The sequence below is a fragment of the Poseidonibacter parvus genome, from assembly GCF_001956695.1.
Taxonomy (GTDB): Bacteria; Campylobacterota; Campylobacteria; order Campylobacterales; family Arcobacteraceae; genus Poseidonibacter; species Poseidonibacter parvus.
Map to the genome: position 1 here is coordinate 2,018,502 of NZ_CP019070.1, position 230,686 is coordinate 2,249,187.

A 230,686-nucleotide genomic window follows, 5' to 3' on the forward strand; every position below is an offset into this window, starting at 1 on the left:
GGGGTTAATTAATGCATTCGCAGTTTTATTGATTAATATTTTTGAAGGCATGAAAATATGATTTATATTTGCACTTTCAAAAATAGAGTAATCTTCCATTTCATTTTCTCTAACAATTGTCATAATATTAGGATTTAGTTTTTTTGCAGTTGCTAAAACTGAAAGATTTGTTGTATCGTCATTTGTAGCAGCAATAATTGCAACAGCATCTAATATTCCAACGTCTGAAAGCATTTGTTTATCATCTGCATTTCCAAAAGTTATATGAGACATTTCTTCTTGTGAGTAATTATTTATATCATTTTTATTAATTTCAACTAATTCTGCTTCAATATTATTTGCTTTTAATTTTCGATATATTTTTCTACCCATTCTTCCATATCCACAAATAATATATTTTCCTTGTGGAAAAGTTGGAAGATTTGCACTCAAATTATCAATTTTATATAGCCACTTTTCTAGTTTAAATAAATTTGGTGCACTTAAAGCCATATTTACTTCAGAAGAAATAATTGAAAAAGGATTTGCGATAATCTCTACATCTAAATCTTTTAAATTTTCAGTGTGATTAATCGTTGTTGATTTCGCTGCAATTCTTACGTGTTTATTAAGAAGTTTTGATGTTAATGCAATTTTTAAATTTAAAGCATCATCTTCAAATAAAGAAACAATTGCCTTACAATTATACTTTTTAATTCCCGCAAATTCTAATGCGTCAAGATTATAATTTTCAGAGTATAAAACAGGAACAGTGGGAGTAAAACTTTCTAAAATCAAGTGATTAATTTTATTCCTATCTTTTTCTATAACAACAGTTCTAACACCATTTTCAAGTGTTTTTTTAATAATTTCACTTGTGATTTGATTGTATCCTAGAATAATAATAAACTTGTCTTTTAAGTTTTTTACTTGTCTTCCAAACTTTGCACGTTCAAGTTCTTGTAAAAAAAGTTTGTCTTGAAGCAGTGAAACTAAAGAACCTATTCCATAAAACCATCCAAGAACAGTCAAATAAATAGAAAAAGTAACCCAAATTCTTTGAGAATAAGTAAACTCATATGGCGCTTCACCAAAACCAATAGTTGTAGCCATATAAGATACAAAATAAAAAGCATCAAAAATTCCCATCTGATGAGGATTACCATTCTTATCAATACCTTCTATTAATATTAGTCCAACAATTGAAATAGTGTAAGTTATAATAATTACAAGAAATGGCGTACGCATTCTTTGTAATATTATAAATAAAGAACTGCTTTTCAAATTCTTACCTAATTTATCGTTTTGATTTAAGTGTATCTCCAACATATAAAGATACAGATACAATGTTTGCTAATAAAGCACCACCTGATAAAGAAACAATAATACCAATTATTTCAGCATCTACAACATATACATAAGCTGCAACTGTCCAAATAATAGCTGCAACAATTAACTGTATATCTGCAACTAGTGAAGTTGCAAGTAAAACAGAACCCATTTGTGTTTTATCACCAAGTTTTAATGTTGTTGCAATAATATTAATAACAATTGCAGCAAAAAGTTCATATTTACTATGTGCTTCTAATGAATGCATATCTCCATAAAAGAAACCAAAATTTATAGTCATTGCTAATATAATAAAAAAACCTGATATTACCTTATCTAAGTTCATGGTACTCATCCTCCAAATCTTTTCCGATATCTAATCTTCTTGCAAATACTTTATCAATATTATCATGAACTCTTGAATCTTTATCTAAGAATAAAATTCTATGTTTATTTAATTGATTAATATTTTTTAATCCCATAATTGCAAGCATTCCCTTAACACTTTTTAATAAATTATTATGATAATTTCGTACTTTTTTAGCTTGTTTATATACAAAATATTTTTTTCTTTTACTTTTATCTTGTGTTGCTAATCCAACTGGACAAACATGCCCTGTTGTACCAGAACAATATCGTGCACGTATACAACCAGCACTCATCATAAATCCACGAGCTATTTGGATAAAATCTGCACCAATTGCCATATTTATAATAATATCATCAGGCGTTAAAACTTTTCCACTGGCAATTATTTTAACTTTTTCTCTTATACCATATTCTTTTAAAACACTATCAGCTAAATAAATTGAATCTCTAATATTTAACCCAACTCTTTCCATCATTTCAATAGGAGCAGTGGCACTTCCTCCAGATCCTCCATCAAGTGAAATAAAATCAGGATATCTGCTATCTGCTATATCAATTCTTCTTTTAATCTCAGCTGCATATGGTTCAATATTTTCAACATCTGAAATTACTATTTTTATACCTACTGGTTTATCTGATAACTCTTGTAAAGTACCAATAAAATCAAATAATTCTTCAATAGTATTTGCATAAGGAAATCTATTTGGTGAAAATACATCTTTATATGCTTCTACATTTCTATAATATGCAATTGCAGGTGTTACTTTATGAGCTGCTAATTTTCCACCAGTTTGTTTTGCACCTTGAGCTATTTTAATCTCAGTCATTTTACAAAAACGCATTGTTTTTTGATATCTATCTGGGTCAAAATTACCTTGCTTATCTCTTGCACCATAAAGCCCTGAACTTAATTGTAAAATGATATCAGCCATATCTTCAGGCACTTCTTTTGGAAATTTCTCTAAAGGAGCATCCCAATTTATTCTGTGAAATAATTGCGATTTTAAATCAAATACATAAGTCTCTGCTTCTTTGTCTTTTCCAAAAACAAGATTTCTATATACATCTGCAGCCATTGCACCATTAAAGAAAAAGTCTACTATATCTTTTGCTTTTTTAGCAAAAGTACTTCCATGAACTATTTTCATATATTCAGGATTATATTTTTGATGAGTAATAAAGAAGTTTGATGTAACTCCACCCTCACCTGAATTTATAGGAAAACCTCCCATAAAAGCTCCTCGAACAAAGGCTCTTGTTCCTTCAGGAGAAATTGAACCATCACTCATAGCTGATCTTGCGATTATTGATTTTGCAGTATAAGGTTTTTTTCTATTTGCACCAAATGTAACTTCAAAATCTTGATCAACTTCATCATCATTTAATACTATATTTGCATGACGAATCATAAATTTTGGCTTTGGTAGAGGTTGCGAAGGAGAAAAAGAAGCATAATTTGGAACATCATTTGCAGCTTTATAAACCCAATCTAATTTATCTTTTGATTCATAAAACTTTTCATCTCCAAAATATTGTCTAAAAGGTTCTCTTGCTTCTTCTAATACATATCTAAGTCTTCCGATAATTGGATAGTTTACCAATAACTGATGATCTCTTTGAACATATTTATCATGTATATACCAAGCTATCATTACAACAGCAAATAATATCCACTCATACGTGCTTAACTCTAAATCCATAATATTCCTTTTCTAGCTTTTTTTGCTAGAGACTAAAAGTCCACTTAAAACTATAAGAAGTATACCAAAAGAAATCCAAATATCAGGAAATGCATCTCCTAAAAAGATTCCTAAAATAATTGAAAATGCAATATTAGAATAAGATATCGTTCCAATAATCCCAGCTTTTGCACAAGAATATGCTTTAGTCATATAAATTTGTGCAAATGTTGCAGTAATTCCTAATAAAACAATAAAATACCAATCATTTGCTTTTGGTACTACAAATGAAGCAAATAAGAAATCTAAATCAGGATTAGTATAAAAAGAACCAATAAGTAAGAGTATTAAAGGTCCAATTGTTCCTATTGTCATAAACGATAAAACAATAGCTCTTGAATCATAAAACTTACGAAGTTCTCTTATTGATGTATATGCTAAACCTGCACCAACTCCACATAAAATTCCTAAATAGTCTGTTTTTTCTAAATTATCTGGATTAAAACCTGTCATAAATAAGATCCCAATAAAACCAACAAATACACCTAACCAACCTCTAAATCCAAGTTTTTCTTGAACAAATAAATAAGCAAATATTGCAGAAAATATTGTAGATGTTTTAGAAAAAGTCATAGCTTCAGCAAGTGGTATTTGAGCAATATTATAGAAAAAGAATAATAAAGCAATAAAACCAGCCATTCCTCTAAAAATTAAAAGCCACATTTTTCCACCAACTTGTGATAGTGGTTTTCTATAAATTGATATTAATATTAAAACAACTCCAAATACGTTTCTAAAAAAAACTACTTCAATTGAACTCATTGAGTTACTTAACTCTTTTGCAACTGCTCCCATAAAAGCAAATAACAATGAAGCAAATAACATATATTTAGCACCTTTTAGTACTTGATCTTCCATTATAATTCCTAATTTTTAAAGCGAAATTGTAGTCCTTAATATATTAAAGAAAGGTTATTAGTTTCATTATTTAAAGCATACTTTAGATAAAATATCTACTTTATATACAATAACAATATATTTATAGTAGGAATAATATGGAATATTTAAAAATTCTTGGAGAAAACAAACTATCAGGTGAAGTTTGTATTTCTGGAGCTAAAAATGCAGCATTACCTTTAATTGCATGTACAATTTTGGCAAAAAATGAGATTACAATGGGAAATTTACCAAATGTAGTTGATATCAATACTTTTTTAAAACTTATTGATAAACTAGGTGGTACATATACTAAAGATGGTCATAGTGCAAAAATATCAACTGCAAGTATAGATAAAACAACTGCAACATACGATATTGTAAAAACAATGAGAGCATCAATTTTAGTTTTAGGGCCAATTCTTGCTAGATTTGGACATTGTGAAGTTTCACTTCCAGGTGGTTGTGCAATAGGTCAAAGACCTGTTGATTTACATCTTAAAGCTTTAGAAGCAATGGGTGCAGAAATTATTATTAACCATGGATATATTGAAGCACGAGCTCCAAAAGGCTTAAAAGGTGCAAAAATTGTATTTGATAAAGTAACAGTTGGGGGAACTGAAAATACTGTTATGGCAGCAGCTTTAGCCCATGGTGAGACTACAATTATTAATGCTGCAAAAGAACCTGAAATTGTTCAACTTTGTGAAGTAATTGCAAGTGCTGGAGTTAAAATAGAAGGTATTGGTACTTCAACACTAAAAATCACAGGAACAAATAAAGAACTGTTAGACATCAAAGATTTCGATGTAATTCCTGATAGAATTGAAGCTGGAACATATATGTGTGCAGCAGCAATTAGAAATGAAAAAGTAAAAATAAACAATGTTATTCCTTTACATTTAGATGCAATTACTTCAAAGCTTGAAGAAATGAATTTTGAAGTATTACAAGATAAAACAAGTGTAACTATTCTTCCTACAAATGAAATTAAACCTGTAAATATCATTACAACTGAATATCCAGGTTTTCCTACAGATATGCAGGCTCAATTTATGGCACTAGCAACTCAAGCAAATGGTACTTCTACTATTGATGAGAGATTGTTTGAAAATAGATTTATGCATGTTAGTGAGCTTTTAAGACTGGGTGCTGATATTCACTTGAATGGAAACACAGCTACAATTAACGGTAAAAGTGGAACATTAAATGGTACAGATGTAATGGCTACAGATTTAAGAGCCTCATCTGCTTTAGTTTTAGCAGCACTTGTAGCAAAAGGTGAAACTAATATTCACAGAATTTATCACCTTGATAGAGGATATGAAGACCTTGAAGGAAAGTTTGCAAAAATTGGTGCAAATGTAAAAAGGTTTACAGAATAGAACACCTTTAATAATGATGAGTCAAAATCTCTTGACTTATCATTTTTTTAAGTATAAATTAAATAGAATTATTTCAATTACACAAAAGGTGAAACTAATAATATGAAACTAGAAATCTCTTTATTCAAATTTGACAAGAACTCTGATTATCTTCCATTCTACACTAAACATTTTTTAAAAATTAAATCAGAAAAAACACTATTAGATATTTTAAACACAATAAATGATGAAAGTACATTTGGTTATGAAAATGATGAAAACTTTGATTTAGTAGTAAATGGCTTATATTTAAAAGCCTCTACAACAATTGAAGAATTAGTTAAAAAGTTTGGGAAAGACTTAACAATTGATCCTATTTCAGTTAGAAGAGCAGGAAATGATTTAATTATCAATGACGACGACTTTAATAAAAAACTTTTAATCTTAGATGACTTTATCAATCAAGAAGATAAAAAAGCTTATTCAAAATTAAAACAATACTATTATGCCTCAAATACTTTAGATTACAAAAGTGAATATATTGGTGATGCTGTTTTAATTTTAGCTTACGATTTAATCCAAGCTGATAAAACAAATGAAGTAGCTATTTTAAAAGTACTAAAAGAGCAAGAAGTTGGAGCTTCTTATCATACAAATTTAAAAAATAGAATATTTAATTTTGACACTAGTATTGAAGATAAAATTGTAAGTATTCAAAAGAAACTAGATTTAATACATAATGATGAAGATAAAAACTTTAGAATTAATAATACTCTTATTATCGACTTTAAAAACTTTGAAGATTCAAATGAAATAAAACATGATTTTAAAGACTTTAATATTGCTTATTATCCTTCAAAAGAATGTGAGAAAGTAGATTCTTTATTAAATAATTTAAGTGCAAAGTTTTTAAGTCTTGATACTTTAAATTTAGACTTAGCAAAAAATACATTTAACAAAAATCAAGAAATTACATATTGTGTTGCAACTACAATTCTTTTAGATGCTTTTGATAATAATGCAGACTTTTTATTAGTTGACAATGATGATGATTTTTATATCTTTGATTATAATAGAAAAGCTTTTGAGAAATTCTCAGGTAGAGATGTTATTTTACCTGTAATTCATGTAAATGAGTTACAAAAATTAGCAAGTGGTGAACATAAGATTGCAAATGAAACACTTACAAAGCATCAAATTAATCCTGAAATAATATAAGGAATACTTAGTGATATTAGATTCAACTTTTGTAATTTCTTCAAGTTTACTTATTGCTTGTTTAATTCCTCTTTTTATTTATAGAAAAAAGGTTTTTCCTTTTGTCTATAAAACAGGAAGTTTAGAAATATTTATAAAAGATTTGAAAATTCATATGAATGATAATCATCCAAAAATAAATTTTGATTATTCAATAATTCAAAAAACAAAAGATGAAAAAGATATAAGAATAAGAGAAACATTAATAGTTGAAGATATTATTAATCAATTTTATTATTTTGAATATCAAAAAAATACACAAAATGGTATATCAAGAGATAAACTTTGGAAAGGATATGAAGAAAAATCATTTTCAAATCCAAAAACTCCTAATGATTGGCAAGAAAGACGTGAGCTTGCATGGCAAAGAGATAAAAACAAATGTAACAGATGTGGAACAAAAATAAAATTAGAAGATGTATTTACTACTTTTGCAAAAGATATATCAAAAGGTGGTGGTTATAACTTTGAGAATATTATAATTTTATGTTCAGATTGTAATAAAATTTTAAATGCAAAGAATCCTAAAAATACAATAGCGTCATTAAATTTAAATGATGATTTAATGAAACTTGTAAGAGGATAAAATAGAAAGCAGTTAATTTCCTAAAATTTCTGCAACTCTTTTTTCATGTTCAATTCTTCTATTTATTTCTTCATTTTGACTTATTAATTGAACTTCTTCATTTTTAACTTTTTGATATTTCTTTTCTAATTCAAGTAATTTGTTTTTATTCTTTTTTTTACTAACTACTTCCTCAATTTGTTTTTCTTTTAGTTTTATTAATGTTTCTTCTAAATATTTATCTTCTAATTGTTTTAACTGTGCTAATTCATTTCGAACATAGGTTAAATCTTTTGATTTTGGAATAATATAAGGAGTTACAATAATTACTAAACTTCTTTTTCTTATATCACTCTTTTTATGAGTAAACAATTTTCCCAGAACCGGTACTTCACTAACTCCTGGTACTTTACTTCGTATTGACTCTACTTTATCTTCAATTAATCCACCTAAAATAACTGATTCTCCATTTTTAACAATAGCTGTAGTTTTAACTTCTTTTTTTGTAGTGTCTGCATTTCCACTATTAGTTACAGTTGTTTTTACATCTTCTAGTATTGTATTAATTTCTAAAGTTACTTTATTATCATTTGAAATTCTTGGTTTTACTTTTAATGTTAAACCAATATCTTCTCTTTTAAAGTTTTCATTCTTTGTACCTCCATCGCTCAAACTTGATGAAGTTTTTACTGAAATTGTTTCACCCACATAAATAGAACTTTCTTTATTGTTTATAGCTAAAATTGAAGGCTCTGAGACAATATCTAAAGCTCCGTCTTGATCTAACAAACTAATAGAAGCACCCAGTGCTAATCCTGCACTTATTGTAGGTATTGATAAGCCAATACTTGATGGAGCAAAGGCAAGTGCATTACCACCATTTAAATTTGAAGCAAAAGTGCTTAAACCTTTACTTTTAGAACTACCACCTGATATTCCATATTTTATTCCTACTTCATCAACAAGAGAATTAGTAACTTCTATAATTCTAGCTTGCACATAAACTTGAGCTTTTTCTTTATCAAGTTGTTTTATAATTAGATTTAAAGAATCAATTTCATCAATACTACCTACTAAAACAATTGAATTTGATTCTTCATCAAGAGATGAAATAGGTTTTAATTTTATATCTTCATATTTTTTCTTTTCTATTATTGCATCAATTATTTTTATAACACTTTTTGCTTCAACATTTTTTAAAGATACTACTTCTACAACTTTTTTTATATATAAATCTTTTTTATCAATATCTTTAATATAATTTTTTATATATTTGATATTTTTCTTACTTCCTACAATAGATAAAGAGTTATTATTAATATTAGGAACTACTGATACTTTTTGGGTTTCTATGTTTTCATTAAAAACTGATTTGATTACTGCATCTAAATTTTTAATAGCATCTAGTACATTTATATTTTTTAACTCAATAATTTCAACACTTTTTTTTGCTCCTAAAGTCATAATATTAACAACTTTTTTAATAGTATTAATATTGTCTTTAAAGTCAGTAATTATTAAAGTATTTGACTCTTTATTTGTTACAAGTTTTGCATTTTTTGAAAGTAAATGATTTATTTTAGAAGCTATATAATCAGCATTTGCATTATGTACTGTGAATATTTCTGTAAGCATTTGATAATAAAGTGTTTTTTTATTTCCATTTATTATAGGTACATTATTTTTTATACCTTCAGAAATTTTTATAACTCTTAAAATATTTTCATCATGAACAAGAGTAAAACCTTTTGATTGTAAAGAGTAGTTTAATATTTTTACTAACTCTTTTTTACTTAAAGCTTTAGTAGAAATAAAATCAACGGTTCCTTTTATATCTTGTGTTACTAGTATATTTTTATTAATTAGTTTAGAGGTAATTTTAACTAATTCCATTATTTTTAATTCTTTAAAATTTATATCTATCTTTTCATTGCTAAGAGATATTGTACTAAATATAAATATTAGAAAAGTGATTTTAAGTAAGTTCATTGTTTTAACTCCATTCAAAAGGGAATCAAGTATACAATTAAATAATTTAATGTATTATAAAAGTATTATATTTCGAGGAAGTTGTATTTTTAATTGCTCTAATTCTTCTTGGCTTAATTCTATATTTACAATTATTTCATTTGAAAAGTCTTTTTTTACTATAGTGATATTTTCTTGTTTTAAGAGATATTCTAGTTTTGATAGTTCAGAGTATTCACATTTTAATCTTGCTTGTTCAAGTTTTTTATATTCAAAGAGTTCACTAATATTTATAACATCATTAATACTAGCAGAATAAGCGCGAACTAAACCACCTGTTCCTAGTTTAACTCCACCAAAATAACGAACTATTATTACAGCTGTATTGATTAAATCATTTCCTGCTAATACAGTAAGAGAGGGTTTTCCTGATGTACCTTTTGGTTCTCCATCATCACTACAATTTTCTACAATTTGCTCAAACTCATTTAAGTGTCTATAAGCATATACAAAATGACGAGCTTTTGGATGTTCTTGTCTTAATTCTTGCATGGTTTTATCAAAATTATCATAAGGCATAAGATATGCAACAAATTTTGATTTTTTTTCTTCATAAGTATTTTGGAATAATTCTTTTATATATTTCAAATTATTCCTATTTAATATTGTTTATCTTGAAAAAACTTTCTGCTCTTTTATAGCCTTTATCTTTGGCTTCTCTAATTAAATCTATACCTTTATCAACATTTCTAGGTACCCCATAACCATGATAATAATATAAACCTACATGAAATAGCGCAGTTAAACTATTTCTTTGTTTTGCTTTACTATACCAGTAGAAAGCTTTTTTATAATCTTGTGATACAACTTTACCTGAACCATAAATATTAGCTAGTTTTATCATAGCTGGCAAATTATTTTGCTTTGAAGATTTAGTTAATAAATCAACTGCTTTATCAATATCTTCAGGGATCCCATCAGCTGTTAAATACATCATAGCAAGGTTTGCTTGTGCTATTGCATTTGAAGCATCTGAAGCTTCTTTAAACCAATAAAAAGCCTTCTTTTTATCTGTTTTAACACCTCTACCTGTATAATACATTTTTCCAAGATTATTTTGTGCAATAATAACACCTTGTTTAGCTGCTTTTTCATACCATTCAAAAGCTTGATTAACTTTATCTTCATTTGTACTAAGATCAAATAACATTGCAAGATTTAATTGTGCTAAACCGTAACCTGCAAGTGCAGCTTTTTCATACCATTTTTGAGCTTCTTTTAAATCTTTTTTAACAACATCACCTAAATAATACATATGAGCTAAATTATTTTGTGCGACTAAGTTACCATTTAAAGCAGCTTTTTCGTACCAGAAGAATGCTAATTCTTTATTACTATTAACTCCAATACCTTTATAATTCATAAGTGCTACATTATATTGGGCATTAGCATCATCATTTAGAGCAAGTTCACTAAATTGCTCATATGCAATTATATATTTTTTATCTTTGAAATTTTGAGTTGCTTCATCAAATGTGAGTGCAAATGAGTTTATAAAAAAGATAGATATAAATATAAAAAACTTCATAATAGATTTCCTTAGTTAATTGTTAATTAGTTTCCAAAGAGAATTCACTATTCTCTTTTAAATTATTACTTTCAGTGATAATTTTATCTATTTCTTTATCATTTAAAGAACTTTTCATATTTACAATATCTTTCATATTATCTTTAAATTCATCAATTGATTCATCACTATTTTGAATTTCTTCTTTTACATTACTGTTTTCAACAGTTTCTTTTTCTTCTTTCTTTTTAACAATTTTTATTGCTTTAGTTTCTAAAATAGTATTTTCCATAATTGGATTTAAAATATTACTATTTAAAATATCTTCATTAACATCAAGAATATTATTGCTTTTATTTATTTTTAGATCTGTATCAAGAAATATATCTGCTTTTATATTATCAATAGTATTAGCATTATTTCTTTTTTCTGAAATTAAAATATTTTTTATAATTTTATTATCATCTGGTTTATTAGTTAATAAATAATTATAACAATTTAAACTATTAAAATCAGAAGAAAAATAGCTAGAACAAGATTCCCATGTAGTATTTATTCCTAATAAGTAATCTAACCTATCCCAAAATAACTTATAAACATTATTATTGATTTCTTTTTTATCATCAAAGTCAACTGCATCAGTTCTTTTAATACTTAAAATAGCTCTTGATTCATTTTCAAATTCATGTACTTCTAAAATCCAAGTATCTAACATTAAATCTACTCTTATAATACTATTTTGAAAAACAACTTTTTCAACTATTATATTGTCTCTATAAGAATTTATAATAAAATCATTATTTTTATTTTCTTTATTTGAAAGAGAAAAAAGTATTTTACTAGCATGAAAAATTGCATCTTTTGAAATATTAGGATATGTCTTTTTTGTAATAACAGAACCTTTTGCAAAGGCAGTACCTGTTGAAATTAGCAAGACTATTAATAATATATATTTATTCATTTAATACAACCTTATCTATTTATTGCGTATATATCTAATTTACTTAAATATCTATAATCATTATCTGATTCTACGTTTTCTGCTAAAATTTTAACATCATTTAATTCACCAAAAATAACTATATTTTTTACTCTATGTTTCTTAATTAAATCATTGTGAACATTTTGAGTAAGGTCTCTATCCATTTTTATATAATCAATCTTAATTGATGCCAATTCTTCTAATGGGAACTCTTTTGTTTTGAACCTTTTGATTAAAATCTGGATATTTAAATCATTCATTAGTTTAACAAATTCACTAAATTCTACTTTATATGCAGAAGCAGAGTATGATGTAATACTAAATAAAATATGTGATAAAGTATCAGCTTTTTGTTTTGATAAAGTAGTAATAAACTCTATAAAACTAATACTAGAAATAGTTTTAATTGATAAATTAATAGCTAATTTATAATCAATTTTATTTGCTTCAATAAAATTAATTGTTTTTAATATAACTTCTTTATCAAAATCTTCATTTAATCTGAGTTTCTCACTTATAGCAATAAAAGAACCTATTGGAAGTACTTTTCCTTCATTATCTTTAAGAATTGGTTTTAATTCTTTCATAAGTAATTTATTTTCTAATGAATATGTATCAAAAATAAAATCAATTGTAAAATTACTATTAGAAATAATTGATTTAACTTTATCTTCTAAAGCTAAAACATTTTTTTGAATTTGAGATTCTTTTATGATTACACTACAATTAATATTATTTAACATAGCACTATTATAAGCTTCTTCAACAGATTTCATAATAGAGTTTGTTGTACCATAAGCATCAAAAGGTGTTCCACCTATATGGAAAATATTTTCAGGTAGTTTATAACTTTTTGTAATTTGAACTAATAGACTATCTATAATTTTATTTGAAAATGCTAATGCTTGTTCATAATTAATTTCTCTTGCAATTATAATAAACTCAGACCCATAGAACCTATAAAAATTTATGTTTTTTTCTTTATAATCAGAAATAATATTATTTATGATATTTGTAAAAGATAAAATAAAGTTATCAGTATTTAAAGACCCATTTAATTTAACTATCTCATCTAATTTAGCAATCTTTAATGAAAATAAATATCCTTCACCTGAGTAAACAAACATACTCTTCATATCAATATCAAACATTTTTTTGTCAGGTAAGCCTGTTAAGTTATCAGTTAATAGGTTTCTTTCTAAAGTCTCTTTATTAATATTTAATTCATTTTTTAAAGAAGCAATATTACTAGATAGTTTAGAAAGATTAGTAAGTACTTTATTGTAATCTTTAATTTTAGAGAATTTATTAGTATTTATATTTGTAAATTTTGAGTTTAGCATATTAAGTACTACTGCATCTAAATATCTAAGAGGTTTTAATAAATATTTTCTTTTTAAATATTTTTGATACAACCACACTAATAAAAACATCAATATACAAATAACTGTAGAATATATAAGTAGTTTTTTTAGAAAAGAGACTATGTCTTGTTCAATAAAAGTATTGTTTTTCTTATATTCAATATTTGCGAAAACAATATTTTTAATAATTAAATCTTTTTTAATCGCATCTTGAGGATCAATTTTTGCAAACGAATCAATAAAACTTTCTTTTTTCTGTTTTTCAGTACTATCTTTGTAAATATCAAAAAGATTGATATCTACAAAAATTAAAAAATTTTTAATCTCTTCATTTTTGAATAATTGATATCGTATTACAACTTTTTCATTTTTATCAAAAGTTGCTGAGGGGATAAACTCATAAAAAGAGTTACCTGCTAATTTCTGAATTTCTCCATATTTATAATCTACTGTTACATTTGTAAGATTCCATGAACTATCATTAAAACTTTTTGTTTGGAATAGTAAGGTATCTTTATTAAAAAGATATCTATTTTGTGTAATCTTTATTTCTTTTATATACTTATCTTTTTTAATATTTTGATTAATAAATTGAATTGAATTTTTATCAAATAAAAGTACTTTCTCTTTAATTTGATTATTGAACTTCTCAATACTTAATTCATAATTTACATTTGAATATTCAATACTTTTATTTTTATAATCAATAAAAAAAGACCAGATTGTAAAAAACAGTATTAAAGAAAAGATGAATGTTAAAAGTAATACATTTTTAATTATGTCTTTTTTATTTTTTTTTAACATTATTTAATCTCATTACTTTGTGCTAGATCAAAATATGTATAGTTTTCTTTGTATGCATCTTGTTTTCTATATATTTTTTCAGTTCTAGCTAGATTTATTTTTAATATATCTTCAGGTAATTCAAGAAGTATATTATTAGCTTCTGCTTCATTTTCAAAGATTTTATACATTATTTTTATTTTATTTTTATTGTTTAAAAGTCTTACAACAAATATATCTTCTTTTAAGTCATAAATATTAAGAAAATATTTTAATTCAGTTTCATTATTTACACTTGCTAATAGTATTGAATAATATTCTTTTGGAGAATTTAAAAATTCAAATTTGAAATCTTGATCATTATACTTATCAATAGCAATAAATTCTAAATATTCTTTAGATTGATTTATTTTTTTTAACTCATCTTTATTTTTAGAATCTTCTATATTTTCCTCTATTTTATTCTCTATAATTTTGTCATCAATTACTTGTAAAGATTTAATACCGATTTTTTCAACTGAGCAATTAAAATCTTTTAATAGTAAAGGATTGATTTTTTTTAGATTTTTTTCTGCTTCTTCTTTTGTTTCATATAAACCATAAACAATATTTTTGTTTTTTGTTTTAGTTAATTGAGAATTGAAAGTAAAAACTTTGATATTATATTTTAAATCATATTGATTTAAAAAACTATTTATAACATCATCTTTTGTGTCTGAAAAAGTAATTATATTAATTGTATATAAGTCTTTATTTTCTGATATAAATGCTTTAGTCTTTTTAGTATTAAGAATTTCGTTATCTATATTATTTTGAGCTTCTTGTAATGGAACATGTTCAACTTTTGGCACTTGTATTAAAGTTGGAATTTCTATAACTTCATCATTTTCTGTATTTTCTTCACTTAGAGTAGTTTCTTCAATTTTAGTATTACTATTAGCAAAGAAATTACTTACTGTTGTAAATAGGTTTGCTTCTTCTTTTATTTCTTCGATTTCTGTTAATGTTTCAATAGAAGAAAGGTTTTTAGTTTCTATTTCTACTTCTGGTACTATTTCAATTTCAGGCTGTTTTGCCAATTGAGGAATTAAATTTTTAGTTTCTTCTTCTAATGTTAATTTTTCAATCTCTTTTTCTGTATTTTTTTCTTCTTTTTCTTTACTAGTAAATAAATTACTTACTTTTGAAAATAAGCTATCTACTAAGCCTTTTAAGTTTTTATCATTTGAAATATCTACATTCTTTAATGAAACTGGATCTTTATACACCGTATTTGAAGAAACTTTTATATATTCATATTCAGGTTCTTTTTCTTTAACTTCAGTATTTAAATCAATATTTGCATTATATAAAGCTTGTTCTTTAGAGATTTTTTGAATTACTGGATAGAAATTATTTTTAATATCACCTAAATCATTAATCGCTAATTGAGCTTCATCATAATTTTCATAAATACCATATACCCATCTAAATAGTTTTTTAGAATCAACATAAGTATAAGCAAATGAATTATCATATAAATTTATTTTTTCAATCAAAATATCTTCTAATTCTTTCATTTCATTGAATGAAGTTATATTAATTGTATAGAATTCAGGATTAGCATTTAAAAACTTAGTTTCAAACTCTTTATTTAAAACAAGTTTATCTTCTTTTTTAATTTGTTTGATTTTCTCAATAGTATTTGTTTTTTCTACTATTTTAATCTCAGGAGGTACAGGTTTAATCTTAACTTCTAAACCTTTTAAATAATCATTGTAAAGTTTTTTTACATCTCCTATTTTTTTAAGACTTAATTCTTTTCCAAGATCTTTATTTTTCATTTTTTCTAATTGTTTTAAAGCTTCTTCTTCATTTTTATAAATACCAAAAGTTACTTTTGTATTTATATTTAAATCATCTACTACATCATAAGAGAAGGCTTCTTTATCAAAGTCATTTATTTTAATAAAATTATTTGCTTTTAGTATATTATCAAATAAACCAATATCTATTGTATAGTATTCATTATTAGCAGATAAAAACTTACTCATAAATCTTATTATATTTTCATCTTTTAAAGCTTTAGAGATTAGTGTTTCTTTAATTTTTTCTTGTTCTTCTAATTCTTCTTGTCTTTCAATTCTTTCTTTTTCATCTAAAAACTTATCATCAATATAAACATCTTGTGTATATCCGCTTTTTGAGAAATCAATAAATCTTGGATGTTCAGGATCAATGTCAAAGAATGCTAAAATATCTCCTGTGTATTTTAATAAAGTAAAGAAATCTGTAATATTGTTTTTTTCATAAGAAATCAATTCTACTTCTGCTGAATTTAATGACTTTTGTCCTTGAAGTAAAACTTGTAAGTCTTGGTCACCTAATTTGAACTCTTCCCAATAAGCTTCAACCATTTTTCTTAAAGCTATAACTTCTGATATATTACTTTTTAATGATTCATTAGTAGAATTTATTGCAGTAAATAACTTAGATACATTCCATTTTAATTTTCTTTTTTCTTCATCTAATTTAAAATTTAATTCTCTAATTGAACTATAAGAGTTTAAAACTTTATTTTTATCTCTTCCACCGTTATATAAATTATATGAAAGCTTAACTAAACCATTGACAGCCTCTTCTCTTGTTTCTGAACCATCTTGATCCATAACATTATCAACTGAAAACTCTAAATCAACTTTTGGTAAAAAATTTGATTCTTTTGATTTTAAATTGAACTTTTCTGCTTCAATTGAGTTATAGTAGTTTCTTAATTCTTTATTTCTTTTTAATGCTCTTTCATATAATAAGTCAAAAGTAGTAACATTAATATTAAAGTTTTTTTCATAAGGTAAAGTTTCTAAATAAACTTCACCAACGATGTATTCATAATATCGTAAGGATTCAATAAACTTAGATTTAACTTTAATTTGTTGTGTTTTAGCATTAGAAACATTTGCTTTAATTGCTGTTAAATCACCAATAGAAGCTGCTCCATTTTCGTATTTTATACTAACAATATCTAATATTTTATTTAATTTCTTCATATTAGAATCACTAGTTAAAACAGTTTTATATGAGAAAACAACATCAAAATATGCTTTGATAGCTTTAGTTACTTCTTCTGATAAAACTAAGTAATATTGATTTTTAGCTAAATCTAATTTTTTCTTTAGGTTTTCAACATCATTAGTTGTTGCTCCACCTGCATATAAGTTTTGATTTAAAACAAATTTATAATTTCTATCATCATAATATCTAAATGCATTTGTTCTATCATCAGCAGTATTAGTAGCTCTTGTTTTTCCTATTTCATATTCGAAATTTAAAGTAGGATAGTAACCTGCAATTGCATCTTTTAATTTAATTTCATTTTGAATAACTTTTTCTCTAGAAGCTTTCAATAAATCACTAGTAGATACTGTTTCTAAAACAACATCCATAAGAGAAACTCTTTTATAATTATCAACATCAATATCAGATATTCTTGAATAAGAGTTTAATGAAGGATATGAAGGGTTCATCTTTTTTTGAATTTCTTTTTCACCTAAAAAAAGAGACAATTCATTTAATTTATCTTCTTTCTCTTCAATAATAAAATTTTTATCATCTTTATTAATTAATTTATCATTATCCGCATTTGCACATAATGATAAGATTATTAAAGATAGCAATTGTTTCTTCATTTATCTCTACTTTTTAATTGTGATTACTAAATATCCATTAGTATCATCAATTTTTTCTTTTATATTTGGTTCTTTTGTTAAATCAATTTTAACGTCTTTCTTTTCATAACCAAACTTTCTTATTAAGTTTCTTGTACTTATAGTTCTTGCAAGTGATATCTGTTTTGAAATAGTTGCACTTAACTGTTTTTTCATATCTTTTGTATATATATGAATTTCATGTTTTCCACTTCTTTCTTTTGCAGAACTTAAAAACTGTTTTATTTTTCTTGTAATTCCATCATCTACAAATATCTCATTACTTTTATATGTAACGATTAAGTAATCTTTATTTTCAATAATTTTTTGATTTTCATCATTTGTTTCATTTTTATCTGCTATATCAATACCTGCTGATTCAATTTTATTACTTTTTTCTGCACTATTTTGATTTTCATTTACTTCAATTTGATTTTGTAAAGTTAAAATTCTTTGCTTTTGTTCGTTAATAATTTTAATATTAATATCTGAATTTGAATTTGATCCAGCACTAGGGTCTGTAACTTTTTTTGTATTAAGTTCATTTTCCTCACTTGACCTATTATTATTTAAAATAATATCATCATTGGAAATTGAGCCTGTATAAGAAACTTTATATTTAAATTGTGCGTAATAACCTAGATTTACTAAAACTACTAATAAGAATAATAGTAATACTAAAATTACTGAAGAAAAAATATCAACAAATGATGGCCAAGGGTTGAACTCATCTTCACATCTAGACGCCATATACTATCTTTTATTCTCTTGATTGTCTTTATTTTGTAAAGATTCCACTAGCTGCACAAGTAATTTATTATTTTCTTCTTGCAACTGTAAACTTTTTTTGATTGTCTTATGTTCTGATAAAATTACACTTGATATCTCTTGTAATGACTCTTCAATAAGTTTTGAATTTGAGTATTGATTTACATTAGATTCTTTCATAATTTCTATCATGTTTTTCAATAATATAGATTCATTATCTGTTTTATGGATATTATGATCTAGCTTATCAGCAATTTTCATAAACATCTCTTGAGACACTTGATTTGATCTTTCCATTTTATCTGTAAAATCTCCCATTGTGTCAACAAAAATATCAATAAATCCAGCACTCATAGGAGATGAATTATCTGAATTAGAAACTAAATTAATATTTCCAATATCATCTGTGCTAGACAGTGAATCAATACTTGTATTATTTGATTCAACAATTTTACCTTTCATCCAATCTTGTACATCTTCGACAAACGCAGACTGATTTCTAGTTAAAATATATTGCATTACATTTAGAATAATTGCAGAAGCAACACCGAATAAAGAAGAGGCAAACCCAATAGCCATACCACCAAGAGGTCCAGAGAAACCTGTCATGATTTCTCCAATATCAATATTATCTCCACCAAAAGATAAAATAATACCTCCCATTTCATCAATGGCTACAAGAAGTCCTGTAAATGTACCAAAAAGTCCTAGCATTAATGAAGTACCAACGAAGAAAGCTGTATATCCTTTTTGTTGGAAGAATTGTCCTTCTAACCAATCGATAACTTCATGAGCTTCTTGTTGAGTAAAATATAAAACACCTTTCTTAGCTCTTCTTTGGAACATATGCGCAATAGTTGCAGGCATTAATCCAGTAATACCTTCTAAGTAAAACTCTAAACTTTTACCTGTTTTATAAGCTAAGATACCGAAGGTACCAGCAAGCATTGTAAGTCTAATTGCAGATTGATAAACAACTAATAAACCAATTAAGAACATTGTTGTAATAGCAACATTAAATGTTAATGTTGACATAAAGAATGTATATACTAAAGAAAAGTTAGCATAAATAGTAAAAACGATAAAAAGCATTACTACAAAAAATATTTTTAATATTTTTATACGTCTCATCATCTATCCTTAAAACATGAATAGTAATATAGATATCACTAAACCAAGAGCTACTGTAGTAACAGTTTTTGTCATATTATCAACAATATTTACAAAAGCTCCACTACCTTCAACTTTTTCACCTAAAATGATATAACCAATGATTACTCCATTAATATCGGCTACTTCTTTATATGTTTTAAAATATTCTTCATTTACACTATATCCATCTATTTTAAAATTAGAAAAGGCTTCTTTACCTTCTGTTAATATGTTTGAGAAGAATTGTCCATCATAATTTCGTTCTTCAACTTTTAAATCATTAACAATTGTTCTGTAACTTCCATTTTTTGCATCAATACTTACATTTGCAAGCATTCTTTCTTCTAGTAAAAATAGAAATATACCTTGTCTGTTTCGTTCTATATCTTTTTTAAGTGTAAGAATACTTTCCTTAACTTCAATAACACCTAAAACGTTTTCACCATCTAAGATAGGTTCTAAATAGACTATATTTGGTCCAGATGGAAGTACTTCAATACCATATAATGCAGTCTTTCTATTTATTGTTGTATTAATACTATTTCTAAATTGATTAGTTTGATTTACAGTAGAATAAAATACTAAAGAAGTAGAGCCAAATCCAGCTTCTACTAAACTATTATTGTAATTTGTAATTATAGGGTCTATTAAAGCTTTGTTATTTAGGTTATTTTTAAAAGTGTCGTTTATTTTTAGTCCTAAAACTAATTTACTAAAACCTTTTTGTTTATCTTCTAGTTTATGTTCTAAACTTGATTTGTAAACATTAGACATATTTAAATATACTTCATTCCCTACGCTTTTTGTCATACTTGTAAGGATATACATTGACAAAAAAATACCAGTTATTGCGAGTAGAGTTAAAAGAGTAAACCAAAGGCCTTTCTTCTTTTTTAATTCACTAAGTAAATTTTGTAACGCTTTAATAAAACTAAACACCCACATCCTTTTCGTATAATAGTCGCTATTATATTTATATTTTGCTTACTTAATTATTAAAGTTCCCTATTTTAGAGCTAATTAGGGCTTAATATTATTATTTATTGTTCACTTAATGCATTTTTTCTAATATTTTTTAGTGGTTTTAAAATATATTCTAGTACTGTTTTTTTACCAGTTAAAATATTTACATTTGCAACCATTCCAGGTAGAATTGGAAGATCAGGTGCAAATTGATTTACATCAGCTCTAATTTTTGCAATATAATAAATATTTCCTGTTCTATCCTCAAAACTATCAGAAGATATTAAAATCAATTTACCATTTAGTAATCCATATTTAGAAAAATCATAAGCTGTTATTTCAACTGATACATCTTGACCTTCCCATATAAAGGCTCTATCTGAACTCTTTATTTTTGCTTCAATTGTCAATGTATCTTCAATAGGAGTTATTTCTGCCATCTTATCTCCAGGCTTTACAATACCACCTTCTGTATAGAAATATAGTTTATTTATTATTCCATTTACAGGTGAAATAACTGATTTTCTAAGTTCTCTATCATCATTTGCTTTGTTCTTTTCAATTAATTTATTAATCTCATTTTTAACTTCAGAATACTTTCCTAATAGTTTACTTCTAACTTCAGACTTAACACTATTTATTTTTCTATTTGCTTCTTCAATTTCTTGTTGTAAAATTGGAATATTATTTCTAGTTTCTTCTATTTTTGTAACAATATTTTGTTTTTTTGATAATTCTGAAATATATTCTTTTTTAGATGTAACTTTTTTTCTTAATAATTCATCTAAAATTTTCATGTTTTCAATAGCTAAATTTAATTCTATTGTTAGGTTATTATATTTGATTTTTGTTTCTCTTAATTTATACTCTTTTTGTCTTGCTTGATCTCTTGCAATATCAATTTTTCTTTTGTTATTTTCTAATTCTTCATAAAAAATATTTGTTTCATTTCTTATAATATCAGGAATTTTTGATTTTAGTTCATCTGAAAATTTGATTTTTTTCTTATTATCAATTAAAGATTCTAATCTAATTAATACAGCTTGGAATGTTAATAAGTCTAGCTCTTTTGATACAGAATCTGCTTTAAAAAACTCGTTTGAAAGTGTATAAATAATATCACCTTTTTTTACACTATCACCCTCTTTTAATAAAATACTTGAAACTATTCCGCCTTCAAGGTTTTGTAAAATTTTAGTTTGACCTGAAGGTACTACTTTTCCAGAACCTCTTACAACTTCGTCAACTTGACTAAAATATGCCCATGAAAGGAAACATATAAAAAACAACATTATTGGAATTACAGTAGTATAATAATTCCAATCTTTTTCTTCAAATAATCTATTATTTTTCATCTTACTTCTTTTCTTGTAAAGCTTTTAATACAGTATCTCTTGGTCCATCTGCTACTACTTTTCCTTGATTTAACACAATAACTCTATCAACTAGTTCTAGTGCTGCAAATCTATGAGTAATTACAATCAATGTTTTTTTCTGTAATATTTGTTTCATATGAGAGATTAATGATTTCTCTAACCCCACATCTAAACCTGTTGTTGGCTCATCTAAAAGTAAAATCGAAGGGTCTTTTAATAAAGCCCTTGCAAGTGCAACTAAATGTCTTTGACCAACAGATAAATTACAACCTCTCTCCCCTACTTGTAATCCATCACCTTGACCTGATTTTTTAACTAAATCTTCTAATCCTGTTATTTTAATTAATTGCATTAATCTTTCTTTACTAACAGGAGTTGAAAGTTCAATATTTTCTTTTAAAGTTCCAGAAAATAAAAATGGTTCTTGAGGCATAACACCAATATTTTGACGTATTTCGATAGGATGAACTGTTGATATTTCATGCCCATCAATATAAACAGAACCTTTTGTAGGGCTATCTAAACCTGTTAAAATACGCAAGAATGTACTTTTTCCAGCTCCTGTTTGTCCTATAATACCTACTTTTTCACCCTCTTGAATTTTAATATTACAGTTTTCTAAAGAAGGATATTTACTATTTTTATAATAAAAATCTACATTTGAAAATTCAATATTTCCTTTTATTTTACCCAATCCTATTTCTATATTTTTATCATTTTCTAAAGGTAGGTGCCAAAAATCATTGATATTATTTAAAGATTCTTTTATTTCTTTAAATTTTATTGCCATCATTGAAGTTTGAATTATTGGTATCATTGCTCTACTTGAAAGAATAGTAACAGCAATTAATCCCCCAACTGTAAGGTTTTTATTTGCTATTTCAAATACTCCTACAACTATAACTAACATTGTTACAAACTGAATTACAGTTTGTGATAGGTTTAATGAAAAAACATTTAAAGATTGAATTTTTAATGCTATTGAATCTGTAACTGCAATAATATTTCTCCAATTAAAAAGTTTAGTTGAACGTGCATTTGAAAGTTTAATAATTTCACTTCCTTGAATAGTTTCAACTAAGTATGCATGTTTTGCTTGTACATTTTCAATATTCTTTTTACTTAAATTAGAAATTGGTATTTGCATAAATATATTAAATAATAGAATTAATATTGCAGTTATAAAAGGAACTAAAGCAACCATTGGAGAAATGATAAAAATTACAGTAATTGCTAAAAAGAAGAAAGGTAAATCAATTACTTGGACAACTGATTTTGTTGCAAAGAAGTCTTTTATTTGGGCTAATTCTCTAAATAAATTTGCTTTTGTACCTACTAGCATATTATCGTATTGAGCTTGTAAACTTAATACTCTTTTTAATAATTCTTCTTCTAAATAAACACCTAATTCTTTTCCAACTTTTTCAATAATATGATTTCTAACACTTTTAAAATATACATCAAAAAGTAAAATAATAACTACACCAATAGCTAAAACAAATAGTGTTTCAGTTGCATTATTAGGTACTACTCTATCATAAACACTCATGGTAAATAATGGTACAGCTAGTGCAAAAATATTTATAAAAAATGTTAGAAAACCTATTTCTATATATGAACGCCAGAATTTCTTAACAGGATTCCAGAACCATTCTTTTCCCTTTACTTCATCAAGAACTTTTTCTTTTTGAGGATCTCTAAATACTAATATTGCTTTTTTAAATTTTTTTAAATAACTTAGGTCTTTTTTTATTTCTTCTTTACTTACAGGATCAAAAAGAAAGCACTCTTTTCCTTTCTTTTGTAAAATAAAAGGTTTGTTTTTACTATCAAAAATAATACAAGGTAAAAAATGATTTGGAATATCAATAGCTTTCATATTTCTAGAAACAGCCGTTAAGCCAACTTCTTTTGCTACATCAATTGCTAATTCTTCTGTAAAACCTTTATCAGACTTTGCACTAAAATTAACAATTGTTTCAATAGAAATATCTCCAAAATAAAAGTCTAATAAATATTTTAAAGAGAAGAGTAAAGGAAACTCTTCTCTACTTAGACCACTATTTTCGATTTCTACATTTTCTTGATTTTCCAAAAAATACCTTTAGCTTATTTTGATTTTATATTGTTTTGAGATTTTTGCAATTAGTGATTGAAAAACACTGTCCCAAGATCTATTTGTTTTCTGTCTAATTAGTTTTGCACTTGGATACCACTTTGTTGTTTCACCTTTGTTTGTCCATCTCCAATCAGGTATTTTTTGTAATGGAATAAATACTTGTTTATTTATAGCTCCCGCTAAATGTGCAACTGAAGTATCAGAAGAAATAACAAAATCTAATTTATTAATTAATGAAGCTGTTTTATCAAAATTAACTAATTTGTCTGTTAAATCAATAATATTTTTTTCATATCCATATTTTTTAATATCTTCACTTCCATCACCTACTTGTAATGAATAAACATTTATTTTTGGATTTTTAATTAATGGTTCTAAATATTTTAAATCAAATACTTTTCCATCATAACTTTCACCAGTTAAGGATGCACTCCAGCAAATACCAATATTAATTTTACCTTTTGTTTTTTTAATATCAAAAGAATCATCATCTTTTACTATTAAGTATGGGTTCTTAATTGGTAAGTCACTAATGTTTTTCATTTCTAAAATATATGGCATACTCATTATTGAAAGTTGATAGTCAAAATTTGGTGTTTTTTCACTTCTATCAACAATAGTATCTATTTCTTCAATTCTAGAGAATAATTCTTTTAATCCTTCTCTACATTTAACAGCAATTTTACATCCATACTTTTCTTTTAATTGTGGCAAGAACCTAATAAATTGAATACTATCTCCATATCCTTGTTCTGAATGAAGAAGTAAAGTTTTACCTTTAATATCTTCTTTCCCTGTGAATAATGGTTTTGAAAAAACATCTTTATTTTTTATAATATGAGGAATCATTTCCTCTTTTCTAAATCTCCACTCATATTCTTTCCAACCATTTTTAAAATCTTGATTAGCAAGATACATTGTTGATAAATCAAAATGTGCATTTACAAACTTTGGATTCAATTCAATTGCTTTTTTATAAGCTTCAATTGATTTTTTAGAAAAACCTAAATATTTATATGAAGTCCCAACATTACTATATGCATTTTCACCCTTAGGGTCTAGTTCAATTGATTTTTCATGTAACTTTGAAGCTTTCTTATAATCAAATATTTTATTGTAAACATTTCCAAGATTTGTATAAGCACCACTATGATTTGGCATTTTTTCAATAGCTTTTTCTAAAGACTCAATTGCTTTATCATAATCTTTAGCTTTATTATAAGCAGCACCTTTATTACTATAAACCTCATTATAATTTGGATCAGTTTTAAGTGCAATTTCAAAAATTTCTGCTGCTTTTTTATATTCTTTTTGTTTATATAAAACAACACCTATATTATTTACAGATTTTGCATGTTTTGGATTAATTTTAACTGCTTCTTTATAAGCTGCAATTGCTTTATTATTATCTCCAATTGTTTCATAAATAATTCCAAGATTATTAAAAGCATTAAAATCATTTGGATTTAATTTTATAGAATCACTGTAAGCACGTATAGCCATTTTATAATTTTTAATTTCTTTAAAGGCATTTCCAATATTATTGTAAACAGATTTATTTTTTGGATTTAATTTTATAGCCTGAAGATAACACTTAATAGCAGTATTCACGTCACCTTTTGATTTATATATCACACCAAGGTTTCCATAGGCTTCTGAATTCTTTGGGTTTATTTTTATAATCTCTTCATATTTTAATTGAGCATTTGTAAGATCTTTTTTCTTATAAAACTCTATAGCTTCACCAAAAAGTAATTTTTGTTTTTCTATCATTTTATTTCTACCTTCTAATTATATAATTTTTGAATTATATCTAATTTTTTTGTTTTTAATAAATAATTATTAAAAATAATTTTTATACAAGTACTTAGAACTTAAATACTTGTATTCTTTTACACATCAGTTAAATCAATCGTAAGTGTTGTATTTCCTAAATTATAAGTTGTATTATCACTTATATCACTATTCGTATTTCCAGAATTATAACTATTTCTTTCTGTTGAACTTGAAGTATCAGTAAATTTAATTAAATCTGCTTGTGTTGATGTTAAAGATAAAGTTAAATTACCAGTTGAACTTCCTGTCCATGATTGAATTAATGCATCAGTGAATTCAAATTCTGTACCTGTATCTGCAGTATCCAAGTTTAAAGTTCTTATATCTAGTTTTTCTATATTTGTAAAAGATGATGCATGTCCAAATTCAGTATCACTACTTATTGAATTAGAATTACCTGTTAACTCAACATTATCTGTATTCGATCCACCATCAATATTAAAGTTATCAATATTACTAAAGTTTAAAGCAAAAGTATCATCGCCTGCTTCACCATTTACATTAGTAGGTTCATCTCCACTTAACGTGATATTATCATTTCCACTTGAAAGATTTAAATTTTCAAGATTTGAAATGTTGCTAAAATCTAAATCTCCAGAAACAGCTGTATCAAATGCTAAAGTGTCATCACCATTACCAAAATCTAAGATATCACTACTATCTAGTTCATCAAAATTAATATTTAGAGTATCATCGCTTATTCCAAATGTTGCATCTATAACTCCACTTGTATCTGCAAAAATAGACTCTACATCATTTGTTGCAGCTGTTCCTGTAATTGTTGCATTATAATCAGCATCCATAGTAATACCTGCATCCTGAAGTGCTTCAATTTCAGTACTTGTTCCTGTAACACCTGTAATACCTGATGCATCTACTGTACCTGTTCCATTTGTAGTATTAAGTGTAGTAATTGCATTTGCTGTTTCAGTTCCAGCACTTAATGTTGAATCAAAATTTGCTGGATTCGTATCAAGATCACTTAACGCTGCATTAATTTCTGACACACTTCCATTAATTGCAGTTAAGTTTGAGCCATCAATTGTACCGTTTCCATTAGCCGTATTTAATGTTGTTATATCTGTAGCATCAACAGAAGCTGCGCTAAGTGTAATATTTGTATCTTCACTTGTATAACCAGCTATTGTAGTAGCTTCAGAAATACTTACAGTATCATCTATTGTAATATTCTCATTTCCAAGACCATTATATTCACTAACATTTGTATCATAAATATTAGTTAATTCTGCTGCTGTACCGTTAATAGTATGTATAGATGTTAATGCACTTACATCAATTTGTTGGTTTGTTTTACCATTTAGAGCAACCAAATCAGCAGCATCTTGATTACCAGCAGTTACGGTTATAGTAATCTCATCAGTTGAAGCTGTAGTCAATCCATTTAAAATTGAAGCATCATTTGATGTCGCAGTTGCTGTTACTACACCTGTTGCAGAGTCTGCATTTATTGTATTTATATCTGCAACACTTACACTTCCACTTACATCTACTGCTAAACTTCCATCTGTTACTGTTGTGATTGTTGAATCTGTTGCTAGTACATCTTTTACATCTGTTGCATTACCAGTTAATTTTGTAATTACTGTTGCATTTATTGCTATTCCTGTTTTTGAATCGATTGTTTTTAAATCTGATGCTGATGTATCTGCCGCTGCCATATTTACTGTGATGTCATCATTATCATCTGTTGATAATCCAGTTAATGTTCCAGCAACCCCTGTATTTGCTGTTGCAGTTACTACTCCACTTGTTGAAGATATTGTATTTATATCTGTTACTGAAATATCTCCACCTGTTATTGTTACATCTTCATCTCCATCTAACAATACTAAACCTGTTACTACATCTGTAATTGTTCCATCATCTTGTGTTACTTCTTCAATTGTTGATACTGTAAAGTTATTAACTTTTGCATTTAAATTAACTAAATCACTCGCATTTACACTTGTATCTGTTGTTGTAAATGTTATTACATCATCTACGCCTACATCTACATCTGTAATTGCATCTAATGTTGCTTTTACTGCTCCTGCTGTGATTGTTGCTGTTACTACTCCACTTGTATCTCCAGCTATATCATTTATTACTGAAGCTGCTACTGTATCATCTACATTTATTGCTTTTGTTCCAAGTCCTGTTATTGTTCCTGCTGTATTTGCAGCTAGTGCTGTCTGTATAGATGTTGCTGTTCCTGTTAATTCAGTAATACTGCCTGCATCTACTGCAACACCTGTTGCACCGTTAATTATATTTATATTTGCAGCATCTGTACTTGCTGCTTCTAATTCAACTGTAATCATATCTGTATTACTTGTTGTTAATCCTGCTAACGTTGTTGCATTTCCTGTATCTACTGTTCCTACTGTTACTACACCTGTTGCAGAGTCTGCATTTATTGTATTTATATCTGCAACACTTACACTTCCACTTACATCTACTGCTAAACTTCCATCTGTTACTGTTGTGATTGTTGAATCTGTTGCTAGTACATCTTTTACATCTGTTGCATTACCAGTTAATTTTGTAATTACTGTTGCATTTATTGCTATTCCTGTTTTTGAATCGATTGTTTTTAAATCTGATGCTGATGTATCTGCCGCTGCCATATTTACTGTGATGTCATCATTATCATCTGTTGATAATCCAGTTAATGTTCCAGCAACCCCTGTATTTGCTGTTGCAGTTACTACTCCACTTGTTGAAGATATTGTATTTATATCTGTTACTGAAATATCTCCACCTGTTATTGTTACATCTTCATCTCCATCTAACAATACTAAACCTGTTACTACATCTGTAATTGTTCCATCATCTTGTGTTACTTCTTCAATTGTTGATACTGTAAAGTTATTAACTTTTGCATTTAAATTAACTAAATCACTCGCATTTACACTTGTATCTGTTGTTGTAAATGTTATTACATCATCTACGCCTACATCTACATCTGTAATTGCATCTAATGTTGCTTTTACTGCTCCTGCTGTGATTGTTGCTGTTACTACTCCACTTGTATCTCCAGCTATATCATTTATTACTGAAGCTGCTACTGTATCATCTACATTTATTGCTTTTGTTCCAAGTCCTGTTATTGTTCCTGCTGTATTTGCAGCTAGTGCTGTCTGTATAGATGTTGCTGTTCCTGTTAATTCAGTAATACTGCCTGCATCTACTGCAACACCTGTTGCACCGTTAATTATATTTATATTTGCAGCATCTGTACTTGCTGCTTCTAATTCAACTGTAATCATATCTGTATTACTTGTTGTTAATCCTGCTAACGTTGTTGCATTTCCTGTATCTACTGTTCCTACTGTTACTACACCTGTTGCAGAGTCTGCATTTATTGTATTTATATCTGCAACACTTACACTTCCACTTACATCTACTGCTAAACTTCCATCTGTTACTGTTGTGATTGTTGAATCTGTTGCTAGTACATCTTTTACATCTGTTGCATTACCAGTTAATTTTGTAATTACTGTTGCATTTATTGCTATTCCTGTTTTTGAATCGATTGTTTTTAAATCTGATGCTGATGTATCTGCCGCTGCCATATTTACTGTGATGTCATCATTATCATCTGTTGATAATCCAGTTAATGTTCCAGCAACCCCTGTATTTGCTGTTGCAGTTACTACTCCACTTGTTGAAGATATTGTATTTATATCTGTTACTGAAATATCTCCACCTGTTATTGTTACATCTTCATCTCCATCTAACAATACTAAACCTGTTACTACATCTGTAATTGTTCCATCATCTTGTGTTACTTCTTCAATTGTTGATACTGTAAAGTTATTAACTTTTGCATTTAAATTAACTAAATCACTCGCATTTACACTTGTATCTGTTGTTGTAAATGTTATTACATCATCTACGCCTACATCTACATCTGTAATTGCATCTAATGTTGCTTTTACTGCTCCTGCTGTGATTGTTGCTGTTACTACTCCACTTGTTGCGTTTGCTATTGTGTTTGTATCACTTGCACTAATAGCTCCTGTTATTGTTACAGCTTCTGTTCCGCCAGTTATTGTTAAGGCTTGTGTAACAGTTGTGGCATTTGCTCCAATATTAGTAGCATTTTCTGTTATTAAATCAATTGTATCTACATTAAAGTTATCTACTTTTACTTTTAAATCAACTATATCTGAAGCATCTGCACTTGGATCATTTGTTGTAAATGTTATATCATCACTTGCATTTACATTTGTTATTGTTGCTAATGTTGTATCGACTGCTCCTGTTGTAATAGTTGCAGTTAAAGTTCCACTAATAGCAGTAGCAACATCATCTACATCACTAGCATCTACATTTGTATCAGTTAATGTAATATTTCCTGCACCACTTAAATTAGAAGTTTTACTATCTAATTTATCAAAAGTTGTAGTTAAAGTAACACTTGAATCAACTAAAATACTTGAATTACCAAAATCTCCATCAAAAGTAGAATCAGCTGTGAACTCAACTGTAGTATCAGATTCTATTGAATCATCTAACAGTGTTGCAAAATCAGTACTACTATTTGTACTAACTTCTATTGTTGCTGTTCCACTTCCTGTAATAGAAGTTGCCGTTGTAGCTTGTGTTTCAGTTAATGTTACATCACCACTTACATTTATTACATCAATATTACCTGTACCATGAATATCATGTGATGTTAAATCTACTGTTGTTATTACATCTAATTGAACACTTCCTGTTCCTGTTTTATTAAATGTAATATTATCAAAGTCATGGTCATTTTCATCAGAAGTTGTTTCTATAATTAAAGTTCCACCATTTAAAATCTGAATTTCAAAATCTTCATCATCTAAGTTTGTCGCACTTAAAGTTGCTGTTTCATTTTCAGGAACAATAATTGTTTCAAAATTAAGTAGTGTAACTCCAGATAAATCAACTGTTCCACTTAAACTTAATGTATCAGTTCCTGCTCCTGCATCTAGAGTTGTTACATTTGAACTTCCAGTATAATTAAATGTATCATCTCCACTTCCTGTAATAATATGCTCTACATTTGAAAGAGTATCAATAGCACTTGTGTCATCTATAGTTATATCATTTGTACCATTAATATCAACAGTAACAGCCGTTGTCATTGTAGTATAATCAATTTTATCCGTATCGCCTAAACCATCAAAAGAAATACCACTTACATCAGTTGTATTTAAAGTATCAGCTTGTGAAGAACCAATAAAGTTTTCAAAACTTTCAAAAGTATCTGTACCAATATTTGAACCTGATGTAGTACCATTTTTATTTGTTGTATCTGTTAAATCAATAATTACACTACTTGTTGCTTGAGATACATCTAAGGTATCACTTCCTGCTCCACCTAGTAAACTATTATTGTAAATATCACCTTGAACGTTATCATTTCCATTACCCATTTTTACATGTTCAATATTTGAAATAGTATCACTAAGATCTGTTGCCGTAGCAGTTCCTGCTGTTAGATTAATTGTTACATCAGTAGATGATAAATCAGAATAATCTATCCAATCTCCAGTAGTTTCGCTAGATTCTCCTCCATCAATAGTATTTGTTCCAATACCACCATAAAGTCTGTCATTTCCTGCTCCACCTTGAAGGTCATCATCTCCTGCATTACCAGTTAAGATGTCATCTCCTGCATTTCCTATAAGTGTATTATTATTTGAATCACCAGTGATTAAATCAGCTGAGCTAGTTCCAGTAAGGTTTTCAATATTTGTTAAAGTATCTGTTCCATCAATAGTAACAGTTGCAGCTCCATCTACTAATGTTACATTTAATGGTCCAGTTGCCGTACTATAATCAACAGTATCGCTATCATCTGCTCCACCATCAATAGTATCATCTCCCGCACTAGTAATGAAAATATCATTTCCTGCGTCACCATACATAACATCTGCACCAACTCCACCATCTATATAGTCATCATTATCTCCACCATGAAGTTCATCATCTCCGTCTAAACCATAAATAAAGTCTGCTCCACCTTGACCATAAATAGTATTACCAATACTTGTACTCGTATCTCCTGTTAAAGTATCCCCTGAAGCACTTCCTACAATATTCTCAAAATTAGAAATTGTATCTGTACCAATATTTACCCCTGTAGAAACTGCTGTTTCTAAGTTTACAGTAACTCCTGAAGTCGAAGAAGAATAAACTAAAGTATCAATATCTAATCCACCATCTAAGATATCATCTCCTGTTCCACCTTCAACTATATCATCACCAGCACCTAATGTTAATTCATCATCTCCACCTAAACCTTGAATATAATCATTACCAGCACCACTATCAATAGTATTATTCTCTCCATCAGCTTTAATATAATCATCTTTATCGCTTCCATCAATATTCTCAATATCATAAAACTTAGTTGAATTACTTGCCCCTGAAGAAATAAACTCGATATTATTATCAGTTGTCATATCAACTGTATTTTCATATGTAGCTGGACTAGAATCTGGGTTAATTAAAATGTCACTATTTGCATCATTTACTGTACCATCAACATTACTGCTTAAGATTATTTTATCTGCATCACCATCACCACCATAAATATAATCAGAATCTCCAGATTCATTTGTAGTAACAGTAAAAGTATCATCACCATCTAAACCATAAAGAATATTTGTAACTCCATCTTCTCCAATAATTACATCATCTAATGATGTTGCTGTAATATTTTCTACATTTGTAATTGTTTGATCATTTGCAAATGCATCAGTACTTGTATTACTTCCTAAATCAACAACAACACCTTGTGTTCCTTCTTTAAAAATAACAGTATCTTCTGCTGCTCCACCATCTATAGTATCAGTACCTTCTTCATCATGAATAGTATCTTCTCCAGAATCTCCTGATAAGTTATTCGTTCCAGCTCCACCCCAAATAGTATCATCATTATCACCAGCATCAATATCATCATCACCAGCTTCACCATATAATCTATCATCTCCAGAAGAACCAGCAATAACATCATCTCCAATTCCACCGTATATTAAATCATTATCAGATCCACCATTTAAGGTATCATTTCCATCCATTCCAAGAAGTGTATCTGCTCCTTCATTTCCATTTACTGTATTATTTGCATTATCTCCCACAAATACATCAGCAACATTACTTAATGAAAATCTTTCAAAATCAGCTGTTCCATCATCTTCTTGATAAATAAGATCAGTATCTCCTCTTGAGTCAGTAACACTAAAGAAAGTATAATCTCCATCGCTAAGTGTTTTTAAACCACTTATTGTTACTGTTTGTGTTGTACTAGTTACAGAAGTATCTGCTGTTCCATCATCATTTGTATCAATATTCGCATCTTGTAAAATAATATTAGTACTTGACCCAGTAGAATATCCTCGATAATCTAGAATATCTTCTCCTACTCCACCAATTAAAGTATCATTTCCATCACCAGCATATGCCCTATCAGCACCATCACCTAAGTCATATACATCATTTCCATTTCTACCTAAAACTGTATCATTTCCATCATACATAATAAATGTGTTATCACCTGTAGTTCCCCAAGCAGATTCATTTCTTGCAGAACTATCTCTTCCTGATACATTTTCAAAATTATGTAAATTATCTGTACTAGAATTTAAATCTACTGTAGAAATATATGCATATTTTAAGCTTAGCCAGTCACCATTAGTTTCACCACCAGTTCCACCATCTAAGTAATCTGTTCCTGTACTTGATAAGTAAATTGTATCGTCACCTTCTTCACCATATAAAGTATCATTAGCAGCATCATCACCTCTTATAATATCATCTTGATTTGAACCTAATACTTGATCAATATTAGTTAAAGTATCAATATTCCCATATCCATCATTATTTACTCTATTATTTGTTAAATCTACATCAATTTTATTTACTGTATCATCAAATGCAGCATCACCCCAAGTATTATCAAAAGCTATAGTATCAATACCTGTATCTCCACCATTAATAATATCTGCACCATCTCCACCGTATAAAGTATCATTATCTTCGCCACCATCTAACTCATCAACACCAGCTCCACCGATTAATGTATCTTCACCTGTTCCACCATATAAAGTATCAGTTCCACCATTACCATCTAGAGTATCACCTCCACCATGTCCAAAAATAGTGTTAGTATCATCATCTCCACTTAATGTATCACCATAAACTGAAGTACCAATAATATTCTCAATATCTGTAATAGAAGATAATTCTTCGTTTCCATATCCATCTTCATTTACTGATGATGTAGATAAATCAACATCAACACTAGCTTCTACATCAAAGAAACTAATTGAATCATCGTCAGCTCCACCATCATAAGTATCAATACCATCGCCACCTATTAATATATCAATACCATCATTACCAAGAAGATGATCATTACCATCTCCTCCATTTAATTCATCGTTACCTTCATTACCATCAAGAGTATTATTAAGACTATCTCCTGTTAAACTATCATTTTCTATTGTTCCAAATAGGTTTTCTATATTTGAAATATTTGTTCCATTTACAACTACATCAATTCCAGAAGTAAATGTTCGATAATCTAACCAATCTCCTCCTCCACTACCTGAATTATGATTCCCTCCATCAATAATATCTGTACCAGAAGTTGCAAATATAGTATCGTCACCTTCTCCTGATTTTATATTATTAGAAGAAGCATTTCCTTTAATTGTATCTCCATATTCTGAACCTATAATATTTGATATAGATACAACTTGGTCTTGCCCATCAAATCCATCTTGTACAACTTCAACAGAATTTACAGTATCATTACCATCTTCATCTTTAGCATCTAAATAAACCTCAACAGCTTTTAAAGCATCATTGAAATCTAAAGTATCAGTTCCTGTTCCACCATCTATTTCATCATCACCAGCTTGTCCACTAATAGTATCATTTCCACTTCCACCATAAATAGTATCATTTCCAATACCACCATAAATGCTATCATTATTTGATTGCCCATATAAAGTGTCACTATAATCAGCTCCAGCTAAAGTATTAATAGAATCATTAAATCCATAAATTGTATCAGTACTTGCAGAACCTTTTAAAATCTCGATGTGGTCTTCTAAAGTATCTATATTACTTCCTATAGTTACTGTTCCAAAATCTCCATCTACTCCACTTCCAAGGTTTGCAATAATTTTTGAGCTAGTAATTTGTTCGTAAGTTAAAGTATCACTATCATCTCCACCTGTAATAAGATTACTTCCTACTCCAGAATAAATAATATCATTTCCAATTCCAGCATCTATAGAATCATTTCCTTCACCAGCACTTTTATTGATAGTATCAACACCATCTCCACCACTAATGCTATCATCTCCAACAGCACCATCAAGAATGTCATCACCTGTTCCACCTTCAATAGTATCAGTTTCTGATCCTCCTAAAATAGAATCATTATCTGCTTCACCTTGAAGTAAGTTACTTCCTGCGATACCTGTAATTGTATCATTACCATCTCCACCTATTAAAGTATTAGCCTCACTACTTCCTCTTAATTGGTCATCACCGTTAGTACCTAAAACAATTTCAATACTTTTTACTACATCAATAACCGCAACAGATGAATTTTGATATCCATCATCAGTTACTTGTTCTAAACCTAAATCAACAATAACTCTATTTTCATCTGCATTTGCGACATCAATAGTACTAAAATCTAAAGTATCCGTTCCATCTCCACCTATAAATGTATCAACTCCTTTTGAAGCATAGAAAGTATCATTTCCTTTATAACCATCTAAAACATTTATTTCAGTGAAGTCATCACTTCCTTTAAGAGTATCAATATTTTTAGTACCTTTAACATTTTCTATTCCAAATAAATTATCAGCATTTGTAGTAGTTACACTATCTTTAACTTGCTCTGCACTTAATGATAAATCTGCATTAATAGCAGTTGTGTCTGTGATATAACTATAATCAGCAGTATCGATTCCACTGTCAATATGAGTAGAACCATCATATGTTCCACCATAAATATAATCTCCATCTAAGCCACCTAAAATAGTGTCATTATCTCCTTGACCTTGTAGAACATCTGCTCCTAATCCACCGCTTAATAAGTCATTTCCACCATTTCCAGAAATTGAATTTATATTTTCATCACCTATTAAAGTATCTGCAAGATTTGAACCTATTACATCTTGAATATCATATAATTTATCTGTTCCTTCACCAACAGCAGTTTGAGTGCTAAGTGTTGTTGAAGATTCTTCAGATAACTCAATTGTACTATCTGAAGAAGAAAGATTTAATGAGATTATATTTGAAGCATTCGAATAATCAACAACATCTCTACTAGAATCTTCACTTAATATATTTTCTTCATTACCATAAATATAATCATCTCCTGAACCACCTGAGAATATATCTGCTCCTGTTTGCCCAATAAGAATATCACTTCCAGCTCCACCTTTGATAATATCATCATTAGCTCCACCATCAAGTAAATTATTTTCATCATCACCTGTAATATCATCAGCATAGTCTGTACCAGTAATATTTTCTATACCTGTAACAAACTCTTTATTATCAAATCCATCATTTTGTACTCTATATGTACTTTCTGTATCCAATGTTTGTGTAGTTGATAAATCAACAATTATTCCTTCTGTACCATCACTAAAATCTATAGTATCAGATGTTCCTTCTCCACCATCAATATAATCTTGTCCATCTAAACCTTTCAAGATGTCGTTTTCAGCTCCACCAAATAATGTATTTGAATATTCATCTCCTGAGATATTATCAGACCTATTAGTTCCTATAACATTTTCAATATCTCTTAAAGTATCAACTTTAGAGTTTGAAGAAGCAGTTCCAGATTTTGAACCATCATCATTAGTATCTAAATCAACTGTTACACCATAAGCTAAATCTGAGAAATCAGCTGTATCTTCATCAGCTCCACCGTCAATAACATCTGCATCTTCTCCACCTCGGATTGTATCATTACCGGCACCTGTTTCAATAATATTAGCTTGTGCATCTCCATAAATTGTATCAGCACCATCTCCTGTTAAAATATTTTCAACACCATCTAAAAACTCTTTGTTTCCATATCCGTCATTTTCAATCTTATATGTATCTTCACTTCCATCTGTTTGAGATTTTGTCATATCAACAATTACAGTTCCACTAGCATCTGTGAAATTAACAGTATCTGTTCCATTTCCACCTATTAATTTATCAGAACCTTCTCCACCTACAAGATAATCATTACCATTTCCACCATCTAAAGTATTGTCACCTGTATTTCCTAATATATAATCAGCTTTATTTGAACCTACAATATTTTCTATATTAGTAATAGTATCTGTTCCAAATTCGTTATGAATATATTGGCCATTATTATCATTTAAATCTACTGAAATACCTGTAATTGCTTGTGTATTATATATTCTACTATCATCATTAACATCTATTGAACTATAATCTAAAGTATCTGATGTTCCATCTATAGTTCCGCCATCTCCATCAATAGTATCATCACCTTCTCCAGCGTAAATATAATCATTTCCATCTCCACCTTCAACAACATCGTTTCCAGCTAACTCAGAGATAGTGTCATCACCTTCACTACCTAATAAAGTGTTTTCACCATCTGATCCTGTTAATGTATCTTTACCTACACCACCTGTAATATTTTCAATTCCAGAATAAATATCTATACCAATATCTGTACCTGTAGCATTTGTAGAAACATTTGCAATAATATCAGAAGCTACACCAGTATAATCAGCAGTATCACTACCTGAACCACCTATAAACTGGTCATTACCTGCACCACCGAAGAATGTATCATCTCCAGCATTACCAGTTAAAGTATCTTCACCAGCTCCACCATCAAGAATATCATTTCCAGTTCCACCATATAACTTATCTGAATCATCTCCACCAATTATTGAATCATTTCCAGCTCTTCCGTAAATAGTATCAGCACCAGTTCCACCATCTAATATTTCATATACAGTAGAATTTTCATCATTATCACTATTATCTCCACCATCAATATAATCGTCACCTGCACCACCAGATATTTCATCTGTTCCATCATTTCCAAATAGTGTATTATTATTTAAATCACCTGTAATAGTATCAACAAAATTTGTACCTGTGATATTTTCTATATTTACAATAGTATGATTATTTGCATTTGCATCTAAATTAACTTGAGCAATAGTTGCATCATTTAATGTAACATTTACACCTGCTGTTATACCTGTAACTAAACTATAATCAACTGTATCTGTGTCATCTCCACCATCTATTTCATCACCTGTAAAATCTAATAATTCTGTACCTGTAAAAGTTTCATTACCAGCATCTCCAAATAACTTATCAGCTCCAAGTCCACCTGTGATTTGATCATCATTATCTCCACCTTTAATATAATCATCACCAGCTCCACCATCTAAAATATCAGCCCCTGACATTCCAAATAATGTATTTTCATCACTATCACCAGTAATATTATCAGCAACAGTACTTCCTATAACATTTTCAATATTACTGATTGTATCATCAAATGTAGTATCAGCTATATCAACTGTAGTATCTACTCCACCATTTAAGGTTACTGTAATAGCATCGTTTCTTGAACTATAATCAATAGTATCACCTTTTGATTCTGTTCCATTTACATCACTCTCTCCACCATCTATTACATTTGAAACTGTACTTGAAGTTACAAAAGAGTCATCATATGAAGATCCTACAATATTTTCTATAGTTGTTAATGTATCTACACTTCCACCATTTTCACTTGCAGTTCCAGCTTCTAAATCTACATCAACTCCAGATGTATTATCATAGTCATATCGTACTTCATCAATACCATCTCCACCTTCAAAAGTGTTTACTAAAGAACTACCTGTGAATACATCATCACCTGAAGTTCCAATAATATTATTAATTGTATTAATAGTATCATTATCTCCACTTGCTAAAGTTACAGTTGAATCTCCACTTGCTAATAGTGTAGCTGTAACACTATTTGAAGTATCAGTTATAACGCTATAATCAATTGTATCACTACCAGTTCCACCTGTAATAGTATCAATTCCATCATTTGCGCTTGTAGCAATAAATGTATCTGAACCTTCATTTCCTACTAGAGTATCTGAACCTTCATCTCCATAAATTACATCATCTCCAATTCCACCATCAATTGAGTCATTTTCAGTTCCACCATGAAGTTCATCATCATCAGCTCCACCTAAAAGTGTATCAGCTTCTGCTCCACCGTATAATGTATCATTACCACCTTGTCCACTTAGTGTATTTACATCATCATTTCCAGTAATTACATCTTTTTCTAAATCAGAGCCAATAATATTTTCTATTCCATATAAACTGTCTGTTCCTTGATCAGCACTAGTTGCAGTTCCTTGAGCATTTCCATTTGCTAAGTTTACAGTCATACCTTTAATTGCTTGAGTATAATCAACTGTATCAATACCACTATCTGCTGAAGCATCACCACCATAAACAATGTCAGTTTTATTATCAGCTTGTTCAAATGTGATTACATCATCTCCATCTCCTGAATAAATTGTATCTGCACCTAAACCACCATTTATATCATCAGCTCCATCTCCACCATAAATAATATCATCATCATTTTCACCTTTGATAATATCTGCGCCGTCTTCTCCATAAATAGTATCTTTACCTGATCCACCAATTAGTTCATCAGTTCCATCTCCACCATAGATTTTATCATCACCTTCTTTTCCATCGATATAGTCATTACCAGATGATGTTGCATCTGCTTGATCATTTCCACCATAAAGGAAATCAGCACCTTCTTGACCATAAACTGAATCATCTCCACCCATTCCTTGAATAGTATTAACACTTGAATTTCCAGTTAAATCATCATTTTGTTCGGTACCTGTAATATTTTCAACTTCTTCTAAAGTATGAGAATATGAACCAATATTAACAGTTGCTGTACTACCAGTTCCAAAGTCAATTGTTACACCACTTGACGTAATACCATTATAATTAATTGTATCAGATCCATCTCCACCTATGATAACATCATTACCAGTGTCACTAATATCATTTTCATCAACAATAAATATATCATCACCATCTCCACCATCAAGTTTATCAGCACCTTCTAAACCTTGAAGAATATCATTACCATCATTCCCACTTAATGTATTTGATGAATCACTACCTGTTAAGGTATCATCATTTGCAGTAGCTGAAATATTTTCAATTGCATATAACTTATCTGTATAAACAGTTGAATTATCACTATTAAGACGTACTTGTGCACTTGTATAATCATTTCCATCATTTAAAGTATTACTTAAATTTACTACTAAATTATTATCTGTGTTAATACTATTACTATAATCAGCTGTATCACCTGTTGTATGAGAATCAGTATGAGTCCCACTTGTAACATTTCCACCATAAAGGAAATCATCACCAAGAGAACTTATAAATGTATCATTACCATCTCCACCTTCTAATGAATTTACTTGAGAACTTCCTGTAATTTCATCATTTAAATCTCCACCGATTACATTTTCAATAGAAACTAAAGTATCACTATCATTTGAATCAACTGTTGCAGTTCCTGCTTCTAAATCAACACTTACAGCTTTTGATGTAAGATAAGAATAAGACACTGTATCAAACTCTACTGAGCTTTCAGTTTCACCTTTTTTAAATCCATAAATAGTATCAATACCATCTCCACCAGATAAAGTATCAGTTCCCGCTCCACCTTGAATTACATTTTCTTGAGCATTAGCAATAATAGTATCAGTTCCCGCTCCACCAATAATATTCTCAATACCTTTTACAATATCGTTATTTCCAGTTGTTCCTGCAATATTAACTTCCCAAGAGTCATTTCCGCCACTTCCATCAAAATCATGTGTTGCAACTTGACTTAAATCTACTTCAATATTATTAGAAGAAGTAAGTACTGAATAATCTAAAGTGTCATTTCCTGTATCTGCATCAATATAATCAGCTCCATCTGTAGCGCTTGAAGCAATAATTGTATCATCACCACTTCCTGCTAATACAGTATCATCACCTTCTCTAGCTTCAATTTCATCATTTCCACTTTGAGAATCAATAACATTTGTTGAAGAATTAGCATAAATAATATCACCTGTAAAGTTAGAACCTATAATATTTTCAATTCCATATAATTCATCAATACCTTGCCCATCATCACCTGTAGAACCAACAAGTTTACCTTCTATCGTCCCATCAACAGCTAATCCACCAGCAGCAGCTAAATCTAAATCTATTGTAAGTGATTCTAAGGCATTTGTATAATCAACAGTATCAATATCTAATGCATCATCTACATGAGTAGTTCCATCAAATGTTCCTCCATAGATTTTATCATTTCCTAAACTTCCAGTTAAATAATCATCTCCTTCATTTCCTTGAAGAGTATCATCACCAGCTCCACCAAGTAAACTATCATTACCTAAACCACCAAGAAGGATATCTTTTCCATCTTCACCTGATAATACATCATCTCCAGCATTACCTACAAGCGAATTATTTTGAACATCACCTTGTATACTATCATTATCAGCAGTACCTTTTATATGTTCTACATTTAATATTGTATCTGTTCCTGTTTGTCCATTTACAGTAACAGTAGTTTCATTTGCACTATCAAGTGTAACTTCAATACCTTTTGTTGATTCAATACCATCATCTTCTATAACAGAATAATCTGCCCAATCTGCTGTACCTACACCACCATCAAAATAATCTGCACCATCATCTACATTCTCAATAGAATCATCATTATTAGTATCTGTTCCTGCTATAAAAGTGTCATTTCCTGCTCCACCTTCAAAAGAGTTTGTTGAGTCAGAACCAATAAAAGTATCGTCTTTTGTAGAACCAATTGCATTTTCTACTGAAATAATAGTATCACCATCATTTGTTACTACATCTTGTTCATCTTCATAACTTAGATTCACTCTAACAGCGTTTGAAGTATAATTTTCATAAGAAATAGTATCATCATCACCTGATCCATCAATCTTGTTTTCTACTCCATCTTCATTCATAATAAAGATGTCTTTGCCTGTACCACCAATTGCATTTTCAATAGAATCTAAAGTATCAACTTCTGGACCAGAACCAACTGTTGCTGTATTATTAGTGAAATCTACTGTTACTCCGATTGTTTTTTCAACATATGATGCAGTATCAGAACCTTCACCACCGACTAAAACATCACTTCCACCTTGACCACTTAAGATATCATCTCCATCAAGACCTGTTAATGTATTTACATCAGAGTCACCAGTTAAAACATCATTTCCAGCAGAACCTGTTAAGTTTTCTATATCTTTTAAATAATCAGTTGTTACTATTACTCCATCTTGATATATATTAGCTTCATAATAGCCCTCTGCATCCGCTGCGCTTGATAAGTCAATAACTACATTATCTTGATCTTCTTGAGAACTGTCAACATTTACTCCAACATAAGAGATACTATCTCCATTTGTCTCATTGCCTTCATTTCCATCAAATTTATTTGAAACAGTTAGTTTTGAGATAAAAGTATCATCATAAGTTGAACCTATAGCATTTTCAATACCATCTAATTCATCAGTACCTTCACCTGTTGCTTCATCATTAACAAAATCTACAGTAACTCCATTTATTGCACCTTCATAAGTTACTGTGTCATTATTTGATGAATCTGTTCCAGCTTGATCTCCACCATAGATTTTATCATCATTAGCTCCACCACTTATAGTATCATCACCTGCTCCACCATATAAAGTATCAGTACCATCATTACCTTCTAAGTAATCATTACCATCACTTGTAGAATGTGCTTCATCATCTCCATGAATAATATCAGCTTCACTTCCACCTTTTATAGTATCAACTCCTATCCCACCATAAATTAAGTCTTCTCCAGCATCACCAGTAATTGAATCATCACCTTCTCCACCATAAATAGAGTCAGCTCCTGAACCACCTTCTATACGGTCATTACCTTCTTCACCATATAAGGTATCAAGGTCTCCAGCACCAAGAATAGAATCATTCCCAGAACCACCATAAATAGTGTCATTACCTGAACCACCATCTAATAATTCATATTCTGTAGTGTCTGTAACAGTGTTTGAACCACCATATATTTCATCATTACCAGCTTCACCATATATTGTATCAGTATCATCTGCACCACTTAGAATATTCTTATCAGAATTACCTCTAATTGTGTCCTCACCTGCTGTTCCAGTAATATCTTCTATATTTCTAACAGTATCACTATCAGCAAGAGAATTATCACTAGCATTTCTAATATCTAATGTATTATCTATTAAATTTGCATTTAGATTATATGAATTAGAAATTGCACTATAATCAATAGTATCTCTTAAACCATCATTACCAGCACTTGTATCACCTTCTATAACATCATTTCCATTATCTACATCGATGATATAGAAAGTATCATTACCTGAACCACCTACAAGTGAATTATCATCACTATTTCCAGTAAACTCATCATCTTCATCACTACCAGTTACATGTTCAATATTATATAAATAATCTGTAACTAAACCATTTATTACTACTTGATTTGTATCTAAATTCGCAACTATTGCATTTGAAGAATCTTCATAACTTACTGTATCATCTTCATCATTAGCATGCTCACCAATTGTTGAATTTAAAGCATCATCTAAACTAGTAGTTCCCCCATTAAAAATATTTGAAACTGCATTATCACCTTTAAAACTATCTGCTTGTGTTGAACCAATTACATTTTCTATATTTACTAAAGTATCACTATCATTTGCATCTACTATTCCAGTTCCAGCTTCTAAATCAACTGTAACTGAGCTATTAGAATATGAATAATTTGCAGTATCACCATTAGTTTCACCATCAGTTCCACCATCAAGATGGTCATTTCCTGATTTACCTTCTAATAAGTCATCTCCATCTAAACCCTTTAGAGTATTGTCACTATTATCCCCAGTTAATGTATCATTTCCATCTGTTGCTATAATATTCTCAATATCTATTAAAGTATCAGTTGCAGTTACATTTCCACCTTGATATACTTGAACACTTGAACCATCTGAAACGATTTTATCTTCTGTTATGACATTTACAGTTAAATCACTATAATCAACTGTATCTCCTAAATTATGTGCTCCACCATCAAAAGAGTTATCTGTATCAAATTTTGATTTGAAAGTATCATCAAGATCAGAACCAATAGCATTTTCAATTCCAATTAAAGTATCACTACCTTCACCCGTTGCTGTACCATCTTCTAAGTTAACAATTACAGCTGTTGCTGAATCTTCATAAGTAACAGTATCAGAAGTTGAAGTATCATTCCCATCTTCATCTCCACCATAAAGAGAATCATTACCTAATCCTCCAGATAAAATATCATCACCTATTTCACCATAAAGAATGTCATCTCCTGCTTGTCCACTTAATATATCATTTCCTGCTTGTCCACTTAATATATTTGAACTGCTATTACCAGTAACATTATCATCACCTTGCGTTGCAATTATATTTTCTATATTTGTAACCCAATCTGTATCTCCATCGTTAACTAATATATTAGATGAAGTAATCCCATCTTCAAGAGATGCAGTAATTTGATTTGATGAAGATAAAGCGCTATAATCTACTGTATCACTACCATCTGAAGAAGTACTTTCTTCATAAGCTCCATAAATTGTATCAGCCCCATCACTTGCACTCGTTGCAATAAAAGTATCATTTCCAGAACCACCTTCTAGAATATCTATACCGTCATTTCCTTGAATTAAATCATTTCCTGCTTTTCCTTCAAGTTTATTTCCTTGTGAATCACCAATTAATGTATCAAAACTACTAGAACCTGCAACATTTATCATTCCATATAAATGATCTGTTGATTCAAGATTTGTAAAACCATCATCTAAAATTGTATTTGATTTTAATGCTTCTGAATATACATTTCCCTGTGCATCTGTAAGAGTAGTGCTTAAATCTACATATACTTTTGCAGCATTATCATAATATACTTTATTATATTCACCATTTTCTACTGAATGAATTCCATTACTATCAATACTTCCTGCATAAATATCATCACTTCCTGCAGTTGCATAAAATTTGTCATCACCAAGGTCACCAATTAAAGTATCAGTATTACTTGAACCAGTTAAACTATCATCATGTGTAGAACCAATTACAATTTCTATACTTGATAAATCATCTTTATTTCCAAATCCATCATTTGAAACTTCGTAACCATCTCCATCAGTATCACTTAAGTCTACAGTTACTGCATTAGTAGAATCAATGAAAGTAATTGTATCTTGTCCTAAACCACCTTTAATAGTATCAATTCCATCGGCACCACTTAAAGTATCATCACCTTCATCTCCATCAAGTATATTATTATCATCATCACCTTTGATAATATCATCACCTTTTGAACCTGTAATATTTTCTATTTCTTTTAATAAATCATTTGAACTTGTATTAGCAACATTAACAGTAACATAGCCATTTGTATCAGGTGTTTCATTTAAATCAATACTTATATTATGACTTGTTCCAAAAGCAGAGTAATCAACAGTATCTCCAATGCCATCTTCTTGACCTTCACCACCAACAATATAATCAACACCATCATCTCCATCTTCAAGTATTTTATCTTGTAATGTGCTTGTATCATCATCAAGTCCTGCTTTAAAAGTATCATCTCCATCTCCACCTTTTAAAGTATCACTTCCACCTGCTCCAACAATTGTATCATCACCTTGGAAACCATCAATTAAATTGTTGTCATTATCTCCACCAATATAATCAGCACCTGTTGTTCCTGTAATATTTTCTATATTTTTTAAACTATCTTCTTCTGATCCAATAGTAGCACTTGCATAACCTGAGCTATCTTGATTCATAAGATTTACATCTAAGTAAATAGACCCTGTTTTTGAAGAATAATCTACTGTATCTCCAACTACTTCAGATCCTTCTCCACCATCAATAATATCATCACCATCTCCACCACTTAACTCATCATCTCCAGTTCCACCATAAAGTTCATCATTATCATCTCCACCTTCTAAGATGTCATCGCCATCTCTTCCGTATAAAGTATCTTCTCCTGATTCACCTTTTAATTCATCATTTCCAGTTCCAGTTTCGCCTGTATCCGCATCTGCTTCGATATTACTTAAATCACCACCATAAAGGATATCATTATCATCTCCACCTCGTAGTAAATCATCATCAGCTCCTCCAAATAATTCATCATCACCTGAATCACCTTTTAATGTATCTTCTCCTGAATTTCCATAAAGTGTATCATTTCCTACATTACCAGAGAACTGATCATCACCATCATTTCCAGTTAAAATATTTTTATAAATATCTCCATCAACAATATCATTACCAGCACCACCAATTACATTTTCAACATTTTTAATATTTGAATCATTAGTCCCATTTGCAATTGTTACTTGGGCATTTGTATCTGCATTTAAAGTTACGTTAATAGCCTGATTTGATGCATTATTTTCGTAAGAGATAGTATCTCCACTTCCACTTCCACCATCAACAGTATCATCGCCATCAGAAGCACCCATAATAAATAAGTCATTCCCTGCTCCACCTTGAAGATTATCATTTCCATCTAGTCCATCAATAGTATCACTATCATCGCCACCATTTATAGTATTAGAATTAAGATCACCAATTAGTATATCTTTATATAATGAACCAGAAATGTTACTAAAGTTTGTAATAGTATCTGTATCATTTGTACCATCTAAATCAGTATCTGTTGAAACAGATATAGCACTATTTGATGCTATTGTTGTTGTGTTATATGTGTAATCATTCCCAGATAAATTTACATTTACACCAGAACTTACTTCATTAAATTCTAAAGTATTATTTCCAGTTCCTCCATCTAAATTATCATCACCATCTCCACCATCAATAATGTCATCTCCACCCATACCTTTTATAGTATTAATAGAACTGTTTCCTATAATAGAGTCATTTCCTACATCACTACTAGTAATATTTTCTATATTAGCTATTGAATGGTCAGCAATTTGATTTCCAACTGTAACATCAGTTCTTGCACCATTTTCACCTAAAATTACATTTATATTTGTAGTTACTAAATTTGTATAATCTATTGTATCCCCAAGAGATTCTTCTCCAGTACCACCATCAATGTCATCTCCTGTAAAGTCATTACCTTTAAAAGTGTCATCTCCTTCATCACCCTCAAGTTTGTCTGCTCCACTATTACCTGTGATCTCATCATCACCTGTTCCACCTGTTAAGGTATTTATCTCATCATTCCCTATTAATACATCATTCCCATCTGTACCTATTATATTCTCTATATTTGCTATTGATACTGTTGTTCCATCTGAAATTACTGCATTATTATTTGTTTCTAAATCTACTGTTACTGTTGAGTTTAATGAAGAAAAATCTACTGTATCACTATTTAAACTTCCGTCTGTATTCCCATCATCTTGGCCATCAATATATCCATCAATAGTATCATTTCCATCACCTTCATTTATTATAAAAGTATCATTACCTACTCCACCATATAATAAATCTGCTCCAGCTTTTCCTTCTATATAATCGTTACCTACATTTCCTGTTATAACATTTACATTATCATCACCTGTTAATGAATCATTTCCACCCGAACCTGTTAAGTTCTCAAAATTACTAATAGTATCTAGGCCTTCATTTACAGTATTCTGTTGTGTTGTTATTGATAAATCTACTGTTACACCTGCATTTGAATTTTCATAAGTTAAAGTATCTATTCCAGCTGATCCATCTAGAATATTATCATTACTATCACCTTCTATAATATCATTTTCTGAACTTCCTAATACATTATCTATATCAGTATATGTATCTGTTTTCCCATATCCATCTATTCCATTACCTTGATCTAAACTTACATTTATCCCAGAACTATCTGTAGCATATGAAACTGTATTATTTCCACTTCCACCAATTATTGCATCTGATCCATCTCCACCTACGAGGATATCATCTCCAGAAGAACCATCAATAATATTATCTTGTTCATTTCCAACTAGTGTATCTGCTGCATTTCCACCTAATATATTTTCAAAGCCGTATAAAGTATCTGTACCAATATCAGATCCTCTTGCTGTTTGTGCATCTATATCATCTTCACTTATATCTGCATCATTATCACCATCTATATCTATATTAGATATTGTATTACCTAGGTTTACATATACACTATTTGTAGAGTCTTCAAATGAAATAGTATCTTCTCCACCATTACCATCAAGTGTATTATCAGAAGAATTCCCTTGAATAATATCAGCTCCTGATCCTGCTATAATATTTTCAATATTTGCAATTTCATGATCTTGTGTATCATTAATCTCAACATCTGCAAAGCCTATATCATTTAGAGTAACTTTAATATTTTCTGTTGCTCCTAATGTTGAATAATCAACTGTATCTCCAACACTTGTATTTGAGCCACCATCTATTTTTGAATCTGTGAATTCATCACCTTTAAATGTATCATCTCCATCTTCACCACTTAAAGTATCTGCTCCACCATTTCCTGTGATTTCATCATCACCTGATCCTGCATTAATAATATTTGCATTTGAGTCACCTGTTAACACATCAGCAAAGTCACTACCTTTTATATTTTCAATAGAGTTTAATGTATCTGTTCCTAACTCTGTACTTACTATTTGTCCTGTACTTCCATCATTATAGCCTGCTGTATTTAAGTCAACTGTTACACCTTCACTTAAGGCATCACTATAATCAGCTGTATCATTCCCTGTTCCACCATCAAGCAGGTCATTTCCTGCTCCACCTATTAATATATCATCATCTGCTTCACCATATAGAAAATCATCTCCTGCTTTTCCATCGATATAATCATCACCATTTCCACCATATAATGTATTACTTGAGGCATCACCATATAATATATCATCAAAGTCTGTTGCGTTTATATTTTCTATATTTGTTAAAGTATCTGTACCATCTTCTTTTTCTACAGTATATGCACTAGCTCCTGTTGCTGTTATTGTTACACCTGCTGTTAGTTTTGAATAATCTACACTATCTCCTGTGCTATGACCTTCTCCATCTATGGTATCATCCCCTAATGATCCTACAAAGATATCGTTACCTTCTCCACCTTTTAGTATATTATCTGAGCTATTACCTGTAATCTTATCATCACCTGTTCCACCAGTAATATTTTCTATATTTGTTATTGTATGATCTGTAGAATTACTTCCAATTTGAACAGTTGTAGTTTCACCATTATCTTCTAAGTCAACAATTACTGAAGATGTAATGTCTTGATAATTTACAGTATCCCCAAGAGATTCTTCTCCAGTACCACCATCAATGTCATCTCCTGTAAAGTCATTACCTTTAAAAGTGTCATCTCCTTCATCACCCTCAAGTTTGTCTGCTCCACTATTACCTGTGATCTCATCATCACCTGTTCCACCTGTTAAGGTATTTATCTCATCATTCCCTATTAATACATCATTCCCATCTGTACCTATTATATTCTCTATATTTGCTATTGATACTGTTGTTCCATCTGAAATTACTGCATTATTATTTGTTTCTAAATCTACTGTTACTGTTGAGTTTAATGAAGAAAAATCTACTGTATCACTATTTAAACTTCCGTCTGTATTCCCATCATCTTGGCCATCAATATATCCATCAATAGTATCATTTCCATCACCTTCATTTATTATAAAAGTATCATTACCTACTCCACCATATAATAAATCTGCTCCAGCTTTTCCTTCTATATAATCGTTACCTACATTTCCTGTTATAACATTTACATTATCATCACCTGTTAATGAATCATTTCCACCCGAACCTGTTAAGTTCTCAAAATTACTAATAGTATCTAGGCCTTCATTTACAGTATTCTGTTGTGTTGTTATTGATAAATCTACTGTTACACCTGCATTTGAATTTTCATAAGTTAAAGTATCTATTCCAGCTGATCCATCTAGAATATTATCATTACTATCACCTTCTATAATATCATTTTCTGAGCTTCCTAATACATTATCTATATCAGTATATGTATCTGTTTTCCCATATCCATCTATTCCATTACCTTGATCTAAACTTACATTTATCCCTGAACTATCTGTAGCATATGAAACTGTATTATTTCCACTTCCACCAATTATTGCATCTGATCCATCTCCACCTACGAGGATATCATCTCCAGAAGAACCATCAATAATATTATCTTGTTCATTTCCAACTAGTGTATCTGCTGCATTTCCACCTAATATATTTTCAAAGCCGTATAAAGTATCTGTACCAATATCAGATCCTCTTGCTGTTTGTGCATCTATATCATCTTCACTTATATCTGCATCATTATCACCATCTATATCTATATTAGATATTGTATTACCTAGGTTTACATATACACTATTTGTAGAGTCTTCAAATGAAATAGTATCTTCTCCACCATTACCATCAAGTGTATTATCAGAAGAATTCCCTTGAATAATATCAGCTCCTGATCCTGCTATAATATTTTCAATATTTGCAATTTCATGATCTTGTGTATCATTAATCTCAACATCTGCAAAGCCTATATCATTTAGAGTAACTTTAATATTTTCTGTTGCTCCTAATGTTGAATAATCAACTGTATCTCCAACACTTGTATTTGAGCCACCATCTATTTTTGAATCTGTGAATTCATCACCTTTAAATGTATCATCTCCATCTTCACCACTTAAAGTATCTGCTCCACCATTTCCTGTGATTTCATCATCACCTGATCCTGCATTAATAATATTTGCATTTGAGTCACCTGTTAACACATCAGCAAAGTCACTACCTTTTATATTTTCAATAGAGTTTAATGTATCTGTTCCTAACTCTGTACTTACTATTTGTCCTGTACTTCCATCATTATAGCCTGCTGTATTTAAGTCAACTGTTACACCTTCACTTAAGGCATCACTATAATCAGCTGTATCATTCCCTGTTCCACCATCAAGCAGGTCATTTCCTGCTCCACCTATTAATATATCATCATCTGCTTCACCATATAGAAAATCATCTCCTGCTTTTCCATCGATATAATCATCACCATTTCCACCATATAATGTATTACTTGAGGCATCACCATATAATATATCATCAAAGTCTGTTGCGTTTATATTTTCTATATTTGTTAAAGTATCTGTACCATCTTCTTTTTCTACAGTATATGCACTAGCTCCTGTTGCTGTTATTGTTACACCTGCTGTTAGTTTTGAATAATCTACACTATCTCCTGTGCTATGACCTTCTCCATCTATGGTATCATCCCCTAATGATCCTACAAAGATATCGTTACCTTCTCCACCTTTTAGTATATTATCTGAGCTATTACCTGTAATCTTATCATCACCTGTTCCACCTTCAGCATTCTCAATATCTTTGATTATTAAATCATTACCATTAGCATTATCAGTATTTTGTTCATTTAGATTTGATAAATCAATAGTAATATCATTTGTGTTATTTTTAAAACTAATAAAATCACTACCCTCTCCACCATCAAGATAATCAATTTCACCAGAGTTAGTTGTTCCACCTGAATCTAAAGTATCATCACCTGCATTACCAATTAGTGTATTTTCGCTACTATTTCCAGTTAGTTCATCATCTCCACTTCCACCAATAACTCCTTCAATTGATTCAAAAGTATCTGTACCTTGTGAAGCACTAATAGTCTTAATTCCATCAGAAATATCTACAGTTAAATCTTCACTAGCCTCGCTATAATCAACAGTATCAGTTCCACTTCCACCTTTTAGTACATCATCTCCACTTCCACCTTTTAGTGTATCATTTCCACTTCCACCAATAAGTTCATCATTTCCAGACTCTCCAGATAAAATGTCATTTCCATCTCTACCTTCAAGAGTATTTTTATCACTATTTCCTGTTATACTATCAACTAAATCAGTACCAATTATATTTTCAATATCTTTAATCTGATGGTTTTCATTACTAGAACCAACTTCAACATAAACAGAATCTGTATCATCAAGATCTACATTTATAGCAGAAGTTAATGAACTATAATCTACAGTATCACCATTTATTTCACTACTTTCTCCACCATCAATAAAATCATCTTTTGATTCATTAGCAACACTTCCAAACTTAAAAGTATCATCTCCTGCATCTCCATATAAGTTATCCGAGCCAGTTCCACCTATTAAAGTATCATCACCATCTTCACCTCGAAGATAATCATCTTCTGCTCCACCATCAAGTGTATCATCTCCTGTATTTCCATATAATGTATTTACTAAGCTAGAACCTTTAATATCATCATTATCTTCAGACCCTTTAGCATTTTCAATATTTAAAATACTATCTATTTCATCATTTGCATCAAAAGTATCATTATTATCTATATCAACAATTGCTTGGCTATTAGATAGATCAATATTTACACCATCTGTTCGTGAAGAGTAATCAACATAATCTCCACTTGCCGTATTATCTCCACCATCAAGTATGTCATTACCTAAACCACCACTTAAAGTGTCGTTTCCTTCTTCACCATATAAAGAATCTTCACCTGCAGCACCACTTAATATATCATCAGAGTTTCCACCTTTAAATACATCTTTTTGGCTATCACCTGTCATAGTATCAGCAAAATCAGAACCTTGAACCTCTTCAATTTCTGATAAAGAATCTGTTTTTCCTGAAGCAAGTTTATTTACAGTATATTCATTTGTTCCAGAATTTGTAGTAAGAACAATTTTTTGTGATTCATTTGAATAATCAACTAAATCTATATCATTTGAAGTTGCATCAACTCCACCTTTTATAGTATCATCTCCATCACTTGAAAAGAAAGTATCACTTCCTTCATTTCCATCTAATATATTATCTTCTGATGAACCTGTAATCTTATCATCACCTAACCCTGCTGTTAAGTTTTCAATATTTAATAGAGTATCATTATCGCCACTTGTAATTTCCTGAGAAGAAGAGTCACTTAAATCAACTGTTATATCAGTTGAAGCAGTATAATTTGAATAATCAACAGTATCAACTCCAGCTTTTCCATCAACAGTATTAGAAATATTTTCTTCTTTCATAATAAAAGTATCGCTGTTTAAACTTCCTATTGCATTTTCTATACTTACTAATATATCTGTATCTGTACTATCATTTGCTGTTGATGAATTAAAATCAACTGCTACACCATTAGCTTGAGTATTTAAGTATGAGTAATCAGCAGTATCACTTCCTGCTCCACCATCTAGTGTGTCAATTCCTTCATTTCCAATAAGAGTGTCATTCCCACTTTGTCCATAAAGACTATCATCACCTAATCCACCACTTAAAGTATCAGCACCATCATCTGAAGAATTATTATTAGTAATGTTATTACCATATAAAGTATCATTCCCAGAACCACCATCTATAGTATCAGCACCAGCCATACCTTCAAATAAGTTATCAACATTATCATCAGTATCACCAATTATTTCATCATCATTTTTAGTAGCTCTAATATTTTCAATATTTTTTAAATCATCAACGAAATTTGCTTCGTAAGTAACTTCACCAAGTAAATCACTTCCATCAGTCCCTGCATTCATATTGGCAACAAGACCTACTCCACTTGTAATATGAGAATAATCGGCAGTATCAATTCCACTTTCTCCATCTAAGACATTACTTTGAGCTTTTCCTATTAGCCAATCATCTCCACTTCCTGATAAAAGTGTATTTGAAGAAGTATTACCTATTAAAGTGTCATTTCCTGCGCCTGTTTCAATATTTTCAATATTTACAATTTGGATATTTCCAGCAGCACCAGCATCTTGATAAGTATCTACTGAACCATCTTCATCATTATATAAATGTCCATTATCAGTGTCAGTATAAGTAAGTCCTAGATTAATATTTACATCACCAGTTTCATCTTTATAACTTACAAAATCCTCACCAGTTCCACCATCTAGATAATCATAACCAGTAGTTGTTCCCCCTCCAGTTAAAGTGTCATCTCCGGCATTACCTATTAAAGTATTTGCTTCGTCTGTACCAGTAATACTATCATTATAATTTCCACCAATAGCACCTTCAATTGAAATAAAAGTATCATTTCCTAATCCTGCTCCTATAGAAACAGGAGTTGTAGAAGTAGAAGAAAGGTCAATATTTACAGAGGCATTAGCATCAGAGAAATCAGCAGTATCAATTCCATCACCACCATCTAATATATCATCTCCAGCTCCACCTTTTAGTGTATCATCTCCTAAACCAGCATCTAATAAGTCATCACCTTCTGCACCTTCTAAAATATCATTTCCAGCTTCACCATGAAGAGAATTATCTGATGTATTACCTACTATTGAATCATCATTCTTAGTACCTGTAACATTTTCTATATCTTTAAGAATATCAAGACCAACTAAGGTTCCATCCGTCATATCATTTGCAGTTTCATTTTCTAAATCTACATTAACACCTTTGTCATATGTAGCTTCATTATTTATATAAGTATAATCAACACTATCCCCTACACTTGTGTTATCTCCACCATCTAGGTAATCATTTCCTGAACCACCAGATAAAGTATCATCCCCATCATTTGAAACAAATGTGTTGTCATTATTATCACCTGTTAAAATATCATCACCGCTACCTGATATAATATTTTCGATATTCTCTATATAATCATTATCAGTGCCATCTATTTGAACTCTTGTTTGAGCTGTACTATCTAAAGTTACTACAACAGAATCATTTTCTGTACTATAATCAATAGTATCATTATCAGCACCACCATCTATAGTATCAATTCCATCATTTATTGAAGAGATAAAAGTGTCGTTTCCAGTTCCACCATCTAATATATCACTACCTTCTCCACCATCGATAATGTCATTTCCAGCTTCTCCAAAAATAGTATCATCGCCAGCAGCACCAATTAAAGTGTCATCACCTTCTCTACCTTCAAAAATATTATCATTAGAATCTCCAACAATATTATCATCTTGATTTGTTGCTATAATTTTTTCAATATCATTTAATGTATCTTTAGAACCATCTTCAAGATTTACTTGTTCTTCATTTTTTGTTAAGTCAACATCTATTGATTCATCTGATAAAGATGAGTAATCAACAACATCAATAAAATTAGAAACAGTATCAGTACCATTTGTAATAGATATTGTTTCTTCTGATTGAATTAATAATTCATTTCCATCTACAACTAAAGAACCTAAACTTCCATCTAAATTATTTTCATTAAATTGAGTAAGTATTTCATCAAGCATTGCAGTTTCATCATTGGCACTTGCATTTGTAGTTGATAAAATTATTGTTCCTACAACAACAGTGAAAGTACTAGCTGTGTTAGAAATATTTACTCTATGAGATTGAGAGTCTTTTCCTCCATCTAAAGTATCATTTCCTCCATTTCCAATAAGAGTATCTGAACCAAATCCACCTTTTAAAATATTATCATTATCATCACCAGTTAAAATATCATCACCGAATCCACCATCAATATTTTCAACATTTGTAACAACAATTTCACCAATACCACTAGTTTGAGAATTAGAGTCAGATAAATCTAGAGTAATATCATTTGAAGTAAATCCAAAACTAACTAAATCGTTACCTGTTCCACCATCTAATGTATCATCTCCTCCATAGCCAATTAGTGTATCATCACCTGCTTCTGCACTGATGATATTTGCATCTGTTGTACCAATTAAAGTATCATCTCCACTACCACCAATTACACCTTCGATTGAATCAAAAGTATCAGTTCCTTGGCCAGTTGCAACTTCTGTTGGCGTTAAAGATTTTAAATCAACATATAAATCTTCTGAAACATCACTATAATCTACAGAATCTGTTCCATCTCCACCTAAGAAAGTATCATCACCTGCTCCACCTTTCAAGGTATCATTCCCAAATCCAGAATCTAAAATATTATCTTGAGAATCACCACTGATTGTATCTGCATTTTTAGTACCAATTACATTTTCAATATTCTCAATATAATCTGTGTTATTATTATTTAAATCTATTCCACTATTGGCTGATAAATCTACATTAACACCCTTACTATCTGTTAATACCTCATCTATATAAGAGTAATCAACTGTATCACCCTTTGTTTCATTGCCTTCACCACCGTCAATATAGTCATTTCCTTTACCACCTGATAAAGTATCATCACCTTCTTGACCTTTTAATACATTACTATTTGAATCTCCACTAATTGTATCATCAGCTTGCGACCCTATTACATTTTCAACTTGAAAGATTGTATCTTTTTCTATTCCAGATTCTTTTAATATTGATGAATTATTTTCATCTAAAGTAACATCAATAGAATTAGATCTTAAACTATAATCAATAGTATCAGTTCCAGTATTTCCTATTAAGCTATCACTTCCATCACTTGCTAATAATGTATCATCTCCAAGGTTTCCATCAAGAATATTATCCTCATTATTTCCACCAAAAGTATCTGAATATTCAGATCCTGTAATATTTTCTATATTTTTTACAGTATCTTCTTCAATTCCAATTGTTGAAATAGCTTCTAAACCAGTATCAGCAAGTATTAATTTAACTGCATCTGAATCACTATAATCAACTGTATCAATACCTTCTTCCCCATCTAAAAGGTCGTTTCCTTCTCCACCAATTAAAGTATCAGAATCTTCACCACCAAATAAAGAATCATTACCAGAACGCCCTGAAAGAATATCATCACCTGCAAGTCCATATAATTCATTATCTTTTAAAGATGAACCTGTTAATACATCACTTCCTAAACCACCTTCTAAGTTTTCAATATTCTTAATTTGAATATTTCCTAATCCAGTATTTTGTTCTTCATCATCATCTAAATCAACCGTAATACTTTCTGTTTCATCTTTAAAAGTTAATAAATCATCACTTCCAGAACCACCATCTAAGTAGTCACTTCCAAGAACACTACTTCCATTTGATGTTAGAGTATCATTTCCACTTCCACCTAATAAGGTATTGTCATTAGCATCACCACTAAGTGTATCATCAAATGCAGAACCAATAACATTTTCAATTCCTGTAATAGTATCAATACCTGCATTTACAGTGTCTTGAGCCTCTTGCTCAAGTAAAGAAACAGCAACTCCACCTAAAGCATCACTATAATTGGCAATATCTTCACCTTCACCACCATCAATAGTATCATCACCTAATCCACCAGTTAAAGTATCATCATCTAGTCCACCAAGTAATGTGTCATCTCCTGCAGCTCCATCAATAACGTCATTTCCTTCATTACCATCTAGAACGTTGTTATTAGAGTCTCCAATAATCTCATCATCAAAATTTGAAGCTATTACATTTTCAACATTGTAAAGTCTGTCAATTCCATCTCCACCTTTAGCACGATTAATAGATAAATCAATTTCTTCTGCAGAAGAAGCATCTGAAAAATCTACAGTATCAATACCCTCTCCTCCATCAATTGTATCGTTCCCAGTATTCCCAATAATTAAATCATTACCATCTAAAGCATTAACAATATTGGCATTTGAATCACCTTCAATAATGTCATCATAGTTAGAACCTGTAACATTTTCAAAGTCCCATAAAACATCAGTACCATCAATTCCAGTAGCACTTCCTAATCCAGAAATATTAGGATCGTCTTCTAAAGTTACTACAACACCATTATTGTCAGAACTTACTGCATTTTCATAAGAAACTGTATCTATTCCTGAATCACCTTTAAGTAAATCTTCTCCTAATCCACCTTCTAATGTATCATTAAAATCTCCACCTTCTAATGTATCATCACCTTCATTACCATAAAGAGTATCAGCTCCAGATTCACCAATTAAAATATTTACTTCTGAGTTTCCTGTTAAGATATCATCATCTTGTGTTCCAGTTATATTTTCAATATTAGAAACAGTATCTGTTCCATCACCTGTTACAGTTCCACTTATTAAATTAGCATCTATACCTATGTTATCTTGGTCATCAATTGTTGAAAAGTCTAAAGTATCATTTCCAACTCCTCCATCAACTGTGTCATCACCAAGACCTGAAGTAATAATATCATCACCAGAATTTCCATAAATTGTGTCATTTTCGATTCCTGATATAACTGTATCATTAGAAAAACCACCATTAATAGTATTTTCAACCGTTTCTGATCCATAAATAATATTATCATTTATATTTGTAGTTACTACAAAACCAGATTCAACAAGTTGACCTTCTGAATTAGTAAATGATTCAAAAAGATATTCATCAGGATCATTTATATTCCCAACTTCTTTGACATTTATTCCATAGCTTTTTTCAAATTCTAATGTTGTTTCAACAGGAATTTCTACAGTTGCTTTATTTTCTTCTGAAACATTATCAATATTAAATTCAGATTGTGCTTGAATATTAATCTCAAGATTTGGATTAGTTTGAGATCTGTTCATAGAAAATTCAATTTGAATATTTCCTTCTGAATCAAAAGTAAACCCATCAATTTCATCTGTATCAGGATCATCTTTTTGGATTACCCATTGATTATTTTCAACTGTTCCATAATTTGCAACAAAATCATCTATATTATCACTAGCGCTTAAAGTAACTGATTCAACTGCATAACCTTCAGGCTGTTCTGGGCTAATTGTAATTGTTCTACCGATAGTATTTTCATCAAAATATTCACTATTATCTGCATTAATAACAACACTTGAGGCTTGGATACTTGTTACTGTAGAATAATCAATAACTTCAGAATCTGTTTGTTTTATAATTTCAGTTCTATCTACAGTAGTATTTGTTTCAGGATAAATATTACTATATCCACTACCTCCACCACCTTCAACTGTAAGAGTTTTAATACCTGCGTTTGAAACTGAAGTATCAGAAGAAATTCCTATATGTTGAATATCAATATCAAAACTTAAAGTGGGAGTTGCACCTTCTATAACTGATTCTTCAGAACTAGAACTTGAAGAGCTATCTGAATCATTTGAAGTAAATTCGACTTCTACAACATCAATATTTTCAGCTGGTGTATCAAACTCTCCTGTACTTTCACTTTCACTTATACTTTCACTAATAAAATCATTCTCGGCAACTGATTCATTTTCTATAACTATTACTTGAGGGGCTTTATCTTCGTTTTCTTCTGTAGTTTTATTCTTTTTTTCTTCATCTGATGTGGCGTCAGGGATATTAATAAATTCATTTGTAGCAACAGAAGTTATAGGTAGGGCATTTACTTCATCAATATTTGATAGAATATTTGATAAAGAAATTGTTTTGCCTCCTGTTAAAAATGATGGAGGGGTATCACCATAGGCCATTAAAGCCATTGATACAAAAGTATAAGAACCAGCATCTGGTATTTCTAATACAATATCTCCTCCTACTAATTTAAAATTAGCGTTCTCTAAATCAAACCCTAATAATTCAAAATCAATTTTATCTCCAGGCCTTACATAAACGGCTATATTGTCGCCGTTTTCAGGTTTACCTTTTATTGCTACTTTTTTGTTTAAATATTTAACAAACTTAGAATCTTTAGTTGCCACTTGTTTATCCTCTTTGTAATAGTGTTATATACTTTATAATAACATAATCTGACTTAAGAATACTGAGTATCACAATTCTATAAAGATTTTTTAAAAATAAATATCAAAAAAATAACTTTTTCAAAACATTTAATAATTAGTTTTTGATAAAACTTTTACTATAATTCCGCCATGAGATTAGATCAATATGTAAAAGAGCACTTTAATATTCAAAGTAGAAATAAAGCAAATGAGCTTATAAAAGCAAATAAAATAAAAGTAAATAATAAAATAATTACTAAAGCATCATTTGAAGTTAATGATGAAAATAATGTTGAAATATTAGAAGAAGATTTCTATGTTTCAAGAGCAGCTTATAAGCTAAAATACTTTTTAGATGAAATAGCAAACTTAGACTTTAAAAGTAAAGAAGCACTTGATATTGGAAGTAGTACAGGTGGTTTTACACAAATACTTTTAGAAAAAAATATTAACAGTGTTACATGTGTTGATGTAGGTTCTAATCAGTTACATGAAAGAATTAAAGATAATAATAAAATAACTTTTTTTGAGAATACTGATATTAGAATTTTTAAAAGCAAAGAACCTTTTGAAATAGTAACTTGTGATGTTTCTTTTATTTCTATATTAAATATCATTGAAGATATAAATAGACTATCTTCAAAAGAAATAATTATTTTATTCAAACCTCAATTTGAGGTTGGAACAAATGTCAAAAGAGATAAAAAAGGTGTAGTAAAAGATAAAAAAGCTATTACAAGAGCAAGAAATATTTTTCTTGATAAAACACAATTTTTAAACTGGGAACTAAAATATAACTCAATGAGTAAACTACAAGGAAAAGATGGAAATGAAGAAGAACTTTTCTACTTTAGTAAGTAAAAATACAATAACATCACTTGCTATTGGTGGTTTTGATGGAATGCATTGTGCACATCAAGAATTATTTAAACATTTAGATGAAAACGGCGCAATTTTATCTATTGAATCAGGATATGCTACATTAACTCCTAAAAAATATAGACAAGAGTATTCTAAATATCCTATTTATTATTATGTTTTAAAAGATATAAAACATCTTGCAGGTGATGAGTTTATAAAACTTTTAAAAGAGCAATACCCAAAACTTCAAAAAATAGTTGTAGGTTTTGATTTTTGTTTTGGTAAAAATAGAGGATATTGTATTCCTCAATTAAAAGAGATATTTGAAGGAGAGGTAGTTGTAGTTGATGAGTTTAAAATTGATAATATTCCTGTTCATTCTAGAACAATTAGAGAATATATATCAAATGGTGAGTTAACAATTGCAAATAAACTATTAAATAAAGAATATAAAATCTATGGAACACAAATCAAAGGTCAAGGTTTAGGTTCTAAAAGTTTTGTACCAACAATAAATTTAAAAGTGGATGATTTTTTATTACCACAAGCTGGTGTTTATATTACTAAGACTATTTTAGATGAAAAAGAATATGATTCTATTACATTTCTAGGTCATAGAGTTACAACTGATGGCTCTTATGCAATTGAAACACATATTCTCAATAGTGATATAAAAGATGATGAATATGAGATTCAAATTAAGTTTTTTAAAAAAATTCGTGATAATAAAAAATTCGAATCTTTTGAAGGACTAAAACAGCAAATATTATCAGATATTAATGAGGCTAAAGATTACTTTTTAAATTAATTATTTATTTCGAAAGTATATCTTATTTTTCTATATTTTTTATGATTAGAAATAATAAATACCTTATCAAGTTTTAATCTTTTTTTTGTAAAAATTGCTTTTTCTGCTTTAAACTTTATGTTTTTATATCTACCAATCAAAGCATACATAATAAAATTTCCTTCTAAGAAATAGCCTTTATTAAAATCTATTTCTAATTCTTTAGTTGATAAATTACCATTTAGATAATAAGAAGATTCAGCTATTACTTTTTCTTTATTATAGAATTTGAATTTCTTTAATTTTTTTAGATTTATGTTCTTTGATTCTGCAGTAATTTTATATGCGATTTTTTCTTCTGTAATTTTATATTCTTTTATATCATATAAGTTAATTGTTCTAGAGTTTAAAATTGAAAAAGAGAGAAGTAAGAAGAATATAATTTTCTTGTACATTTAAGACCTAATTTTTTATTATTTTATAAAAAGAGAGTTAAGCCTCTCTTTTTATATTAATCATTTGGATTTATACCCGTTTGATTTTCAAAATATTGTAATGCACCACTACCTGTATATAAATAATCAGAATCAGTATATCCTATTTGATTTATTTCAGATTCAACAATGTCATTAGAAGAATTAAGCTCAAATGACATTAGTACTTTGTAATCAGTTGATAAATCAACTTTAATTTTACCATCCTCTTTTCTCCAACTTGCACTTGATACTTCTGCACCATAGCTGAAGTGATCACCATATTCATCTGAACCACTAAACATACCTTTAGCCACAATACCATTTGACTTCAACATAAATGTAGTGTTTGCAGTTTGAAAATATGTGTTACCATTTGTAAATAGTGTAACTAATTCATCAATATCTGTAGCACCATGATCATCCCAGCCCCATGTATCAGACTCATTTGTTTCAACAGTATTTGTAAACTTAATATCACTTTTAAATAAATCTTCTCCTACTTGTACTGTATTCATTATTTCAGCACTACCTTCTTCTCCTGCTTGAGTAATATTAAAAGTACTAGATGTTGTAGTTAAATCTGTAGTAAATGTTTCAGATTCAGAGTAAACATAAGTACCATCATCATTATCATACATTTTTAATGTAATAGAACCATTATTAACCGTCATAATATCATACCATGGATTCTTACCTGTTAATATAGCTGTATCACCTACAGATAATGTAGCTAGTGCTGCATCAGGATACGAATCAACTGTACTAAAAGAATGTACTCTTAGTTTTGTTGGAGTTGTGATTTGATCATATAATGTACCATCATCAGAAGATAATCTTACTTCTGCTCTAAATCTAGCTTCATCAATACCTAAATCAAAAGAAGAATCAGTTGTAATAACTTTTTCATCATAATTCTCAATTACCGTACCTGAACCATCAACTTTACTTACATTAAAAATAATATCCGCTCCACTTGTTGCAATGCTTACAGCAAACTTCACAGAAGCATCATCATTTGCAGTTGAAGTTTCTGCAAATTTATGATTGCCATTTGTATAATCAGTATAATCTTCTGCCTCGATATTCCCTGTTGAATCATATCTTCCTACATAATATTGTATTCGATTATTTCTAAGTTGAATATGTGCATAAATTCTTTCATCAGCTGAATTAATATTATTCATTACAGCTTGGAAAGAACCTCTACTTGTAGTTGAATCTACCTCATCAACATCTCGTAATCTAATTTTTGCTTTAATTTCTGATTTAGGTATATTAAAACTTCTTTTAGCTTGAGCTTTAGAAGAAATCCCATCTGCTTTATAAGCATTAACTTTTAAAGTACCATATTCTTCACTAACCTTTACATCATTTCCATTTACTAAATAATCACTAGAATATTTACTATTCCCCCATGTTGTACCTAGTGCTTCAACTTTTGTTTCATCTTCAAGCACAAAATCAATCATTTCTTGCCCTGTTAAAATAGTATCATCAATTTTTGTAATACTTAAAACAATATCATCAATTTTTGAATTATCAGCAGTTGGCATAGTTTGAGGTTCTGCTTCTGCACTTTCAAAATGTGCATAAGTTACTCCTGAATATGAATCATACCAATCAACTACTTTACAATCTAAAGTACCTTCAATTTTAGCTTCTTCAACACTTATAATATCACCTTCATAACATAAGTTTTGCCAGTTTGTTCCAAAACTTGTAATATCTAAAGCTGTTGATACATCATACATCTTAGATAAATCAACTTTCACTTCCTTAATATCTTCATCATCATCTACTTCTAAAGTATATGCAGTTGTACCAGCTAATGATAATTTAATTGAAGTTATCTCATCTTTATCTTCTTGAGTTAAACCTGTTTCTTCATCTTCAATATCACCATCATAACCAAGAGGTAATTCTAATAATAAATCAGCAGCTTGAGATAGAAATGCTTTTGCTTCTGGTAATCTAGAACTTGCATCTGAAGTTAATTTATAAACAGTCCCTTCGTTTAAAACAGCTGCTAGATCAACATTAATATTTCTATATTCGTTACCTTCATAATCTCTTATTTCAATATCAGCATTACTTCCCCACTGATAAGATGATTGCTGTTTTAACTGTGCAGCGAAACTTAAAATACCCGCTCTTAAGGCTAAAGAATCATTATAATTCATATTTTCACCATCGTAAGTATATACATCATCATCTGAACTAAATAAGTTTCCAAATTCATCACTAATTTTCTTTAATTCATCAGCAACTTTATTTAATTTTTGTGTTGATACTGAACTTAAGTTTGTAGCATCATCTTTAACCGATACAGTAACTGTGTTCATTACAGTTGATCTTACAATTGTATTAAGTGTAGAAAGTGAGCTAATAGCTGAACCATCATCTAAATTTAATAAAGAAGCAATATCATCATCATTTGCAATTTCTGCAAGTGAAATGGATAATCTTACAATTTCAGCTTCAGGATTTGTATTTTCATTTAATAAATCTTTTGCTTCATTTAATTTAATATCAATATTTTCTGTTTCTAGATCAATTGATTTAATTTTTTCAATAGCATCATCTACATCTTTATTTAAAGGAAGACTTCCATCAGTAACATTTATACTAGCTGTGTACATTTGAGAAGATGCACCAGCAGTATCTTTAACACTAAACTCAAAAGTATCAGTTCCTGTAAATCCTTCATCAGTTGTATACGTAAATGTTCCATCAAGATTAGATGTTAATGTTCCACCATTAATTGCTCCAAATTCAAAAGTAATAGTATCTCCAACATCAATATCATTTCCAGTTAATGTTCCATTTAAAGTTAATGAAGTAGATGAATCTAAGTTAAATGATTGATTTGATGATGTTGGTGCATCATTTGAATTTTCAATAACAATTTCAAATGTATTAGAAACGCTTAATCCTAATTTATCTGTTGCTATTACTTTAATATCAATCTCACCAACATTCTCATTTTCTCCTACTACGCTAAGAATATTTTCGTTTAATGTAATCCATGTAGGTAAAACACTTCCATCCGATAAAGTAGCTTTAAATGATAAAGTATCATTTGCATCTACATCTGCAAAATAGTCATTTAAATTGATATTAGTTGGAGTATCTTCTATAAAAGTAATATTTCCAGGGATTGTAGGTGTAGATACTGTAGGAGAATCGTTTCTATCTCTAACGTCTAATGTAAATGTATCAGAGATATCAATTAAACCATCACTAGCAATTACTACAATTGTTAACATATTAATATCTGCATTACCTGGTGTACCATTAAATATTCCATCTTCAAAACTTAACCAAGAAGGAAGAGAAGCTCCCCCTTCAAGTGTAGCTGTATAAGTTAAAGTATCATTTGCATCTATATCTTCAAAATTTGACTTTATGTCAAGACTAAATAATACAGTTTGTTCTGCCGCTGTATCCAAAATAGGTGTCTTAACTTTTGGTGCATCATTTAGATTATTTACAGTTAATGTAAAAATATCACTAACCATTAAACCTTTTATATCACTTGCAGTAACTTTTAAACTTATATTTCCAACATTTGTATTTGTAGGAGTTGCACTTAGTACTCCATTTTCAAAACTTACCCAAGAAGGTAATATTGTTCCATCTTCTAAAGTTGCAGAATAAGTTAATTCGTCGTCTATATCTATATCTGCAAAGTTTGGTTTTACATCAATTGAAAGAGTATTATCTCCTTGATTAATTGAGGCATCTTTAATTTCACTTGAAACAGTAGGAGCATCATTTATATTTAATACTTCAACAAATACTTTTTTAGTTCCAAGAGTAGTATTTCCACTGTTTACTTCTATATCAAAAGTAAAAGAGCCTACATCTGAATTTGATGGATTGTCAAAAACAAGTTCTTTTTCTTCGCTATCATCAAAAACCCAAGTAGGCAAACCTGTAACTGAATAAATAAAATCTTCACTTCCTTCTATATTATTAAAAGCATCTGATAAAGATAATTCTATTTTCATACCTTGATATACATTTACTTTAGGAATTGAAACTTTCGAAACTTTTCTTTCATTAATTTTTGCTAGAATTTCTGAGTACTTAGGATAAGTAGTAATAAAATCTGAATTTATAACTTCATAAAAATTGTTAAATTCAATTACAGGATCAGTAATAGCTACTAATTCATTTGCAATTGTATCAATATCTCCACTCACACCTAGAATATCTAATTCATTTACAATACCTATTTTTCTTAATTCACTTTTAGATTTTTTTAAAATAGCTGAGTTTTCATCTAAAACTTCTACATAACCATCAGTTACTTCATCTTTTTCTATTGCTTCTTCTAGTTTTGAAGTTTGCTCTTCAACTACAATAATTACTTTTTCAACAATATCCTCAAAAGTTTCGCCAGATTCTTTATTTAAATCAATTTGCTCAAAGGCTTTATCAATATTATCTGATACAGTTTTAATACTTTTTGTAACTTCTGTAGTTAGAATTTTTCCTGTTAATGTAAATAATTCAGAAGTATTATTTTCTGCTTCTTTAGTTGTCTCGTCAACAACTTTTTCAATATTAGCAGTTGTGTCATCTTTTAATGCTTCAACTTTTTTTGCAAGTGTTTGGATTACTTTCTCTTGAATTTCATCATTTGAAGTTGAACCATCATCTAAGGCCTTAGAAATAAGCTCAACCGTTTTTTGAACTTGTAAAGCTACTTTATTCAATTCTGTATTTTTCTTCGAAATAAAGTCATCAGAAATATCTACATCAGAAGAAATACCAAGTACTTTTTTCAATGTTTCTTTTTTAGTGTTAACAATATCTTTAATTTCTGATTCAGTTTTATTTGATAGATCTTCAGCTTGAACCATTTTAGATACAACTGTAGTCATAGGAGTAAGATTATTACTTGAACCATTATTAGGTGCTTCAAGTTTTCCTTCAAAGGCTTGATTAGTGTCAGTATCAATACCTCCAGTCGCAATTAATGGTGCAATATTAAAATTCGTGTGACTTCTTTGTTCAGAAGTAAGAGAAATAGAATAACTACCCTTTTCATCTGTTATCGCAAAAGGTTCTAAATCAGAAGTAAAAGAACCATCTAAGTCAAGGTCAAGAAAAACTTTTGAATTTTTAATATACCCATCAATTACAGATCCACTTAACCCACTTAAAGAACTAGAAGACGTTCCACTACCTGAACCAAAACAACCTACAAGCAAAGTTGCAGCAACAGTCGATAAGACAACATTTTTTACACTTTTATTCATACTTTCTCCTTAATTATAATTATTTGTTATAATAAAACTACATAATTATTACATAATTAAGCTTATTATTCTCACTTAAAATAAGCTTTATTTACTATGTTTTATCTGTAAAACTTATATTTATTTATTATTTACATATTAATTGTAATAAAACATAAAAAAATTATATATTTTACAAGTTATAATTTTATAATTCTTAAAAAATAAAATTTACTACTTTGTTTAATTAATTAATACATATTAATAAGCATTTAGATAAAATAATACTTATGGTAGATAAAGTATTTGAAAAATCAATAATAAAACAATTTGAATTTGATGAAGAAGTTGCATCAGTATTTGATGATATGTTAAATAGATCAGTTCCTTTTTATAAAGAGATGCAAAGATTATCAATAAATTTTGCATGTAATTTTTTAGAAGAAAATGATAAAGTATATGACTTAGGTTGTTCAACAGCTTCAACTTTAATTGAATTAAGTAAACACTGTGAACATAACTTAGAGTTAATTGGTATTGATAACTCAAGTGCTATGTTAAATAGAGCAGCTAAAAAAGCAAAAGCTTTTGGTGTTGATATAGAACTAATAAATGCAGACTTACACGATGTCGAATACGCAAATGCAAAACTAATTCTCTCAAACTATACATTACAATTTATAAGACCCTTACAAAGAGAAAAATTAGTAAAAAAAGTTTTTGATTCATTAAAAGAAGAAGGTATTTTTATTTTTAGTGAAAAAGTAATATCTTCAAATTCAAAATTAAACAAACAAAGTATAGACGAATATTATGAATTTAAAAAAACACAGGGCTATTCTGAGTTTGAAATTTCTCAAAAAAGAGAAGCTTTAGAAAACGTTTTAATACCATATACAGAAGAAGAAAATAGAAAAATGATATTAGATGCAGGATTCTCACATTGTGAGACAATTTTTAAATGGGTAAATTTTGCCACATTTATTGCAATAAAATAGAAGATGAAGGATTTAATTATATGTTAGAAATAGGAAATAAAGCACCAGATTTTTGTGCACCAAATCAAGATGATGTTGAGATTTGTTCAAGAGATTTAGACGGTAAATGGATAGTATTATATTTTTATCCAAAAGATTTAACTCCAGGATGTACTACTCAAGCTTGTGATTTTACAAGTTCACATTTAGAGTTTGACGACTTAGATGCAGTTATTTTAGGTGTTTCACCTGATGATGCAGCAAAGCATAGAAAATTTATTGAAAAACATGATTTATCAATCACGCTATTAGCAGATGAAAATAAAAAAATGTGTGAAGATTATGGTGTTTGGCAACTAAAAAAATTCATGGGTAAAGAATATATGGGAGTTGTTAGAAGTACTTTTATAATATCACCTGAGGGTAAAATTGCTGCTGTTTGGGAAAAAGTAAGTGTACGAAAGAAGAAAACTGTAAAAGGTGAGAAAATAGAAATCTTACACGTAAATGAAGTAAAAGAAAAACTTCAAGAACTACAAGCAAACTAAGGACTAAAAAATGAATAAATTTTTACTAATTGCAGTAACAACATTACTATCAATGACAATTGCTAATGCAAAAACTACAGTATGTTATAAAAAAGATTGGAATTCTCCTTCTACAATTGAAACAACTTCATTAGATGGTGGAGAATGTGCAAGTAAATATTCAATAAAACAAATGAAAGATATGGGATGGAATGTATTAGATATTAAAATAGATTCTTCTGAAAATAATTTAAGTTATCAGTATCTTTTAACAAATGATGCAATCAATACAAACAGCACTCAAGAAGTAAAAGTTGCTTCAAATACAAATAATCAATTATCATTTAAAGCAATTGGTGCAAAAATTGTTGATGTAAAAGATAACAAAACTACTATTGATATTGGTAATTTAATTATTGGTCAAAGTGGTATAGTTATTCATATTTATGATAATGACAAAAGATTAATTGTAGCAAATGCAGAAGTTATCGAATCAAATGAAACATCATCTGTTGTTAAATTTTCTGAATTTAAAGATATAAAACAAGATGCAATTCCTACATCAAATAGAACTGTACAAAAAGATGATATTTTAGTTTTAAACTATTTATATACAGCATCATTACTAATTGCTCCTAATTTAGAAACATTCCAAACTGTAAGAGGAAGCTTTAAATACAATAACTTTTTACATTCAGACATTTTTGCTACTAAATTAAAAATAGATAATATGCCTTTTTTAACAAAAAAATATATTCAAAACTATGCTATTAATCAAAATTTAGGAACTATATTTTTAGTTGCCAATCAAAAAGTTAATGTATTAGATACAAAAACTTTAAAAATATTAACAAGTTACGATATTGCTTATGACACAAGTAAAACTGAGATGCCATTTTATACAAGAGTTACTGATATTGAAAAATCTAATTTAGATATAGATTTTAATGTATTTACTAGTAAAGAAAACCTAAGTTATGATCAATACTACAAACAATTATTAGGGTTAAAATAATGATAGAACAAAGACATTTAGACTTCATTACAAATATTGTAGGAAGTGAAAATATAAAAAGTGATAAAGCACACTTAATTGCTTATTCTTATGACGCAACTAAAACTAGATTTGAACCAGATGCTGTTGTATTTCCAAGACATGAAGAAGATATCTCACAGATATTAAAATATTGTAATGAACATGAAGTAGTAATTGTTCCAAGAGGTGCAGGTTCAGGCTTTACAGGTGGAGCTTTACCTGCAAATGGTGGGATTTCACTTTCACTAGAGAGACATATGGATAAGCTTTTAGAAATTGATATGGAAAATATGGTTGGAGTTGTTCAACCAGGTCTTATTAATATGGATTTTCAAAAAGCTGTTGAAGCTGTTGGATTATTTTATCCGCCAGATCCAGCTAGTGAAAACTACTCTACTTTAGGTGGAAATGTTTCTGAAAATGCTGGTGGAATGAGAGCTGCTAAATATGGAATTACAAAAGATTATGTAATGGCATTAAGAGCTGTTTTACCAAATGGTGATATTATAAAAGCTGGTAAAAAAACTATTAAAGATGTTGCAGGTTATAACACTGCAGGAATTTTAATAGCAAGTGAAGGAACACTAGCTGTTATTACTGAAATTACTCTAAAATTAATTCCAAAACCAAGACATAAAAAAACTTATATGGGAATTTTTCCAAGTGTTGAAAATGCTATGAATGCAGTATTTAAATCACTTGCAAAAGGCGCAAATCCTGTTGCTATGGAATTTTTAGATTCACTTGTAATTAAAGCCTTAAGAGATAAGTTAAATGTTGATTTACCAGAAGAAGCAGGTGCTATTTTAATTGGTGATGTAGATGGTAACTTAGAAGATGAAGTAATTTTTCAATTAGATACTCTAAAAGAATCTTTTTTAGAAAATGGTTCTACTGATTTTATAATTGCAGAAAATGAAGAAGAAGGTAATAAACTTTGGTTTGCAAGAAGAAATGCATCACCAGCAGTTACAATTTATGGAACAAAAAAACTTAATGAAGATATTTCAGTTCCACGATCAAAACTTCCAGAAGCCTTAGCAGGTATTTATGAAATTGGTGAAAAATATGGTTTCCAAGTTCCTTGTTTTGGTCATGCAGGAGATGGTAATATCCATGTTAATGTTATGGTAAAAGATAAAGACAATGAAAAAGAAATGGAAGATGGTCATAAAGCCATTGAAGATATTTTCCAATTTGTTGTAGATATGGGTGGAACTTTAAGTGGTGAGCATGGTATTGGTACTTCAAAAGCACCATTTATGTCAATTGCATTTAATGATGAAGAAATGAATCTATTTAGAAGTATTAAAAAGGCTTTCGATCCAAAGAATATTTTAAACCCAAATAAAATGGGATTATAATGTAAATATGAATGAAAACAATAGTGAAAAAAGTTTAGCAAAAAAGACTCTAGATTTATTAGATTCTTTTTTCAATGATGATACAACATATTATGCAGCATCATTAAGCTTTTTTACTATATTTTCAATTCTGCCTATAATTGCATTATTAATAGCAATAATATCTAACTTTCAAGAATTTGAAAGCTATCTCGAAATATTTACTTCATATATATTTGATATTATAAACCCAACGCACTCAGAAGATATTATAAGTTCACTAAAAAATTATATTTCAAACTCTAATGAATTAGGAACCATTGGAATTGTATATATGCTTTTTGTATTTATAATGTTTTTTAAAGATTACGAATATATAGTAAATAAAATTCATAAAACAAAAAGAAAATCAATTCATATTTCTTTTATCTTTTATTCAATTTTTTTAGTATTAATTCCTATAATTTTTATAGCACTTAATATAATTGTATCTTTTTATAATAATACTATATTTGATAAATTTATATCATATTTATTTTCATGGTTAATTTTTTATGCTCTATTCAAATTTAGCGTGAATCGTAAAATAGATAATAAAGCAGCACTAATATCTTCTTTAGTAACACTTCTAAGTCTTTCTCTTACAAAAAATCTCTTTATATACTATGTAATTTATAATAAAACATACACAACAATTTATGGCTCACTAGCAACACTACTATTTACATTTTTTTGGATTTATATTTCTTGGATTATTTATTTATATGGAATAAAAATGTGTCATAAACTAAATTTAAAAGCAATCTTAAACAAAAAGGCAAATCAATTATGAAAAGAGTATTATTACCTTTACTTCTAGCAAATAGTGTAAATCTATTTGCACAAGATAACAACTCATATTTAGAGAATTTTCTTACAAGTACAAATGATCAAAGAAAAGATATTCACAACTATTTAATTGCTATATCAACTAACTTAGATAATTATGTTGATAATAGCAAAATTGATATGAACCAGTACTCTTCAACTTATGGATTAATTCAATTTTCAGCATTTCAAGACCAACATGGAAGTGTAAAATTTGATCAAAAAGTTAAATTAAAATTAAAACTTCCAAAACTAAAAGATAGATTTAGATTAGTATTTGAAAGTGATGAAATAGATGAAAATAAAGATTTTGTTGAAGACCATAAAACTAATAATAATGATGATTTTAATTTAGGTTTATCTTATGAGGCTTTAAAGAAAGATTATAAATTTAAAGCAAAAGTTGGATTAAAATTAAGAAGTAAACTTGACCCATTTTTAAAACTTAGTTTAAACAGAACATGGGAAGATATTTATTATGATGTAGATTATACTTTAGGTCAAACATTAAAGCAATCAGTTATTAAGAAACTTGAATCTACTTCATATATGAGATTTGATAAAAGTCTAAATGATTACTATTCATTACATAATTATAGTGAATACTATTGGCAGTCAGAAGAAAGTAGAAATAGTCAAATAATTAACTCAACTTATTTAAACCAACAAATCAATTCAAAGAACTATCTTACATATACTGTATCAACAAATATAGATAATCAAGATACAAACCTAAGAATAAAAAGAAATACACTACAAATCCATTATAGACACTTTATAAAGAAATGGTTATACGTAGATACAATTCCTGAGAATTATTATAGCTATGATAATAATTTTAAACCAAGATACGCAATAAGATTTAATTTAGGGATATATTTTAATAAGAGTTCATATAATTAGAGTAAAAAGCTAAAACCCGAAAAAGAGGCTAAAAAAAAAGCTTACCAAATAACAATAAAGATTGTTAGTTGATAAGCTAATTGAATAAATACTCAAGAGCTGGCAGCGGCCTACGTTTCCACAAGGGGACCCTGCAGTATTATCAGCGATGAAGAGCTTGACTTCCAGGTTCGAAATGGAGCTGGGTATTTCCTCTTCTCTATAACCACCAGCAAAACTGAGTAATCAATATACGATATACGTATACTCATTACTCAACTTTAGGTTGAGTAAAGATATTAATAATGTTAAAGTCAACACATTTTATTTTTTATTCATACATACTGTACACTTAATAAGATAGTAAACCAAAGAATACTAAATTTGAATTATAAATAAGCCAAACGATCTATTAGTACTAGTCAGCTAAACGTCTTACAACGCTTACACATCTAGCCTATCAACCAGCTAGTCTTGCTGGGATCTTCAGGGAAAGTTAATCTTGGAGTTGGCTTCGTGCTTAGATGCTTTCAGCGCTTATCTCATCCGTACGTAGCTACCCAACGATGCTCTTGGCAGAACAATTGGTACACTAGTGGTACGTTCATCCCGGTCCTCTCGTACTAGGGACAAATCTCCTCAACTTTCCTACGCCCACGGAAGATAGGGACCGAACTGTCTCACGACGTTCTGAACCCAGCTCGCGTACCGCTTTAAATGGCGAACAGCCATACCCTTGGGACCTGCTTCAGCCCCAGGATGCGATGAGCCGACATCGAGGTGCCAAACCTCCCCGTCGATGTGAGCTCTTGGGGGAGATCAGCCTGTTATCCCCGGCGTACCTTTTATCCTTTGAGCGATGGCCCTTCCACACAGAACCACCGGATCACTATGACCGACTTTCGTCTCTGTTCGACTTGTATGTCTCACAGTCAAGCTAGTTTATGCCATTATACTCAACTGGCGATTTCCATCCGCCATGAACTAACCTTTGTAAGCCTCCGTTACTTTTTAGGAGGCGACCGCCCCAGTCAAACTACCCACCAGACATTGTCCTGAAAGAGGATAACTCTTCGCAGTTAGTAACTCAAATATTCAAGGGTGGTATCTCAAGGATGGCTCCACTAGAATTGGCATCCTAGTTTCATAGCCTCCCACCTATCCTGCACATGAATATCCAAGCTACAGTGTCAAGCTGTAGTAAAGGTGCACGGGGTCTTTCCGTCTTTCCGCGGGTAGGAGGAATTTTCACCTCCACTACAATTTCACTGGATCCCTGGTTGAGACAGCTCCCATCTCGTTACGCCATTCATGCAGGTCGGTATTTAACCGACAAGGAATTTCGCTACCTTAGGACCGTTATAGTTACGGCCGCCGTTTACTCGGGCTTCAATCAAATGCTTCGATAAATCTAACATCATCAGTTAACCTTCGAGCACCGGGCAGGCGTCACACCTTATACATCCTCTTACGAGTTAGCAAAGTGCTGTGTTTTTGGTAAACAGTCGGGAGGGACTCTTTGTTGCAACCTCTCTAGCTTTCGGAAGTAAATTCCTATACCAAAGTAGGCACACCTTATACCGAAGATACGGTGCTAGTTTGCAGAGTTCCTTAACCAGGGTTCTTCCACGCGCCTTAGAATACTCATCCCACCCACCTGTGTCGGTTTACGGTACGGGCAACAAACAATATGCTTAGTGGCTTTTCTTGGCACGACAGTATCATCGATTCTCCATCTCCTCCGAAGAGTGTCAGGAGCCTGTAAGATCTCGGTCTCATGTAATCCGGATTTGCCTAAATTACGACCTACGTCCTTCGACCCACTATTCCATCAGTGAGCTCGATTAACTCTATGCGTCCCCACATCACGCTTGTTTGTTGGTATTGAAATATTAATCAATTTGCCATCGTCTACCCCTTTCGGACTCGACTTAGGACCCGACTAACCCTACGATGACGAGCATCGCGTAGGAAACCTTGGGTTTTCGGCGTTGAGGATTCTCACCTCAATTATCGCTACTCATGCCTGCATGCTCACTTCTATCCGCTCCAACGCTCCTTACCGGTACATCTTCAACGCTGAATAGAACGCTCTCCTACCACTCAATATAAAATATTGAATCTAAAGCTTCGGTGCATATCTTAGCCCCGTTATATTTTCCGCGCAGAATCACTAGACCAGTGAGCTGTTACGCTTTCTTTAAAGGATGGCTGCTTCTAAGCCAACCTCCTGGTTGTCACAGTAACTCCACATCGTTTTCCACTTAGATATGACTTTGGGACCTTAGCTGTTAGTCTGGGTTGTTCCCCTCTCGACATAGGATTTTATCACCCTACGCCTGACTCCTGCGATTACACATATAGTATTCATAGTTTGATAGGGTTTGGTACCGCGGTAAGCAGCCCTAGCCCATTCAGTGCTCTACCCCTATATGCTACTACGCAAGGCTATACCTAAATATATTTCGGAGAGAACCAGCTATCACGAAGTTTGATTGGCCTTTCACCCCTATCCACAAGTCATCCGAGCACTTTTCAACGCACACCGGTTCGGTCCTCCACTGGCTCTTACACCAGCTTCAACCTGCTCATGGATAGATCACTTCGTTTCGGGTCTGCAGCATCTGACTAAGTCGCCCTATTAAGACTCGCTTTCGCTACGGCTTCGCACTTGGCTTAACCTTGCCAGACACCACAACTCGCAGGCTCATTATGCAAAAGGCAGTCCGTCACCCTGATAAATCATAGGGCTCCGAATGATTGTAAGCTAATGGTTTCAGGTTCTATTTCACTCTCCTCGCTGGAGTACTTTTCACCTTTCCCTCACGGTACTTGTTCACTATCGATCTGTAAGTAGTATTTAGGATTAGAGGGTGGTCCCCCTAGATTCAGACAAAATATCACGTGTTCCGTCCTACTCAGGATACCAATAGAGCTATTGAACATTTCGATTACAGGAGTATCACCTTCTACGCTTAACCTTTCCAGGTTATTCATCTATATTCTCTAGTCTCACATCTTGGTCCTACAACCCCCTATGCAAGCATAGGGTTTGTCCTAATCCCATTTCGCTCGCCGCTACTTTGGGAATCTCTTTTGATTTCTCTTCCTCTGGTTACTGAGATGTTTCACTTCACCAGGTTTGCCCACTTTCGTGTAACTAATATCTCTATTAGCTGGGTTGTCCCATTCGGATATCTACGGATCAAAACTTCTTGACAGTTCCCCGTAGCTTTTCGCAGTCTAGTACGTCCTTCATCGCCTCTTACAGTCTAGGCATCCACCATTAGCCCTTAATAGCTTATAATAAACAGAATTTAATCTGTCGCATTTGATAATTATTCTTTGGCTACTATCTTATTAAACATACTTTAATGCATATTTTATAAAATAATAAATTGTGTTCTATCTAATCTCTTAGATAGTTTTTAAAATTGTTTATTAATCTTTACTAATAAATTAGTATTAATTAATGAAAAAATTAAAAGACTTTAACATTATATTTTTAAATATCATTTTGGTATAAAACCAAATATAAATACTTTAATAAGTACTTATATTTAGTTTGAATAACTAAACTTTTATCAGTGTAATTTGGTTTATATGATGGTGGAGAATAGCGGGATCGAACCGCTGACCTCCTACGTGCAAGGCAGGCGCTCTCCCAGCTGAGCTAATTCCCCATCGTAGTATATTAATTATTAAGTTATAGATTATTTAAGAATGGTGGGCCTACCAGGACTTGAACCTGGGACCTCACGATTATCAGTCGAGCGCTCTAGCCAGCTGAGCTATAGGCCCCTATTACCTATTAAATAAATAATCTTTATAAACCGAACATAATACTCTTTATTTGTTTTTCTTGATGAGACTTAAAACGAATTAAGTCTCTGTCTCTGAAAGGAGGTGATCCAACCGCAGGTTCTCCTACGGTTACCTTGTTACGACTTCACCCCAGTTACTGAATCCACTGTGGAGGGTAGCTACTTTAGCATTCCCGCTTCGAATGAGTTCAATTCCCATGGTGTGACGGGCGGTGAGTACAAGACCCGGGAACGTATTCACCGTAGCATTGCTGATCTACGATTACTAGCGATTCCAACTTCAAGCAGTCGAGTTGCAGACTGCTATCCGAACTGGGAGATATTTTTGAGATTTGCTCCACCTCACGGTATTGCTGCTCTTTGTATACCCCATTGTAGCACGTGTGTAGCCCTGGACGTAAGGGCCATGATGACTTGACGTCGTCCTCACCTTCCTCCTGGTTACCCAGGCAGTCTCATTAGAGTTCTCAGCCGAACTGTTAGCAACTAATGACGAGGGTTGCGCTCGTTGCGGGACTTAACCCAACATCTCACGACACGAGCTGACGACAGCCGTGCAGCACCTGTATGATAGTTCTAGCAAGCTAGCACTATTACATCTCTGTTATATTCTATCTATGTCAAGTCCAGGTAAGGTTCTTCGCGTATCGTCGAATTAAACCACATGCTCCACCGCTTGTGCGGGTCCCCGTCTATTCCTTTGAGTTTTAATCTTGCGACCGTACTCCCCAGGCGGCACACTTAATGTGTTAACTGCATTACTGCAAGGTCTAGCCTCACAACAACTAGTGTGCATCGTTTAGGGCGTGGACTACCAGGGTATCTAATCCTGTTTGCTCCCCACGCTTTCGAATCTCAGCGTCAATAATGTTCCAGTAGATCGCCTTCGCAATCGGTATTCCTTCTGATCTCTACGGATTTTACCCCTACACCAGAAATTCCATCTACCTCTCCCATATTCTAGATAGAAAGTTTCAAAAGCAGTTCAATAGTTGAGCTATTGGATTTCACTTCTGACTTTTCTATCCGCCTACATTCTCTTTACGCCCAGTGATTCCGAGTAACGCTTGCACCCTCCGTATTACCGCGGCTGCTGGCACGGAGTTAGCCGGTGCTTATTCATATAGTACCGTCATTATCTTCCTATATAAAAGGAGTTTACGCACCGAAATGTGTCATCCTCCACGCGGCGTTGCTGCATCAGACTTTCGTCCATTGTGCAATATTCCCCACTGCTGCCTCCCGTAGGAGTCTGGACCGTGTCTCAGTTCCAGTGTGACTGATCATCCTCTCAAACCAGTTAAGCGTCATTGTCTTGGTGAGCCATTACCTCACCAACTAACTGATACTGTACAGGCCGATCTTCAAGCTATAAATATTTCCCTTGCAGTCTTAAGACTTAAAGGCATATAGGGTATTAGCAATCGTTTCCAATTGTTATCCCCTTCTTGAAGGCACGTTACCTATATATTACTCACCCGTGCGCCACTTAGCTGACAATTAAAGCAAGCTTTAATCCGTTCTCGTTCGACTTGCATGTGTTAAGCACGCCGCCAGCGTTCACTCTGAGCCAGGATCAAACTCTCCATAAAGAAGTGCGATACAAAGTTGACTTAATGTCAAGTTTTATAAACGCGTCTAGTTTGATACTGACAAATTTGTATTGTTATACAAAATTATCACTCAAATTTATAGACAAGAATTAATTCTTGTTATAATATTTTTATTTTTTTTAAATCTATTTCTTTTAGATTTTTTAGAGTATTATATTCAGTTTATAAAGATTACTTTACAAACTTCATTACATTGTTAAAGATCATCCGTTTATGTGTCGCTTGCGCTCTACTTAAATTGGACGGGAATTATAGAGAATTTTTTATACTTTGTCAAGAGGTTTTTCTTTAAATAAACTTAAATTTTAAAATTTATGTTTATTTAGGTTTTTATCTTTCGTGAAGTGCGTTTTCTTTTGTTTTTAAAATAGGTTTTAATATAAAATCTAAAATAGACTTTTTACCTGTAATAATGTCTACGCTTGTAATCATACCTGGTATGATTGGAAGTTTTTGTCCATTACGTTCTAAATAGTTTTGTTTTGTTTTTATTACAATCTTGTAGTAACTTTTTTGATTCTTATCATTTTTATCTATAATACTATCTGCTGATATTTCAGTAATTTGTCCATCTAAACCACCATAAATAGCAAAATCATAAGCTGTAATCTTTACAATTGCTTTTTGTTGTGGGTTTATAAAAGCTATATCTTTTGGGTCTATTTTCGCTTCTATTAGTAGAATATCACTTTGTGGAACTATTTCTATCAGTTCCATTCCTGATTTGATTACTCCACCTACTGTGTTAACATTTATTTGTTTTACTATTCCATCTACTGGTGAATGTAAAACTGTTTTTTCTAATTTATCAACTTCTGATACAAGTTTTGATTCATATTTCTTAATTTCAGTATTTAGTTTTTGTAATTCGTTTGAGGCTTCTGCTCTAAATATTTTAGCTTTTTCTGAAATTCTATTTTTTGCTTCTTCCATTGCATATTTTGCTTTTGGAATATTTATATAAGCATTTTGTAGATCACCTTGAAGCTGAGATAGCTCTTTTTTAATTCTGATTAAATCTACTTTTGATTTAGATCTTCTTTTTACTAAAAGCTCCATAGTTCTTGCTTCTTCTTTTACAAGCTTAAGACTTCTTCTTAATTGTGAGCTTGTATTTCTAAGCTCTTTTACTTCTTGTTCTTTTTGTTTTAGTTGAATTTTGAAAATTTCTGTTGTACTTTTTAATTCTTCTAATCTTGATTTGAAAAGTTTTTTATCGTTTTGAGCAAATACCTTTGCTTGTTTTAATACCTCTTGGGAATATTTTAATTCTGGTATTGGTTTTGAAAGATCAATTTTAGATTCTGCTTCTAATCTTACTTTTGTAATTAGTAAATGATAGTAAGTTTGTTTATTTTCTTCTAATGATGCTTCAAATCTAGTAGTGTCAATTTTCATCAACTCTTGACCTTTTTTTACTATTGCACCTTCTTTTACTAAGATTTCTGAGATTAGACCACCATCTAAACTTTGAATTGTTTTGATTTTTTCAGAAGGTATGACTTTACCCTCTCCTCTTGTTAATTCATCAATTTGTGAAAAATATGCCCACGTGAAAGCACCTACAAAAAATATAATAATAGAAAAGAATAGTAGCAATACTTTAAAATCTACTTTTGCATTTTTTTGTGCATGCAACATATTTACAAAATTTACATCTTCATTATTATGCATTTGGAACTCTTTTCACTCTTGTTGCTTTATTCCCAAACGAGGCAACAATATTATCTTTTGGACCATCAGCTACGATTTTTCCGTCTTCTACTACTATTAATCTATCAACAAGAGATAATAATGATGGTTTATGTGTTACGATAATTACTGTTTTATCTTCTATAATAGTTGAAAGTTTTTGCTTAAAGCTATTTTCAGATAATTCATCCATCATATTAGTTGGTTCATCTAATACTAAAATATTTGGATTTGAAAGAATTGCACGAGCTAGTGTAACTGATTGTCTCTCTCCTCCTGATAATCCTTCTCCTCTTTCTCCTACTATTAAATCATATCCAGATTCATGTTTTCCTAAGAAGTCATGAACTCCTGATACTTTTGATGCTTTTAATATCTGTTCATCTGTTGCGTATTGTTCACCTATTGTAATATTGTCTTTGATACTTCCCATAAATAAAAATGGTTCTTGAGGAACATATCCTATAGATCTTCTTAAATCAACTGGATCAATTTGTCTAATATCAGTATTGTCAACTAAAACTGAACCTTTTGATGGTTCGTATAGATTTAATAGTAATTTTGCAAGAGTTGATTTACCTGAACCTATTTTTCCAATAATTCCTATTTTTTCACCTTTTTTTATTTTTAGATTAATATCTTTTAATACATCAAATTTTTGATCTTTATATGCAAAGTTTACATCTTTGTAAATTATGTCTCCATTTAATTGAGGTCGGCTTAAATAGTTTTGATTAGTTTGTCTTTCTACTGGCATTTTCATAATTTCATCAATATTATTTAAAGATAACATTGTTCTATCAAGTCTTATTATCATACCTGCTATTTGAGAAACTGGTCCTATTACTCTTGAGTTTAACATCATAGCTGCAATAATTGCACCCATAGTCATAGATCCTTCACTTGCCAGTAAAACACCACCTGCAACGATTAAAACACCTGAAAGCTGAGATATTAAACCTACAAAGTATGTAACTATTTGAGATAGATAATGTGTTTTATTTCCATAATATGAAGTTTGTGAGATTGACTTTTCCCAGTGTGTTCTCATTCTATTTTGTGCTCGAACTGATTTTATAATTTCTAAACCTGTAACTGTTTCTGTTAAAACTGTCTGTTTTATTTGATCTTCTTTTGCTGAGTTTAAAATATTTTTCTTAATTGGTCTTTGCATAAAAAAAGAAAAAAGTATTGCAATAAGCATTGTAGCAACAGATATATAACCAATAGGTCCTCCAACATAGAAGATAATAAATATAAATAAAATAACAAAAGGTAAATCTACAAAAGCTGTGATAGTTGCTGTTGTAAAAAACTCTCTTACACTTTCAAAAGATTGAAGCCTACTTACAAACATTCCTGTAGAAGCAGGCTTTGAGTCTAGTTTTATATTTAACAATTGATCAAATATTTTACTTGACATTCTTATATCTGCTCTTTTTCCAGCTTGTTCTATAAAATATGCTCTAATTAGTTTTAAAATAAAATCAAAAATAAGTACAAAAACAATACCACTTAATAAAACCCATAATGTGTCAATAGCTTTATTTGGTAAAACTCTATCATAAACATTCATAGTAAACAAGGGTACAAAAATTACAAAGATGTTTATAAGTACTGCAGCTATTATTACTAGTTTATAAATACCTAGGTTTTTTTTCATAGTTCGCCAGAACCATTTTTTTGTATCTGTTACTTCAACATCTTTATCTACTCTGTTCTCAAAATTGTATGCTGGTTTTACTATAAATAAATTTCCTGTGTATAGCTTTTCTACTTCTTCAATACTTAAATTTAATTCACCTTGACTAACGTGTGGCATTATTAATTTTACTTTGTTATTTGCTGAATCAATATTTAAAACTACACATGCTTTGTTATTGTTTAAAAGCATTACTGCTGGAAGTGCAAGATTGTCTATTTCATGAAGTTTTCTATTTACTGCTTTTACAATAAGGCCTATTTTTTTCGCAGATTTTATGAACATTGCTGGAGTCATTAAGGTGTTGTGTATTGCTAATCCTGCGATTAGCGATTCTGCTGAGGCTGTACGTTTGTGAAATTTAGATAGAAAAAGAAGAGACTCTAAAAGAGTATCTTCTTCATTTGATATGTTTTGATCTATTTGCAATAGTTATCCTAATTATTTTTTCTTGATGTAGTATGATCCTGGATATTTTGAGTTTAACTTATTTTTAATAGAAATTGCCTGAGATGAACCTTCTATATTGTAAATTGCAACTGTATATGTACCATTTGTATTTGATACTATTTTTGTTTTCATGTTATTTTCAAGGCTTGAGCTTAATGAAGCCAATACATTTTGAGCTGAAGCTTCACTTTTATATGTTTCAACAAATAATGCATATTCATTTTTTGGATTCATTGCAGAACTTTCTACTGCTTGAAGTGGAGTTGTAATTTCTTCTGTTTCTTCAGACAAAACATCATTCATAGTTTCTTCTTCTTGTACAGTTTTTAGTACTTCTGCTATGTCTGATGTTTCATTTGAACAAGTACCAACATTTGAGTTTTCAATAGTTGTTTGTAAAGATGAAGTATTTTTTAATATTTCATAATATGCTTTGTACATTGCAAATTCAGTATTGATTAGATTTGTTTTTGAGTTATATAAATCTGCTTCCACGTTTAATACGTCAATAAAATTTCTTGTTCCTGCATCAAATTGGTCGTTGTAAATTTCTATAATTGTTTTGTTTTCTTCGATGAATTGTTTTAATTCTGCTATTTGTTTTTTTGCAGTTTGGTATGTTTCGTAAGATACTGATAAATCATCAACTACTGATTTTGTAATTGTATCAAGTTTTAATTGTGCTTCTTTTAAGAATAATTCTTCTCTTTGACTTCTTCTTTTATCGCTTAAACCATTGAATAAGTTATATTTTAATTCAAGTTTTCCACTGTAAATACTAGTATCTAAGTTTTCTTGGTCAATTAAATCTTTGTCATAAATACCTTGTAATTTAAACTTTAAAGTTGGTAAAAAGTTTGAGTTTTCTTGAGATACTATTGCTTTTTGTTCTTTAATATTTGCAATTTGCTCTAAGATTGCATAGTTAGTAGTTAATGCTTTTTTTTGTAATTCATCGAATGTTGCTGGGATTTTTGATTCATCTAATGCTGGTCTACATATACCACCTGATAAAGTCATTCCTACGTTTTTGTTAAAAGCACTTTTTGCTGAATTTTTATTATTCATTTCATTAAAAAGGTTACTTTTTGCTGAGTGAATTTTTGCTTTTGTTTGAACTTTATCTAAAATTTCTCCATTTATTGCTTCTGTTTCTTTTGCAATTGAAAGGTAAGATTCGTGAACTTTTAGGTTTGCTTCTGAGTTTGCAACTCTTTCGTCGTATTGAAGCATTTCAAGGTATGAATTGATACTATCTAAAAGAATAGTTTCTACATCATTTGAATTTTTAAATTTGTTCGATTTGTAGCTTGCTTTTGCTTCTTTAACTTTTGAAGGAGTTAGGTTTCCATCATAAATTAGCTGTTCAAAATCTAACTGAATGTTTGAACCATTTTGGTCTGCATCATTTGTAATTGTAGAATTATTTGAATCCTCAACAGTTTTCTTTTTTTCTAGATACGCAGTTAAATCTAGCTTTGGATAATATCCACCTTTTTGCTCATCAATATATTTTCTAAATGCTTTATTATTTAAAGATTTAGAAATTATATCTTCATTATTTTGAACTGTATGTTCCACAACGTCTTTAATTGATGTTGCTTCTAATGATGTCAGAAGCATTAAAACTGGTAGGCTGTACTTGTATTTACTAATTTTCATATGTTTACCTTTTGCTTTTATTGCAGGTATTATAATATAAAAAATCAAGAAGAACAATAGATTTAATAATAAAATGAAATATTTCTTAATTATTTTTAGACAGGCAACATTTATTGATTACTTTGTATACAGTTTGTAACTAAAAAGTAACTACTTTTACAATAAAATAAGAAAGTTTATATTATAATCATAATATTCAAGATTATTACAAGGATGCAAAAACTTGACACCTACACTTATTATATTTTCACTGGCATTATTTTATTTGACTTACTTTTCTATTAAAAGATTTATCAAATTAGCTCCTACTTTGAACCTTGTTGATGTTCCAAATCATAGAAGTTCACATAAAGTTGCTACGCCAAGAGGAGCGGGAATTGTCTTTGGTTTAATTTTTATTGTTGGTCTTATTGTTTTTAATTTAAATATTTTTAGTGAAATAAAATTTATAGTTCTATCTATACTAATAATCTATATATGTGGGGTTTTAGATGATATTTATACACTTAGTTCTAAAACAAAACTTATTTTTATAATTCTTGCTTCTACTATAGCTTATTTCTCGGGTGTTCAAATTACTAATATAGGTAATTTTTTTGGTTTTGAATTTAACCTTGGTTTTTTAGCTTTTCCTTTTACACTTTTTGCAGTTGTAGCTTTTACAAATGCCTTAAATTTAAGTGATGGACTAGATGGTTTAGCTGGCTCATTATCTGTAATTATATTAACAGCACTTTTAGCTATTGGTGTTATATATCAAGATGATATGTTGATTATTTGGCCATCAATATTGATATCAATTATTTTAGCTTTTCTACTTCTTAATTGGTATCCTGCAAAAGTATTTATGGGAGATAGTGGTTCTTTGTTATTAGGTTTTATAATCGCAATTTTAAGTATAAAAGCTATTGAATATGTTAATCCTGTATCTATTTTATTTTTGGCTGCTGTTCCAATTTTGGATACACTTACAGTTTTTAGAAGACGAATTCAAAGAAGTCAATCTCCATTTACTGCTGATAAAAACCATCTTCATCATATATTAAATAATATCAAACAAGATAAAAAATTTACTGTAAAAATGCTGATTTTAATGCAATTGTCTTTTACAGTGATATTTATACAAGTACACAAGCAAAACGACCTAATAAATTTGCTAACGTTTGTCTTATTATTTTTAGTGTTCTTCAATCTTTTTGATCCAAGAGCTAGAAAACGTGCTGCTGATGCGAGATTAAAGAAAAAATATCAAAAAGAAAAAAAGAAAAAAAAGAATCTAAAAGAAAAACTTGGGCTAATCAAAAAAAATAAAAAAAATGATGATAATATAGAAGGGAATATTTAATGCAAATACTTATAACTGGAGCTGCAGGATACATTGGATCTCATGTAGTAAAACAATTACTTGAAGAGACGAATTATGAGATAATTATTATTGATAATTTATGTACTGGTTTTGAAAATACAATTAAAACGCTAAATAGTTTAGATACTAGCAATGAAAGAATAAAATTTTATAATCAAGATTTATCTATTTGGAATGAAGTTGAAGAAGTTTTCAAAGAAAATGATATAAAAGAGATTATTCACTTTGCAGCATCTTTAGTAGTACCTGAGTCTGTTGAGTTACCTTTGAAATATTATCTTAATAATACAGCTAATACTTCTAATCTTGTAAGTTTAGCTGTAAAGTATGGAGTTAAGAAATTTATATTCTCTTCTACTGCTGCTACTTATGGCGAGCCTGATAAGAAGTTTATTCCAGTAAATGAAACTTGTCCTACAAGTCCTATAAATCCTTATGGAAATTCAAAGCTATTTTCAGAGTCTGTTATAAAAGATACTGCTTTTGCAAATGATGATTTTAAGTTTGTGATTTTAAGATATTTTAATGTTGCAGGTGCTGATATAGAAGAAAAAATCGGACAGTCTACATTAAATGCTACACATTTAATAAAAGTTGCTGCAGAAGCTGCACTTCGTAAAAGAGAAAAAATGGCTATTTTCGGTGATGATTATGATACAGAAGATGGTACTTGTATTAGAGATTATATACATGTTCAGGATTTAGCTGATGCACACTTAAAAGCTTTAGAGTATTTAGAATCAAATCCTAGTGATACTTTTAACTGTGGTTATGGTTATGGCTATAGTGTAAAAGAAGTAATTGAGACTATGAAAAAAGTTTCTGGTGTTGATTTTCAAGTAGATATAGTTCCAAGACGTGCTGGTGATCCTTCTACACTTATTTCTGATAATACAAAAATCAAAACAAAAATGAACTGGGTTCCTAAGTACAATGACTTAGAACTTATATGTAAAACAGCACTTGAATGGGAGAAGAATATATAATGAGCGCATCTATATTTAGAGAGTATGATATACGTGGTATTTTCCAAAAAGAGTTAAATGAAAATATTGTTAAAAAAATCGGCTTTTATTTCGCAAAAGAGTTAATGGCAAAAGTTCCTGAGGCATCTTTTGTATCTGTTGGATATGATGCTAGACTTCATTCACCACAACTTAAAGAGTGGTTGGCTTCTGGAATTAATCATGCAGGATTAGAAGTACTTGATATGGGACTTGTTCCTACACCTGTTAATTACTTCTCTAACTTTGTTGATTTTAATGGTTTAGAATGTGATGGATCTATTATGATTACTGGTTCACATAATCCCCCTCTTTATAATGGATTTAAAATCACTATAAATAAGGATCCATTTTTTGGTGAGCAGATTTATTCTATGGGTAGAGATATTTTAAAAGATGACTCTGTTATTCCTGATAATAATATCACTATTGAAATCGATGCTAAAAATAAATATATTGACTATATTGTAAATCATTTTAAAGATTTAAAACTTAAAGGTAAAAAGTTTGTTTTTGATTGTGGAAATGGTGTTGCAGGTGTAGTTTTAAGAGAGATTCTTGATAAATTAAATATTAAACATCATATACTTTTTGAGCAACCTGATGGAAACTTTCCAAACCACCATCCAGATCCAAGTGATGAGCATACATTAGTTGATATTCAAAAAGAGCTTGCTAGTGGTGAGTTTGATTTTGGTTTTGCTTATGATGGAGATGCAGATAGAATCGCCCTACTTTCAAAAGAAAACAACTTTAAAGGTGATATTTTAGCTATATTCTTCTCAAAGTTTATAGAAAATCCTACAGTAATTGGTGAAGTAAAATGTAGTCAAGTTATGTATGATATTATCAATTCTTATGGTAAAGCTGTTATGTATAAAACAGGTCACTCTAACCTGAAAGTAAAGATCAAAGAATTAAACGCATCTTTTGCAGCTGAAGTATCTGGGCATTTATTTTTTAATGATAGGTATTTTGGTTATGACGATGCTATTTATGCAACTTTTAGAGCATTAGAACTTATGGATAATGGGTTTGATTATGATCGTGAGTATGAAGCACTTCCAAAAGTATACTCAACACCTGAGATAAATATCACAGTAACTGAAGAGACAAAGTTTCAAATTATTGATGATTTAAAAGAAGCTTTAAAAAATCCTCCCGAAGATTTCGAAAATATTAAAGATATCATCACAGTTGATGGTGTAAGAGTTATTTTTGATAAAGGTTGGGGATTAGTAAGAGCTTCTAATACAACACCAAAACTTGTAACAAGATTTGAAGCCAATACAAAAGAAAATGCAAAAAGATATGAAGAAATATTAGTAAAAATGTTAAACAATTTAGAAGGAAATTAAAAATGATTAAAAAATGTTTATTCCCAGCAGCAGGATATGGTACAAGATTCTTACCAGCTACGAAAGCCACACCAAAAGAGATGTTACCAGTACTTACTAAACCACTTATTCAATATGGTGTAGAAGAAGCAATAGAAGCAGGTATGACAACTATGGCAATAGTAACAGGTCGTGGGAAACGTGCTATTGAAGATCATTTTGATATTTCTTATGAGTTAGAGCATCAAATCCAAGGTTCTTCAAAAGAGCCACTTTTAAAAGAGATTAGAGATGTTATTACTAAGTGTACTTTTTCATATACTAGACAAATAGAAATGAAAGGTTTAGGTCATGCAATCTTAACAGGTGGTGAAACTCTAATAGGAAATGAACCTTTTGCAGTAGTTCTTGCAGATGATTTATGTGATGCTAAAAAAGGTGTTTTATCACAAATGTGTGAGCTTTATAAAAAATACCAATGTTCAATCGTTGCTATTGAAGAAGTTCCAAAAGAAGAAACATATAAATACGGTGTAATTGATGGAAATGAAATCGAACCTGGTATTTTTATGATCAAAGATATGGTAGAAAAACCAGATCCTAAAGATGCACCTTCAAACTTGGCGATTATTGGAAGATATATCTTAACTCCTGATATTTTTGAAATTATCAAAGATACAAAACCAGGAAAAGGTGGAGAGATTCAAATCACAGATGCACTTCTTACACAAGCAAAAAAAGGTATGGTTTTAGCTTTTAAGTTTGATGGAGATAGATTTGATTGTGGAAGTATTGATGGGTTTGTGGAAGCAACTAATCACTTCTATAATAAAACACAAGAAAAACCAAAAAAAGCAGAGAGTAAAAAGTAATGGACTATACAAAAAATTTCTACCAAATAAAATCAAACGAAGAGATATTTTATAAAATATCAAGAGAAAAAGAGACAATAGGTTACTATAATCTTGCTTTTCAAGATACAAGTGAGTTTAAAGAGTATGCTAAGACTGTTACTCAACAAGATATTGTGATAGTTGGTATTGGTGGAAGTTCATTAGGAACATATGCTATTCATAAGTTTTTACAACATAAAGAAAATATGAAAAAGCTTCACTTTTTAGAATCTACTGATCCTTTAGATTTAGAGAGACGTGTAAGTAAATTAGACTTAGATGACACTCTTTTTATAATCATCTCTAAATCAGGAACTACAATAGAGACTGTAAGTATTTTAAAATATTTAACTAGTATCACAACACTTGATAAATCAAATACTATCTGTATTACTGAAGATGATAGTAAACTAAATACTTATGCAAAAACAAATGATATGAAAACATTTGAAATACCAAAAAATGTAGGTGGAAGATTTTCAGTATTTACAGCTGTTGGTCTTGTGCCTATGGCTATTATGGGTTTAAATATTGATGAGATTTTAACAGGATGTAAAACTATCTATAATGACTACTTTGATAGAGGGGATTACTATCTTTCTATTATGGAAAAAGCTAGATTTATTGTAGAGAATAAAAATAGATTTAATATAAACGTAGTTTTCTCTTACTCTTCATTACTTGAAGGATTTAATAAATGGTATGTACAGTTATGGGGAGAATCACTTGGTAAAATAAATATCAACCAAACAAAACAAGGACTAACACCTGTAGCGCTTACAGGTCCTATTGATCAACACTCATTTTTACAGCTAATAATGGAAGGGAAAAGAGATAAAACAGTTACTTTTATAAAAGTAGCAGACTTTGAAAATGAACTTACTATTCCAGATATTACACTTCCTGGACTTGAAGAACTTGATTATACAAATAATATCAAATTTAAAAATATAATAAATGAACAAGCAGATGCAACAATAGAAGCTATACAAAACCTAAAAGATATTCCATGTGATATTATCACAATAGAATCACAAAATGAATACAATATCGGGAAACTTATGTATTCGTATGAATTACTTACTTCAATAGTAGGAAGCTTTGTACAAATTAATACTTATGATCAGCCTGGTGTCGAAGCTGGGAAGATTATTTTGAAAAACAAATTAAAAGCAGATAATAAATAATTTTATTATGGTATAATATTATTTATTTTAGAAATAAAAATATATATAAAACAATATAAGGAGCAAAAATGAAAGGAATAATACTAGCTGGAGGAAGTGGAACAAGACTATACCCAATAACAAAAGGTGTTTCGAAACAACTAGTTCCAATCTATGATAAACCAATGGTATATTATCCCCTTTCAATTTTAATGCTTGCAGGTATTCAAGAAGTATTAATTATTTCAACTCCACATGATCTTCCAAGATTTGAAGAACTTCTAGGTGATGGTTCTGATATTGGTATGAAATTTGAATATATAGTTCAACCAAGTCCAGATGGATTAGCACAAGCTTTTACACTAGGTGAAAAATTCTTAGATGGGGATGATGCTTGTTTAGTTTTAGGTGATAATATCTTCTATGGACATGGAATGACTAACCTTTTAGCTAACTCTATTAAAAATGCAAAAGAAGAAAATAAAGCAACAGTATTTGGATATAGAGTAAATGACCCTGAGAGATATGGTGTTGCTGGATTTGATGATGAAGGTAATGTAACTTCTATCGAAGAAAAACCACTTGAACCAAAATCAAACTACGCAGTTGTAGGACTTTACTTCTACCCTTCTGATGTAGTGCAAAAAGCAAAACAAGTAAAACCTTCTGATCGTGGTGAATTAGAAATAACAACTTTAAATCAAGATTACCTAAAAGAAGAAAGATTAAAAGTTGAACTAATGGGAAGAGGATACGCTTGGCTTGATACAGGAACTCATGAATCTATGCTAGAAGCTTCAAACTTTATTCAAACAATAGAACATAGACAAGGACTTAAAGTAGCTTGTTTAGAAGAAATAGCTTATGAGATGGGATATATAACTAAAGATAAACTTTTAGAACTAGCAGTTCCTCTAAAAAAGAATAACTATGGTCAATACCTAATCAAAAGAGCAAAAGAAGGAATAGTAGCACGATGAATTTTATAAGAACTAATATTCCAGATGTAATTATTTGTGAGCCTGTTGTACATGGAGATCATAGAGGATATTTCGTAGAAACTTTTAGAGCAGATAAACTAGAAGAATTCTTAGGCTTTAAAATAAACTTCTGCCAAGATAATGAATCAAAATCAAGTAAAGGGGTCTTGCGAGGACTTCACTATCAACTGCCTCCTCATGCACAAACAAAACTTGTTCGTGTAATTTCTGGAAGTGTACTAGATATTGCAGTTGATATAAGACGTGACTCACCTACTTTTGGACAACATGTAGCTGTTGAACTCTCAAGTGATAATAAAAAGCAACTTCTAGTTCCAAGAGGCTTTGCTCATGGCTTTGTAGTGCTTGAAGATGATACAACATTTGCTTATAAAGTAGATAATTACTATTCTCCTGAGTGTGATAGAGGAATAGCTTTTGATGATAAGGATTTAGATATCAATTGGAAACTAAATCATTCTGAATTAAAACTATCAGAAAAAGATACTAAGCAACCAAAACTATTTAGTATTGAAGATGAAAATGAGATATTTAAATTTGGAGTTGATTACTATGTTTAATATCTTAGTAACAGGCTCAAACGGACAAGTTGGACGTGAACTAAGAGAGTTAGAAAAAGATTATGATTATAACTTCTTCTTTACAACAAGAGATGATTTAGATATCTCAAATAAAGAAGATATAAAAAACTTTTGTGAATCAAATAATATTAATACTATTATAAACTGTGCAGCTTATACAGCAGTGGATAAGGCTGAAGAAGATATTGAAAACGCAGATAAAATAAATCATAAAGCAGTTAAAAAACTAGCAAAGATATCAGCAGAATTAAATATAAAACTAATTCATATCTCAACAGACTATGTATTTGATGGTAAAAACTTCAAACCATATTGTGAAGAGTTTCAAACAAATCCACAATCAGTTTACGGTAAAACAAAACTAGATGGTGAAAATCAAATGATTAAAATAAATCCTAAAAATTCTATTATTATTAGAACATCTTGGGTTTACTCAAGCTTTGGTAATAATTTTGTAAAAACAATGCTAAGACTAGGTAAAGAAAAGCAAGAACTTGGAGTTATATTTGATCAAGTAGGAACACCTACATATGCAAGAGATTTAGCTAAGGCTATTTTAGATATCTTGCCAGATATTAATAACTCTAAAGTAGATATATATAACTACTCAAATGAAGGAGTACTATCTTGGTATGACTTCGCAAAAGAGATTATGAAAATGGCAAAAATAACTTGTCAAATTAATCCAATAGAAACTTATCAATACCCAACACCAGCAGCAAGACCACATTTTTCACTTTTAAATAAAGCAAAAATAAAAAATGAATTTAATATACAAGTTCCTTTTTGGAAAGATAGTTTAGATAAGTGTTTAAGAAAACTAGGAGAAAGATCATAATGGATATAAAAAATAAAAAAAATATATTACTAACAGGAACAGCTGGATTTATAGGTTCAAACTTTGTACCATATTTCTTAGATAAATACAAAGAGTATAATCTAATAAATTTAGACCTTCTAACTTATGCAGGTGATATAAAAAACCTAAAAGAGTGTGAAGCTAATCCTAGATATAAATTTATTAAAGGTGATATCTGTAATAGAGATCTAGTAGAATTTATTTTTACTGAATATGATATTCAAGGTGTAATTCACTTTGCAGCAGAATCACATGTAGATAACTCTATTAAAAATCCAGGAGTATTTGTAAATACAAATGTAAATGGTACTTTTACTCTTATTGATGTTGCATATAAATACTGGATGGATAAACCATTCCATTTTAAATCAGATTACCAAGACTGTAGATTTCATCATATCTCAACAGATGAAGTGTATGGAACGCTTAGCGATGATCCAAAAGATTTATTCCTTGAGTCTACTCCTTATGCTCCAAACTCTCCATATTCAGCTTCTAAAGCTTCAAGTGATATGATTATAAGAGCATATAATGAAACATATGGAATGAATACAGTAATCACAAACTGTTCAAATAACTATGGACCAAAACAACATGATGAAAAACTAATACCTACAATTATTAGAAAAGCTTTGAATAATGAAGCAATTCCAATTTATGGAGATGGAAAGAATATTAGAGATTGGTTATATGTACTAGATCATTGTAAGGGAATAGATATAGTTTATCATACAGGAAAGACAGCAAATACATATAATATTGGTGGAAGAAATGAAAGAACAAACCTTCAAATAGTAGATGCAATCTGTACTATACTTGATACTAAGGTTCCTTCAAAAACTCTAAGTTCATATAAAGAACTAATTACCTTTGTAGAAGACAGAGCAGGACATGATAGAAGATATGCAATAGATGCTACAAAACTTGAAGATGAGCTTGGATGGAAAGCTGATGAGAACTTTGATAGTGGGATTGTTTTAACTGTGGATTGGTATTTGGGGAAGTATGAAGTTTGATAACAAAATTTAAAAATATTGCTAAAAATAAAAAATCATTAATATTTTTAGATCAAATACTGGTTAGTGGTAGTAATTTTTTACTAGGTATTTTACTGGCTAGATTTTTAGGATTAGATATTTTTGGACAATTTTCATTATTGTGGCTAATTGTATTATTTTTTAGTAGTATTCAATTGGCACTAATAATTTCACCACTTTTAACACATGCACCTAAAAAAAACAAATTAATAAAAGATTATTATTTAACTAATATGTTATATATGCAATTTATTTTTTCTATAATTTGTGTATTAATATTAAGCATTTTATTTTATTTTTCAGAATTAATCACTAGTAAATATAATATCTCTGAATTCAGATATTATATATTATGGATGGTTTTTTCTTTCTTATGTCAAGATTTCATAAGAAGATATTTTATCATTAAAATATCTTATTTTAGATTAATATTTATTGATGTTATTGCATATATAGGACAACTAATAGGAATAAGTTCATTAATATTTTTTGAACAGCTTACTCTAATTAATACTTTTATATCAATATCACTTACATTTACAATATCTTTTGCTGTAGGATATTTACAAATAAACTTTAAATCTTTAAAATCTACTCATATAAAGTTATTATTTTTAAAAAATTGGAAATTTTCTAAATGGTTAGTTTATTCATCTCTTCTCCAGTGGGGAAGTGGAAACTTTTATATTTTAGTAGCTGGTTCAATTTTAGGTCCATGGTCCGTAGGGGTTATTAAAGTAATGCAAAATACAATGGGTATATTTCATGTTATATTTATTGCCTTAGAAAATATCCTTCCAATTAGATTTGCAGAAATTTATAAAAATAACGGATATCAAAAAACAATATCTTTCTTTAAAATACAATTGCAGTATGGATTTTATATATTTTTAGTTTTAATATCAGTACTTTTTATTTATGGTGAAGAACTTATATTAGTAATTTATGGTGATGAATATGTATCTTACTCATATTTATTATTTGGTTTTATGATTATGTACATATTTATTTATATTGGAATGTTGCAACGTTATATTCTAAGAACCATTGAAAATACAAAGAAAATATTTATAAATTATATAATAACAACTATTTTTTCAGTTATAGCATCTTTTATACTTATAAAAACATTAGAAATAAACGGAGTCGTTATAGGAATGATACTTACTCAAATATTAACATCAATTATATTCTTTATTGAAATAAAAAAAATTAGTTTAAAGTCTGCAAATGATTAAAATAGTTCATATAGTCTTAGGAAAAGCTAATCCAAATAGAATGAACGGCGTAAATAAAGTTGTTCATAATTTGGCTAGTACTCAAGTAAGATTAGGACATCAAGTTATTGTTATTGGATTAACAAATAGTTTTGATGAGGATCATACAATAAAAAGAAATTATTCTTTGAATTTATACACTAGAAAAAAATATTTCTTAGATAACAAACTGGTGGAAGATATAAAGAAATTTGATAAAAATACTATTTTTCATATTCATGGAGGTTTTATTATTGATTTTTATTCAATATCAAAAATGTTATATAATCTAAATCATAGATATATTTTTACTTCTCACGGTGCATATAATAAAGAAGCAATGAATAAGAGATCATTAATAAAAAATATCTTTTTTAACTTATTTGACAAAAAAATTCTAGAAAGAGCATGGAAAGTTCAATTTTTAGGTAAAAGTGAATATTTACATATAGATAACTTAACTACAAAAATAAATAAAGTATTAATTCCAAATGGACAAAATCTTGATGAACTGAAATTTGATTTTTATCAAATAAATTCAAAAAACAAACCTATATTTGGTTTTGTAGGAAGAATCGATTCACACACAAAAGGCCTAGATCTATTATTAAAAGCTTTTAATATTTACAAAAAGGAAAAAGGGTCAGGAGAATTATGGATAGTAGGCGATGGTCCAGATTTAAATGATTTAAAAAAAGTTTCTGAAATAAATAATTTAGCAAATTCTGTCGTATTTTATGGTTCAAAGTTTGGTAATGAAAAACTTAACTTACTTTCTAATATGGATGTATTTGTACATACTTCAAGATTTGAAGGTTTCCCAATGGCTGTACTAGAAGCAGCAGGATTAAGAAAACCATTATTAATCTCTAAAGAAACTAATTTTGAAAATTATGTTGAAGAATTTAATTGTGGACTTATATTAAAAGAAAATAATTCTAATGAAATAAAAGATAAACTTCATCAATTCCAAAATATCCTTTTAAGTGATGAATTACATATTATGGGAGAAAAATCATATCAAATGATTAAACAGCATTTTAGTTGGGAAAAAATAAATAATGAACTTATCGAAGAAAAAAAATGGAAATAGCTTTAATAACTAATGTGAAATTTTTCATATCCTTAGGAATATTGCTTTTTGCTTTTATTTATTTAATTCAAAAGAGATATTTTTATTTTAATTTCAGAATATTAACGATTATGATACTATTTGGATTAATAGCTATTCATTCTTTACTATTTAGTTATAAACCAGATTATTCACTTGAATATTCACTTAAAGCATTATATATTATTTTTTGTATTATCTTGGTAACATCACTATTCAAAAATGAAAAGCTTTTTTTATATCATAAATATATAATAGAAACATTATCAATTATTTTAATATTCTCATCATTTTTTTTGTTAGTTTGGAAACCAGCATTCGCTTATAGACAGGGACACTTTCAAGGTATATTTGATAACCCAAACCAATTAGCACTTTATATTAGTGTTATAATAATACCATATTTCTTAAATAAAATTTATCTCTTGAAAGATAGCTCAAAATTATCTAAGTTAATATTATTTGGTTCAATATTTATATTAGTATTGTCAGCTTCAAGAACTGGTGTAGCAGTTACAATCATTATATGGTTAATATTGTTAATAAAAAGTAAAAGAATATTTACTTTTAAAAAAATTGTAATTGCAATAATACTTAGTGTAATTATCTTTCTTTCATCCGATTTAATAATGGGGTTTGTTAAAAAAAATAATCAATCTGATTCAAGTTTATTATCAACTCGAACAATGCTTTATGATCTTAGATTTAAAGCAATTGAAGAAAAACCTTACTTAGGATGGGGTTATCATGTTAATGAATTTAGTTATTTTGATAAGTATCATGATTTTCCTAAATTTGAAAAAGGCAATACCTATTTAGCACTAATTGAAGAATTTGGTTTCTTTTTTGCTTCCATAATTATAATTTTTTTTATGAGAACTTATTATTTAAGTTTAAAATTAACAGATAATATTTATTATGTTAGTTTAATATTAATGGCAGCGATTATTCACTCTAATGCTGAAACTTGGATATTTATAATGCATGGTAACACCTCAATATTATTTTGGACAACATTAATAATAATATTCAGAGCAAGTACAGACATTAATTATTTTAAAGAACAAAGGCAAAAAATTGAGTAACAGAGTAACATTTATAAGAAAATTTTTTATTTTTATTAGAAATTTAGATTATGCTGTGCTTAAATATACAGAAAACAATTTAAATGAATTAAGTTTCACATCAGATATTGATATTGCTATTAAAAAAAGTAATTTGCCTAACATATTAAAATTTTTACAATCTACAGATATAATTGAAAAATATCATATTTTTAAAAATTCTTTTATGTACACTATAACTTTTTATTTTAAAGATAGAAGTTTTTTATCATTAGATTTAATTTATAAATTTATAAGAAAAGATTTAGAATATATTAAACTTAATAAATTATTAGAATCGAAGGAAACTAATCATGAAAATATATCTATCCCAAATATTGAATATCAATTTTTATATATCTACTTCTTCTATATTATAAACAAAAGTAACATAGGCGATAAATATAAATCATACTTATCAAACTTAAATACATATCAAAAAAATAAAATTTTAGGTTTTATGAAAACTAACTATGATATAGAATTTACAAATATAGAAGATTCATTTTTTTATAATCAATATATTCATGCTAAAATTATAACTAAACTTAATATCGAAAACAATCTAACTGATAGATTATTAAATAATAGTAATTATTTTTTTGACTTATTTAAAAATAGAAAGAAATCTACTTTTATTAATTTATTTGCTAAAAATGATCTTCCAACTATTAAAGAGATAGAGAAATTTAAAGAAGTATTAATTAATAAGTATAGATTAAATGTATTGACAATTAATACAAACGAAAATATAGGAGTAAATAAACTATTAGTTATTCTTTATCACTTATTTAAAGGTTACACATTAATAATAATTGATTCTCAAAAAGAGAAAATATCATTGCCTAAATCTATAATAAAAGTAATCTCAAATTTATCTTTTAAAATAAATTTAGAGAATAGTCTTAAAGATAAACAAGAACTTTATAAACTATGTGAACAAACTTATTTGTCTAAAATTAAAGGTCATAAATGAAAAAAATATTAGCTACAGTATATGATATAAATCCATATAAAGGTTCTGAATCAGGAACTGGTTGGAATTTAGTTCAACAAATAGGACGATACAACAAAGTTATTGCCATTACAAGAAAAAATAATAAAGAGAATATTGAAAAATATATAAAAGAATTTAATATTGATGATACAAATCTTGAATTTCATTATTTTGATTTACCTTATTGGATGAGATTTTGGAAAAAGGGAGCTAGAGGTTCATCTTTATACTTTTATTTATGGCAGATGCTTATGCCTATATTTATAAAAAAGAATAAAATAGTATATGATATATTACATAATCTAAATTTTCATACTGATGCTTTCCCCACTTTTTTATGGTTATTAAAAAAACCTTTAATCTGGGGTCCTATCAATCATCATGAATTAATACCTAGCGAATATATTAATAAAAACAGTAATTATTATTATAAAGATAGAATAAAGTGGATTATAAAAAAGATTAACTGGAACATTGATCCATTTTTATTTTTATCTAAAAAGAAATCTGATTTAATTATATGTGGAAATAAAAGTGTTATCAAAAGATTGAATTTAGATACTAAAAAAACTATTATTATGTCACAGGTGGCATCAAGTGATAGTCAAAATATTTCTGATATAAATAAGTTATCTACAAAGTTTAATATAATCTCTGTTGGAAGATTCGTACCATTGAAAGGCTTTGATCTTACTGTTGATTGTTTTGAATTATTTTATAACAAGCTAAATAATTCTGATAGGGATAATGTAACCTTAACATTAGTTGGTGATGGTCCAATGAAAAAAGAATTGAAAAAGAAAATTGAAAAATTTAATTCTAAAGATAATATTTATTTAATTGAATGGGTTACAAAAGATGAATTAGAAACTTATTATGAGAATTCTGATTTATTTTTGTTTCCTTCATATGAAGGAGCAGGAATGGTTGTAGCAGAAGCACTTTCACATTCTTTACCTATTATCTGTTTTGACAATTATGGTCCAGGAGAGCTTACAAATGATGACTGTGCAATACAAATACCCTATACTAATTATGATCAATCAATATGTGACTTCTCAAATGCCTTGTTAAAAATCTATGAAAATAAAGATTTACAGGCTAGTATGTCTGAAAATGCAAGAAAGCTTTATTTGGAAAAGTATACTTGGGATTCAAAAGGTGATCAACTTAATGTAATTTATAATAAATTATCTAACAAAGGTTCAAAATAATGTCTATTATAAATAATGAAGATACAAATATAATCGATTTATTGTTTATAAATAAAAAAGATGGTGATAACCTATCATCATTTTTTTATATTTCTAATCCTGATGGAACTATAAGATGGATATATCCTATTAGTTTAAAAAGACCTACATTTTTAGCTTTTTATTCTACATCATCAATGAGAGCAAAACTAATAGCTTTGAGTATAAAAACATTTTTCTTATTCAAGTTAAATAAACTTTTAAAAGCAAAACCATTAGAAATAAATATAGATAAAAAAAGTATTATTGGCAATATTTTAGAAAACTATCCTACATATAACTATTCTATTTTTACAGGAACTGTAGGTGTTAATAGAAAAGCAATTTTAGAATTAAATAAAAACAATGAAACTGAATATTTTGTAAAAATTTCTCTTACAGAAAGTTCAAAAGAGTTGATACATAATGAAGCAGATATTTTAGAATATATTAATTCATTTACTTTTGAAAATATAGAAATTCCAAAAATCATAGAAAAAAATGATGACTATATTATTATAGATAATATTAAGCAAAACTCATCGTACCAAACTAATTCTATTGATGATATACATATAAAAGCTTTAGATGATTTGTATTCAAGAACATTAACAGAAAAGAAACTAGAAGATATTGATTCAGTAAAAGAATCAAGTTTAATATTAAATAAGCTAGAAACAAGTGAGATAAATACAAAATTACCACATGAAAAAATAAAAGACATCTTGACAAATATTGCTAATATAAAAAGTACTTTAACTAATGATATAAAAATAAACTTAGGTTTAGCTCATTGTGATTTTACACCATGGAATATGTATGTAACAAACAATAAATTATCAGTATTTGATTGGGAACTTAGTAACAAAGATACCGTACTACTATATGACTTATTTCATTATATATTTCAAGCTGAAATACTTATAAATAAGCAAGGTTATTCTTCAATAATAAATACTATAAATACAGTATTTCAAAATGAACATTTGAAAGAAATTATAAAGAAATACAATATTGATATTAATTTAAATTATATTCTATATTTAGAATATACAGTACTATATTATTTAGATAAATATAACTCTCAAGAAGAACTTCATAGTCAAGTTTTTTGGCTAATAGATATTTGGAATAAAGCATTAAAAGATATTGTAAAAAAAGAAGGAAAAGTAATACATGAATAAAAATATAAAGATTATTACATTTAGTGGAGTTGATGGTGCAGGTAAGACTACAATATTAACAAAAGTTAAAGAGTTAATTGAAAATAAATATAATAAGAAAGTTGTTGTAGTTAGACATAGACCTTCAATTTTGCCAATATTAAGTGCCATAAAACATGGCAAAAAAGAAGCAGAAAAAAAGACAATGGAAGTATTACCACGAACAGGTGGAAATAAATCAAAATTATCATCTTTGGTTAGATTTTCTTATTATCTTACAGATTATATTTTTGGTCAATTTGTATTATATTTTAAATATACAAGAAAAGATACGATTATAATATATGATAGATATTATTTTGATTTTATTAACGATTCAAGAAGAACAAATATTGATTTGAATAGTAAATTTGTAAAATTCTTTTATAATTTTGTTTTTAAACCAAAGTTAAATATTTTTCTATATGCAAGTCCTGAAGTTATATTGTCTAGAAAGCAAGAGATGGATGAAAAGAGTATAGTAGAACTTACAGATAAATATAAAAACTTATTTGCTGAGTTTGATAATAAGTATGACCAAGAATATTTAGCAATTGAAAATATTGATATTGAAGAGACTATGAATATTATTGAAAATCAGATTAAATAAAGGCTACGTTATGTTAAAAAATTTGATAGAAAAATATGTACAAAGAACAAAGAACAAAAACTTTAACTTTGATGAATCAATAGATTCATCAATCCTTTTGTCATTTACTATAGATAAAATCATATCATTAATCAGAGGATTTAGATTTTTAGATTCAAGACATTTTTCTAAAAAGATTTTTTTAGGTAAAAATGTAAAAATATTTAATAAGAAAAATATTGAGCTTGGTAACAATGTGAATATTGGGGATTATGTAAAAATATATGCACTAGGGAAAAAGAAATTAACATTGAAAGACAATGTAAATATTGGCTCATTTTCACAACTAGTTATTTCTGTATCATTTGATAATATTGGAGAATATATCGAAATTGGTAATAATGTAGGAATGGGAGAATTTGCATATATAGGTGGAGCAGGAGGAGTTAAAATTGGTGATAATACAATTATTGGTCAATATTTAAGTTTACATCCTGAAAATCACAATTACGAAGATAAAGGCATTTTAATTAGAGAACAAGGTGTTTCTAGAAAAGGAATCACTATTGGTGAAAATTGTTGGATTGGATCAAAGGTAACTATCTTAGATGGGGTTACTATTGGTAATGGATGTATTATTGCAGCAGGAAGTGTTGTAAATAAATCTTTTCCTGAAAATGTAATCATCGGTGGAGTTCCTGCAAAAGTATTAAAGGAAAGATGTTGAAAAAAATAGTATTTATTCATCTATTAAACGACTATAGCGGTAGCCCAAAAGTTCTATCACAAATAGTAAGAAATGAAGTTTTAAATAATAGCAATATTTACTTATACACATCAAAAGATGATGGTTTTTTATCAAATATTACTAAAAATCATTTTAACTTTTTTTATAAAAGATCTAATAATAAATTTTTTACATTATGTACTTATATATTATCTCAGATGGATTTGTTTTTTAAAATATTAAAATACAAAAAAGAAGATATGATTTATATCAATACATTACTTCCTTTTGGAGCAGCGATGGCTGCTAGATTTAAAGGATGTGAAATTATATATCATATTCATGAAACATCTATAAAGCCTTCAGTATTAAAAAGATTTTTAAGATATGTTGTAAGTAAAACTGCTAGTAAGGTTATATTTGTTTCGAATGATTTAAAATCTAAAGAAAGTTTTGAAAATATAAAAGATGAAGTAATACATAATGCTCTTGAACATAATTTTTTAGAAACAGCTTCACACTATGAATATAAGTACTTACATCATGATAAGTTTATTGTAACTATGATTTGTTCATTAAAAGACTATAAAGGTATACCTGAGTTTATTAGTATTTGTAAAAAACTTGAAGAACAAAAAGATATATCTTTTAGATTGATTTTAAATGCAGATCAAATAGAAATAGATACTTATTTTAACTATGACTTACCTGATAATATTGAAATATTTTCAAGACAAAAAGACTTGACTAAGTTTTATTCAAACTCTTCTTTAGTTTTAAACTTATCTAGAGTTGATCAGTGGGTTGAAACATTTGGTTTGACTATTGTAGAAGCATTAGCTTATGGTGTACCTATAATCTGTCCTCCAGTTGGCGGTCCTATTGAAATAGTAGAAAGTGATAAAGAAGGATATTTAATATCATCATATGATATAGGTAAAATATCAAATAAAATATTAGAATTATCAAGAGATGAAGATACATGTCTACGTTTATCTGCAAATGGAAAAGAAAAAGTGAAAAGCTTTAGTGAAAAAGTATTTTTAGAAAAAATAGAAAAGGTGATATATGAATAAAAAGAAATTATCAATTATTGGCACAGTAGGTATTCCTGCAAAATATGGTGGCTTTGAAACTTTGGCAGAATATTTGACAAAAGATTTAAACAAAGAGTATGATATAACTGTTTTTTGTTCTTCTAAATCATATCCAGAAAAACTAGATTCTTACAACAATTGTAAGTTAGAATATATAAATCTTAATGCAAATGGAGCACAAAGTATTCCCTATGATATAGTATCTTTAATCAAATCACTTAAATTTGCTGATACTATTTTGATTCTAGGTGTATCAGGATGTATATTTTTACCTTTTTTAAGACTTTTTAATAAAAAGATTAGAATTGTCACAAATATTGATGGTTTAGAATGGAAAAGAGATAAGTGGAATAAGTATACAAAATCTTTTTTAAAGTTCTCAGAAAAACTAGCTACAAAATACAGTGATGTTGTAGTTGCTGACAATAAAGTGATTCAAAATTATGTAAGAGATGAATATAAAGTTGAGAGTGAGTTAATCGCTTATGGAGCAGATCATGTAAATAAAGTCGAAATATCTACTGAACTAAAAGAAAAATATACTTTCTTAAATGATAAATATGCATTTACAGTATGCAGAATAGAACCTGAGAATAATATTCATATAATTTTAGAAGCAGTATCAAAAAATGAAAATTTAACTTTTGTAATTATTGGAAATTGGGATGCAAGTGATTACGGGAAAGATTTAAAAGAAAAATATTCTTCATTTACTAATATAAATATACTAGATCCTATTTATAATCAAACTATCCTAGATCAATTTAGATCAAACTGTTATGTGTATTTACATGGACATAGTGCAGGAGGCACAAATCCATCATTAGTTGAGGCTATGTATTTAGGTCTTCCTATACTTGCTTTTGCAGTTGAGTATAACAAAGAAACAACACAACATAAGGCTTTGTATTTTAATTCTTCAATTGAATTAATAAAACTATTAAATAATATAAATGATACTAAATTAATTGATTTGTCAAAAGATATGAAAACTATTGCAGAAGAAAATTATAATTGGAATTTAATATCTCAAAAATATAGCTCTTTATTTTAAATGAAAAAATAGAATGTCTTATAAAATTTTAACTCTAGGTTTTTTCATTTGCATTTTTGTTTATCTATTTACAAATCTTGGAAACTACTTAGACATATCAAAAGATCCAATTAAATCAGATATTATAGTATCTTTAGGTGGAGGAAAAAACTTACATAGATTCAATAAATCTATTCAATTATATAAAGAGAATTATAGTAAACAAGGAATATTAATTATTACGGGTGGAACAAAGTATAGTCAACAAAATAATTTATCAGATAATAGAATTGCTCATATTAAGAATACAAATCAAAAAATTAATTATATTTTCAACCCTTATCTAAAAAATACTGCTGAAGAAATTCTCTTTATTAGAAACTATCTGAATGAAAACAATCTTAAATCAGCACTTTTAGTTACAGATTCACTTTATACAAGAAGAATATCAATATTAAGTAATTTATTAATACCAAAGTCAGATAACCTTAGTATAAATACAGCAGTGACTGATTTAGAATGGTGGAATAAATCGTTATTCTATGAAAACAAGATTGCTTTATTGAGCGCATTTATGGAGTTTTTCAAAATTTCATACAACTATATTGCATATGGTGTATTTTATAAATTAGATTTATTATATTTACTTGAAGATATTGAAGAGCAATATGAATTAAAAAGAACTATTCATGATTTTATAAACAAGTATAAAACATAAAAAAAGTATAAGATAATTATTTACTTTTTTTGAAAAACCTTGATAAGATATTGAATGGTCTTATTATATAATATAACAATTCTGAATTATAATCTTTATTTAGACTTTGATAATCTAAGAACGAAGGTTTGAAAAGATAAAAAATATAAAATATTTTTTGTTTTACAGTATCAAACATAATTAAATTAATAATCGAGAATTTATCTTCATCCATATTTTTCTTATTTTCAATTATTAGTTTTACTATTTTTTTATATTTATCATTATATTTATTTTTTATATTTTCTGGTAATTTAGTATTAAGTAAATATCTAGATAAAAATAAAGAGGAATAAACTATTATTTTAGAATCACTTTTTTGAATTATATTATCAATTAATTCCCAATCTAAATCATATTTGTTTATTAACTTATGAATATCTAGTATCCAAGATATTCTTGAAAAAAGATGCTTAGAACCATGTAGACAAAGGTAAACTAATAAGTATTCTTTAGAAAAACTATTTATTGAATTATTATTAATTAATATATTAGTAGTATTTTTAAAAAAGATATCACTATTTAAGTTAATAGGGAAATCAGAAGAAAATAGTTTGTTATGAATTTCTATTGGAATATTATTATTTGGGTTAATAAAAGTATGATCAGAAAGTAATTTTTCAATCTTCTTTTTTCCAATTGAATACTCAAATTTTTCTTGATAATCAAACTTCTTTAAAATAGTTACTGTATTATCAAAATAATCTTCTTTTATTAATAAATCTATATCAACATATTGTCTAGAAATAACATCATCGTATACTAGCTGACATAAAGTAGGACCTTTGAAAGCTATTGCTTCTATATCATTTTCTTCTAATAGCTTCATTACTTTGATAAGCTCACTTGTCATTAGCATGTTTTGTTTTGCTATGTCCATATTTATGGTTTTTAGTTTTAGAGATAAATCTTTAGGTAAAATATCTTTGTGTTCTTTTAAAGTATGATAAACTAAGGGAAAGACTCCGTGAGTATAGCTAAGAGCAATAAAATCATCCCAGTTTTTTATAGTGCTGATTTTTTCTTTTATTAGTTCTTGGTTTTTGTCTTCTTTGCAAGATTCTATTATAAGTATGATATCGTCTGATAAAGTTGTATTTAGATTTTTTATTTGAAAAGCCTTTTTTAAGTTATTTTAAATGTTATCAAAATCTAATGTAAAAACAAATAAATCTCATATATTTTTAGATAAATGCATTATACGAAGGTATAAAATGATAAACATAATACTATGAGGATGTTCAGGAATTGAATTAGAATTTAAAGATACTGGAGTAGATGAAAAGGATATGTAGTATCTTATTCAAACCCACAATACCAAATAGTGATCTGGCTAAACTTGATAAAGACAATAAAAAAGAACCGGTCAAAATTTTCGACTGCTTCAAAATATTTAATCACTAAAATACTCAAAGTGTAAAGAAGATATAAAGAACTAGACTTTAAACCAAAATGATGTAGAAAAATTCTTTGAAGATGAAAAACAAGAATATGTAATACTAGCAGCAAAAGTTAGAGGAATAGTAGCCAATAATACATATAGAACTGATTTTACGGTCTCGCGACTAATCACTTGTCTTTATAAGATTTCTCTCATTTAAAGATTTTACAAAATCTAAGATATCATTTTCTAGCTGTTTTTTTTCTACTTCCATAAACTCATTTAGTTCATCAAATATCTCTTGAAGTGTATTTTCTTCTAAAAGCATATCCCATATAACCTTTCCTAATGAAGAAAAGTTAAAATATTCTTGTGTGTTTGTATCAAGAACTATTGTTTCGTCATCTACTTCTTGTGAAAAAAGTGTATCTGGTATAGTTACTTTAGTGTTTAAATTCATTTGCTTCCTTTTTGATAAAGATACATATTTTATCATATACTTCTTCTAGTCTATCTAAATCCCAAGGTATTGAGATATTGTAAATATCTACTTTATTTGCTATATTTGCAAGGGATTTAAATCGTGATTGTTTATGTACAGGAAGATCAATATCTGTAGCATATCGTAGTGCTTTAAACTTATCTATTCCTGATATTTTTTCTATGTTTATATCAGAGTTTTCATCTGATTTTATTAGGTTAAAAATACAATGAATTGGTTTGATTTCTTTTGCAAAATTTTCTACAAATATACCTAAATCTTCCATCTTTCTATATGGTCTATGATAAGGATAAGAGGGAACTGCATATATTTTTTCTTCTTTTTCAAAAGTTGCAACTTTATCATCAGAAATCATAGTGTGACCTTTTTTTATGAAAAAATCTGTTAGTGTAGATTTTCCACCAAAAGAATCTGCTATAAAAAGTACTGATTTGTTTTCGATTTCTACTGCACCTGCATGTAAAAAATAGTACTTATTTTCAAAGGTGAGTAAGATAGGTAAGAAAGTATGATATAACCAGTATTCTACTAATAAATCACTAGCTTTTTTTCTTCTTTTTATAATTATAGAATTTGTTCCTATTTTAAATAAAAAAGAAACTACGTCTTTTACATCAAAACTAAAGTATTGGTTTTTTACTATATTATCAAAAGGCTTGTCACTTTTGATTTGTACTTCTCGGTATTGGTTATTGTAAAGAGTTAAGACATGAGATAAATCAACAGAGGGAAAATCTCCCTCTGTTAAAAGATAATAATTAGCATCAGCTAAAGTAGTAGGTTTATGGAGTAAAGAATAATTAAATAATTTCATTATCTAATTTAGAAAGAACCTTTAAATCCACCTTCATCGTTGTTACCTGGGATAGTTGAAGGAGTAGTACTTGGTTCGTTACAGTTTGCTGAAATACAACTAGCTGCTGCTGATGTAGGGTTTGAAATTGCTCCAAGTGCTATTACAGTTGGTGCTACATATGCAGCTTTTTTTAAGAAAGCTCTTCTTGATTCGTTTGTTGTTTTTTTGCTCATCATAGTCTCCGTATGTTTGAATAATTAAATAGATTATAACATAACTTTTTAAATTATGATATTAAAATTAACTTAAATATAAGCTTTGAAGTTTAAGTTGACCTTTAATAAGGAAATGTGTTATTATAAGAAAATTTTGTTTAAAGGGAACATATGAAGAATTCTTTGTCAAGGGCATTACTTATATCAGGTCTATTAGTATTGTTTAGTGGTTGTACATTAAAAGATTATAAGCTTTTTCAAGTAGAAAAAAAAGAAGAAACTGTAATAACTAAAGTATCAAAAGAAGACTATGTAAAAGAAGTTGCATACGAAAGTAAAATTGCTGCAAATGATAGAGTATCTATTACTGTATATATACAGTCAGGTAAAGGCTCTCAACAAATGACTTCTATACTTACAAGCCAAAATACTAATAATACTGAAGATGTAGATGACATTGGAATATTAGTAACACAAAAAGGAACAGTAAGACTTCCTTTGATAGGTAGTGTTAAGATATCTGGATTAACAGCTGATGAAGCATCCGAAAAGCTTATAAGTTTATATAAACTTTATATAAGAAACCCTTATGTAACAACTGAAATAAAAAACCAAAGAGTTATAGTAATAGGTGAAGTTAAAAATCCTGGTGTTGTAGCTGTACAAAATGGTACAATGAACTTGATTGAAGCAATTGCTCAAAGAGGTGATTTAACTGATTATGCTTCTAGAAATAATATCAAGATTATAAGAGGGGATTTAAGAAATCCAGATATTAGAAATATTGACCTTGCAAATTTAACTGCTTTAAATGACGGTAGTATGCTGTTAAAACCTAATGATATTATATATGTTCAGCCAACAGATTTAAAAGGTTATAATAGAGCCTTTAATGATATTGTTCCTTTCTGGAATATGCTATCAGCAATCCTAGATCCATTTACACAAAGAAAAGAGTTAATACAATAATGAGTAACATAATAAATGTTCAACAAAATGATGAAATAGACTTAAAACAAGTTTTTAAAATAATTAGCAGGTATAAATATATTATATTACTACTTGCTATTGTATTTACTATTGCTACTGCTGTTTTTGCATATACAAAGCCAAATATTTATGCTTCTTCTGCAACAATAGAAATGCAAGAAGAACAAAGAGGATATAACAGTGCTGATGCTTTAAAACAAGCATTTACAGGTGGTGGAATAAATGTACAAAATCAAATCGAGATATTAAAATCAAGATTTTTGGCAGAAAAAGCTCTTAAATCTTTAGATTTAAATACTAGATATTTTACAACTAAAAACTATAGAAAACATGAGTTTTATCAAAATTCTCCTTTTGTAGTAGGGACTAAAGTTTTAGATAATATTATTTATGGAAAGAAGTTTATACTAACACCTATAAATGAAGATACTTTTAATCTTAAGATTCTTCCAACTTCAAAGTATTCAAAAAAAGGAATACTTGCTTTATTAGGTGTTTCACCTCTTAAAGAATATGATTTAATTTCTTATGATAAAAATCACAAATATGGTGAAGATATTAATACAGAATGGTTTGAAATAAAAATCAATCAAATATCTCAAATGGAAAATGAAACTTATTCTTTTCAGTTTATCCATCCTTCAATTGCTGCTGATGTATTTTATAGTGGATTAAATGTATCACAAGTATCAGAATTAGCCTCAGTACTAAGAATATCTATACAAGATACAGTATCTACAAGAGCAAAAGACCTTTTAAATTCGTTATTTAAAGCATATTTAGATGAAGAAGTAAAAAGAAAAAGTGAAGTTGCTAATTTATCTTTAGCCTTTATCGATAAACAATTAGAAGATATTAATCAAAGACTAAAAATATCTGAAAATAAACTAGAAGTTTATAAAGAATCAAATGATGTAATAAGCTTACCAGAAAAAGCAACTGCAACTGCAAAAAATATTACAGAGTACGAAGCAAAACTTCAAGAGATAATCATTGAAGAGAATATTCTTAAAAATTTACAACAATATATTGTTTCGAATACTAATCTTTCAGGATTAACTGTAGGATCTATTCAGTTTGCTGACCCTGCTCTTGCTGCTTTGATTACAAAGCTACATGAACTTTCAACACAAAAGGAATCTGTACTAATTGACTATACAGAACTACACCCTGATGTTGAGAAGCTTAGTAAAACTATTGCGTCACTTAGAAGATCAATTAAAGCCTCTTTAAAATCAAATTTAAGACAACTTAATCAAAGAAAAAAATCTATGAATAGACTTATTTCTAAATATACAAAATCTTTAGAAACACTTCCTAAACAAGAAAGAGAACTTACAAGATTATCTAGACATTTTAATGTAAATGAAAAAGTTTATTCATTTCTACTTGAAAAGAGAGCTGAAACTGCTATTTTAAAATCATCAACTATTTCTAATGGTAGAATTTTAGATGAGGCATTAAACTACCCTCAACCTATCAAACCTAAAAGAATGTTGATTGTTTTAGTTGGTATGATTTTAGGAATTATTTTTGGTTTAGCATATGCATTTATCAAAGAGTTTTTAAATGATACTATTAAAAATACAGAAGAAATAGAAAGACTATCTTCTATTCCTATTTATGGGGTTATTCCATTAAATAAAAATAAAAAGATTGCAAATATCTTTTTTGAAGCATTTAGGTCAATACGTACTAACTTACAGTTTTTACCACAACATGAAAAAAGTAGAGTTATTACTATTACTTCATCTGTATCAGGAGAAGGTAAAACTAATACTGCCGCAAAACTTGCAGAAGTAATTGCTAAGAGTAATAAGAAAGTTATAATCTTGGATTTAGATTTAAGAAAAGCTAGTGTACATAATGAATTTAATATTCCTAATAATATTGGGTTTAGTAACTATTTAACTAAACAAAATACTCTTGAAGAAGTTATCAAAAAAACTTCTGAAGAAAACATTGATATTATTACAACTGGAGTATTACCTCCTAATCCTTCTGAATTAATACTTATGGATGAGACAAAAGATACAATTGAGTTATTAAAACAAACTTATGATTATGTTATTATAGATACTCCACCTGTTGGACTAGTAACTGATGCGTTGATTTTGATGAACTATACTGATATTACATTCTTTATTGTTAGAGCTAATTATACTAGAAAAGAGTTTATTAAAAATCTTGATAGACTTAGCAAAGAGCACTCACACAATCACATTGGTATGATATTAAACGGTGTTGAGATTGGTGATAAGTATGGATATGGTTATGGTGTTAGTTATGGATATGGTTATGGAAATGACAAATACTACAAAGGTAGATAAATAAGATTAAGAATCAAATAAAGTTATTCTTTATTTGGTTCTTATCAAATACCTCTTTTAATTTACTCGTTTGAGTAAACTCTTTCAAAGAATCAAAATACTTCATTGCATGAATATCGCTTCCTACAAAATCTACTAAATGATTATCCACTAAATATTGAGCAGCTTTTTTAGGTTTTTTACCATAGAAGCTGTTTAAGGAATTTAAATTTATTTGAAATAATAAGCCTAAGTCTTTTAAACTATTGTATCTACTTAAATCTGAAGAGTAATAAGTATATCTTTCGGGATGAGCTAGAACTGGTTTATAACCTGCAGATAAAAGCTCAAATATCACTTGTTCTATTCCAAAAGGTTTTGTGGTATATGAAAACTCAAATAAAACATAATTATCACCAAATGTTAATAAATCTTTTGCTCTTATTAAATCAATAAAATGTTCGTCATAGTAATACTCTGCTGCCATTTCAAATATGATATCAATATTTTGTTTACGTAATTCTTCTTTTACTTGATTGTAACCTAGTGTAATAGTTTCTTTTGTATTTGGAAATCGGTGGCTCATTATATGAGGTGTAGTGATAATCTTTTTATATCCTAGGGATTGCATTTCTTTTATAATTGAAATACTTTCATCAAGAGTTTTAACACCATCGTCAATAGATGGTATTAAGTGAGAGTGAATATCTGTTGTATAACATTCCCAAAGGTGATGTTTTTTATTTTTTATTTTTGAAAATAATTTTGAAAACATTTTTTTTCCTTTTGAAGTATTAGACTTTTAAAGTCTAATACTTATGGTACTTCTACAGTTATTGTATCTTCTATTAGAAGTTTTAAAGATTGATCATCTTTACTTGAATAATAAACATTGAAACCATCTTCTTGGTATGGAACTCCATCATTCATCATAGCTTGAGACCAATTTTGAGAAGGATCTAGTTCGATACTATCTACATCATCTCCAAATATTTTAAGTGTATTATCTTCATCTGTTAATGATATAAACTCATCAAGTGTAAAGTTACTTAAGATATGTGCAGCATCATTTGCACCTGTGTCAATATTTTCAATATTATAAACTGATACATTTTCTAACAATGATGCTAAATCTAAGCTTGAACCTTCACCACTTAAATCTAATGTATCTTCACCATCGTTTGCATCTATATATCTTGTAGGTGAATCATCATTTAAAACAATGATATCATCTTCTTCTGATAAAACTTCTGTATTATCTCCAATTACAGTAGTAAAATCTTCTCTACCTTCATTATAGCTTTCAACTTTTGTGATTACATTTACTTCACTTTCTAGGTTTGTTATTGTAATTTCATTATTAAATGATTCAACTATATTATTTGAATCAATATCATTACTATCAATTGTAAAATAGTAATCAGCTGGTGCATCATCTAAATAAACTGGATATTCATAGTTCTCATTATTTTCAACTTCTGCTAATAATGTTTGAATTGATTCTACAGAAATAGAATCTCCATAGTACCAAACTCCCTGTTCTTGTGAAACTCCAGGAACTTCAATTTCTGTTTTATAAATTTGTTCATTTTCTTCTTTATATACTATTGTTCCTTCGTTAGTAATTTCTACAATTAAATAATCTTGTCCATTAATTATCTCAGTACGCCACCCTCCGTCTGTAATACTTAAACTAAATGTATTGTAAATAGTTCCATTAGAATTTAACTTATATGCATTATTTTCTGTATAAATAGATGTAAAGTCTTCTGGGTTAAGTAATTTTGATTCGAAATCTATTAAATTATTAGATTCAAATCTTTCAGTCCACCAATCATCAATATTATCTATAGTTGGTACCTCAAGTGTTTTAAATGTAACATCAACTTGATATAAACCATATAAACTTACATCTATACCATTTATATTTGTAACTTGTCTTGCCTCACCAAAAATTAATTCGTCTTTACCCCATGTTCCTTGAGCTTCTAAAGTCCCGTTGTTATCGCTATCAGTTAAAATTATGTTTTCAATAGCAGGTTCTTCATCTGCTTCATATTGAGTATCTACTAATGTACCATTGTCAAAATCAAGTTTTTCAACATACATCTCACCCTCTTCAAAACCAAAATCATAAAGTGTTTGAGTACTAGTAAGTGTTGGTGCTATAAAAGAGTTATCTTCATCTCCTGATGTTAATACAACTCCATCATATGTAATATTTACATTATCAGGTTGTGTTGCAGCTTTTGCTTCAATTACATTGCCTGCAAATTCTAAAGTAGAATCTGCTGTTGCACCATCTACAAAAATATTTATAGTTCTTATATAATTTGTTTCATTAATATTAGAATCTAATGTAAAAGTTCTACTGCCATCCATAGTAAATTCTGAAAGTTCTGAATCGATATATAAAGAATTATCATTGTTATTACCAGAATCAATAGGTGTAGCTACAGTTTTTTCTATATTAGTAATCATAGTATCACTTGAAATAGTAAGTTTATATGGTCCACTATCAGTATCATTTTCATTGAAACCATTTATAATATCTTCTTCAGATAAAGGATATGTACCAACAACTAATGTATAATCACCAGAAGCTAAATTATCTATTGAAAGTAAAGAATCTAAGCTTGAAGTTGAGCCATCTTCTCTACTGATATCTGAGAAAGAATCATCATTAGAATCAATTAATGATTCAGAATTAAATACACCTGTATTATTATATAAATATATATATGAATCTATTGGTTCTTGTACATTATTACCATTTATATCAATATATGAAGTAACTTCATCTTCTAAAACAACTTCGTCTTCCAAATTAATTTCATCGTCATAATCACTTTCTTCAGTTAAAATATTAAATAATATCCGCCCTCCATTATGTGTGAAATTAATATAATCTATACTATTACCATTTATCTCTCTATATGATGTAATTTCTCCATTTACTTCAGTAGAATATGCAAAAGATGGATTAATAATAACTTCATCCGTAACCCCACCAATTGTTACATTTACTGTTTGTTCTTCACTATATGCTATTCCATCATATGCTCTTACTTTAAACGTTGCATCTATTGAGTCTGTTGTATTTAATGCATCTATTTCTTCACTATAGATTATTAAATCCCCTACTTCTGCTCCACTTGGCATTGAGCCTATATTTGTTGTTGTTACTTGGAATACTCCGTTTGTATTTGTACTTGTGATATCTATTCCATCTTGTGCAAACGTTGAGCTATCTGTTGTTAATGACATCCCTACTATTTCATCATCTACATCTGTTATATCTAATGTATCTAACACTGTTTGTAATTTTATTAATTGGTAGTAACTATTATTTGTTGAGTTATCTGAGAAGTCTATTTCATTTAATGTTAACAATGAGCTTTCTGCTGTTATTTCTGGTGCATCATTTGTTCCATCTATTGTTACATTTACTATTTGTTCTTCACTATATGCTATTCCATCATATGCTCTTACTTTAAACGTTGCATCTATTGAGTCTGTTGTATTTAATGCATCTATTTCTTCACTATAGATTATTAAATCCCCTACTTCTGCTCCACTTGGCATTGATCCTATATTTGTTGTTGTTACTTGGAATACTCCGTTTGTATTTGTACTTGTGATATCTATTCCATCTTGTGCAAACGTTGAGCTATCTGTTGTTAATGACATCCCTACTATTTCATCATCTACATCTGTTATATCTAATGTATCTAACACTGTTTGTAATTTTATTAATTGGTAGTAACTATTATTTGTTGAGTTATCTGAGAAGTCTATTTCATTTAATGTTAACAATGAGCTTTCTGCTGTTATTTCTGGTGCATCATTTGTTCCATCTATTGTTACATTTACTATTTGTTCTTCACTATATGCTATTCCATCATATGCTCTTACTTTAAACGTTGCATCTATTGAGTCTGTTGTATTTAATGCATCTATTTCTTCACTATAGATTATTAAATCCCCTACTTCTGCTCCACTTGGCATTGAGCCTATATTTGTTGTTGTTACTTGGAATACTCCGTTTGTATTTGTACTTGTGATATCTATTCCATCTTGTGCAAACGTTGAGCTATCTGTTGTTAATGACATCCCTACTATTTCATCATCTACATCTGTTATATCTAATGTATCTAACACTGTTTGTAATTTTATTAATTGGTAGTAACTATTATTTGTTGAGTTATCTGAGAAGTCTATTTCATTTAATGTTAACAATGAGCTTTCTGCTGTTATTTCTGGTGCATCATTTGTTCCATCTATTGTTACATTTACTGTTTGTTCTTCACTATATGCTATTCCATCATATGCTCTTACTTTAAACGTTGCATCTATTGAGTCTGTTGTATTTAATGCATCTATTTCTTCACTATAGATTATTAAATCCCCTACTTCTGCTCCACTTGGCATTGATCCTATATTTGTTGTTGTTACTTGGAATACTCCGTTTGTATTTGTACTTGTGATATCTATTCCATCTTGTGTAAATGTTGAGCTATCTGTTGTTAATGATATCCCTACTATTTCATCATCTACATCTGTTATATCTAATGTATCTAACACTGTTTGTAATTTTATTAATTGGTAGTAACTATTATTTGTTGAGTTATCTGAGAAGTCTATTTCATTTAATGTTAACAATGAGCTTTCTGCTGTTATTTCTGGTGCATCATTTGTTCCATCTATTGTTACATTTACTGTTTCTATATTTGTTTCTGAACTATTTGTACTATAATCAAAAGTAAATTTTATAGATTGATCTTCTTGCATACTATTGAATAATGGACTTGATATTGTATAGTTTCCATCTGTTTGTACATCTATAAATAATAAATTCTCTTCTTCTAGTTTATCTACATATGATTGTGTTACTTCACCTTCAACTGTTATTTCACCTGTTGCTACATCTACTGTTACTTCTTCAAAACTATTTAGATATGTTACTAACGTTGACACACTTGGTGCTGCTAATATTCCAGCTGCTACATTTTGAAGTGTTGCATATTCTGATATTACTGTTGCTATTAATGGGTTTGAGATAGCTTGTGTAAATTCTGCTTTTAAGAATGCTAATGATTCTGCTGTATCTGCGTTTACTGCTGCGACGATTGCACTTTGTGTTGTTGTTAATTTTATTATTAAATTACCTAAGTATTCAAAATTTGGTATTTCATCTTGTCCACTTGGTACTGTTAATATTCCTTGGTAAACATAATCTGTTATAGGATTATCTATTAAGTCATTTTCATTAATAACATTTGAATTTTCTAATAATGAAGATAATAAAGAGAAAGATGTAAATGAAGGTGTAGATGTAGATTCAAGTCCTGTTTCTCCATCTATTAATAAGCTAATTGTTTTTATACTTGATTCATTTACTCCATCATTTGCTATATAATCAAATTTTAATTCTGCACTTTGATTATCATCCATACTATTGAATAATGGACTTGATATTGTATAGTTTCCATCTGTTTGTACATCTATAAATAATAAGTTCTCTTCTTCTAATTTATTTACATATGATTGTGGTACTTCACCTTCAACTGTTATTTCACCTGTTGTTACATCTACTGTTACTTCTTCAAAACTATTTAGATATGTTACTAACGTTGACACACTTGGTGCTGCTAATATTCCAGCTGCTACATTTTGAAGTGTTGCATATTCTGATATTACTGTTGCTATTAATGGGTTTGAGATAGCTTGTGTAAATTCTGCTTTTAAGAATGCTAATGATTCTGCTGTATCTGCGTTTACTGCTGCGACGATTGCACTTTGTGTTGTTGTTAATTTTATTATTAAATTACCTACATATTCAAAGTTTACTGTATCATTTAAATCTGCATCTATTCCTGTTAATAATCCTGAGTAATTATAGTTTGGTACTAATAATGAATCATTTAAATCATTTTCGTTTACAACATTTGTTACATCTTCTATTATTGGTGCATCATTAGCTCCTGTAACTGTTAAACTTACTGTTTTTATATTTGATTCATTTACTCCATCATTTGCTATATAATCAAATTTTAATTCTGCACTTTGATTATCATCCATACTATTAAATAATGGACTTGATATTGTATAGTTTCCATCTGTTTGTACATCTATAAATAATAAGTTCTCTTCTTCTAGTTTATTTACATATGATTGTGGTACTTCACCTTCAACTGTTATTTCACCTGTTGTTACATCTACTGTTACTTCTTCAAAACTATTTAGATATGTTACTAACGTTGACACACTTGGTGCTGCTAATATTCCAGCTGCTACATTTTGAAGTGTTGCATATTCTGATATTACTGTTGCTATTAATGGGTTTGAGATAGCTTGTGTAAATTCTGCTTTTAAGAATGCTAATGATTCTGCTGTATCTGCGTTTACTGCTGCGACGATTGCACTTTGTGTTGTTGTTAATTTTATTATTAAATTACCTACATATTCAAAGTTTACTGTATCATTTAAATCTGCATCTATTCCTGTTAATAATCCTGAGTAATTATAGTTTGGTACTAATAATGAATCATTTAAATCATTTTCGTTTACAACATTTGTTACATCTTCTATTATTGGTGCATCATTAGCTCCTGTAACTGTTAAACTTACTGTTTTTATATTTGATTCATTTACTCCATCATTTGCTATATAATCAAATTTTAATTCTGCACTTTGATTATCATCCATACTATTAAATAATGGACTTGATATTGTATAGTTTCCATCTGTTTGTACATCTATAAATAATAAGTTCTCTTCTTCTAGTTTATTTACATATGATTGTGGTACTTCACCTTCAACTGTTATTTCACCTGTTGTTACATCTACTGTTACTTCTTCAAAACTATTTAGATATGTTACTAACGTTGACACACTTGGTGCTGCTAATATTCCAGCTGCTACATTTTGAAGTGTTGCATATTCTGATATTACTGTTGCTATTAATGGGTTTGAGATAGCTTGTGTAAATTCTGCTTTTAAGAATGCTAATGATTCTGCTGTATCTGCGTTTACTGCTGCGACGATTGCACTTTGTGTTGTTGTTAATTTTATTATTAAATTACCTAAGTATTCAAAGTTTATTGTATCACTTTGAATATCTGTTCCTGTTAATAATCCTGCGTAAGTAAAGTCTTCGACAAGAGCATTATCTATTAAATCATTCTCATTTACTAGATTTGTTACATTTTCTATAATTGGTGCTGTTTGTGATTCTTGTGCCTGAGTAACTGATCCTACTGTAGCTTCATTTACTCTCATTTGGAATACTTCTCCTGTTGAATTACTAACAGCTGTAGTTGTATTACCACTTAAAATACCAGCTTCTAACTCATTTTCTGTTTCTTCTGCAGCTATTTGTTTTTTTGCTAAATTTTCAAATGCTTCTACTACATTTATTGTATCAGTTGTTGAATTTATTATTGCAGTATTTGTATTTACAATTATTGTCAGTATATCAGTTTTAATACTATCACTTATAGTTGTATTTGATGTAGTTAATGCATTTGTTATTAATGTATCTATACTTGAACTACTTGTAAAATCAAGATTACCTAATATTATCATTTTTGCTATTTCTTGAGAAATAATATCAGAAGCATCTCTTTCATTAGTTCCATCTAATGCTACGGCTAATTGTCCTATTGTATTATTAATTGTTACATTTAGTGTTTGAAAAGATACATTATTATTTACAATTGTTGAATCTTCAGAACTTATTGCTGTTGCTATTGGATCTGCTTGTAAGTCTACACTTGAATCAATATTAAGATTATTATAAATTAATGTTTTTGCTTCAGTTAAAGTTTTACCTTCATTCATTAAATCTACTAATAAACTTGTTATTGGGTTTAGTACTGTTGATCCCTCAGGTGCTTTATATATACCTTCAAAAGCTAAACCTGTTGAAATATCTGTTCCACCATAACCTATAACTGTTCCACTTAAATCGCCACCAACTAGAGTGAAATTTCCTATCTCATCTGTAAGAGTATGTGTTTCAGTACCACTTATAGTTTTATCTCCATCTAAATCACTTAATACTGTCATCCCTGTAATATAACCATCAATACTAGTACCTGATAGCGTATCCGTAACCCCACCAATTGTTACATTTACTATTTGTTCTTCACTATATGCTATTCCATCATATGCTCTTACTTTAAACGTTGCATCTATTGAGTCTGTTGTATTTAATGCATCTATTTCTTCACTATAGATTATTAAATCCCCTACTTCTGCTCCACTTGGCATTGATCCTATATTTGTTGTTGTTACTTGGAATACTCCGTTTGTATTTGTACTTGTGATATCTATTCCATCTTGTGCAAACGTTGAGCTATCTGTTGTTAATGACATCCCTACTATTTCATCATCTACATCTGTTATATCTAATGTATCTAACACTGTTTGTAATTTTATTAATTGGTAGTAACTATTATTTGTTGAGTTATCTGAGAAGTCTATTTCATTTAATGTTAACAATGAGCTTTCTGCTGTTATTTCTGGTGCATCATTTGTTCCATCTATTGTTACATTTACTATTTGTTCTTCACTATATGCTATTCCATCATATGCTCTTACTTTAAACGTTGCATCTATTGAGTCTGTTGTATTTAATGCATCTATTTCTTCACTATAGATTATTAAATCCCCTACTTCTGCTCCTACTGGCATTGATCCTATATTTGTTGTTGTTACTTGGAATACTCCGTTTGTATTTGTACTTGTGATATCTATTCCATCTTGTGCAAACGTTGAGCTATCTGTTGTTAATGACATCCCTACTATTTCATCATCTACATCTGTTATATCTAATGTATCTAACACTGTTTGTAATTTTATTAATTGGTAGTAACTATTATTTGTTGAGTTATCTGAGAAGTCTATTTCATTTAATGTTAACAATGAGCTTTCTGCTGTTATTTCTGGTGCATCATTTGTTCCATCTATTGTTACATTTACTATTTGTTCTTCACTATATGCTATTCCATCATATGCTCTTACTTTAAACGTTGCATCTATTGAGTCTGTTGTATTTAATGCATCTATTTCTTCACTATAGATTATTAAATCCCCTACTTCTGCTCCTACTGGCATTGATCCTATATTTGTTGTTGTTACTTGGAATACTCCGTTTGTATTTGTACTTGTGATATCTATTCCATCTTGTGCAAACGTTGAGCTATCTGTTGTTAATGACATCCCTACTATTTCATCATCTACATCTGTTATATCTAATGTATCTAACACTGTTTGTAATTTTATTAATTGGTAGTAACTATTATTTGTTGAGTTATCTGAGAAGTCTATTTCATTTAATGTTAACAATGAGCTTTCTGCTGTTATTTCTGGTGCATCATTTGTTCCATCTATTGTTACATTTACTGTTTGTTCTTCACTATATGCTATTCCATCATATGCTCTTACTTTAAACGTTGCATCTATTGAGTCTGTTGTATTTAATGCATCTATTTCTTCACTATAGATTATTAAATCCCCTACTTCTGCTCCTACTGGCATTGATCCTATATTTGTTGTTGTTACTTGGAATACTCCGTTTGTATTTGTACTTGTGATATCTATTCCATCTTGTGCAAACGTTGAGCTATCTGTTGTTAATGACATCCCTACTATTTCATCATCTACATCTGTTATATCTAATGTATCTAACACTGTTTGTAATTTTATTAATTGGTAGTAACTATTATTTGTTGAGTTATCTGAGAAGTCTATTTCATTTAATGTTAACAATGAGCTTTCTGCTGTTATTTCTGGTGCATCATTTGTTCCATCTATTGTTACATTTACTGTTTGTTCTTCACTATATGCTATTCCATCATATGCTCTTACTTTAAACGTTGCATCTATTGAGTCTGTTGTATTTAATGCATCTATTTCTTCACTATAGATTATTAAATCCCCTACTTCTGCTCCTACTGGCATTGATCCTATATTTGTTGTTGTTACTTGGAATACTCCGTTTGTATTTGTACTTGTGATATCTATTCCATCTTGTGCAAACGTTGAGCTATCTGTTGTTAATGACATCCCTACTATTTCATCATCTACATCTGTTATATCTAATGTATCTAACACTGTTTGTAATTTTATTAATTGGTAGTAACTATTATTTGTTGAGTTATCTGAGAAGTCTATTTCATTTAATGTTAACAATGAGCTTTCTGCTGTTATTTCTGGTGCATCATTTGTTCCATCTATTGTTAATGTAATTTTTTTTGCAATTGATGTTGCATTTGCTTCACCTGAATCATCAATTACTTGTACATCAAATGTTACTGTAGCACTATCACCTGCACCTAGTTTATCAATTCCTGCACCACTTAATGTATAAGCTCCTACATTTGTCATTGAAACAGTAACTGTTCCAATCCCAACTGAATTTATATCAGTAACTGTTGTACTTACATTTGTAAGTGCCACAAATGAAAGTGTGTCATTTATATCTACATCAGCTGCGATTACATCTGTTAATGAAATTGTCCCTGTTAATATATCTTCTGCTACATTTGTTACTTCTGTATAATCAGAAATAATTGGTGTGTCATTTATTGAATTAACAGTTACATTAAAACTTTGGATTGTACTAGTACGTCCATCACTTACTTCTAGTGTTACTACTGCATTTCCATTAAAATCTTGATTTGGAGTAAAAACAATATCACCATTAGCATCAATAATAACAGTACCATTTGTAGCACTTACAGTAGGTATTAAAGTATCATTATCTAAATCACTTGAGTTATATGCAATTGTAATACTGTTATCTTCATCTGTTGTTTGTGCAGAAATTAATTCAATTATAGGAGCACTATTTTGAATAATAATATTGTTTCCAGCAGGAGCCGCAGCAACAACTCCTCTTGGTAAAGTTTCATTATCAATTACAGCATTTTGTGTATTATTTTGATCTGCAAGATTATCATCCTCTTGTGCTGGAGTAGCACCACTATCTGAATTAGCATTAGTCTCTTGACCTGGACCAGCAGCGGATTCTTGTAATGCACTAGCTAAATCTGTAATACTAGCAAGTGCATTTTCTTTTCCATCTGGTAGTATTTCAATTAGTTCAACCAAAGTAAAGCCATTATTTTGAGCAAGTAGTTCAGCCATATCTTTTAATATTAATTCTAAAATATTACCTTCAATATCAGTAAATACAATTTTTAAATCATTCTCTTCTAAGCTTGAAATATATTTAATTCCCGCTGGAATTTTTATTTGAACTGTATTATTTAATACTAAATTCTCCAATGTTAATGATTTTTTACCATTTAATGAAACTATTTTTGATAAATCTATTTCTTGACCGTACTTTTCAATTGAAACCATTCTGTAATCCTTGAATTTAGCTATATTTATATTATATATAATAGCTAATAAGTAGTTACAAATTAGTTTCTTTTTAGCTATTTAATAATATTATATGATATAATTTAATTATGAATCTTAGCTTGAAAAAATTATTAAAACAACTAACTATTTTGTATGTAAGTAAAAAAGACAGCAATTATAAAAAAATAAATACAACATTAGAAATATTTTTTGATAATATCATACGTTGTAATAATAAAGAAGATGCCCTATTTATTTATAAGGATACTTTCCCAAATATAATAATAGTAGATATTGACTTAGTTGATTCAAATGGAATTGAATTAATAAAAGATATTAGAAAGAAAAATAAGAATATCCCTATATTAATAATTACTAATAATATAGAAACCCACAATTTAATTGAAGCAATTAAACTTAATTTAATTGATTATTTACTAAAACCAATAGATGTAAGTAAGTTAATATTTTCTTTGAATAAAATTGCAAAAATAATTCTCAATAGTGGTGAAATAAGTACATTTATTAAAAAAGATATAAAATATAATTATTTAGAAAAAACCATACTTCATAATAATAAAACAGAAGTACTAACAAAAACAGAAAGTAGACTTTTAGAATTGTTACTTACAAATAAAAATAAAATAGTATCAATAAAAGAAATAAAAAAAGTAATTTGGAGTGATAAAGAAGTTTCAGAATCTGCTTTTAAATCACTTTTAAATAGATTATCAAAAAAGATTGGGAAAGATACCATAAGCAATTCCTTTGGAATTGGTTATGGTCTTATAAATAAATAATTACTTATTTAACTTTTCAACTATTTTAATTAAATAGTTAGCAGAATTAACAGCACTTGATTTTAAAAACTCATCAAAATCAAAACCTGCATCCATATCAGCACTATCAGAAATAGCACGTAATACAAAAAATGGAATATCTAAAGCATCACATACAACTGCAACACTTGCACCTTCCATTTCTAAAGCATCAGCTTTAAAAGTTGATTCAATAAAGTTTTTTCTTTCAGTTGAATGAACAAATTGATCACCTGTTGCAATAGTACCAACTATTACTTTTAAATCATTCTCATTTGCAACTTGTGTTGCTACATCTCTTAATTCTTTTGATGTTTCAACAAAAACACTACCACCTGGTACAAAACCATTTGGATGTCCAAAAGCTGTAATATCTAAATCATGTTGGCATAATTTGTCTGCAATAATTAAATCACCAATTTGAAGTTTAGGATTAATAGCACCTGCAACTCCAGAAAATAGTAAAGTATCACAGCCAAATTTTTCAATCATTGTTGTAGCTGTTAAGCTAGCAAAAACTTTTCCAATTTTTGAGTATGCAATAACTATATCTAAGCCATTGTAATTTACTTCATAGTATTTATTATTTGCAAATTCTACAATATTTACATCTTTAAAGTGCGATAAAAGAGGTTCAATTTCCTCTTCCATTGCTCCCATAATTGCTAACTTAGTCATTTAATGCCTCAATTGTTTTATCAAGTGATGCAAAATCACTTACATTTAATGTTGGAATTGCTTTACAAATTTTTCTATTTAAACCTTTTAAAACAATACCATTTCCAAATTCAATAAAAGCATCAACATTTGCATGTGCTAAAATTGATTGCTTATATTTAACAGGTGAAGTAAGTTGAGATGATAATAACTCAATAGCTTCATCTTTTGTTGTATAACTTTCAGTTGTTACATTTGAAATAACAGGTGAGAACTCATCTTTTAAGTACTCTTCTAAGTATGGTTTTAAGTTCTCAACAGCTGCTGTTAAAAGCTCACAATGAGAAGCAACAGACATATCTAAAACAATTGCTCTTTTAGCACCTGCTTCTTTAAATGTATCTACAAGTGATTCTAAATCAGCTTTAAGCCCTGCAAGTACTAGTTGTCCATCCATATTATAGTTTGCTGGCCAAACTTGTTTTCCTGCATTTCTTTGCTCTTCACAAATATCTTCTACTTGCTTATCATCCATTCCAACAAGTGCCATCATTCCAGCACCTCCACCAGAACAAGCATCAACCATAAATAACCCACGTCTATGAACTAATTCGATTGCATCTAAGTAATCAATTGCACCAGCTGCTACTAGTGCTGAAAATTCACCTAAAGAGTGTCCTAAAACAAACTCAGGTTGTATTTCGTATTTTTCTTTGAATATTGCATTTGCAATTGAAGAAACTAATAAAATTGCAGGTTGTGTAAATTCAGTTTTACCTAAGTTGTCATTTTCTGTAAATAATAATTCTTCAAAATTAACTCCTAAACGCTCACTAGCTTTAGAAATCATTTCTTTTGCAATGTCACTATTTTCAAAAAAATCTTTTCCCATTCCAACAGTTTGAGAACCTTGTCCAGGAAAAATAAAAGCAACTTTTTTCATTGTAATACCTTCTTATAATTAAATTTTATATTTTTATTATGTAGTTTATTTTAAAACTATTCGTTAAAGTTAAAAGCGAACCCTAAAAAATAGTTTTGCCCAAGTGTATAAGATACACTTGGGCAAGATTGTAATATAATTTTTTGTTTATCTAAACATTTTGCTAACCTAGCAACTATTAATTACAACCACATCCACCAGACTGAGGTGCAGCTTCAGAAGAACCACCACCACAACATCCGCCACCACTCATAGCAGCCATTCCACCTACAACACCAGTTTGAACTTCTTCTTCACTTGCGTCTCTTAATGAAAGAATTGTAACTGAGAACATTAAAGATCTTCCAGCCATTGGGTGATTGTAATCAATTGTAACTTCTTGATCATTGAATGATTTTACTAGAACTTGAACAGTTTCACCTTGCTCACCAGTTCCGTATAAAGACATACCTTCAGCTAATTCAATACCAGCAAATTGCTCAGTTGGTAAAGTTTGAATTGCTTCATCGTTGTATTCTCCATAACCATCTTTTGGCTCAACTAAAACGTCTGCAGATTCATTTGCAGCCATAGTTTCAACTTTTGCTTCTAAACCTGGAATGATTTGACCTTTTCCAGTAATAAATTCTAAAGGCGCAGCACCAAGGTTAGAGTCTAATTGCTCACCTGTTTTTGCGTCTTTTAAATTATATTCAATACCGATAACTTTATTTGACATAAATTTTCCTTTATAATTTTTTTATAATTTTGATAAATTTTTCTTTGCTACTTTAGACTCAGATGAACTTGGATAAAGATCTATTAAAGTACTATAAAAGCTTTTTGCATTTTCTTTATCGTTTGTTTTCTCAAATGAGATAGCACTGTGCAATAATAATGTAGGCATATAAGCTGCTTGATCATAAAGAATCGCAGATTTTTTAAAATGACTTATTGCAAGATCATATTTCTTTCTTACATACCACATTTCAGCAAGGTAATAATTACCTTCTGCTGGTTTATAATTTAACTCTACAAGCTGTTCAAATTTTGGAATAGCTTTTGTAAAGTTTCTATTTTTGTAATCTTCTTTTGCACTAGCAGATAAATTTCTTCTATCTGTTGCAGTTAATTTTTTATTTTTTTTTTCAACCTTAGCTACAGTTACTGGAGTTGAAGATACTTTAGAAGAACTTGTAGATTTAACACCTACAGCTTTTTTTAAAGCTTCAAATTCAGCTCTTGTAACAAACTGATTCATATTAGTTTTTAATTCATTTTCAGAAACATACTGAGAATTAATTTTGTTAACTAATTTAGAAAGTTTAGAAACTGCTCGTTTTAAAGTAGAAATACTTTTTTTAACTTCTTTATCAGTCTCTTCTTTCATATTTAGAAGTTGTTCTGAAACATTTTTAATTTCTTCAGTATCTGCACTATTTTTAGAAGCTACATCAGAAGACATATCAACTTTTTGCATCAATTGATTCATTTTTAAAACTGTTGAATTTAACTTTGAAGAATCACCTTCATAAATAGATTCTAAACCTTCTATTCTTTTATTTAAAGAATCAATTAACAATTTTACATCACTTACTTTTGAAGTTAGAGAATTTAAATTTTTTTGATTCTTTAAAATGTGTTTTTCAGAAGAGTTTAATCCATAAGGATTTTTAGCATTTAAATCACCTGCACCAAAAACTGAAACCTCTTGGGCTACAGCTAAAGTGCTTGTGATTAAAAAAGATAAAATATATTTATTCATAAGAACTATTTACTAAGAGCGTGTTCAACTCTTCTGTTTTTTTGCCAACAAGCAGTAGTCTTAGAAGTACAAGTTGGATTACTTTCACCTAATGTAACTAAAGAAACATTTGCAGCAACACCATTGTTTACTAATACGTCTTTAACAACTTTTGCTCTTTTTAAACCTAAAGCATAGTTATACTCATCAGTTCCCCACTCATCAGTATTACCTGTAACTTTAATAGTTGAAGTAGGATTAACTGCTGATAATTTATTTGCATTTGACATTACTACATCTTTCATTGAAGATGTTAAGTCATATTTATTAAATCCAAAGTATACATTTTCAATTAATACTTTTTTACCATTAATAATGTAATAAACACCATTATCAGCTTCACCAGCCATTGAGAAAGAACCGTCAGTAATTTCATTGATAGTTGTATCTGGAATTGTGTTTAACGCTGATTCTGAATTATCAACAACTTGCTTTGGCGTATTGTCAACAGTCATGTCAACATTTTTTTCACTACAACCTGTTGTAAATAAAACAGATGCTACTAGAAAAGAGTAAATACTAATTTTTTTCATAAATTTATCCTTAAATTAAAAATTACCTTGATTTTACAAAATCAAAACTTAATTACCAATCAATTGATTGAATTCTACCATTTTTAGATGGAAATAAATAAGACTTATTGAAATTTAATCTAATAATTCCTATTGAACTTACACCATTATAGTTTTTTATAAATAAAAGTGATTCACCATCTGGTGAAAACTTTGGAAATTGGTTTGTTCCACTTGAAGTTAATCTTTTTAAATCATCAGATTTTGTTGACATTAAATATAAATTAAAAGCTCTTGTTCCTAATTCATTATTTTTATCTTTACTTGCATAAACAATATTATCTTTAAATGCAGTTGCTGAAGAGTTGTTTTTACTATGGTAAACTAATTTTTCAACACCACGAGAATTAATACTTTTTGCAAAGATATTTGGACTTCCAAGTCTATCTGAAACAAATACAATTCTACTATCATCTTCTATATATTGTCCACCAACATCAATACCACTGTAAGTTGTAACTCTAGTTTTAGATCCAGTATTTACATTATAAGAATAAATATCAGGTTGTCCTGATGGAGATGCTGTTATTAATACTTTTGATGCATCATTACTAACATCTGAAGCTGCAATCATACCATCTGAATTCATGATAACTTTCTTTTCTCTTGTAAAAATATTTAGTTTTACAAGTGTAGGTTTTGCATAATTATAAGATGTATAATAAATACTTTTTTGATCAGAACTTGCCCATTTTGGGAAAATATTTAATCCACCTTGAACAATAGTTTTTCTATAAGTTAAAGTATAATCACCAATCATAATATTAGCTTTTCCAGCACCTTGATATACAGAGTAAATTACAAATTTATCCATCCATTTAATACTTGGAGCCTTGAAGTGATCATTAATAGATATTGCTGTTCTATGTGCTAAAAATGGATACCTATTCTCTCTTGAAGTTGTAAAACTTTTTTCTAAAATCATAGCTTGTGCATTTATATCATACAGTTTTGTAAGAAGTGAATATCCACCTGAAACATTTTTAACAGCTGATAAGTTTAAATATAAATCAACACCTTGAGTTGATAATGTATTTATATCAGGTAGTTCTTCATATTTAATAATATTTTGAATATTTAAAACTTCAAAATGTCCACTTATTTCTAAATCTTTAGAAAGTAAATCTTTTATTTTTGAAAGTGTAGATATTTCTACAGTGTCACTTGCAACTGATATTAAAATTTTTGGTAGTGTGTTTGCATTTTTTACAATTTCAAGTTTTGCATCTACTGCTGCAAAAGCTGTGCTTATTATTAGTAGTGTTATTAGTAATATTTTTTTCATATTTATCCTTTTGATTTAAAGTCAACATTTATTTGAACTTTTTTACCTCTTTTAGGTTTTGGGTACATTATACTTTTTTGTTCTTCTAAAAAAGCTTTTAAAGAAATATCAAAATCACTATTTCCTGAATATTTTGAAAATCTATAATCAAAGCTTCCATTTGGACTTATAATTACAAGAACAGTAGCTGTTAAATTATCTTGTCTAATTAGTGGAACCCAAGCATCAAGTAAAGCAGAAACTTGTGAAAAGTATTCATTGCTTTCTTTACTTTTACTTTTGCTTGAACTTCTAACATTTGTTGTAGTTTTTTTATCATTCAACAATTTATCAAGTTTTACATTTGATGATTTTTTTTGTTTTTCAAATTTTGATTTAAATCTTTTTGGGTCAATAGATTTTACAACTTTATTTACTTCTTTTTTTGCAACTGTTTTGCTTTTTGTTTTTACATTTGCAAATAATGATTTTAAATCAGGTTTTTTCTCAGCAGCTTTAGATGCAGCTTTTTCAACTACAACTTCTTCTTTTTTTTCTATTTTTTTATCTTCTTTTTTTTCTATTCTTTTTTTATCACTTTTTTCAACTATTACATCAAGTTCTAAAACTGTTGCTGTTGTTTTTGTAGTATATTTTTTTACTGGTGGTTTTGTAACATAGTAAACTACTAAAGCACAAATAAAAATGTAAAAAGAAAAAGATATTATTCCTGAAATTAAAAAAGAGGATTTATTTTGCATAAATTAACCATCTGTTACTAAAGCAACTTTAAAAAATCCAGACTCTTTTACTGATTTTAAAACAAATATAATATCATCATATTTTAATGTTTTATCAGCTCGTATATGCACTGGTGTATTTTTATCTTTACCATTAACAAATAATAAAAAACTATCTGGGAAATTGTTAATTTCATATTTCTTTTTATTAATAAAAACAATTCTATCTTTATTAATTAAAATATCAATTTTTTTGAAATCTGAAACTTGTTTTGATTTGCTTCCACTTGGAAGATTTATAGGTTCTTCAAACTCTATTACTGGTGCAGTTACCATTAATATTGCTAAAAGTACTAACATAATATCAACTAAAGGAGTAATATTTAAATCTGGTTTTTGATTAAAATCATACATTTTAATTACCCTTTAGCAATTAATATTTGAGATTGAGCCTTGATATAAGTATTTAACTCATAAACTTTTCTAACTAAAATTTGGTGAAAAGTATATGCAAAAATTGCTACAAAAATACCTGCAGCTGTTGCAACTAATGCTTCACTAATTGCTGGTGCAATCACTGAAAAAGCAACTTTAGAATGAGTTGAAAATTTTGCAAAAGATTCTAGTATTCCTACAACTGTTCCAAATAAACCAATAAATGGTGATGTAGATGAGATAATAGCTAACCAAGAAATTCCTGAACTGGCTTCTTTAATAATATTAATTTCGCAAGCATAAAGTAATTCTTTTGAGTTTGTACTATTTGCACATTTATTAAGTGCAGATAATGGTGAAAATGTAGCTTCTCTTGAAGTTAAAGATTCTAATGATTTTTCTTCATTTCTAATTAAAGCAACTATAGAAAAATATCTATATAAGAAAATCCATATCGTAATGATTAAGTAGATTGACAATAGCGCTAAAACTATATAAGTTATAGCACTACTATTCGTCAAATAATTTAGTATTGTATCAGTCATAAGCTATTATGCGAATGAGTTAATTCTTGCTTCAACTGAGGCAACAGAGACTTTAGAATCTTTAACAGAGTTAACTAAATCTTTTGCAGCTTCAATATTTTTAGCAATTTCAGAATCTTGTCCAGCTGTAAGTGCAATTGCACCATCAGCTAAAACGTCAACTGACTTTTCATCAACTTTAACATGTCCCCAATTTATGGCAACAGCTTCAGTAGAATCAGCTTTTTCAATAATAATTACGCCAACTGTTAGAGAAGAAACTAACGATGAGTGTCCAGGTAAAACTCCGAACTCTCCCTCTTTTCCAGGAAGAGTTACGGTTTTTACATCATCGTTAAAGATTTCTCCATTAGGTGTAACTATTGATAATTTAATTGTATCCATGTTATGCCTTAATGGTTAATTATTTTAAGCTTTCAGCTTTAGCTAAAACTTCGTCGATTCCACCAACCATATAGAATGCCATTTCTGGGATATCATCGTATTTACCTTCTAAGATTCCTTGGAATCCAGCAATAGTATCTTTTAATTCAACATATTTACCTGGTGAACCTGTGAATACTTCTGCAACGAAGAATGGTTGAGATAAATATCTCTCAATTTTTCTAGCTCTAGAAACAACAAGTTTGTCAGCTTCAGATAATTCATCCATACCAAGAATTGCAATAATATCTTGTAAATCTTTGTATTTTTGAAGAACTGATTGAACACCTCTTGCAGTATCGTAATGCTCTTGTCCTAAAACTTCTGCACTTAAAATTCTTGATGTAGAATCTAATGGATCAACTGCTGGGTAAATACCTTTTTCAGCAATTTTTCTGTTAAGTACTGTAGTTGCATCTAAGTGAGCAAAAACAGAAGCAGGAGCTGGATCTGTTAAGTCATCCGCAGGAACATATACAGCTTGTACAGATGTAATTGAACCTTTATTAGTAGATGTAATTCTTTCTTGTAATTTACCCATTTCTGAAGCAAGTGTTGGTTGGTAACCAACAGCTGAAGGAATTCTACCTAATAATGCTGACATCTCAGAACCTGATTGTGCAAATCTAAAGATATTATCAACGAACATTAATACGTCAAGACCTTGTTCATCTCTGAAGTATTCTGCCATTGTAAGACCAGTTAATGCAATTCTATTTCTTGCTCCTGGAGGCTCACTCATTTGACCATAACATAATGCAACTTTGTCCAGTACGTTAGAATCTTTCATTTCGAAGTAAAGGTCATTACCTTCTCTTGTTCTTTCACCAACACCTGCGAATACTGAGTATCCTGAATGTTTGAAAGCAACGTTATGGATTAATTCCATGATAATAACTGTTTTACCAACACCGGCACCACCGAACAGTCCAACTTTTCCACCTTTTGAATAAGGAGCTAATAAATCAACAACCTTGATTCCAGTTTCAAACATTTCTGTTTTAGTTGATTGCTCTTCAAATGCAGGAGCGTCTCTGTGAATAGACCATCTTGGAGTATCTTCAGCAACAGCAGCACCCTCATCAACAGGGTCTCCAATTACGTTAAAGATTCTTCCTAATACAGCTTCACCAACAGGAACCTTAATAGGACCTCCTGTTGCGTTACATTCTTGACCTCTAGTTAAACCTTCAGTCATATCCATTGCAATAGTTCTTACTCTACTATCACCAATGTGTGCAGCAACTTCTAATACTAATCTGTCAGCATTAGCGTCTGCTAATACTACGTCAATAGCTTCATTTATTTCTGGTAGGTATCCGTCGAATTCTACATCAACAACAGGACCCATTACCTGAATAACTTTACCTTTCATACGCGATGCTCCTTTAAATTATTTTAATGATTCTACACCAGAGATAATTTCGATTAACTCTGTTGTAATTGCAGCTTGTCTAGCTTTGTTATATTCTACTGTTAAAGAATCAACTTTCTCTTTTGCATTTTTAGTTGCAGCTTCCATTGCTTGCATTCTTGCAGAATGTTCAGCAGCTAAAGAGTCAATAAGAGCGTAATACATATTGAAATCAATATATTTACCTGTTAATTCATTTAATACTTCTTCATCATCATCTGGTTCAATATTTAACATAGAACTTGCTTCACTTAAATCCGCATTTTCTAAGCTAATTGGTAACAATTCTCTAACTCTAATTTCTTGAGTTAGCATGTTTAAGAATCCATTATAAACAACTACTACTTTATCAGTAGTACCATTATTAAAGTCTTCTACAACATCATTAATAAAATCTGCTGCTCTATCGTACTCAGGAGCTGAAGATAAATCTGAAACTGATTGATGTAAATCTACACCTTGGAAGTTAAAGTAATCAACACCTTTTCTTCCAGCAGCTCTTAATCTAACTGTTGTTCCTTTTGCACTATATTCATCCATCATTTTACTAACAGTCTTAATTGTTGCCATATTAAAACCACCACAAAGTCCTTTGTCAGCAGTTACAAAAACAATATCCACTGTTTTTGGATTATCGTTGGCGATAAATGCTTTACCGATGTTTCCGTCGTCTTGAACTTTGCTAACTCTAGTAGCGATATCAGAAAGAACATCATTTATCTTACCTGCATAACTTTTCGCTTGATCAGACAGTTGTCTAGTTCGAGTAAGTTTTGCAGAAGATACAAGCTTCATAGCTTTAGTTGTCTTCTGAGTGTTTTTCACACTACCAATTTGTAATTTAATCTCTTTTAAGTTAGCCATTAACTAATCCTTAGTTTGCACTAAATACAGTTTTAAATTCTTCTAATGCAGCTTTTAATTCTGCTTCAGTTTCATCGTCTAATTTTTTCTTAGATTTAATTGCATCTAAAATATTAGTATATTTTTGTTCAAAGAATGCATGTAATTCAGCTTCGAATCTAACAACGTCACCAACAGCAACATCATTTAAATAACCTTTTACACCAGCATAAAGAATAACAATTTGTTTTTGAATTACTAAAGGAGCACTAACACCTTGCTTTAATACTTCAACCATTCTTTGACCAAGCTCAAGCTCTTTTCTTGTAGCTTCATCAAGATCTGATGCAAACTGTGCGAATGCTTCAAGCTCTCTAAATTGTGCTAAAGATAATTTTAAAGTACCAGCAACTTGCTTAGTAGCTTTAATTTGTGCAGCTCCACCAACTCTAGATACTGATAAACCAACATTAATTGCAGGTCTAATTCCTGAGTTAAACAGGTTAGTTTCTAAGAAGATTTGTCCATCAGTAATTGAAATTACGTTTGTTGGAATATATGCAGCAACATCCCCTGCTTGTGTTTCAATGATTGGTAATGCAGTCATAGACCCAGCACCATTTTCATCTGACATTTTAGCAGCTCTCTCAAGTAATCTTGAGTGTAGGTAGAATACATCCCCTGGGAATGCTTCTCGACCTGGAGGTCTTCTTAATAATAATGACATTTCTCTATATGCAACGGCATGTTTAGTTAAATCATCATATACGATTAACGCATGTTGACCATTATCTCTAAAGTACTCACCAATTGTAACACCTGTATATGGTGCTAAGAATTGTAATGCAGAAGAATCAGCAGCGCCAGCATTTACAATAGTAGTATATTCCATTGCTCCAGCTTCTTCTAATGTTCTAACAACTGTTGCAACAGTTGATGCTTTTTGTCCGATTGCTACATAAATACATTGAACATTCTCACCTTTTTGGTTAAGAATAGTATCAATAGCAACTGTAGTTTTACCAGTTTGTCTATCACCAATAATAAGTTCTCTTTGCCCTCTTCCGATTGGAACAAGTGCATCAATTGCTTTAATACCAGTTTGTAATGGTTCATGAACTGATTTTCTAGCCATGATTCCTGGTGCTTTTTCTTCAACTAATTTAGTATCAGTTGCTTCAATAGCACCTTTACCATCAATTGGTTCACCAAGAGCATTAACAACTCTACCAGCCATTGCAGGACCTACAGGAGTAGATAATAAAGAACCAAGTCTTTTACAAGAACTTCCTTCTCTTAAACCATTACCTTTTCCAAGAACAACAACACCAACAGAAGATTCTTCTAAGTTTAATGTAAGACCTTTGTCTCCATTTTCAAACTCAACAATCTCTCCAGCCATAACATTTTTTAGACCGTAAACTTGAGCAACACCATCTGCATAAGAGATGATTTTACCAGTTTCATTTACATCTACGTTTAATTCAAAGTTATCAATTCTTTCTTTTATGATCGAACTGATTTCATCAGCTTGAATTTTTGTACCCATTCAATTTCTCCTTTGTTAAGTTCTAAACTGCTTGTAGAATATGATCAATCATTTGCGTTTTTAATCTTTCTTTAGAGAAAGAAATTTCAACACCTAATCCATCAATATCTACTTTGATACCATCATAATCACAAACATTTTGTGATAACGATAATTTAACATCAAATTTTTTACTAAATTGTTTTTCAATTGAAGAAACGTAATCTTTCGATAATTCTTCGTTTGTGTAAACAACTCCAACATAAGTATTATTCATTTTTGCAATTTGAACATTAAGTTCTGATGCGATAAATGGTAATATTTCTAGTCTTCTTTTTTCACCAAGTAAGTTGATGAAGTTTGTTAAAGTTTGATCAGCTTTTTTCACTAATGAAATTACTAATTCAACTTTTTTACTATCATTAACTTCAGGTGAAGAAATAATTGAGTTAAATTTTTCATTAGAAAATGCTGAAGAAATACTATTAAGATTATTACTAATTACAGCAATACTCTTAGCATCTCTTCCGTCAACTAATGCTTTAACATATTTTTTTGCTACTAAATCATTCATATTAAGCTACCTTCTTTAAAACAATATTTACTAACTCATCTTGAGATAATTTAATATTGTCAGATTTTAATAACTCTTCAAGAACTTCTGCAACAACTTCTCTTTTCGCTTTTGATGTTTCAACTTTAATCATTTCTTCAAGATTTCTCTCTAAGTTAGTGATATCAGAATTAACAGCTGCAGATACTTTTTCTTTTACAGAATCAATATCAGCTTTAGCGTTTTCTACAATTTCAGCTGCAAGTTTATTTGCATCTTCTAATTGTTTTTTAGCCGCATTTACTTTATCTTCAGAAGCTTTTAAAGTATCTTGTACTTTGTCAAGTTCTGCTTGAATAGATAAAGATCTATCGGCGAAAAATGCTTTAACTTTATCGGCAAGTAAATACCATAAAATTCCAGCAAATATAATAAAGTTAACGGTTCTTTGAACAATATCTGTTTCTACCGCACCTTCGCTACTTGCAAATAATGCAAGAGGAGCTAAAGCTAATCCAAGTAATACAATTCTTTTCATATATCCATTTCCCTTTTAAATTGAGCTAAGCTTAGCTTTTAGGCTCTCATTAAATTGAGGCATTGTAGATACTAAAGAATCTCTTAGAGCTTTAGTTTCATCTTGTAAGTTTTTAGCAAATTCTTCAGATTTTGCTTCTAAATTAGATTTAGCACTCGCAAGTTTTGCATCAGCACTCTCTTTGGCTTCCTTATAGGCTTGTTCCCTAATAGCAGTTGCTTCTTTTTTTGCTTGGGCAATCGCATTGTTTGCTTCTGCAATCATTCCATCAACGTTCGCACCGTTTGATTTTGCATCTTCTAAATCTTTAGAAATAGAAGCTGATCTATCATCCATGTGCTTAAGTAATGGCTTGAATAAACAGCTGTTTAGTCTAGCAAGAACTAATAGAAAGATAACACCAGAGCTAAGCAATAATACAGGACTTATGTCTAACATTCATTCCTCCATATTTTTTACAGTTTAGTTTAACTAAAACTCATATATTTTAGCAAAGTTAACTATAAAATTATATTAAAAGAAAAAATTAGATTGATAATTTTTAGATTTTGTTACTATTGTAACTTAAAGTAAGAAGAAATTTTTTCTATATCTTCTTGTGAGTTGATTTCAATTTTAAAATAATTCTTCTCAGCCTTGACTTTTAGGTCACTTGACTGTAGTTGTGTTAGTAAGTTTGATAAAGGTTTGAAATCAAAATCTGAAGACTTTTTACTTGTTTTAACTTTAGGATTAATCTTTTCTTTTAAGTCTTTTACAAGCTTTTCAGTTTCTCTAACTGACAGTTTTTGTCCAATTATTGAATCACATACCATTTTTTGTTCATTGTCACTCAAACCTAACATAATTTTAGCATGACCTGCTGAAATTTTATTACTTGCAAGTGATTGTTGAACATAAGAGCTTAATTGTAATAATCTTAGAGTATTTGTAATTGATGTTCTACTTTTAAACACTTTTTTTGATAATTCTTCGTGTGTAAGATTATGTTCGTTAATTAATTGTGCATATGAATATGCTAATTCAATTATATTTAAGTCATCTCTTTGAATATTTTCAATTAAAGCTAATTCTCTTAATTTTAAAGTATCAATATCTAAAACAATAGATTTTACTGTTTGTAAGTTAGCTAATTTATGTGCTCTTAATCTTCTTTCACCAGAAATTAGAGTAAAAGTATCATCTTCATTTTGTATTACACTTATAGGTTGTAATAATCCATGCTCAACAATTGAAGAGCTTAATTCTTGTAGTTTTTCTTCATCAAAGATTTTTCTAGGTTGATTTGGATTAGCTTGTATTAAAGAAAGGTCTAAATCTACAACTTTTGAATTATAATCATCTGTATTATTGCTTTCGTAAGCTGATTCAACTTCACCTAATAATTCTCCTAATCCTCTACCTAATGCCATAAGTTTTCCTAGTTATAATATATATTTTGTGTAAATTATGCAGTAATTGCACGTGCAAGATTTGTATATGCTTTAGTACCACTAGCACTTGCGTCATATAACATAATTGGTTTTCCAAAACTTGGACTTTCTGCAAGTTTAATATTTCTTGGAATTACTACATAAGAACTTTCATCAATTTTGAATAATTTATTTTCAAAATGTTGTGCTAAATCTGCAAATACTTGCTTTGACAAGTTATTTTGAGATGAGTACATTGTAGGAAGAAAACCTCTAATTAAAAGGCCTTTATTAATTGTTTGTTTTACTAATTTAATAGTACTTAATAATTGTGCTAAACCTTCAAGTGCAAAGAATTCACATTGAATTGGTATTAGTACTGAATTTGAAGCACTTAATGTATTAATAGTAATAGGACCTAGTGCTGGTGGTGAATCAATAATAATGTAATCAAAATCTTTTTTTATTGGGTCGATTTTTCTTTTTAAAACTAATTCTCGCTCTTTAGTATTTTTGTAAAACTCTTTTTCAATTCCAACTAATCCAATATTTGAAGGAGCAACTTTTAAGTTTTCAATTTCTGAATCTAAAATAATTTCATTTAACTCTTTAGTTCCTAACATTACATGATAGATATTGTATTCATAAGTATCTCTATGGAAACCTAAAGATGTTGTAGCATTAGCTTGTGGGTCAGCATCAATTAATAATACTCTTTTACCTTCTATTGCTAATGCAGCACTTAAATTAACAGCAGTAGTAGTTTTCCCTACTCCGCCTTTTTGATTAGCTATTGCTATTATCTCTGTCATCTTAAACTAAATACCTTTTTATTGTTAACTTGGATAGAACCATCATCATTTAATAAAGCGTTTTCAAGTGAAACTTTTTCATCACCAACGCTAGCTTGGAACTTTCGACTATTTTGAAATTCTATCTTAAATTCACTAAAAATTTGCTTCCATGAATCTTTTAGTTTTAATTTATTAAAGTAACTTTTTAAAATATTATCGCTAGTTATAGAAATATCAAGTTTTCCAAATTCTTCATTTACATTTATTAAATTTAATCCTATTCCACAATAAATTAAATCATTTGAAACTGTTGTAATTGTACCACCAATTTTTTTATCACTAATATAAAAGTCATTTGGCCATTTAAGCCAAACTTCTGAACCTATAGTTTTTAAAATGTCTTTTAAAATAAATGAAAAATATATTGAGGCACTTTGTATTGGTAAATCTTTTGGTAATTCATTTTTATTTAAAACAAAAGAGAAAAATAAATTTCCTTTTGTTCCTGTCCAAGAATTTCCACGACTTCCAATACCATTAGTCTGATAATCACTTGTTATACAAATAGCTTCGCTATATCCATTTGTTTTTATATAATCTTTTAAATATGTATGTGTTGAATCAACTTCGTCTAGTTTTATTATTTTCATAATCGAAGTATACATAATTACTTTACAAGATTATATTAAATATAATCTTTTTAAAAAGGTCATTATGTTAGATCCAGTTTTACCAATTGCTATATATCTTTTATTAGGATATTTATTCAAAATTATATATCATGATAATTCAAAACAATTAATTGAATTTGTAATATATTTTTCACTTCCTGCAATTGTATTTTCCAAAATATATCCATTAACTTTAGATGCAAAAATATTTGGTCTTATTATTATGTTTATTGGATTTATACTTTTTAACTTAGCACTTGCATATTTCATTGGTAGAATGATGAAATTAAATAAACTTTTACTTGCTACGTTTATGATTATGGCTACTTTCGGAAATACATCTTTTATTGGTTTTTCTTATATTGATGCCTTTTATGGACAAGACTTTATTGTTTATGGATTAATTTATGATTTATTTGGTTCTTTTTTACTTTTAGTTTCTTTGGGTATGTTTATAATTACTTGGGGAAGTGGAAGAAAAAACGATACAAAATCTATATTTAAAAGTGTATTTTTATTTCCACCAAGTTTAATGTTTTTTATTACAATACTTGCTAAAAACTTTGAAGTTCCAAATTTTATGCTTTTAACAAGCCAAACATTAGGAGCAACTTTAGTTCCAATTGCTATGATTGCAATTGGTATGAAACTTGAACTTAAACATATTTTTGTCAAATTTCATATAGTTTCAATGGCTATGATTTTAAAAATGGTGATTGTTCCAATTATTATACTAATTGGGTTTCAGATTTTTTATGGTATTAATGAAACTTGGGTTAAAGTTACAATAATTGAAGTTGCAATGCCACCAATGACTATGGCAACTGTTTTAGCAATTAAAGGTGGATTAGATGAGAAAGTTGCAATTAACTCCTTAGTACTTGGAGTTTTATTAAGTTTATTTACAATTACAGCATATACAACTTATTTAGGCTAATTTAGCCTGGTAAGTTTATTGTAAAAAATGCTCCAAAATAATGTTTATCTCTATAAACAAACTCTTTATTTTTTACACATAAAGAACCTTTCATATGTTTTTCAATAATGAGTTTTGTTAAATATAATCCAACTCCAGAAGCTTCTTTCTTTTTATTTGAAGAATAATGCTCTTCAAAAATACTCTTTTTGAAAGAAGAATCTACACCTCTTCCATTATCTTTTATATGTAAAGTGATTTGATTATTCTCTTCTTCAAATAAATCTATAAATATATATCTTTGCTCTGACATTGGAACTTTTGTTATTAAAGTATCTTTAGCATTTGTTAACAAGTTTAAAATACATTGTGTAAATTCATTCTTTAAACCATAAATATATAAACTACTATCTAAATTCATTACAACATTGATATCATTAATTGTTATTTCAGTTTCTGCTATTTCAATACTTTTTTTAATCGAATCTGCTATGTTAAAATTTTCATCCATTGTATCTACGTTATAAAAGTCTCTAAAATCGTCTATAGTTTTGGATAATACTTTTGTTGTATCAACAATTTGTCTTAGTTGAGTAATATCCCTTTTAATATCAGGTTCACCAACTTCTAAATTAATTGAAACTCCACTTGCCAGTGTTGAAATAGTAGAAAGTGGTTGTCTCCATTGATGTGCAATATTACCAATCATCTCACCCATTGAAGCCATTTTTGATTGATGAAAAATAATTGCAGATTTATTTTGATTTTCAATGATTTTTTCTTCAATTCTTCTTTCTAGTTCTTCATTTGATTGCTCTAGTTTTTTATTTAGTTCTTGAAGTTTTAATACGTCATCTTGTGCTTTGGAAACTGACAAGGAAATAAAAGCACTAATAGTTGAAATCACTTCTTTATCTTTAACAGTAAAAATAGAATATCTATCATTTTCTTTTTTATTTAATAGTTGAACCACACCAATAACTTTTTGATTAATAGGGTGTATTAAGGGAACTGAAATAGTAGAATGAGTTTTATAATTGAATTTTTTGTCAAACTCTTTTGCACCAATAAACTCATATTCAGGAGCATCGTAAACATCATCAATCATAATAATTTTTTTTGTTAAAAATGAATCGACAGCTAAGTATTTGTCTTTTTCATCTAAAGAGAGTTTATATTCATTTGTAGAGTGATAGAATCTATAAATATTTTCATAAGACAAGGCATCATTTTGGAAAACATGAAACTTAAGATAGTTTTTATCTTTTATATAAATTGTTCCAGCTTCAGCTTGGAGTAATTCTCTAGTATACTTAAGTATTTCGTGCAACAATACATCTAGATCACTTATATTAAACAAACTTATATCATATATATGTTTTAAATCATCACTAGCCATAGTCCCAACTTTAATAATTTTTAGTCATGATATCATAAGTTATTTTAAAGTATCACCTTTTTCTAATCTTTGCCCTCTTATATAAATAGATGAATCTAATACTTTCTTTGATGGGGCTTGTAGTGTTTTTATTTTTATACTTCCCTTTTTACATCCAATTAAAATAAAATTATCATCAATTTCTAAAATAGTTCCTTCTTTATTATTTGAAGTATTTTCAATCAATTCAATATCTTTAAGTTTTAATCCAGAAGAGAGAAACACTCCTGGCCAATATGAATATGCTTTATATTTTAAAAATAAACTTTTTGCGGATTTAAAATCAACTAAACCATCATCTTTTTTTATTTTTTTACAAAAGCTTACTTCACTTTCATTTTGTTTTTTAGGATTTATATTTTCAAAATTATCTAAAGTTGTAATAGTTAATTTTGCAGCAATATCAGATAATGAATCAAAGGCTTGTGCAACTTCCATTGTAGGAGTGATTTTTAAATATTGCCAAGCTAAAATATCACCTGAATCTAAACCTTCTTCCATAAACATAGATGTAACACCTGTAAAATAATCATCATTTAAAAGTGATTCTTGAATTGGAGAGGCACCTCTATATTTTGGAAGAAGAGATGCATGAAGATTAATACAAGGTGCAATATCTAAAATTTCTTTTGGTAATATTTGACCATAAGCTGCAACAATTATAAAATCAGGATTTAATTTTTTAATATCAGATGCAGCTTCCTCATTTCCTCTTAGTTTCTCTGGTTGAAAAATTGGAAAATCTAAATCTTTATCAAGACAAAATTGTTTAATATGAGGTGCAGTTAGAACTTGTTTTCGTCCAACTGGTTTATCAGGTTGAGTAAAAAGACCTACTATTTCATAAGGGCTATTTAATAATTCTTCAAAAATTCTTGTCGCATAATCAGGAGTTCCCATAAAAAGTATTTTTTTACTCATAAGCTTACCTTTATTTTATTTATTTGATTGAAAGATTGTTCCACTTTTATGATTATCATAAAGTAAGAAATCATATGCATTTTTTAAATCAAAACCAGATGTTAAGTACATTGGTTTATTTCGTTTCATTAAAAAACTTGCTGCTTTTAATTTTGTAACAATTCCACCTGTTGCAAATTCTGAATTAGGAGTATGTTTCATTTGAAGTTCTTCTTCATCAATTTCATTTACAAATTTTAACATTTTTGCATCAGGGTTCTCATGAGGATTTGAATTATAAAAACCATCAATATCACTTAATATTGCTAACATATCTGCATCAAAAAAGAAAGCTGCATGTGCTGCCATTTGGTCATTATCACCAAATAATAGCTCATCATTTGCAATTACATCATTTTCATTTATTATTGGAACTACATCATTTTGAAGTAATATTTCCATAACTTCTTTTGCATTTTGCGAACGTTTTCTTGAGTCAAAATCTTCTGCAACTAAAAGTATTTGAGCACAAGTCATATTATATTCTGCAAATCTTTTTTTATAATACTTCATTAATAATGGTTGCCCAATTGCAGCAAGAGCTTGCCTATTTGAAATGTTTGTTCTATCTAAGTTTAATTTTGTATTTCCAGCAGCAACTGCTCCTGAAGATACTAAAATTACTTGAAGGTTTTTTTCCTGTTTAAGCTTAGCTATAAAATCAACTAGATTATTTAGTCTATTAATAGCTAAATCAGTACCTTCTCTAAGTACTGCACTACCAACTTTTATAACCAAACGTTTCACTATTTTTGCTCCAATAAATTGTAAAGTGCAAAAGTAATAGATTTTGTATTTTTTCTAGTAACAGAAGAAATTGGTAATACAAAAAATGGTTTAGAATTATCAAATCTTGAATAAGTTAAATCTTGAACATAATATGGATACTCTTTTTCAAATCCAAATTCGTTAGAAGATGAACATTCTAATCCAATATCAGTAATAAATTGTTTAATATCAGCTTCTAAATCTTCACCATAATATCCATCAATTTTACTCAATGCAATTGCATAATTTCTTCCAGCTAACTCACCAGAGAATTTTGAAACTTCTTCTTTTAAAACATTATATTGATCAATCATAGTTCTATAATTAGCAACATCAACCATAAATAGTAAAGTTTTTGTTCTTTCAATATGTTTTAAGAACTCTAGTCCTAAACCTCTACCATCTGCCGCTCCATCAATAATTCCTGGAATATCAGCCATAACAAAAGAGTTATAATCTCCAACTTCAACAACACCTAATTTTGGTGTTAAAGTTGTGAATTCATAATTTGCAATTTCTGGGTTTGCATTTGATGTAGTTGAAATTAATGTTGATTTTCCAACATTTGGATATCCAACAAGTCCAACATCTGCAATTAATTTTAACTCTAATCTAATATTTTTACTAAGACCTGGAAGACCTGGTTGAAAATATGTTGGTCTTTGGTTTCTTGAATTTTTAAAGTGAACATTTCCAAGTCCACCTTTTCCACCTTCAAGAATTTTTACTTTTTGGCCTTCTGTTACTAAATCAAGTAAAATTTCACCTGAATCATCATCAATAACTTGAGTTCCTGGAGGTACAATTAATACAAGCTCATCCGCAGACTTTCCAGTCATTCTTGATGCCATTCCTTGCTTTCCATTATCAGCTTTGAAAACTTTTCTACCTTTATAGTTAGATAATGTATCAGTATTAGAATCTACTAAAAAGTAAACATCTCCACCTTTTCCACCATCTCCACCATCAGGACCACCTTTAACAACAAATTTTTCTCTTCTAAAAGATGAACAACCTTGTCCACCTTTTCCAGAATAAACTACAAATCTAGCACTATCTATAAACATTTTAACCTCACTTTTGTGAAAAATAAAAAATCAACTCTATATTAACTTTTTATTTTCCATTTTGTATAAATAAAAAAAGGGTGCTAGCAAATTTGCCAACACCCTTCTTAAAAAACTAAATAAGTCCAGAATTACGAAGCGTAAACTGAAACTTTTTTTCTTTTTTTATCTTTAACTTCAAATTTAACAACACCGTCAATTAAAGCATAAATTGTGTGATCTTTTCCGATACCAACATTTTGTCCAACATGGATCTTAGTACCTCTTTGTCTGATAATAATATTACCAGATCTAACTACTTCACCACCATATTTCTTTACACCAAGTCTTTTACCAGCTGAATCTCTATTATTCTGTGTACTACCTTGACCTTTCTTATGTGCCATAGTTTATCTCCTTAACTGTGTTGTGCTTATGCAGCGATTTTAGTAATTCTAATTTTAGTGAAGCTTTTTCTAAAACCTCTTTTTAACTTAGAATCTTTTCTTCTTCTTTTTTTGTAAATGATAACTTTTTTGTCTCTATTTACACCTGTACCATCTAATACTACTTCTGCTTGAACAGTTGCTTTTGATACAGCATCACCTGTAACTAATTCACCATTATTTACAGCTAATACATCAGTAATCTCTAATGTTTCTTTTGCAGCTTTACCAGTATAATCAATGTCTAAGATATCACCCTCAGAAACTTTATACTGTTTTCCACCACATTTGATAATTGCGTACATTTTTATTCCTCTAAATTAACTTCTCTTGTGTTAACTTCATTTTATTAATGCTAACTTTATTTTGAACGGGAATATTATCTAAAGTTAGTTTAAACTTTCTTTAAGACAATAAGTTTTTTATCTATAATCTGATGCAGTTGCAATACAATCAACCATAATCATTGCACCAATTGGCAATCCATTAGTTGATATAGTGCTTCTAGCAGGCTTGTGTTCACCAAATGCTTCTGCAAATAAAACATTTACAACACCGAAGTCTTCAATATTTTCTAAGTATACAGATACTTTAATAACTTGTTCCATTCCACTTTCAGCATCTTCTAATAATGTTCTTAAGTTTGATAATACTTGTCTTGTTTGAACTTTAATATCTCTTTCAACCATAGTACCATCAAGAGTAATAGGAACCTGTGCAGATGTATAAACTAAACCATTTATTTTCACAGCAGGCGAATATGGACCAATTGCTGCTGGTAAATTATCACTTTGTATTAATTTCATTTTTTTTCCTCTTTATAATCTATAAAACTTTTTTTGTATTCTACAAGAAATAATCTAGAATAAAAATTAAACATTAAAATTAATTTCCAATTATAAATTATAGCTAACTAGTTTTCCGCTTTTTAACTGTCTTAAGGCATCTTGTATTTTTCTAAGATTTAAACTTTTCTCTTTTAAAGACAGCTTGTCATTAAATTTTGTTGATGTTAATTTATTTGTATAAAATTTATAAAGTAAAGTTAATAACTCTTTATTTAATCTCTCATCATCATAATTTTCTAGTTTCTCATTTAAAGTAATTGAATTTAATGAAATATTTGTAATATCATTTAATAATAGTTCAAATTCATATTTGTGTGCTTCAAACATAGATGAGTCAACTATGTCTAAAACTGAATCTAATCTTGAAGGCTTTTCTAAAATTGATTTGATTATACATAGTTCAGCTATATCTATTTTTGATAAATTAGATTCTTCTGGTCTTTTTTGTATATCAGCACTTACTTTTACTAAGTTTTCACGTATATTTAATTTTTGAGCAATATATCTTTTATATTCATCTTGATAAATTACTCCTAAAGATTTTAAATAATCATTTGCTTCAATTAATGCTTTTTGTTTTTGGGCTGGGTTATTTATTTCATATTTTGAAATAATATAATCAATTGCATAAGGAATAAAAGACATTGGACTTGCGAATATCTTATTTAGCTCTTCAGTTTTTCCATCTTTTACCATATCAGCAGGATCAATGCCTTCACCAAAAATAACAACTCCACCTTCAAATTCACTCTGAGATAACATAACAGAAGCTTTAAAAGCAGCAGCAAGACCTGCTTTATCTCCATCATAGGCTAAAATAATCTTAGGTTCACCTCTTCTTATAAGTGGCAAGTGATCTTTTGTAAGTGCAGTTCCTAATGTTGCAACTGCTGTATTAAATCCTGCTTGATGTAGCATTATTACATCTAAATAACCCTCACAAACAATTAATTGATTTTTTTTATAAATATGCTCTTTTGCTAAATGATATCCATATAGTAGTCTTGATTTATTAAATACTTTTGTTTGCGGTGAGTTTACATATTTTGCATTATGTCCTGTAATTGTTCGTCCACCAAAACCAACCATTTTCCCATTTATTCCATAAATTGGAAAAGTAATTCTTTCAATAAACCTCGAGTATAAACCATTAGTTCCTGTATCAATTACACCTAAATCTATTGCATCACTTAAGTTATAGTGATTTGATTTTAGAAAATTAATTGTATCACCTGAACTTGGTGCATAACCAATTTCAAATTTTTCAACTGAAAATTCTGAAATTCCCCTACTTGCAATATACTCTTTTGTAGTATTATTATTTACATAAAGTCTTTGATAAAATTTATTAACATCTTCTAATATTCTTATATCTTGTTTTTTAGTATTTACATTATCGTATTCTAAAGTAACATTATTCATAGATGCTAGTTTTTCAATAGCTTCTGGATATGAAAGTTTTTCATATTCCATCATAAATTTTATAGAATCACCACCAACTCCACAATTACCTACAATGAAATTTTTTGTTAAAAAAGTATGACTTTTATCTTCTACAGTAATATCATATACCAATTCTTCATCTTCTGATTCTTTAATACTTTTTACTCTCATAAAAAGATACTTAACATCATTAATATTCTCAAAAAAAGCTTTTAAGGACTCTCTTTTATGAAAAAGAATTGTATAAGATTTCTTATGATTAACATTTTTTTTATCTTTGTATTTTTTTTCTTTATAAATAGAAGGAATAAGTTCTAAACTTATTGCTAAATCAAATAAAAGATAAGATAATTTTTTACTTATTGTTTTATAAGTTCTTCTAGAATAACAACCATCTCCATCCATCAATCCTTCAAAAAGTGAACTCTTAAATGATTTTTTTAAGTAGTTAAAATAATATGGATACTCTTTATTTTGAGCACCACTTGCAAAAAGCTTTTTAAAAATATATTCTAAATTAGTACTTGAGCAAGTAACTTCTAAAGAATTTTTTCTATTTTTTGGATAAAATAAAGAGGCTTCTTTTTTAAAAGATTTCTTTAATGTTTCAATTATTTTCTCAGCATAATTAATTTCTTTAGAATGTAATGAAAATTTAATTCCCCCTCGATATGTACTTCCTTCTGCTATGTACATACCAAATAACCACATTAAATCCTTTGTGATTTTTACTTTTTTTATAATATCTACAGAAGGACCCAATTTATTCTTTTCCCAAAATTCAGAGAAATCAAAAGTTTTGTTTGTAATTACTTCCCTATCAATTGGATATAAGAAATAATCTCCTTTTTTAACTTCTTTTGCAAATAAGACTTGAGTCTTGATATTAATTTCTTTTTTATGTTTTCTTCTTTTTATATTTCCATAAAATTTAAGAGGTCTATTTTTTTCAACTCGAATATAAGGCAAATTCTTTTTTACATCATCTTGAGTTAAAACGACCATATCATGATTTTGAGTAAAATATGACCATTCATCAAACAAATCAGTTTTAAATTTCAACATTCCATATTGAGGTTTATGAGATAAGGTTTCAATTACTTTTGTTTCTTTTCCATTAGAAGCAAATACATAATCTCCAATTTGAATATCTTGAATTTCTTTTATACCATCTTTTGTTCTAATTTCTTCAGTTGGAGCTAAACACCCAAAACAATGATATATTTGTTTTGCAGGACTTACTACAAAAGAAGGAGTTGATTCTCCATGAAAAGGACAACAAGCTTTAAAGTTAGCACCTGATTTTTTAACTTCTAAAAACTGTGAAATTACATCAACAATATCAAGGTTGTTTTTTAAATTTTCAATCGACTCTTTTTTAATCATTTGCGATTATAGCACTTTATTTTTTTATATGAACTTTTATGATAATATTATTGTCTATTTCAAGATATAAACAAGGCCAAAAGTGGATAATATAGTTTTAGAGTATAGAGACCCGTTGTTTAGTATTATAATACTTGTAGCACTTGTATTTGTGATATCTTTTATCGCTTATTCTTATGGAATATATAGAGAAAGACTTGCACGAAAAGATTATAGAAAATTATCACGTAGGTTTGAACTTGGGAAACTAAAAGAAGACGACTATGTTCATTTATATAAAACATATAATCTACCTTTTGATTCAATACTTTTATTAGCCTCATCTTTTTTACATAAAGGTGATTATAATAAAGCAATAAATGTATACTTAACACTACTTGAACATGTAAGTGATAGAGTAAAAAAAGAAGAGTTATTAGAACTTTTAGGAACTACTTATTTTAAAGGTGGTTTTTTACAAAGATCAAAAGATGTATTTATGAGAATACTTAAATTCTCACCTAGAAACAAACAAGCTTTAACATATTTATTGATAATTCATGAAAAACTTAAAGACTTTAAAAAAGCTAAAGAAATAACAACTTGTCTAGAAGAATTAAATAAAAACGTTAGCAAAGATCAAACTTATCTAGATGCACTTATTATATTAAACGATCCAATTTATTCTTATGAGAAAAGAACCCAACTTCTAAATGAGATTTATAAAAAAGATAAAAGTATTCAAAGATTGTTTGTACAGTTTTTATTACAATTTAATAAAGACTTTTTTTGGGAAAATGTAGAAAAATTCGATGCCAAATCGTTTATTGATTTAATGTGGTATTTAAATTTTGACGATATTCATTTTGAGAAAGTTGCTTCAAATGAATTTTTGCTTGAATTATATAATGCAAAAGGCTACTTAGATAATTTAAAACATAGTGAAGACTTTGTTTTTAATATTTTAATATTACTTCATAAATATTCAAAAGAGGTAAATGCAACTTTAGATTTTGAATTTATTTGTTCATCTTGTAAACATTCACATCCAATTTATGACAATAGATGTCCACATTGTCATAGTATATTAACATTTAATGTTAGTCATACACTAAGTAAATCTTTAGACCAAGCTACACAATCTTTACAATAATAAAAGATGTGATATAATCTCGTGCATTAATTATAAATAATTATATTAATGTAAAAATTTTAAGGAAAGTAAGATAATGAGTGATTATTCAAAGTTAGAAAAGTGTTTGGATTATCAGTTTAAAGATAAAAACCTGATAATCGAAGCACTTACACATAAAAGTTTTAAAAAACCATATAATAATGAAAGATTAGAATTTTTAGGAGATGCAGTTTTAAACCTAATAGTAGGAGAATTTTTATTTTTAAAATTTCCAAAATCTAATGAAGGTGAACTATCAAAGATAAGAGCATCATTAGTAAATGAAACTGGCTTTACTAGATTAGCAAATGATATTAAATTAGGTGATTTTATTTTTATATCAAGTGCAGAAGAGAGAAACAAAGGAAGAACAAAAGCTTCTATTCTTTCAGATGCTTTTGAAGCAATAATGGGTGCTATTTATTTAGAATCAGGATTAGAGGCTTTAAAGCCAATTATTCTAAAACTTCTAGATGAATCATATGACAAAATTAATCTAGATGTTTTATTCTCTGATTATAAAACTGCTCTTCAAGAAATTACACAAGCTAGATTTGGTTCAATTCCTGAGTATAAAATTGAAGCTTCATTTGGTCCTGACCATAAAAAAGAGTTTGAAGTATCAATTTGGATTGATGATAAAACTTATGGAAAAGCAAAAGGTAAAAGTAAAAAATTAGCTCAACAAGCAGTTGCAAAAATTGCAATTGATATTTTAAAAGGTAGCGAATAATGAATACATTTGGACATAGATTTAGATTTTCAACTTTTGGTGAAAGTCATGGAAAAGCTCTTGGATGTATTGTAGATGGAGTTCCTGCTGGAATAAAAATTGATGAAGAGTTTATTCAAAATGAAATGGATAGAAGAAAACCTGGAAAAAACAAATACGCAACTGCTAGAAAAGAAGGCGATAAAGTAGAAATACTTTCAGGTGTATTTGAAGGAATTACAACAGGTACTTCAATTTCAATGGTAATTTTTAATGAAAACCAAAAATCTAAAGACTATACTAATGTAAAAGATCTATTTAGACCAGGTCATGCAGATTTTACTTACTTTAATAAATATGGAACAAGAGATTATAGAGGTGGTGGACGTTCAAGTGCTAGAGAAACTGCTGCTAGAGTAGCAGCTGGAGCAATTGCAAAATTAATGCTAAAAGAGCTTGAGATTGAAGTTCAAAGTGGTATTTGTGCAATTGATGGAGTTGAAGCTAGTGAATATGACTTTTCAAGTGTAAGTGACTCTGAAATATTTGCCCTAGATAAAAATGTTGAGCAAGCACAAAAAGATGCAATACTAGCTGCAAAAAATAAGCATAACTCTGTTGGTGGTGTTGCTCTTGTAAATGTTAAAAATGCTCCAATAGGTTTAGGTGAACCATTATATTTTAAACTTGATTCACAAATTGCAAATGCGATGATGAGTATAAACGCAGTAAAAGCTGTTGAAATTGGAGATGGAACACTAAGCTCAAAAGTTAAAGGTTATGATAATAATGACCAAATAAGAAAAGATGGCTTTAAAACAAATCATAGTGGTGGAATTCTTGGTGGAATTTCAAATGGCGATGATATTAATGTGAAAGTTTATTTTAAATCAACTCCATCTATTTTTATTAAACAAGAAACAGTTGATATTCATAACGATGAAGTTGATTGCGAACTAAAAGGAAGACACGATCCTTGTGTTGCAGTTCGTGGTTCTGTTGTTGCTGAGTCTATGATGGCTTTAGTATTAGCTGATATGGCATTACTTAATATGTCATCTAAAATAGAAAATGTAAAAAAAGTTTACTCAAAATAAAAGAGTAAACTTTTACTCTTTTAAATTTACTTATTTTTTAAAGTTCACTTTTTAATTCTTCAAGTCTTGCAATTCTATCTTCAGTTGTAGGATGAGTTCTAAACAATCCTCCAAACGTAGACTTTAAACCTGAAAATGGATTTATTATAAACATATGTGCTGTTTGTTCAGTTGCATTATGAACTTGATGACCATTTCTAGCATAATTTTCTAATTTTGATAATGCAGATTGCAAGCCACTTGCATCACCTGTCATTCTAGCAGCTCCCTCATCAGCCATAAACTCACGACTACGACTTACTGTCATTTGAATAATTGAAGCTGCAAGAGGTAATAATAGTGCCATTAATATCATCATTATAGGATTTGAATTTTGTCTATTACTTCCAAACATTGCACCAAATTGCATCATATTTGCTATCATTGCTATTGCACCTGCAAAAACAGCCGCAATAGTTCCCACTAAAATATCATAATGCTTTATATGAGATAATTCATGTGCTATTACGCCTTCAAGCTCTTTTTCATTTAACATTTCATATAAACCCATTGTAACTGCAACTGCTGCATTTTCATGATTTCTTCCAGTTGCGAATGCATTTGGAGTATGATCTGGAATTAAATATACTTTTGGCATTGGTAATCCAGCTTTTTGTACAAGTTTTTGAGTAATTTGATAAACAGGATGTCTTTTATCTTCAAGAGGTGTTGCATCATAATGCTTTAATACTTGTTGGTCTGAATAATAATATGCATAAAAGTTCATACCACCTGCTATTAAAAATGCGATTAACATACCAGTTGTTCCTCCAAAAGAAAAACCAATAAACACAAATAAAACTGTTAAAGAAGTTAATAAAAATACTGTTTTTGCTTGTTCCATAATATTCCTTTCATAATTTTAGTAATTATATAAAAAAATAGTTAATAAATATTAAACTAAATTCTATTTAAAATTGATTCTTCTTTATATAAAACTTTTGCACTTGGTGTTTGTTTTGAAGTACTTTCTAAATGAACATCTTGGTCATCAAAGAAAATATCAGCACCAAAAGCTTTTACTACTTCATATTTATCAACTCCTCCTAGGAAAAATGCTTCATCAAGTCTTACATTCCAATGTGAAAGTGTTCTAATTACTCTTTCATGTGCAGGTGAATTTCTTGCAGTTATTAGTGCTGTTCTAATTGGTGTTTGCTCTTCTTGATATTTAGCTTGAATATTTGATATTACTCTTAATAGCTGAGCAAAAGGCCCATCTTGCATTGCATTTGATACATTTGCTTTTTCATGTTCTAAAAAGGCTTCTAAACCTTGAGTTTTATATATAACTTCTGATTCTTCTGAAAATAAAACTGCATCGCCATCAAAGGCAATTTTTACTTGGTTTGAAAATTCATTATTTTTATTTTCATATGGTAAAATTCTAGCAGATGCTATTCCTTCATTAATTGCATTTTGAACATCATGTTCATTTGCTGATAAAAATAAATCTACTTTAAAAGGTTTTAAATATTTTGCAATATCGTTTCCTCCTGTCCAAGCTGAACGTTGAATATCTAGTTTGTATTTTTCTATTGATTTGGTAATTCGTAATGAAGTTGCTGAATTATTTCTAGACATGATAATAACTTCAACTTGTTTATCATCAGGAAAATCTTCATTTATTTTTAATAGATTTTTTACTAGTCTAAAACCTGTACCTTCATCTATTTGTTTATCTTCATTTTCAATTTGATATTTATAATAATCATCTAAACCTTTTTCTTCAAATATTTTATTTTCATCTTCTAAATTAAATAATGCTCTTGAAGAAATTGCAATTACTAATTTTTTGTTTAAATCATATCCCACTTTAATTAACCTTAATTTTTTTCTATTATACAAATATTAAACTATAAAATAAATTTTTTCTATAAAATACAAAAGAAAAATTCAAAATATTGATATTTTATATGTTTAATGACATAATAATTATTTAATTTTTAAGAGCCCTATTTAAAAGCAATAAAAATATTATTTGTAAATAATAAAATAATATTGATATTTTTTAATAAAAACTTGTAAAAATTACACATTGATATTGATTATATACAATAAGGTTATAATTTTATAATAAAAAAAGGATTTTTCTTTTAAAATCATAATTAATAAGAATAAAGAGTAATAAATGAAAAAACTATATATTGTAAGACACACTAATAAAGCTAATGAAAAACCTGGTCAAGATGATTATGATAGAGAATTAAGTCAAAAAGGTATTGAAGAAGCTAGAAAAATAGCTCAAAAGTTTGTAGATAAAAATGTTACTACTGATTTAATTGTATCAAGTCCTGCACACAGAACTAAGCAAACAGCTGAAATATTTGCAGAAGTGCTAAATTATGATAAATCAATAATGTATAATGAAGTTTTATATATGGCATTTGTAAATGAACTTCTTGAGACAATATCATACACATTTGATACAGTTGAAAATATGATATTAATTGGACACAACCCATCTTTAACTGCGCTTGCAATTACTCTTGTAGATTTTAAAGAGAAATTTGAAATAGGTGGAATTATGGAAATTGAGTTTGATTGCAATTCATGGATTGATATATCAAAAGAAAATGCAAAATTGGTTTCTTATATATATCCTGAAGAATAAAACAAAAGATAAAAGTAAATTTACTTTTATCTCAAATCTTTAAAACTATTTACCTAAACAAAACTCTCCAAACATTACATCTAACATTTGGTCATTTTCATATGGTCTTGTAATATTTGATATATTTTCTAAAGCTTCTGTTATATGATGAGCAAAGAATTCTAACTCACCACTATCAAGTGGCATAATAGATTGCTCTATATGAGATAGCGTTAATTCAACTGATGATACTTGTCTTTTTGAAACAAGAGTCATTTCATCACTATGTGTATTTGAATCTAATATTGTTTCAATATTTTTTATAAGTGGATTTATATCTTGTTTTGTAGATAATTCAATAAAATCACTTATTAAAGATTTATCAAAGCTATTTTCTAAATCAGATTTATTTAAAACTTTTATGATCTCTTTTTCTTTATTTGAAGATATTAAATCTATAATTTTTTCATCTTCACTATCACAAGTTTTACTATTATCAAATAATGCAATTACAATATCAGCTTCATTAATCGCTTCAATTGATTTTTCAATTCCTATTTTTTCAATAACATCACTTGCATCTCTAATTCCTGCAGTATCAACTATTTTAATTATATGAGTACCAATTTTTACAGACTCTTCAATAGTATCCCGTGTAGTTCCTGCAATATCTGAGATAATCGCTCTATCATAGTTTAGAAGCTTGTTAAGTAGCGATGACTTTCCAACATTAGGTTTTCCAATGATTGCCACTTTAAAGCCTTCTATCATTCCCTCACGTCTTTTACTAGCATCAAGAGTATTTGATAGTTTTACAATAATTTTATCCATTTTATTTTTGATTTGCTCAAAAATATCTGATGGTAAATCATCTTCAGCATAATCAATTGAAACTTCTGTATAAGCTAGCATAAATAGTAAATCTTCTCTAATATCATTTACAAAAGATGTTAGTTCACCTTTTAATTGTCTTGCTAATAATTTAACTGCATCTACGCTTCTAGCTTCAATAATTTTAGAAATTGCTTCAGCTTTTGATAAATCTATTTTATTATTTAAAAAAGCTCTTTTTGAAAACTCACCAGGGCTTGCAAACCTAGCTCCATGATTAATAGTTTCATTTACAATCATATTTGCAATTGCAACTCCACCATGACATTGAAATTCAATTACATCTTCACCTGTAAAAGAAAATGGTGCTTTAAAATATAGAACTAAAGCTTCATCAATAACTTCGTCTTTTTTAGAATATAAAGAAGAAAGTGTTGCTAATCGTGGTTGAAAGTTTGATTTTTTAGAAATTTTTAGAGCGATTTCAAGAGCATTTACTCCTGAAAGTCTAACTATAGAGATTGAACCAATTCCATTGGCTGTTGCTATTGCAACTATAGTATTATCATCAAACACTTTATTGGTCTTTGCTTCTATACTCATTTACAAGTACATATTTGTCGCCTCTTACATTTGTTTTTACAGCAACATATTTATTTGGAAATTCATCTCTTAATTTTTTAAGTGCAATATGAACTAAAATACCATCTAAAGGTTTAGTTTTAAAAGTACCTTTTTCTTTAATTACTTCTATTACAGGTTCTAAATAAGTATAGATTGAAGCTTCTTGATTTTTTAAAAACTCTGCTACTTCTAATCTTAGCATTAATCCATACTTTTCATTTATCCAATTAAATAAAATATAAGATAAGGCTTTATATCTATAACCTTCTTTTCCAATTAATAAAGCAGAATCATCACCTGTAAATTCAACATATAAAGTTTCTTCATCATAGAAATCTACTTTAATATTATCGATTTTGTAACAAGTATTTGAAAAAAGTAAATCCATTCCAGCTTTTATTTCGTTGATAATATCTTGTTTATCTTTTTTTACCACTAAAGAAGAAAGTTCATTTGAAGCTTCATCTTCATTGTAAAAGTTATCAAAAATTTTATCTTTTGAAGTATCTTTTGGAACTTCATTTAAAATAGGCTCTTCTTTTAACTCTTTAGCTTTTTTTACTATTTCATCACTTTTATTTGAATCTTCAATTCTTTTAGAAACATCTTCAATTTTTACATCTTTTTTTCTAAATGTTTGTGATGCTGATTTTTTTTCATATTTATTACAATTATCTTTATAACAAACTTGAATAATAGCAGTTTTTTTACCAAGCCCAAGGAAACCCTTGCTTGGCTGTTGAATTACATCAATTTCTAAATCTGTAATTGAACACTTAAAATCAGCTGTTGCTAATTCGTAAACTTCTTCTAAACATTTAGCTTCAAATTTTTTCATTGTAAATCCCTATTATTCTGCTTTTTGTTTTTCCGCTCTTTTTCTTTCAAACATTTTATTAATGTAATACTGTTGTGAAATTGTAAACACGTTATTTACGAACCAGTATAATGTAAGTCCTGCAGGGAACCATAAGAAGAAGAATGTGAAAATAATTGGTAACATTTGGAATATTTTCTTTTGCATTTCATCTTGCATTGTATTTGGCGTAATTTTTTGTTGTAAGTACATTGAAGCACCCATTAAAATTGGTAATACAAAGTATGGATCCATTTCAGCTAAATCATGTACCCATAGCATCCATGGTGCACCTTTTAACTCAATAGCATTTAATAAAACTCTATATATTGCGAAGAATACAGGAATTTGTAAAATTAATGGTAAACATCCACCCATTGGGTTTGCACCATGTTTTTTATATAATTCCATCATATGCATAGATTGTTTTTGCTTATCATCTTTATATTTAGCTTGAATATCTTTCATTTTTGGTGCTAAATCTTTTAATTTTTGCATAGATACCATACCTTTGTATGATAAAGGATAAAGTACTAATTTAATTAAAATAGTTAATATAACAATTGTCCAACCCCAGTTTCCAACATAACTTTGAATAAATTGAAGTAATAAGAACATAGGTTTTGCAATAAATGTAAACCAACCATAATCAATTACATCAATTAATTCAGGATTTAAAGCTTCTAAATCTCTATGATTTTTAGGACCCATGAAACCTGAGAAAGAGATATTACTTCCACCATGAACAAAAGCTTGAACATCTGAATTTGAGTCAGGCATTAAAGAAACACTTAATGACTTTTCAAAATTATAAATTAAACTTGTATAATATCTATCAAAACTAGAAATAAATTTTGCACCAATAATATCTTTATTTTTATCTAAATCACCATCTTCAATTGTTTCTAAAGTACTATCATTTAATTTTGCGATAAAACCATGAACTGCATACATATCAGCTAAAACATTTGGTCTATATCCATTTGTAATAAAAAATTGCTGATTGTTTGTAGAAGAAACTTTTAAATCATAGTGTCCATCAGGATAGATTGTAAACTTTTTAGTTAAAACTGTATTACTTAATGTCTGAGTTAATACTAATTCTTGAACATTACTTGTAGCATCAATATTAGCAGAACTTGCAACAGTTGCAACTTTGAAAGCTTCAGCATTTAAGTTTGCATCTGCAAATCTAACTTCTAAAGGTCTTAATTGATTAACTTCAAATAATTTGATTTGATTTAAATCTTCATCTTTATATTTTTCTTGAGTTAAAGTAACTTGAGCAACTCTACCTAAAGTATCAATTTCAATAATATTTTTTGCTGTTTTAATAACAGAAACTATTTGTGAACTTGCAATTGTTTTTGGAGATAAGGCTGCAACTTGGTTCGACATATCAATTGGATTGCCATTTACATCTGTTGATACCATTTGCGTAGTAGACGTTTTTACATCTGGAGCACTGTTTTCTTGTGTTGTTTGCTCTACTTTAGCTTGAGCAGCTTTAGCTTCTTGCTGTGGTTTTAATACTAAAAACTCATAAGCTATAAAAAATACAAAAACGACTACTGTCATTATAAGCATTCGTTTTTGCATTCCGTTATTTTGATTCATATTGTTCATCCTTGTTTTTCCACTGTCGGTTTTTAACTACAAAATATTTATTGTTTTTTGTTGGAACATACCAATAAACTATTTTGATTTTTTCAAAATTTACATTTTGAAGTTTTTTTAACTTTATAACTGGATAATCTATTCCACCAGAAAAAAGTTGATTACATTTTAATACGCGTGATATTGTAAAATAAATCGCCTTAAAAAACGTATTATTATCTAGTTGCCATAGGGCATATTGCGAACAAGTTGGATAATATCTACACGATCCAAATGAAATCACACTCAAATACCTCTGGTAAAACCTAATAAAGTATTTAAAAATTGTTTTCATTGTAGTAATTCAAGTCTTTTAAATGCAAAATCAAAATCTTTTTTTAGCTGTGAGAAGCTTTTATCGTGTATTGTATTTTTAACAACAAAAATATATTTACCGGATTTGATTTGATTTTCGTAAGTAGCAAATAAAGCTCTCATTCTACGTCTTGCTTTATTTCTTAATACTGCGTTTCCTACCTTCTTTGAAGTTACAAAAGCAGCGTTTAATGTATCGTTAGAACCAAAAAAAGCGACAAATGATGACGTATGCCATCTTTTGCCGCTTTTATATAGTTTATTAAAATCTTTCGAGCTATTTAGTCGATGTCTTTTGCTTAAACAGCTAATCTTTTTCTACCTTTAGCTCTTCTTGCTTTAATAACTTTTCTACCATTTTTAGTAGCCATTCTGATTCTAAAACCATGCGTTCTCTTTCTAGGAGTGTTATGTGGTTGATATGTTCTTTTCATGTTAGTTATTCCTCTATATTCACTAATTAAGTTGGGGATTATAGTTAAACCAAGCTTAAGATTTCTTTAGTTTTGTTCTATTTCCTTCTCTTTTTTTTCTATTGGCAGAATTATTTGAAATAATGCACCTTTAAAAGAACTTGAATTATATTCAAATTTTACATTTTTTACATTAATATATCCACCTAAATGATTAGAAATTATTTGTTCACTCATAAACAATCCAATACCAGTACCTTGCGATTTTTCTTTAGTTGTAAAATATGGCTCAAATATTTTACTTGTATTATTTAAGTCAAGACCATTTCCATTATCTTTTATTTCAATAATAAACTTATTATCTAAAACTTTTGAATTTATAAATATATATTTCTTTGTATCAATTTTTGATACAGCATCAATTGCATTGTTTAAAATATTTATTAATACTTGTAAAAGCTCATTTTCTAAAGTATTAAGTACTATGTCATCTATTTCTTCTATAATAAAAATATCATTTTCTGTACATTTAGTTTCAATTAAATTTAAAGACTTTTGAAATAAAGCACTAAACTTAAACTCATTAATTGTTTTTGTTGTCTTAAAATAGTTCCTAAAATCATCAATTGTTTGAGAAAGATATTGAACATGTTTATTAATCTTATCCATTGCATCATTTTCAAAATCTTTATCTAATATTCCATTTTCTCTTTGTACTTTAATACCTGTTGTAATTGTAGATATTGTGGATAGTGGTTGTCTCCATTGGTGAGCAATATTTCCAATCATTTCACCCATTGCTGCCATTTTTGATTGATGGGCTAAAATTCTATCTGTTTTAATATTCTTTTTTATTTGATGTTCTATTTCTTTTGTATATTTAATAAATTCAGACTCAAGAATTTTTGAAATATAAATTAATACTAATAATAAGATTAGTGTAAGAGTAAAACTAATATATAATAATTGTTTTAATTCTTCATTATTTGTTTTTAATAATTCCTTATTCTTTATTTCCATTTCTTTATAGAAATCATCCATATAAAAACCTGTTCCTATTATCCACTTCCAATCTTTAATCCCATCTACATAACTTATTTTATTATTTTTTGCTTTTGTAATTGGTTTATCATTATGAGTATATGTCATAAACCCAGCTTTAATTTCAGATTTTTTTTTCATCTCTTTCATCATTTTTTCAGGATTTCTAACAAGCATAAGGTCTTTTATATTTTTTCCAATTGCATTTTTATTATGATAACTAATGTAGTTTCCATCATAGTCTAGTGCAAAGATATATGATTCTTTTCGATAATGATATTCACTAAGTTTTTTTGATAAACTATTTTTTAATTCAATATCAAAGTCTTTTATATATTCTCCAGTTCCTATAAACCAATTAAAAGGTTCAAAAAATTTAAAGTAACCAACTTTTTCTAGCTCTTCACTTTGATTTTCATCTTTTGCCCAATACCATTTATAAAAAGTTGAATCCTTTTTACTTAGAATTTCATTCATTCTTTGAATTAGAAAAGTCCCTTTTTTGTCTTTATAATTCCACATATTTTTATTTTCTAGATTTGTTTTAATTGGATGTAATATATTTGTTCCAAGCATTGAATAGATAAATAAATATCCTCGTTCTTCATTAAACCTAATATCTCTTAATGCATCTTTTATAAGTTTGATAATTTCATTTTGTTTTTTGTCTTGATTATTTTTGTATATTGATAAGGCAATATTATAAGCATTATCTACTTGTAATTTTAATTCTTTTTTTAGTTTTTTTCTTTGATTGGCTTTTTCATCTAAGATAGTTTGTTTAATTTTTTGTACTTGGAATTTTATTAAATCTTTATTGATTTCTATATATTTTTTCTCCAATTTTTGAGCTTCAAGCTTGAATCTTTCAATATTTTGGAAATATAAGTAAAAGGTTAAAACTCCTGAAATTATAAGCGTTAATAAAACAGGAATATACTTAATAAGATTAAGTATTCTTCTTTCTTTGATTTTCATTTGTCTTCTTAGTAATTAGTTCTGATATAAGTATAACATATAATCGTCATACTTATATCTTGACATTTGATAATTTATATTATGAAATATTAACAATTACCTCATCATTTACTACATCAAACTCTACTTTTGAACCTTCAAAAATTTTATCTTCTAATATTAAATCTGCAAGTTTATCTTCAACTATTTCATAAATAGCTCTTTTTAATGGTCTTGCCCCATATACTGGATCATATCCAGCTTTGGCTACATAAGCTTTTGCGTTTTCGCTTAATGAAATATGTATATCTTTTTGCTCTAATTTCTCTTTTATACTATTAAACATAATATCAACAATATTTGTAATTGCTTCAAGTCCAAGTTGCTCAAATATTACAATATCATCAAGTCTATTTAAAAACTCTGGTTTAAAGTATGCTTTTAAATCATCTAATACTTCTTTTCTTCTTTGTTCTTTATCTGATATATCAATAATTTTAGCACTACCAATATTAGATGTTAAAATTATAATAGTATTTTTAAAATCTATTGTAACACCTTTGTTATCTGTTAATCTTCCATCATCTAATACTTGTAATAAAATATTAAATACATCAGGATGAGCTTTTTCAATTTCATCAAATAATATTACAGAATATGGTTTTCTTCTAACTGCTTCAGTTAACTGTCCACCTTCATCATATCCAACATATCCAGGTGCAGCTCCTATAAGTCTAGATACTGCATGTTTCTCCATATACTCACTCATATCAAATCTAATTAGTGATTTTGGATCATCAAATAAAAACTTAGCAAGAGTTTTTGCAGCTTCTGTTTTACCAACTCCTGTTGGTCCTAAGAACATAAAAGAACCAATAGGACGTGAATCATCACTTAATCCTGCTTTATTTCTTTTAATAGCTCTAGATATAGCTTTTAAAGCTTCATCTTGCCCTACTACATCTTCTTTTAACACAGACTCAACTTGTAATACTTTTTGTTTTTCTGAATCCATCATTTTATTAACAGGAATTCCTGTCCATCTTGAAACTATTCCTGCAATTGCGTCTTCATCTACAGAATTTCGAAGAAGTGTTCCTTCTTTTTGCATTCTATTCCATTTTTCTTCATTTTCTTTTATTTTTGTTTCTAATGCTGGGATTTCACCATATTCAATAGATGCTGCTTCTTCAAATTTAGATTCTCTTTTTGCACGCTCTGCTTTTGTTTTTAGTTCATCAATTTTTGCTTTTAATTCACTTGTAGCATTAAAAGTCTCTTTTTCATTTTCAAATCTAGCTTCAAGGTTTTGTTTTTCTTCTGTTAAGTTAGCTAGTTCTTTTTCAATTTCTTCTAATCTATCATCATTCTTTTTACTTTTTTCCATTTTTAAAGCTTCTTTTTCTACATTAATAGTTTGAATTTCTCTTTTTAATGTTGAAAGAACCGTTGGTTCTGATTCAATTTGCATTTTAAGTTCAGCTGCTGCTTCATCAATTAAATCAATTGCTTTATCAGGTAGAAATCTATCTGTTATATATCTATTTGATAACTTTGCTGCACTTATTAGTGCTGAGTCATTAATAGTAACATTATGATGCGTTTCTAGTTTTTCTTTTATTCCTCTAAGAATTGATAATGCTTCATTTACTGTTGGTTCATCAACATTTACAGGCTGGAACCTTCTTTGCATTGCTGTATCTTTTTCAAAATACTTTCTATACTCTTTTAATGTTGTTGCACCTATTGTATGTAATTCTCCCCTTGCAAGACTAGGTTTTAAAATATTTGCTGCATCCATAGAGCCTTCACTTGCACCAGCTCCTATGATTGTATGAATTTCATCAATAAACAGTATTATATTTCCTGCTTTTTTTACTTCATCAATTACTGATTTTAATCTATCTTCAAATTCTCCTCTATATTTTGCACCTGCTATTAGAGAACTCATATCTAAGCTTATTACTTTTTTATTAAGTAAAGAAGTTGGAACATCTTTGTTTACAATTCTTTGAGCTAAGCCTTCGGCAATTGCAGTTTTACCAGTTCCTGGTTCTCCTAGAAGTATTGGATTGTTTTTTGTTTTTCTTATTAGAATTTGCATCATTCTATTAATTTGCTCATCTCTACCAATTACTGGATCTAGTTCCCCATCAATAGCCATTTTGTTTAAATCAATTCCATATTTTCCTAAAGCTTCAAGATTATCATCGCTACTTGCTGAATCAATTGTACTTCCAGCTCTCATAGCTTCTAGTTCTTTTGTAGCATCTCTTAGATTAATATATTTACCTAATACTTCTTTTAACTCTTTTGAGTCAAAATTTGAAATAAGCCAAGTATCAATAGCAATAAACTTATCTCCTTGTTTTGCTGCTTGTCCTTCTGCTTTTTCTAGACTTTGAACTACGTTTCTTGATAATTTTATATTCTCTTTTGTTACTGATGAAACTGCTGGTAATTTTCCTGCATATGATTTAGCTTCTAATTCAATTGCAGCTTTATCAATATTCATCTTATTTAATAACTGGTTTAATACCGAGTTTGTATTTGTTAATAAAGCCCAAAGTAAATGTATTACTTCTACTTCCTGATTTTTATTATGTAAAGCTAATGCAACAGACGAATCTATTGTTTCACTTAGTTGGTTTGTTAGTTTTTCAAATAATTTATTCATATTAGCACTCCTTTAGTTTAACTGCTAATAAAATTATAGCACCTTGAGTGTATGTTTGTCAAGTAATTTGAAAAAGAAATTATAAAGCCTCTTTTTATTAAAGATAATATACTATTTGAAAAAAGATTGGATTATATATGTTATGTGGTATTGATGAAGCTGGTCGTGGGCCTTTGAGTGGGCCTTTAGTTGTTGCTGGATTAAGACTTAAAAAAGAGATTAAAGAATTAAATGATTCAAAAAAATTAAGTGAAAAAAAAAGAGAAGAACTATTTCCACTTATAATTGAAGACAGTGATTATCATATAGTTTTTAAAAGCGCAAAGCAAATTGATGAAAAAGGTTTAAGTTATTGTCTAAAAACAGCAATTGAAGAAATCATGCAAAATGTAAAAGCAGATGAATATTTAATGGATGGGAATACATCTTTTGGAATAAATACCTTACAACATAAAATAAAAGCCGATGCAACAGTAAAAGAAGTTAGTGCAGCTTCAATTTTAGCCAAAGTGTCTAGAGATAGATATATGAAAAAAATTGCACCTTTATATCCAAACTATGATTTTGATAAACACAAAGGCTATGGTACAAAAGCTCACGTAGAAAAAATTAAAGAGTTTGGAAGATGCTCTGAGCACAGATACACGTTTAGATTAAAAGCTTTAGGTGAAGAAAAAATTGGTGTTCAAAAGAACTTATTTTAGTTCTTTTTCATCTTTTTTGCTAAGGTAATTTTAAAGCAAGCACCTTTTACATCTTTTCCTAAATATTTAAAATCTACATTTGAAGCTTCAATTTTTCCAAATAAATGTTTTGTAATAATTTCATGAGTCATATATAATCCAATACCAGTTCCAACTGATTTGTGCTTAGTTGTAAAATAAGGCTCAAATATTTTTAATAAGTTTTCTTTTTCTATTCCAAAAGCATTATCTTTAATGCAAATAATACAGTTTTCTTCATCCTTATAAGCATCAATAATAATACATTTCTTTTCAATATCTTTTTCATTTAATGCATCAAAAGCATTGTTTATAATATTTAGTAAAGACTGAAGTAATTCATTTTCATAAACTTCAATGATAATATCATCAATATTTAATACTAAATCAATTTTTTTATTTTGGACTTGTGATTTAAAAAAATATGTTGCACTATGTATTAATTTTTTAATATTAACTTTGCTTTTTACTCTGTCTTTATTTAAAAAGTTTCTAAAGTCTTCAATGGTCTGAGATAAATACATACCACTTTTGATAATCTGTTCCATTGAATCATCTATATCTTCTTTTTTTGTCATATTTAAATTATTTGAAATTTTTAATCCACTTGCTACTGTTGTGATAACTGATAAAGGCTGTCTCCATTGATGTGCAATATTTTCTAACATTTCACCCATTGCAGCTTGTCTTGATTTTTGAATAAATAAATCTTTTTGTTTTAATACTTCTTGTTCTAATTTTTTTCTTTGATCTATATCTTGATGAATTCCTACAACTAATGTAGGTTTATCATCTTTATCTCTTTTTACAATTGAGCCATTACTATATATCCATTTATAATTACCATCTTTACAAAGCATTCTAAATTCTACTTCATATTGTGATTTTTCTCTATTTTCATGTTTTTTAAATTCCTCATTTATTAAAGGTATATCTTCACTATGTATTAAAGTAAAAAAATCAGATAAATCTTTGATATCATCTTTTTTATATCCTATGATTTGTGCCCAAATATCATTTGTTTCATTTTTATTTGTTTTTGGGTTCCAACTCCAAGTTCCAAGTTTTGCACTTGAAATTGTAAGGTTTAAAAGTTTCTTAGCTTCTTTTCTTTTTCTAATTTCTGAATTTAGTTTTCTATTAATTAACAGTACAAATATTATAATAAAGAAAGAAATCACAAGTATGCTTAGCATTGAGGAGAAATAACTCTTTTCATATACAATAGAAAGCCATTTATTAAAAATTTCCTGCTTTTCTTTTTTTGGAACTGTTAAAATTGCCTTATCTAAAATTGATTTTAATAAGGGTTCATCATTTCTTGTAGCAATTCCTAATTCCCATCTTTCATCAAATTTACCTGCAATTTTAAGCTTACCTACAAAGTCATTTTGAATCTGATATCCTACTGTATATAAAGTTCCAATAAAACCAAAAAAATCATTATTTTGTAATTTTGTTAATCCATCCTTTACATTTTCTACATATACAAGATTAATAAAGGGATATTTTGTTTTGATAATTTCTGTGTAAGCATAATCTTTTACAATCCCAATCTTTTTACCCTTTAAATGCGAAATATCATCTATAAATAATTCATGAATTTGGGTACTTATTACTAAAGGAATATCGAAATAAGCTTTTGTGAAATCTAAATATTTTAAACGTGATTTAGTAGGCATTATTAAAGAGAACATATCACATTTCCTTTTTTTCCCTAACTCTAAAGATTGACTCCATGTTTTACTTTGAACAAGTTTTATTTCAATATTAATATTCTTTTCTAATATCTTAATATAATCAGCTGTCATTCCAATATGCTTAGTATCCTTAATCATTTCATAAGGCATCCAGTTAGGATCAACACAAAGATTTAATGACTTTTTATTTAATAGGTATTCTTTTTCAAGTTTTGTTAATGATAATTCATTTGAGAATAAAAAAGTAAATGTAAGAGTTAATAAAAGAAACAAATTTTTAACCATAATTCTCCTAATATTTTAAATAAATCTTTTATAATTATTTTAACATTAATATATATAAAAGTGTATATGATTGTATAAATTATAAGAGTTAATTTCAACTATTTTTTAAGAAAATTTGATAAAATATATACATAAAAATTAAAAGGAATATAAATGCAATTAAATGTATCACCTGAGGTAATACTATCTCAACTTGGTTATTCAAAAAGTGATTCTTCAGTACAACAAGCAGAAAAGATGATTTCATCTACAGATAATTTTGATAAATTTTCTAAACATATTTTTTCACTAAATGATCATTTAAAAAAGATGAACGCTTATGTTGGTTTATCAAATAAAACAGACTATCTAAAAATTAAATGTGATGAGAATGATGCGGATGCTATTTTAAAAGAGTTTCATGATGAAGTTTCACACTGGGCAGATAAATACAATGTAAAACTTCAACAATTAGATAAAAAACCTATTTATTATATTTTAGGAACAGTTTAAAATATTTTTTATAACTATAATAATTAAGACACCTTTTGGTGTCTTTAATATTTAAAATTATCTGATATATTATTTTTCTTTTTCAAAATCTATAGAAACTGAGTTTACACAGTGTCTTGTATTTTTTGAAGTTAACCCTTCACCTTCAAAAACATGACCTAAATGACCACCACAATTATTACATACTATTTCTATTCTTCTTCCATCTGCATCAGGTACTCTTTTTACTGCACCTTCTAAATTATCATCAAAACTTGGCCAACCACAACCTGATGAAAATTTACTATCTGATTTATACAATGCAGTATTACATTTTCTACAAGTAAAAATACCTTTTTCATAAAAATCGTTAAATTTTCCAGAAAATGGTCTTTCTGTACCTTTTTTTTCAATAACTCTTATTTCTTCATCACTTAATTTATTAAATTCCATTTTATTTCCTTTATGAAGCTATAAATTCTTTTTGAATTAATACTTCATTTTTGTATAATATCTTTCCAATAAATTTATCACCAATTTCAAATTTTCCAACACCCTTTGGTGTTCCTGACATTATAATATCTCCATCTTCAAAACTTAAAAAAGTATTTGCTTCTTTTATAATATCATTTGGTTTATTTATCATCATAGAGACATTACCATCTTGTTTTAATTCATCATTGATGAATAATTGAACTTGAAGCTCATTAATATCACCTTCAAAGGCTTTAAATTCTGAAAAAACTGCTGCCTTATCAAATGACTTAGCTCTCTCCCACGGTAAACCTTTGCCTTTTAGTTTTGATTGAACTTCTCTTAGTGTTAAATCTAAACCAAAACCAACAGCAGTGATCTTATTTTGCTCTATTACAAAAGAAATTTCTGCTTCATAGTGGCAAGATTCATTTCCTTTTGGGAAAACCAAAGTATCACTAATAGCTGAATTTGGTTTAATAAAAAAAACCATCTCATCTGGTGTTTCATTGTTTAACTCTGCAATATGTTCAGTATAATTTCTTCCAATACAAAAAACTTTTGATGGAATTATTTCTTTATTTTCAATTAATATTTTATTCATCTATTTTATTAATCTCTTTTTTCTCATTAATTCTAATCTACTTTTTGAATAATCACTTCCTGATTTTTCATAAAAAGTCTTCGCTTTTTCATAGTTTCTTTCAACTCCATAGCCCATTTCAAATTGATATCCTAACCATGACATTGCATATTTACTGCCTTTTAGTGCAGATTTTTTAAACCATTTGTACGATTCTTTATAATCTTTAGCAACACCATAACCTTTAGCGTAAAGATAACCAACTTTTTCTAAACCATAAGTATTATTTTTACTTGCCGTTTTTCTATACCAGTGCATTGCTTTTTTATAATCTTTTTCTACACCCCAACCTTGTTCATAATAATATCCAATTTCATTTTGAGCAAAAACATCATCTTGAAAAGCAGCTCTTTCAAATAAATTAAAAGCTTTTTTGTAATCTTTTTTTACACCATAAGCACGATCATAAAAATAACCTAGCTCTCTTAGTGCAATTTTATCATCTTGCTTTGCAGCTTTTTCAAGCCATAAAAAAGAGTTTTTATAATCTTTTTTTTCTAAATAATTAAGCCCTAATTCTCTTTGAGAATATTTGTCATTTTGCATTGCTGCTTTTGTAAACCAAAAGTCTGCTTTTTCTTTATTTTTTGGAACTATTTTTCCAACATTATAATAGTATGCAACCCATGATTGAGAAGTTATATTACCATCTTCTGCTTTTTCTAAATGACAATTAAATTTTTCTTTCTCATCTGTTAATGCTTTACAAGTAGATACATTAGAAGATTTTGTTGTTTGATTTAAATTACTTTGAGAACAACCTGTAAAAATAAGTGTTGTTAGTAATAATGTGTATATAAGTTTCAAGTTTAACCCTTTAAATTAATTTTGACTATTTTATCAAAATTGTCATTATTAATAAGAGTTAAACTCTAAAATAGATTATTTTTTTGAAAAATAATTATCAAGTGAGAATTTTCCCGCACCAAATGAAGCAAAAATTCCTAAAAGTAGTAAGAAATATAATGGTATTTCAAAGCCATTATCACCTGAACTAAACCCATTTCCAATATGTACTGTTAAAATAGCCACCACCATTGTTCCAATTAAAGGTAAACTAATAACTCTAGTTAATAAACCTAGTGCTAATAAAACCACACCTAAAGACTCAACAGATGCTGAAATATAAACATTTAATAAAGGAAAGGGAATTCCTAAACTTTCATACCAAGACGCAGTATCTTCAATTGCATTCCATTTATTTAATGCTGGATCTAAAAATCCATATGCAATAGTAAGTCTAGCTAGTAGAAGAAAAAAACTTTGGAAGTTCTCTAAAAACTTCTGTGAAATATTGTTGATTTTGTTAATCATAACTTATCCTTGTGTTATTTAATATTTCAAAGTATATACAAAGAATATTTAGTTACTGTGTAGTCAATCTTGGTTTAATATTTTTCTAATAAGTCATTAATAATTACAGAAGTAATACCCCAAATAATTTCATCTTCATATTTGTAAACCCAAACTTTATGTCTTTTATTTCCCCAAGGTTTTTTATAAGTATCAGGTAAACCTAAATCATCAGCAGGAAAAAGAATCTCTTTTTTCCCTTCTTCATTTATTTTATATGGCTGAATTTCATGTGCTAATGTATATTCAACAGGATCGGTATTTTTAAAAAAAGAAACTGGAATTAGAAGTGTTTTTTCAACCTCATTTTTATCAATTACCATAGTTTTTAGTACGTTTTTTTTTATCTTTGCAACAAAAGGTTCAATTACTGCACCAATTGGTGCTACATATGTGTCAAGTCTTCCTATAATTTTTATATCTTCTGCTTTTATCCCTAGTTCTTCATAAGTTTCTCTAAGTGCTGTATCTTCAAAATTTTTATCAAGTTCTTGTTCAAAACCACCACCAGGAAAACAAATATCACCACCTTGTCTTATATGCGCTGCTCTTTTTTGAAAAAGTAAATAATACTCACCTTTTATTTTAATAAGTGGGATTAAAACTGCTGAATTAAAAAATCTTTTTCGTCCTAATACACCTGGAGTTTTTGGTAAGTTATTTGATAATTTTTTTAAATTTTCTTTTTTCATTATTTTGTCTTTATTTCTTTAATTGCATCAATCATTGTTTTTACTATTTTTCTTAAATCATCTTCTTTTATATTATATGAAACAATTGAATATATAAGTTTCCCAAAAGGCCTAATCCAAACTCCATTTTTAACACAATAATCTTGTATTCTTTGAGCATAAGATTCATCTTTTAATTCTATTACTCCAATTGCACCTATATTTCGTATATCTTTTACTAATTCTAATTGCTTTGCTTTCTCTAATTCATATGTGAAAATTTCTTCAATTTTATCTACATTTTTTTTCCAAGAATTATCTTCTAATAAATTTAAACTCTCAATTGCAACGCTACAAGCTAAAGGATTTCCCATAAAAGTTGGTCCATGCATTAAAATACCTAAGTTTGAATTAGAAATAGTGTCTGATACTTCTTTTGAAGTAATCATAGCAGCCATTGTCATATAACCACCAGTTAAACCTTTTCCAACAGTCATAATATCTGGTTTTATACCTGCCCATTGGCAAGCAAACATTTTTCCAGTATGTCCAAATCCAGTAGCAATTTCATCAGCTATTAATAAAATATCATACTTAGTACATAATTCTCTAGCTTTTTTTAAGAATAATGGATTATAAATTCTCATACCACCTGCACCTTGTACAATTGGTTCTAAAATGAATCCTGCAACTTCCTTTTCATGTTTTATAAAAGTTTCTTCTAGTGCTTTTATTGAAGCAGAACAATCTACATTAAAACCAAGTTCTGGAGCTTTTGTAAAAATATGTTTTGGTAAGTAAGAACCATAAATACTATGCATTGAATTATTAGGATCACAAACACTCATTGCTGCAAGTGTATCTCCATGATAAGCATGTTCTAAAGCAATAAACTTAAATTTCTTCAAGCCTTTTGCTTCTTGATATTGAATAGTAGTTTTTAATGCAACTTCAACAGAAACCGAACCTGAATCACATAAAAATACACTATTTAAACCACTAAGCTTTGCTAACTTTTCACAAAGTATAGAGGCTTTTTCATGAGCAATTCCACCAAACATAATATGAGGCATAATATCAGCTTGTTCTTTTAATGCATTTGTTAATTTAGGATGATTATAACCATGAATACAACTCCACCAAGAACTCATTCCATCAATTAATTCTTCACCATTTTCTAAAAATATTGATGTTTTATCAGTCTTTTTTACAGCAAGCAAGCTACTTTTTGAAGGTAATGCATTATAAGGGTGCCAAACGTGTTGTTTATCTAAATCAATCCAATTCAAAGACGTTCCTATTTTAAATATATATTCTTATATTATAGCTAAAACATATTTGACAAACTTTTAATTTATAAAGGTAAAGTAATTACTGTTTCTAAACCTTTATATTCAATATCATCATAAATATATTTTTTATTATCAGATTCAATTTTACCATTCATATGTTTATCAATAATCTCTTTTGACATATAAAGCCCAATTCCTGTACCTTGAGATTTATGCTTAGTTGTAAAATACGGTTCATATATTTTTTCTAGAATATCTTTTCCTACTCCACCTGCATTATCTTTTATTTTAATTAACACCTCGTTTCCTTCTTTTAAAACATCAATAAATATTAATCTTTTTCCATCTTTTTCATCACAAAATGCATCTCTTGAATTATTTAAAATACTCATTATAACTTGAATTAATTCACTTTCAAATGCTTTTATATCAATTGATTCAATATCCTTAAGTACTTTTATTTTTTTATTTTTTAATTTTGAATTTAATAAATCTAATGTTTTATTACAGCATTCAAATAAAGAAAATTCTGTTTTCTCTTTTGTTGGCTTAAAAAAGTCTCTAAATTCATCAATTGTACTAGATAAACTTGTGGCAGAAAGTATGATAGAATCTAGAGTTTCAATCATAAATTTATCTTCTAAAATATCTAACTCTTTTTTTATTTTTAAGCCACTTGAACCAGTAGTAATTAAAGATAATGGTTGTCTCCATTGATGTGCAATATTTTCCATCATTTCACCAATTGCAGCCATTTTAGATTGTTGAGATAATATCCTATCTTTTTTAAGATTTTCATCAACAGCTTTTTTAATTCTTTGTTCTAATTCATTATTAATTAAAATTAATTCTTTTGTTTTCTCTTCGACTTTTAAACTTAATGATTTATTCATTTGTTTTAATAGTCTTTGTTTGTATAAAATAGCTAGAATAAGAATAGAAAGTACAGCAATTACTTGCCATATAACTGTAAAATCAAACTCTTTTTTATATTCTATTGTTAGCCATTTATTTAGAATACTATTTTTTGTTTCTTCATCTAAATTAATTACTATTTTATTTAATATTTTTTGTAATTGCACATCTTCTTTTTGTATTGCCATTCTAATACGAGTTACGTCATCAATTTTTCCAGAAATTTTTAAATTATCAATAAATTCAGTTTGTAATTTATACCAAGTTGTAGCATTAGTACCGATAAATCCAAAGACTTCTCCATTCTGAACTTTTCTTAATCCTTCATCTAAATCTTTAACAGGAATTATTTGAATATTTTTATATTTATTTTTTACTATTTCTAAAATTGAATAATCTTTAATTATTGCAATTTTCTTCTGTTCTATATCTCTGATATTAGAGATAAAAGGTACAAAGTTTTTAGTAATTAATACATGAGGTACATAAGCATAAGTTTGCGTAAAATTGAGTAATTCTTCTCTATATTTAGTTTTACTTAAAGCAGGTATTACTTCACATTTTTTATCTTTAATAAATTCTATACTCTCTTCAAAAGAGTTAGTCGCAACACTAAAAACAGGTAAACCTATTTTCTCTTCTATTAATTTCATATAATCAGAAATAAGACCTTCTATCTTATTATCTTTAAAATTACTATATGGCATAAAATTTTTAACTGCACATATTCTTATTTCTTTTTTATCTGCTAAATACTTTTTTTCTTTTTCTGTAAACTTTAAGTTCTCTATTTTTTTATCATAATAAACAAAATCATCAATATCAATTGCTTCTGTAGTTAATCCCATTACATTATATAAGTCATATATTCTTTGTATTTTTTCTTTTTTTACTTCTCCTAAATGACTAGTTTTAAAATATGCTAATTTTTTTAGCTCTCTTGCTTCATAAAGTAAGGCTTCTTTACTTAAATTTGAAACATTATATTTTTCAATAATTAAATCTGCAGCCTCATCCATATTTGAAAAAGCGTAGTTCCACCCTTTTATAGAAGCTTTTTTAAAGTTATCTACAGTTTCAATATCATCATTTATTAATTTTTCGCTTGTAAATAAAAAATCACTATACATATCAAAACCATACATTTTAGGGTCAAAAACATTATATTCAATTCCTTTTTGTTTTAAATCAAAAGGAGATTTCGATAAATATGCTGAAATAACATCTGTTTTTTTATTAATTAAATCATTAATATCATGAGTGTGTTTTATAAAATTCAAATCATCAAATTTAATACTATTAGAGCTAATCATAGATTTTAATGATACTTCACTAGCATCATCAATTGTAGTCATGATAGTTTTACCTTTAAAATCTTCTACTACCTCTATTTTCGATTCTTTTGTAGTTAATAAAACTAAAGGTGTAGCTTGGAAAAGGGCATAAAGAGCAACAATTTTTTGTTTACTTGTTCTTTCTAATAATAAAGTTTCTCTACCTACAGCAAAATCAAGATTACCTAAGCTTACTTCTTTTGGAATATTAATTCCAAATTCAAAAGGTTTTATTGTTACATCAAGGCCCAAATCTTCATAAAAACCTTTTTCTTTTGCTATATAGTAACCCGCAAATTGAAACTGGTTAAACCAAGAAAGTTGAATAGTAACAGGTTTTAAATCTTTTGCAAGTAAAGTAAATGGTAAAAATATAGTAATGATAAATAAAGATTTTAGGTAATTTATAAACAAGTATAATCCTTTATAGTGAGTTTATACTTTAGCATTTGTTATATTTATTTATATTTAAAATATAGCAGATATCTTAAAATTATTTAAGATATCTTTTTTTGTATTTGTTAGTGTAAGAAGTGTCTTTTCCCTGAGAAGTATAAAGCCATACCAAATTCATTAGCAGCTTCAATAATTTCGTCATCTCTAATTGAACCACCTGGTTCAATTACACATTTAACACCAGCTTCTTGCGCTGCATCAATACTATCTCTAAATGGGAAAAAAGCTTCAGATGCTAATACAGAACCAGATACATCAATACCTAAGTCTTCTGCTTTTCTTAAAGCAGCTTTTGCAGCATCAACTCTTGAAGTCATACCCATACCAACAGCAACCATTGCAGAATCTTTTACATATACAACACAGTTAGATTTAGTTAATGAAGCTACTTTATAAGCAATTTCCATATCTTTTTGTTCTTGTTCTGTTGCCGTTCTAGTTGATTTTAACTCAGAATTTTTAACTTCATCATCTTCAACTTTGTCAGCATCTTGATATACAAACCCACCATCAACAATTTTAAAGTTAAAAGCATCATTTGCCATTTCTAATTTTGCTGTACCTTGTTTAAATAATTTGATTCTTTTCTTTTTATTTAACTCTGCTTCAGCTTCTGCTGTAAAATCAGCTGCAAACACAACTTCTAAGAAAATCTCATTCATTTTAATGGCTAAGTCTAAATCAACTACACCATTAACAGCAACAACTCCACCAAATGCAGAAATTGGGTCACATCTAAGTGCTTGCTCATAAGATTCTAATAGAGTATCTTTAATAGCAAAACCACATGGATTACCATGTTTTACAATACAAACAGCATTGTCATCACCAAAAGCAGATGCAATTTTTGATGCACCTGAGATATCACCCATATTATTAAATGATGCTTCACCTTTTAGAGTGATAAATTTATTTGATAAGTGATTATCAAATTCGTATAATGCACCTTTTTGATGTGGGTTTTCACCATATCTAGTATCAAATACTTTAACACCCGTGATAAATTGTTTAGCACCCATACCGTTATTAAATCTTTTGTTCATATAATTTGCAATCATTGAATCATATGCAGCAGTATGCTCATATGCTTTAATCATCATATCACGTCTGAATTCAGCAGTGTTAGTGTCATTTTTAAGATTGTTTAAAACTACATCATAATCAATAACATCAGTAACAATAATTACAGAGTCATGGTTTTTAGCAGCTGATCTAACCATTGCTGGTCCACCAATATCAATGTTTTCGATAATCTCTTCAAAATCATCAGTTTTTTCAATTGTTGCTTTAAATGGATAAAGATTTACACATACTAAATCAATACCTTCAACACCTAATTCTTTTGCTTGGTCTAAATGTGATTGCTTATCACGTCTGTGTAAAATTCCACCATGAATATATGGATTTAAAGTTTTAACTCTTCCTTCAAAACACTCTGGAAACTTTGTAACTTCATTTGCTTCAATTACAGCAATACCAGCTTCTTTTAACTTATTATATGTTCCACCAGTTGAAATAATTTCATACCCAAGTGTTACTAATTCTTTTGCAAAATTTTCAACACCACTTTTATCACTTACACTAATTAATGCTCTCATTTACATCTATCCCTTTGATATATTTTAAATACTTATCTTTGTTGATGCGATTATATAAAATAATTAGTTAGTACTAGCTTTTACAATAAACTATTGCTATTGATATATATCAACATTATTAATTATTGTTCTATGTTAAAATCTTTTTTAAGAAAAAGGTTAACATGAAAAATTTATCACTTATCGCATATTTAGATTTAAAAGAGTCCTTACGAGCAAAATGGTTTGTAGTTTATTCTTTAGTATTTGGTGGAATGATTGCACTGTTTTTTATAGCAGGTGTAACACAATCACAGGTTATGGGTTTTAGTGGATTAAGCAGATTATTACTTATGTATATTCAAGTTACTATTGTAATACTCCCTATTTTTATTCTAATAACAACTGTAAGGTCTATTTCAGGAGATAGAGATAATCATATCTTAGAATATATGTTATCTTTTCCAATTTCCTTAAAACAATATTATTGGGGTAAGATTTTAGGTAGGTTTATTACTGTTTTTTTACCAGTATTTTTTGCAATGCTTATTGCAATTATCTATGGAGCATTAATTGGAGCTTCAATTCCTTGGGAAATATTCTTTTTATATACAGGTTTATTGTTTGCATTATCTTCTGCTTTTCTAGGAATTGCATTTTTTATATCCTCTTTCGTTAAATCAAGTGAAGTAGCACTTGGGATTTCATTTTTTATTTGGATATTTTTACTTGCATTTATTGATATAGCTTTAATATCTTTAATGATGCAAAACAGATTTGAAGAGTCAATGATAATTGCAATTGCACTAGCTAATCCTATGGAAATATTTAGAGTTGCTGCAATTTCACTTTTTGATCCTGAATTAACTGTTATGGGACCTGTTGCTTTTTATATCTTAGATACATTTAAGCAGTCGACATTTGTTTTATTTTCTATTCTTTATCCTATATTATTAGGAATTGGTTTTGCAATGTTAGGATTTAGAATATTTTCAAAAAAAGATTTAGTATAAGGGAAACTATGAAGAAAAAACTATTAAAAACATTATTAATATCAAGCATACTACTTACAAGTTCAAGTTTTGCAAGTGATAAACTTACAATTAACTTTACAAAAGAAACAAGTGGTGAAATAAGAAAATTAAAAATATATAAAAATCCTGCTTGGGCATCAAAAATTAATTTTTCAAATAAAAAGGAAGCTTTTTTCAGCTCTCCTAAATCTATGTTTGAGTTTTATTTTAATAAAAATAAATGGAAAAAATTTAATGTAAAAACAGTTGATGATATGGAAGATATACTTGTTACTGATTTTAAATCACATAAAATAATTGATGCAAAAAAAGCATATTTTATATATGGTTCAAATAAAATATCACCTGCCGGTGATGATTTAGTTTCATTTAGTAGCATTGAAGATGCCAAAAACTTTAAAGTTTCAAATAATGGAAGAAGAATATTTAGGTTTAGTGAAGTCTCAAATGCACTAATTAGACTTCTAAATGGTAGAATATAAACTTTAGTTTCTTACTAAAGGTTATATTTTGTTACTCTTTGAAACATTAAATTTATAAATTTCTTTCTAAATTTATAAAAATTAACACTTAATTAACACTTTCTTGACCTATATCATTTTTCAAAACAACTCTTACAGTTAAAATTAGTAAAGATTTTTAATAGAAATTATTAAAGAACCTAATACACATGGAAAGGAGTTTTAAGATGAAACCAATGCTTAGTAAAATTTCTTCTTTACTTATAGGTTCAGCTTTAGCTGTAACTGCAATTAATGCAGCTGAGGGTGAACTTTCAAAAGTAATGAAAGATAGAGGTTTATCAGAACAAGATGTTATTCGTGCAGCGAAAACATATAATCCAACAGGGGTTAAAGATAAATATGTAATTTTTTCTTCAGGTGGACAAAGTGGACAAGTAATTGTTTATGGTGTTCCTTCAATGAGGATTTTAAAATATATTGGTGTATTTACACCTGAACCTTGGCAAGGATATGGTTATGATAAAGATTCATTAGCTGTATTAAGACAAGGAAACATAAGAGGTAGAGAAATCAATTGGGGAGATACTCATCACCCTGCACTTTCAGAAATTGATGGAAAATATGATGGTAAATGGTTAGCTATTAATGATAAAGCTAATCCAAGAATTGCTGTAATTGACTTAGAAGATTTTGAAACAAAACAGATAGTTCCTAATCCTGTTTTTAAATCAAATCATGGAGGAGCATTCTTTACTCCAAATTCTGAATATATTATTGAAGCATCGCAATACGCAGCACCTTATGATAACAACTACCATGCAATAGATGACTATAAAGAGTCATATAGAGGTGGTGTTACAATGTGGAAATTCGACCATAAGATTGGTAGAATTAAACCAAAAGATTCTTATACAATCGAAATGCCTCCTTACCATCAAGATTTATCTGATGCTGGTAAAGGTATTAGTTACGGTTGGGGATTTACAAACTCTTTTAATACAGAAATGTATACAGGTGGGATTGAAGTAGGTAATCCACCAAATGAAGCGGGTATGTCTAGAAATGATACAGACTTCTTACATGTGTATAACTGGCAAAAACTAGCAGAAGTTGCTAAAGATCCAAAAAATGTAAAAGTAGTAAATGGACATAATATTATTCCTATGGATATTGCAGTTAAAAATGATGCCTTATTTTTAATTCCTGAACCAAAATCACCGCATGGTGTTGATGTTGATCCAACAGGTCAATATTTAATTGTATGTGGGAAATTAGATACTCATGCATCAGTTTATGATTTCACAAAAATTAAAAAACAAATTGATAACAAAGAATATATTGGTAAAGATCCATATGGTATTCCAATCTTAGATATGAAAAAATCTTTACATGGACAAGCTGAATTAGGACTTGGCCCTTTACATAATCAATATTCGCCAGTAGATGGAGAAGTGTATACTTCATTATATGTTGATTCACAAGTTGTTAAATGGAATTTTAAAGATTTAAAAGTTTTAGATAAAGAGAATGTTCACTACAACATTGGTCACTTAGCAGGTATGGAAGGTAAAACTGCTGATCCTCAAGGTGAGTACATCATTGCACTTAATAAACTTGCAATTGATAGATTCCAAAATGTTGGTCCTTTACATCCACAAAATCACCAGTTAATTGATATTTCTGGGAAAACAATGGATTTACTTGTAGATATGCCTTTACCTTTAGGTGAACCACATCAAGCAGTTGGTATTAGAGCAGAAAAACTACACCCACATGTAAGATATAAAATGGGTACAAATAGTAAAACTGGTAAACAACATATTGGTAAAACATTAGCAGGTCAAGAAAGAATTGAAAGAGATGGAAACCATGTAACAGTTTACTCTACATTAGTAAGATCACATATTAACCCAGAAAGAGTTACAGTTAATAAAGGCGATTTAGTTACTTTCCATATGACAAATCTAGAACGAGCTCAAGATGAAACACATGGATTTACAATTGGTGGCTTTGATCAACATGCATCATTAGAACCAGGTGAAACTACAACAATGGAATTTGTTGCAGATATTGAGGGTGTTTTCCCTTACTATTGTACAGAATTTTGTTCTGCACTTCACTTAGAAATGATGGGATATATGATGGTTAAAGATCCTAACAAAAAATATGTAAGTGCTCAAAAAATGAAAATGAAAACTATGAGTCCAGAAGAATTAAAAGCTGAATATGATAAAGCTGTTGCAGTAAATGCAGCAACAGATACAGTTATCCAATCAGTAGTTAAATTCCTAAAAGATAATAAATTTGGTGATCATAAAATTGTTGCTGATTTAGTTACAGATGCTTTTGACCAATATGGACAAATTCCTGCTGAAAAGAAAAAATCTGATGAAGCAGTTAAAGCTGGAAATATGGAAAAAGCTGTTTTACATGAAGGTATGATTTGGCAATTAATGGTTAAAACTGCTGATGTTGGTATTAGAGCAAAAGATACATTAGTTACAAAAATTGCAACTGAACAAAGTGCCGCAGCAGCAAGAGGTGCAACTGCATTTGCTGAAGGTGGTTGTAATGGTTGTCACGTAATTGGAAAAGTTTCTTCAGGTCCTGATTTAACAGGAGTTTTACAAAGACATGAAAATGGTGAGACATGGGTTAGTAAATTTATTATGGATCCAGAAAGTATGTATGAAGATCCATACATTGAAGGAATGATTGATTATTTCAAAATGAAAATGCCTAATCAAAATATGAGTGAAAAAGAAACAAAAGATATTATTGAATACTTAAAATGGATTGATGAAAATGCAAACCTTTTCTAGGATTTCAACTTATTAGAGTGATTAAAAAGGAAGAATTATCATATTCTTCCTTTTTTTATTGATAAGTATCAATACCAAAAATTTACATTTACGATAATCTATATTTATACTTAGTTCTAATTTATGATTTATAAATATAGCTTATATATTAGAACTTAAAAAGAAAGGATAATCAAATGCATCCAAGTTTTATAAAAGCAAAAATATTTGCTAGTCTTGCTCTTATTATTATGACTATTTCATTTACATTTCCAATGATAGCTTTTCACGGAACATTAAACAAAATACATGATGAAAAAATAGATGAGATATCACCAATGGCAATAAAGATATGGAACCTTTACAATCAAGGTAAATACAAAAGTACAACAACTCCAAAAGAAGCTCATAATGATTTATTAAAAATGATTGATACATCTTCAGAAATAGGTGTAGCTTCTCTTCCTATTTGGTCTTGTTCATTAGAAGCCCCAAACTATCCTAAGAAAGCATTTCCAGAAGGTATTCCTGTATATTTCCACTTTGATGGTTTTTCAGGTGAAGTTCATGAAATGAATACAATTAATCACTATGTTGGAATGGATCCAATGTGGAGAGGTGGCCAATTTGAACGAGAAATTGGTATTTATGCGCTTTTAGGATTATCATTATTAATGATATTCTTTATTATTTATGACAAAAAGATTTTAACAAAAATCATGATAATTCCAGCAGCACTACCATTACTTTTTATAGCTGATTACTCATATTGGTTATATTGGTTTGGTCACAATCTTCATGATTGGGGTGCATTTAAAATTAAACCTTTTATGCCTACTGTTTTTGGTGATGGGAAAATTGCACAGTTTACAACACATTCTTATCCTAGTATTGGGTTTTATCTTTTACTTGCAATTGGTATTTTTAGTCTTTTAGCAATTTTAGCTAAAAACAAAGCTATAAGAGAAACAGATAATAACTAAGGTTTTTTATGTATAAAATAATTCTAACTCTATGTCTATTATCATTTAATTTCCTAATAGCAGGTATTTTGCAAGATGCTATAGATAAAGCAGCAGAAGGCTCAATACTAAAGTTACCTAAGGGAGTTTATAATGGTTCAATTATTATTAATAAACCTATTTCAATTATAGGAAAAGAAGACGGAGTTATTATAAATGGTGAAGGTACAGGCACAGTAGTTGAAATAAAAAGCCCTTATGTGACATTAAAAAATCTAACAATTGTTAATAGTGGAAATAGACACGATAAAATTGATGCAGCAATCAAATTATCAAACTCTAAACAATCAGAAATTTCAAATTGTATTATAAAAGATTCACTATTTGGAATAGATGTTGCAATGACAAATAATTCTATTATTTCAAATAACTACATTACTTCAAAAGATCTAGAATTAGGTTTAAGAGGTGATGGATTAAGACTTTGGTATTCAAATGACAATATTGTAAAAAATAATAAAGTTATTAAATCAAGAGATATGGTAGTCTGGTATTCTCATGGTAATGACATTTCTGATAATTTTGGAGAATATAATAGATACTCACTTCATTTTATGTATGCAGGTAAAAATTTTGTTAGAAATAATACTTATCAATACAATTCAGTTGGGATTTTCTTTATGTATAGTAAAGACACAATTGCAACAGGAAATATAATAAAGAGTTCTTTAGGAGCAACGGGAATGGGTATTGGCTTAAAAGATGTATCAAATTTTACATTAAAAGATAATACAGTTATTTACAATGCACAAGGTATTTATATAGATAGATCGCCATTTGAACCTGATTCTAAAAACTGGGTTGAAAATAACAAAATTCTATATAACTCAGAAGCTATACATTTTCACTCACTTAGTGAAAATAATGTAATTAAAGGAAATACTATCTTAGGTAATATCGAAGATATTATCAATGATAGTAGAGGTGCAAAAACAGATGAGAATGATATAGAGGGTAATTACTGGGATAACTATGAAGGTTTTGATAAAAATGCAGATAATATAGGAGATACTCCCCATAAAGTCTATCAATATGCAGACCAACTTTGGATGTATAATAAAGACGTAAAGTTTTTTTATGGTTCACCTGTAATTACACTATTAAATTTTTTAGCAAAACTAGCACCTTTTTCACAGCCTGCATTTTTAATGCAAGACCCAAAACCAAAATTAAAGATGTAAGGATTTAATTATGGCAGAAATAAAAAAAGACAGAAGAGATTTTATTAAGTTTTCTACTTTAGGAATATTAGGAGTTGCACTAGGTGGAGGAATTATAATAAGCCCCTACGCATTAGAAGCACAAATGAAACTAAGACCACCTGGTGCAGTTTCAGAAAAAGAGTTTTTAGCTCTTTGTATTAAATGTGGTCAATGTTTACAAGTATGTCCATATCATTCAATTAAGCTTGCTGATATGGCAAAAGGGCATGGTGTTGGTACTCCGTATATAGATGCTTTAGAGCGTGGTTGTTATGCTTGTACAGCAGTACCTTGTGTGTTAGCATGTCCAAGTGGTGCACTTGACCATAGTTGTGAAAAACCTGAAGATATAAAAATGGGAATTGCCGTATTAGAATTTCCCAATAAATGTATCGCAATTACAAATACACCTGTTCCAAAAGGTCATAGTAAAAAGATTCATGATTTTACAAATAGCCAAAGAAATGTAACCCAACTTGAAAAAGATATGCTAGAAAAGCTAGATGGGTTTGAAGGCAAACAATGTACTATTTGTGCAGATATGTGTCCAATACCTAATCCACTAAGTGCTATTTCTATGATAGGCAGTGGTAATGGAAAGAAACCTGAAGTTTATGAAGGATGCATTGGATGTGGAGTTTGTGAAGAGTTATGTCCAGCAAATGAGCCTGCTATTGTAGTCAAACCTAGATTAACTTATGAAGATTATTATGTTAAAGGAATAAAAGCGTGATTAAAAAAATACTATTTACTACAGCCATTATTATACTTATTTTAGGTTGTTCAGAAAAAAAAGAAGAAGAAAAAGAGACTTCAAATAAAAAAGAAGCAATAGCACAAACACCATTGAAAATTGAAGTTGAAGAAAATAAAAATATTAAAGAAATAAAAGTTGAAGAAAAGAAACAAGAAAACAATAAAAATGAAACTTATTACTTTAATTATAATGGTGTAAAGACAGCTTACGACCCAAATTCAAAACCTGCAAATGAAGATGCAAAAATAAGAGTTAAACCAAGAACTGAACTAGATGCGAATATGCATGTTAGAAGTCCTTATGAAAAGATAAAAGTTTCACTTTTAGTAAAAAGTCTTAGTAAAGATTTTATCGTAAAATGTTCAGCTTGTCACAACGATTATGCAAATGGAATAATAGGACCTTCATTATTAGAAAAAGACGCAGATTCAATTTTTCAAAGCATTAGTAAATTTAAAAATGATAAAAATGCAAATGTGCTAATGACAGGATTAGTTAATCAAATGTCAAAGGAAGAGATTAGAAAAATAGCAGATGAAATTTATGAATTTAACAAACAAATTAGGGAGTTAAAATGAAAAATATAATAGCCGTAATTTCAACAATAATAGTTTTAGGACTAATGGCCTATACATATACTAATGGAAGAGCTTTTCAAGGTGGAGAAGCTGGAAAAATTATTGAAGATATGAAATATTTAGATAATAATTCAGTAAAAGCATCACTTCCAAAAGAAAATGAAAATATTGAAGAAGACAAAATTAAGGCCTTAAGAGATAAAGCTGGGAGTAATTCAATGTTTACAGTAAGTAATAACTATAAAAGTAAATGTGCTTCATGTCATGGGCGTGATGGCTCAGGATTACAAAATGGCAAGAAGTTGATGGGTCCAAAACTTATTGGACAATCTGAAGAAACGTTATACAAAGATTTAGTTGATTTTAAAGCAGGTAGAAAAGAGAATCTTATTATGAAAGGTTTACTAATAAACTTATCAGAGGAAGATTTAAAAGAGTATGCAAAAGAAATCTCTCAATTCAAAGCAAGAAGAGATGCTTTAGAAAAATAGCAATTTGCTGTTAGGAAATTAAAAATGGATAAATGGAATACAAGAGCAACAATAAAAAATACAACATTCTTCTCAACATTTTTTGATAAAACAAAAGAAGGAAAAACATTTCTCTCATATAGAATGAAAAGATGGATTGTAGTTATATCAATTCATTTATTGTTTTTCTTATCATTTGCAATAGATATACAAGCTTTAGAAGGAACACTCAATGGTTCAAGGTTTTTAGGATTTCATTTAATTGATCCTTTTACAACTATACAAGTTTTTTTATCTACTTATCATATGCCTATAAATGTAATTATAGGGACGTCTACAATTGTACTTTTTTACATTTTTATAGGAGGAAAGACTTATTGTTCATGGGTTTGTCCTTATGGAATTATTAGTGAGATTGGCGAAAAAATTCATAATACTTTAATAAATAAGAAGATAATTAAAGAAAGAAAATTTGATCATAGAATTAGACATGTTTTTTGGTTTATGTTTTTGATTATGGCAGCTACAAGTGGTTATTTAGTATTTGAAACTTTTAATGTTGTAGGAATATTAAGTAGATTTATTACTTATGGTTGGTCTTTAGCTTTAGGCTGGGTATTAGTAGTATTTTTAATTGAAGTATTTTTCTCTCGTCGTGCTTGGTGTACATATGTATGTCCAATTGGAACAACTTATGGCTATATTGGAAAAGTAAGTGCACTTAGAGTTCAATGGAATGATAATTGTGACCATTGTATGGTTTGTCATGATGTATGCTTTGAAAATCAAGTATTAGATTTAACAAAAGCAAAATATGATAAACAAAGAGAAGAAAAAGGTATAAAAACTCAATATGTAACAGGTGCTGATTGTACTTTATGTGGTAGATGTATCGATGTATGTCATGCAGATGCATTAAAATTCGATTTTAGATTAAAAGGTTTAGTATAAAATGATAAAAGTTTCAAATCTAACAAAAAAGTTTGCATCTCATATTTCATTAGATGATGTAAGTATTGAATTTAATAAAAATGAATATATAGCATTAATGGGACCAAATGGTGCAGGTAAAACTACACTTATTAGATCTATTTTAGGATACTATCATCCAAATTCAGGGAATGTATCAATAAATGGTATGGACCCAATTAAACAAAGAATTGAAGTATTAGACAAAATTTCTTTTGTGCCTCAACTTCCACCTCCAATTAAATTAAATCTTAATGAATTAATTCAGTATATAGAAGCTAGTTCAAACGTTGATAAAGAATTAATTATGCATTATGCAAATGAGATGAAATTAGATTTAAAAGCAAACTTAAATAAATCATTTTTTAAACTATCAGGTGGAATGAAACAAAAAATGTTAATTGCAATTTCCCTTGCTAAAAAAAGCAATATTATAATTTACGATGAACCAACGGCAAACTTAGATCCAGTAGCACGTGATGATTTTTATAGACTTTTAAAACAAAATGAAGATGAAAAGATTCTTCTTTTTGTAACTCATAGGCTTGATGAAGTTAAAGAAATTGTAAATAGACAGATATATATGGACTTAGGGAAAATTGTATCTGATGAAATTGTATAGGAACCAATATGAATAAAAAATTATTAAAAGCTTTGTTTATCTTTACTCTTTTACTCTCATTAACTTCTTGTGAAAAAAAAGTTCATACAGGCGTACATGAAATTCATTGGGATAGAGATATGTGTGCTAGATGTATAATGGTTGTAAGTGATAGAAATCAAACGGTTCAAATAGAAAATCCAAACACATCTGAACACCATGTCTTTGATGATATTGGTTGTACTATATTATGGTTTAAAGACCAAGATATAAAATGGAAAGATCAAGCAATTATTTGGATAAATGATATTAAAACATCAAAATGGATAAATGCAAGAACAGCTTTTTATGACACTATGAACGTAACACCAATGGCATATGGTTTTGGAGCTCATGAAAGTAAAGATACAATTCAAGAAGGTCTAGAAATTATTGATTTTGAAGAAGTTGAAAAAAGAGTATTAAAAATAGGAAGATAAAAGTAGTAGCATACTTAAAATGCTACTACTTTAAAAGAGATTAGAACTATAAATCTTGTTCAATTACTCTTTTAAATTTATTAAAGTAAGTATCAGATGCAGCATCCAACTCTTTATAAATATCATTGATAGAAATTTTATCACCTTGCACTAAACCAAGTCTAGAGCAATCAATATTTTTACTATCAGCTAATTTTTCAAATGCTGCGCAGTTTTCAGGTTTTACTTCAACAATAGCTCTACTTAAAGATTCAGAGAAAATATCTTTTGAATCATCTAAAGAAATACTAGCTTCAACTCCAAGTTTTCCAACTACTGCCATTTTAGCTAATGCAATTGCAATACCACCAACATTAACATCTTTTGCAGCTTCTAATAATGAAGATTTATTTGCTTCAATTACTGTATCCCAAAGTTTTAATTCATTTGTATAATTTACTTCAGGATGAGAACCAGCTACTACTGAATACATTTTTTTCATATATAAAGATCCACCAAACTCAGATTTAGTATCTCCTAAAATATATAAAACATTTCCTTCATTTTGAACACAAGAAGGTAAAACTTTGTTTGCATCATCATTAACACCAACCATTGCAATTGAAGGAGTTGGGAAAACACCAACACCATTTGTTTCATTGTATAATGAAACATTTCCACCAATTACTGGAGTATCAAGCTCTTTACAAGCTGTTTTAATTCCTTCACAAGAAGCAGCAAATTGCCACATTACTTCAGGATTTTCTGGATTACCAAAGTTAAGACAATCTGTAATTGCTTTTGGTGTTGCACCACTCATAGCTACATTTCTTCCTGATTCCATAACAGCTGCTGCTGCTCCTAATTCAGGGTCAATATAACATAATCTTGTATTACAATCAGCAGACATAGCTAAAGCTTTATCTGTTTCTTTAATTCTAATAGATGAACCATCTAACGAACCAGGTCCTTTGATTGTATTTGTTTGAACCATTGAATCATATTGAGAATAAACCCAAGACTTGTCAACTACTTCCATATCAGAGAATAAATCATCAAATGCAGCTTGATTTGAAATTTCTCTATCAAGTTTAATTTCATCAAGTCCATCTAAATATGCTGGTTTTGCAACTGGTCTATCTAAAATAGGAGCTTGTTCAGATACTGGTTGAACTGGAACTTCTGCACATTTTTCACCATGCCAGAATAATTCCATATTTCCAGTATTTGTAACTTCACCAATTACAGCAACATCTAATTCCCATTTTTCAAAAATATCAATAATAGCTTGTTCGCTACCTTTTTTTGCACAAATAAGCATTCTCTCTTGAGATTCAGAAAGCATAAAATCATAAGGAGTCATTCCTTCTTCACGTGCTGGAACTTTATCTAAATGCATAATCATTCCAGATTCACTTCTTCCTGCCATTTCAAATGAAGATGAAGTAAGTCCAGCAGCACCCATATCTTGAATACCAATAATTAAATCAGCTTTAAATAATTCTAAACAAGCTTCTAAAAGAAGTTTTTCAGTAAAAGGATCACCAACTTGAACAGTTGGTCTTTTTGATTCATTATCTTCTGTAAATGATGCAGAACTCATAACAGCTCCACCTAATCCATCACGACCTGTTTTTGAACCTACATACATAACTGGATTTCCAACACCTTCTGCAAGACCTAAGAAAATCTCATCAGCTTTTGCAAGTCCTAAAGTAAAGGCATTTACAAGATTATTTCCAGCATAACACTCTTCAAATGTAGTTTCACCACCAATAGTAGGAACTCCCATACAGTTACCGTATCCACCAATACCAGAAACAACACCTCTTAATAAAAATCTATGTTTTTGTGCAATTTCTGAATCACCTTCAATTCCAGCAAATCTAATTGAGTTCATATTAGCAATAGGACGTGCACCCATTGTAAATACATCTCTTAAAATTCCACCAACACCAGTTGCAGCACCTTGGTAAGGTTCAATAAACGAAGGATGATTATGTGATTCCATTTTAAACACAGCAGCATAGCCATCACCAATGTCAATAACACCAGCATTTTCACCTGGACCTTGAATAACCCATGGGGCTTTAGTTGGGAAACCATTTAAGTATTTTTTACTTGATTTATACGAACAATGCTCGCTCCACATAGCAGAGAAGATACCAATTTCTACATAGTTTGGTTCTCTTCCTAAAATTTCTTTGATATTATCTAATTCTTCAAGTGTTAAAGAGTGAGCAAGTGCTAACTCTTCTAAATTCATGTCTTTGTTTTGCATCTTTAGCCTTAAATATGGTAGTTATAATTAAGGCGAGTATATCTAAAAAAGGGTTAAATTTACTTTTAACCTTCTACTAAAATTTTAACTTCATTATTAACTATTTCTAAAAATAGTTCTTTTTTACCGTTAAAATTTACAGTTGGACTTACATATTTTTGATCCATTAGTATCTTAAACATACGCTTATTTAGAGAGTTTGGATAAGGTGTGATACTTATATTTGAAAATCTAATTTTTTTTCTTTCTCTTTTAGAAAAAATTCTTTTTTTATATCTTGAAAATTTTTGAAAATCACTTCCATCATCTTTTTTAAATTCAGGCGAGTAATATTTCAAATAACTTTTTATATCAGATTTTTTCCAAGAATCTTTCCATTTAAAAATAGAAGAAAGAATTAATGAAATTTCTTCTTTTTTAGCTTTTTCAAATTCTTTGTCACTAGTTAATAAAAGTGCGTTATCTAAATCTATATTTTTATCAAGTTTTTCAAGTTCAGGATTATCTAAAGCGATACATCCTCTTGTATATTTCTCTCTTTCTTCATTTTTTAAAGGCATTCCATGAATCCAAATACCATAACCTTTTTTATCTAGAGTTCTATCAAACCTATTAGGATATGATGTAACTAAAGCAAGAGGTCCATAAAACTGGTCTAAATTAGTTTTTTTACTTGTTAATTCATATACACCTTCAGGAGTCTTTTTATCACCTTCTAAATATTTATCACCTTCTTTTTCACCTACAATTACACTATTTCTAGTTATTAAACTAGACTGATTATCATTGATTTCATAAAGTTCTAATTCAGATTTTTCTTTGTGTGTTAATATTACATATTTTTTTGTTTCATAATAACCTAAATCTACATTTTTATTTTCTAAGTAATTATCCCAATATTTTTTATCTTTTAAGCTATCTTCAAGTTGTTTCTCTACAGCTGAAAGCCCTTGAAGTCTATATAAATTCACTAAATCATTTGCAAAAATATTAATAACCATACATAATAAAATTATGATTTTATTCAATTGTATCTCCATATTATTTTTTAAGTTGCGCAATTGTATAATACTTGTTCTAATTTTTTAATAAAAAGTGAATTAACAGTGAAAAAAATCATCTTATCTATTATTATATTTTTTAACCTTTTGCACTCTGCAGAAGTTAAAGAAATTCCATGGCCTTCAGGAGAAAGCTTTCTAACATTTTTAGAAAAATATGCTATTCCCCAAAAATTATATTTCGATCTTGAAAAAGAAGATAAAGAATTATGTTCAGAAATTGTTGCAGATAAAAGATTTTATCTTTATTTAAATGATGACGAAAGTTTTAATCAAGTTTTAATACCAGTATCAGAAGATATTCAATTACATATTTATAAAGAAAGTGATGGGACTTTTAAATTTCAAACTTTACCAATAAACTATGTAGAATATAATGAGACAGTTGCAATTCCTGTAACAGTTTCAGTTTCACATGATATCCAAAAAGCTACAGGAGATGTTGCTCTTGCTCTTCAATTAAAATCATTGTTTAAAGGTATAGTTGATTTTAGAAAAATGCAAAAAGGTGATTTTATTGCATTAAAATATACAAAGAAAAGTCTTCTTGGACGTCCACATGGATTGCCTGAGTTAGATGCGGCAATGGTTGAAATTAGAGGTAAAAAATATTATAGAATAAAAAATAATAAAGATGATAAATATTATGATGAAAAAGGAAAAGGTTTTACAAAAACATACTTTTTCAAAATACCTTTAACTTACAAAAGAATTTCAAGTGTTTTTACTAAAAAAAGATGGCATCCTGTTTTAAAGAGATATAGAGCTCACTTAGGTACAGATTTTGCAGCGCCTAGAGGAAGAAAAATATACGCAGCAGGTGACGGAAGAATTGAATTTAAAGGTCGTAGAGGTGGATATGGTAATACTATTATTATAAACCACAGAAATGGCTATAAAACTCTATATGCTCACCAAAATGGATTTAGAAAAGGTCTAAAAAGAGGTGCAAATGTTAAAAAAGGTCAACATATTGGATATGTTGGAAGTACAGGACTTAGTTCTGGACCACATTTACATTTAGGTGTTTATAAAAATGGTAAAGCTGTTGATCCTTTAAAAGTAATAAGAAGACCTAAAACAAATGGTTTAAGTGGAAAACATAAAGCTACATTCTTAGCTAATTCAAAAAAGATAACTGATAAATTTAAATCAGAAATGCAAAGCGAAAATAGACAAAAAGCTACAAGATTAGATAGACTTACATATAAAAGTGATGTAAAAAAAATATAAGGATAAAAGTTCATGCCTCAAGATCAAATTATAAAAGACCCTAGTAAACTTTTAGAAGAACTTGAGAACTTACATCCAAGTGATATTGCAAATAGTCTAAAGAAAATTGAAAAACATAGCGAAGATGACTTTTTCTTCGTTTTAAAAAAACTTCCAGATGACATCTTAGGAGAGGTACTACTTGAGTTACCTGAAAACTTAAGAGAAAATGCTTACTCTGAACTTACAATTGAACAATTAACAGAAGCTGTTGATGAGCTTGAATCTGATGATCAAACTGATATTATCCAAGAGCTTGAAGAGTTCGATGAAGAAAAAGCAAAAGAAATTTATGATGGATTAGAAGCAGAAGATCAAAAAGAAATTGACTGGCTTAAAACTTATGAAGAAGATCAAGCTGGTTCGTATATGCAGACTGAGCTTTTTTCTGCAAACTTAAATGAAACAATAAAAGCTTCACTAGATAGACTAACAGAAGGAAAAGCACGAGATGAACTAGAAAATATCCATCAGGTATTTATAGTAAATGATGATAAAAAACTAATTGCTTCAATCTTACTTGAAGATTTAATTATTATTGATTTTAAAAAAACTTATGCAGAAGTTTTAAGTGAATATGATGAAAATAGGTTTAGTCCTTTTGTTGTTCAAGATAAAGATGATATTGATGATGTTGCAAAAAAGTTTGAGAAATATGATTTAAATGTAGTTGCAGTTGTAGGATATCAAGATATGCTAATGGGAAGAATTACATCTGATGATATTTTAGATGTAATTGAAGAAAATGCGACAGAACAAATGTACCAACTAGCTGGAGTTGATGATGACTTTGAGCATGAAGATAATCTTTTCGCAACTGCTAAAAAAAGAGCAATGTGGTTATGTTTAAATCTTGGAACTGCAATTTTAGCTTCATTAGTCATAGGTATTTTTGATGAAACAATTCAAGCTTATGTAGCACTTGCAATTTTAATGCCAATTGTTGCATCAATGGGTGGAAATGCAGGAACACAAACCTTAGCAGTTATGGTTAGACAGTTAGCATTAGGTAATATTGAACTTGAACACGCAAGAGATGCCGTTAAAAAAGAAGTAATAATAGCTTTATTTAATGGTTTACTATTTGCTATTATTATGGGTGTGATTGCTTGGGTTTGGTTTGATGAAAAACTTTTAGGTCTTGTAATAGGTCTGTCAATGATTTTAAACTTATTCTCTGCTGGTTTCTTTGGAGCATCAATACCTTTAATTCTTAAAAAGTTTGATATAGACCCAGCTATTGGAAGTACAGTTTTACTTACAACTGTAACAGATATTGTTGGTTTCTTCTCTTTTTTAATGCTTGCAAAAGTGATCTTATTATAAAAAATAACAAAGAATTTTAATTCTTTGTTATAAATATTTTTATTTTGTTAATGAAGATGAAACTATAGATAAGAACTCATCTTTAGTTTTTTTATTAGATTTAAATAAACCTCTAAGTGCTGAAGTAACTGTAGTAGAACGAATTTTCTGAACACCTCTCATTTCCATACACATATGTCTTGCATCAATCATAACTGCTACACCTTTTGGTTGTAAATGCTCATTTAAAGCATCACAAATTTGCTCTGTTAATTGCTCTTGAATTTGTAATCGTCTTGCAAAAACATCAATAACTCTAGGAATCTTAGAAAGTCCAACAACTTTTCCATTTGGAATATATGCAACATGTGCTTTACCAATAATTGGAAGCATATGATGTTCACATTGAGAATAAAATTCTATATCTTTTACTACAACCATTTCATCATTTGTTGAAGTAAAAAGTGCTTTTTGTAAGATTTCTTTTGGATCTTCTTTATACCCACTACATAAAAACTCTAGTGATTTTCTTACTCTACTTGGAGTATCTAATAACCCTTCTCTACTTGGGTCTTCTCCAACATGTTCTAATATCTTTTTAATAGAATTTTCGAACTCTTCATTTTTATCCATAAAATATTTCCTTTAACCTTTTATCATATTCCCCATATCCCAAATTGGTACAAAAACTGCAAGAACAATCCACAGAATTAAACTCATAATACCAAGTAAAAAAAATGGCTCAATAATAGATGTTAATAAATTGATTTTTTCATTAAATCTATTTTTATATATCTTCTTTATTTCAGCTACTGTAATGTCTAAAGAATTAGATAATTCCCCTGTATTAATCAGGTTTAAAGCAATATCATTAAAAATATCAGCTTTTTTAAAAGAATGACTTATTCCTTTACCATTTTGTAGTAAATTGTCAATAAGCGACATTTTATCTAAAAGGTATTTATTTTTAATTAAAACTTTTGATGAGATAAAAGATTTGTGAAATTCATATTTAGATTTAAGCATAATATCTAAAAGTAAAAAGAACTTGTACAACTGCATATTCAAATAAATGTCTTTCACTAGAAATATTTTTTTCACTAGTAGTTTGTGAATAAAATATTTAAATCTTTCATCTTTTTTATAAAACAAATAACATATAAAATATGCTAAAGGAAATATACTAAGAATTAAAACTATATAGTTTTCAAATAAATACTGAACTTGCAATAATACTTTTGTAGCAAGAGGAAGTTCTGTAGTTGATTGTTCAAATATTAATTTAAATTTTGGAATTACAAAATAAAAAATTGATATTAATGAAAAGAAAAAACTTATTAGTAAAATTATAGGATAAGTAATAGCTTTTATAAAATTCTTTTTTATTTCATTTGATTCTTTTAAAAGTTCATACAAAGCTTTAATATTTTCATTAATATTACCATTGTCTTGGGAAATATCAAAAAAAGAACCTACTAAATAATTTATTTTGTAAATTTCTAATTCTTTAGAGATTTTACTATTACTTGTTAGTGAGGTTTTTAATGTATTTAAAAAAGATAAAATTGTTTTATCTTTTCTATTTTTAATCAAAATATTCAAACTATCAAGAAGAGTCATATTTGATGAAAGCATAAGGTTTAATTCATAAAAAACATTTATTAAATGTTTGTCTTTTATTTGCTTTTTATTATCAAATAAATTTTGAAAATCTAAATTTTTAATTTCTTTGATACTAATTATATTTGAAGGTAATTCTTCTTTTGAGATATCACTAGTATTAATATCTTTTCTTTGTATTCCTTTACTATTTTCAAAGGTTAATCTATATTTTTTCATTAATAATTTACAACTTTAAAAACTTCATCCATTGATGTAATATTTAAGGATACTTTCATTTTTCCATCATCCATAATTGTTTTAAAATTAATAGTTTTTAGATATTGTTTGATTTTATTAATATCTTCTTTTTTAAAAATCATTGAAGATATATTTTCGTCTATATTTAAAACTTCTGCTATACATGACCTATCATAATACTTTGTATAATTACACTTTTCACAGCCTTTTGCTTCACAATATTTACAATAATTTAATACTAATCTTTGAGCAAGTATTAGTTTTAAAGTACTTGAGATTAAAAAAGGATCGGCATTTAAATCCATAAGCCTTGAAATAGTTTCAACTGCATTATTTGAATGAATACTAGCTAGAACTAAATGTCCAGTTAATGAAGCTTGCAGTGCGATATCTAATGAAAACTTATCTCTAATTTCTCCAATGAAAATAATATCAGGGTCTTGTCTTAAAATATTTTTTAATATGACTTCAAAACTCAACCCTACTTTTGAATTAACAGCTATTTGCGAAATTGAATCAATTTTATATTCAATAGGATCTTCAACTGTTATTATCTTCTTTTCATCTGAATTTAATTCTTGTAAGATTGAATATAAAGTTGTTGTTTTACCAGCACCTGTAGGTCCTGTAATTAGTAATAAACCTTGCGTTAATTTTAAAGCTTTTTTCAAAGTTAAAAATACATCTGAAGATAGGCCTAAATCTTCAATGGATTTATTTATATTTTTCTTATCAAGTATTCTTATTACTAGTGATTCAGATTGACTTGTAGGCATAGTTGAGAGTCTAAAGTCAAAAACCTCACTTTCTACTTTTATTGAAAAACGTCCATCTTGAGGTAGTCTTGTTTGCGTGATATCTAAGTTTGCAATAAGTTTTATATAAGAAGAAATTATTTTTAATAGTTCAATATTAAAAGAGAAAAAAATCTTTAACTTTCCATCAACTCTAAATCTAAATAATACAAGATCATTAAACTCTTCAATATGAATATCACTTGCTCGTGTGATAATTGAAAAGTTTATTAAGCATTCTATAAAGTTTTCTATATGTTTATCATTACTATTAATTTTATCTATTGCTTTACATGAGAGTTCAAATAAAGTCATTTTTATATCAAGAAAACTTAATAAAAATAGTAATTCATTAGTAGATATTTGTTTGAATTTTAATACTTTATTAAAATCATTATTTATGTTTAATAGCTTTGATTCTTTACAAACGAAGAAGTCTAATGAAATATCATTTTCACAAATAGGAACAATTTTATTTTTTAGAAAATATTCCTTATCATAAGTTTTAAATAGTTTGTAATCTATAAGAATATTATTCATGATGTAACCTTAAATTTATTTTTTTATCTTTATTAGTTAAAAGAACCCTATTCTTTTGAACCTCTGTGATTTTATAATCTAAAACTTCATCATTTAGGCTATACCAAGTACTATTTATTAAAATATGATTTGCAACAATTGCTTTTAATTCAAGTTTATTATTAGTTTTTCTAATTTCTTTTTCAACCTTTTTTGACTTAATTTCAGAACTTACTTTCTTTTGTTTCTTTTTCAAATAATATTTTTTAAATTCAGTATTAATCTCAAAATTATAAATATTTAGATTTTTCGTTTTTGAAATATTTAATAAACTAATATTTGAATAATTATTTAGATTTTCTAGTTTATTTATAAGATCTTTGATTTTTAAAATAGAAGTTTTACCTTTAATAAGTAAATTATTATTCTTATAATCAATAAAGTCTATTTTTATTTTGCTAGAAGCTAGATACTTCTGTAGATCATTTATAATTTTAAGATATGATTTATTAAACTTTTTATTTTTAAGAGATTCTAAATTATATTCATTTGATCTTATTAATTTAGTATTGTAATCTACATAAAAATAAAGGTAGAAATAAACAAAAAATAGAGGTAATATAAATAATTGTAATTTAACTTTATTACTACTTTTACAGTAACTATTTACTATTGATTTTAACATTTAAAATACTTGTAAATATTTTTTTTGAACTTACTTCGCTAATACTATTAGATACTAAATTCTTTTGGTAATACTTTAAAAATAAATATATATTATTTTTATCTTTTGACTGTACTTTTATCTTCATGTGAGTACCTGTATAATTTAATGAAATTAATTCTAATCCATATTTACTAACAGTATTTATTAGTTTATTGTACTCTTCTTCATAAGGTTTAAATTTTAGAGTTTTTAAAGTTTTTAAGTATTCATTTTTTATGATCTCTTGTTTCTTTTGAATATCTTTTGTATAGGAAAGCTCTTCATAGTTTTTATAACCTACTGAGGCACCAATACATACAAATATATAAGACAAATACAAAAGAAAAACTTTTTTACTTTTTTCATTAATATTCTTTAAATTCGAAATATTTGAAGATATTAAATTCTTTTCTATTATCTTTTCAATTTCAAAATCATCCAAGTGAACAACATTTTTAATTGTGATATTAAAATTTTTATTTATATACTTTAAGAGTTCATTTTGAGAATATTCTTGATTAATTTTTTGGTAGGTATAAATTTTGTTTTTTTGAAATATAACAAAAGAATCTTTTGTTATATAAAGAGTAAATTCAGTTGATACTTCTTTTTTTGTATGCAACAATTCAAATATCATATATTTAAATTTATTATCAAAAATGAAGATTTGGTATTGATTTGAATATTCAAGGAAAATACAATAAATAGTATTTGAAGAATTGTAATTTATATTATTTAACTTTAAAGAAGTATATACAAATTTTTTAATATTTTTTTCTAATATTTTTTGTGAAACATCAATTATGATACTTCTTATATCAGAATCTTTTGCAATATTTTCCATATAAACCAACTTAAAATAATTTTATAAGTTACTTTATAATAAAAAAATTATATTTTAATTAAAAATAATAATTAATATTTTTATTTAAAAATTAATTCTAAACAGAAATATCTGTTTAGAATGTTACATCATAACCAAGCTCTCTAAGACCTTGCTTATCTTTTGTCCAGCCTTTTTTAATTGAAACAAATAGTTCTAGGAAACATTTTCTTCCAGTTAATTTCTCAATTTTTAGTCTTGCGTCTTTTCCTATTCTTTTAATAGCTTCTGCATTCTTACCAATAATCATTCCCTTTTGTGTTCCTTTTTGAACAATAATAGTAGCTTTGATTACATCGATTTTTGGTTTTTCTTCTACTTTATTAATAAGTACATCTGTTTCATATGGAATTTCATCAGAAATATTCTCAAAAATTGATTCTCTAATAAACTCTTTAAAAATATCTCTCATATGTTCAGTTGTCATGATTTCAGGGTCAAATAAATATGGATGTTCTGGTAAGTGCTTAACAACATCATCTAAAATATTTCCATGCGTTGTACCCTTTTTAATTGATACTGGAATAATTGATTCATATTTATCAGAATGAACTTGATACTCTTTCATTTTTTCTAATACTTCTTCGTTAGTAACATTATCAACTTTTGTAAGTAATAAAATATGTTTTACATTTTTTTTGTTTTTAACTAAAAAATCTTCGTAATGAGTTAGTTTATCTGTAACAGGTGCTAAAAATAGAATTAAATCACAATCACCCATTGCTTTTAATGCTTCATCTAACATGAATTTATTTATAAGTTTTTCTGTTTCATGGATACCTGGAGTATCTACAAATACAATTTGATCATCTTCATGCATTACAATTATATTTGATCTTTTTCTTGTAGCATTGGCTTTATGTGAAACCATTGCAATTTTTTCACCAACTAGCCAGTTTAATAGTGAACTTTTACCTGCATTTGGACGTCCTACTACTGATACATAACCACATTTAGTCATTTTTTCTCCTTAAGCAATTTATTGCTCTAATATTCCGCAATATTAGCATCTTTGTGATTATAGAGGGGTAAAGCAGTTTTTATCGTCGTCTAAAACTTAAACTTTTTAGTAAATCTGCTTTTGTAATATCTTTATTATTATTTAAATCAGCAATAGTTCTTGCTACTTTTAATACTTTGTTTATACTTCTAAAAGTTAGCTCATAAGAAATAATAGCTTTTTGGAAAAGAAAAGAAGATTCCTCATCTAAAATACAATATTTTTTTATATCTTCATCTTTCAACTTACCATTTAATTCACTTTGTCCTCTATTTTTTTGAGCAATAAAAGCATTTATTACATTTTGGTGTAACTCTTCTGAACTTACTGTATTTTTAGAATCATTTGAAGTATCATTCATAACAACATATAAATCAATTCTGTCTAAGAATGGGTCTGATAATCGGTTCTTATATCTTTGAATTTCTGCTTCATTACATCTGCATTGTTTAATGCTTGAAAGTAAATTTCCACAAGGACATGGGTTCATAGATGCAACAAAAATAAACTTTGTTAAATATTCTGTTTTACTATTTACTCGTGAGATTAATATTTTATTATCTTCTAAAGGCTCTCTCATAGCTTCTAAAACTGATTTCGAGAAATGTGGCAATTCGTCAAAGAACAAAATACCGTTGTTGCTAAGTGCAATTTCTCCTATTTTTGCATTTGTACTTCCTCCTCCAAAAATTGAAGATTTTGTAGAACTGTGATGAGGATTTCTAAAAGTTCTAATAGGTACAAAATCGATTTCTTTATAATCTAAAGCTTGCAGTTTTGCTTTTTCAAGTATTTCTTCAAGACTCATTGGTGGAAGTATATTTTTAATTCTTTTACTAATCATTGATTTTCCACATCCAGGGGAACCTTCAAAAATCAAATTATGATTTCCTGCAGCACTAATTAATGCTGCAAATTTTGCATTTTCTTGTCCTATTACATCAGAAAAATCTTCTTCATATTTTTTATCATAATAGAATTTCTCATCATTAATATCTATTGTTTCATATTCTAAAGTAGTTGATTTATATTTGTATTTTTCTTTATCATCATTATTCTTTAAATTAAAAAATTCTATTGCATTTTTTAGATTATTTACAACATATATTTCTAAATTAGGTATATTAGATATATATTTTGCACTTTCTTCACAAACTAAAAGTTTTTTAATTCTTTTATTTTTAGCTAAAGATAAAACAAGAGGAAAGATTGTGCTTGTATCTTTAATATCACCATTTAAACTAAGCTCCCCAAAAACATGAAAATCGCAGAATACATCTTTTTTTAAATCATATAAAGCAATTTGTAATGCAATTGCTAAATCAAAATGTGTACCTTTCTTTTTAACATCTGAAGGGGATAGATTAATTGTAATTTTTAGTGGAGGGAATTTGTATTCATTCATTAAAAGTGCAGATTTAACTCTATCTTTTGATTCTTGAATACTTGTTGAAATTAATCCAACAATAGTAAATGATGGCAAACCTTTTGTAAATGTTGATTCAACATTAATATTTAAAGCGTCAATTCCATCTAAAGAAGCAGAATTTATAATTTTCAAAGAATATCCTTTAATAATATTTAAAATTATTATAGCTTATTATTTACTCTTTTTACTTATACTATCAATCAAAATTGTTATAATGCAATTAATTAAATAATACAACAATAGGAAAATAATGACATCAAATAAAAAATCTTTTGGACTATGGAACGCAATATTTTTAGGAATTGGTTCAATGGTTGGAGCTGGAATATTTATAGTAATTGGACAAGCAGGAGCAATTGCTGGAAATTTTGTAATAGCTTCTTTTCTTATTGCAGGAATTATTGCTTTATTATGTGGATACTCACTTAGTAAACTTTCAGTTACCTATCCAAGTCGTGGAGGGATTATTGAGTATTTAGTCCAAGCATATGGAAAAGGTTTATTTTCTGGATCATTAGGAATACTTTTTTATTTTGCTCAACTTATATCAATTGCAGCTGTAGCAAAATCTTTTGGTACCTATGCTAGTACATATTTAAAATCAGGAATAAATGACTTTAATATTAATATGTTTGCCTTAATAGTATTAGGAGTATTTGTAATTATAAATCTACTAGGGGCTGCTTTTATTTCTAAAATAGAATCATCAATTGTCATTATTAAGTTAATTGCTTTAATCATTTTTACCTTTACTGCAATACTTTATATTGAACCTTCACATTTTAGTTTTAAAAATAGTCCCAGTTCTTTGACAATTTTATACTCATTGGGATTAACTTTTTTTGCTTTTCAAGGTTTTAGTGTTATTACAAATAGTGTTGAAGATATGGATAATCCTTCTGATACAATGTTAAAATCTATGATAATCACAATAATTTTAGTAGCAATTTTATATATAAGTGTGAGTATCGCTGTTTTTGGGAATTTAAGTTTGGAACAAATTATTAAAAGTGAAGACTTTGCACTAGCTAAAGCTGCACTACCTATATTTGGCATATTAGGATTTAAACTAATAGCAGCAACTGCATTATTAGCAACAGCCTCTGCAATTAATGCAACACTTTATGCAGCAACACAAATAGGCTATACTTTAGCAAAAGAAGGTGATTTACCTAATGTTTATCAAAGACATATTTATCATAATACAGAAGGGCTTATTATTTCAGCTTTAATTGTAGTACCTATGATATTATTTTTGGATTTAGGAACAATTGCATCAATTGCTGCCATCATAGTTTTATTAATACAAGAATTAACACATATTGGCCATTTATTTGTAATAAAAGAAACAAAAGCTAATATCTTTATAATTATCTTAAGCATATTAGGTACTTTTTTAGCTGCAGGGTTTGCTATATATTATACATCTAAAGAAATTAATTACTTTTTCATTTATATTCTAATTACTTTTATTATTGCATTTATTATTGAAATATTACTTCGGAAATTAAATAAAAGAGAAATAAAAGAACAATGTTAAGTAAATGTCTTGTACTTTTTAATTTTTAATATCAATACAAACTATAAATTGGTATAAATATATCTTATATAATTTAATAAATTTAAAGGAAAATACTTTATGAAATTAATGTCATGTCCAGAATGTCAAAGTGAAATTAAAGAACAGTTAGGAACAGTTTGTCCTAAATGTGGATATACAGTTGGATATTTTAATGAAACAAATAAAAGACCAAAGTATGCAAAGTTTTTTGCACTTAGCGTGTTTTTACCTTTTATAACGTTTATAACTATCATTTTTACATCAATAAATACTATAAGTTTTATATTTGGAGTTATTGTTTTTTTATTTTCTGCATATAAATCTTTTCCATATTTTTATAGGAATTTATTTATCACAAAATTTGAAAAAATATTCTTTTGGTTAGTTTGGATATTAGTAAATAGTTTGCTTTTATCTATGATATATAATGTAGTTCATAAACTGCAGTTAGTTTAATAAGTTAAAGAAAAAGAAAAAATATTAATTTATTTTTTCTCTTCTTTTAGTTTTTTCTTCCACTCTTTTTCAAACTTCTTTCTTTTTAAAAAAGATAAGTTTTCAATAAATAAGTGTCCTGATAAATGTTCCATTTCATGTTGCCATGCAACAGCTAAAAAACCTTCAGTTTCCATTATTTGTTTTTCGCCTTCACGATTATAGTATTCAACTACAATATGTTCAGCTCTTGTAACATCTTCAGTAAACCCAGGTACACTTAAACAACCTTCTGTAAAAACTTGCTCACCATCTTTATGAGTAATTACTGGATTAATAGCTTCAATTAAATTTTCTTGGCTTTGAACATCTTCTTCATCTGGTAAACAAATGATTAAAATATTTAAAGGAATAGCAACTTGAATTGCAGCAAGTCCAACACCAGCATGATCAATCATAGTTTCGTACATATCATCTAAAAGTGTGTGAAGTTCTGAGTCGAACTTCACAACATCTTCAGACTTTAATCGAAGTAATTTATTTGGATAAGTTATAACTTCTCTAATCATTAGATTTACTACTTATGTTTAGCGATAACTTCGTCAATAAGACCATACTCACAAGCTTGAGGTGCACTCATAAAGTTATCTCTTTCAGTATCTTCAGCAATTTTTTCAACTTTTTGACCAGTTTGTTCTGCAATCATTGCATTTAAATCGTCTTTCATTCTTTGAATTTCTTTTGCTTGAATTTGAATATCAGTTGATTGACCTTGAGCACCACCACTTGGTTGGTGAATCATGATTCTTGAGTTAGGAAGAGAATATCTCTTTCCTTTTACTCCAGCTGATAATAAAAATGCACCCATAGATGCAGCTTGACCAATACAAATAGTACAAACATCAGGTTTAATATAATTCATAGTGTCATAAATAGACATTCCACTAGTAATTACTCCACCTGGAGAGTTTATGTATAAATAGATATCTTTATCTGGATCTTCAGCTTCTAAGAATAATAATTGAGCAACAATAGTTGATGCTACTTGATCATTTACTTCACCACTTAACATGATGATTCTATCTTTAAGAAGTCTTGAATAAATATCGTAACTTCTTTCTCCTCTTCCAGTTTGTTCAACTACATATGGTATATAACTCATTTTTTATCCTATAACCTAAAAGGTTTTATTTTGCTAATTTTTCGTCTAATAATTTAGTAATTACTTTTTCTTCAATCATAGACATTTTAATTGCTGGAAGGTATCCTGCTTCTTGATATTGTTTTAATACATCTTGAGGATTTTGTCCCATTTGCATTGCTTCGTAGTATAATACTTGAGAAACTTCTTGATCTGTAACATCAACACTCTCAGCTTTTGCTAATGCATCAACGATGAATGTAGCTTTAACAGAATTTTGTGCATCTTCTTTTAATTCTTCTCTCATTTCTTCAACTTTAGCAGCATCTTCTTGTAAAGCTTTAATTTCGTCTTCACTCATAGATCTTACTTTGTTGTTTAATGCTTGATTAACTTCTTGATCAACAACAGTTGATGGTAATGCGAAAGTTAATTTTTCAACTAAAGTTTCTAAATATGCAGGTTTTAATTCTTCTCTGTAGTATTTATTTTTTGCTTCAGCTTTCATTTGCTCTTCAAGTTTTTCTTTTAATGTATCAACAGTTACATTTTCTTCACCTGGTAACATTTTTGCAGCGAATTCGTCATTGATTTCACCAGCAGCTTTTTCTTGAATTTCATGTAATTTTACTTTAAATACAGCTTCTTTACCAGCTAAATCAGCTGATTGGTATTCTGCTGGGAAAGTAACAGTGATATCTTTTTCTTCATCATATTTCATACCAATTACTTGATCTTCAAATCCTGGAATAAATGAACCAGAACCGATGTGTAATGCAAATTTCTCAGCTTTTCCACCATCAAATGCAACACCATCAACAAAACCTTCAAAATCAATTAAAGCGTGATCTTGGTCTTTAACCATTCTTTTTCTAGCAATTTTAGTTAATGGTGCAGATTGTGCAGCCATTTCTTCTAATTTAGCATCAATTTCTTTTGCATCTATTGCTTTGTCTTCAACTTCTGGTAAGAATGATTTATAATCACCTAATTCTACTGCTGGTTTACAAGCAACTGATACTTCAACATCAATTGAACCATCTTCTTTTTTATCAAATTTAGTAATTGAAGGCTCACCTACTAAATCTTCATTAGTAATGTTTAATTCTTTTAAACCATCTGCTAAGATTGCTCTTAATGCTTCACCTTCAGCGTCTTCAGTTAATTTATCTGCATATCTTTGTTTTACAACAGCAACAGGAACTTTACCTTTTCTAAAACCTTGAATATCCATAGTTTTAGCAGCTTGTTTAGCTACTTTATCTAAGTTAGTGTCAATTGTTTCTTTTGTAATTGTTGCAGATACTACTGCGTTTGCTTCGTCTACTTTATTTGCTTTGAATTCCATCAAATTTACTCCGATTGTTATAATTTAACCGTGATTTTATCTAAATATTACTAAGCCTTTTATAAAATACATTTTTAAAGGAGTTTTACCTTGCAATTTTTATACATAAATGTGATTTACTTAATGCTAATACCAGCTTTTATTTTAATGTTTTTTATAATCACAAAAAAGAATTCATTTGAACAATATTTTTCAAAAGATATATTAGAGAAACTTTCTGTTTCAAACCAATATTCCTCAAATAAAGCTAGAAATATAACTTTATTTATTTCATTACTATTTATGATAATAGCACTCGCACGTCCAGTTGCAAATGAAAAAACACACGAATCAAAACAAGAGCTAAATGCAGTTATAGTTGCAATTGATGTTTCAAAATCCATGCTAGCAAATGATATTTATCCAAATAGATTAGAGTTTGCAAAGAAAAAATTACTTGATATTATAGAAATTTCAAAAACAAATGCATTAGGAGTTATTTTATTCGCAAAGTCCTCATTTATCCTCTCACCAGTAACTCAAGATTTTACATCTTTAAAAATATTAATTGAAAACTTAGATACAGGAATCAATTTTGATAATGGAACTAATATCTATTCAACATTAGAAACAACAAATAAATTATTAAAAGACTTTAAGCATAAAAACCTAATCTTATTAAGTGATGGAGCAGATAAAAAAAACTTTGAGGAAGAAATAGAGTTTGCAAAACAAAACAACATAAATATTTACACAATTGCAACTGCAAGTAAAAAAGGCTCAGCTATTAAACTTAAAGATGGAAACTATTTAGTTGATACTAAAGGCAATATTGTAAATGTAAGATTAAATGAGAATATCAAAGAATTAAGCTTAAAAACAAATGGTGCATATATTAACTATTCATTAGATTCAAATGATATAACTCAGGTTTTAAATGAGATTAATTCAAAATCACAAAAACAAGAGTTTGAAGAAAAAAGATTTAAAACTTATACTGAACTTTTCTATTATCCTCTTGGCTTGGCTATATTTTTAATACTAATTGCTTTTTCATCATTGCCAAAATTAAGCTTTAAAAATAAAAAAAACATAATTTCAATTTTTCTATTATCTTTATGTTTTAATTTACAAAATACAAAGGCAGCTACTTTTGATTTCCAAACAATCAATGATGCAAAAAACGCTTATAAGGCTCAAAATTATGGAAAAGCTGCAAAAGAGTTTTCAAGTATAAAACAAAGCTCCCAAGCTAAATATAATCTTGCAAATTCACTTTATAAAGAAGGTAAATTTAAAGAAGCTATAAATGAGTATAAAAGTATAGAAAGTGATGATAAAGATTTAAACTATCAAAAATTTCATAATCTTGGAAACTCTTACGTAAAAGCAAAAAATTTACAAGAAGCAAAAAAAACTTATGAAGAAGCACTAAAATTAAAGAATGACAAACAAACAAAAGAAAACCTAGATTTAGTTAATAAAGCATTAAAAAAACAAGAGCAAAAAAATAAAGGTAATAAAAACAAAAAAGATAAGAATAAAGACAAGAAAGAAAATAAAGATAAGAAGAAGAATAAAGATTCAGAAAAAGAGAATTCAGATAAAAAAGATAAAGACCAAAAGCAAGATAAAAACAAAGATAAAAAAGATACACAGAATAAAAAAGAAGAAAATAAAGACAAGCAAAATAAAAAAGATACACAAGTAAAAAAACAAAATGAAATATCAGATTTAGAAGAGCAAAAATGGTTAAAACAATTAGATAATCAAAAAACAAACTCTTTAATGAAAAAAATGGAATCTAAAATACAGAATAGTAACTCGCAAAATCCTTGGTAGAACTTTGCGAATTTAGATAAGCGGAAAACTAAATATTAGTAGTTTTTAGATTTTCTCATTTGAAGTAACTCTCTTTGAACAGAAATATTTACATCTTCATTTGGTTCATAATCAAGTGAATAATTTCTTCCATCATAATCAACAGAATTTAAAATTACTTTAATAGCTTCAAGTCTAGCTTTATGTTTATCATCTGATCTAACTATATGCCAAGGTGCTGATCTTGAAGTCGTACGTCTTAACATCTCATATTTCTTTTCAGAAAACTCATCCCATAAATCTTGCGCTTGCATATCAACTTCAGAAAATTTCCATTGTCTTAATGGATCTTGAATTCTTCTATCAAATCTTCTTTTTTGTTCTTCTTTTGAAACTGAGAAATAAAGTTTGATTAATATCATTCCTTGTCTTACTAAATCTTGCTCAAAATTAACAACATCTTCCATAAAAATTTCATGTTCTTCTTTTGTACAAAATCCAAAAATAGGCTCTACCATTGCTCTATTGTACCAAGACCTATCAAATAGTACTATTTCACCACCTGTTGGGAAACGTTCAACATATCTTTGAAAGAACCATTGTGTTCTTTGAGTTTCTGTTGGCTTACCAAGGGCTACAATTCTGTAATGCTTATTATTCATATATCTAGTCATACGTCTAATTGCACCACCTTTTCCAGAAGCATCTCTTCCTTCAAAGATAATAATCATTCTTTGCGAATTTGATTCTAAATGATTTTGAAGTTTAATTAATTCAATTTGATATTTTTTTAATTCTTCAAGATCGTATATTTTTTGTATACCTTCAGCTAAAATTTCAGGATTAAGCTTTTTATAATTACCTAAAATTGCAATTAATTCTTCATTTTCTTTTATTAATTTTGATAACTGTTCATTTTCAAAACTATTATTTTTTTCTTCATTTTTAATAACAGTTGGTTCTATAGTATCCTCTTTTACGATTATTGAATCTTTAAATTTAAGCATCAAATCTAAAGCTGTTTTTTTTGTTAGACCATCTTTTCTAGTATATCCTAGTACTTTTACGTATCTTTTTCTTTCATATTGAAATCTTGCAATATATTTTTTTCCAAAAGTAGGATGGGCAGCTTTAGAAATATATAATCCACTATGGTTTGTTTTCTCAAAATCACTTAAATTCATAATTATACAGACCTTGCAAATTTATTTTCTTGTTCCATATTTCCTATCTCTTCTGTACCTGAAATTAAGATATTATCATCAGTTTTTATATGTTCATCATCTATTTTATTAGGATACTCAACATGATCTAAAATATATTTTATACAATTTATTCTAGCTTGTTTTTTATCATCACTTTTAATAACAGTCCATGGTGAAACGTCAGTATTTGAAGCCATTAACATTGAAAACTTAGCAATTGTATATTTATCCCAAAGTTTTTGAGACTCTTTATCTACAGGTGAAAGCTTATATTGTTTTAAAGGATCTACTTCTCTTTTTTTGAATCTTTTTGCTTGTTCTTTTTTAGAAACTGAAAAATAGAATTTCATTAAAATAATTCCTGATTTTACAAGCATTTGCTCAAATTCAGGAACTTCTTTTAAAAATTCATGATGTTCTGTTGTTGAACAAAATCCCATTACAGGTTCAACTCCAGCTCTGTTATACCATGACCTATCAAATAGTACAATTTCTCCCGCACTTGGAAGATATTGAGTGTATCTTTGAAAATACCATTGAGAGGTTTCTCTATCACTTGGTTTCTCTAGAGCAATAACTCTAGCACCTCTTGGGTTTAAATGTTCAGTAATTCTTTTGATAGTTCCACCCTTACCAGCAGCGTCTCTACCTTCAAAAATCATAAGAACTTTTAATCCCTGCTCTTTTACATGATTTTGGAATTTTAATAATTCAATTTGAAGTTTAGTTAGTTCTTTTTCATACTCTAAAGTATCTTTTTTAACCCAAATTTGGACTTTCTTTGATTTTTTCTTTTTCTTATTTTTCGAATTTGAATCTTTATCTTCTTTATTCTCTTTTTCTAGTGAAGAGTTTAAATCTTCTAAATCTTTTATTTCGTTATGAATAATATCTCTATCTTTTCCCATTAATTTAATCCTTTATGAAAGTCTGCTTATATACTCATTATATCCAAAATTGTTTACAATTTGATAACATGAATCTGATACTTTAATTACAATTGATGGTAACTTTATTCCATTAAATGTGGTAGTTTTTACCATTGTGTAATGTATCATGTCTTCTAAGATTATTTTATCACCAATTTTTAAGGGCTTATCAAAAGAGTAATCTCCGATTATATCTCCAGCTAAACAAGTATTTCCACCAAGTCTATAAGTAAACTCTTTTTCATTTGCAAGTGCACTATTTCTAATATCTGCACGATATGGCATTGCAAGAGTATCTGGCATATGTGCTTCTGCTGATGTATCTAAAATTGCTAAATTCATTCCATTTTTAACTACATCCAAAACAGTTGCAACTAAATAACCAGTTTGCCATCCAACAGCTTCACCTGGTTCTAGATATACTTCAAGGTGTGGATATCTTAATTTAAACTCTTTTAATAATTTAATTAAACCAACAACATCATAATCAGCTCTAGTAATATGATGTCCTCCACCAAAATTTACCCATTTTAATTGTGAGAAATATTGTGAAAAGTTTTTTTCAAATGCTTCAAGTACACCTTCAAGAGCATCAACATTTTGCTCACAAAGTGCGTGAAAATGAAGACCTTCAACACCTTCAAGATTATTTTCTTCAAAGTTTGCTTTTGTAATACCTAATCTTGAATTAACAGCACAGGGATTGTATAAATCTACCTCAACAGATGAATACTCAGGATTTATACGTAAACCTATTGAAGTTTTATTTATTGCTTTTTGTCTGTATCTATTTAATTGGTTAAAAGAGTTAAAAACTAAGTGGTTTGAAAGATCAATTATTTCTTCAATTTCTTCATCTTTAAAAGCAGGAGAGTAAGTATGAACTTCTCCACCAAACTCATTTTTAGCAAGAAGTGCTTCATGTAATCCTGAAGCACAACAGCCTTTTAAATATTTTTTACACAACTCAAAAGTTGAGTATAAAGAAAAACCTTTTAAAGCTAAAAGAATATTTACATCAGCTTCATCTTGCACTTTTTTTAATAGTTTTAAATTCTTTTCAAGTAAGTCTTGTTCACATACAAAACTAGGACTTGGAAGTTTTTCAAAACTATCTACTGTTTGATTAATCTTCTTCAAAAGGCTCAAAGTCCTCTTTTGTTACACCACAATCAGGACATTCCCAATCTTCTGGAATGTCTTCAAATGCAGTTCCTGCTTCTATTCCTGAATCTGGATCTCCAAGAGCTGGGTCATAAATATAATCACATACTGTACAAATATACTTTTTCATTTTAATTCCTTTTTATTTTTTTATATTTTTTTATTAGTCTACTGGTAAATCTAAAATTGTCCAAGGTAAACCTTGAGTCATAAGTTCATCCATAAATGGTTTTGCATCAAACTCTTCTATATTAAAGACACCTTTTCCATCCCAAATACCCTGATAAATCATTTTAGTTCCAATCATCGCTGGAACTCCTGTAGTATAAGAAACTGCTTGAGCTCCCGTTTCTTTATAACACTCTTGATGGTCACATATATTATAAATATATACTTTTTTCTTTTTACCGTCTTTTATACCTTCGATAATACAACCAATATTAGTTTTTCCAACAGTTCTTGGTCCTAGTGATGCAGGATCTGGTAAAAGTGTAGCTAAAAACTCAATAGGAATAATTTTTTGTCCCTTGTGCTCTACTTCTTTAATACCTAACATCCCTACATTTTGAAGGCAATTCATGTGTTGAATATAAGCATCACCAAATGTCATAAAGAATCTAATTCTTTTTAAACCTTTGATATTTTTACATAATGATTCTAATTCTTCGTGATATAAAAGATAAGAAGGTTTTACACCAACTTCTGGATAGTCATGCTCAACTCTAATTTCTAAAGGTTTAGTTTCAATCCACTTACCCTCTTCCCAATATCTACCATTTGAAGAAACTTCTCTTAAGTTAATTTCAGGGTTAAAGTTTGTTGCAAATGGGTAACCGTGATCACCTGCATTACAATCCATGATGTCAATATAGTTTATCTCATCAAAAAGGTTTTGTTGAGCATAAGCACAAAATACACCTGTAACTCCAGGATCAAAACCAGAACCTAAAAGAGCTTTTACATTTGCTTTTTCAAATTGCTCTTGCTTTGCCCATTGTTCTTTGTATTCAAATTTTGCTTCATCTGGATGTTCGTAGTTTGCAGTATCTACATAATCAACACCTGTTTGCGTACATGCATCCATAATTGTTAAATCTTGATAAGGTAAAGCAACATTTAAAACAACACGTGGTTTTACTTCCTCGATTAATTTTACTAAAGAAGGAACATTATCTGCATCTACTGATGCAACATTTATAACTACGTTTTGATTTTTTTTGATATCACTTGCAATTGCTTCACATTTTGATATGGTTCTTGATGCTAAAGTAATCTTTTCAAATGTATTTATGTTCATTGCACACTTAGTTGTTGCAACACGGCTAACGCCACCAGCTCCGATAATTAAAATACCTGTATTAGTATTTGCCATCTTTACCTCTTTTAATTTATATTAACTATTATTATATTATATTTTAAGTAAATATTTGTTAAAGTTGCGAATTATATATGGGGATGATTTGGCTTCGATTAGAGCATTGAAGTCTAGTTGCATGTCGGCCTGAACACGCCGTTATACGGTTCATTTTTTTTAAACGCAAATAATACTAATTATTCTCCAGCTTACGCAGCAGCGTAAGTTTTAATTTAGACTCCCCTTAAGTGGGTCGAGACTAGGAGGCTCATTCTACTGATGCTATATAGGTAGATTTAAATGGGCTCACCCTAATAGCTTATCTTTAAAGAGTTGATTTAACTTTAAAGAGACATTCCTAATCTTATCTTTCATAAGCCTTGCAGGTTGAGCTTATGATAAGTGAAATTGATCGACCTCTTCTAAACATGTAGACGCTATGCGGATATGTTTTAAGACTCCGGTTCAATCCCGGACATCTCCACCAAAAAATTATTTTATCTATACAAGTCCTATTTTATCTATACAAGTCCTATTTTATAGGTCTTTTAAAGATTATTTCCATACCTAATAAAAACTTTAGTCACCTATTAGACACCCTAAAAATAAATTTCAAAATTTACACATATAATTCAAAAATTTAAATTATACTTTTTAGTTTTTACAATTTTTATATTAATTTTTTATTACAATAGGTAAAATGTAATCGTTTTTAAGAGTAAATATTAAGATTAATGTAAATTTAATATTTTGTATAATATAATAAAAACAATAAATGCGAAAGCAAGATGATTATTCATCACTTGGGCTGGTCTTTCTGATAGACTAAAAGGGTTCTTCTTTGAAGAGCCCTTTTTTATTGCTCTTTTTTCGGAAACTTAAATTCATATATTCTTTTATTTAAATTAAATTTCTCATTGAACTCATCTTGTGTTATATGATGATGTGAATTTATATAATACTCATTTTCAATATTCCCAAGGTGTTTTTTTAATGAAACATAATGATAATTAGAATTTTTTCTTCTTACAAAAATCATATCTGTTTTTAAGTTAGATAATTTTAGAGATTCTTTTGTAAAAACATACAATGGTTTGTATAAGGTTTTTTGAATCCATGAAAAAGCTTGAATTTTATTAATATCACATCCATCTAATTCATAATCATGTGTTAAGTTTGATTCATAAAATATGTTCTTAATAAATTCATCTTTTGTTGTTTTAGAAAATATTTTTTTTCCATCTTCAACATGATAATCTTTATATCCAATTAAATGAGGAAAATTCTTTAGATTAACATTTATTTTAATAGGCATTTCATTTTTAAATATTTCTTCAAATGTTGTTTTTAAAGACTTCTGTATTCTATTTAAATTATTATTATATAAACTAAAATCAAGCGTCATATTTTTATATGTAAAAGTTTCTAAAAAATAAAAAAGTAAAGCTTTGTAATTTAAATATTCTAATTCAAGCTTTTCAGGAAATTTTGTATCTTCAATATATTGTTTTATATATTTATCTTTTTTTATTTTCAGTTCATTGATAATTTCTCTTTGAGTTTCATGTTTTTTAAGTTCATTCTTAAAGTTATCAATTATATCTTCTAAATAATCTTCTTTAATTAATGACTCAATTAATTCATTAATTTTAATCTCTTTATTCTCTTTGTATTCTGTTTCTAAATTCATAGTGTAATTATATATAAAATTAATACAAAGCTAGTTAAATTTCTATTTCCCTTTAATTTTTTTCAATTTATCGTAAGCACTATTTATATTTTGAGTAATTTCAGTATAAAGTTCAATTTCATCTAAATTCTTATCAGGATGATAAATAGAAACTAAAGCCCTATACGATTTTTTGATATGTGAAAAATCATCATTTTCACTTACTCCTAAAATGATATAAGCACTTTGAGAATAGAATCTTTTAAGTTCATCTGCTATATGTTCTAAGTTTTCATACTCTTCATAAATAGTTTCTTCTTTAGTTTCCTTATATGAACCTCTAAAGTCTTCTTTGTATCTTTGTTCTCTTTTCTTTGAATCATTATCTCTATAGCCATTATATGAGTTCTTAGAGCTATAATCATCTTCTTTTTTTGAATAATCATTATTTGATTGTTCTTTATTTCTATTTGAGAAATCTTCACTTTCATTATATGAATATTCTTGTTTTTCATTGTGTGAAGAATTTGAATAATTTTCTTCTTTTTTTGTTCTGAAAAAGAAACCTTTTATAACAAGTAAAATATCTTTAATCCAATTAAAGAGCCTAAGTATTTTATAAAAAATAGATACAAAGAAAAAGTAAGTATTAGAAGTCATATTTTTAATACTTGTAAAAATATCAGCTATAAAGGAAAATACGAATTTTACATGAGGTATTATAAGTCCAACAGAAACAACAATATCTTCATTTAGAAGTATATGAGTTTTACTTGTAGCTGTAATTAAATAGTAAGAAAATAATAAGATTATAATTCTATAAATTGGTTTTTCAAATCTCTTTGAGATGAAATAAGATATAGCAAATACTATTAAAATCATTACTGAGTTATCAAAGTTTAAAGAATCAATATCGTTTAAAAAAGTTTCTAAATATTCCATTTTTAAAACTCTACATTTTCAAGATCAACGTAAGAAATATTATCATTGATATTTTTATAATTAATAGCATAAGGTTTCATTTTTGAAAAACCATTAAACATAAAATCTTTGTAGTAAGGTTTTATATTTAATTTTAAAGGCTTTTTGTTTGCATATATAAATAAAGCTTCATCATCTTGCATGGTTCTAATTTCACTTGCACTCATTACATTATTCTTTTCAAAAACTGGTTCACCTAGTGCTGATTGTTCTAGAGTTTTTTTATGTCCAAACATTCTTTCAAGATTTGAGGCTAAATCTAAATCAGCACCACTTAGAATTAATTTACTTGCAACTCCACCATCAAGAATAGTTTTAGCTTTATTTACTGAATACACTTCGTTTAATTGGCTAATACTTTGAATGATAATAGAAATTGAAACTTTGTATTTTCTAATAGTTGTAATAATAGAAGGAAATTTTGGAATATTCATATTTCCAAACTCATCAAGTAAACAATAAATTGGTAAGTCTTTTTTAGATGGTATCTTTTCCATCATTTCATTAAATAATTGAGAATAAAAAAGACTTAATAAAAAAGAATATTGTTCTTGATATTGTTGTTCTATTCTAATATATACAACTGATTTTTCTTCTCTAAACTTCTTAAAATCAATATTATGTGAATAAGTTAATTTTTCTAAATTATCATTTATACCTATTGGACTAAGGGCAATATTAGCAGTAGAAATAAAAGATTGAATAGTTTTCTCATTACCTGTAACAAATCCCTTATATTCATTAAAAGTTTTATCATCTGCATATCTTTTTACAAAGTCATCTAAAGGCTGTCCGTTTGTACCAAAGTTATTAAGCATATATCTAACATTTGCTAGATTAATATATTTTTTATCACCCGTACCTTTTAAAACTTTTATCAGAATTGATATAAAGTTTTTAGCTCCATCACTCCAGATTTTATCATCTGCATTACTTCCTTTTAACCCTGATGAGCTTATTAATATCTCGCTAACCATATCAATACTCATAGAATCATTTGCATAGTCTAAAGGATTGTATCTTATGGATTCGTTTAGGTTTTTTGGATCTAGTACATGAATATGGTAACCTTTACTTTTTAAGTAACCACTTGTTTTTTCAAATATCTCTCCACTTAGGTCTGTAATAACCATAGAAGTCTTCCCAGAACCTAGTTTATAGATATTAGGTAATACGAAAGAAGTTGTTTTACCTCCACCAGTTCTAGAAATTAAAGCAAGATGATTAAAGCTCTCTTTACTCGTTAATCTTTTATTTTTTCCATCTATTAATAGTCCATCATTAAACTTTGAAAAAAGCTTTGATTCATCGGCTCTTTTCATCATTCCATCATCTTTATTAAAGGGTTTAAATAGAAGGTAATATATCCAGTAGAATGGATTTAAAAATCCTATTCCCAAACCTTTAAAGAATTTAAGTACGAATTTAAGCATAAAAAATATTATTAGTAAAAGTATAACAAGCTGAACAATATTATCCATAGAAAGCCTTATTTTTAATTGTATTTATTTTATATTAAAAATAGTTATTTTTTGCTTTGCAAGATAAATCTTTTTGTAATTTGATTTAGTCTGTTTTTTCATCTAAAGTGTGAGCTTTCACGTGAGTAAGATTTATCTTGTTTTTGTTTATCCCGTCTTATTTCTCTTTCTTTGATATTTTCAAACTCTTTTGTTTTAGAAGTATATAAAGTATCAAGCCCTAGAGTTTTTAATCTATATTTCTTCTTTTCATAAATTACCCCTAAAGTTTGACCTCTTTTATATACTTCAAAACCATTATTCTTTAAATAGTTATCTAGAAAAGTTTGTGAAGTAGCCTTATTTAGTATTCTTTCTAGATTCTCTTTGATCTTGTCTTTTAATGTTTTTGTATTTCTTTTTGTTTTAATCTCTTGCTCGTTTTGTTTATCTTTTGAAAGGTCTTTTGTTTTTTCGTAGTGTCTAGTTTTTCCAAGCTCTTTATATTTCAAGTTTTTATAGCTTTCTATCTCTTTTTGAATATATGCAAACTCTTTTTTTGAGAGTCTAATTCTTTTTTGTCCTTCAATTTCATTTGCACTTATCATTAGTGGAGTGGTAACATGAATTCATACTCGGAATTTAACAATTCTGAGATAAAATAAAATGAATAAAGGTTACAAATGAGAAAGAGTAAATACAGTAAAGAGTTCAAAGATTCCACAGTACAATTAATTTTAAATGATGGTGAAAGCGTTGTAAAAGTAGCAAAAGATTTAGGTTTAAATACAAAGACATTATATCATTGGGTTACTATATATAAAAAAGCTCATAATATACCAATACGAGATATAAATTCTTCTTCTAAAGAAAGTGATAATGAAGAACTAAAACGACTGAGACGTGAGAATAAAATACTAAAACAAGAAAGAGACATTTTAAAAAAGGCAGCAGCATACTTCGCAAAAGAAACTCTATAAGGTATGCTTGGATATTTGAGAATAAAAAGAGTTTTAGCATTAAGCTTATGTGTAAAGTTGTTAAAGTAGATTTATCTTCTTATTACCATTGGATAAAAACAGGGTCTGTTGTAAAAAAAGTAGATAAAAAACTTAATGAATTAATTGAGATTATTTTTCTTCAAGGTAGGAATAACTACGGTACTCGTAGGATTAGAGATAAACTAAAAGAATTATATGGATTAATTATTTCAAGAAGACGTATTTCAAATATCATGAAAGATTTAAATCTAAAAGTTAAAATGAAAAGAAGATATAAAAATACAACTGATTCTAATCATAATCTGCCAATTGCACCTAATATCTTAAATAGAGACTTTTATGCTTCAAGTCCAGATCAAAAATATGTAGGGGATATTACTTACATTCCAACAGGTGAAGGCTGGTTATATTTAGCAACGGTAATTGACCTATACTCAAGAAAAGTAGTTGGCTGGAGCATGGATGATACGATGAAAGTATCATTGGTAAATGATGCATTAAGTATGGCAATACTTCATAGGAATCCACCTTCTGGACTCATTTGGCACACAGATAGAGGCTCACAATATGCTTCTTATAGCCATAAAGATTTATTATTAAAAAACAATATTACACAAAGTATGAGTCGAAAAGGCAATTGCTGGGACAATTCTGTTGCTGAGAGTTTTTTTAAATCATTGAAACAAGAATTAGTTTATAACACATATTTTTATACAAAGAAACAAGCTAAAAAAGAGATATTTGAATATATTGAATTTTATTATAATAGAGTTAGAAGTCATAGTTATGTAGGAAATTTATCTCCTGTTAAATTTGAAGAAAAACAAAATGCGTTACAAAGTGAAATGGTGGCTTAGGGATAAGCAAAAAAGTGTATGAATTTTAGTTACCTCTCCACTTCAATTAAATTAAAAATACTCTTATCAAGAGAAAAAAAGTGTTGTGATATATTTTTATTTTCTTCACATACAAATTCAGATTCAAAAAAGCTTGGAGCTCTCCATTCTAATTCAATGCCTGAACTGTTAGCTTTGTCTTCTACTTCAATCTGCCCTTTTGGTTTTTTACCTTTATCTTGTCCCCATTCTTGATTAGTATAAATTAAAAGTTTTGTGATACTAGGATAATCTCTTTTTGCCTTATCTATTGTATCAAGTAAATCTTTTTTATGTTCAGAAATTCGTACTTCATAAAATTTTGCTTGCCAACCTATTACTTCATTATCAACTTCAATAGGATTTGTTTCTACTGCAGACTGATTTTTATAACGAAAGATTCCATAAGGTTGTTTATATTCTTTACAAAATAATAAGTAAGAAAACCATTCAAAGTTTTCTGTGCAATTGTCACTAAATTTAGCTTGAAATATTTTCCAGTTTGGTTTTATCATTTTTTCTTCTTGTATAAATAATTTAATTTGATTATATCAAAGAAAAAGATAATAACAAGTAACTTCAATTACTCTCAAATAAACAACTCTTTTCATAAAATAAGGATAAACTACAATTTTAAAAGATGTTCATAATCTTTCTTTATAATTCTTAAGATTTTTACCTTGTCTTTAGATATAGGGCTGTGTATCTAATACTATTCATTTATATAATATTGAACTTCAAATTTTAATATTTCATTTTCATTATTTTCTTCCATTGCTTGAATAATATTACTATTTACCTTTAAATCATTCTCTAAATTAATATATTCATTATATAGACCACTTTTAATTACTTTTGCTAGTTCAATGGAGAAACCTTCTTTTAAAAGTTTAATCATTTGAATATCACTCGTTCCATACTTTATTCTATCATAGAAGCTACTTTCGATTAACTCGAGGTCATTTAATATTTCTACATATGGCATTAAATTGAAATCTATAAAATCTTGCTCTTCTTTAATCCTTAATATAGCTATGTTAACTTTTTGACTTGGAGATTTTCTTGATAAGTCAATGTACAATTCTCTAAAACCATCCTGATATGGAGATGTTATCTCACCCCATCTTCCACCAACATAAATATATGAGTCTTGTTTAACATTCTCCCAGTACCATATAAATTTATTAATCATTTCATTATAGGAAGTCCCTGTTCCTCTCCATTCTAAAAACATAGAGTAAAAAGCTTTTGCTTTATCATTCTCTATACGGCTAAAGTTGGCAGAAGATTCATCCTTTAATCTTATTCTAAATAAAAATATTTGAGCAATAAGGAATATTAACCTATCTGAGGTAGATATAGGTTCAATATTTTTTGAATTATTATAGTTTTCTTCTAATTGTCTTTCATTTTCAAATATATCAAAGTCATGAATATTATTTTTAAAACATGCCTTTGCAATCTCGGTAGTTACAACTCTAAGGTTTTCAAGTTCACTCGTTCCTTCTTCTATATTTTCTTGAAATTCTTCTGCTTTTCTAATCTGATTTTCTTCTTCTGTAGTTAATTCATCGTCAAGATTTTTTTTAATTAATGGGTTATCTATTTCATCACTAATTATCTTATTATCTTTAACCCTTTCTTTTAAAAAATTTTCTATATTTGCTTGGTTATTAGAAAATTCACTTTTTATAATATAAACTTCAGGTTCTAGTAATTTTAAACTACCATTTTCATTGTCGAAAACTTCACTAAATCTACAAACCCTTCCTACTAAGTTTTTAAATTGTGAACTATTTAAGTTTCCTTTACCTTTTTTTGTATCTAAAAGAAATATTTTTTCTGCAGGAATATTAACTCCTTGTAATAATGTTGAAGTAGTGACTACATATTTAATCTCTTCAATTTTTGAAAAAGCATTTTCTACATATAAACGTACATTTTCAGGCATTCCTCCATGATGATAAACAACACCATTCCTTAATGTTTTGATTAAATCATAATCTACATGCAAAAATTCTTTCAATGCTTCTTGCACTTTTCTAATATTATCTGTAATTTCAATAGGATTTTGAATACTTTTAGAGAAGTTCTCTACGTACTTTGGTCTATTTATATATATAATATTTTTACTAGCTGCAAATCTATTTATAAAATCAAATGGATTTTGAATCATTTGCAAAGTTTGAATATCAAAGAACTTATTAACAAACTGGTCATAAATTTTTAATATTTTTTCATTAGAAATAAAATCATATACAAAATATTTTTCTACTTTTATAAATTCATAAATTTTATCTACTAATAAATTATTATTATTAAAAACTTTTAGTTTTTTTGGTTCAACTAAAAAAGGAGTAAAATAATAGTACCTTGTTTCAGGATTTCTTTTTTTTAATATTTTTAAATTTTGAATTGTAAGAATTTCTCTTTCATCATTTTCAATTAAATTATGAGCTTCATCAATTAATGTCATATCAAATGTTAACTCAGGATGTTTTTGTAGTAATCTTAACAATCTTTCTTGAGTTAAAATAGCTATAAAGTTCTCTGAACTATCATTTAACATATCAGGATGAGTAATTACTTTATTACGACTTTCCCGAATAAGAGAATTTTTAATAATTCTTTTTCTTGTTTGAGATAAAAGTGATTTAGTAGGAACTAAGATACAGATATTTTTATCTAAATTATCTTCAACCTTTTGAATTATTAATTCTGATTTCCCATATGAGGTAGGTGCTACAACAATAAAGTCATTTTCATTTTTAGAAAATTCAAAAAGTCTTTTTTGTCCAGCAGAAAAATAAATATTTTTATCATCTTGAGGATGTTTAAAATCTTCTTTATATGAAGACATTAAAAGTCCATGAAAGCTTTCACTAAAACTTTCAGAATTTAAATATTTTTCCTCAATAAACTTCGAAACAGGAATATAATCTTTATTAATTGAAATATCATAAAGTGGTTTATAGTCATTAAACGTATTTGCATACATCAATATGATTCTGTAACCAAATTTTTCTAATTCATTCTCTCCATAATTTAAAAATACTATAGCTGATTTTAATAATAAAAACTTTTCATTATCAGTTAAAGAATCATCTTTTTTAATAAGCTTTTTATATGCACTAAAAAAGCTAGTTTCAGTAAGAGTTCTTATTAATTGTATCTTTTGTAATTTTATTTTACTCATTGTTATTCTCGTTAAATTGGTCAATTAAAAAATCTTCTATTCTAGAATAAGTCTCTTTCTGTATTGAAAAGACAACTAATCCTACAAAAATATTTTCTGAATCTACACCTATTTTATAATTTTTTAGATTCTCAGGACAAATTCTAGTATCTAAATTTTTATATAAAACTGAACTTAGAATTACATTTCTTTCTAAATTTCTGTTTTCAGTATCGGGGTGATCTTCATCCAATAATTCTTTAATATCTAATCTTCTTTCTGAATTGAAAATAGTTGAGTTTACATCTATTAAAACCGAATCCCATAAAGTTGCTCTATTCCCTAGAGAATGTGCTTCTATATCATCTTTTGCTTTTTTTAGAAGACTTATATTTTTTGTATCTATATTTTCAGTAGAATTAGTATCTCCTCCAGATTTGACTTCACAATACCAAATAAGATCACTTTCATCAGTATAAACAACATCAAAACCTTTTCTTATACTATTCTCTTCTTTATTTTTCATTATAGAAATAGCTTCTAAATTAAGATAAGTAGGAAGTAATAAATGTGTTAACAATTCACCTATCATTCCTTTTTTTGTATCTGCTGTTTTAGTTTGATATCTTTCTAGAAATCTTTTTACTGTCGTATTATAAGTAAATTGAGGTCTTTCTTCTGCATCAACTGAACCATGCCAAAGACTACTTAACATTTGTACTATTTTTTCTTTTAATTCATCACTAAATTCTTCTACATAACATATGTAAACATTATCTTCTAAATTATGATGAAAACTAATACCTGAAATCATATTTATATCTTTCATTAATTTTTAATAAAATAAAATTATTTTATTAATTATAATATAATAATGTAATATCTTTGTAACATATTTTATAAATTTCAATATTTTATAAAATTACTAAATTTATCTAAATCTTCTAAATCTATTTTTGACAAATACTTTTTAAAAGTTCTAATATCAAACTCTTTAGGGATACCATATAACTTTTCTAACATTTTTGAGCTTTTTACTAGCGGAGTTTCGGCTAGTTGAAGCTCTTTTTTGTTGTTTACAGAAAGTTCTAACATTAATTTTCTTGTTATATATGCCTTTCATTCATTATTGGACTTAATATAGCTTGTATAGTAGCTTCCTGCTAGTTCTAACATTATTAGGGTCTTCCTTTCAAAATCACTATTATTGAGGTTCTCTTTTAGCTCTTCTATATCTTTTATTTCATTTTCTATTTGATTATTTTTAGATAAATATATTTCATGTTTTATCTTTTCATCAAGATGTAAGTCTAAAAGCTTATTTTGTCTATTCTTTAGATTTACTATTTTTTGTTTTAAATCATCTTTTTCAATTCAATAATTTCAATTTTCTTTTTTTATTAAATCTAAAATAATATTTTTATCTATATCTTTTAATTTTTTACTATCTACTTCAATTTGTTTTATTTTATTTCAAATTTTTTGAAAAAGTAAATTTTCATTAATTGAGATTTTATGATTACTTCTGTATTGATGAGAATAATAGGTAATATCTTTCTTAATATAACTAGTTAAATTCATTCAAGAGGGGTCTTTAATAAATCATTTTAAATGATATTCTCACGGTTGTCTTTTTAGAATGGTTGTTTTCTTTTCATGTACTCACTTTCAAATATCATTAGCTTGGTCATATATTAGTTTTGTAATTATAGGTTGATGACTTCAAGTTATATCTTTTCCTTTCCACTTAAAAACACCATAATAAAACTTCATACCTACTAATCTTTGAATTCTACTTGAATCATAATTAAACTTGATTTTTTTAGAATACTTCTCTTTTAATACTCTAGCTATAGTCGTAAATGCTTTTCACTCAATCCTTAGGTTATATATCTCTTTTACTAATTTTGCTTCTTTCTTATCAAGTATAATATCTTTATGTCATTTTCTAATAGTAATATTTTTATATCAATATGGAGCTTTTCCTAAAAATCTTCAAGTGTTTCTTATGCATGATTCCATTTTATCTTTAGTATCTTTTCCCCTATCTTCATTATCCATCTTAGATAATGATAAATCTAGTTGTAATAGGAACTTATCTCTTGAATTATCAGATTTATATTCTCTTGAAGTTCATAAAATTCAAGCTATTTGATTTTTATCTAGTAAATCAATTATTCTTGATGTATCTAAATTGTTTCTAGAAAGTCTTTTTGGTTCATCTATTATTATATAATCTACTTTTCAAGATTTACATATTTTTATCAATTCATTAAATCAGTTTCTCGTTCATTCTGTTTTAGCACTTCTGCTCTCTCAAATTTCTTTATATGTTTCAAGTCATTTTAAAGTAGCCACTCTTCTACAATTTTCTAATTGATGTTCTAATGAATTAGCTTGTTTATCATCTCTATCTGTAGATTTTCTATAATAAATTATTGCTTTCATATCTTTATGTATTAAAAAATAAATCAAAATTTTCTACTAGTCATTCCCAAAATTGCACTCTTAATTCAAATATTTCTTCTATTTTTTCATCTGAGTAGCTAGGATAAAGTTTTTTAAACTCATCCTTATGCTCTAGAAAATTTAGCATAAATATAATGAGTTAAAAAATATTAATTTTTTATTTTCTAAATTAATGTTTTTAAAGGAATTGCCCAAAATTGGTATTCTTCAATTTTAAATGGTAGAACTTTATCCCCGCCATAAAATACTATACCTTTAAAATTTTTATTTTTAATTGTCTTAGCTATTGCAAGAAGACCTTTAAAATGCTCACTTTTAATATTTGAACCTGATTTTATTTCTAAGGCTACTATATCTCCTGAACTTGATTCCAGTACAAAATCAACTTCTTTTTTTTGTTGATCTCTAAAGTGATATATTTCTACTTCTTCATTAGCAAATGATTGATGTTTAATAAGCTCACTATAAACAAAGGTTTCTACTAAATTTCCTAAGTGTTCATTTTTACCTATCATAGATGATTCAACACTTGCATTAAGTAAAAAACTTGCAAGTCCTGAATCAATAAAATGGACTTTTGGACTTTTAGTTACCTTTTTAAGTGTATTATTTGAATAAGAAGGTACTAGTTTTATAATATATAATGCTTCAAGTAAACCTATATATTTTGCAACAGTTTTATCTGCAATTCCAATACTCTTAGCAATATTTGAATAATTTACAAGTGAAGCTACTTGCCCTGCTAAAACTTTTAGAAGTTTTGATAAATGAGAGATAGTATCTACTTGTACATTTTCAATACTTGCTATATCTTTTGTTATTCTAGCTTTTATATAAAAATCATACCATGCTTTTTTGGCTTTTTGTGGTAAGTTGTAAACTTCAGGATAACCACCATTAATTACAGCATTTATAAATTCTTCTTTACTTATACTCTCAAAGTTTATATCAAACTTATTAAAGTTATCACTAAATAACTTATCAATGATATTTATATCTCTAGAATTAATTTCACTATATGATAAAGGAAATAGATTAAAACTAACCATTCTTCCAGCTAATGATTCTTTTATTTTTGAATTTTTAAACATATCAGAAGAACCAGTAAGTAAAAACATACCTTTTCTATTTTCTTCATCAACACTCATTTTTATTGGAGGTATAATATCAGGTATCATTTGAACTTCATCAATAGCAACATTTTCATCTTTTGAAATATAATCTATAAAACCTTTAGGGTCAGAACTTGCTGTATCAAAAATTGTAGCTTCATCAAAAGTATAATACTTCATATTTTTATTCTTCGCTATTTTCTTTTGCAAAGTTGTTTTACCTGATTGTCTAGGGCCATTAATAGCTACTATTCTAAAAGATTCTAACATTTCTACTATTGTGGATTCTAATTTTCTATGTACCATCTTTTCTCCTTCTTACGAAATAAATATACTAACTTTACGAATTTTACAAGTAAGTATTACGAAATTTATATTGGTATATTACGAAGTTTATACTTAAAAGCAAATTTTTTAATCTAATTGTATAATCCATTAACAAACTCTTTTCCACTATCTGGCATTAATTTTGCATATCTTAAAGTCATTTCAATTGTACGGTGATTCATTAATTTTTGTACAGTAAAAATAGGTGTTCCATTAATAGCTAGATGAGAAGCAAAAGTATGTCTTAAAGTATGAATAACTACTCTATTTTTTGCATCTTTACTATCTAATCCTTTATTAAAATTCTTATCAAGAATTATTTTTAATTTTCTTTGTATTGTTGTAGTTGGATATTTATTTTCTAAACCTCCAATTACATAATCATTAATCCCTAATCCTCTTATATGTTTTTTTAATAATTGTTTAAAATCATCACTTATAAAACCTCTGTAATTACTTTTGTTTTTAAAATCTTTTAAGACAACAGTATTATTCATAATATCAATATTCTTTTTTTGAATATTGAGTACAGTCTCTAATCTTCCACCAGTATTTAATGCTAAGTTAACAAATAAAGATAAAACTACATCATGATTTACTTCTTCTAGTAAAATTTGAATTTCATCAGTATTTAAAAACCTTTCTCTATCATTATCCATATTTAGTTTTCTTAAACCAAAGCAAGGATTATTAAGAGTCATTTCTTTCTCTTTTATTGCATAGTTAATAATTGCATTTAATAAAATTACAATTCCATTAACTGTATTATTTGCTTTACCTTCTTTAAGTATTTTATTTCTAAACTCAGTAATATCACTCTTCTTTAATAACTTAATATTTGTATTACCAAAAATAGGTTCTATATGAGTTGTATATTTAGATTTTTGTCTTTTGTTTTGAGTTACATCTAAATCTTTATCATTAAAATACAATTCAGATAAATAGTTAATTGTGATTATTTGTTCTTTTTTGTGTTTTAAAGGTAGTTCTTCACCTAGACGAATTTTATTAATTAACTCATCTCTTTTTTGTTTACAAAATGGTTCAGTTATACCTTTTGATTTGTCACCAACTTTAATTCTAACAGATTTTCCGTATTCATTTTTATATCTAATGTAGTAAGAAATATCTTTATTTTTTTTATGATATAATTGTATTCCATCATATCTTTTTGAGTTAATATATCCCATATAAATCCTTCATTTTTAGTCACCTATTAGACACCCTCTTTGGTAAAATAAGCTATTTTTTGATTTAATATGATAACATAGATTTTCACTGTAAGTACGTGTAGTAAGTCATTTGAGAGGTTTTGATGACATTTAAAGAAGTATGATAAAGACCCGGATATGATCCCGGACATCCCAGTATATAATCCTTTCAAATCTAAAGTTTAATGTTACTTTCTATGTTACTTGATTTTAAAAAGTAACAGGAATTTAAATAAGGACTTAAAATTATGCCTAAAATACCAATGAAATGGTGGAGTGAGTATATTTTATCGTTGAAGAATTAATATCATATACTTGACTTTAATAAAATTATGTTCTACAATAGAGTACAAATATATTCTATAGTAGAACATACGTTCTAAATAAGAGTATGTAATTAAGGAATATTTATGTTAGAAGTATTATTTGGAAGTAAAAATGCAGAAAGAGTATTGCAATATCTTTTGTCAAAAGAATCAGGATATATTAGAGAGATTGCACAATTTTATGAAGTTAGTCCATCTGTTATAAAAAAGCAATTAGATAAATTTGAACTTGCAAATATTATTGTAGGTAAAAATTTAGCCAATATTAGAATGTATGAGTTAAATAAAAGATATGCCTTTTATGAAGAATTAGTTGCTCTATTAAAAAAAGCTCGTTCTACCTATTCAGATGAAGAAAGAATGAAACTTATTAGAAAAAAAAGAACAAGACCAAGAGCAAATAATAAACCTTTAATAATGAGAAATAAAAATGAAAAATAATCCATTAGATACGTTATTAACTTTAGAAGAAACAGCATCTTATGTATATACTAAATTAAAAGATAAAAATATTGATGTTGTTTTATCGGGTGGTTCATGTATGGAAATATATACAAAATCTAACTTTTCATCTTTGGACATAGATTTTATTCCAAATCCATCTGTTACTTCAAAATAAATTGAAGAAACAATGCTTGAACTTGGATTTGAAAAGACTGAATCAAGGTATTATAAATATCATAATAATCCAAACTACATTGAGTTTCCAACTGGTCCAGTTACACTAGGAAACGATTTAACAAAAGAATTTGCTCAATTAAAAACTCATGTTGGAACATTAACTCTACTTACTCCAACTGATTGTATAAAAGATAGATTATGTACATTAGTTTATCATGGTGGAGAAGAGTGTTTTAATCATGCAATTGCAGTAGCGCATTTAAATATTATAGATAAAGAAGATCTTTTTAATTGGGCAAAAAATGAAGATGATGAATATTATCCAAAAATGGATTCATTTTTTAGAAAACATATAAAATAAGATATCAATATATTTTATACTCAATTAAAAGTTTAGGGAACTTTTTAAGGGTCTTTTTATAAATAGTAATCTCAAAAGCCTTTATATTAACAAACTTAAATCTCCGGACACCCAATATACAATCTAATCTTTTAATTTCAACCTCAAATAAACTTTATACTTTAATTTATCTAATTTAATAGACAATTCTTCAATATCATTGGCTTCTAATATTTCTTGCATTTTCTTATAATTTCTTATTTTTTCATCAGTAATATCAACTATTAATAAATCTTTACTTGTAAAAGATTTACTATTAACAGTATCAATCATTTCTTGTATACTTTCTTTATTAACTTTTTTATATAACTTCCCATTTCTATGGTAAACTTTATCAAAATATCCTTGTTCTTCAAAGCTCATAATATTTATCCTCAAATTTAAACTATTAATATATTATCTAAAAATTTCTCATATTATAATCAAATCAATTTACAAATTATGATAAAATACAAAATAATTTAGGAGTAATAATGATAAATAAAACTAAAAAAGAGATATATGATTTTAGCTCAAATATTAAAACTAGTAAAAACAGTGATGAACTTTTAAACTATATCAATTATAGCTTTTATTCAAGTATCAAATTGCTAATAAGTATTTCAAAGGTATTTTCTATTTATTGGAAAGTAGTTTTACCTATAATTATCACAATTTCTATATTAACTCTATTGTCACTTGTTGAAAAGTTTCCTTCTATTTTAAGCACTGAAGTTTCTTTTGCTATTTTAGCTTTTTTAATAGCTTTTAAATTTTATTATATTTCTAGTTCAAAAAAATATTTTATTCATTGTATTGAAGAGATTAAAAAAACTTTCTAGACTAGTTTTCATTTCCTTCGATAATATTATAAGATAAGCTCGAAACTACACCGTCTTCGACGATATAAGATATTTCAATTGGTCTGCAACAAACCTCACAATCATCAATTAATGTTGTGTATTCATAAACACCAGTATCAACCAAAACTGTAACAGCTTGTAAGCAATAAGGGCATTGTATATTCATTTCTTCCATGATTATTCCTTTTATTCGTTTATTTTTATAATATCATTTTTAATTAAAAGCATTTTTATAACACTTCCAACTGAACGATATTCTAAATTTGCATACTCTTCAAGCTGCTTTTTTTGACTTGGAGTTAGGGCTATTGTTAAAGATGCATTCGATTGTTCTTTTTTAACTTTACTTCCAAGAGGACGTCCTGCTTTTTGTTTTTGTAAATCTTTATGTGTAAAATTCTCTTTACTTTGTGTATTTTTTAAATTATCAAACTTTGCTCTTGCCATAATAACTCCTAATAAATTCTATTATTCTAAATACTCTTCTATTTTCTTTACAAAATCTTTCATAATTCCGCTTATTTTCCTGTATGTGTGTTTTCTTAAGCCTGAACTATTTGCAAATTCGATTATACTAACACCTTCATTTTCAACTGTTTGTAAAGCTCTTGTATGTGGTATTACGAAAAAATCAATCTCATCTTGTGTATTTTCTTTTATGAAACTTATTGATTCTTCAACATCTTTATCATTTAAAACTGCATTCACTACAAATAACACAGGTACATTTTGAGTTTTTACTCTGTTATAACTTTTTAGTGTAGTTCCAAGAGAATTAATAGTTGGGTTAAAGGGAATGATAATCAAATCAGCACTTTTAGATATCTCATCTAATCTTAAATCATCAAAACCACCAAAATCATAAATAACATCACCCTCTTTTATTTCAGGTACTTTTTCATTTAGTTCAACTTTATAAACAATATCATCACCTAATGTATCATTTAACATTCCATATGGATCTAATTCGATTATAGTTGTATCAAAATAAAGTGCTAATTGAGTTGCAAGCATTGACTTTCCAACTCCACCTTTTTGATTATATATAATTATTTGCATTTATATACCTTGTAATATAATATTTTATAGTATATTACAATTATTTCTCTTGTTTTTAATTTAAATAAAATTAATATATTTAGATATAATTTATTACAAGGTAATTAAATATATTAAATTATAAAATTGATATAATAATAAATATTTAAAAAAGGATATAAAATCGCAAATTTTGAATTAAAAACACCCTATTTAGCAGCAGATGGAATAATTAAGCTCTATAATACTAAAGAAGAATTTCAAGGAATAGTTTTAATACAAAGATTAAATGAACCAAAAGGAATAGCAATTCCTGGTGGCTTTGTAGATGTAGGTGAAAGTGTAGAAGATGCAGCAATACGAGAAATGAAAGAAGAAGTAACTTTAGATGTGAGTATTGAAAAACTTCAAGGTGTTTATTCAAACCCAAAAAGAGATAAAAGATTTCATTGCGCATCATGCGTTTTTGTATGTAAAGCTTATGGAACACCAAAAGCAGCTGATGATGCAAAAGAAGTTTATATCTATCCTATAAAAGATATTCCTTATGAAAAACTAGTTTTTGATCATGCAGAAATTTTAAGAGATTTTGTTAAGAACTTTAATACAAAAAAATAAGTGCTTTTTAAGCACATTATAATAAAATATGAAACTTTTAAAAAAGGATACAATATTGGAACCACAATATGAAAAAATCATAGTATTAGTTATAGTACTTTTAGCAGGTTTTGTAACTTGGAAAATGGTAAAAGATTTTTATATTACAAAAATGCATAAAGTAATTGCACACTTAATAGCAGTTGCAACTTCATCGTTTATGTTATTATCAACGATGTTTTTATTTATGCCAAAGAACTATCAAAGAGGAACAGGTCCAGAAGTAGAACTAAGCTTCATGTCTGTTATTACTGTATTCGTGATGGTTGCAGTACTTTATGTATTTTTCAAATACGCACCTCAAAGCACAAAAAAGAAATAGACTTTAAGTCTTTTCTTTTTTTAAATCACTAAATGATATCAATTATTATTAACTTTATTATTAATACTTGCAGATAAAATATAATGATAACTACAATCAATATAAGCTAACTTTTAACTTTCTTTCATTATTATTCCACACAAATAAATGACTTCTCCTAAGAATTCAAATATAAAAAGGAAAAATAAATGAAAAAACAATTAAGTATTATTACAAGCGCGGTAATTTTATCAACTAGTTTTGCATATGCAGAATCTGAAAATGTAAATGAAGCTTTCAAAAATGGAAGTGTATCAGGTGATTTATCAGCGTACACTCAACAAGTTGATGATGGAACATCTAAATCAGGATTTTCATCTGCAACATTTGGTTTAAATTATGAAACAGGTAGTGTAAATGGATTTTCTGCACAAGCTGGATTTAGAGCAAATCATGAATTATCAAGTAAAAATGATGGTGACTATAATGGTGAGTTTGCAAATAATGCATTAATGACATTAGCTAATATTAAATACTCAAATAATATTGCAACTATAATTGCAGGTAGACAAGAGATAGATTTAGAATGGATTGGTGATTACAATGATGCACTTTTAGCAAAACTAACACCAATGGATAACCTTGAAATAACAGCAGCTTTTGCAAGAAGACAAGCAGCGGCTGGTGTTGATGAAAGTACAGATTTTGAAAAAATCGGAGAAGATGGTGTATATTTAATTGATGCGAAATTTGAAGCATTAAAAGGTTTAGTACTAAACCCTTACTTTTATGAAGCAAAAGATGTAGCTTCTTACTATGGTTTAAAAGCTACTTTTGATAATGATATGTTTGGACTTACAGGACATTATGCACAGAGTAATGAAGACGATAATTCAATAAAAGATGCTTCTATTTATAATCTAGAAGCTAGAACATCAGTAGCAAATCTTGACTTAGCTCTTGGATATATTAAAACAGATGAAGATATTTCTTCAATTGCAACAGCTGGAGATAATATTGACCCTACGGAAGAAATTGGTGACTCTGTATATGCAACAGATTCAAAAACTATATATGCAAGTGCAGGATATACAATTGCAGATATTGAATTATCAGCAGGATATGCTCAAGCTAAATATTCAAATAATAAAGATAAAGAGTTTGTTGTTGGTGCAGGGTATAGTTTTGTAGAAAATTTATCTGCTGAAGTTTTATATGTTGATTATGAAATTGCAGATGTTGATCAATCAAAGGTTGCTGCAACACTTACATACGAATTTTAATAAATACTAATTAATTACATTCTAAAAGGGAAAAGGCTTTTGTCTTTTCCCTTTTTTTATATCTTTTTATTTAAATGATAATTACTATCAGTATTAATAAAAGATTAAGCTTTATTATATATAATACTAATAACAATTATCAATATAAGGATTGAATTATGAATGAATTAGTAATCAAAAATAAAAAAGACCTAGTGAAACCTACAGGTTGTACTTGTATGTGGGGAAAATAAAATGAGTGTATTAATTATAGGAGGAGATCAAATCTCTTCAATTTCAACAATGCTTAAAGGTCTTGGTGCCCAAACAATCAATCATTGGGATGCAAGAAAAAAGTCTTCAGCTCCAAAAAAGAAAGTACCACAAGATACTGACTGTATTTTAATGCTTACATCATTTTTAAATCATAATACAATGCTTAAATATAAAAATGAAGCTAAAAAGAAAAATATTCCTTTTATCTGTGCAAAAAGATCAGTTTCATGTGTATATGAAGAGTATGTAAAAATCATGGGAATTGAAAATTGTGATCAATGTTATGCCAATTGTAAAGGAAAAAAATAATGGACTTTACTAATTTCGTAGGATTTGATGGGAAAAAAGAGCTATTACCATGTGGCTTTGATACTTTTGATTCTGAAGTAAAATTAAGACAACTATTTTTACACCTTAGTAATTTTGTTTTAAATTCAATATGTCATTTTAATAAATATGAACAAAAAAACTTTGCAAAAATTCCTTTAAAGAATGCATTTGAATCAAAAATTAAAAGCTTATTGCCTTTACACAAATTAAATAGATTAAATAACTTTGATAAAAATAGAAAATTCAATCTTTGTTCAAGTTCAACAAGAATCATAAATAACTATTACAATCCAAAAACAAGTCAAAGATTAATAGTAAATAGTAAAAAACTAATACCAGCAGCAAAGTTAATATCACACTGTTTTATAAACAATAAGATGCAGTTATTAATGGATAAAAATCTTTTATTTCATGAATTTGTTCTTGAAAAACTAAGAAAACTACATAAAGACAAAGAAGTTTTAGACTTAGGTGATTCAATTTCAATAAAACAAAAAGATGTTTGTGCACTTAAAATATATACATCATGGAAAAATATTCAAAGAAAAGATCCAAATATTGAAAAAGAAGTTAATCATGCAATAAACGTTATAAAAGAAGGAGATTACAATCAAGTATATTTAATTTATCCAAAAGATAATGATTTTACTAGACATATACCAGTTTATGTAGAAGAATTAAAATATAAAACATATCAAATAAAAGCAATACCTTATTCTTTAAGGTCAATTATAAGAAAAAATATATAGGAGTTAAAAATGTCAACAGCCTTATTTTATGCAAGTAGTACAGGAAATTCAGAAGAGATTGCAGATAAAATTGCAAGTGAACTTGGAGGGATTGAAATTTTTGATCTAAGTTCTTCTAGTGTTGAAAAAATCAATGAATATGATAAAGTGATTTTAGGTGGTTCAACATGGGGTGATGGTGAATTAAATGATGATTGGGATGAAGCTTGGGATTCATTTAAAACGCTTGATTTAACAGATAAAACAATAGCATTATTTGGTTTAGGTGATCAAGATGGTTATCCTGATGAATTTTGTAGTGCTTTAGGAATTATTTATGAACAAGTAAGTACTAGTGGTGCTAAAATTGTAGGTTTTACATCGACTGATGGTTATGATTTTGATGATTCAAAAGCTGTAATAGATGGAAAATTTGTAGGTTTAGTTATTGATGAAGATAATCAAGATGATTTGACTGATGAAAGAATTTCATCATGGGCTGAAAATATCAAAGCTGATATTCTATAAAAATATATTAAGAGGTCAAACTCTTAATATATTATTGACAATCTGAACATACACCATATAGTTGCATTGAGTGACTTGTAATTTTAAACTTATTCTTCTTAGCAATTCTTTCTTGTCTTTTTTCTATTTCATCATCTAAAAATTCAATAATTTTACCACACTCTGTACAAATTAAGTGATCATGATGAGATTTTGCATTACTTTCATATTTTTTACCATCTGTTCCAAAGTTAATAGATGTGATTAAATCAACTTCTTCAAGAAAACTAAGTGCTCTATATACTGTAGCAATACCAATATTTGAGTTGTTATCTTGTGATTTTATTTCGTTATAAACTTCTTCAGCTGTTAAATGGTCTTCTGCGTGAATTAATATATTTAATACGATTTCTCTTTGTTCTGTATATTTAAGACCTTTTTGCTTAACAATCTTTTTTAGTTCTTCAATTGCCTCTTCTGTGCTAATCATATAAATGTGCCTCTTAATAGTTATCTAATTTGAAAATAGTATAGCTAAAGTTTTTTTAAAACACAACAGCAATTATTATCCCTTGACAATAATCCTTATAATAATAGTTGATATCAATCAAGTATTAGTAATCTTAATTTCGTTATAATAATCATTATTAATTTTACAAAGGTAAACAATGACTCTAGATAAACTAAATATCGGAGAAAGTGCAATAATAAAAGCAGTAAACTGCGAAAATGCACTTAAGAATAGATTCTATTCTTTTGGAATGGTAAAAGGTTCAAAAGTATATATAGAAGAAGTGACTTTAACAAAAAGTACAATGGAGATAAGAATCAATACAACTAAAGTTGCAATTAGATTATCAGAAGCTAAAAAAATCGAGATAGAAAATGAACAATAAAGTAATAAAAGTTGCATTAGTTGGACAGCCTAATGTTGGTAAATCAATGCTTATTAACTCTATATCAAATGCGAGATTAAGAGTTGGAAACTTTTCAGGTGTAACAGTTACAAAAGAAGAAGTATTTTTAGATTACAAAG

178 protein-coding genes, 2 tRNA genes, 3 rRNA genes and 1 other RNA gene (2 of these 184 only partly in view) are annotated in these 230,686 nt (G+C 28.2%); 72 read left to right on the forward strand and 112 right to left on the reverse strand.

The window, feature by feature from the left end; genetic code table 11:
- The 4 genes in view from LPB137_RS10140 to LPB137_RS10155 are tightly spaced (at most 13 nt apart) and all read right to left on the reverse strand, a layout consistent with a single transcriptional unit that may run on beyond the window.
- Positions 1-1,263: the 5' portion of a potassium channel family protein gene (locus LPB137_RS10140; RefSeq protein ID WP_076087649.1), read on the reverse strand. The gene continues 429 nt to the left of window position 1, outside the view; 1,263 of the gene's 1,692 nt are visible here — the first part of the coding sequence; it begins with the start codon at positions 1,261-1,263; the stop codon falls past the left edge of the window.
- 13 nt (positions 1,264-1,276) lie between these two features.
- A complete protein-coding gene (locus LPB137_RS10145) occupies positions 1,277-1,654 on the reverse strand; it encodes a DUF6394 family protein (protein ID WP_076087651.1) in 378 nt (125 codons plus the stop codon).
- Complete coding sequence (locus LPB137_RS10150) at positions 1,641-3,377, reverse strand: FMN-binding glutamate synthase family protein (RefSeq protein ID WP_076087653.1); 1,737 nt, start codon at positions 3,375-3,377, stop codon at positions 1,641-1,643. The genes LPB137_RS10145 and LPB137_RS10150 overlap by 14 nt, the downstream gene beginning before the upstream one ends.
- Before the next feature lie 12 nt (positions 3,378-3,389).
- Positions 3,390-4,274 carry a DMT family transporter gene (locus tag LPB137_RS10155; protein ID WP_076087655.1) on the reverse strand — a complete coding sequence of 295 codons (885 nt, stop codon included), beginning with the start codon at positions 4,272-4,274 and terminating at the stop codon, positions 3,390-3,392.
- Positions 4,275-4,411: 137 nt separating this feature from the next.
- Between LPB137_RS10155 and murA the strand changes: the two genes are divergently transcribed.
- The 3 genes from murA to LPB137_RS10170 all read left to right on the forward strand — a co-directional run bounded on the left by murA (position 4,412) and on the right by LPB137_RS10170 (position 7,499).
- A complete protein-coding gene (gene murA, locus LPB137_RS10160) occupies positions 4,412-5,677 on the forward strand; it encodes a UDP-N-acetylglucosamine 1-carboxyvinyltransferase (RefSeq protein WP_076087657.1) in 1,266 nt (421 codons plus the stop codon).
- Between the two features lie 102 nt (positions 5,678-5,779).
- A complete protein-coding gene (locus tag LPB137_RS10165) occupies positions 5,780-6,874 on the forward strand; it encodes a hypothetical protein (RefSeq protein WP_076087659.1) in 1,095 nt (364 codons plus the stop codon).
- 10 nt (positions 6,875-6,884) lie between these two features.
- Positions 6,885-7,499 (forward strand): HNH endonuclease, encoded by a 615-nt coding sequence (locus LPB137_RS10170; protein WP_083657236.1) that lies wholly within the window; start codon positions 6,885-6,887, stop codon positions 7,497-7,499.
- 12 nt (positions 7,500-7,511) lie between these two features.
- On the opposite strand, the gene LPB137_RS10175 is transcribed toward LPB137_RS10170, so the two are convergent.
- The 13 genes from LPB137_RS10175 to LPB137_RS14635 all read right to left on the reverse strand — a co-directional run bounded on the left by LPB137_RS10175 (position 7,512) and on the right by LPB137_RS14635 (position 59,755).
- A complete protein-coding gene (locus LPB137_RS10175) occupies positions 7,512-9,467 on the reverse strand; it encodes a secretin N-terminal domain-containing protein (RefSeq protein ID WP_172802480.1) in 1,956 nt (651 codons plus the stop codon).
- 54 nt (positions 9,468-9,521) lie between these two features.
- Complete coding sequence (locus LPB137_RS10180; RefSeq protein WP_076087661.1) at positions 9,522-10,094, reverse strand: YigZ family protein; 573 nt, start codon at positions 10,092-10,094, stop codon at positions 9,522-9,524.
- A 7-nt stretch (positions 10,095-10,101) separates the two neighbouring features.
- A complete protein-coding gene (locus tag LPB137_RS10185) occupies positions 10,102-11,034 on the reverse strand; it encodes a tetratricopeptide repeat protein (protein WP_076087663.1) in 933 nt (310 codons plus the stop codon).
- Between the two features lie 22 nt (positions 11,035-11,056).
- Positions 11,057-11,974, reverse strand: coding sequence for a hypothetical protein (locus LPB137_RS10190; protein ID WP_076087665.1), 918 nt, complete (start codon positions 11,972-11,974; stop codon positions 11,057-11,059).
- Positions 11,975-11,985: 11 nt separating this feature from the next.
- On the reverse strand, positions 11,986-14,163 hold the full coding sequence (locus LPB137_RS10195) for an EAL domain-containing protein (RefSeq protein ID WP_076087667.1): 2,178 nt from the start codon (positions 14,161-14,163) through the stop codon (positions 11,986-11,988).
- Positions 14,163-17,807 (reverse strand): TolC family protein, encoded by a 3,645-nt coding sequence (locus tag LPB137_RS10200; RefSeq protein WP_076087669.1) that lies wholly within the window; start codon positions 17,805-17,807, stop codon positions 14,163-14,165. The genes LPB137_RS10195 and LPB137_RS10200 overlap by 1 nt, the downstream gene beginning before the upstream one ends.
- Positions 17,808-17,813: 6 nt before the next feature.
- Positions 17,814-18,575: a hypothetical protein gene (locus tag LPB137_RS10205; protein WP_076087671.1), complete on the reverse strand. Its 762-nt coding sequence runs from the start codon at positions 18,573-18,575 to the stop codon at positions 17,814-17,816.
- Between the two features lie 3 nt (positions 18,576-18,578).
- Positions 18,579-19,724, reverse strand: coding sequence for a CFAP97 domain-containing protein (locus LPB137_RS10210; RefSeq protein ID WP_076087673.1), 1,146 nt, complete (start codon positions 19,722-19,724; stop codon positions 18,579-18,581).
- 9 nt (positions 19,725-19,733) lie between these two features.
- Entirely contained in the window at positions 19,734-20,684 is a 951-nt protein-coding gene (locus LPB137_RS10215) for a hypothetical protein (protein ID WP_076087675.1), read from the reverse strand.
- 101 nt (positions 20,685-20,785) lie between these two features.
- Complete coding sequence (locus LPB137_RS10220) at positions 20,786-22,063, reverse strand: HlyD family type I secretion periplasmic adaptor subunit (protein WP_076087677.1); 1,278 nt, start codon at positions 22,061-22,063, stop codon at positions 20,786-20,788.
- A 1-nt stretch (position 22,064) separates the two neighbouring features.
- Positions 22,065-24,179, reverse strand: a complete 2,115-nt coding sequence (locus LPB137_RS10225; RefSeq protein WP_076087681.1) for a type I secretion system permease/ATPase — start codon at positions 24,177-24,179, stop codon at positions 22,065-22,067.
- A 9-nt stretch (positions 24,180-24,188) separates the two neighbouring features.
- Entirely contained in the window at positions 24,189-25,976 is a 1,788-nt protein-coding gene (locus tag LPB137_RS10230; protein WP_076087683.1) for a tetratricopeptide repeat protein, read from the reverse strand.
- 119 nt (positions 25,977-26,095) lie between these two features.
- Positions 26,096-59,755, reverse strand: coding sequence for a hypothetical protein (locus LPB137_RS14635; protein WP_076087685.1), 33,660 nt, complete (start codon positions 59,753-59,755; stop codon positions 26,096-26,098).
- Between the two features lie 171 nt (positions 59,756-59,926).
- Here LPB137_RS14635 and tlyA point away from each other — a divergent pair, with 171 nt between their 5' ends.
- Both tlyA and LPB137_RS10245 read left to right on the forward strand, forming a co-directional pair.
- The gene (tlyA, locus tag LPB137_RS10240; RefSeq protein ID WP_076087687.1) at positions 59,927-60,637 is read left to right on the forward strand and encodes a 23S rRNA (cytidine-2'-O)-methyltransferase TlyA; all 711 of its coding nucleotides are present in this window, start codon (positions 59,927-59,929) and stop codon (positions 60,635-60,637) included.
- A complete protein-coding gene (locus LPB137_RS10245) occupies positions 60,606-61,445 on the forward strand; it encodes a bifunctional riboflavin kinase/FAD synthetase (RefSeq protein WP_076089341.1) in 840 nt (279 codons plus the stop codon). The genes tlyA and LPB137_RS10245 overlap by 32 nt, the downstream gene beginning before the upstream one ends.
- On the opposite strand, the gene LPB137_RS10250 is transcribed toward LPB137_RS10245, so the two are convergent.
- Both LPB137_RS10250 and LPB137_RS10255 read right to left on the reverse strand, forming a co-directional pair.
- Complete coding sequence (locus LPB137_RS10250) at positions 61,442-61,879, reverse strand: hypothetical protein (RefSeq protein ID WP_076087689.1); 438 nt, start codon at positions 61,877-61,879, stop codon at positions 61,442-61,444. The genes LPB137_RS10245 and LPB137_RS10250 overlap by 4 nt on opposite strands.
- Before the next feature lie 56 nt (positions 61,880-61,935).
- Complete coding sequence (locus LPB137_RS10255; protein ID WP_076087692.1) at positions 61,936-67,167, reverse strand: putative Ig domain-containing protein; 5,232 nt, start codon at positions 67,165-67,167, stop codon at positions 61,936-61,938.
- A gap of 269 nt (positions 67,168-67,436) precedes the next feature.
- Here LPB137_RS10255 and cmoA point away from each other — a divergent pair, with 269 nt between their 5' ends.
- Genes cmoA through LPB137_RS10285 form a run of 6 tightly spaced genes read left to right on the forward strand, consistent with a single transcriptional unit; the run spans position 67,437 to position 72,799 of the window.
- Positions 67,437-68,144, forward strand: a complete 708-nt coding sequence (cmoA, locus tag LPB137_RS10260) for a carboxy-S-adenosyl-L-methionine synthase CmoA (RefSeq protein WP_076087694.1) — start codon at positions 67,437-67,439, stop codon at positions 68,142-68,144.
- A 20-nt stretch (positions 68,145-68,164) separates the two neighbouring features.
- Positions 68,165-68,671, forward strand: coding sequence for a thioredoxin-dependent thiol peroxidase (gene bcp, locus LPB137_RS10265; RefSeq protein WP_076087696.1), 507 nt, complete (start codon positions 68,165-68,167; stop codon positions 68,669-68,671).
- 10 nt (positions 68,672-68,681) lie between these two features.
- Positions 68,682-69,665, forward strand: coding sequence for a plasminogen-binding N-terminal domain-containing protein (locus tag LPB137_RS10270; protein ID WP_076087698.1), 984 nt, complete (start codon positions 68,682-68,684; stop codon positions 69,663-69,665).
- A complete protein-coding gene (locus LPB137_RS10275) occupies positions 69,665-71,050 on the forward strand; it encodes an FAD-binding oxidoreductase (RefSeq protein WP_076087702.1) in 1,386 nt (461 codons plus the stop codon). The genes LPB137_RS10270 and LPB137_RS10275 overlap by 1 nt, the downstream gene beginning before the upstream one ends.
- A 7-nt stretch (positions 71,051-71,057) precedes the next feature.
- Positions 71,058-71,861 carry a YihY family inner membrane protein gene (locus tag LPB137_RS10280; protein ID WP_076087704.1) on the forward strand — a complete coding sequence of 268 codons (804 nt, stop codon included), beginning with the start codon at positions 71,058-71,060 and terminating at the stop codon, positions 71,859-71,861.
- Positions 71,858-72,799 carry a hypothetical protein gene (locus LPB137_RS10285; protein WP_076087706.1) on the forward strand — a complete coding sequence of 314 codons (942 nt, stop codon included), beginning with the start codon at positions 71,858-71,860 and terminating at the stop codon, positions 72,797-72,799. The genes LPB137_RS10280 and LPB137_RS10285 overlap by 4 nt, the downstream gene beginning before the upstream one ends.
- 97 nt (positions 72,800-72,896) lie before the next feature.
- Here the strand turns inward: LPB137_RS10285 and rrf are convergent.
- From rrf to LPB137_RS10325, 8 genes are all read right to left on the reverse strand, one after another.
- Positions 72,897-73,012, reverse strand: a 5S ribosomal RNA gene (gene rrf / locus LPB137_RS10290).
- Positions 73,013-73,169: 157 nt separating this feature from the next.
- Positions 73,170-76,085 (reverse strand): 23S ribosomal RNA (locus LPB137_RS10295).
- Between the two features lie 300 nt (positions 76,086-76,385).
- A tRNA-Ala gene (locus LPB137_RS10300) sits at positions 76,386-76,461 on the reverse strand.
- 41 nt (positions 76,462-76,502) lie between these two features.
- A tRNA-Ile gene (locus LPB137_RS10305) sits at positions 76,503-76,579 on the reverse strand.
- Between the two features lie 98 nt (positions 76,580-76,677).
- Positions 76,678-78,194: ribosomal RNA gene (locus tag LPB137_RS10310) — 16S ribosomal RNA — on the reverse strand.
- The 16S, 23S and 5S rRNA genes sit together here with 2 tRNA genes alongside, the layout of an rRNA operon.
- 351 nt (positions 78,195-78,545) lie before the next feature.
- Positions 78,546-79,889: an HlyD family type I secretion periplasmic adaptor subunit gene (locus tag LPB137_RS10315; protein WP_076087708.1), complete on the reverse strand. Its 1,344-nt coding sequence runs from the start codon at positions 79,887-79,889 to the stop codon at positions 78,546-78,548.
- A complete protein-coding gene (locus LPB137_RS10320; protein WP_076087712.1) occupies positions 79,882-82,038 on the reverse strand; it encodes a type I secretion system permease/ATPase in 2,157 nt (718 codons plus the stop codon). Before LPB137_RS10320 ends, LPB137_RS10315 begins: the two co-directional genes overlap by 8 nt.
- Positions 82,039-82,050: 12 nt before the next feature.
- Positions 82,051-83,721 carry a TolC family protein gene (locus LPB137_RS10325; protein WP_076087714.1) on the reverse strand — a complete coding sequence of 557 codons (1,671 nt, stop codon included), beginning with the start codon at positions 83,719-83,721 and terminating at the stop codon, positions 82,051-82,053.
- A 223-nt stretch (positions 83,722-83,944) separates the two neighbouring features.
- Here LPB137_RS10325 and LPB137_RS10330 point away from each other — a divergent pair, with 223 nt between their 5' ends.
- From LPB137_RS10330 to LPB137_RS10425, 20 genes are all read left to right on the forward strand, one after another.
- The gene (locus LPB137_RS10330) at positions 83,945-85,066 is read left to right on the forward strand and encodes a glycosyltransferase family 4 protein (RefSeq protein ID WP_076087716.1); all 1,122 of its coding nucleotides are present in this window, start codon (positions 83,945-83,947) and stop codon (positions 85,064-85,066) included.
- Entirely contained in the window at positions 85,066-86,073 is a 1,008-nt protein-coding gene (gene galE, locus LPB137_RS10335) for a UDP-glucose 4-epimerase GalE (protein WP_076087718.1), read from the forward strand. The genes LPB137_RS10330 and galE overlap by 1 nt, the downstream gene beginning before the upstream one ends.
- Positions 86,073-87,449, forward strand: coding sequence for a phosphomannomutase/phosphoglucomutase (locus tag LPB137_RS10340; protein ID WP_076089343.1), 1,377 nt, complete (start codon positions 86,073-86,075; stop codon positions 87,447-87,449). Before galE ends, LPB137_RS10340 begins: the two co-directional genes overlap by 1 nt.
- A gap of 2 nt (positions 87,450-87,451) precedes the next feature.
- Positions 87,452-88,300, forward strand: a complete 849-nt coding sequence (gene galU, locus LPB137_RS10345) for a UTP--glucose-1-phosphate uridylyltransferase GalU (RefSeq protein ID WP_076087720.1) — start codon at positions 87,452-87,454, stop codon at positions 88,298-88,300.
- A complete protein-coding gene (locus LPB137_RS10350; protein ID WP_076087723.1) occupies positions 88,300-89,508 on the forward strand; it encodes a glucose-6-phosphate isomerase in 1,209 nt (402 codons plus the stop codon). The genes galU and LPB137_RS10350 overlap by 1 nt, the downstream gene beginning before the upstream one ends.
- A 68-nt stretch (positions 89,509-89,576) precedes the next feature.
- Positions 89,577-90,467, forward strand: a complete 891-nt coding sequence (rfbA, locus tag LPB137_RS10355; protein ID WP_076087725.1) for a glucose-1-phosphate thymidylyltransferase RfbA — start codon at positions 89,577-89,579, stop codon at positions 90,465-90,467.
- Positions 90,464-91,048: a dTDP-4-dehydrorhamnose 3,5-epimerase gene (gene rfbC / locus LPB137_RS10360; protein WP_076087727.1), complete on the forward strand. Its 585-nt coding sequence runs from the start codon at positions 90,464-90,466 to the stop codon at positions 91,046-91,048. Before rfbA ends, rfbC begins: the two co-directional genes overlap by 4 nt.
- Complete coding sequence (gene rfbD / locus LPB137_RS10365; RefSeq protein WP_076087729.1) at positions 91,041-91,907, forward strand: dTDP-4-dehydrorhamnose reductase; 867 nt, start codon at positions 91,041-91,043, stop codon at positions 91,905-91,907. The genes rfbC and rfbD overlap by 8 nt, the downstream gene beginning before the upstream one ends.
- The gene (gene rfbB, locus LPB137_RS10370; RefSeq protein WP_076087732.1) at positions 91,907-92,944 is read left to right on the forward strand and encodes a dTDP-glucose 4,6-dehydratase; all 1,038 of its coding nucleotides are present in this window, start codon (positions 91,907-91,909) and stop codon (positions 92,942-92,944) included. Before rfbD ends, rfbB begins: the two co-directional genes overlap by 1 nt.
- Positions 92,941-94,203 carry a lipopolysaccharide biosynthesis protein gene (locus tag LPB137_RS10375; protein WP_076087734.1) on the forward strand — a complete coding sequence of 421 codons (1,263 nt, stop codon included), beginning with the start codon at positions 92,941-92,943 and terminating at the stop codon, positions 94,201-94,203. Before rfbB ends, LPB137_RS10375 begins: the two co-directional genes overlap by 4 nt.
- Positions 94,196-95,314, forward strand: coding sequence for a glycosyltransferase family 4 protein (locus LPB137_RS10380; RefSeq protein WP_076087736.1), 1,119 nt, complete (start codon positions 94,196-94,198; stop codon positions 95,312-95,314). Before LPB137_RS10375 ends, LPB137_RS10380 begins: the two co-directional genes overlap by 8 nt.
- A 110-nt stretch (positions 95,315-95,424) precedes the next feature.
- Complete coding sequence (locus LPB137_RS10385; protein WP_172802481.1) at positions 95,425-96,417, forward strand: O-antigen ligase family protein; 993 nt, start codon at positions 95,425-95,427, stop codon at positions 96,415-96,417.
- Entirely contained in the window at positions 96,410-97,411 is a 1,002-nt protein-coding gene (locus tag LPB137_RS10390; RefSeq protein WP_076087741.1) for a hypothetical protein, read from the forward strand. The genes LPB137_RS10385 and LPB137_RS10390 overlap by 8 nt, the downstream gene beginning before the upstream one ends.
- Entirely contained in the window at positions 97,408-98,646 is a 1,239-nt protein-coding gene (locus LPB137_RS10395; protein WP_076087743.1) for a glycosyltransferase family 4 protein, read from the forward strand. Before LPB137_RS10390 ends, LPB137_RS10395 begins: the two co-directional genes overlap by 4 nt.
- On the forward strand, positions 98,646-99,848 hold the full coding sequence (locus LPB137_RS10400; RefSeq protein WP_076087745.1) for a hypothetical protein: 1,203 nt from the start codon (positions 98,646-98,648) through the stop codon (positions 99,846-99,848). The genes LPB137_RS10395 and LPB137_RS10400 overlap by 1 nt, the downstream gene beginning before the upstream one ends.
- Entirely contained in the window at positions 99,841-100,476 is a 636-nt protein-coding gene (locus tag LPB137_RS10405) for a nucleoside/nucleotide kinase family protein (protein ID WP_076087747.1), read from the forward strand. The genes LPB137_RS10400 and LPB137_RS10405 overlap by 8 nt, the downstream gene beginning before the upstream one ends.
- A gap of 10 nt (positions 100,477-100,486) precedes the next feature.
- A complete protein-coding gene (locus LPB137_RS14765) occupies positions 100,487-101,182 on the forward strand; it encodes an acyltransferase (RefSeq protein ID WP_076087749.1) in 696 nt (231 codons plus the stop codon).
- Complete coding sequence (locus tag LPB137_RS10415) at positions 101,179-102,258, forward strand: glycosyltransferase family 4 protein (RefSeq protein ID WP_172802482.1); 1,080 nt, start codon at positions 101,179-101,181, stop codon at positions 102,256-102,258. Before LPB137_RS14765 ends, LPB137_RS10415 begins: the two co-directional genes overlap by 4 nt.
- Complete coding sequence (locus LPB137_RS10420) at positions 102,251-103,333, forward strand: DUF1972 domain-containing protein (protein ID WP_076087753.1); 1,083 nt, start codon at positions 102,251-102,253, stop codon at positions 103,331-103,333. Before LPB137_RS10415 ends, LPB137_RS10420 begins: the two co-directional genes overlap by 8 nt.
- Before the next feature lie 13 nt (positions 103,334-103,346).
- Positions 103,347-104,030, forward strand: coding sequence for a YdcF family protein (locus LPB137_RS10425; RefSeq protein WP_076087755.1), 684 nt, complete (start codon positions 103,347-103,349; stop codon positions 104,028-104,030).
- A gap of 16 nt (positions 104,031-104,046) precedes the next feature.
- Here the strand turns inward: LPB137_RS10425 and LPB137_RS10430 are convergent, their stop codons facing one another.
- The 4 genes from LPB137_RS10430 to LPB137_RS10445 form a co-directional block, all read right to left on the reverse strand.
- The gene (locus LPB137_RS10430) at positions 104,047-105,180 is read right to left on the reverse strand and encodes a nucleotidyltransferase family protein (protein WP_083657238.1); all 1,134 of its coding nucleotides are present in this window, start codon (positions 105,178-105,180) and stop codon (positions 104,047-104,049) included.
- 454 nt (positions 105,181-105,634) lie between these two features.
- The gene (locus tag LPB137_RS10435; RefSeq protein WP_076087759.1) at positions 105,635-105,910 is read right to left on the reverse strand and encodes a PqqD family protein; all 276 of its coding nucleotides are present in this window, start codon (positions 105,908-105,910) and stop codon (positions 105,635-105,637) included.
- Positions 105,894-106,766 carry a phosphoenolpyruvate carboxykinase (ATP) gene (locus LPB137_RS10440; protein WP_076087761.1) on the reverse strand — a complete coding sequence of 291 codons (873 nt, stop codon included), beginning with the start codon at positions 106,764-106,766 and terminating at the stop codon, positions 105,894-105,896. Before LPB137_RS10440 ends, LPB137_RS10435 begins: the two co-directional genes overlap by 17 nt.
- Positions 106,767-106,774: 8 nt before the next feature.
- Positions 106,775-106,981 carry a hypothetical protein gene (locus LPB137_RS10445; protein ID WP_076087763.1) on the reverse strand — a complete coding sequence of 69 codons (207 nt, stop codon included), beginning with the start codon at positions 106,979-106,981 and terminating at the stop codon, positions 106,775-106,777.
- A 153-nt stretch (positions 106,982-107,134) separates the two neighbouring features.
- Here LPB137_RS10445 and LPB137_RS10450 point away from each other — a divergent pair, with 153 nt between their 5' ends.
- On the forward strand, positions 107,135-107,932 hold the full coding sequence (locus tag LPB137_RS10450) for a polysaccharide biosynthesis/export family protein (RefSeq protein WP_076087765.1): 798 nt from the start codon (positions 107,135-107,137) through the stop codon (positions 107,930-107,932).
- Positions 107,932-110,283, forward strand: a complete 2,352-nt coding sequence (locus LPB137_RS10455) for a GumC family protein (RefSeq protein WP_076087767.1) — start codon at positions 107,932-107,934, stop codon at positions 110,281-110,283. The genes LPB137_RS10450 and LPB137_RS10455 overlap by 1 nt, the downstream gene beginning before the upstream one ends.
- Positions 110,284-110,296: 13 nt before the next feature.
- Here the strand turns inward: LPB137_RS10455 and LPB137_RS10460 are convergent, their stop codons facing one another.
- Complete coding sequence (locus LPB137_RS10460) at positions 110,297-111,037, reverse strand: tyrosine-protein phosphatase (protein ID WP_076087770.1); 741 nt, start codon at positions 111,035-111,037, stop codon at positions 110,297-110,299.
- A 41-nt stretch (positions 111,038-111,078) separates the two neighbouring features.
- Positions 111,079-121,635 carry a beta strand repeat-containing protein gene (locus LPB137_RS10465; RefSeq protein ID WP_076087772.1) on the reverse strand — a complete coding sequence of 3,519 codons (10,557 nt, stop codon included), beginning with the start codon at positions 121,633-121,635 and terminating at the stop codon, positions 111,079-111,081.
- Positions 121,636-121,757: 122 nt separating this feature from the next.
- Between LPB137_RS10465 and LPB137_RS10470 the strand changes: the two genes are divergently transcribed.
- On the forward strand, positions 121,758-122,438 hold the full coding sequence (locus tag LPB137_RS10470; protein WP_172802483.1) for a response regulator transcription factor: 681 nt from the start codon (positions 121,758-121,760) through the stop codon (positions 122,436-122,438).
- Here LPB137_RS10470 and LPB137_RS10475 read toward each other — a convergent pair whose 3' ends face one another.
- The 19 genes from LPB137_RS10475 to LPB137_RS10565 all read right to left on the reverse strand — a co-directional run bounded on the left by LPB137_RS10475 (position 122,439) and on the right by LPB137_RS10565 (position 137,550).
- Entirely contained in the window at positions 122,439-123,134 is a 696-nt protein-coding gene (locus tag LPB137_RS10475) for a 5'-methylthioadenosine/adenosylhomocysteine nucleosidase (RefSeq protein ID WP_076087776.1), read from the reverse strand.
- On the reverse strand, positions 123,127-124,056 hold the full coding sequence (fabD, locus tag LPB137_RS10480) for an ACP S-malonyltransferase (RefSeq protein ID WP_076087778.1): 930 nt from the start codon (positions 124,054-124,056) through the stop codon (positions 123,127-123,129). The genes LPB137_RS10475 and fabD overlap by 8 nt, the downstream gene beginning before the upstream one ends.
- Positions 124,057-124,234: 178 nt before the next feature.
- The gene (locus tag LPB137_RS10485) at positions 124,235-124,774 is read right to left on the reverse strand and encodes an FKBP-type peptidyl-prolyl cis-trans isomerase (RefSeq protein WP_076087780.1); all 540 of its coding nucleotides are present in this window, start codon (positions 124,772-124,774) and stop codon (positions 124,235-124,237) included.
- A 21-nt stretch (positions 124,775-124,795) separates the two neighbouring features.
- The gene (locus LPB137_RS10490) at positions 124,796-125,800 is read right to left on the reverse strand and encodes a tetratricopeptide repeat protein (RefSeq protein ID WP_076087782.1); all 1,005 of its coding nucleotides are present in this window, start codon (positions 125,798-125,800) and stop codon (positions 124,796-124,798) included.
- A gap of 5 nt (positions 125,801-125,805) precedes the next feature.
- On the reverse strand, positions 125,806-126,372 hold the full coding sequence (locus tag LPB137_RS10495) for an OmpA family protein (RefSeq protein WP_076087784.1): 567 nt from the start codon (positions 126,370-126,372) through the stop codon (positions 125,806-125,808).
- Between the two features lie 52 nt (positions 126,373-126,424).
- A complete protein-coding gene (gene tolB, locus LPB137_RS10500; RefSeq protein WP_076087786.1) occupies positions 126,425-127,696 on the reverse strand; it encodes a Tol-Pal system protein TolB in 1,272 nt (423 codons plus the stop codon).
- A 2-nt stretch (positions 127,697-127,698) separates the two neighbouring features.
- Positions 127,699-128,436 carry a TonB C-terminal domain-containing protein gene (locus tag LPB137_RS10505; RefSeq protein WP_076087789.1) on the reverse strand — a complete coding sequence of 246 codons (738 nt, stop codon included), beginning with the start codon at positions 128,434-128,436 and terminating at the stop codon, positions 127,699-127,701.
- Between the two features lie 3 nt (positions 128,437-128,439).
- Complete coding sequence (locus LPB137_RS10510; RefSeq protein ID WP_076087791.1) at positions 128,440-128,829, reverse strand: biopolymer transporter ExbD; 390 nt, start codon at positions 128,827-128,829, stop codon at positions 128,440-128,442.
- A 5-nt stretch (positions 128,830-128,834) separates the two neighbouring features.
- Positions 128,835-129,329: a MotA/TolQ/ExbB proton channel family protein gene (locus LPB137_RS10515; protein ID WP_228144662.1), complete on the reverse strand. Its 495-nt coding sequence runs from the start codon at positions 129,327-129,329 to the stop codon at positions 128,835-128,837.
- Between the two features lie 72 nt (positions 129,330-129,401).
- Positions 129,402-129,779: an ATP synthase F1 subunit epsilon gene (gene atpC, locus LPB137_RS10520; RefSeq protein ID WP_076087795.1), complete on the reverse strand. Its 378-nt coding sequence runs from the start codon at positions 129,777-129,779 to the stop codon at positions 129,402-129,404.
- A gap of 19 nt (positions 129,780-129,798) precedes the next feature.
- A complete protein-coding gene (gene atpD, locus LPB137_RS10525; RefSeq protein WP_076087798.1) occupies positions 129,799-131,193 on the reverse strand; it encodes a F0F1 ATP synthase subunit beta in 1,395 nt (464 codons plus the stop codon).
- Between the two features lie 18 nt (positions 131,194-131,211).
- Complete coding sequence (atpG, locus tag LPB137_RS10530) at positions 131,212-132,096, reverse strand: ATP synthase F1 subunit gamma (protein WP_076087800.1); 885 nt, start codon at positions 132,094-132,096, stop codon at positions 131,212-131,214.
- A gap of 10 nt (positions 132,097-132,106) precedes the next feature.
- The gene (gene atpA / locus LPB137_RS10535) at positions 132,107-133,624 is read right to left on the reverse strand and encodes a F0F1 ATP synthase subunit alpha (RefSeq protein WP_076087802.1); all 1,518 of its coding nucleotides are present in this window, start codon (positions 133,622-133,624) and stop codon (positions 132,107-132,109) included.
- A 22-nt stretch (positions 133,625-133,646) separates the two neighbouring features.
- A complete protein-coding gene (locus LPB137_RS10540; RefSeq protein ID WP_076087805.1) occupies positions 133,647-134,177 on the reverse strand; it encodes a F0F1 ATP synthase subunit delta in 531 nt (176 codons plus the stop codon).
- Between the two features lies 1 nt (position 134,178).
- On the reverse strand, positions 134,179-134,694 hold the full coding sequence (locus tag LPB137_RS10545; RefSeq protein WP_076087807.1) for a F0F1 ATP synthase subunit B: 516 nt from the start codon (positions 134,692-134,694) through the stop codon (positions 134,179-134,181).
- Positions 134,695-134,709: 15 nt separating this feature from the next.
- Positions 134,710-135,132, reverse strand: a complete 423-nt coding sequence (locus LPB137_RS10550) for a F0F1 ATP synthase subunit B family protein (protein ID WP_076087809.1) — start codon at positions 135,130-135,132, stop codon at positions 134,710-134,712.
- Between the two features lie 116 nt (positions 135,133-135,248).
- A complete protein-coding gene (locus LPB137_RS10555; protein WP_076087812.1) occupies positions 135,249-136,106 on the reverse strand; it encodes a ParB/RepB/Spo0J family partition protein in 858 nt (285 codons plus the stop codon).
- A 35-nt stretch (positions 136,107-136,141) separates the two neighbouring features.
- The gene (locus LPB137_RS10560) at positions 136,142-136,918 is read right to left on the reverse strand and encodes a ParA family protein (RefSeq protein WP_076087814.1); all 777 of its coding nucleotides are present in this window, start codon (positions 136,916-136,918) and stop codon (positions 136,142-136,144) included.
- Positions 136,915-137,550 (reverse strand): biotin--[acetyl-CoA-carboxylase] ligase, encoded by a 636-nt coding sequence (locus LPB137_RS10565; protein WP_076089345.1) that lies wholly within the window; start codon positions 137,548-137,550, stop codon positions 136,915-136,917. The genes LPB137_RS10560 and LPB137_RS10565 overlap by 4 nt, the downstream gene beginning before the upstream one ends.
- 64 nt (positions 137,551-137,614) lie before the next feature.
- On the opposite strand from LPB137_RS10565, the gene LPB137_RS10570 reads away from it, so the two are divergent.
- A complete protein-coding gene (locus LPB137_RS10570; RefSeq protein ID WP_076087816.1) occupies positions 137,615-138,508 on the forward strand; it encodes an AEC family transporter in 894 nt (297 codons plus the stop codon).
- 1 nt (position 138,509) lies between these two features.
- Here the strand turns inward: LPB137_RS10570 and LPB137_RS10575 are convergent, their stop codons facing one another.
- From LPB137_RS10575 to dnaG, 8 genes are all read right to left on the reverse strand, one after another.
- Positions 138,510-139,886, reverse strand: a complete 1,377-nt coding sequence (locus LPB137_RS10575; RefSeq protein ID WP_076087818.1) for a sensor histidine kinase — start codon at positions 139,884-139,886, stop codon at positions 138,510-138,512.
- Between the two features lie 39 nt (positions 139,887-139,925).
- The gene (fmt, locus tag LPB137_RS10580) at positions 139,926-140,846 is read right to left on the reverse strand and encodes a methionyl-tRNA formyltransferase (RefSeq protein ID WP_076087821.1); all 921 of its coding nucleotides are present in this window, start codon (positions 140,844-140,846) and stop codon (positions 139,926-139,928) included.
- Positions 140,847-140,861: 15 nt separating this feature from the next.
- Positions 140,862-141,632: a glutamate 5-kinase gene (proB, locus tag LPB137_RS10585; RefSeq protein ID WP_076087823.1), complete on the reverse strand. Its 771-nt coding sequence runs from the start codon at positions 141,630-141,632 to the stop codon at positions 140,862-140,864.
- On the reverse strand, positions 141,632-142,720 hold the full coding sequence (obgE, locus tag LPB137_RS10590) for a GTPase ObgE (protein WP_076087826.1): 1,089 nt from the start codon (positions 142,718-142,720) through the stop codon (positions 141,632-141,634). The genes proB and obgE overlap by 1 nt, the downstream gene beginning before the upstream one ends.
- A 131-nt stretch (positions 142,721-142,851) precedes the next feature.
- On the reverse strand, positions 142,852-143,106 hold the full coding sequence (gene rpmA / locus LPB137_RS10595) for a 50S ribosomal protein L27 (protein ID WP_076087828.1): 255 nt from the start codon (positions 143,104-143,106) through the stop codon (positions 142,852-142,854).
- 26 nt (positions 143,107-143,132) lie between these two features.
- The gene (gene rplU, locus LPB137_RS10600; protein WP_076087830.1) at positions 143,133-143,450 is read right to left on the reverse strand and encodes a 50S ribosomal protein L21; all 318 of its coding nucleotides are present in this window, start codon (positions 143,448-143,450) and stop codon (positions 143,133-143,135) included.
- Between the two features lie 117 nt (positions 143,451-143,567).
- Positions 143,568-143,951, reverse strand: a complete 384-nt coding sequence (locus tag LPB137_RS10605) for a Rid family detoxifying hydrolase (RefSeq protein WP_076087832.1) — start codon at positions 143,949-143,951, stop codon at positions 143,568-143,570.
- A gap of 90 nt (positions 143,952-144,041) precedes the next feature.
- The gene (dnaG, locus tag LPB137_RS14775; protein WP_083657243.1) at positions 144,042-146,822 is read right to left on the reverse strand and encodes a DNA primase; all 2,781 of its coding nucleotides are present in this window, start codon (positions 146,820-146,822) and stop codon (positions 144,042-144,044) included.
- Between the two features lie 82 nt (positions 146,823-146,904).
- On the opposite strand from dnaG, the gene LPB137_RS10620 reads away from it, so the two are divergent.
- The 3 genes from LPB137_RS10620 (at position 146,905) to aroC (ending at position 149,784) form a co-directional block, all read left to right on the forward strand.
- Positions 146,905-147,954, forward strand: coding sequence for a tetratricopeptide repeat protein (locus LPB137_RS10620; RefSeq protein ID WP_076087834.1), 1,050 nt, complete (start codon positions 146,905-146,907; stop codon positions 147,952-147,954).
- 76 nt (positions 147,955-148,030) lie between these two features.
- On the forward strand, positions 148,031-148,708 hold the full coding sequence (gene rnc, locus LPB137_RS10625; protein ID WP_076087836.1) for a ribonuclease III: 678 nt from the start codon (positions 148,031-148,033) through the stop codon (positions 148,706-148,708).
- Positions 148,708-149,784 carry a chorismate synthase gene (aroC, locus tag LPB137_RS10630; protein WP_076087838.1) on the forward strand — a complete coding sequence of 359 codons (1,077 nt, stop codon included), beginning with the start codon at positions 148,708-148,710 and terminating at the stop codon, positions 149,782-149,784. The genes rnc and aroC overlap by 1 nt, the downstream gene beginning before the upstream one ends.
- Before the next feature lie 37 nt (positions 149,785-149,821).
- Here the strand turns inward: aroC and htpX are convergent, their stop codons facing one another.
- Both htpX and LPB137_RS10640 read right to left on the reverse strand, forming a co-directional pair.
- On the reverse strand, positions 149,822-150,667 hold the full coding sequence (gene htpX, locus LPB137_RS10635) for a zinc metalloprotease HtpX (protein WP_076087840.1): 846 nt from the start codon (positions 150,665-150,667) through the stop codon (positions 149,822-149,824).
- A gap of 56 nt (positions 150,668-150,723) precedes the next feature.
- Complete coding sequence (locus LPB137_RS10640) at positions 150,724-151,638, reverse strand: 5'-nucleotidase (RefSeq protein WP_076087842.1); 915 nt, start codon at positions 151,636-151,638, stop codon at positions 150,724-150,726.
- Between the two features lie 316 nt (positions 151,639-151,954).
- Between LPB137_RS10640 and LPB137_RS10645 the strand changes: the two genes are divergently transcribed.
- A complete protein-coding gene (locus LPB137_RS10645; RefSeq protein ID WP_076087845.1) occupies positions 151,955-152,437 on the forward strand; it encodes a SixA phosphatase family protein in 483 nt (160 codons plus the stop codon).
- A 45-nt stretch (positions 152,438-152,482) separates the two neighbouring features.
- Here LPB137_RS10645 and mnmE read toward each other — a convergent pair whose 3' ends face one another.
- The 8 genes from mnmE to LPB137_RS10685 form a co-directional block, all read right to left on the reverse strand.
- Positions 152,483-153,823 carry a tRNA uridine-5-carboxymethylaminomethyl(34) synthesis GTPase MnmE gene (gene mnmE, locus LPB137_RS10650; protein WP_076087847.1) on the reverse strand — a complete coding sequence of 447 codons (1,341 nt, stop codon included), beginning with the start codon at positions 153,821-153,823 and terminating at the stop codon, positions 152,483-152,485.
- A 1-nt stretch (position 153,824) separates the two neighbouring features.
- On the reverse strand, positions 153,825-154,709 hold the full coding sequence (locus tag LPB137_RS10655; RefSeq protein WP_076087849.1) for a Jag N-terminal domain-containing protein: 885 nt from the start codon (positions 154,707-154,709) through the stop codon (positions 153,825-153,827).
- A gap of 12 nt (positions 154,710-154,721) precedes the next feature.
- A complete protein-coding gene (yidC, locus tag LPB137_RS10660; RefSeq protein WP_076087851.1) occupies positions 154,722-156,353 on the reverse strand; it encodes a membrane protein insertase YidC in 1,632 nt (543 codons plus the stop codon).
- Positions 156,331-156,678, reverse strand: a complete 348-nt coding sequence (gene yidD / locus LPB137_RS10665) for a membrane protein insertion efficiency factor YidD (protein WP_076087853.1) — start codon at positions 156,676-156,678, stop codon at positions 156,331-156,333. The genes yidC and yidD overlap by 23 nt, the downstream gene beginning before the upstream one ends.
- The gene (gene rnpA, locus LPB137_RS10670; RefSeq protein ID WP_076087855.1) at positions 156,675-157,010 is read right to left on the reverse strand and encodes a ribonuclease P protein component; all 336 of its coding nucleotides are present in this window, start codon (positions 157,008-157,010) and stop codon (positions 156,675-156,677) included. The genes yidD and rnpA overlap by 4 nt, the downstream gene beginning before the upstream one ends.
- Positions 156,998-157,132 carry a 50S ribosomal protein L34 gene (rpmH, locus tag LPB137_RS10675; RefSeq protein ID WP_076087857.1) on the reverse strand — a complete coding sequence of 45 codons (135 nt, stop codon included), beginning with the start codon at positions 157,130-157,132 and terminating at the stop codon, positions 156,998-157,000. The genes rnpA and rpmH overlap by 13 nt, the downstream gene beginning before the upstream one ends.
- Positions 157,133-157,198: 66 nt before the next feature.
- On the reverse strand, positions 157,199-159,130 hold the full coding sequence (locus LPB137_RS10680; protein ID WP_076087860.1) for a sensor histidine kinase: 1,932 nt from the start codon (positions 159,128-159,130) through the stop codon (positions 157,199-157,201).
- A 79-nt stretch (positions 159,131-159,209) separates the two neighbouring features.
- On the reverse strand, positions 159,210-161,786 hold the full coding sequence (locus LPB137_RS10685) for an ATP-dependent Clp protease ATP-binding subunit (RefSeq protein WP_076087862.1): 2,577 nt from the start codon (positions 161,784-161,786) through the stop codon (positions 159,210-159,212).
- Positions 161,787-161,923: 137 nt separating this feature from the next.
- Between LPB137_RS10685 and LPB137_RS10690 the strand changes: the two genes are divergently transcribed.
- Entirely contained in the window at positions 161,924-162,490 is a 567-nt protein-coding gene (locus LPB137_RS10690; RefSeq protein WP_076087864.1) for a ribonuclease HII, read from the forward strand.
- Here the strand turns inward: LPB137_RS10690 and LPB137_RS10695 are convergent.
- On the reverse strand, positions 162,487-164,493 hold the full coding sequence (locus tag LPB137_RS10695) for a PAS domain-containing protein (RefSeq protein WP_076087866.1): 2,007 nt from the start codon (positions 164,491-164,493) through the stop codon (positions 162,487-162,489). The two genes, LPB137_RS10690 and LPB137_RS10695, sit on opposite strands and share 4 nt — an antisense overlap.
- Positions 164,494-164,646: 153 nt before the next feature.
- Between LPB137_RS10695 and LPB137_RS10700 the strand changes: the two genes are divergently transcribed.
- Positions 164,647-164,985: a hypothetical protein gene (locus LPB137_RS10700; protein WP_076087870.1), complete on the forward strand. Its 339-nt coding sequence runs from the start codon at positions 164,647-164,649 to the stop codon at positions 164,983-164,985.
- A gap of 69 nt (positions 164,986-165,054) precedes the next feature.
- Here the strand turns inward: LPB137_RS10700 and LPB137_RS10705 are convergent, their stop codons facing one another.
- The 8 genes from LPB137_RS10705 to purH all read right to left on the reverse strand — a co-directional run bounded on the left by LPB137_RS10705 (position 165,055) and on the right by purH (position 173,700).
- Positions 165,055-165,417: a methionine-R-sulfoxide reductase gene (locus tag LPB137_RS10705; protein ID WP_076087872.1), complete on the reverse strand. Its 363-nt coding sequence runs from the start codon at positions 165,415-165,417 to the stop codon at positions 165,055-165,057.
- A 10-nt stretch (positions 165,418-165,427) separates the two neighbouring features.
- A complete protein-coding gene (locus LPB137_RS10710) occupies positions 165,428-166,042 on the reverse strand; it encodes a fumarylacetoacetate hydrolase family protein (RefSeq protein WP_076087874.1) in 615 nt (204 codons plus the stop codon).
- Positions 166,043-166,888, reverse strand: coding sequence for a tetratricopeptide repeat protein (locus LPB137_RS10715; protein WP_076087878.1), 846 nt, complete (start codon positions 166,886-166,888; stop codon positions 166,043-166,045). It abuts the gene before it with no gap.
- Positions 166,889-166,963: 75 nt separating this feature from the next.
- Entirely contained in the window at positions 166,964-167,395 is a 432-nt protein-coding gene (locus tag LPB137_RS10720) for an HvfX family Cu-binding RiPP maturation protein (protein ID WP_076087880.1), read from the reverse strand.
- A 74-nt stretch (positions 167,396-167,469) separates the two neighbouring features.
- Entirely contained in the window at positions 167,470-168,126 is a 657-nt protein-coding gene (locus tag LPB137_RS10725; RefSeq protein ID WP_076087882.1) for an NUDIX hydrolase, read from the reverse strand.
- Positions 168,126-169,394, reverse strand: coding sequence for an adenosylmethionine--8-amino-7-oxononanoate transaminase (gene bioA, locus LPB137_RS10730; protein ID WP_076087885.1), 1,269 nt, complete (start codon positions 169,392-169,394; stop codon positions 168,126-168,128). The genes LPB137_RS10725 and bioA overlap by 1 nt, the downstream gene beginning before the upstream one ends.
- A 65-nt stretch (positions 169,395-169,459) precedes the next feature.
- Entirely contained in the window at positions 169,460-172,060 is a 2,601-nt protein-coding gene (locus tag LPB137_RS10735; RefSeq protein ID WP_228144663.1) for an ABC transporter substrate-binding protein, read from the reverse strand.
- A gap of 107 nt (positions 172,061-172,167) precedes the next feature.
- Complete coding sequence (gene purH, locus LPB137_RS10740) at positions 172,168-173,700, reverse strand: bifunctional phosphoribosylaminoimidazolecarboxamide formyltransferase/IMP cyclohydrolase (RefSeq protein ID WP_076087887.1); 1,533 nt, start codon at positions 173,698-173,700, stop codon at positions 172,168-172,170.
- A 164-nt stretch (positions 173,701-173,864) separates the two neighbouring features.
- On the opposite strand from purH, the gene LPB137_RS10745 reads away from it, so the two are divergent.
- The 11 genes from LPB137_RS10745 (at position 173,865) to LPB137_RS10795 (ending at position 184,056) form a co-directional block, all read left to right on the forward strand.
- A complete protein-coding gene (locus LPB137_RS10745; protein ID WP_076087889.1) occupies positions 173,865-174,692 on the forward strand; it encodes an ABC transporter permease in 828 nt (275 codons plus the stop codon).
- Between the two features lie 8 nt (positions 174,693-174,700).
- Positions 174,701-175,195 carry a nitrous oxide reductase accessory protein NosL gene (locus LPB137_RS10750; protein WP_076087892.1) on the forward strand — a complete coding sequence of 165 codons (495 nt, stop codon included), beginning with the start codon at positions 174,701-174,703 and terminating at the stop codon, positions 175,193-175,195.
- 206 nt (positions 175,196-175,401) lie between these two features.
- Positions 175,402-177,999 carry a Sec-dependent nitrous-oxide reductase gene (gene nosZ, locus LPB137_RS10755; RefSeq protein ID WP_076087894.1) on the forward strand — a complete coding sequence of 866 codons (2,598 nt, stop codon included), beginning with the start codon at positions 175,402-175,404 and terminating at the stop codon, positions 177,997-177,999.
- 176 nt (positions 178,000-178,175) lie between these two features.
- Positions 178,176-178,961 carry a cytochrome C gene (locus LPB137_RS10760; protein WP_076087896.1) on the forward strand — a complete coding sequence of 262 codons (786 nt, stop codon included), beginning with the start codon at positions 178,176-178,178 and terminating at the stop codon, positions 178,959-178,961.
- A gap of 8 nt (positions 178,962-178,969) precedes the next feature.
- The gene (locus LPB137_RS10765) at positions 178,970-180,181 is read left to right on the forward strand and encodes a nitrous oxide reductase family maturation protein NosD (protein ID WP_076087898.1); all 1,212 of its coding nucleotides are present in this window, start codon (positions 178,970-178,972) and stop codon (positions 180,179-180,181) included.
- A gap of 10 nt (positions 180,182-180,191) precedes the next feature.
- Positions 180,192-180,935, forward strand: coding sequence for a 4Fe-4S dicluster domain-containing protein (locus LPB137_RS10770; protein ID WP_076087900.1), 744 nt, complete (start codon positions 180,192-180,194; stop codon positions 180,933-180,935).
- A complete protein-coding gene (locus LPB137_RS10775) occupies positions 180,932-181,537 on the forward strand; it encodes a c-type cytochrome (protein ID WP_076087902.1) in 606 nt (201 codons plus the stop codon). The genes LPB137_RS10770 and LPB137_RS10775 overlap by 4 nt, the downstream gene beginning before the upstream one ends.
- The gene (locus LPB137_RS10780; RefSeq protein ID WP_076087905.1) at positions 181,534-182,028 is read left to right on the forward strand and encodes a c-type cytochrome; all 495 of its coding nucleotides are present in this window, start codon (positions 181,534-181,536) and stop codon (positions 182,026-182,028) included. The genes LPB137_RS10775 and LPB137_RS10780 overlap by 4 nt, the downstream gene beginning before the upstream one ends.
- A 24-nt stretch (positions 182,029-182,052) precedes the next feature.
- Positions 182,053-182,958 carry a NapH/MauN family ferredoxin-type protein gene (locus tag LPB137_RS10785; protein WP_076087907.1) on the forward strand — a complete coding sequence of 302 codons (906 nt, stop codon included), beginning with the start codon at positions 182,053-182,055 and terminating at the stop codon, positions 182,956-182,958.
- Between the two features lies 1 nt (position 182,959).
- Positions 182,960-183,598: an ABC transporter ATP-binding protein gene (locus tag LPB137_RS10790; RefSeq protein ID WP_076087909.1), complete on the forward strand. Its 639-nt coding sequence runs from the start codon at positions 182,960-182,962 to the stop codon at positions 183,596-183,598.
- Positions 183,599-183,606: 8 nt separating this feature from the next.
- Positions 183,607-184,056 carry a hypothetical protein gene (locus tag LPB137_RS10795; RefSeq protein WP_076087912.1) on the forward strand — a complete coding sequence of 150 codons (450 nt, stop codon included), beginning with the start codon at positions 183,607-183,609 and terminating at the stop codon, positions 184,054-184,056.
- A gap of 46 nt (positions 184,057-184,102) precedes the next feature.
- On the opposite strand, the gene purL is transcribed toward LPB137_RS10795, so the two are convergent.
- Together purL and LPB137_RS10805 are read right to left on the reverse strand one after the other, a co-directional pair.
- Entirely contained in the window at positions 184,103-186,316 is a 2,214-nt protein-coding gene (gene purL, locus LPB137_RS10800; RefSeq protein WP_076087914.1) for a phosphoribosylformylglycinamidine synthase subunit PurL, read from the reverse strand.
- 65 nt (positions 186,317-186,381) lie between these two features.
- Positions 186,382-187,344 (reverse strand): L,D-transpeptidase family protein, encoded by a 963-nt coding sequence (locus LPB137_RS10805; RefSeq protein ID WP_228144664.1) that lies wholly within the window; start codon positions 187,342-187,344, stop codon positions 186,382-186,384.
- A 78-nt stretch (positions 187,345-187,422) separates the two neighbouring features.
- Between LPB137_RS10805 and LPB137_RS10810 the strand changes: the two genes are divergently transcribed.
- Positions 187,423-188,610: a peptidoglycan DD-metalloendopeptidase family protein gene (locus LPB137_RS10810; protein WP_076089353.1), complete on the forward strand. Its 1,188-nt coding sequence runs from the start codon at positions 187,423-187,425 to the stop codon at positions 188,608-188,610.
- A 12-nt stretch (positions 188,611-188,622) separates the two neighbouring features.
- A complete protein-coding gene (mgtE, locus tag LPB137_RS10815) occupies positions 188,623-189,975 on the forward strand; it encodes a magnesium transporter (RefSeq protein ID WP_076087916.1) in 1,353 nt (450 codons plus the stop codon).
- Positions 189,976-190,014: 39 nt separating this feature from the next.
- Here mgtE and folE read toward each other — a convergent pair whose 3' ends face one another.
- From folE to LPB137_RS10850, 7 genes are all read right to left on the reverse strand, one after another.
- Positions 190,015-190,587, reverse strand: coding sequence for a GTP cyclohydrolase I FolE (gene folE / locus LPB137_RS10820; protein WP_076087918.1), 573 nt, complete (start codon positions 190,585-190,587; stop codon positions 190,015-190,017).
- 12 nt (positions 190,588-190,599) lie between these two features.
- Positions 190,600-191,793: a type II secretion system F family protein gene (locus LPB137_RS10825; protein WP_076087920.1), complete on the reverse strand. Its 1,194-nt coding sequence runs from the start codon at positions 191,791-191,793 to the stop codon at positions 190,600-190,602.
- Positions 191,793-193,148 (reverse strand): GspE/PulE family protein, encoded by a 1,356-nt coding sequence (locus tag LPB137_RS10830; RefSeq protein WP_076087922.1) that lies wholly within the window; start codon positions 193,146-193,148, stop codon positions 191,793-191,795. Before LPB137_RS10830 ends, LPB137_RS10825 begins: the two co-directional genes overlap by 1 nt.
- Positions 193,141-193,812: a hypothetical protein gene (locus tag LPB137_RS10835; protein ID WP_076087924.1), complete on the reverse strand. Its 672-nt coding sequence runs from the start codon at positions 193,810-193,812 to the stop codon at positions 193,141-193,143. Before LPB137_RS10835 ends, LPB137_RS10830 begins: the two co-directional genes overlap by 8 nt.
- The gene (locus LPB137_RS10840; RefSeq protein ID WP_076087926.1) at positions 193,790-194,677 is read right to left on the reverse strand and encodes a hypothetical protein; all 888 of its coding nucleotides are present in this window, start codon (positions 194,675-194,677) and stop codon (positions 193,790-193,792) included. Before LPB137_RS10840 ends, LPB137_RS10835 begins: the two co-directional genes overlap by 23 nt.
- A 115-nt stretch (positions 194,678-194,792) precedes the next feature.
- On the reverse strand, positions 194,793-195,677 hold the full coding sequence (gene era / locus LPB137_RS10845; protein WP_076087929.1) for a GTPase Era: 885 nt from the start codon (positions 195,675-195,677) through the stop codon (positions 194,793-194,795).
- Positions 195,678-195,756: 79 nt separating this feature from the next.
- On the reverse strand, positions 195,757-197,277 hold the full coding sequence (locus tag LPB137_RS10850) for a YifB family Mg chelatase-like AAA ATPase (RefSeq protein WP_076087931.1): 1,521 nt from the start codon (positions 197,275-197,277) through the stop codon (positions 195,757-195,759).
- 118 nt (positions 197,278-197,395) lie between these two features.
- On the opposite strand from LPB137_RS10850, the gene LPB137_RS10855 reads away from it, so the two are divergent.
- Together LPB137_RS10855 and LPB137_RS10860 are read left to right on the forward strand one after the other, a co-directional pair.
- The gene (locus tag LPB137_RS10855; protein WP_076087933.1) at positions 197,396-198,685 is read left to right on the forward strand and encodes an APC family permease; all 1,290 of its coding nucleotides are present in this window, start codon (positions 197,396-197,398) and stop codon (positions 198,683-198,685) included.
- A 99-nt stretch (positions 198,686-198,784) separates the two neighbouring features.
- Positions 198,785-199,162: a hypothetical protein gene (locus LPB137_RS10860; RefSeq protein WP_076087935.1), complete on the forward strand. Its 378-nt coding sequence runs from the start codon at positions 198,785-198,787 to the stop codon at positions 199,160-199,162.
- A gap of 29 nt (positions 199,163-199,191) precedes the next feature.
- Here LPB137_RS10860 and def read toward each other — a convergent pair whose 3' ends face one another.
- Genes def through tig form a run of 3 tightly spaced genes read right to left on the reverse strand, consistent with a single transcriptional unit; the run spans position 199,192 to position 201,630 of the window.
- Positions 199,192-199,710, reverse strand: coding sequence for a peptide deformylase (gene def / locus LPB137_RS10865; RefSeq protein ID WP_076087937.1), 519 nt, complete (start codon positions 199,708-199,710; stop codon positions 199,192-199,194).
- Positions 199,711-199,718: 8 nt separating this feature from the next.
- A complete protein-coding gene (clpP, locus tag LPB137_RS10870; protein ID WP_076087939.1) occupies positions 199,719-200,303 on the reverse strand; it encodes an ATP-dependent Clp endopeptidase proteolytic subunit ClpP in 585 nt (194 codons plus the stop codon).
- Between the two features lie 25 nt (positions 200,304-200,328).
- Complete coding sequence (tig, locus tag LPB137_RS10875; RefSeq protein ID WP_076087941.1) at positions 200,329-201,630, reverse strand: trigger factor; 1,302 nt, start codon at positions 201,628-201,630, stop codon at positions 200,329-200,331.
- A gap of 90 nt (positions 201,631-201,720) precedes the next feature.
- Here tig and LPB137_RS10880 point away from each other — a divergent pair, with 90 nt between their 5' ends.
- Positions 201,721-203,451: a vWA domain-containing protein gene (locus tag LPB137_RS10880; protein ID WP_076087943.1), complete on the forward strand. Its 1,731-nt coding sequence runs from the start codon at positions 201,721-201,723 to the stop codon at positions 203,449-203,451.
- Positions 203,452-203,486: 35 nt separating this feature from the next.
- Here LPB137_RS10880 and ppk2 (LPB137_RS10885) read toward each other — a convergent pair whose 3' ends face one another.
- Genes ppk2 (LPB137_RS10885) through LPB137_RS10905 form a run of 5 tightly spaced genes read right to left on the reverse strand, consistent with a single transcriptional unit; the run spans position 203,487 to position 208,100 of the window.
- Complete coding sequence (gene ppk2, locus LPB137_RS10885; RefSeq protein WP_076087945.1) at positions 203,487-204,614, reverse strand: polyphosphate kinase 2; 1,128 nt, start codon at positions 204,612-204,614, stop codon at positions 203,487-203,489.
- Between the two features lie 2 nt (positions 204,615-204,616).
- Positions 204,617-205,543: a polyphosphate kinase 2 gene (gene ppk2, locus LPB137_RS10890; protein WP_076087948.1), complete on the reverse strand. Its 927-nt coding sequence runs from the start codon at positions 205,541-205,543 to the stop codon at positions 204,617-204,619.
- Positions 205,544-205,555: 12 nt separating this feature from the next.
- The gene (gene nspC / locus LPB137_RS10895; protein WP_076087950.1) at positions 205,556-206,704 is read right to left on the reverse strand and encodes a carboxynorspermidine decarboxylase; all 1,149 of its coding nucleotides are present in this window, start codon (positions 206,702-206,704) and stop codon (positions 205,556-205,558) included.
- Positions 206,691-206,858 carry a rubredoxin gene (rd, locus tag LPB137_RS10900; RefSeq protein ID WP_076087952.1) on the reverse strand — a complete coding sequence of 56 codons (168 nt, stop codon included), beginning with the start codon at positions 206,856-206,858 and terminating at the stop codon, positions 206,691-206,693. The genes nspC and rd overlap by 14 nt, the downstream gene beginning before the upstream one ends.
- 33 nt (positions 206,859-206,891) lie before the next feature.
- A complete protein-coding gene (locus LPB137_RS10905) occupies positions 206,892-208,100 on the reverse strand; it encodes a saccharopine dehydrogenase family protein (protein ID WP_076087954.1) in 1,209 nt (402 codons plus the stop codon).
- Positions 208,101-208,179: 79 nt separating this feature from the next.
- Here LPB137_RS10905 and ssrA point away from each other — a divergent pair.
- Positions 208,180-208,569: a transfer-messenger RNA gene (gene ssrA / locus LPB137_RS10910) on the forward strand.
- 369 nt (positions 208,570-208,938) lie between these two features.
- Here the strand turns inward: ssrA and LPB137_RS10915 are convergent.
- From LPB137_RS10915 to LPB137_RS10930, 4 genes are all read right to left on the reverse strand, one after another.
- Complete coding sequence (locus LPB137_RS10915; protein ID WP_076087956.1) at positions 208,939-209,772, reverse strand: hypothetical protein; 834 nt, start codon at positions 209,770-209,772, stop codon at positions 208,939-208,941.
- A 42-nt stretch (positions 209,773-209,814) separates the two neighbouring features.
- Entirely contained in the window at positions 209,815-210,693 is an 879-nt protein-coding gene (locus LPB137_RS10920) for a J domain-containing protein (protein WP_076087958.1), read from the reverse strand.
- A gap of 2 nt (positions 210,694-210,695) precedes the next feature.
- A complete protein-coding gene (locus LPB137_RS10925) occupies positions 210,696-212,213 on the reverse strand; it encodes a type IV secretory system conjugative DNA transfer family protein (RefSeq protein ID WP_076087960.1) in 1,518 nt (505 codons plus the stop codon).
- Between the two features lie 98 nt (positions 212,214-212,311).
- Positions 212,312-212,800, reverse strand: a complete 489-nt coding sequence (locus tag LPB137_RS10930) for a hypothetical protein (RefSeq protein ID WP_076087962.1) — start codon at positions 212,798-212,800, stop codon at positions 212,312-212,314.
- A gap of 75 nt (positions 212,801-212,875) precedes the next feature.
- On the opposite strand from LPB137_RS10930, the gene LPB137_RS10935 reads away from it, so the two are divergent.
- Both LPB137_RS10935 and LPB137_RS10940 read left to right on the forward strand, forming a co-directional pair.
- Positions 212,876-213,172, forward strand: a complete 297-nt coding sequence (locus LPB137_RS10935) for a transposase (RefSeq protein WP_076083151.1) — start codon at positions 212,876-212,878, stop codon at positions 213,170-213,172.
- Entirely contained in the window at positions 213,169-214,050 is an 882-nt protein-coding gene (locus LPB137_RS10940) for an IS3 family transposase (protein WP_237671630.1), read from the forward strand. The genes LPB137_RS10935 and LPB137_RS10940 overlap by 4 nt, the downstream gene beginning before the upstream one ends.
- Positions 214,051-214,079: 29 nt before the next feature.
- Here LPB137_RS10940 and LPB137_RS10945 read toward each other — a convergent pair whose 3' ends face one another.
- The 7 genes from LPB137_RS10945 to LPB137_RS10970 form a co-directional block, all read right to left on the reverse strand.
- Positions 214,080-214,583: a hypothetical protein gene (locus tag LPB137_RS10945; protein WP_076087964.1), complete on the reverse strand. Its 504-nt coding sequence runs from the start codon at positions 214,581-214,583 to the stop codon at positions 214,080-214,082.
- A 197-nt stretch (positions 214,584-214,780) separates the two neighbouring features.
- Complete coding sequence (locus LPB137_RS10950) at positions 214,781-217,264, reverse strand: DEAD/DEAH box helicase family protein (protein WP_083657246.1); 2,484 nt, start codon at positions 217,262-217,264, stop codon at positions 214,781-214,783.
- Complete coding sequence (locus tag LPB137_RS10955; protein WP_076087966.1) at positions 217,257-218,057, reverse strand: Hachiman antiphage defense system protein HamA; 801 nt, start codon at positions 218,055-218,057, stop codon at positions 217,257-217,259. Before LPB137_RS10955 ends, LPB137_RS10950 begins: the two co-directional genes overlap by 8 nt.
- A gap of 92 nt (positions 218,058-218,149) precedes the next feature.
- Positions 218,150-218,338: a hypothetical protein gene (locus LPB137_RS10960; RefSeq protein WP_076087969.1), complete on the reverse strand. Its 189-nt coding sequence runs from the start codon at positions 218,336-218,338 to the stop codon at positions 218,150-218,152.
- 1,245 nt (positions 218,339-219,583) lie between these two features.
- Positions 219,584-219,691 carry a recombinase family protein gene (locus LPB137_RS14655; protein WP_228144665.1) on the reverse strand — a complete coding sequence of 36 codons (108 nt, stop codon included), beginning with the start codon at positions 219,689-219,691 and terminating at the stop codon, positions 219,584-219,586.
- 185 nt (positions 219,692-219,876) lie between these two features.
- Complete coding sequence (locus LPB137_RS10965) at positions 219,877-221,130, reverse strand: ATP-binding protein (protein WP_076087971.1); 1,254 nt, start codon at positions 221,128-221,130, stop codon at positions 219,877-219,879.
- 113 nt (positions 221,131-221,243) lie between these two features.
- Positions 221,244-222,341, reverse strand: a complete 1,098-nt coding sequence (locus tag LPB137_RS10970) for a tyrosine-type recombinase/integrase (RefSeq protein WP_076087973.1) — start codon at positions 222,339-222,341, stop codon at positions 221,244-221,246.
- 431 nt (positions 222,342-222,772) lie between these two features.
- On the opposite strand from LPB137_RS10970, the gene LPB137_RS10975 reads away from it, so the two are divergent.
- Genes LPB137_RS10975 through LPB137_RS10985 form a run of 3 tightly spaced genes read left to right on the forward strand, consistent with a single transcriptional unit; the run spans position 222,773 to position 223,670 of the window.
- Positions 222,773-223,129 (forward strand): hypothetical protein, encoded by a 357-nt coding sequence (locus LPB137_RS10975; protein WP_076087975.1) that lies wholly within the window; start codon positions 222,773-222,775, stop codon positions 223,127-223,129.
- Complete coding sequence (locus LPB137_RS10980) at positions 223,119-223,307, forward strand: hypothetical protein (protein ID WP_076087977.1); 189 nt, start codon at positions 223,119-223,121, stop codon at positions 223,305-223,307. The genes LPB137_RS10975 and LPB137_RS10980 overlap by 11 nt, the downstream gene beginning before the upstream one ends.
- A gap of 12 nt (positions 223,308-223,319) precedes the next feature.
- Positions 223,320-223,670: a hypothetical protein gene (locus LPB137_RS10985; RefSeq protein ID WP_076087979.1), complete on the forward strand. Its 351-nt coding sequence runs from the start codon at positions 223,320-223,322 to the stop codon at positions 223,668-223,670.
- A gap of 123 nt (positions 223,671-223,793) precedes the next feature.
- On the opposite strand, the gene LPB137_RS10990 is transcribed toward LPB137_RS10985, so the two are convergent.
- On the reverse strand, positions 223,794-224,072 hold the full coding sequence (locus LPB137_RS10990) for a hypothetical protein (protein WP_076087981.1): 279 nt from the start codon (positions 224,070-224,072) through the stop codon (positions 223,794-223,796).
- Between the two features lie 110 nt (positions 224,073-224,182).
- Between LPB137_RS10990 and LPB137_RS10995 the strand changes: the two genes are divergently transcribed.
- Entirely contained in the window at positions 224,183-224,530 is a 348-nt protein-coding gene (locus tag LPB137_RS10995) for a hypothetical protein (RefSeq protein ID WP_076087983.1), read from the forward strand.
- A gap of 1 nt (position 224,531) precedes the next feature.
- Here LPB137_RS10995 and LPB137_RS11000 read toward each other — a convergent pair whose 3' ends face one another.
- From LPB137_RS11000 to LPB137_RS11010, 3 genes are read right to left on the reverse strand one after another with little or no spacing between them, the layout of a single operon-like run.
- On the reverse strand, positions 224,532-224,717 hold the full coding sequence (locus tag LPB137_RS11000; RefSeq protein ID WP_228144666.1) for a zinc ribbon domain-containing protein: 186 nt from the start codon (positions 224,715-224,717) through the stop codon (positions 224,532-224,534).
- A 20-nt stretch (positions 224,718-224,737) separates the two neighbouring features.
- Positions 224,738-224,998, reverse strand: a complete 261-nt coding sequence (locus tag LPB137_RS11005; RefSeq protein WP_076087987.1) for a hypothetical protein — start codon at positions 224,996-224,998, stop codon at positions 224,738-224,740.
- A gap of 21 nt (positions 224,999-225,019) precedes the next feature.
- The gene (locus LPB137_RS11010; RefSeq protein WP_076087990.1) at positions 225,020-225,610 is read right to left on the reverse strand and encodes a ParA family protein; all 591 of its coding nucleotides are present in this window, start codon (positions 225,608-225,610) and stop codon (positions 225,020-225,022) included.
- A 207-nt stretch (positions 225,611-225,817) separates the two neighbouring features.
- On the opposite strand from LPB137_RS11010, the gene LPB137_RS11015 reads away from it, so the two are divergent.
- The 6 genes from LPB137_RS11015 to LPB137_RS11040 all read left to right on the forward strand — a co-directional run bounded on the left by LPB137_RS11015 (position 225,818) and on the right by LPB137_RS11040 (position 229,671).
- A complete protein-coding gene (locus LPB137_RS11015) occupies positions 225,818-226,207 on the forward strand; it encodes an NUDIX hydrolase (protein ID WP_265936471.1) in 390 nt (129 codons plus the stop codon).
- A 55-nt stretch (positions 226,208-226,262) separates the two neighbouring features.
- Positions 226,263-226,568 carry a hypothetical protein gene (locus LPB137_RS11020; RefSeq protein ID WP_076087994.1) on the forward strand — a complete coding sequence of 102 codons (306 nt, stop codon included), beginning with the start codon at positions 226,263-226,265 and terminating at the stop codon, positions 226,566-226,568.
- Positions 226,569-226,756: 188 nt separating this feature from the next.
- Positions 226,757-227,830, forward strand: coding sequence for an Opr family porin (locus LPB137_RS11025; RefSeq protein ID WP_076087996.1), 1,074 nt, complete (start codon positions 226,757-226,759; stop codon positions 227,828-227,830).
- Between the two features lie 234 nt (positions 227,831-228,064).
- Positions 228,065-228,394: a DUF2325 domain-containing protein gene (locus LPB137_RS11030; protein WP_076087998.1), complete on the forward strand. Its 330-nt coding sequence runs from the start codon at positions 228,065-228,067 to the stop codon at positions 228,392-228,394.
- On the forward strand, positions 228,394-229,164 hold the full coding sequence (locus tag LPB137_RS11035) for a hypothetical protein (protein WP_076088000.1): 771 nt from the start codon (positions 228,394-228,396) through the stop codon (positions 229,162-229,164). Before LPB137_RS11030 ends, LPB137_RS11035 begins: the two co-directional genes overlap by 1 nt.
- Before the next feature lie 9 nt (positions 229,165-229,173).
- Entirely contained in the window at positions 229,174-229,671 is a 498-nt protein-coding gene (locus LPB137_RS11040; RefSeq protein ID WP_076088002.1) for a flavodoxin, read from the forward strand.
- Between the two features lie 31 nt (positions 229,672-229,702).
- Here the strand turns inward: LPB137_RS11040 and LPB137_RS11045 are convergent, their stop codons facing one another.
- Positions 229,703-230,140 carry a Fur family transcriptional regulator gene (locus LPB137_RS11045; RefSeq protein ID WP_076088004.1) on the reverse strand — a complete coding sequence of 146 codons (438 nt, stop codon included), beginning with the start codon at positions 230,138-230,140 and terminating at the stop codon, positions 229,703-229,705.
- Positions 230,141-230,318: 178 nt separating this feature from the next.
- On the opposite strand from LPB137_RS11045, the gene LPB137_RS11050 reads away from it, so the two are divergent.
- Together LPB137_RS11050 and feoB are read left to right on the forward strand one after the other, a co-directional pair.
- Positions 230,319-230,546, forward strand: a complete 228-nt coding sequence (locus LPB137_RS11050; RefSeq protein WP_076088006.1) for a FeoA family protein — start codon at positions 230,319-230,321, stop codon at positions 230,544-230,546.
- Positions 230,536-230,686: the 5' end (the start) of a ferrous iron transport protein B gene (gene feoB / locus LPB137_RS11055; protein ID WP_076088008.1), read on the forward strand. It continues 1,955 nt past the right edge of the window; only the first 151 of its 2,106 coding nucleotides appear in the window; it begins with the start codon at positions 230,536-230,538; its stop codon lies beyond the right edge, outside the window. The genes LPB137_RS11050 and feoB overlap by 11 nt, the downstream gene beginning before the upstream one ends.

What these genes read in the sequence shown, in the direction of transcription:
- LPB137_RS10145 (WP_076087651.1), bottom strand. Translation starts at nt 1,654, where the DNA reads ATGAACTTAGATAAGGTAATATCAGGTTTTTTTATTATATTAGCAATG.
- LPB137_RS10150 (WP_076087653.1), bottom strand. Translation starts at nt 3,377, where the DNA reads ATGGATTTAGAGTTAAGCACGTATGAGTGGATATTATTTGCTGTTGTA.
- LPB137_RS10155 (WP_076087655.1), bottom strand. Translation starts at nt 4,274, where the DNA reads ATGGAAGATCAAGTACTAAAAGGTGCTAAATATATGTTATTTGCTTCA.
- murA (WP_076087657.1), top strand. Translation starts at nt 4,412, where the DNA reads ATGGAATATTTAAAAATTCTTGGAGAAAACAAACTATCAGGTGAAGTT.
- LPB137_RS10165 (WP_076087659.1), top strand. Translation starts at nt 5,780, where the DNA reads ATGAAACTAGAAATCTCTTTATTCAAATTTGACAAGAACTCTGATTAT.
- LPB137_RS10175 (WP_172802480.1), bottom strand. Translation starts at nt 9,467, where the DNA reads ATGAACTTACTTAAAATCACTTTTCTAATATTTATATTTAGTACAATA.
- LPB137_RS10185 (WP_076087663.1), bottom strand. Translation starts at nt 11,034, where the DNA reads ATGAAGTTTTTTATATTTATATCTATCTTTTTTATAAACTCATTTGCA.
- LPB137_RS10190 (WP_076087665.1), bottom strand. Translation starts at nt 11,974, where the DNA reads ATGAATAAATATATATTATTAATAGTCTTGCTAATTTCAACAGGTACT.
- LPB137_RS10195 (WP_076087667.1), bottom strand. Translation starts at nt 14,163, where the DNA reads ATGTTAAAAAAAAATAAAAAAGACATAATTAAAAATGTATTACTTTTA.
- LPB137_RS10200 (WP_076087669.1), bottom strand. Translation starts at nt 17,807, where the DNA reads ATGAAGAAACAATTGCTATCTTTAATAATCTTATCATTATGTGCAAAT.
- LPB137_RS10205 (WP_076087671.1), bottom strand. Translation starts at nt 18,575, where the DNA reads ATGGCGTCTAGATGTGAAGATGAGTTCAACCCTTGGCCATCATTTGTT.
- LPB137_RS10210 (WP_076087673.1), bottom strand. Translation starts at nt 19,724, where the DNA reads ATGAGACGTATAAAAATATTAAAAATATTTTTTGTAGTAATGCTTTTT.
- LPB137_RS10220 (WP_076087677.1), bottom strand. Translation starts at nt 22,063, where the DNA reads ATGAAAAATAATAGATTATTTGAAGAAAAAGATTGGAATTATTATACT.
- LPB137_RS10230 (WP_076087683.1), bottom strand. Translation starts at nt 25,976, where the DNA reads ATGATAGAAAAACAAAAATTACTTTTTGGTGAAGCTATAGAGTTTTAT.
- tlyA (WP_076087687.1), top strand. Translation starts at nt 59,927, where the DNA reads ATGAGATTAGATCAATATGTAAAAGAGCACTTTAATATTCAAAGTAGA.
- LPB137_RS10245 (WP_076089341.1), top strand. Translation starts at nt 60,606, where the DNA reads ATGAAGAAGAACTTTTCTACTTTAGTAAGTAAAAATACAATAACATCA.
- LPB137_RS10250 (WP_076087689.1), bottom strand. Translation starts at nt 61,879, where the DNA reads ATGTACAAGAAAATTATATTCTTCTTACTTCTCTCTTTTTCAATTTTA.
- LPB137_RS10255 (WP_076087692.1), bottom strand. Translation starts at nt 67,167, where the DNA reads ATGAATAAAAGTGTAAAAAATGTTGTCTTATCGACTGTTGCTGCAACT.
- cmoA (WP_076087694.1), top strand. Translation starts at nt 67,437, where the DNA reads ATGGTAGATAAAGTATTTGAAAAATCAATAATAAAACAATTTGAATTT.
- bcp (WP_076087696.1), top strand. Translation starts at nt 68,165, where the DNA reads ATGTTAGAAATAGGAAATAAAGCACCAGATTTTTGTGCACCAAATCAA.
- LPB137_RS10270 (WP_076087698.1), top strand. Translation starts at nt 68,682, where the DNA reads ATGAATAAATTTTTACTAATTGCAGTAACAACATTACTATCAATGACA.
- LPB137_RS10275 (WP_076087702.1), top strand. Translation starts at nt 69,665, where the DNA reads ATGATAGAACAAAGACATTTAGACTTCATTACAAATATTGTAGGAAGT.
- LPB137_RS10280 (WP_076087704.1), top strand. Translation starts at nt 71,058, where the DNA reads ATGAATGAAAACAATAGTGAAAAAAGTTTAGCAAAAAAGACTCTAGAT.
- LPB137_RS10285 (WP_076087706.1), top strand. Translation starts at nt 71,858, where the DNA reads ATGAAAAGAGTATTATTACCTTTACTTCTAGCAAATAGTGTAAATCTA.
- LPB137_RS10315 (WP_076087708.1), bottom strand. Translation starts at nt 79,889, where the DNA reads ATGCATAATAATGAAGATGTAAATTTTGTAAATATGTTGCATGCACAA.
- LPB137_RS10325 (WP_076087714.1), bottom strand. Translation starts at nt 83,721, where the DNA reads ATGAAAATTAGTAAATACAAGTACAGCCTACCAGTTTTAATGCTTCTG.
- galE (WP_076087718.1), top strand. Translation starts at nt 85,066, where the DNA reads ATGCAAATACTTATAACTGGAGCTGCAGGATACATTGGATCTCATGTA.
- LPB137_RS10340 (WP_076089343.1), top strand. Translation starts at nt 86,073, where the DNA reads ATGAGCGCATCTATATTTAGAGAGTATGATATACGTGGTATTTTCCAA.
- galU (WP_076087720.1), top strand. Translation starts at nt 87,452, where the DNA reads ATGATTAAAAAATGTTTATTCCCAGCAGCAGGATATGGTACAAGATTC.
- LPB137_RS10350 (WP_076087723.1), top strand. Translation starts at nt 88,300, where the DNA reads ATGGACTATACAAAAAATTTCTACCAAATAAAATCAAACGAAGAGATA.
- rfbA (WP_076087725.1), top strand. Translation starts at nt 89,577, where the DNA reads ATGAAAGGAATAATACTAGCTGGAGGAAGTGGAACAAGACTATACCCA.
- rfbC (WP_076087727.1), top strand. Translation starts at nt 90,464, where the DNA reads ATGAATTTTATAAGAACTAATATTCCAGATGTAATTATTTGTGAGCCT.
- rfbD (WP_076087729.1), top strand. Translation starts at nt 91,041, where the DNA reads ATGTTTAATATCTTAGTAACAGGCTCAAACGGACAAGTTGGACGTGAA.
- rfbB (WP_076087732.1), top strand. Translation starts at nt 91,907, where the DNA reads ATGGATATAAAAAATAAAAAAAATATATTACTAACAGGAACAGCTGGA.
- LPB137_RS10380 (WP_076087736.1), top strand. Translation starts at nt 94,196, where the DNA reads ATGATTAAAATAGTTCATATAGTCTTAGGAAAAGCTAATCCAAATAGA.
- LPB137_RS10385 (WP_172802481.1), top strand. Translation starts at nt 95,425, where the DNA reads ATGATACTATTTGGATTAATAGCTATTCATTCTTTACTATTTAGTTAT.
- LPB137_RS10395 (WP_076087743.1), top strand. Translation starts at nt 97,408, where the DNA reads ATGAAAAAAATATTAGCTACAGTATATGATATAAATCCATATAAAGGT.
- LPB137_RS10400 (WP_076087745.1), top strand. Translation starts at nt 98,646, where the DNA reads ATGTCTATTATAAATAATGAAGATACAAATATAATCGATTTATTGTTT.
- LPB137_RS10405 (WP_076087747.1), top strand. Translation starts at nt 99,841, where the DNA reads ATGAATAAAAATATAAAGATTATTACATTTAGTGGAGTTGATGGTGCA.
- LPB137_RS14765 (WP_076087749.1), top strand. Translation starts at nt 100,487, where the DNA reads ATGTTAAAAAATTTGATAGAAAAATATGTACAAAGAACAAAGAACAAA.
- LPB137_RS10420 (WP_076087753.1), top strand. Translation starts at nt 102,251, where the DNA reads ATGAATAAAAAGAAATTATCAATTATTGGCACAGTAGGTATTCCTGCA.
- LPB137_RS10425 (WP_076087755.1), top strand. Translation starts at nt 103,347, where the DNA reads ATGTCTTATAAAATTTTAACTCTAGGTTTTTTCATTTGCATTTTTGTT.
- LPB137_RS10435 (WP_076087759.1), bottom strand. Translation starts at nt 105,910, where the DNA reads ATGAATTTAAACACTAAAGTAACTATACCAGATACACTTTTTTCACAA.
- LPB137_RS10440 (WP_076087761.1), bottom strand. Translation starts at nt 106,766, where the DNA reads ATGAAATTATTTAATTATTCTTTACTCCATAAACCTACTACTTTAGCT.
- LPB137_RS10445 (WP_076087763.1), bottom strand. Translation starts at nt 106,981, where the DNA reads ATGAGCAAAAAAACAACAAACGAATCAAGAAGAGCTTTCTTAAAAAAA.
- LPB137_RS10450 (WP_076087765.1), top strand. Translation starts at nt 107,135, where the DNA reads ATGAAGAATTCTTTGTCAAGGGCATTACTTATATCAGGTCTATTAGTA.
- LPB137_RS10455 (WP_076087767.1), top strand. Translation starts at nt 107,932, where the DNA reads ATGAGTAACATAATAAATGTTCAACAAAATGATGAAATAGACTTAAAA.
- LPB137_RS10460 (WP_076087770.1), bottom strand. Translation starts at nt 111,037, where the DNA reads ATGTTTTCAAAATTATTTTCAAAAATAAAAAATAAAAAACATCACCTT.
- LPB137_RS10465 (WP_076087772.1), bottom strand. Translation starts at nt 121,635, where the DNA reads ATGGTTTCAATTGAAAAGTACGGTCAAGAAATAGATTTATCAAAAATA.
- LPB137_RS10475 (WP_076087776.1), bottom strand. Translation starts at nt 123,134, where the DNA reads ATGACTAAGTTAGCAATTATGGGAGCAATGGAAGAGGAAATTGAACCT.
- fabD (WP_076087778.1), bottom strand. Translation starts at nt 124,056, where the DNA reads ATGAAAAAAGTTGCTTTTATTTTTCCTGGACAAGGTTCTCAAACTGTT.
- LPB137_RS10485 (WP_076087780.1), bottom strand. Translation starts at nt 124,774, where the DNA reads ATGTCAAATAAAGTTATCGGTATTGAATATAATTTAAAAGACGCAAAA.
- LPB137_RS10490 (WP_076087782.1), bottom strand. Translation starts at nt 125,800, where the DNA reads ATGAATAAATATATTTTATCTTTTTTAATCACAAGCACTTTAGCTGTA.
- LPB137_RS10495 (WP_076087784.1), bottom strand. Translation starts at nt 126,372, where the DNA reads ATGAAAAAAATTAGTATTTACTCTTTTCTAGTAGCATCTGTTTTATTT.
- tolB (WP_076087786.1), bottom strand. Translation starts at nt 127,696, where the DNA reads ATGAAAAAAATATTACTAATAACACTACTAATAATAAGCACAGCTTTT.
- LPB137_RS10505 (WP_076087789.1), bottom strand. Translation starts at nt 128,436, where the DNA reads ATGCAAAATAAATCCTCTTTTTTAATTTCAGGAATAATATCTTTTTCT.
- LPB137_RS10510 (WP_076087791.1), bottom strand. Translation starts at nt 128,829, where the DNA reads ATGTATGATTTTAATCAAAAACCAGATTTAAATATTACTCCTTTAGTT.
- atpC (WP_076087795.1), bottom strand. Translation starts at nt 129,779, where the DNA reads ATGGATACAATTAAATTATCAATAGTTACACCTAATGGAGAAATCTTT.
- atpD (WP_076087798.1), bottom strand. Translation starts at nt 131,193, where the DNA reads ATGAAAGGTAAAGTTATTCAGGTAATGGGTCCTGTTGTTGATGTAGAA.
- atpG (WP_076087800.1), bottom strand. Translation starts at nt 132,096, where the DNA reads ATGGCTAACTTAAAAGAGATTAAATTACAAATTGGTAGTGTGAAAAAC.
- atpA (WP_076087802.1), bottom strand. Translation starts at nt 133,624, where the DNA reads ATGGGTACAAAAATTCAAGCTGATGAAATCAGTTCGATCATAAAAGAA.
- LPB137_RS10540 (WP_076087805.1), bottom strand. Translation starts at nt 134,177, where the DNA reads ATGAATGATTTAGTAGCAAAAAAATATGTTAAAGCATTAGTTGACGGA.
- LPB137_RS10545 (WP_076087807.1), bottom strand. Translation starts at nt 134,694, where the DNA reads ATGAAAAGAATTGTATTACTTGGATTAGCTTTAGCTCCTCTTGCATTA.
- LPB137_RS10550 (WP_076087809.1), bottom strand. Translation starts at nt 135,132, where the DNA reads ATGTTAGACATAAGTCCTGTATTATTGCTTAGCTCTGGTGTTATCTTT.
- LPB137_RS10555 (WP_076087812.1), bottom strand. Translation starts at nt 136,106, where the DNA reads ATGGCATTAGGTAGAGGATTAGGAGAATTATTAGGTGAAGTTGAATCA.
- LPB137_RS10560 (WP_076087814.1), bottom strand. Translation starts at nt 136,918, where the DNA reads ATGACAGAGATAATAGCAATAGCTAATCAAAAAGGCGGAGTAGGGAAA.
- LPB137_RS10565 (WP_076089345.1), bottom strand. Translation starts at nt 137,550, where the DNA reads ATGAAAATAATAAAACTAGACGAAGTTGATTCAACACATACATATTTA.
- LPB137_RS10570 (WP_076087816.1), top strand. Translation starts at nt 137,615, where the DNA reads ATGTTAGATCCAGTTTTACCAATTGCTATATATCTTTTATTAGGATAT.
- LPB137_RS10575 (WP_076087818.1), bottom strand. Translation starts at nt 139,886, where the DNA reads ATGGCTAGTGATGATTTAAAACATATATATGATATAAGTTTGTTTAAT.
- fmt (WP_076087821.1), bottom strand. Translation starts at nt 140,846, where the DNA reads ATGAGTAAAAAAATACTTTTTATGGGAACTCCTGATTATGCGACAAGA.
- obgE (WP_076087826.1), bottom strand. Translation starts at nt 142,720, where the DNA reads ATGTTTATAGATAGTGCTAGATTTGTAGTTTATTCTGGAAAAGGTGGA.
- rpmA (WP_076087828.1), bottom strand. Translation starts at nt 143,106, where the DNA reads ATGGCACATAAGAAAGGTCAAGGTAGTACACAGAATAATAGAGATTCA.
- rplU (WP_076087830.1), bottom strand. Translation starts at nt 143,450, where the DNA reads ATGTACGCAATTATCAAATGTGGTGGAAAACAGTATAAAGTTTCTGAG.
- LPB137_RS10605 (WP_076087832.1), bottom strand. Translation starts at nt 143,951, where the DNA reads ATGAAATTAATACAAAGTGATAATTTACCAGCAGCAATTGGTCCATAT.
- dnaG (WP_083657243.1), bottom strand. Translation starts at nt 146,822, where the DNA reads ATGATTAAAAAAGAGTCGATTGAAAATTTAAAAAACAACCTTGATATT.
- rnc (WP_076087836.1), top strand. Translation starts at nt 148,031, where the DNA reads ATGAGTGATTATTCAAAGTTAGAAAAGTGTTTGGATTATCAGTTTAAA.
- aroC (WP_076087838.1), top strand. Translation starts at nt 148,708, where the DNA reads ATGAATACATTTGGACATAGATTTAGATTTTCAACTTTTGGTGAAAGT.
- htpX (WP_076087840.1), bottom strand. Translation starts at nt 150,667, where the DNA reads ATGGAACAAGCAAAAACAGTATTTTTATTAACTTCTTTAACAGTTTTA.
- LPB137_RS10645 (WP_076087845.1), top strand. Translation starts at nt 151,955, where the DNA reads ATGAAAAAACTATATATTGTAAGACACACTAATAAAGCTAATGAAAAA.
- LPB137_RS10655 (WP_076087849.1), bottom strand. Translation starts at nt 154,709, where the DNA reads ATGAAAAAATTTGAAGCTAAATGTTTAGAAGAAGTTTACGAATTAGCA.
- yidC (WP_076087851.1), bottom strand. Translation starts at nt 156,353, where the DNA reads ATGAACAATATGAATCAAAATAACGGAATGCAAAAACGAATGCTTATA.
- yidD (WP_076087853.1), bottom strand. Translation starts at nt 156,678, where the DNA reads ATGAAAACAATTTTTAAATACTTTATTAGGTTTTACCAGAGGTATTTG.
- rpmH (WP_076087857.1), bottom strand. Translation starts at nt 157,132, where the DNA reads ATGAAAAGAACATATCAACCACATAACACTCCTAGAAAGAGAACGCAT.
- LPB137_RS10680 (WP_076087860.1), bottom strand. Translation starts at nt 159,130, where the DNA reads ATGAAAATCAAAGAAAGAAGAATACTTAATCTTATTAAGTATATTCCT.
- LPB137_RS10685 (WP_076087862.1), bottom strand. Translation starts at nt 161,786, where the DNA reads ATGAATAAATTATTTGAAAAACTAACAAACCAACTAAGTGAAACAATA.
- LPB137_RS10690 (WP_076087864.1), top strand. Translation starts at nt 161,924, where the DNA reads ATGTTATGTGGTATTGATGAAGCTGGTCGTGGGCCTTTGAGTGGGCCT.
- LPB137_RS10695 (WP_076087866.1), bottom strand. Translation starts at nt 164,493, where the DNA reads ATGGTTAAAAATTTGTTTCTTTTATTAACTCTTACATTTACTTTTTTA.
- LPB137_RS10700 (WP_076087870.1), top strand. Translation starts at nt 164,647, where the DNA reads ATGCAATTAAATGTATCACCTGAGGTAATACTATCTCAACTTGGTTAT.
- LPB137_RS10705 (WP_076087872.1), bottom strand. Translation starts at nt 165,417, where the DNA reads ATGGAATTTAATAAATTAAGTGATGAAGAAATAAGAGTTATTGAAAAA.
- LPB137_RS10710 (WP_076087874.1), bottom strand. Translation starts at nt 166,042, where the DNA reads ATGAATAAAATATTAATTGAAAATAAAGAAATAATTCCATCAAAAGTT.
- LPB137_RS10720 (WP_076087880.1), bottom strand. Translation starts at nt 167,395, where the DNA reads ATGATTAACAAAATCAACAATATTTCACAGAAGTTTTTAGAGAACTTC.
- LPB137_RS10725 (WP_076087882.1), bottom strand. Translation starts at nt 168,126, where the DNA reads ATGAAAAAAGAAAATTTAAAAAAATTATCAAATAACTTACCAAAAACT.
- purH (WP_076087887.1), bottom strand. Translation starts at nt 173,700, where the DNA reads ATGAGAGCATTAATTAGTGTAAGTGATAAAAGTGGTGTTGAAAATTTT.
- LPB137_RS10745 (WP_076087889.1), top strand. Translation starts at nt 173,865, where the DNA reads ATGAAAAATTTATCACTTATCGCATATTTAGATTTAAAAGAGTCCTTA.
- LPB137_RS10750 (WP_076087892.1), top strand. Translation starts at nt 174,701, where the DNA reads ATGAAGAAAAAACTATTAAAAACATTATTAATATCAAGCATACTACTT.
- nosZ (WP_076087894.1), top strand. Translation starts at nt 175,402, where the DNA reads ATGAAACCAATGCTTAGTAAAATTTCTTCTTTACTTATAGGTTCAGCT.
- LPB137_RS10760 (WP_076087896.1), top strand. Translation starts at nt 178,176, where the DNA reads ATGCATCCAAGTTTTATAAAAGCAAAAATATTTGCTAGTCTTGCTCTT.
- LPB137_RS10765 (WP_076087898.1), top strand. Translation starts at nt 178,970, where the DNA reads ATGTATAAAATAATTCTAACTCTATGTCTATTATCATTTAATTTCCTA.
- LPB137_RS10770 (WP_076087900.1), top strand. Translation starts at nt 180,192, where the DNA reads ATGGCAGAAATAAAAAAAGACAGAAGAGATTTTATTAAGTTTTCTACT.
- LPB137_RS10780 (WP_076087905.1), top strand. Translation starts at nt 181,534, where the DNA reads ATGAAAAATATAATAGCCGTAATTTCAACAATAATAGTTTTAGGACTA.
- LPB137_RS10785 (WP_076087907.1), top strand. Translation starts at nt 182,053, where the DNA reads ATGGATAAATGGAATACAAGAGCAACAATAAAAAATACAACATTCTTC.
- LPB137_RS10790 (WP_076087909.1), top strand. Translation starts at nt 182,960, where the DNA reads ATGATAAAAGTTTCAAATCTAACAAAAAAGTTTGCATCTCATATTTCA.
- LPB137_RS10795 (WP_076087912.1), top strand. Translation starts at nt 183,607, where the DNA reads ATGAATAAAAAATTATTAAAAGCTTTGTTTATCTTTACTCTTTTACTC.
- purL (WP_076087914.1), bottom strand. Translation starts at nt 186,316, where the DNA reads ATGCAAAACAAAGACATGAATTTAGAAGAGTTAGCACTTGCTCACTCT.
- mgtE (WP_076087916.1), top strand. Translation starts at nt 188,623, where the DNA reads ATGCCTCAAGATCAAATTATAAAAGACCCTAGTAAACTTTTAGAAGAA.
- folE (WP_076087918.1), bottom strand. Translation starts at nt 190,587, where the DNA reads ATGGATAAAAATGAAGAGTTCGAAAATTCTATTAAAAAGATATTAGAA.
- LPB137_RS10825 (WP_076087920.1), bottom strand. Translation starts at nt 191,793, where the DNA reads ATGAAAAAATATAGATTAACCTTTGAAAATAGTAAAGGAATACAAAGA.
- LPB137_RS10830 (WP_076087922.1), bottom strand. Translation starts at nt 193,148, where the DNA reads ATGAATAATATTCTTATAGATTACAAACTATTTAAAACTTATGATAAG.
- LPB137_RS10835 (WP_076087924.1), bottom strand. Translation starts at nt 193,812, where the DNA reads ATGTTAAAATCAATAGTAAATAGTTACTGTAAAAGTAGTAATAAAGTT.
- LPB137_RS10840 (WP_076087926.1), bottom strand. Translation starts at nt 194,677, where the DNA reads ATGGAAAATATTGCAAAAGATTCTGATATAAGAAGTATCATAATTGAT.
- era (WP_076087929.1), bottom strand. Translation starts at nt 195,677, where the DNA reads ATGACTAAATGTGGTTATGTATCAGTAGTAGGACGTCCAAATGCAGGT.
- LPB137_RS10855 (WP_076087933.1), top strand. Translation starts at nt 197,396, where the DNA reads ATGACATCAAATAAAAAATCTTTTGGACTATGGAACGCAATATTTTTA.
- LPB137_RS10860 (WP_076087935.1), top strand. Translation starts at nt 198,785, where the DNA reads ATGAAATTAATGTCATGTCCAGAATGTCAAAGTGAAATTAAAGAACAG.
- def (WP_076087937.1), bottom strand. Translation starts at nt 199,710, where the DNA reads ATGATTAGAGAAGTTATAACTTATCCAAATAAATTACTTCGATTAAAG.
- clpP (WP_076087939.1), bottom strand. Translation starts at nt 200,303, where the DNA reads ATGAGTTATATACCATATGTAGTTGAACAAACTGGAAGAGGAGAAAGA.
- tig (WP_076087941.1), bottom strand. Translation starts at nt 201,630, where the DNA reads ATGGAATTCAAAGCAAATAAAGTAGACGAAGCAAACGCAGTAGTATCT.
- ppk2 (WP_076087945.1), bottom strand. Translation starts at nt 204,614, where the DNA reads ATGAATTTAAGTGATTTTGAGAAAACAAACCATAGTGGATTATATATT.
- ppk2 (WP_076087948.1), bottom strand. Translation starts at nt 205,543, where the DNA reads ATGGGAAAAGATAGAGATATTATTCATAACGAAATAAAAGATTTAGAA.
- rd (WP_076087952.1), bottom strand. Translation starts at nt 206,858, where the DNA reads ATGAAAAAGTATATTTGTACAGTATGTGATTATATTTATGACCCAGCT.
- LPB137_RS10905 (WP_076087954.1), bottom strand. Translation starts at nt 208,100, where the DNA reads ATGGCAAATACTAATACAGGTATTTTAATTATCGGAGCTGGTGGCGTT.
- LPB137_RS10915 (WP_076087956.1), bottom strand. Translation starts at nt 209,772, where the DNA reads ATGAATTTAGAAACAGAATACAAAGAGAATAAAGAGATTAAAATTAAT.
- LPB137_RS10920 (WP_076087958.1), bottom strand. Translation starts at nt 210,693, where the DNA reads ATGGAATATTTAGAAACTTTTTTAAACGATATTGATTCTTTAAACTTT.
- LPB137_RS10925 (WP_076087960.1), bottom strand. Translation starts at nt 212,213, where the DNA reads ATGGATAATATTGTTCAGCTTGTTATACTTTTACTAATAATATTTTTT.
- LPB137_RS10930 (WP_076087962.1), bottom strand. Translation starts at nt 212,800, where the DNA reads ATGATAAGTGCAAATGAAATTGAAGGACAAAAAAGAATTAGACTCTCA.
- LPB137_RS10935 (WP_076083151.1), top strand. Translation starts at nt 212,876, where the DNA reads ATGAGAAAGAGTAAATACAGTAAAGAGTTCAAAGATTCCACAGTACAA.
- LPB137_RS10945 (WP_076087964.1), bottom strand. Translation starts at nt 214,583, where the DNA reads ATGATAAAACCAAACTGGAAAATATTTCAAGCTAAATTTAGTGACAAT.
- LPB137_RS10950 (WP_083657246.1), bottom strand. Translation starts at nt 217,264, where the DNA reads ATGAGTAAAATAAAATTACAAAAGATACAATTAATAAGAACTCTTACT.
- LPB137_RS10955 (WP_076087966.1), bottom strand. Translation starts at nt 218,057, where the DNA reads ATGATTTCAGGTATTAGTTTTCATCATAATTTAGAAGATAATGTTTAC.
- LPB137_RS10960 (WP_076087969.1), bottom strand. Translation starts at nt 218,338, where the DNA reads ATGTTAGAACTTTCTGTAAACAACAAAAAAGAGCTTCAACTAGCCGAA.
- LPB137_RS14655 (WP_228144665.1), bottom strand. Translation starts at nt 219,691, where the DNA reads ATGAAAGCAATAATTTATTATAGAAAATCTACAGATAGAGATGATAAA.
- LPB137_RS10965 (WP_076087971.1), bottom strand. Translation starts at nt 221,130, where the DNA reads ATGGTACATAGAAAATTAGAATCCACAATAGTAGAAATGTTAGAATCT.
- LPB137_RS10970 (WP_076087973.1), bottom strand. Translation starts at nt 222,341, where the DNA reads ATGGGATATATTAACTCAAAAAGATATGATGGAATACAATTATATCAT.
- LPB137_RS10975 (WP_076087975.1), top strand. Translation starts at nt 222,773, where the DNA reads ATGTTAGAAGTATTATTTGGAAGTAAAAATGCAGAAAGAGTATTGCAA.
- LPB137_RS10980 (WP_076087977.1), top strand. Translation starts at nt 223,119, where the DNA reads ATGAAAAATAATCCATTAGATACGTTATTAACTTTAGAAGAAACAGCA.
- LPB137_RS10985 (WP_076087979.1), top strand. Translation starts at nt 223,320, where the DNA reads ATGCTTGAACTTGGATTTGAAAAGACTGAATCAAGGTATTATAAATAT.
- LPB137_RS10990 (WP_076087981.1), bottom strand. Translation starts at nt 224,072, where the DNA reads ATGAGCTTTGAAGAACAAGGATATTTTGATAAAGTTTACCATAGAAAT.
- LPB137_RS10995 (WP_076087983.1), top strand. Translation starts at nt 224,183, where the DNA reads ATGATAAATAAAACTAAAAAAGAGATATATGATTTTAGCTCAAATATT.
- LPB137_RS11000 (WP_228144666.1), bottom strand. Translation starts at nt 224,717, where the DNA reads ATGAATATACAATGCCCTTATTGCTTACAAGCTGTTACAGTTTTGGTT.
- LPB137_RS11005 (WP_076087987.1), bottom strand. Translation starts at nt 224,998, where the DNA reads ATGGCAAGAGCAAAGTTTGATAATTTAAAAAATACACAAAGTAAAGAG.
- LPB137_RS11010 (WP_076087990.1), bottom strand. Translation starts at nt 225,610, where the DNA reads ATGCAAATAATTATATATAATCAAAAAGGTGGAGTTGGAAAGTCAATG.
- LPB137_RS11025 (WP_076087996.1), top strand. Translation starts at nt 226,757, where the DNA reads ATGAAAAAACAATTAAGTATTATTACAAGCGCGGTAATTTTATCAACT.
- LPB137_RS11030 (WP_076087998.1), top strand. Translation starts at nt 228,065, where the DNA reads ATGAGTGTATTAATTATAGGAGGAGATCAAATCTCTTCAATTTCAACA.
- LPB137_RS11035 (WP_076088000.1), top strand. Translation starts at nt 228,394, where the DNA reads ATGGACTTTACTAATTTCGTAGGATTTGATGGGAAAAAAGAGCTATTA.
- LPB137_RS11040 (WP_076088002.1), top strand. Translation starts at nt 229,174, where the DNA reads ATGTCAACAGCCTTATTTTATGCAAGTAGTACAGGAAATTCAGAAGAG.
- LPB137_RS11045 (WP_076088004.1), bottom strand. Translation starts at nt 230,140, where the DNA reads ATGATTAGCACAGAAGAGGCAATTGAAGAACTAAAAAAGATTGTTAAG.
- LPB137_RS11050 (WP_076088006.1), top strand. Translation starts at nt 230,319, where the DNA reads ATGACTCTAGATAAACTAAATATCGGAGAAAGTGCAATAATAAAAGCA.